The 229,335-nt window shown below is 58.1% G+C and carries 213 protein-coding genes, 6 tRNA genes and 2 pseudogenes (2 of these 221 only partly in view); 84 read left to right on the plus strand and 137 right to left on the minus strand.

The genetic code is table 11. The annotated features are described in order from the left end of the window. Both RYB66_RS04450 and rluC read right to left on the minus strand, forming a co-directional pair. Positions 1-224, minus strand: the start of a protein-coding gene (locus RYB66_RS04450) for an HAD-IA family hydrolase (protein WP_004664321.1). 439 nt of this gene lie to the left of the window's left edge; the window shows 224 of its 663 coding nt (coding positions 1-224); its start codon is at positions 222-224; its stop codon lies off the left edge, out of view. After that, positions 214-1,170, minus strand: coding sequence for a 23S rRNA pseudouridine(955/2504/2580) synthase RluC (gene rluC, locus RYB66_RS04455; RefSeq protein WP_002552683.1), 957 nt, complete (start codon positions 1,168-1,170; stop codon positions 214-216). The genes RYB66_RS04450 and rluC overlap by 11 nt, the downstream gene beginning before the upstream one ends. A gap of 726 nt (positions 1,171-1,896) precedes the next feature. Between rluC and rne the strand changes: the two genes are divergently transcribed. Further along, positions 1,897-5,247: a ribonuclease E gene (gene rne / locus RYB66_RS04460; protein WP_316893905.1), complete on the plus strand. Its 3,351-nt coding sequence runs from the start codon at positions 1,897-1,899 to the stop codon at positions 5,245-5,247. 288 nt (positions 5,248-5,535) lie between these two features. Here rne and murB read toward each other — a convergent pair whose 3' ends face one another. From murB to RYB66_RS04510, 10 genes are all read right to left on the minus strand, one after another. Continuing rightward, positions 5,536-6,555: a UDP-N-acetylmuramate dehydrogenase gene (murB, locus tag RYB66_RS04465; RefSeq protein WP_316893906.1), complete on the minus strand. Its 1,020-nt coding sequence runs from the start codon at positions 6,553-6,555 to the stop codon at positions 5,536-5,538. Positions 6,556-6,589: 34 nt separating this feature from the next. Further along, positions 6,590-7,354 (minus strand): 3-deoxy-manno-octulosonate cytidylyltransferase, encoded by a 765-nt coding sequence (gene kdsB / locus RYB66_RS04470; RefSeq protein ID WP_004657844.1) that lies wholly within the window; start codon positions 7,352-7,354, stop codon positions 6,590-6,592. Then, the gene (locus RYB66_RS04475) at positions 7,351-7,536 is read right to left on the minus strand and encodes a Trm112 family protein (protein ID WP_002552679.1); all 186 of its coding nucleotides are present in this window, start codon (positions 7,534-7,536) and stop codon (positions 7,351-7,353) included. The genes kdsB and RYB66_RS04475 overlap by 4 nt, the downstream gene beginning before the upstream one ends. A gap of 17 nt (positions 7,537-7,553) precedes the next feature. Continuing rightward, the gene (gene lpxK / locus RYB66_RS04480; RefSeq protein WP_016981645.1) at positions 7,554-8,549 is read right to left on the minus strand and encodes a tetraacyldisaccharide 4'-kinase; all 996 of its coding nucleotides are present in this window, start codon (positions 8,547-8,549) and stop codon (positions 7,554-7,556) included. Next, positions 8,549-8,980, minus strand: coding sequence for an ExbD/TolR family protein (locus RYB66_RS04485; protein WP_002552677.1), 432 nt, complete (start codon positions 8,978-8,980; stop codon positions 8,549-8,551). Before RYB66_RS04485 ends, lpxK begins: the two co-directional genes overlap by 1 nt. Next, a complete protein-coding gene (locus RYB66_RS04490; RefSeq protein ID WP_002552676.1) occupies positions 8,977-9,654 on the minus strand; it encodes a MotA/TolQ/ExbB proton channel family protein in 678 nt (225 codons plus the stop codon). The genes RYB66_RS04485 and RYB66_RS04490 overlap by 4 nt, the downstream gene beginning before the upstream one ends. 81 nt (positions 9,655-9,735) lie before the next feature. Beyond that, positions 9,736-11,952 carry a DNA internalization-related competence protein ComEC/Rec2 gene (locus RYB66_RS04495; RefSeq protein WP_057404745.1) on the minus strand — a complete coding sequence of 739 codons (2,217 nt, stop codon included), beginning with the start codon at positions 11,950-11,952 and terminating at the stop codon, positions 9,736-9,738. 136 nt (positions 11,953-12,088) lie between these two features. Continuing rightward, positions 12,089-12,877 carry an ABC transporter permease gene (locus tag RYB66_RS04500; protein WP_002552673.1) on the minus strand — a complete coding sequence of 263 codons (789 nt, stop codon included), beginning with the start codon at positions 12,875-12,877 and terminating at the stop codon, positions 12,089-12,091. Then, entirely contained in the window at positions 12,874-13,806 is a 933-nt protein-coding gene (locus RYB66_RS04505) for an ABC transporter ATP-binding protein (protein ID WP_002552672.1), read from the minus strand. Before RYB66_RS04505 ends, RYB66_RS04500 begins: the two co-directional genes overlap by 4 nt. A 183-nt stretch (positions 13,807-13,989) precedes the next feature. Beyond that, positions 13,990-14,613 carry a glutathione S-transferase gene (locus RYB66_RS04510; RefSeq protein ID WP_004657835.1) on the minus strand — a complete coding sequence of 208 codons (624 nt, stop codon included), beginning with the start codon at positions 14,611-14,613 and terminating at the stop codon, positions 13,990-13,992. A 162-nt stretch (positions 14,614-14,775) separates the two neighbouring features. Here RYB66_RS04510 and RYB66_RS04515 point away from each other — a divergent pair, with 162 nt between their 5' ends. The 3 genes from RYB66_RS04515 to RYB66_RS04525 all read left to right on the plus strand — a co-directional run bounded on the left by RYB66_RS04515 (position 14,776) and on the right by RYB66_RS04525 (position 18,767). Further along, positions 14,776-17,223, plus strand: a complete 2,448-nt coding sequence (locus RYB66_RS04515; protein WP_011168129.1) for an acyl-CoA dehydrogenase — start codon at positions 14,776-14,778, stop codon at positions 17,221-17,223. A 77-nt stretch (positions 17,224-17,300) separates the two neighbouring features. Beyond that, positions 17,301-17,711, plus strand: coding sequence for a PA2817 family protein (locus RYB66_RS04520; RefSeq protein ID WP_004657828.1), 411 nt, complete (start codon positions 17,301-17,303; stop codon positions 17,709-17,711). 201 nt (positions 17,712-17,912) lie between these two features. Further along, positions 17,913-18,767: a pirin family protein gene (locus tag RYB66_RS04525; RefSeq protein WP_016981640.1), complete on the plus strand. Its 855-nt coding sequence runs from the start codon at positions 17,913-17,915 to the stop codon at positions 18,765-18,767. A 107-nt stretch (positions 18,768-18,874) separates the two neighbouring features. Here RYB66_RS04525 and aceE read toward each other — a convergent pair whose 3' ends face one another. After that, positions 18,875-21,544: a pyruvate dehydrogenase (acetyl-transferring), homodimeric type gene (gene aceE, locus RYB66_RS04530; RefSeq protein WP_316893907.1), complete on the minus strand. Its 2,670-nt coding sequence runs from the start codon at positions 21,542-21,544 to the stop codon at positions 18,875-18,877. A gap of 144 nt (positions 21,545-21,688) precedes the next feature. On the opposite strand from aceE, the gene RYB66_RS04535 reads away from it, so the two are divergent. Next, entirely contained in the window at positions 21,689-22,141 is a 453-nt protein-coding gene (locus RYB66_RS04535) for a MarR family winged helix-turn-helix transcriptional regulator (protein ID WP_004657820.1), read from the plus strand. Positions 22,142-22,143: 2 nt separating this feature from the next. On the opposite strand, the gene RYB66_RS04540 is transcribed toward RYB66_RS04535, so the two are convergent. After that, entirely contained in the window at positions 22,144-23,247 is a 1,104-nt protein-coding gene (locus tag RYB66_RS04540) for a transketolase-like TK C-terminal-containing protein (RefSeq protein WP_002552665.1), read from the minus strand. Positions 23,248-23,536: 289 nt separating this feature from the next. Here RYB66_RS04540 and RYB66_RS04545 point away from each other — a divergent pair, with 289 nt between their 5' ends. After that, positions 23,537-24,280 carry a helix-turn-helix transcriptional regulator gene (locus RYB66_RS04545; protein WP_005782179.1) on the plus strand — a complete coding sequence of 248 codons (744 nt, stop codon included), beginning with the start codon at positions 23,537-23,539 and terminating at the stop codon, positions 24,278-24,280. 1 nt (position 24,281) lies between these two features. On the opposite strand, the gene RYB66_RS04550 is transcribed toward RYB66_RS04545, so the two are convergent. Further along, positions 24,282-24,962, minus strand: coding sequence for an acyl-homoserine-lactone synthase (locus RYB66_RS04550; RefSeq protein WP_316886536.1), 681 nt, complete (start codon positions 24,960-24,962; stop codon positions 24,282-24,284). Positions 24,963-25,180: 218 nt separating this feature from the next. On the opposite strand from RYB66_RS04550, the gene RYB66_RS04555 reads away from it, so the two are divergent. From RYB66_RS04555 to RYB66_RS04575, 5 genes are read left to right on the plus strand one after another with little or no spacing between them, the layout of a single operon-like run. Then, positions 25,181-26,377 carry an aminotransferase class I/II-fold pyridoxal phosphate-dependent enzyme gene (locus RYB66_RS04555; RefSeq protein WP_316886535.1) on the plus strand — a complete coding sequence of 399 codons (1,197 nt, stop codon included), beginning with the start codon at positions 25,181-25,183 and terminating at the stop codon, positions 26,375-26,377. Continuing rightward, entirely contained in the window at positions 26,370-26,888 is a 519-nt protein-coding gene (locus tag RYB66_RS04560; protein WP_316886534.1) for a DUF6190 family protein, read from the plus strand. Before RYB66_RS04555 ends, RYB66_RS04560 begins: the two co-directional genes overlap by 8 nt. After that, positions 26,878-27,675, plus strand: coding sequence for a dihydrodipicolinate synthase family protein (locus RYB66_RS04565; protein WP_316886533.1), 798 nt, complete (start codon positions 26,878-26,880; stop codon positions 27,673-27,675). Before RYB66_RS04560 ends, RYB66_RS04565 begins: the two co-directional genes overlap by 11 nt. Beyond that, a complete protein-coding gene (locus tag RYB66_RS04570) occupies positions 27,675-28,532 on the plus strand; it encodes an iron-containing redox enzyme family protein (RefSeq protein ID WP_005782167.1) in 858 nt (285 codons plus the stop codon). The genes RYB66_RS04565 and RYB66_RS04570 overlap by 1 nt, the downstream gene beginning before the upstream one ends. Continuing rightward, positions 28,516-28,752, plus strand: coding sequence for a Rieske (2Fe-2S) protein (locus RYB66_RS04575; protein WP_002552658.1), 237 nt, complete (start codon positions 28,516-28,518; stop codon positions 28,750-28,752). Before RYB66_RS04570 ends, RYB66_RS04575 begins: the two co-directional genes overlap by 17 nt. A 41-nt stretch (positions 28,753-28,793) precedes the next feature. On the opposite strand, the gene RYB66_RS04580 is transcribed toward RYB66_RS04575, so the two are convergent. Beyond that, positions 28,794-29,975, minus strand: a complete 1,182-nt coding sequence (locus RYB66_RS04580) for a patatin-like phospholipase family protein (RefSeq protein ID WP_316886532.1) — start codon at positions 29,973-29,975, stop codon at positions 28,794-28,796. Between the two features lie 32 nt (positions 29,976-30,007). Then, positions 30,008-30,940: a lipid A biosynthesis lauroyl acyltransferase gene (locus tag RYB66_RS04585; RefSeq protein ID WP_002552656.1), complete on the minus strand. Its 933-nt coding sequence runs from the start codon at positions 30,938-30,940 to the stop codon at positions 30,008-30,010. 120 nt (positions 30,941-31,060) lie between these two features. Here RYB66_RS04585 and minC point away from each other — a divergent pair, with 120 nt between their 5' ends. The 5 genes from minC to RYB66_RS04610 all read left to right on the plus strand — a co-directional run bounded on the left by minC (position 31,061) and on the right by RYB66_RS04610 (position 35,815). Beyond that, positions 31,061-31,801, plus strand: coding sequence for a septum site-determining protein MinC (minC, locus tag RYB66_RS04590; RefSeq protein ID WP_005743828.1), 741 nt, complete (start codon positions 31,061-31,063; stop codon positions 31,799-31,801). A gap of 231 nt (positions 31,802-32,032) precedes the next feature. Further along, complete coding sequence (minD, locus tag RYB66_RS04595) at positions 32,033-32,845, plus strand: septum site-determining protein MinD (protein ID WP_002552654.1); 813 nt, start codon at positions 32,033-32,035, stop codon at positions 32,843-32,845. Then, positions 32,845-33,099 (plus strand): cell division topological specificity factor MinE, encoded by a 255-nt coding sequence (minE, locus tag RYB66_RS04600; protein WP_002552653.1) that lies wholly within the window; start codon positions 32,845-32,847, stop codon positions 33,097-33,099. Before minD ends, minE begins: the two co-directional genes overlap by 1 nt. 90 nt (positions 33,100-33,189) lie before the next feature. Then, the gene (locus RYB66_RS04605) at positions 33,190-33,825 is read left to right on the plus strand and encodes an RluA family pseudouridine synthase (protein WP_004657795.1); all 636 of its coding nucleotides are present in this window, start codon (positions 33,190-33,192) and stop codon (positions 33,823-33,825) included. A gap of 700 nt (positions 33,826-34,525) precedes the next feature. After that, positions 34,526-35,815, plus strand: coding sequence for a M18 family aminopeptidase (locus tag RYB66_RS04610; RefSeq protein WP_010202250.1), 1,290 nt, complete (start codon positions 34,526-34,528; stop codon positions 35,813-35,815). A gap of 252 nt (positions 35,816-36,067) precedes the next feature. Here the strand turns inward: RYB66_RS04610 and RYB66_RS04615 are convergent, their stop codons facing one another. Together RYB66_RS04615 and RYB66_RS04620 are read right to left on the minus strand one after the other, a co-directional pair. After that, entirely contained in the window at positions 36,068-39,331 is a 3,264-nt protein-coding gene (locus RYB66_RS04615; RefSeq protein ID WP_410478401.1) for an Ice nucleation protein, read from the minus strand. A gap of 531 nt (positions 39,332-39,862) precedes the next feature. Then, positions 39,863-40,585: a UTRA domain-containing protein gene (locus tag RYB66_RS04620; protein WP_005732905.1), complete on the minus strand. Its 723-nt coding sequence runs from the start codon at positions 40,583-40,585 to the stop codon at positions 39,863-39,865. Positions 40,586-40,939: 354 nt separating this feature from the next. On the opposite strand from RYB66_RS04620, the gene RYB66_RS04625 reads away from it, so the two are divergent. From RYB66_RS04625 to RYB66_RS04650, 6 genes are all read left to right on the plus strand, one after another. After that, positions 40,940-42,007 carry an ABC transporter substrate-binding protein gene (locus RYB66_RS04625; RefSeq protein ID WP_002552647.1) on the plus strand — a complete coding sequence of 356 codons (1,068 nt, stop codon included), beginning with the start codon at positions 40,940-40,942 and terminating at the stop codon, positions 42,005-42,007. A 78-nt stretch (positions 42,008-42,085) separates the two neighbouring features. Next, positions 42,086-42,892: an alkaline phosphatase family protein gene (locus RYB66_RS04630; RefSeq protein ID WP_316893912.1), complete on the plus strand. Its 807-nt coding sequence runs from the start codon at positions 42,086-42,088 to the stop codon at positions 42,890-42,892. After that, entirely contained in the window at positions 42,889-43,731 is an 843-nt protein-coding gene (locus RYB66_RS04635; RefSeq protein ID WP_005782780.1) for an ABC transporter permease, read from the plus strand. The genes RYB66_RS04630 and RYB66_RS04635 overlap by 4 nt, the downstream gene beginning before the upstream one ends. Then, positions 43,718-44,515 carry an ABC transporter permease gene (locus RYB66_RS04640; protein ID WP_002552644.1) on the plus strand — a complete coding sequence of 266 codons (798 nt, stop codon included), beginning with the start codon at positions 43,718-43,720 and terminating at the stop codon, positions 44,513-44,515. The genes RYB66_RS04635 and RYB66_RS04640 overlap by 14 nt, the downstream gene beginning before the upstream one ends. Position 44,516: 1 nt before the next feature. Then, complete coding sequence (locus RYB66_RS04645; RefSeq protein ID WP_016980946.1) at positions 44,517-45,506, plus strand: ABC transporter ATP-binding protein; 990 nt, start codon at positions 44,517-44,519, stop codon at positions 45,504-45,506. A gap of 94 nt (positions 45,507-45,600) precedes the next feature. Continuing rightward, positions 45,601-46,254, plus strand: coding sequence for an HAD family hydrolase (locus RYB66_RS04650; protein WP_002552642.1), 654 nt, complete (start codon positions 45,601-45,603; stop codon positions 46,252-46,254). 19 nt (positions 46,255-46,273) lie between these two features. On the opposite strand, the gene RYB66_RS04655 is transcribed toward RYB66_RS04650, so the two are convergent. After that, positions 46,274-47,236, minus strand: coding sequence for an NAD(P)H-quinone oxidoreductase (locus tag RYB66_RS04655; protein ID WP_005732900.1), 963 nt, complete (start codon positions 47,234-47,236; stop codon positions 46,274-46,276). A gap of 138 nt (positions 47,237-47,374) precedes the next feature. Between RYB66_RS04655 and RYB66_RS04660 the strand changes: the two genes are divergently transcribed. After that, positions 47,375-49,456 carry a carboxy terminal-processing peptidase gene (locus RYB66_RS04660; RefSeq protein ID WP_004657761.1) on the plus strand — a complete coding sequence of 694 codons (2,082 nt, stop codon included), beginning with the start codon at positions 47,375-47,377 and terminating at the stop codon, positions 49,454-49,456. 116 nt (positions 49,457-49,572) lie between these two features. After that, positions 49,573-51,345, plus strand: a complete 1,773-nt coding sequence (locus RYB66_RS04665) for a bifunctional diguanylate cyclase/phosphodiesterase (protein ID WP_316893916.1) — start codon at positions 49,573-49,575, stop codon at positions 51,343-51,345. 136 nt (positions 51,346-51,481) lie between these two features. Here RYB66_RS04665 and RYB66_RS04670 read toward each other — a convergent pair whose 3' ends face one another. The 5 genes from RYB66_RS04670 to RYB66_RS04690 all read right to left on the minus strand — a co-directional run bounded on the left by RYB66_RS04670 (position 51,482) and on the right by RYB66_RS04690 (position 55,499). Further along, positions 51,482-51,853, minus strand: a complete 372-nt coding sequence (locus RYB66_RS04670) for a hypothetical protein (protein ID WP_002552638.1) — start codon at positions 51,851-51,853, stop codon at positions 51,482-51,484. After that, a complete protein-coding gene (locus RYB66_RS04675; protein ID WP_004643821.1) occupies positions 51,850-52,191 on the minus strand; it encodes a helix-turn-helix domain-containing protein in 342 nt (113 codons plus the stop codon). The genes RYB66_RS04670 and RYB66_RS04675 overlap by 4 nt, the downstream gene beginning before the upstream one ends. Positions 52,192-52,291: 100 nt before the next feature. Continuing rightward, positions 52,292-52,744, minus strand: coding sequence for a YkvA family protein (locus tag RYB66_RS04680; protein WP_002552636.1), 453 nt, complete (start codon positions 52,742-52,744; stop codon positions 52,292-52,294). A gap of 365 nt (positions 52,745-53,109) precedes the next feature. Beyond that, complete coding sequence (locus RYB66_RS04685) at positions 53,110-53,883, minus strand: FKBP-type peptidyl-prolyl cis-trans isomerase (protein ID WP_002552635.1); 774 nt, start codon at positions 53,881-53,883, stop codon at positions 53,110-53,112. A gap of 206 nt (positions 53,884-54,089) precedes the next feature. After that, a complete protein-coding gene (locus RYB66_RS04690; RefSeq protein WP_316893918.1) occupies positions 54,090-55,499 on the minus strand; it encodes a DUF4329 domain-containing protein in 1,410 nt (469 codons plus the stop codon). 246 nt (positions 55,500-55,745) lie between these two features. Between RYB66_RS04690 and RYB66_RS04695 the strand changes: the two genes are divergently transcribed. Then, the gene (locus RYB66_RS04695; protein WP_005782786.1) at positions 55,746-56,264 is read left to right on the plus strand and encodes a hypothetical protein; all 519 of its coding nucleotides are present in this window, start codon (positions 55,746-55,748) and stop codon (positions 56,262-56,264) included. Between the two features lie 10 nt (positions 56,265-56,274). On the opposite strand, the gene RYB66_RS04700 is transcribed toward RYB66_RS04695, so the two are convergent. Beyond that, positions 56,275-57,195 (minus strand): LysR family transcriptional regulator, encoded by a 921-nt coding sequence (locus RYB66_RS04700; protein ID WP_002552632.1) that lies wholly within the window; start codon positions 57,193-57,195, stop codon positions 56,275-56,277. A 134-nt stretch (positions 57,196-57,329) separates the two neighbouring features. Between RYB66_RS04700 and RYB66_RS04705 the strand changes: the two genes are divergently transcribed. Both RYB66_RS04705 and RYB66_RS04710 read left to right on the plus strand, forming a co-directional pair. Continuing rightward, positions 57,330-58,385, plus strand: a complete 1,056-nt coding sequence (locus RYB66_RS04705; protein WP_057454090.1) for a tartrate dehydrogenase — start codon at positions 57,330-57,332, stop codon at positions 58,383-58,385. A 105-nt stretch (positions 58,386-58,490) separates the two neighbouring features. Further along, positions 58,491-59,834, plus strand: a complete 1,344-nt coding sequence (locus tag RYB66_RS04710; protein ID WP_316893919.1) for a dicarboxylate/amino acid:cation symporter — start codon at positions 58,491-58,493, stop codon at positions 59,832-59,834. 1 nt (position 59,835) lies between these two features. Here the strand turns inward: RYB66_RS04710 and RYB66_RS04715 are convergent, their stop codons facing one another. The 5 genes from RYB66_RS04715 to RYB66_RS04740 all read right to left on the minus strand — a co-directional run bounded on the left by RYB66_RS04715 (position 59,836) and on the right by RYB66_RS04740 (position 62,748). Next, complete coding sequence (locus RYB66_RS04715) at positions 59,836-60,213, minus strand: VOC family protein (RefSeq protein ID WP_002552629.1); 378 nt, start codon at positions 60,211-60,213, stop codon at positions 59,836-59,838. A gap of 55 nt (positions 60,214-60,268) precedes the next feature. Beyond that, complete coding sequence (locus RYB66_RS04720; RefSeq protein ID WP_316893921.1) at positions 60,269-61,459, minus strand: CoA transferase; 1,191 nt, start codon at positions 61,457-61,459, stop codon at positions 60,269-60,271. Between the two features lie 123 nt (positions 61,460-61,582). Further along, positions 61,583-61,978: a hypothetical protein gene (locus tag RYB66_RS04725; RefSeq protein ID WP_316893922.1), complete on the minus strand. Its 396-nt coding sequence runs from the start codon at positions 61,976-61,978 to the stop codon at positions 61,583-61,585. Between the two features lie 596 nt (positions 61,979-62,574). Then, positions 62,575-62,651: transfer RNA gene (locus tag RYB66_RS04735), tRNA-Asp, on the minus strand. Between the two features lie 21 nt (positions 62,652-62,672). Beyond that, positions 62,673-62,748: transfer RNA gene (locus tag RYB66_RS04740), tRNA-Val, on the minus strand. Between the two features lie 171 nt (positions 62,749-62,919). On the opposite strand from RYB66_RS04740, the gene rdgC reads away from it, so the two are divergent. After that, the gene (rdgC, locus tag RYB66_RS04745; protein WP_002552626.1) at positions 62,920-63,840 is read left to right on the plus strand and encodes a recombination-associated protein RdgC; all 921 of its coding nucleotides are present in this window, start codon (positions 62,920-62,922) and stop codon (positions 63,838-63,840) included. An 89-nt stretch (positions 63,841-63,929) separates the two neighbouring features. Continuing rightward, complete coding sequence (locus RYB66_RS04750; protein WP_316893923.1) at positions 63,930-64,877, plus strand: bile acid:sodium symporter family protein; 948 nt, start codon at positions 63,930-63,932, stop codon at positions 64,875-64,877. An 85-nt stretch (positions 64,878-64,962) separates the two neighbouring features. On the opposite strand, the gene RYB66_RS04755 is transcribed toward RYB66_RS04750, so the two are convergent. Further along, the gene (locus RYB66_RS04755) at positions 64,963-66,837 is read right to left on the minus strand and encodes an MFS transporter (RefSeq protein WP_002552624.1); all 1,875 of its coding nucleotides are present in this window, start codon (positions 66,835-66,837) and stop codon (positions 64,963-64,965) included. Positions 66,838-67,080: 243 nt separating this feature from the next. Between RYB66_RS04755 and RYB66_RS04760 the strand changes: the two genes are divergently transcribed. Next, complete coding sequence (locus tag RYB66_RS04760; protein ID WP_316893924.1) at positions 67,081-70,554, plus strand: NahK/ErcS family hybrid sensor histidine kinase/response regulator; 3,474 nt, start codon at positions 67,081-67,083, stop codon at positions 70,552-70,554. Between the two features lie 55 nt (positions 70,555-70,609). Here the strand turns inward: RYB66_RS04760 and RYB66_RS04765 are convergent, their stop codons facing one another. Together RYB66_RS04765 and cysK are read right to left on the minus strand one after the other, a co-directional pair. Next, positions 70,610-71,548, minus strand: a complete 939-nt coding sequence (locus RYB66_RS04765; protein WP_004657737.1) for an aspartyl/asparaginyl beta-hydroxylase domain-containing protein — start codon at positions 71,546-71,548, stop codon at positions 70,610-70,612. Positions 71,549-71,725: 177 nt separating this feature from the next. Then, positions 71,726-72,700 carry a cysteine synthase A gene (gene cysK / locus RYB66_RS04770; protein ID WP_002552621.1) on the minus strand — a complete coding sequence of 325 codons (975 nt, stop codon included), beginning with the start codon at positions 72,698-72,700 and terminating at the stop codon, positions 71,726-71,728. Positions 72,701-72,826: 126 nt separating this feature from the next. Here cysK and RYB66_RS04775 point away from each other — a divergent pair, with 126 nt between their 5' ends. Beyond that, complete coding sequence (locus RYB66_RS04775) at positions 72,827-73,894, plus strand: DUF748 domain-containing protein (protein WP_005740961.1); 1,068 nt, start codon at positions 72,827-72,829, stop codon at positions 73,892-73,894. On the opposite strand, the gene RYB66_RS04780 is transcribed toward RYB66_RS04775, so the two are convergent. Together RYB66_RS04780 and RYB66_RS04785 are read right to left on the minus strand one after the other, a co-directional pair. Then, positions 73,891-74,379 (minus strand): DUF2442 domain-containing protein, encoded by a 489-nt coding sequence (locus RYB66_RS04780; RefSeq protein ID WP_004657733.1) that lies wholly within the window; start codon positions 74,377-74,379, stop codon positions 73,891-73,893. The genes RYB66_RS04775 and RYB66_RS04780 overlap by 4 nt on opposite strands. Further along, positions 74,376-74,606 carry a DUF4160 domain-containing protein gene (locus RYB66_RS04785; RefSeq protein ID WP_044317730.1) on the minus strand — a complete coding sequence of 77 codons (231 nt, stop codon included), beginning with the start codon at positions 74,604-74,606 and terminating at the stop codon, positions 74,376-74,378. Before RYB66_RS04785 ends, RYB66_RS04780 begins: the two co-directional genes overlap by 4 nt. 205 nt (positions 74,607-74,811) lie before the next feature. Between RYB66_RS04785 and RYB66_RS04790 the strand changes: the two genes are divergently transcribed. Together RYB66_RS04790 and RYB66_RS04795 are read left to right on the plus strand one after the other, a co-directional pair. After that, positions 74,812-75,657 (plus strand): AAA family ATPase, encoded by an 846-nt coding sequence (locus RYB66_RS04790; RefSeq protein WP_002552618.1) that lies wholly within the window; start codon positions 74,812-74,814, stop codon positions 75,655-75,657. Positions 75,658-75,696: 39 nt separating this feature from the next. Next, the gene (locus RYB66_RS04795; RefSeq protein WP_004664285.1) at positions 75,697-76,875 is read left to right on the plus strand and encodes a vWA domain-containing protein; all 1,179 of its coding nucleotides are present in this window, start codon (positions 75,697-75,699) and stop codon (positions 76,873-76,875) included. A gap of 61 nt (positions 76,876-76,936) precedes the next feature. On the opposite strand, the gene RYB66_RS04800 is transcribed toward RYB66_RS04795, so the two are convergent. The 3 genes from RYB66_RS04800 to RYB66_RS04810 all read right to left on the minus strand — a co-directional run bounded on the left by RYB66_RS04800 (position 76,937) and on the right by RYB66_RS04810 (position 78,846). Continuing rightward, positions 76,937-77,461, minus strand: coding sequence for a DUF2937 family protein (locus RYB66_RS04800; RefSeq protein WP_005782803.1), 525 nt, complete (start codon positions 77,459-77,461; stop codon positions 76,937-76,939). A 43-nt stretch (positions 77,462-77,504) separates the two neighbouring features. Then, complete coding sequence (locus RYB66_RS04805) at positions 77,505-78,293, minus strand: class II glutamine amidotransferase (protein ID WP_005782804.1); 789 nt, start codon at positions 78,291-78,293, stop codon at positions 77,505-77,507. Positions 78,294-78,369: 76 nt separating this feature from the next. Further along, positions 78,370-78,846, minus strand: a complete 477-nt coding sequence (locus tag RYB66_RS04810) for a hypothetical protein (RefSeq protein WP_005740964.1) — start codon at positions 78,844-78,846, stop codon at positions 78,370-78,372. Positions 78,847-78,977: 131 nt separating this feature from the next. Between RYB66_RS04810 and RYB66_RS04815 the strand changes: the two genes are divergently transcribed. The 7 genes from RYB66_RS04815 (at position 78,978) to RYB66_RS04845 (ending at position 85,850) form a co-directional block, all read left to right on the plus strand. Then, on the plus strand, positions 78,978-81,038 hold the full coding sequence (locus tag RYB66_RS04815) for a S9 family peptidase (RefSeq protein WP_117139797.1): 2,061 nt from the start codon (positions 78,978-78,980) through the stop codon (positions 81,036-81,038). Positions 81,039-81,118: 80 nt separating this feature from the next. Continuing rightward, positions 81,119-81,595, plus strand: coding sequence for a cyclic nucleotide-binding domain-containing protein (locus tag RYB66_RS04820; protein WP_002552612.1), 477 nt, complete (start codon positions 81,119-81,121; stop codon positions 81,593-81,595). 66 nt (positions 81,596-81,661) lie between these two features. After that, complete coding sequence (locus RYB66_RS04825; RefSeq protein WP_002552611.1) at positions 81,662-82,036, plus strand: YajD family HNH nuclease; 375 nt, start codon at positions 81,662-81,664, stop codon at positions 82,034-82,036. Between the two features lie 85 nt (positions 82,037-82,121). Continuing rightward, positions 82,122-83,900 (plus strand): copper resistance system multicopper oxidase, encoded by a 1,779-nt coding sequence (locus tag RYB66_RS04830; protein ID WP_316893926.1) that lies wholly within the window; start codon positions 82,122-82,124, stop codon positions 83,898-83,900. A gap of 11 nt (positions 83,901-83,911) precedes the next feature. After that, complete coding sequence (locus RYB66_RS04835) at positions 83,912-84,796, plus strand: copper resistance protein B (protein ID WP_316893928.1); 885 nt, start codon at positions 83,912-83,914, stop codon at positions 84,794-84,796. A 74-nt stretch (positions 84,797-84,870) separates the two neighbouring features. Continuing rightward, positions 84,871-85,371, plus strand: a complete 501-nt coding sequence (locus RYB66_RS04840) for an RNA methyltransferase (protein ID WP_002552608.1) — start codon at positions 84,871-84,873, stop codon at positions 85,369-85,371. A 98-nt stretch (positions 85,372-85,469) separates the two neighbouring features. Next, a complete protein-coding gene (locus RYB66_RS04845; RefSeq protein ID WP_002552607.1) occupies positions 85,470-85,850 on the plus strand; it encodes a DUF2892 domain-containing protein in 381 nt (126 codons plus the stop codon). Positions 85,851-85,854: 4 nt separating this feature from the next. On the opposite strand, the gene RYB66_RS04850 is transcribed toward RYB66_RS04845, so the two are convergent. After that, positions 85,855-86,304, minus strand: a complete 450-nt coding sequence (locus RYB66_RS04850; RefSeq protein ID WP_002552606.1) for a YcgN family cysteine cluster protein — start codon at positions 86,302-86,304, stop codon at positions 85,855-85,857. A gap of 211 nt (positions 86,305-86,515) precedes the next feature. Here RYB66_RS04850 and RYB66_RS04855 point away from each other — a divergent pair, with 211 nt between their 5' ends. Continuing rightward, a complete protein-coding gene (locus RYB66_RS04855; RefSeq protein ID WP_004657710.1) occupies positions 86,516-87,109 on the plus strand; it encodes a nitroreductase family protein in 594 nt (197 codons plus the stop codon). Positions 87,110-87,174: 65 nt separating this feature from the next. Here the strand turns inward: RYB66_RS04855 and RYB66_RS04860 are convergent, their stop codons facing one another. The 6 genes from RYB66_RS04860 to gvpU all read right to left on the minus strand — a co-directional run bounded on the left by RYB66_RS04860 (position 87,175) and on the right by gvpU (position 94,154). Then, positions 87,175-88,107: a D-2-hydroxyacid dehydrogenase gene (locus RYB66_RS04860; RefSeq protein WP_057405454.1), complete on the minus strand. Its 933-nt coding sequence runs from the start codon at positions 88,105-88,107 to the stop codon at positions 87,175-87,177. 70 nt (positions 88,108-88,177) lie between these two features. Next, the gene (locus RYB66_RS04865) at positions 88,178-88,471 is read right to left on the minus strand and encodes a YcgL domain-containing protein (protein ID WP_003407219.1); all 294 of its coding nucleotides are present in this window, start codon (positions 88,469-88,471) and stop codon (positions 88,178-88,180) included. Continuing rightward, a complete protein-coding gene (gene rnd / locus RYB66_RS04870; RefSeq protein WP_004664279.1) occupies positions 88,468-89,601 on the minus strand; it encodes a ribonuclease D in 1,134 nt (377 codons plus the stop codon). Before rnd ends, RYB66_RS04865 begins: the two co-directional genes overlap by 4 nt. A gap of 188 nt (positions 89,602-89,789) precedes the next feature. Beyond that, positions 89,790-91,433 carry a phosphoethanolamine transferase gene (locus RYB66_RS04875; protein WP_005740972.1) on the minus strand — a complete coding sequence of 548 codons (1,644 nt, stop codon included), beginning with the start codon at positions 91,431-91,433 and terminating at the stop codon, positions 89,790-89,792. Between the two features lie 235 nt (positions 91,434-91,668). After that, positions 91,669-93,360 (minus strand): NAD-dependent malic enzyme, encoded by a 1,692-nt coding sequence (locus RYB66_RS04880; RefSeq protein WP_005732877.1) that lies wholly within the window; start codon positions 93,358-93,360, stop codon positions 91,669-91,671. A gap of 311 nt (positions 93,361-93,671) precedes the next feature. Then, positions 93,672-94,154, minus strand: a complete 483-nt coding sequence (gene gvpU, locus RYB66_RS04885; RefSeq protein ID WP_002552597.1) for a gas vesicle accessory protein GvpU — start codon at positions 94,152-94,154, stop codon at positions 93,672-93,674. A 268-nt stretch (positions 94,155-94,422) separates the two neighbouring features. Here gvpU and RYB66_RS04890 point away from each other — a divergent pair, with 268 nt between their 5' ends. Then, positions 94,423-94,671: a CopG family ribbon-helix-helix protein gene (locus tag RYB66_RS04890; protein ID WP_057405476.1), complete on the plus strand. Its 249-nt coding sequence runs from the start codon at positions 94,423-94,425 to the stop codon at positions 94,669-94,671. Beyond that, complete coding sequence (locus RYB66_RS04895; RefSeq protein WP_057405452.1) at positions 94,649-94,960, plus strand: type II toxin-antitoxin system RelE/ParE family toxin; 312 nt, start codon at positions 94,649-94,651, stop codon at positions 94,958-94,960. Before RYB66_RS04890 ends, RYB66_RS04895 begins: the two co-directional genes overlap by 23 nt. Before the next feature lie 134 nt (positions 94,961-95,094). Here the strand turns inward: RYB66_RS04895 and RYB66_RS04900 are convergent. From RYB66_RS04900 to dapA, 5 genes are all read right to left on the minus strand, one after another. Continuing rightward, a tRNA-Ser gene (locus tag RYB66_RS04900) sits at positions 95,095-95,184 on the minus strand. A 91-nt stretch (positions 95,185-95,275) separates the two neighbouring features. Further along, the gene (purC, locus tag RYB66_RS04905) at positions 95,276-95,986 is read right to left on the minus strand and encodes a phosphoribosylaminoimidazolesuccinocarboxamide synthase (RefSeq protein ID WP_002552594.1); all 711 of its coding nucleotides are present in this window, start codon (positions 95,984-95,986) and stop codon (positions 95,276-95,278) included. A 28-nt stretch (positions 95,987-96,014) separates the two neighbouring features. Then, on the minus strand, positions 96,015-96,773 hold the full coding sequence (locus RYB66_RS04910) for an MBL fold metallo-hydrolase (protein WP_002552593.1): 759 nt from the start codon (positions 96,771-96,773) through the stop codon (positions 96,015-96,017). Continuing rightward, the gene (bamC, locus tag RYB66_RS04915; protein ID WP_005732873.1) at positions 96,774-97,892 is read right to left on the minus strand and encodes an outer membrane protein assembly factor BamC; all 1,119 of its coding nucleotides are present in this window, start codon (positions 97,890-97,892) and stop codon (positions 96,774-96,776) included. 18 nt (positions 97,893-97,910) lie between these two features. Further along, complete coding sequence (gene dapA / locus RYB66_RS04920; RefSeq protein WP_316893932.1) at positions 97,911-98,789, minus strand: 4-hydroxy-tetrahydrodipicolinate synthase; 879 nt, start codon at positions 98,787-98,789, stop codon at positions 97,911-97,913. Between the two features lie 325 nt (positions 98,790-99,114). Between dapA and RYB66_RS04925 the strand changes: the two genes are divergently transcribed. Beyond that, positions 99,115-99,678: a glycine cleavage system protein R gene (locus tag RYB66_RS04925; RefSeq protein WP_003317383.1), complete on the plus strand. Its 564-nt coding sequence runs from the start codon at positions 99,115-99,117 to the stop codon at positions 99,676-99,678. A gap of 9 nt (positions 99,679-99,687) precedes the next feature. Further along, positions 99,688-100,161: a peroxiredoxin gene (locus tag RYB66_RS04930; RefSeq protein WP_002552589.1), complete on the plus strand. Its 474-nt coding sequence runs from the start codon at positions 99,688-99,690 to the stop codon at positions 100,159-100,161. Between the two features lie 54 nt (positions 100,162-100,215). Here RYB66_RS04930 and RYB66_RS04935 read toward each other — a convergent pair whose 3' ends face one another. Together RYB66_RS04935 and RYB66_RS04940 are read right to left on the minus strand one after the other, a co-directional pair. Next, a complete protein-coding gene (locus RYB66_RS04935) occupies positions 100,216-101,286 on the minus strand; it encodes an AI-2E family transporter (RefSeq protein WP_005740979.1) in 1,071 nt (356 codons plus the stop codon). Between the two features lie 35 nt (positions 101,287-101,321). After that, complete coding sequence (locus RYB66_RS04940; protein WP_002552587.1) at positions 101,322-101,573, minus strand: sulfurtransferase TusA family protein; 252 nt, start codon at positions 101,571-101,573, stop codon at positions 101,322-101,324. A 140-nt stretch (positions 101,574-101,713) separates the two neighbouring features. On the opposite strand from RYB66_RS04940, the gene RYB66_RS04945 reads away from it, so the two are divergent. Further along, complete coding sequence (locus tag RYB66_RS04945; RefSeq protein WP_057405451.1) at positions 101,714-103,147, plus strand: M48 family metalloprotease; 1,434 nt, start codon at positions 101,714-101,716, stop codon at positions 103,145-103,147. Positions 103,148-103,198: 51 nt separating this feature from the next. On the opposite strand, the gene nadA is transcribed toward RYB66_RS04945, so the two are convergent. After that, positions 103,199-104,257: a quinolinate synthase NadA gene (gene nadA, locus RYB66_RS04950; protein ID WP_002552585.1), complete on the minus strand. Its 1,059-nt coding sequence runs from the start codon at positions 104,255-104,257 to the stop codon at positions 103,199-103,201. A 418-nt stretch (positions 104,258-104,675) separates the two neighbouring features. Between nadA and RYB66_RS04955 the strand changes: the two genes are divergently transcribed. Further along, on the plus strand, positions 104,676-106,250 hold the full coding sequence (locus RYB66_RS04955) for a glycoside hydrolase family 28 protein (RefSeq protein ID WP_371911675.1): 1,575 nt from the start codon (positions 104,676-104,678) through the stop codon (positions 106,248-106,250). A gap of 178 nt (positions 106,251-106,428) precedes the next feature. Here RYB66_RS04955 and RYB66_RS04960 read toward each other — a convergent pair. From RYB66_RS04960 to RYB66_RS05040, 17 genes are all read right to left on the minus strand, one after another. Beyond that, positions 106,429-106,504 (minus strand) — tRNA-Lys (locus tag RYB66_RS04960). Positions 106,505-106,566: 62 nt separating this feature from the next. Then, positions 106,567-107,256 carry a 7-cyano-7-deazaguanine synthase QueC gene (queC, locus tag RYB66_RS04965; protein WP_002554648.1) on the minus strand — a complete coding sequence of 230 codons (690 nt, stop codon included), beginning with the start codon at positions 107,254-107,256 and terminating at the stop codon, positions 106,567-106,569. A gap of 1 nt (position 107,257) precedes the next feature. Further along, a complete protein-coding gene (gene queE, locus RYB66_RS04970) occupies positions 107,258-107,905 on the minus strand; it encodes a 7-carboxy-7-deazaguanine synthase QueE (RefSeq protein WP_316893933.1) in 648 nt (215 codons plus the stop codon). A gap of 171 nt (positions 107,906-108,076) precedes the next feature. Beyond that, on the minus strand, positions 108,077-108,895 hold the full coding sequence (gene ybgF, locus RYB66_RS04975; protein WP_054991767.1) for a tol-pal system protein YbgF: 819 nt from the start codon (positions 108,893-108,895) through the stop codon (positions 108,077-108,079). 6 nt (positions 108,896-108,901) lie between these two features. Continuing rightward, entirely contained in the window at positions 108,902-109,402 is a 501-nt protein-coding gene (pal, locus tag RYB66_RS04980) for a peptidoglycan-associated lipoprotein Pal (protein WP_002554651.1), read from the minus strand. 52 nt (positions 109,403-109,454) lie between these two features. Beyond that, on the minus strand, positions 109,455-110,705 hold the full coding sequence (gene tolB / locus RYB66_RS04985; RefSeq protein WP_216597196.1) for a Tol-Pal system beta propeller repeat protein TolB: 1,251 nt from the start codon (positions 110,703-110,705) through the stop codon (positions 109,455-109,457). 47 nt (positions 110,706-110,752) lie between these two features. Then, positions 110,753-111,823: a cell envelope integrity protein TolA gene (gene tolA, locus RYB66_RS04990; RefSeq protein WP_005759624.1), complete on the minus strand. Its 1,071-nt coding sequence runs from the start codon at positions 111,821-111,823 to the stop codon at positions 110,753-110,755. Next, positions 111,823-112,287, minus strand: coding sequence for a protein TolR (gene tolR, locus RYB66_RS04995; protein WP_002554654.1), 465 nt, complete (start codon positions 112,285-112,287; stop codon positions 111,823-111,825). Before tolR ends, tolA begins: the two co-directional genes overlap by 1 nt. Positions 112,288-112,301: 14 nt before the next feature. Then, on the minus strand, positions 112,302-112,997 hold the full coding sequence (gene tolQ / locus RYB66_RS05000; RefSeq protein ID WP_002554655.1) for a protein TolQ: 696 nt from the start codon (positions 112,995-112,997) through the stop codon (positions 112,302-112,304). After that, positions 112,987-113,454: a tol-pal system-associated acyl-CoA thioesterase gene (gene ybgC, locus RYB66_RS05005; RefSeq protein WP_005733346.1), complete on the minus strand. Its 468-nt coding sequence runs from the start codon at positions 113,452-113,454 to the stop codon at positions 112,987-112,989. Before ybgC ends, tolQ begins: the two co-directional genes overlap by 11 nt. Positions 113,455-113,587: 133 nt before the next feature. Next, positions 113,588-114,649 carry a Holliday junction branch migration DNA helicase RuvB gene (gene ruvB / locus RYB66_RS05010; protein WP_002554657.1) on the minus strand — a complete coding sequence of 354 codons (1,062 nt, stop codon included), beginning with the start codon at positions 114,647-114,649 and terminating at the stop codon, positions 113,588-113,590. Next, the gene (ruvA, locus tag RYB66_RS05015; protein ID WP_004657901.1) at positions 114,650-115,258 is read right to left on the minus strand and encodes a Holliday junction branch migration protein RuvA; all 609 of its coding nucleotides are present in this window, start codon (positions 115,256-115,258) and stop codon (positions 114,650-114,652) included. An 87-nt stretch (positions 115,259-115,345) separates the two neighbouring features. Beyond that, positions 115,346-115,870, minus strand: a complete 525-nt coding sequence (gene ruvC / locus RYB66_RS05020) for a crossover junction endodeoxyribonuclease RuvC (protein WP_004657902.1) — start codon at positions 115,868-115,870, stop codon at positions 115,346-115,348. Positions 115,871-116,000: 130 nt separating this feature from the next. Then, complete coding sequence (locus RYB66_RS05025; RefSeq protein ID WP_004657903.1) at positions 116,001-116,747, minus strand: YebC/PmpR family DNA-binding transcriptional regulator; 747 nt, start codon at positions 116,745-116,747, stop codon at positions 116,001-116,003. Between the two features lie 116 nt (positions 116,748-116,863). Then, positions 116,864-118,639 (minus strand): aspartate--tRNA ligase, encoded by a 1,776-nt coding sequence (gene aspS / locus RYB66_RS05030; protein ID WP_002554661.1) that lies wholly within the window; start codon positions 118,637-118,639, stop codon positions 116,864-116,866. A 280-nt stretch (positions 118,640-118,919) separates the two neighbouring features. Further along, positions 118,920-119,264, minus strand: coding sequence for a ribbon-helix-helix domain-containing protein (locus RYB66_RS05035; RefSeq protein WP_005746541.1), 345 nt, complete (start codon positions 119,262-119,264; stop codon positions 118,920-118,922). 349 nt (positions 119,265-119,613) lie between these two features. After that, a complete protein-coding gene (locus RYB66_RS05040) occupies positions 119,614-120,087 on the minus strand; it encodes a Dps family protein (protein ID WP_003314356.1) in 474 nt (157 codons plus the stop codon). A gap of 458 nt (positions 120,088-120,545) precedes the next feature. Here RYB66_RS05040 and RYB66_RS05045 point away from each other — a divergent pair, with 458 nt between their 5' ends. Continuing rightward, a complete protein-coding gene (locus tag RYB66_RS05045) occupies positions 120,546-121,154 on the plus strand; it encodes a cold-shock protein (RefSeq protein ID WP_002554664.1) in 609 nt (202 codons plus the stop codon). A gap of 65 nt (positions 121,155-121,219) precedes the next feature. Here the strand turns inward: RYB66_RS05045 and RYB66_RS05050 are convergent, their stop codons facing one another. Together RYB66_RS05050 and RYB66_RS05055 are read right to left on the minus strand one after the other, a co-directional pair. Then, positions 121,220-121,426 (minus strand): SlyX family protein, encoded by a 207-nt coding sequence (locus tag RYB66_RS05050; protein ID WP_002554665.1) that lies wholly within the window; start codon positions 121,424-121,426, stop codon positions 121,220-121,222. Next, positions 121,423-121,854 carry an HIT family protein gene (locus RYB66_RS05055; RefSeq protein ID WP_057405448.1) on the minus strand — a complete coding sequence of 144 codons (432 nt, stop codon included), beginning with the start codon at positions 121,852-121,854 and terminating at the stop codon, positions 121,423-121,425. Before RYB66_RS05055 ends, RYB66_RS05050 begins: the two co-directional genes overlap by 4 nt. 864 nt (positions 121,855-122,718) lie before the next feature. On the opposite strand from RYB66_RS05055, the gene RYB66_RS05060 reads away from it, so the two are divergent. From RYB66_RS05060 to RYB66_RS05070, 3 genes are all read left to right on the plus strand, one after another. Then, entirely contained in the window at positions 122,719-124,065 is a 1,347-nt protein-coding gene (locus RYB66_RS05060; protein WP_005746539.1) for an OprD family porin, read from the plus strand. A gap of 171 nt (positions 124,066-124,236) precedes the next feature. Further along, a complete protein-coding gene (locus tag RYB66_RS05065) occupies positions 124,237-125,952 on the plus strand; it encodes a proline--tRNA ligase (RefSeq protein WP_002554668.1) in 1,716 nt (571 codons plus the stop codon). A 70-nt stretch (positions 125,953-126,022) separates the two neighbouring features. After that, complete coding sequence (locus tag RYB66_RS05070) at positions 126,023-126,979, plus strand: hypothetical protein (RefSeq protein WP_002554669.1); 957 nt, start codon at positions 126,023-126,025, stop codon at positions 126,977-126,979. A gap of 40 nt (positions 126,980-127,019) precedes the next feature. Here RYB66_RS05070 and dinB read toward each other — a convergent pair whose 3' ends face one another. Next, the gene (gene dinB / locus RYB66_RS05075; protein ID WP_002554670.1) at positions 127,020-128,081 is read right to left on the minus strand and encodes a DNA polymerase IV; all 1,062 of its coding nucleotides are present in this window, start codon (positions 128,079-128,081) and stop codon (positions 127,020-127,022) included. Between the two features lie 260 nt (positions 128,082-128,341). Here dinB and RYB66_RS05080 point away from each other — a divergent pair. The 4 genes from RYB66_RS05080 (at position 128,342) to RYB66_RS05095 (ending at position 133,052) form a co-directional block, all read left to right on the plus strand. After that, positions 128,342-128,418, plus strand: a tRNA-Met gene (locus RYB66_RS05080). A gap of 231 nt (positions 128,419-128,649) precedes the next feature. Beyond that, positions 128,650-128,726: transfer RNA gene (locus tag RYB66_RS05085), tRNA-Met, on the plus strand. A 349-nt stretch (positions 128,727-129,075) separates the two neighbouring features. After that, the gene (gene mprF, locus RYB66_RS05090; protein ID WP_316893935.1) at positions 129,076-131,718 is read left to right on the plus strand and encodes a bifunctional lysylphosphatidylglycerol flippase/synthetase MprF; all 2,643 of its coding nucleotides are present in this window, start codon (positions 129,076-129,078) and stop codon (positions 131,716-131,718) included. After that, a complete protein-coding gene (locus RYB66_RS05095) occupies positions 131,718-133,052 on the plus strand; it encodes a virulence factor family protein (protein WP_316893937.1) in 1,335 nt (444 codons plus the stop codon). Before mprF ends, RYB66_RS05095 begins: the two co-directional genes overlap by 1 nt. Before the next feature lie 97 nt (positions 133,053-133,149). Here the strand turns inward: RYB66_RS05095 and RYB66_RS05100 are convergent, their stop codons facing one another. After that, complete coding sequence (locus RYB66_RS05100; RefSeq protein WP_316893939.1) at positions 133,150-135,045, minus strand: potassium transporter Kup; 1,896 nt, start codon at positions 135,043-135,045, stop codon at positions 133,150-133,152. Between the two features lie 320 nt (positions 135,046-135,365). Between RYB66_RS05100 and RYB66_RS05105 the strand changes: the two genes are divergently transcribed. The 6 genes from RYB66_RS05105 (at position 135,366) to tsaA (ending at position 140,790) form a co-directional block, all read left to right on the plus strand. Continuing rightward, entirely contained in the window at positions 135,366-136,457 is a 1,092-nt protein-coding gene (locus RYB66_RS05105; protein ID WP_316886509.1) for a catalase family protein, read from the plus strand. Positions 136,458-136,852: 395 nt separating this feature from the next. Further along, positions 136,853-138,196, plus strand: a complete 1,344-nt coding sequence (rimO, locus tag RYB66_RS05110) for a 30S ribosomal protein S12 methylthiotransferase RimO (protein ID WP_002554675.1) — start codon at positions 136,853-136,855, stop codon at positions 138,194-138,196. A 102-nt stretch (positions 138,197-138,298) separates the two neighbouring features. Next, positions 138,299-138,739, plus strand: a complete 441-nt coding sequence (locus RYB66_RS05115) for a GNAT family N-acetyltransferase (RefSeq protein ID WP_002554676.1) — start codon at positions 138,299-138,301, stop codon at positions 138,737-138,739. Between the two features lie 92 nt (positions 138,740-138,831). Next, on the plus strand, positions 138,832-139,542 hold the full coding sequence (locus tag RYB66_RS05120; RefSeq protein ID WP_002554677.1) for an rRNA pseudouridine synthase: 711 nt from the start codon (positions 138,832-138,834) through the stop codon (positions 139,540-139,542). A gap of 80 nt (positions 139,543-139,622) precedes the next feature. After that, positions 139,623-140,084 carry a DUF1456 family protein gene (locus RYB66_RS05125; RefSeq protein WP_002554678.1) on the plus strand — a complete coding sequence of 154 codons (462 nt, stop codon included), beginning with the start codon at positions 139,623-139,625 and terminating at the stop codon, positions 140,082-140,084. A 13-nt stretch (positions 140,085-140,097) separates the two neighbouring features. Next, positions 140,098-140,790, plus strand: coding sequence for a tRNA (N6-threonylcarbamoyladenosine(37)-N6)-methyltransferase TrmO (gene tsaA, locus RYB66_RS05130; RefSeq protein ID WP_316893941.1), 693 nt, complete (start codon positions 140,098-140,100; stop codon positions 140,788-140,790). Between the two features lie 79 nt (positions 140,791-140,869). Here the strand turns inward: tsaA and fpr are convergent, their stop codons facing one another. Then, complete coding sequence (gene fpr, locus RYB66_RS05135) at positions 140,870-141,649, minus strand: ferredoxin-NADP reductase (RefSeq protein WP_002554680.1); 780 nt, start codon at positions 141,647-141,649, stop codon at positions 140,870-140,872. A 123-nt stretch (positions 141,650-141,772) separates the two neighbouring features. Here fpr and RYB66_RS05140 point away from each other — a divergent pair, with 123 nt between their 5' ends. Next, the gene (locus RYB66_RS05140; RefSeq protein ID WP_002554681.1) at positions 141,773-142,699 is read left to right on the plus strand and encodes a LysR family transcriptional regulator; all 927 of its coding nucleotides are present in this window, start codon (positions 141,773-141,775) and stop codon (positions 142,697-142,699) included. A gap of 7 nt (positions 142,700-142,706) precedes the next feature. On the opposite strand, the gene RYB66_RS05145 is transcribed toward RYB66_RS05140, so the two are convergent. The 3 genes from RYB66_RS05145 to RYB66_RS05155 all read right to left on the minus strand — a co-directional run bounded on the left by RYB66_RS05145 (position 142,707) and on the right by RYB66_RS05155 (position 144,759). After that, a complete protein-coding gene (locus RYB66_RS05145; protein WP_002554682.1) occupies positions 142,707-143,072 on the minus strand; it encodes a diacylglycerol kinase in 366 nt (121 codons plus the stop codon). 83 nt (positions 143,073-143,155) lie between these two features. After that, positions 143,156-143,803, minus strand: a complete 648-nt coding sequence (gene erdR / locus RYB66_RS05150) for a response regulator transcription factor ErdR (RefSeq protein WP_002554683.1) — start codon at positions 143,801-143,803, stop codon at positions 143,156-143,158. A 245-nt stretch (positions 143,804-144,048) separates the two neighbouring features. After that, positions 144,049-144,759, minus strand: coding sequence for a tRNA-uridine aminocarboxypropyltransferase (locus tag RYB66_RS05155; RefSeq protein WP_054077551.1), 711 nt, complete (start codon positions 144,757-144,759; stop codon positions 144,049-144,051). A gap of 279 nt (positions 144,760-145,038) precedes the next feature. Between RYB66_RS05155 and RYB66_RS05160 the strand changes: the two genes are divergently transcribed. Continuing rightward, positions 145,039-145,455, plus strand: coding sequence for a quorum-sensing-regulated virulence factor family protein (locus RYB66_RS05160; RefSeq protein WP_002554685.1), 417 nt, complete (start codon positions 145,039-145,041; stop codon positions 145,453-145,455). A gap of 193 nt (positions 145,456-145,648) precedes the next feature. After that, positions 145,649-146,770: an LOG family protein gene (locus RYB66_RS05165; protein WP_002554686.1), complete on the plus strand. Its 1,122-nt coding sequence runs from the start codon at positions 145,649-145,651 to the stop codon at positions 146,768-146,770. 4 nt (positions 146,771-146,774) lie between these two features. On the opposite strand, the gene recX is transcribed toward RYB66_RS05165, so the two are convergent. The 4 genes from recX to RYB66_RS05185 all read right to left on the minus strand — a co-directional run bounded on the left by recX (position 146,775) and on the right by RYB66_RS05185 (position 149,118). Further along, positions 146,775-147,242, minus strand: a complete 468-nt coding sequence (recX, locus tag RYB66_RS05170; protein ID WP_005743450.1) for a recombination regulator RecX — start codon at positions 147,240-147,242, stop codon at positions 146,775-146,777. Between the two features lie 5 nt (positions 147,243-147,247). Further along, positions 147,248-148,312, minus strand: coding sequence for a recombinase RecA (recA, locus tag RYB66_RS05175; RefSeq protein ID WP_004657925.1), 1,065 nt, complete (start codon positions 148,310-148,312; stop codon positions 147,248-147,250). 93 nt (positions 148,313-148,405) lie between these two features. After that, positions 148,406-148,921, minus strand: coding sequence for a CinA family protein (locus RYB66_RS05180; RefSeq protein WP_005743449.1), 516 nt, complete (start codon positions 148,919-148,921; stop codon positions 148,406-148,408). A 68-nt stretch (positions 148,922-148,989) separates the two neighbouring features. After that, entirely contained in the window at positions 148,990-149,118 is a 129-nt protein-coding gene (locus RYB66_RS05185) for a hypothetical protein (RefSeq protein ID WP_255872123.1), read from the minus strand. Positions 149,119-149,391: 273 nt separating this feature from the next. On the opposite strand from RYB66_RS05185, the gene mutS reads away from it, so the two are divergent. Beyond that, positions 149,392-151,959, plus strand: a complete 2,568-nt coding sequence (gene mutS / locus RYB66_RS05190) for a DNA mismatch repair protein MutS (RefSeq protein WP_316894015.1) — start codon at positions 149,392-149,394, stop codon at positions 151,957-151,959. Positions 151,960-152,218: 259 nt separating this feature from the next. After that, complete coding sequence (gene fdxA, locus RYB66_RS05195) at positions 152,219-152,542, plus strand: ferredoxin FdxA (RefSeq protein ID WP_004657930.1); 324 nt, start codon at positions 152,219-152,221, stop codon at positions 152,540-152,542. Between the two features lie 516 nt (positions 152,543-153,058). Here fdxA and rpoS read toward each other — a convergent pair. The 8 genes from rpoS to RYB66_RS05235 form a co-directional block, all read right to left on the minus strand. Beyond that, positions 153,059-154,066: an RNA polymerase sigma factor RpoS gene (gene rpoS / locus RYB66_RS05200; RefSeq protein ID WP_004657931.1), complete on the minus strand. Its 1,008-nt coding sequence runs from the start codon at positions 154,064-154,066 to the stop codon at positions 153,059-153,061. Between the two features lie 103 nt (positions 154,067-154,169). Then, positions 154,170-155,036, minus strand: a complete 867-nt coding sequence (locus tag RYB66_RS05205) for a peptidoglycan DD-metalloendopeptidase family protein (protein WP_002554701.1) — start codon at positions 155,034-155,036, stop codon at positions 154,170-154,172. 208 nt (positions 155,037-155,244) lie between these two features. Then, positions 155,245-155,880, minus strand: a complete 636-nt coding sequence (locus tag RYB66_RS05210) for a protein-L-isoaspartate(D-aspartate) O-methyltransferase (RefSeq protein WP_002554702.1) — start codon at positions 155,878-155,880, stop codon at positions 155,245-155,247. A gap of 41 nt (positions 155,881-155,921) precedes the next feature. After that, positions 155,922-156,671 (minus strand): 5'/3'-nucleotidase SurE, encoded by a 750-nt coding sequence (surE, locus tag RYB66_RS05215; protein ID WP_005743445.1) that lies wholly within the window; start codon positions 156,669-156,671, stop codon positions 155,922-155,924. Then, positions 156,659-157,717, minus strand: a complete 1,059-nt coding sequence (truD, locus tag RYB66_RS05220) for a tRNA pseudouridine(13) synthase TruD (RefSeq protein ID WP_010201444.1) — start codon at positions 157,715-157,717, stop codon at positions 156,659-156,661. The genes surE and truD overlap by 13 nt, the downstream gene beginning before the upstream one ends. Further along, positions 157,714-158,187: a 2-C-methyl-D-erythritol 2,4-cyclodiphosphate synthase gene (ispF, locus tag RYB66_RS05225; RefSeq protein ID WP_002554705.1), complete on the minus strand. Its 474-nt coding sequence runs from the start codon at positions 158,185-158,187 to the stop codon at positions 157,714-157,716. The genes truD and ispF overlap by 4 nt, the downstream gene beginning before the upstream one ends. Positions 158,188-158,240: 53 nt before the next feature. After that, positions 158,241-159,086: an S-formylglutathione hydrolase gene (gene fghA, locus RYB66_RS05230; RefSeq protein ID WP_005733317.1), complete on the minus strand. Its 846-nt coding sequence runs from the start codon at positions 159,084-159,086 to the stop codon at positions 158,241-158,243. Between the two features lie 75 nt (positions 159,087-159,161). Continuing rightward, complete coding sequence (locus RYB66_RS05235; protein ID WP_004666019.1) at positions 159,162-160,274, minus strand: S-(hydroxymethyl)glutathione dehydrogenase/class III alcohol dehydrogenase; 1,113 nt, start codon at positions 160,272-160,274, stop codon at positions 159,162-159,164. Positions 160,275-160,384: 110 nt separating this feature from the next. Between RYB66_RS05235 and RYB66_RS05240 the strand changes: the two genes are divergently transcribed. Then, positions 160,385-161,275 carry a LysR family transcriptional regulator gene (locus tag RYB66_RS05240; protein ID WP_183132721.1) on the plus strand — a complete coding sequence of 297 codons (891 nt, stop codon included), beginning with the start codon at positions 160,385-160,387 and terminating at the stop codon, positions 161,273-161,275. On the opposite strand, the gene ispD is transcribed toward RYB66_RS05240, so the two are convergent. The 23 genes from ispD to rpsB form a co-directional block, all read right to left on the minus strand. After that, on the minus strand, positions 161,276-161,986 hold the full coding sequence (ispD, locus tag RYB66_RS05245) for a 2-C-methyl-D-erythritol 4-phosphate cytidylyltransferase (protein ID WP_004657939.1): 711 nt from the start codon (positions 161,984-161,986) through the stop codon (positions 161,276-161,278). 13 nt (positions 161,987-161,999) lie between these two features. Continuing rightward, on the minus strand, positions 162,000-162,278 hold the full coding sequence (ftsB, locus tag RYB66_RS05250; RefSeq protein ID WP_002554710.1) for a cell division protein FtsB: 279 nt from the start codon (positions 162,276-162,278) through the stop codon (positions 162,000-162,002). 190 nt (positions 162,279-162,468) lie between these two features. After that, complete coding sequence (gene eno, locus RYB66_RS05255; protein ID WP_005743441.1) at positions 162,469-163,755, minus strand: phosphopyruvate hydratase; 1,287 nt, start codon at positions 163,753-163,755, stop codon at positions 162,469-162,471. Positions 163,756-163,894: 139 nt separating this feature from the next. Continuing rightward, positions 163,895-164,740 (minus strand): 3-deoxy-8-phosphooctulonate synthase, encoded by an 846-nt coding sequence (gene kdsA / locus RYB66_RS05260; protein WP_004666021.1) that lies wholly within the window; start codon positions 164,738-164,740, stop codon positions 163,895-163,897. A 14-nt stretch (positions 164,741-164,754) separates the two neighbouring features. Further along, positions 164,755-166,386: a CTP synthase gene (locus RYB66_RS05265; RefSeq protein WP_002554712.1), complete on the minus strand. Its 1,632-nt coding sequence runs from the start codon at positions 166,384-166,386 to the stop codon at positions 164,755-164,757. Positions 166,387-166,649: 263 nt separating this feature from the next. Beyond that, positions 166,650-167,987 carry a tRNA lysidine(34) synthetase TilS gene (gene tilS / locus RYB66_RS05270; protein WP_316893943.1) on the minus strand — a complete coding sequence of 446 codons (1,338 nt, stop codon included), beginning with the start codon at positions 167,985-167,987 and terminating at the stop codon, positions 166,650-166,652. Positions 167,988-168,139: 152 nt separating this feature from the next. After that, complete coding sequence (accA, locus tag RYB66_RS05275; RefSeq protein ID WP_002554714.1) at positions 168,140-169,087, minus strand: acetyl-CoA carboxylase carboxyl transferase subunit alpha; 948 nt, start codon at positions 169,085-169,087, stop codon at positions 168,140-168,142. A 128-nt stretch (positions 169,088-169,215) separates the two neighbouring features. Further along, positions 169,216-172,737 carry a DNA polymerase III subunit alpha gene (gene dnaE, locus RYB66_RS05280; RefSeq protein WP_004666023.1) on the minus strand — a complete coding sequence of 1,174 codons (3,522 nt, stop codon included), beginning with the start codon at positions 172,735-172,737 and terminating at the stop codon, positions 169,216-169,218. A 69-nt stretch (positions 172,738-172,806) separates the two neighbouring features. Further along, the gene (gene rnhB / locus RYB66_RS05285) at positions 172,807-173,460 is read right to left on the minus strand and encodes a ribonuclease HII (protein ID WP_002554716.1); all 654 of its coding nucleotides are present in this window, start codon (positions 173,458-173,460) and stop codon (positions 172,807-172,809) included. An 11-nt stretch (positions 173,461-173,471) separates the two neighbouring features. Then, positions 173,472-174,614, minus strand: coding sequence for a lipid-A-disaccharide synthase (gene lpxB, locus RYB66_RS05290; RefSeq protein WP_010201456.1), 1,143 nt, complete (start codon positions 174,612-174,614; stop codon positions 173,472-173,474). Positions 174,615-174,616: 2 nt separating this feature from the next. Continuing rightward, on the minus strand, positions 174,617-175,393 hold the full coding sequence (lpxA, locus tag RYB66_RS05295; RefSeq protein WP_002554718.1) for an acyl-ACP--UDP-N-acetylglucosamine O-acyltransferase: 777 nt from the start codon (positions 175,391-175,393) through the stop codon (positions 174,617-174,619). Then, complete coding sequence (fabZ, locus tag RYB66_RS05300; RefSeq protein ID WP_002554719.1) at positions 175,390-175,830, minus strand: 3-hydroxyacyl-ACP dehydratase FabZ; 441 nt, start codon at positions 175,828-175,830, stop codon at positions 175,390-175,392. Before fabZ ends, lpxA begins: the two co-directional genes overlap by 4 nt. Before the next feature lie 109 nt (positions 175,831-175,939). Continuing rightward, entirely contained in the window at positions 175,940-176,995 is a 1,056-nt protein-coding gene (gene lpxD / locus RYB66_RS05305) for a UDP-3-O-(3-hydroxymyristoyl)glucosamine N-acyltransferase (RefSeq protein ID WP_316893057.1), read from the minus strand. Between the two features lie 2 nt (positions 176,996-176,997). Continuing rightward, positions 176,998-177,501 (minus strand): OmpH family outer membrane protein, encoded by a 504-nt coding sequence (locus RYB66_RS05310; RefSeq protein ID WP_002554721.1) that lies wholly within the window; start codon positions 177,499-177,501, stop codon positions 176,998-177,000. A 45-nt stretch (positions 177,502-177,546) separates the two neighbouring features. After that, a complete protein-coding gene (gene bamA / locus RYB66_RS05315; RefSeq protein WP_002554722.1) occupies positions 177,547-179,922 on the minus strand; it encodes an outer membrane protein assembly factor BamA in 2,376 nt (791 codons plus the stop codon). Between the two features lie 74 nt (positions 179,923-179,996). Next, positions 179,997-181,349, minus strand: coding sequence for a sigma E protease regulator RseP (gene rseP, locus RYB66_RS05320; RefSeq protein ID WP_005743435.1), 1,353 nt, complete (start codon positions 181,347-181,349; stop codon positions 179,997-179,999). A gap of 117 nt (positions 181,350-181,466) precedes the next feature. After that, positions 181,467-182,657, minus strand: coding sequence for a 1-deoxy-D-xylulose-5-phosphate reductoisomerase (gene ispC / locus RYB66_RS05325; protein ID WP_005743433.1), 1,191 nt, complete (start codon positions 182,655-182,657; stop codon positions 181,467-181,469). After that, the gene (locus RYB66_RS05330; RefSeq protein WP_004657951.1) at positions 182,654-183,469 is read right to left on the minus strand and encodes a phosphatidate cytidylyltransferase; all 816 of its coding nucleotides are present in this window, start codon (positions 183,467-183,469) and stop codon (positions 182,654-182,656) included. Before RYB66_RS05330 ends, ispC begins: the two co-directional genes overlap by 4 nt. Then, a complete protein-coding gene (uppS, locus tag RYB66_RS05335) occupies positions 183,469-184,224 on the minus strand; it encodes a polyprenyl diphosphate synthase (RefSeq protein ID WP_002554726.1) in 756 nt (251 codons plus the stop codon). The genes RYB66_RS05330 and uppS overlap by 1 nt, the downstream gene beginning before the upstream one ends. A 16-nt stretch (positions 184,225-184,240) precedes the next feature. After that, positions 184,241-184,798 carry a ribosome recycling factor gene (gene frr / locus RYB66_RS05340; RefSeq protein ID WP_004657953.1) on the minus strand — a complete coding sequence of 186 codons (558 nt, stop codon included), beginning with the start codon at positions 184,796-184,798 and terminating at the stop codon, positions 184,241-184,243. Continuing rightward, positions 184,795-185,538 (minus strand): UMP kinase, encoded by a 744-nt coding sequence (gene pyrH / locus RYB66_RS05345; protein ID WP_002554728.1) that lies wholly within the window; start codon positions 185,536-185,538, stop codon positions 184,795-184,797. The genes frr and pyrH overlap by 4 nt, the downstream gene beginning before the upstream one ends. A 205-nt stretch (positions 185,539-185,743) precedes the next feature. Beyond that, complete coding sequence (tsf, locus tag RYB66_RS05350; protein ID WP_316893947.1) at positions 185,744-186,607, minus strand: translation elongation factor Ts; 864 nt, start codon at positions 186,605-186,607, stop codon at positions 185,744-185,746. Between the two features lie 190 nt (positions 186,608-186,797). Continuing rightward, positions 186,798-187,541, minus strand: coding sequence for a 30S ribosomal protein S2 (gene rpsB, locus RYB66_RS05355; protein WP_002554730.1), 744 nt, complete (start codon positions 187,539-187,541; stop codon positions 186,798-186,800). 312 nt (positions 187,542-187,853) lie between these two features. Here rpsB and map point away from each other — a divergent pair, with 312 nt between their 5' ends. The 4 genes from map to RYB66_RS05375 all read left to right on the plus strand — a co-directional run bounded on the left by map (position 187,854) and on the right by RYB66_RS05375 (position 193,608). Next, positions 187,854-188,636 carry a type I methionyl aminopeptidase gene (map, locus tag RYB66_RS05360; RefSeq protein WP_002554731.1) on the plus strand — a complete coding sequence of 261 codons (783 nt, stop codon included), beginning with the start codon at positions 187,854-187,856 and terminating at the stop codon, positions 188,634-188,636. A gap of 50 nt (positions 188,637-188,686) precedes the next feature. Beyond that, the gene (locus tag RYB66_RS05365) at positions 188,687-191,383 is read left to right on the plus strand and encodes a [protein-PII] uridylyltransferase (RefSeq protein WP_002554732.1); all 2,697 of its coding nucleotides are present in this window, start codon (positions 188,687-188,689) and stop codon (positions 191,381-191,383) included. 51 nt (positions 191,384-191,434) lie between these two features. Next, on the plus strand, positions 191,435-192,628 hold the full coding sequence (gene dapC, locus RYB66_RS05370; RefSeq protein ID WP_004666029.1) for a succinyldiaminopimelate transaminase: 1,194 nt from the start codon (positions 191,435-191,437) through the stop codon (positions 192,626-192,628). 134 nt (positions 192,629-192,762) lie between these two features. Then, positions 192,763-193,608, plus strand: coding sequence for a matrixin family metalloprotease (locus tag RYB66_RS05375; protein ID WP_316893948.1), 846 nt, complete (start codon positions 192,763-192,765; stop codon positions 193,606-193,608). A 158-nt stretch (positions 193,609-193,766) separates the two neighbouring features. Here RYB66_RS05375 and RYB66_RS05380 read toward each other — a convergent pair whose 3' ends face one another. Next, positions 193,767-193,997: a hypothetical protein gene (locus RYB66_RS05380; RefSeq protein WP_004657963.1), complete on the minus strand. Its 231-nt coding sequence runs from the start codon at positions 193,995-193,997 to the stop codon at positions 193,767-193,769. A gap of 233 nt (positions 193,998-194,230) precedes the next feature. On the opposite strand from RYB66_RS05380, the gene RYB66_RS05385 reads away from it, so the two are divergent. From RYB66_RS05385 to RYB66_RS05400, 4 genes are read left to right on the plus strand one after another with little or no spacing between them, the layout of a single operon-like run. Continuing rightward, on the plus strand, positions 194,231-194,578 hold the full coding sequence (locus RYB66_RS05385; RefSeq protein WP_002554735.1) for an ArsC family reductase: 348 nt from the start codon (positions 194,231-194,233) through the stop codon (positions 194,576-194,578). Between the two features lie 47 nt (positions 194,579-194,625). Then, a complete protein-coding gene (gene dapD / locus RYB66_RS05390; protein ID WP_002554736.1) occupies positions 194,626-195,660 on the plus strand; it encodes a 2,3,4,5-tetrahydropyridine-2,6-dicarboxylate N-succinyltransferase in 1,035 nt (344 codons plus the stop codon). Positions 195,661-195,718: 58 nt separating this feature from the next. Next, the gene (locus RYB66_RS05395) at positions 195,719-196,924 is read left to right on the plus strand and encodes a cysteine desulfurase (protein WP_316893950.1); all 1,206 of its coding nucleotides are present in this window, start codon (positions 195,719-195,721) and stop codon (positions 196,922-196,924) included. After that, positions 196,921-197,328, plus strand: coding sequence for a SufE family protein (locus RYB66_RS05400; protein ID WP_316893952.1), 408 nt, complete (start codon positions 196,921-196,923; stop codon positions 197,326-197,328). The genes RYB66_RS05395 and RYB66_RS05400 overlap by 4 nt, the downstream gene beginning before the upstream one ends. On the opposite strand, the gene tcdA is transcribed toward RYB66_RS05400, so the two are convergent. Beyond that, positions 197,319-198,149 (minus strand): tRNA cyclic N6-threonylcarbamoyladenosine(37) synthase TcdA, encoded by an 831-nt coding sequence (gene tcdA, locus RYB66_RS05405; RefSeq protein ID WP_005743424.1) that lies wholly within the window; start codon positions 198,147-198,149, stop codon positions 197,319-197,321. The two genes, RYB66_RS05400 and tcdA, sit on opposite strands and share 10 nt — an antisense overlap. A gap of 413 nt (positions 198,150-198,562) precedes the next feature. On the opposite strand from tcdA, the gene dapE reads away from it, so the two are divergent. The 6 genes from dapE (at position 198,563) to RYB66_RS05435 (ending at position 204,816) form a co-directional block, all read left to right on the plus strand. Beyond that, positions 198,563-199,714: a succinyl-diaminopimelate desuccinylase gene (gene dapE, locus RYB66_RS05410; protein ID WP_002554740.1), complete on the plus strand. Its 1,152-nt coding sequence runs from the start codon at positions 198,563-198,565 to the stop codon at positions 199,712-199,714. Further along, positions 199,714-200,523 carry a putative RNA methyltransferase gene (locus tag RYB66_RS05415; RefSeq protein WP_054098783.1) on the plus strand — a complete coding sequence of 270 codons (810 nt, stop codon included), beginning with the start codon at positions 199,714-199,716 and terminating at the stop codon, positions 200,521-200,523. Before dapE ends, RYB66_RS05415 begins: the two co-directional genes overlap by 1 nt. Positions 200,524-200,542: 19 nt before the next feature. Continuing rightward, positions 200,543-200,920, plus strand: a complete 378-nt coding sequence (locus RYB66_RS05420; protein WP_005743422.1) for a hypothetical protein — start codon at positions 200,543-200,545, stop codon at positions 200,918-200,920. Between the two features lie 164 nt (positions 200,921-201,084). Beyond that, positions 201,085-203,586 carry a glycerol-3-phosphate 1-O-acyltransferase PlsB gene (plsB, locus tag RYB66_RS05425; RefSeq protein WP_057405438.1) on the plus strand — a complete coding sequence of 834 codons (2,502 nt, stop codon included), beginning with the start codon at positions 201,085-201,087 and terminating at the stop codon, positions 203,584-203,586. Between the two features lie 116 nt (positions 203,587-203,702). After that, positions 203,703-204,086 (plus strand): YbaY family lipoprotein, encoded by a 384-nt coding sequence (locus tag RYB66_RS05430; protein ID WP_057405437.1) that lies wholly within the window; start codon positions 203,703-203,705, stop codon positions 204,084-204,086. A 40-nt stretch (positions 204,087-204,126) separates the two neighbouring features. Then, complete coding sequence (locus RYB66_RS05435; protein ID WP_002554745.1) at positions 204,127-204,816, plus strand: DUF4197 domain-containing protein; 690 nt, start codon at positions 204,127-204,129, stop codon at positions 204,814-204,816. Between the two features lie 73 nt (positions 204,817-204,889). Here RYB66_RS05435 and RYB66_RS05440 read toward each other — a convergent pair whose 3' ends face one another. Then, positions 204,890-205,699 (minus strand): class I SAM-dependent methyltransferase, encoded by an 810-nt coding sequence (locus RYB66_RS05440; RefSeq protein WP_057405436.1) that lies wholly within the window; start codon positions 205,697-205,699, stop codon positions 204,890-204,892. Positions 205,700-205,795: 96 nt separating this feature from the next. On the opposite strand from RYB66_RS05440, the gene RYB66_RS05445 reads away from it, so the two are divergent. Beyond that, positions 205,796-206,419 (plus strand): hypothetical protein, encoded by a 624-nt coding sequence (locus RYB66_RS05445; RefSeq protein WP_002554747.1) that lies wholly within the window; start codon positions 205,796-205,798, stop codon positions 206,417-206,419. Between the two features lie 34 nt (positions 206,420-206,453). Here the strand turns inward: RYB66_RS05445 and RYB66_RS05450 are convergent, their stop codons facing one another. The 6 genes from RYB66_RS05450 to ppc form a co-directional block, all read right to left on the minus strand. After that, positions 206,454-207,143, minus strand: coding sequence for an extensin family protein (locus RYB66_RS05450; RefSeq protein WP_057405435.1), 690 nt, complete (start codon positions 207,141-207,143; stop codon positions 206,454-206,456). Between the two features lie 132 nt (positions 207,144-207,275). Next, positions 207,276-208,139, minus strand: a complete 864-nt coding sequence (locus RYB66_RS05455; RefSeq protein ID WP_010201500.1) for a DUF72 domain-containing protein — start codon at positions 208,137-208,139, stop codon at positions 207,276-207,278. A gap of 2 nt (positions 208,140-208,141) precedes the next feature. Continuing rightward, positions 208,142-208,453 (minus strand): hypothetical protein, encoded by a 312-nt coding sequence (locus tag RYB66_RS05460; protein ID WP_002554750.1) that lies wholly within the window; start codon positions 208,451-208,453, stop codon positions 208,142-208,144. Positions 208,454-208,690: 237 nt separating this feature from the next. Beyond that, positions 208,691-209,365 carry a tRNA (adenosine(37)-N6)-threonylcarbamoyltransferase complex dimerization subunit type 1 TsaB gene (gene tsaB / locus RYB66_RS05465; protein ID WP_005743411.1) on the minus strand — a complete coding sequence of 225 codons (675 nt, stop codon included), beginning with the start codon at positions 209,363-209,365 and terminating at the stop codon, positions 208,691-208,693. Between the two features lie 92 nt (positions 209,366-209,457). Continuing rightward, the gene (adk, locus tag RYB66_RS05470) at positions 209,458-210,120 is read right to left on the minus strand and encodes an adenylate kinase (protein ID WP_005778401.1); all 663 of its coding nucleotides are present in this window, start codon (positions 210,118-210,120) and stop codon (positions 209,458-209,460) included. Positions 210,121-210,399: 279 nt separating this feature from the next. After that, positions 210,400-213,036 carry a phosphoenolpyruvate carboxylase gene (gene ppc, locus RYB66_RS05475; RefSeq protein ID WP_316893954.1) on the minus strand — a complete coding sequence of 879 codons (2,637 nt, stop codon included), beginning with the start codon at positions 213,034-213,036 and terminating at the stop codon, positions 210,400-210,402. A gap of 380 nt (positions 213,037-213,416) precedes the next feature. On the opposite strand from ppc, the gene RYB66_RS05480 reads away from it, so the two are divergent. Beyond that, positions 213,417-213,830, plus strand: coding sequence for a DUF4398 domain-containing protein (locus tag RYB66_RS05480; protein WP_004657980.1), 414 nt, complete (start codon positions 213,417-213,419; stop codon positions 213,828-213,830). Between the two features lie 58 nt (positions 213,831-213,888). Next, on the plus strand, positions 213,889-214,671 hold the full coding sequence (locus tag RYB66_RS05485) for an OmpA family protein (RefSeq protein WP_002554755.1): 783 nt from the start codon (positions 213,889-213,891) through the stop codon (positions 214,669-214,671). 77 nt (positions 214,672-214,748) lie between these two features. Here the strand turns inward: RYB66_RS05485 and RYB66_RS05490 are convergent, their stop codons facing one another. The 14 genes and pseudogenes from RYB66_RS05490 to RYB66_RS05550 form a co-directional block, all read right to left on the minus strand. Continuing rightward, positions 214,749-215,069, minus strand: a complete 321-nt coding sequence (locus tag RYB66_RS05490) for a hypothetical protein (RefSeq protein ID WP_002554756.1) — start codon at positions 215,067-215,069, stop codon at positions 214,749-214,751. Next, a complete protein-coding gene (locus tag RYB66_RS05495; RefSeq protein WP_044299193.1) occupies positions 215,066-215,962 on the minus strand; it encodes an alpha/beta hydrolase in 897 nt (298 codons plus the stop codon). Before RYB66_RS05495 ends, RYB66_RS05490 begins: the two co-directional genes overlap by 4 nt. A gap of 220 nt (positions 215,963-216,182) precedes the next feature. Beyond that, on the minus strand, positions 216,183-217,502 hold the full coding sequence (locus RYB66_RS05500; protein WP_183132719.1) for a flavohemoglobin expression-modulating QEGLA motif protein: 1,320 nt from the start codon (positions 217,500-217,502) through the stop codon (positions 216,183-216,185). A gap of 90 nt (positions 217,503-217,592) precedes the next feature. Further along, complete coding sequence (locus tag RYB66_RS05505; RefSeq protein ID WP_005743405.1) at positions 217,593-218,318, minus strand: TetR/AcrR family transcriptional regulator; 726 nt, start codon at positions 218,316-218,318, stop codon at positions 217,593-217,595. A 77-nt stretch (positions 218,319-218,395) separates the two neighbouring features. Further along, positions 218,396-219,898 carry a lysine--tRNA ligase gene (gene lysS, locus RYB66_RS05510; protein WP_005732488.1) on the minus strand — a complete coding sequence of 501 codons (1,503 nt, stop codon included), beginning with the start codon at positions 219,896-219,898 and terminating at the stop codon, positions 218,396-218,398. A 69-nt stretch (positions 219,899-219,967) separates the two neighbouring features. After that, positions 219,968-221,063 (minus strand): peptide chain release factor 2 gene (gene prfB / locus RYB66_RS05515; RefSeq protein ID WP_099259081.1). Its coding sequence is split into 2 segments (ribosomal slippage): positions 219,968-220,990 and positions 220,992-221,063, totalling 1,095 coding nucleotides; the frame shifts between segments, so codons are not numbered across the junction. 117 nt (positions 221,064-221,180) lie between these two features. After that, positions 221,181-222,185, minus strand: a complete 1,005-nt coding sequence (locus RYB66_RS05520; protein ID WP_002554762.1) for a PleD family two-component system response regulator — start codon at positions 222,183-222,185, stop codon at positions 221,181-221,183. 45 nt (positions 222,186-222,230) lie between these two features. Then, positions 222,231-223,241, minus strand: a complete 1,011-nt coding sequence (locus RYB66_RS05525; RefSeq protein ID WP_004666042.1) for a chemotaxis response regulator protein-glutamate methylesterase — start codon at positions 223,239-223,241, stop codon at positions 222,231-222,233. Further along, positions 223,238-225,061, minus strand: a pseudogene (locus RYB66_RS05530) (hybrid sensor histidine kinase/response regulator); the annotation flags it as partial. The pseudogene RYB66_RS05530 and the gene RYB66_RS05525, both read right to left, overlap by 4 nt. A gap of 77 nt (positions 225,062-225,138) precedes the next feature. Beyond that, positions 225,139-225,625: pseudogene (locus RYB66_RS26530) on the minus strand (Hpt domain-containing protein); the annotation flags it as partial. Then, positions 225,622-226,311, minus strand: a complete 690-nt coding sequence (locus RYB66_RS05535) for a chemotaxis protein CheW (RefSeq protein ID WP_005743400.1) — start codon at positions 226,309-226,311, stop codon at positions 225,622-225,624. The pseudogene RYB66_RS26530 and the gene RYB66_RS05535, both read right to left, overlap by 4 nt. Next, positions 226,311-227,597: a CheR family methyltransferase gene (locus tag RYB66_RS05540; RefSeq protein ID WP_004666044.1), complete on the minus strand. Its 1,287-nt coding sequence runs from the start codon at positions 227,595-227,597 to the stop codon at positions 226,311-226,313. Before RYB66_RS05540 ends, RYB66_RS05535 begins: the two co-directional genes overlap by 1 nt. Further along, positions 227,594-228,130 carry a chemotaxis protein CheW gene (locus RYB66_RS05545; protein WP_005743398.1) on the minus strand — a complete coding sequence of 179 codons (537 nt, stop codon included), beginning with the start codon at positions 228,128-228,130 and terminating at the stop codon, positions 227,594-227,596. The genes RYB66_RS05540 and RYB66_RS05545 overlap by 4 nt, the downstream gene beginning before the upstream one ends. Before the next feature lie 8 nt (positions 228,131-228,138). Next, positions 228,139-229,335, minus strand: partial view of a methyl-accepting chemotaxis protein gene (locus tag RYB66_RS05550; protein ID WP_004657990.1) — the 3' portion only. 426 nt of this gene lie beyond the right edge of the window; 1,197 of the gene's 1,623 nt are visible here — the last part of the coding sequence; its start codon lies beyond the right edge, outside the window; the stop codon is at positions 228,139-228,141.

Here is a 229,335-nt window from a genome sequence, read left to right on the forward strand (position 1 = left end):
TAGCGCTGCCGAAAGTCGATCACCTGATTGTCACTGATCTGCGGATAAAGGGTTCGAATCGCCTCGGGCAGACCCAGACCGATAATGCCCTTGATCGCCGGATCGTCACGAACTTCAAGATCAGTCTCGATAGCCGCGGTACGCATGGCCAGAACAATTCGCCCCACAGAGTCGGCCAGCGTGCCGTCCCAATCGAAAATCAACAGGTCGTAATTACGGCGCACTCAAACGCTCCACTGTCTTGGCCCACATTTCGTCCACAGGCGCCTGCACATTCAGTTTGCTGCCGTCGGGCATCGGTACCGTCAGCATATAGGCGTGCAGGAACAGACGCTTGCCGCCCAGATCACGAATCTCGCGACTGAAATTCTCGTCACCGTATTTGGTATCGCCTGCAATGGCGTGCCCCGCATGCAGCGTGTGCACGCGGATCTGGTGCGTGCGCCCGGTCACCGGCTTGGCTTCGACCATGGTGGCAAAGTCACCGAAACGACGCAGTACCTTGAAGATCGTCAGAGCCTCCTTGCCCTCTTCATTCACTTCGACCATGCGCTCGCCGGAGCGCAGATTGCTTTTCATCAGCGGCGCACGCACCTGTTTCTGAGCCGTTGCCCAGTTACCGCGGACGAGCGCCATGTAGCGCTTGTCGACGCCGTCGCCGCGCAGGGCTTCGTGCAGATGACGCAGCATGCTGCGTTTCTTGGCAATCATCAGCAGACCGGACGTGTCGCGATCGAGACGGTGCACCAGTTCGAGCTCCTTGGCATCCGGACGCAACTGACGAAATGCTTCGATTACCCCGAAACTCAGGCCGCTGCCGCCATGCACAGCGATACCCGCAGGCTTGTTGAGCACGATCAGCGCCTTGTCTTCGTAGACAATCGCAGCCTCGAGGCGCTGCAGCAGAGCCTGCGCAACCGGCACCGGCTCGTCGCGCTCAGGCACGCGTACAGGAGGAATGCGCACGATATCGCCTGCCTGCAACTTATACTCCGGCTTGATCCGCCCCTTGTTCACACGCACTTCGCCTTTGCGCAAAATGCGGTAAATCAAGGTTTTGGGCACACCCTTGAGATAAGTGATCAGAAAATTATCGATGCGTTGACCGGCAAGTTCCGGGGCAACCTCAACCAGCTGGACGCCGGGGGTTGGAGGGGCAATATTCGTCATGCCGCAAATGATAACAATTTTTTATGGATTTGAAGCACTTAATGATTGCTGCTATAGTCGCGAACGCCGCCAAAAGCGGCCGGACAGCGGACCAACGGTTGACAACCGGCCCTGACCAACGCAATTCACAAGGACGGGAGGCCGTCCTACGCAGTGTTCGGTGACAACGGAGCACGCTGAAAACGTAACGAGCGCAGGTGACATGAGGCCGGAAACACGCCTGACAGCAGAGCAGACAGCTCGCTGACGGTGCGGACAGTTCATGGCCAGTTCACAAAGTGCAGTCGCTTTCAGACGCTACGAGCGAATGCTTCGGGAACAACGCCTCAAGCCATGATGCGCGACCTTCCCTATCGAAGATCGCGGTAAATGCCAACCCGCTGCGGATTCTGCGCGCGGCAGCACCCGAATTATCAGGGATACGTGTAGGGTGGAGACGCACAACCATCGGACTGTGTAGCACAAGGCTTGTTCTAGACGCTTCATCTCGTCCGCTACCGATGGTCGATTCCTCCTCCTGACAAAGCTTTTGCTGAAAAGGGTGTCTTATGCCACCACAGCAAGCAGGAAACGTCGTCGCGACCCTCCGCCCCCTCTGGGCGAGGACCTCGCTAGACACTGGAGTGTCCAACCACTCCTGACGTGCCCTGACACCGACCGTGAGAAGTCGTGTGTGCCGAACGCCGTTTCCGGCAGCCCGGAAACCGACGGTACTACATGAAAAGAATGCTGATTAACGCAACTCAACCCGAAGAGTTGCGTGTTGCACTGGTAGACGGCCAGCGCCTCTACGACCTGGACATCGAGTCAGGTGCACGCGAGCAGAAGAAGGCCAACATCTATAAAGGCCGAATCACTCGCATCGAACCCAGCCTTGAGGCTGCCTTTGTCGATTTCGGCTCTGAGCGCCACGGCTTTCTGCCCCTCAAGGAAATCTCCCGCGAGTACTTCAAGAAAGCCCCTGAAGGCCGCGTCAACATCAAGGACGTCCTGAGCGAAGGCCAGGAAGTCATCGTTCAGGTCGAGAAAGAAGAGCGTGGCAACAAGGGCGCAGCCCTGACCACCTTCATCAGCCTTGCAGGCCGTTATCTGGTCCTGATGCCGAACAACCCTCGCGCCGGTGGCATCTCGCGCCGTATCGAAGGCGAAGAGCGCAACGAACTGCGTGAAGCCCTCAACGGCCTGATCGCTCCAGCCGACATGGGTCTGATCGTTCGTACTGCCGGCCTGGGCCGCAGCAGCGAGGAAATGCAGTGGGACCTCGATTACCTGCTGCAACTGTGGACCGCCATCAAGGAAGCGTCCCTGGACCGTTCGGCCCCTTTCCTGATCTATCAGGAAAGCAACGTCATCATCCGCGCCATCCGTGACTACCTGCGTCAGGATATCGGCGAAGTCCTGATCGACAGCGTCGAAGCCCAGGAAGAAGCCCTGACCTTCATCCGCCAGGTGATGCCGCAGTACGCCAGCAAGATCAAACTGTACGAAGACAGCGTTCCACTGTTCAACCGCTTCCAGATCGAAAGCCAGATCGAAACCGCCTTCCAGCGCGTGGTCGAACTGCCTTCCGGCGGCTCCATCGTCATCGATCCGACCGAAGCCCTGGTGTCCATCGACATCAACTCGGCGCGCGCCACCAAAGGCAGCGACATCGAAGAAACCGCCCTGCAGACCAACCTTGAAGCGGCTGAGGAAATCGCCCGTCAATTGCGTCTGCGTGACATCGGCGGCCTGATCGTCATCGACTTCATCGACATGACACCGGCCAAGAACCAGCGCGCCGTGGAAGAAAAAGTCCGCGAAAGCCTGGAAGCCGACCGCGCCCGCGTTCAGATCGGTCGCATTTCACGCTTCGGCCTACTGGAAATGTCCCGCCAGCGTCTGCGCCCATCGTTGGGCGAAAGCAGCGGCATCGTCTGCCCTCGTTGCAATGGCACCGGCATCATCCGTGACGTCGAATCGCTTTCTCTGGCCATTCTGCGCCTGATCGAAGAAGAAGCCCTGAAAGACCGCACTGCAGAAGTGCGCGCTCAGGTGCCGATCCCGGTCGCTGCGTTCCTGCTCAACGAGAAACGCAACTCGATCACCAAGATCGAACTGCGCACCCGTGCGCGCATCATCATCCTGCCGAACGACCAGCTGGAAACCCCGCACTTCGAAGTTCAGCGTCTGCGTGATGACAGCCCGGAAGCACACAACAGCCAGACCAGCTACGAAATCGCCGCGGCTGCAGCCGAAGTAGAAGAAATCGCCCCGCTGGCTGCCGCAACCCGCACTCTTGTTCGCCAGGAAGCAGCCGTCAAGACTGCACCTGCTCGTGCCAATGCGCCGGTTCCGGTTGAAGCCGTTGCGCCTGCCCCAACGCCTGCACCGGTCGCTCACGAGCCAAGCCTGTTCAAGGGCCTGGTGAAATCCCTGGTCAGCCTGTTCGCGACCAAGGAAGAGCCTGCCGCTCCGGTAGTGGTTGAAAAACCTGCTGCCGAACAGCGTCCGGCCCGTAACGAGGAGCGCCGCAACGGTCGCCAACAGAGCCGTGGCCGCAACAACCGTCGTGACGAAGAGCGCAAGCCTCGTGAAGAACGCGCCCCCCGCGAGGAACGTGCCGAACGCGCGCCGCGCGAAGAGCGCGCACCACGTGAGGAACGTGCTCCTCGTGAAGAACGCGCACCTCGTGAAGAACGCGCACCTCGTGAAGAGCGTACCGTTCGCGAACCGCGTGAAGCCCGCGAGGATTCAGCACCACGTGAAGAGCGTCCAGCCCGTACTTCCCGCGAGCGCAAGCCACGTGAAGCACGCGAAGATCGTCCGGTCCGCGAACTGCGCGAGCCTCTGGATGCAGCCCCTGCCGTAAACCTTGCTCGTGAAGAGCGTCCTGAACGCGCACCACGCGAAGAACGCCAGCCGCGCGCGCCTCGCGAAGAACGTCAACCACGCGCCGAACAGGCCGCGGCTGCCGTGAGCGAAGAGGAAGTGCTGCTCAACGAAGAGCAGATCAATGACGAGAACCAGGAAGGCAACGACGGTAGCGAAGGCGACCGCCCTCGCCGCCGCTCCCGTGGCCAGCGTCGTCGCAGCAACCGTCGTGAGCGTCAACGTGATGCCAATGGCAACGTGATCGAAGGCTCTGAAGAAAACGGTTCCGAAGAAAACGGCTCGGCAGAAAATGCTGAACAAGGCAGCAGCGCCACCGATCTGTCGGCTGGTCTGGGATTCACCGCAGCAGCTGCGGCTGGCGGCGTGATCAGCGCCACAGCAGAAGCCGATGCACACCAGCAGGCCGAGCGAGCCAACAGCACTGCTGTAGACGCTCCAGCCGTAGAGTCTGCGCAGCAAGCGCCTGTTGCCGAAGCCAATACTGCCAAGGCACCGGAAGCTGACGCACCGGCAATTGAAGCATCCACTCCAGAAACTCCGGCAGCAGCAGAACCGGTCGTTGAAGTGCCTGCCGTTGAAGCGCCGGTTGCAGACGATGCGCCAGTCGCCAAACCGGCTCCGGAAGTGGAGGTTCAGCCTGCTGCGGTCGAAGCACCTGCCATTGCTGCGCAGACTGAGCTGTTCGAAGCGCCGCATGCCGAGCGCGTCGTGCCGTTCACACCAACGCCAGAGCCAGCGCCACAAGCGCCTGTCGAAGCAGCGGCTCATGAAGAAGTGCCAGCCACTGAATCGTCCGAACTGCCAACGCCTGCTGCTACTGCTGCCGAGCCTGTCGTCGTGAAGGAGGAGCCTGCTCCTTACGTCGCGCCCAAGGCCGTTGAAGAAGCAGCGCCTGCACCTGCAGAGCAACAACCTGTGATCGTGGAAACACCGGTCGCACCGGTCAGCAGCACCGGCCGTGCACCGAACGATCCTCGTGAAGTTCGTCGTCGCAAGCGTGAAGAAGAAGCACGCCGTCAGCAGGAAGCCGCTGCGGCCAGCACTCCAGTCATCGCCGAAGCAGCACCTGTTGCCGCTGAAGCAGAATCGGTCCAGCCTTCTCAGGCTATCGAGGAAAAGACTGAAGAAGCGGCGACTGAGCAACCAGCAGTCAAACCGCAACATGAAGCCGAGAAAGAAAACGAGCCTAAACCACTCGTCTAACTCCGGCCCATGAAAAAGCCCCGCCTGTGCAGACAGGCGGGGCTTTTTTACGTCTGTGACTCAGGGAAATACATCGACTGCAGGAGCGGACCGGGCGACGCTTCGCTTGTCCGCGAACTGCCGGGAACCGGCAGCAAAACCAGCTGCCTCGGTGCACCAGATACAAACAAGATGGCCGGTTTTGGGTCCGCTTCGCAGCCCATCGCGGACGAGTCCGCTCCTACATTTCCAAAGATCGCGGACGAGCGAAGCGTCGCCCGGTTTCACTATTAGGGTGGCAGTCAGACCTCAGTAGAGGTTCGGCTCCATTTCCAGCTCTACACCAAAACGCTCGACGATGTCGCTTTGGATGCGGCGCGCAAGGTTCAATAGCTGCAAGCCACTGGCCTGCCCGTAATTGACCAGTACCAGCGACTGGAGCTTATGTACGCCAGCGTCGCCGTCACGATAACCCTTCCAGCCAGCCTGCTCGATCAACCACCCCGCTGCCAGCTTCACCCGGCCATCATCCTGCGAGTAGCCGACGACGCCTGGGTGCTGTTGTTTGATCGTTGCGTACAGTTCGGCAGGGATAATCGGGTTTTTGAAGAAACTGCCGGCATTGCCCAGCACCGCCGGATCGGGCAGTTTTTCACTACGAATGGCGCAGATAGCCCGACTGACATCGAAAGGCGTCGGTTTATCGATACCCAACTCGTCGAGACGCTGACGAACCGGACCATATTCAAGGTGCAGATTGGCTACGCGGCTGAGTTTGAAGCGTACCCGCAGGATCAACCAGCGCGCGACCTGATGCTTGAACACGCTGTCGCGGTAGCCGAACGCACAGTCCTCCAGGGAAAACTCGCGCAATTCACCCGTTTCACGATCCAGCGCAGTCAGGCTATGGAATACATCCTTGATCTCGACGCCATAAGCACCGATGTTCTGCATGGGTGCCGCCCCAACTGTGCCTGGAATCAGACTGAGGTTTTCCAGCCCCGCCAGCCCCAGCTCCAGACAGGACTGCACGAACGGATGCCAAGGCTCGCCAGCCTCTGCCTCGACAATTGACTCGAGACAGTCCTCATGCACGATGCGAATGCCGCGACTGGCCATGCGCAGCACCAATGACTGCACGTCACCGCTGAGCAGCAGGTTACTGCCACCGCCAATAACCAGCAGCGGTACATCGTGCTTAACCGAATACGCCAGCGCCTCGCGAACATCGTCATCGCTATGCGCTTCGGCAAACAAGCGGGCCTGAACATCCACGCCAAAGGTGTTGAAAGGTTTGAGGGAAATCGCGGACTGCACCTGCAAGGTCATACTCTCGCCTTCCCGAACCACTGGACGAAGCGCATCAACCCTCCAGCAAGCGCCTTACGCGCTCCAGGTCTTCAGGCGTATCGACGCCACCGGGTGGCGCTTCAAGCGCGTCGGCAACGTGAATTCGCACGCCATTCCACAACGCACGCAGTTGCTCCAGGCTTTCGGTGTTTTCCAGCCAGCACGGACCCCAGCTAACGAAGTCATGAAGAAAGCCCGCACGATAGGCGTAAATACCGATATGACGACGATAAGGCACGCCAGCGGGCAACTCGTCCCTGTTTGCGGCCAGCGCGTCACGCGCCCAAGGCAATGGGGCACGGCTGAACGTCAGCGCCAAGCCGTTGATGTCTGTTGCGACCTTGACGATGTTCGGATTGAACAACGCGGCCACATCGTCGATAGGCTCGGCCAGCGTAGACATGCCGGCTTCGGGGTGAGCCGCCAGGTTGGACGCCACCTGATCGATCACCGCAGGCGGGATCATCGGCTCGTCGCCTTGCACATTGACCACAATCGCATCAGCAGCCAGCCCCAGTTGCGCAGCCACCTCGGCCAGACGATCGGTGCCGGAATTGTGATCCTCGCGGGTCAGCAGCACTTCTGCACCAAAAGCCTGACAAGCCTCGACGATGCGCGCATCGTCGGTGGCAATCACCACACGCTCGGCGCTGCTTTTGCACGCCTGCTCCCAGACAAGCTGAACCATGGGCTTGCCAGCAATGGTTTTCAGTGGCTTGCCGGGAAAACGGCTGGAGCCGTAACGCGCAGGAATGACAACGGTGAACGCTGCTGTCATTTTTCCAGCCGCTCATCGGTGCTCAAGGTGCGCGCTTCGCTTTCGAGCATCACCGGGATGCCGTCGCGTACCGGGTAGGCAAGGCCTGCCCCTTTGCTGATCAGCTCGGTCTTGTCGGCGCTGAGCTTCAATGGTCCCTTGCACACAGGGCAAGCGAGGATATCGAGTAGTTTGGTGTCCATAGGAGATCCTGAAGCAATCATGGAGAGAGACGTAGCAGTTGCTCATCGAACCAGTCGACAAAAGCATTGGACGGTACTGCATCCACTGCCAGATACCACCAGTCATCGGCTGCAAAGGCACGACATTTCACCGCATCCTTCTCGGTCATGACCAAGGGCAGTGCCGGTGTGAATGTCAGCGCCTGGGCACTGTAGACCGCATGGTCGGCGAACGCGTGAGCCACCGGCCGCCAGTGTAATCCTTCGAGGGTATTGAAGAAACGTTGAGGATTGCCGATTCCGGCGACCGCATGCAGCGCCTGCCCGGCCGGGAAATAATCCACCGGCTGGCGTTCGCCACTGCGCAGATTGATAAGGGCTGACGGTTTGAGCATAAATGCGTAGCCATCGTCACGATCAGCCATCGCGCCGTTGTAAAGCAAAGCGTCGACACTGCCTAGCCGCTCAACCGGCTCGCGCAATGGCCCGGCAGGCAGACAACGACGATTGCCCAGCCCGCGGGCGGCATCGATCAGCACCAGCTCCAGATCGCGGGCCAGACGATAATGTTGCAGGCCATCGTCGGAAAGAATCAGATCCAGAGGCTCGGCAGCGAGCAGGGCCTGCACTGCGCGACTGCGATCCGGATCGATCATCAGCGGCACGCCACTGCGTTTGACGATGAGCAAAGGCTCATCGCCCGCCTCGCTGGCACTTTGGTCGGCTTTGACGCGCCACGGCAGGCTGGGAGGCTTGGCACCATAACCGCGACTGACCACACCGACACGCAGGCCACGACGACGGCAGTGCTCGATCATCCATAGAATCAGTGGCGTCTTGCCAGTGCCGCCGATGGTAATATTACCCACCACAATAACCGGCACCGGAGCGCGGTAGATGCTGCCCTCACCCGCCAGAAAGCGCGCGCGTTTGCCATCGACGACACGCCGATAAAGGCATTCGAGCGGACGCAAAAGCGCCAGCGCAGGGTGGCCCTTGTACCAGGCATCAAGCAAACGGTCGGTAAATGCCATCAGTTAGCCGGCGTGGCCTCGACAGTGGTCATGCGCAAATGGCTGAAACCCAGTTTACCCGCCGCATCCATGGCCGTAATCACCGATTGGTGCGGGGTCTTGCCGTCGGCACTGATCGACAACGGCAGGCTGGTATCGCCCGCCGACTCGCGTTGCAGCGCTTCGATCAGGGTTGCCAGATCGTTCTTGGGCAACAGTTGGTTGTTCAGCGAGAAGATCCCGTCGGCGTTGATGGCGATGTCCAGATGCTTAGCGCTGGCGTCCACCTCCGGCGTACCGGTGACCGCCTGTGGCAGATCCACCCGCAACTGGGTTTCACGGGTGAACGTGGTCGTCACGATGAAAAACAGCAGCAGGATGAACACCACATCAATCAGAGAGACCAGATTGATGTCGATGTTTTCCCGGGGTCTGCGACGGCGAAATTTCACTTCTTCTTGCCCCCGCCCGCTCTGGCCAGCGACTTGAGATCGATTTTGGCGTCGATCAGATCGACATCGCGGTCGCCCTGCACCACTTCAACCAGACGAATGGCCTGCTGCTCCATGCCGACCACCAGCTCATCGACGCGACTTTGCAGAAAGCGATGAAAGAAGATTGCCGGAATAGCCACGATAAGGCCCGACGCGGTACAGATCAGCGCCTTGGAGATACCACCGGCGAGTACACCAGCATTGGCCGTGGCCCCCGAACTGTTGAACGAGCCGAAAATATCGATCATGCCCAGCACCGTACCCAGCAAGCCAAGCAGCGGTGCCATGGCGGCAATCGAACCCAGCGCGCTCAGGTAGCGCTCCAGTTCATGGATAACCCGGGCGGCGGCTTCTTCGATGCATTCCTTCATGATCTCGCGACCGTGCCTGGAATTGGCCAGACCTGCGGCGAGAATTTCACCCAGAGGCGAGTCGGCGCGCAGTTGCTTGAGCTTTTCGCCGTCGAGCTTCTTTTCCTGAATCCACTGCCAGACCTGTCCGAGCAGATGCGGCGGCGTGATACGGCTGGCACGCAGCGTCCACAGACGCTCGATGATAATGCCGGCAGCGGCGATGGAGCTCAAAATAATCGGCAGCATCATCCAGCCGCCAGATTTGACCAGTTCCCACACAGTGATCACTCCCTCGAAAAATTGGCGCCACTCTATCATAGGGTCGCCAAGTGCCGAACGCCGAGATCGATATCCCTTCACTCAGTCACGCCAGAAACGCCGTTGCGCGCGCTCTGCCTGCGGCGTGCCGAACGTACCCAGCCGCAGACTGACAGCGCCCAGCTCAGCGCTGTCATAACTGGCCATACCCAGCCATCGATAACGCGCCATGACCAACGGATGCGGGTGGCCGAAGGCGTTGTTACGGCCACGGGAGATCAGCACGCCAACCGCTCCGACGGCCTGAAGAAATACTTTGGATGACGAGGTCCGGCTGCCGTGATGCGGGGACTGCAACCAATGGGCACGAAGGTCGAAACCGCTGGCGATTGCCGCACGTTCCGCGTCGACGTCGATATCACCCGTCAGCAGCAGACGCTCGCCCCCGGCGTCGACACTCAACATGCAGGATGCCGGATTGCCATCAGGCCCCTGCTCCCAGCGCCAGGTGGAGAACACCACCCCATCCCACTCCCAGCGCGCATCGCTCTCACACAAGCGCGCGTCGAGTTGCGGCGCGAGCCTGGCCAGCTCACCGCCCAGTACACGGTCAACCGGAAATGCCTGATGAACCGCCGCTGCGCCCCCGGCATGATCGGAGTCGGCGTGACTGATCAACATCAGGTCCAGATGACGCACACCGGCCTTGCGCATGGCGGGCACGACCACACGCTGACCGATATCGAACTCGCCGAAACGTGGACCTGCGTCGTACAAGAGCGTGTGATTTCGAGTGCGCAGGAGAATGGCCAGGCCCTGCCCCACGTCCAGCTGCAATACTTCTACCTGGCCTGCAGGCACTGAGTCGAGCGGCGGAAAAACGCACAACAACAGCAATGGCCAACCCAGCGGACGCATCGGCACGCCTTTGGGCAGTAATAAAATGAAGGCCCCGAGCAGACTAAGCAGCCACGCCCAGCCCGGCATTGCACTGGGCAACCAGGCGGGCAAGACTGCGGCAACCCAGCCGAGAAACATAAACAGCCACTCCAGCGCTCCTCCGGCCAGCCAGAGCAAGCCTTCGCCCACAACAGGCACCGGCAGCAGCAGTGTTCCAAGCAACGCAGGCGGCAGGACGATCAAGCTGACCCAAGGCACAGCCAGCAAATTGGCAAACGGACCGCTGAGGCTGATCGGCAGGTTCAGCGCCAGCAGAATAGGCAGCAAGCCAATTGCGATCAGCCACTGCGCACGCGTCCAGCTTTGCCACCAATTCCAGGCACCGAGACGTCCACTGAAAATCAGCACCAGAATGCCAACCGCCGCGAAAGACAGCCAGAACCCCGGCTGCAGTGTCACCAGCGGCTCGAAAATCAGCACCGCGTTGAATGACAGTAACAACGGCCAGACAACGCCCAGGTGCCGAAAGCGCAAACGCCACAGCAGCACCATCGCGACCATCACACAGGCACGCCGTACCGGCACCTCGAAACCGGCCAGCAGCCCGTAACCCAGCGCAGCGATGAACGCCAGCGCACAGGCACAAGGCAGCCAGGGTAAAGCCCGTGGCCACAGCCCCCAGCGTGCAAGGCCTGCGACCAGCGCGTAAATCACCCCGGCCAGCAAACCGATATGCTGGCCGGAAATCACCAGCAGATGCACCGTGCCGGTGTCCTGCAGCACCTGCCAATCGGTGCTCGACAATCCGGAGCCATCGCCCAGCACCAGCGCCGCCAAGCCGCCCTCTCTGCCCTGCGCATCGACCGCCAGCAAGCGCTGACGAATAAGGTCGCGCCACGCCCCGCGCGCAGGTGTCAGCAGTTGACCATCCACCACCGTACCGGTGGCGCCGATGCGCTGCGCCAACAGCCAGGCTTCGTAATCAAAAGCATCAGGATTGACCAGCCCGGCCGGCCGCTTGAGTTTGACCGCCATGCGCCAGCGCTCACCGCTGTTGACCTGCGGACCGCCGTACCACGCCACCCGGATGCGTGCAGGCAATATCGCCCTGCGCGACCTTGCCCCCTCCAGTTCGAAACGCACCACGCCCTCGGCGACACTGGGCAAACCGACCACCTTGCCTTGCAGCCACAGCGTCTGACCGTCCAGACGATGAACCAGACGGTCATTCAACGCCCACTGCGCAGAAACACACGCCCAGGTAAAACCGAGCAGGAACAGCGCCAGTGGATAGGTACGAAACGGTAGCAGCATGAACGCCAGTATCGGCATCAGCAGCAACAGCCAGGTCGGCGGCAAAGCAGGCAGAAAGCGTAAGGCCACAAGCCCCGACGCGAGCGCGATCATCCCTGTGCGCATGGTGATTCCTTGAAGCGGAAAGCTTCAAGGATCAGCGCAATATGGAAATGTCGGAAGTGATGGTGTGTTGCAAAACCTGAACAGCCGGTCTCGGCAGACAGGCGACCCGCCAGGCTGGCGGGTCGCAAAGCATGTGTTACTGACGCATACCGCGCCCGCTCACCAGCAACCGTGCGCAGCCGAAGTACAGCACAAACGTTGCCACGATCATGAACGCCAGAGCGATGCTGATCTTGATGTCGGAGACGCCCAGAATGCCGTAGCGGAAGGCATTGACCATATGCAGGACCGGGTTGGCCAGCGACACGGTCTGCCAGAACGGCGGCAATAGGTTGATCGAGTAGAACACGCCACCCAGATAGGTCAGCGGGGTCAGGACGAAGGTCGGAATGATCGAGATGTCATCGAAGTTGCGTGCAAACACTGCGTTGATGAAGCCCAGCAGAGAGAAAATCGTCGCGGTCAACACCACCACCAGAATGGTCACGCCCAAGTGGTGCACTTGCAGGTCGGTGAAAAACATCGACAGCATGGTGACAATGAAACCCACCATCAGCCCGCGCAACACGCCGCCCAGGGTGTAACCGATCAGAATGGTGTGCGGGGAAACCGGCGAGACCATCAGTTCTTCGATGGAGTGCTGAAACTTGGCACCAAAGAAGCTGGATACCACGTTGCCGTAGGAGTTGGTGATCACCGACATCATGATCAGCCCCGGCACGATGTACTGCATGTAGGTAAAGCCGCCCATGTCGCCGATCTGACGACCGATCAGGTTACCGAAGATGACGAAGTACAGAACCATGGTGATCGCAGGCGGCAGCAGGGTCTGCGGCCAGATCCGCATGAAGCGATGGACCTCGCGGTAAACGATGGTCTTCAGGGCAATCAGGTTGGGGCGCAACTCGCCGCTCTGCACGGTCATAGCGCCACCTTCGCAAGGTTTTTTTCCACCAGGGACACAAACAACTCCTCAAGGCGATTGGATTTATTGCGCAGGCTCAAGACTTCGATGTTCTGGAAAGCGAGCTGGCTAAACAGCGCGGTGATGCCGACATTCTTGTCGACCTGAACTTCCAGGGTGTGGCTGTCGAGCAAACGACAAGGGAAACCGGGCAGCTGCGGCGCGGTCTGCCAGGACGCCTTCAGATCCAGCACGAAGGTTTCGACAGTCAGGGTGCTGAGCAATTGCTTCATGCCGGTGTTCTGCACGATCACCCCGTGGTCGATAATGCCGATGTTGCGGCACAGCTGCTCGGCCTCTTCCAGGTAGTGCGTGGTGAGGATGATGGTGATGCCTTTTTGATTCAGTTCGGTCAGGAACGTCCACATCGAACGGCGCAACTCGATGTCCACACCAGCAGTGGGCTCATCGAGGATCAGCAGACGCGGCTCGTGAATCAGCGCACGGGCGATCATCAAGCGCCGCTTCATGCCGCCTGACAGCGACCGTGAAGGCACGTCGCGCTTGTCCCACAGGCCCAGTTGAGTCAGGTACTGCTCGGCGCGCTCCTTGGCGATCTTTGCCGGGATGCCGTAGTAACCCGCCTGGGTGACGACGATGTCGAAGGTCTTCTCGAACTGGTTGAAGTTGAACTCCTGCGGCACCACGCCAATGGAACGCTTGAGCGCAGCGGGCTCGCGATCCAGATCGTGACCGAAGATGTTCACCGTTCCGCTGGTCTTGTTGACCAGCGTCGAGATGATACCGATGGTGGTGGACTTGCCTGCGCCATTAGGGCCAAGCAAAGCAAAGAAATCACCCTCGGCCACGTCCAGATCAATGCCACTCAAGGCCTGGAAACCGTTGCCGTAGGTTTTGGTTAGCTGCCGAATGGACAGAGCGGAAGACATATCGGAAAGAGTACTCATCAGGAAAAAGGAATGAAACTGACCGGGAACACACGCCTGTCATGACGACCCAGGCGTGCAATGGTGCTCGGCTGGGTCATTCAAGTACAGACACATCTGTTAATAGTAAATATCAAGAGCCGGACATGAGCCCGATCAACTGTTTTAAATGCTCAGACTGCATGCTCAGGTCAGCGGACTCATGACGGCCTTGCGATACGCCGGACGCGTCTTGAGGCGTTCATACCAGGCTTGGAGGTGAGGCAGCGGCGGACGTTCAATCGGCATTTCGAACCAGCCGTAAGCGAAGCACCCCAGGGGAATGTCGCCCATGCCAAAAGCTTCGCCGGACAGGTAAGGCTGGCGAGACAGGGCCTCATCGGCGACCAGCAGCAGACTGTGCAGGGTCTTGATGCCTTGCTCGATGGCCGGCCAGTCCTGTTTCTCGGGCGGGGTGCGTACCACGCCCCAGAATACCGGGCTGAACGGGGCCGCGATGGTCGAGGAGGTCCAGTCCATCCACTTGTCTGCGTTGGCGCGAGCCTGAAGGTCAGCGGGGTATAAGTCCGAGTCCGGGGCATGGCGGGCGGCCAGATAGCGTACGATCGCGTTCGACTCCCAAAGCACGAAGTCGCCGTCTTCAATCATGGGAATCCGGCCATTGGGGTTTTTCGCGCGGTAAGCTGCTTCATTGACCAGCCCGAATGCCCCACCGGCGTCCTGCGTCTCGTAGGGCACGCCCACTTCTTCGGCAATCCAGAGTGCCTTGCGCACATTGCTGGAATTCTTCCGTCCCCATATCTTGAGCATTGCGTTCCCCTCGCAGTCGCTGATAAATAAAGGCTCACAGTCTACCCCGAAGCGGCGGCAACTTCCTCGTCAACCAGGGGTCACTATCGATGTCGCCTCACCACTGCCCGGCGACCAGTTCTTGATCGCTGCCACGGCGGCGGTCATCACGGAGGAATACCTATGCTGTTGTTGTGGATTGTAGTGCTGGTCGTCGGCATTGCCTGGCTGGCCCATCGGCGTACCGCCCCGCTCCCGGCGCTTGGCGTGGTAGCCGTCTACCTGCTGGCCATGGGCATTTTCAGCCACGCGCCAGGATGGCTGCTGACTGTTTTCTGGGTGCTGTGGCTGGCAGTGTTCGTACCTGTTGTGCTGCCCGACCTGCGCCGCAAGCACTTCACTGCGCCCATGTTCAGCTGGTTTCAGAAAGTGCTGCCGCCCATGTCGGAAACCGAGCGCGATGCGATTGACGCCGGTACGGTCTGGTGGGATGGCGAGCTGTTCAGCGGTCGCCCGGACTGGGACAAGCTGCTGGCCTATCCAAAAGTCCAGCTCACCGAAGAAGAACAGGCCTTTATCGACGGGCCGACCGAAGAACTCTGCGCGATGGTCAGCGACTGGGAAATCGGTCAGGCCATGGACCTGCCGCCTGAAGCCTGGGCGCACATGAAAGAGCACGGGTTCTTTGCCCTGATCATTCCGAAAGAATTCGGTGGCAAGGGCTTCTCGGCCTACGCCCACTCTCAGGTGGCCATGAAACTGGCCACCCGCAGCGGCGACCTGGCCTCCACCGTGATGGTGCCCAACTCCCTCGGCCCTGCTGAATTGCTACTGCATTACGGCACCGACGAACAGCGCAACCATTATCTGCCACGTCTGGCACGAGGCGAAGATATCCCCTGCTTCGCGCTGACGGGTCCATTGGCAGGTTCCGATGCGGGCGCGATGCCCGACACCGGGGTCATCTGCAAAGGTCAGTGGCAAGGCGAGGAAGTCATCGGCCTGCGCCTGACCTGGGAAAAGCGCTACATCACCCTTGGCCCGGTCGCCACCCTGCTCGGCCTGGCTTTCAAGGCTTACGACCCTGAGCACTTGCTAGGCGAAGAGGAAGATCTCGGCATCAGCCTGGCATTGATTCCGACCGACACGCCAGGCGTTGAAATCGGCCGTCGCCACTTGCCGCTGGGCGCAGCGTTCATGAACGGCCCGAATTCAGGCAAGGACGTCTTTGTTCCGCTGAGCTACCTGATCGGCGGCCAGCCAATGCTCGGTAAAGGCTGGATGATGCTGATGAACTGCCTGTCGGTAGGACGTTCGATTTCGCTGCCCGCGGTCGGCACCGGCGCTGCCAAGTACACCAGCCTGGTCACCGGCCAGTATGCCAAGGTACGCGAGCAATTCAATGTGCCGCTGTCGGCGTTCGAAGGTATTCAGGAAGCGTTGGCGCGCATCGGCGGCAACGCCTGGCTGATGGACAGCGCGCGCATGCTGACCGCCAATGCGGTCGATCTGGGTGAAAAGCCCTCGGTGCTCTCCGCGATCCTCAAATACCACCTGACCGAGCGTGGCCGCGAATGTATCGGTCACGCCATGGATGTGCATGGCGGCAAGGGCATCATCATGGGCCCGAACAACTACCTGGGCCGCAACTGGCAAGGTGCGCCGATCTTCATCACCGTTGAAGGGGCGAATATCCTTTCACGTAACCTGATGATCTTCGGCCAGGGTGCCATTCGCTGCCATCCATTCGTGCTCAAGGAAATGGCCTTGGCCGGTCGCGAAGACAAGCAGCAGGCGCTGCTTGAGTTTGACGCGCTCCTGCTCAAGCACATCGGTTTTGCGGTAAGCAACGCCGCCAGCACCCTGATTCTTAATCTGGGCTTTGGCCATTTTGAAAGAGCACCGGGCAACAGCCTGAGCCAAGGCTACTTCCGCGCGTTGAACCGTCAGGCAGCAGCTTTCGCGATGTTGGCGGACTTGAGCATGATGCTGCTGGGCGGCGAGTTGAAACGCCGCGAACGCCTGTCGGCGCGTCTGGGGGATGTGCTCAGTCATATGTATCTGGCTTCGGCGGCACTCAAGCGCTACCACGATCTTGGCTCGCCAGATCACATGAGCCCGCTGTTTCGCTGGGCCATGGAAGAAAGTCTGGGCCATTCGGAACGTGCCATGGACGAAATCCTCGGCAACTTCCCTAACCGTGTGCTGGGTGGGCTGTTGCGTGCAGTGGTGTTCCCGTTCGGTCGTCGCCACAAGGGCCCTTCGGACAAGCTGGACGCCGAAGTTGCCCAGGTGCTGGGCCGCGCCAAGGGCGATCCGACACTGGAAGAGTTGCTCGCAGGCTGCTATCGCCCGCAATCGGCAGAAGATCCGGTCGGCGCGCTGCAACATGCCATCGACTTGCTGACTACTGCATATCCGTTGCACAAGAAGCTGCAGACGGCGCTCAAGAGTGGTCAGATCAAACCGGCCGCAGGCGAACATGCCATCGACGCTGCGTTGCGCATCGGTGTATTGCAGGCAGAAGAGGCACAGACACTGCGTACAGCCGAAGCCGCCCGTCGCAAGGTGATCGACGTGGATGATTTCGACAAGGAAGAGCTGACCCTGGCAGCGGGCAAGATTCGCTGACGTTCAAGGTCACACCACACAGCAGGCGCGTAGAGCTTTATACTCTCGCGCCTGTTTTTGCATTTGAGGATTACCCGATGGCCGACGCCACTCTCGATCACCAACTTGGCCTGCTGGCACACCTGCGCAGCATTCTGGTCGCGCTGGGCGAGGCCGAGCAGGTTCCGGAAGAAAGCCATGCGCTGTTCATGGAGCGCTTCGACGAACTGGTCGAGCAACTGCCGCAGGACCCGATAGAAAGCCAGTACCTGGGCCAGGACATCCTGTGTCAGGTCATCCAGCGCTACCCGCAAATCGCCCACCTGGTGCCTCGCGACCTGCTGTGGTTTTTTGCCGGTGACTGCCTGCATTTCATGCCGGATGATGAAATCGAGCTGTATCAGGCGCTGGAAGAGCGCCGTTACGAAGCCGAGCAGAACGATGAACCATTTGACTGGAACCAGGAAAAGCAGCTGCTGGCCATGTCGACACAGGGCAGCAAACACTGATCACCTCTCGTTGTAACGCCTGGCCCGGAGTCTGTTCCGGGCAGGTTGCCTGTTACTCACGCCAATGCGTATCAGCAGGCAACACATCGATAAATACGATCATTCCGTTCCGGGATTCGAATCAGTTAATCGAATAGACAGGCATACCATGACACTCCCTTGCGCCTGAAAAGGCCACCTGATAAGGAGTGCTCTCTTTCCATGACTCAATTTCGTAAAGTCCTGTCGATTCAGGCAGGCCAACCTGCCTCTGACGGCGCGGGAGTCAAACTGACACGCGTTTTCGGCGGACGGGGCGTGGAACAATTCGATCCATTCCTGATGCTGGACGAGTTCGGGTCGGACGTGCCTGATGACTATATTGCGGGCTTTCCACCTCATCCGCACCGTGGCTTCGAAACGGTGACCTACATGCTTGAAGGCCGTATGCGTCACGAAGACCATATGGGCAATGTAGGCCTGCTGCAGGGCGGCGGCGTACAGTGGATGACCGCCGCACGCGGGATCATTCACAGCGAAATGCCTGAACAGGAAGAAGGCACCATGCGAGGTTTTCAGCTATGGCTGAACCTGCCGGGCAAGAACAAGCTGAACGACGCCAGTTATCAGGACATCCAGCCGGAAAACGTTCCTCGCCTGACCACTGAAGCCGGTGTGCAGGTGGTGGTATTGGCCGGGCATTTCGACGATGGCCAGGTTCGACAGGCCGGTGCGGTACAGCGCCCGGATACCGAGCCCTTGTACTTTGACTTCGACATGCCTGCCGGCAGTCGTATCAGCCCGCGCTTGCCCGAAGGGCATCTTGCATTGCTGTACGTGTACGAAGGCAGTATCGAAATAGAAGGCAGCGCACAGTCAGTGAGCAAGCGCCATCTTGCGCGCCTGTCTGACACAGGGGATTTGCAGATCAGCAGCACCAAGGGTGCGCGCGTCTTGTTGATTGCAGGCAAGCCCTTGCGCGAGCCGATCGTGCAGTACGGGCCATTCGTGATGAACACCCGCGAAGAGATTGACCAGGCGTTGCGTGATTTCCGGGAAGATCGTCTGACGGCGTGACAGGCTAAAGTGAGCAGATACTCTCACGCAGGTAATCAGGAAACCGTGCACCTCGCTTGAAGTGCACGGTTTCGCAACTACTGTCTCGTGACAGAGACGAGCGCAACTCAGACCAGCACAGGGTTCTGCTTGCCTGGGTCGATCTTGTAGCGTTCGATGGCCTGGGCCACGACCTTACGCTCGACCTTGCCGTCATCGGCCAGCGCCTTGAGCGCAGCCACTGCCACGAAGTAACGGTCCACCTCGAAGAAATGACGCAGCGATTCACGAGTATCGGACTGACCAAAACCATCCGTACCCAGCGCCACGAAACGACGCAGTGGGACGAATGGGCGGATCTGGTCAGCGAAGATCTTCATGTAATCCGTTGCCACGACGACCGGCCCTTCCCTGTCGGCGAGACAGCTTTCAACATAGCTCAGGCGCGGCTCCTGCTCAGGGTGCAGCAGGTTCCAGCGCTCGACGTCCTGGCCTTCACGGCGCAGCTCGGTGAGGCTGGTAACACTCCAGATGTCACTGCTCACACCAAAGTCGTCCTCCAGCAATCTGGCGGCCGCGATGACTTCCAGAAGGATCGACCCGCAGCCCATCAACTGCACGTGCTTGCCGGAGTTGACCGATGCACTGGCCTGCAATGGATACATGCCCTTGATAATGCCGGCTTCGGCGCCCTCGGGCAGATCAGGGTGCGGGTAGTTCTCGTTGAGCAAGGTGATGTAGTAATAAATGTCCTCATTTTCGGCAAACATGCGGCGCATGCCATCCTGAATGATCACCGCCAGCTCAAAGGCAAACGTCGGGTCATAAGACACACAGCACGGTATCGTCGACGACATCACGTGGCTGTGCCCGTCATCATGCTGCAGGCCCTCGCCCATCAGCGTGGTCCGACCTGAGGTGGCCCCCAGCAGAAAGCCCCTGGCCCGGGCATCACCCGCCGCCCAGGCCAGATCGCCCACACGCTGGAAACCGAACATCGAATAGAAGATATAGAACGGCACGGTCATCACGCCATGGTTGGCGTAGGACGTACTGGCGGCAATCCACGAGGAAATGGCGCCGGACTCATTCAGCCCTTCCTGCATGATCTGCCCGTCGGTGCTTTCCTTGTAGTAGCTCAGTTGCCCTGCATCCTGTGGCGTGTACAACTGACCGACATGGGAATGGATGCCGATCTGGCGGAACAGGTTCTCCATACCAAAGGTTCGCGACTCGTCCGGCACAATCGGCACGATCAACTTGCCGATGTTCGGGTCCTTGAGCAGCGTCGAGAGGATGCGCACAAAGGCCATGGTCGTCGATATACCGCGATCGCCGGTGCTTTTCAGCTGGGTATCCAGCACCGAAAGCGGTGGAACCTGCAAGGTGGCCGCGTCACTGAAACGCGCCGGAATGTACCCGCCCAGCTGAGCACGGCGGGCCTTGAGGTACAGTGCTTCGGTGCTGCCCTCGGCGGGTTTCAGATAAGGCATGTCGCCCAGTTGATCATCGGTGATGTCCAGAGAGAAACGGTCGCGGAAGGCCTTGATCGCCTCTGCCCCGAGCTTCTTCAACTGGTGGTTGATGTTCTGCCCCTCGCCCGCCTCGCCCATGCCGAAACCCTTGACGGTCTTGGCCAGAATCACGGTCGGCCCGCCCTTGTGACGCATTGCGGCAGCGTAGGCGTTGTAGACTTTTTCCGGATCGTGCCCGCCCCGCGAGAGCTTCCAGATATCGTCGTCGCTCATGTCGCTGACCAGCTCCAGCAACTCAGGGTACTTGCCGAAGAAATGCTCACGCACGTAGGCGCCGTTCTGGGATTTGTAGTTCTGGTACTCGCCGTCCACGCATTCCATCATGCGCTGACGCAGCAGCCCGCTCTTGTCCTTCTCCAGCAGCGCATCCCAGCCACTGCCCCAGATGACCTTGATTACGTTCCAGCCAGCGGCGCGATACAGGCTTTCGAATTCCTGAATGACCTTGCTGTTACCACGCACCGGGCCGTCGAGACGCTGCAGGTTGCAGTTGACCACGAAGATGATGTTGTCGAGCTTTTCGCGCCCGGCCAGCGCAATGGCCGCCTGAGACTCGGGCTGGTCCATTTCGCCATCGCCGAGAAAAGCCCAGACCTTGCGCCCCTGATGCTCCTTGAGCCCGCGATTTTCCAGGTAACGCATGAAACGCGCCTGATACGCCGCCGTGATTGGCCCAAGCCCCATTGAAACAGTAGGGAACTGCCAGAAGTCCGGCATCAGGCGCGGGTGCGGATAGGACGAGATGCCATCGCGATCCGTTTCGCGACGGAAGTTGTCCAGTTGCTCTTCGCTCAGGCGACCTTCCAGGTACGCCCTGCCGTAAATGCCCGGCGAAGAATGGCCCTGGATGTAGACCAGATCGCCGGCGAACTGCTCGGTACGGCCCCGGAAGAAGTGATCGAACCCCACGTCATAGAGCACGGCGGCAGACGCATAGGAGGCAATATGACCGCCCACACCGGAATGCTTGCCGGCACGCAGTACCATCGCCAGGGCGTTCCAGCGGATGAACGCGTTGATACGCTTTTCAACCTGGAGGTCACCCGGATAAGGCTGCTGACGGTCGCTGGGAATGGTGTTGACGTAGGGCGTCGTGACCCGACCATAGAAATCGCCGTGTTGAGCGACATCGAAGTCCAGCAACTGATCGATCAGGTAGTGCGCGCGCGGGCGCCCTTCACTGTTGAGTACCGACTCAATCGATTCGAGCCATTCGCGGGTTTCTTGCGGATCCTCGTCAAGAAACCGGGGTTGCTGTGCCATCGTCGTCTCCTACTGTGATGCGGCAGTGGACGCCGGACAGGCGTCTGCCTTGAAAAATCTGATTGCAATTGCAATCACATGCCGGAATTTATCCCGTGCTCGGTTACTATTGCAACCCTCAAGAATTTCAGACAAAGGTGATTCATGTCGTCAGCCGAACCGGATACGTGGTTCAGATTCGTCAGGGCGCACCGCTGTCTTATTCGCGAAATCGAACGCCGTCTGGCGGCGGCCGAGCTGCCCCCATACGCTTGGTATGACGCGCTCTGGGGTGTGGAAAGCGGGCCTCAGGGCATGCGCCGCATGCATGAACTGGCCGATGTCATGGCCATCGAACGCTACAACCTGACCCGCCTCATCGACCGCCTTGAAAGCGAAGGGCTGGTGGAACGCCACAGATCCGACAGCGACGGCCGGGGCGCGGTGGCAGCGATCACCGACAAGGGCCGGACACTGCGCAAACAGATGTGGCAGATCTACGAAACGGCGGTCGACGAGCTGTTTCTGGCGCAATTCGACGCCCCGCAGCGCCGCGTGTTTGCTGATGCGCTGGAGCGTGCCGCACTGGCAGCCCGACAAAGTGGCAGTAAAAGCTGACATCAGACCAGCCGATAGCGTTGCAGGGCGAGTTTCAGCGGCTCGTAGCTCAGTTGCCCGCCCTCCGCAAGCGCGGTCAGGGCCTGAACGACAATCCACTCGGGGCTGATTGCAGGCTTACCTTGCGGCGCAGCGGAATCGGCTCCCAAGGCAACAAACCGTCCGGGGACATGTTCACGCAGTTGCTCGGCCACGGCCTGCGGATAACCGGTGACCGCCACCACGGCGTCGTGCCCTTCGCCGAGGCAATCACGCAAGTGCCAGGACCGAGGGGTCTTCAAGGGATGGAAACGATTCCAGCGTCGGCCCGAGCCGGCATCGCGCGCCAGTCGGGTATAGCTGGGGCAGCTCCAGACTTCGCAATCGACATTCCAGTGCTCCTTGAGCAGGCTGGCCGCCTGACGTACTGACCGCAGGGCCAGGCCCGCACCCAACAGGCGCACGCGACGGCCGTCGTTGCCGGAAACGACATCGCCAACCCGATACATACCTTGCACAGCCGCCGCAGCCTGCGTCTCGCTTAACGCACTGACCTGATCATTGGATTCGTCATGCAACGCCATGTAATAGAAACCGGCCCGGCCTTCAACATACAGACTGTGCAAGGCGTGCAGCGTGATCGCCCGCGCCTCTGCAGCATCCGCAGGGTCGTAAGGCTGACACTTGCTGTTTGAAAGGAGCCACAACGGCAGCCACGGATGAGCGCCCTTGGGCCAGCGAGATGGCAACGTCTCGATGTCGTTGCAGAAAATTCCACGTTGGGATGACTCCGATGCCAGCGCGCTCAGTTCGGCCGAGGTTTCGCTGCTGATCATGTAGATCAGAGGCAATTCGACCTTGCCGGCCTGTGCAGCAAATCGCAAAGGCCAGGCGCTGGCGAGCACGCCCTCCTGTTCGCAGGCCATGTGCTTGCTGGCTCGCACCACGGATATACGCCGCGAGGTAGACGGGTCTCGGGTCAGACGCTCGACGATGTCGGCCATCGCAAACAGGGGTGAACAGCACCCGCGCAGCGCAAGCCCCGCAGCCGCTTGAATCTTTTCCATGCAAGCCAGCGCTGCAACCCGGGTTTGCGGCGCCAACTGGTGGCCATTTGCGCTGTTCATCACTACTCCTTGCTGTCGGACAAGCGTCCTTGCACCTTAATGGAACGAAGAATATGATTGCAATCGCAACAAAATCCCATCCGGTGTGCGTGATCGCAGTGCAGGGCCCAACGCCCAAACACGCGTGCGCTCGTATGCAAATGCTTCGACGAGCGCACTTTTTTACAGCCTTGACCGGTGTTCAAAATCAAAAGACACAGGTAGTCCATGTTTTCATGTACTACTTAAATTACACATGCGGATAATGAGTACAGCCAGGCCGAGAACAAAACAATAAACAAGGTATTACATGGAGGTTCGTACCGTGAAAGCCCAACTTGACTGCCCACCGTTGAAGATAAACGGGGCCCCTGCCCCTCTCCGTCAACTGATCGAAGACTTTGAAAACGATCTGCACCACATTGGCGATTTTACCTACGCCTACTTTTCCACGCCCAAGACGCGCAATGTCAAACCCGTCATTTTGTCCAATTACCCAGACTCCTGGCTGAAATCTTATGTAGCCTCAAACTATCACCTCATTGATCCCATCATCAAACATGCCTGGCATAGCATTACGCCATTTTTCTGGAGAGAGGCCCGCAATGCTGTTCAGGGCGTCGAAACCGACGATTTCCTGAAGCGGTCAGCCAAATATCAGCTGTCCTCGGGGGCCACTTTCACCCTGCACGATGCCAGTGGGCTTTTTGCCGCACTGAGTCTTTGCAATGCCCGGCAGCAGAACGATTTCGATCAGCGAATCCGCGAAAAAGCCGCCGATATCCAGATGAGCCTCATCCGCTTCCATGACCGTTTGATCAAGACCCGAGCGCCCCATGAACTCTTTCCGCAGCCCGCCCAGTGCAAGTTGTCCACCCGCGAAACAGGTGTGTTGAAATGGGTGGCGATGGGCAAGTCGTACAGCGAAATCGCTGAAATATTTTCCATCTCGGAACGCACTGTGAAGTTTCACATGTCCAATGTCTCCAGCAAGCTCAAAGTGCGCACTGCCAAGCAGGCGGTCTACAAAGCCATCAACATGGGCATGGTCTGATTCAGGCAGCGCTGTGCATGCAGGCTTGCGGTGCGGAGCCTGATACGCCAAGCGCTATCGGCCAACGCAGCAGGTCATCCGTGACAGGCTGTCTGAGGGCAATATTCCCGAGCAGCCGCTGATGGTTGTCGGCCGTCACCGGCATCTCCAGCAGCAGCACTGTCTCGCCTGGCGATGCTTCACCGGTCGACAGCACATGGTGCTCCCATCCGGACTTGCGCACGATCCGCGCCATTGCCTTGCTGACCACCGTGATGATCGATTGCAAACCGGACAACGCAGCATGGTTGTGCATGGAGAACAGCAGCATTTCGGTCAGTGGTGCGTGCAGAATACCCAACGAGCGTGCCCGAGCCGTGTCGACAAAGAACCTGCTCGACTCCGCCATGGCGGCATTTTTGGGCGCAGCGCAGTCAAAAAAACTGCGGAATGGGCCTTCCAGCATGTAGGGATCACAGGTGTTGATCAGCCTTAGCCCGGCCAGCGGAACCCCCTTCCAGCTTCCGACAAGGTAAGTGGTAGCGGCATTGTCGTATTCATCAAATTCAAATGCGTGACTCACACGAACTTTCCATTCAAGACGATCTGAAAAAATCTTCTTGCGCATGGAATACAGTGTTTCCAGCAACGTAACGGGCATCGTAGTGTAACTGGCTAACTGAAACTCAAACCCGCTCGACATTATAAACTCCACTCCGCACAACCAGTGTCAAGCATCGCGTATTTCAAAGGGTAAATCTACTGTACCTAAGAACAGGTCAACACCTTGAAATATAACCTTCTGTTATTTGCACTTAGGTACAGTGTTATTTCAGCCAAAAATAAGGAAATCTGCTTCGGCGCTCTGGATATCCAGGACGGCTGCCCCCCAAACAATAATGACTCCATAGGGATAATGATATGAACAGTCTATATGCCGGTATCGACACCTTGAACGCGGTTCCAGTTCTGGACGATATTACCCAACACGAAATCTCTGCCCTGAAAACCCGTTTCAACCTGGCCGATGCGCATACTCATCAGGACCAGAGCAATACCCAGCGCCTTATCGTCGCCAGCCTGCCCGAGCTGTGGTACCAGGCGCAAAACCAGACCCAATACCAGAGTGAGCAGGCCTTCATTCATGCCTTTTTCACCTTCCATGGTCAGCACCATGCGCTGAAACGCCACGACGAAATCTATCTCGTCTACGCAGCGTCCATCGCCATGCACATCACCGCGACCTACCTGCGCAAACAGAACATGAGTGTCGGGTTGATCGAGCCTTGCTTCGACAACCTGCACGATCTCTTGAAACACATGGAAGTGCCTATGTCGGCACTCGATGAAAGCCTGTTCACCTCATCGACCGAGGTGTACGCAAACTTGCAGAAAGCGGCCATCGGGCTGGATGCGATCTTTCTGGTCGACCCCAATAACCCGACCGGTTCCAGCCTGTTTGCCGACGGACCGGATACGTTCGTCGAAGTGGCCAGATACTGCCGCGATTACAACAAACTGCTGATACTCGATTTCTGTTTCGCCTCGTTCTTCAAGGCGGCCGGTCGGGAACGCGTGGACGCCTACGCGATTCTCGACGATATCGGCACGCAATACCTGGTCATGGAAGACACTGGCAAGACCTGGCCGCTGCAAGACACCAAATGCGCCACCCTCATGGCCAGCCAGGACATCAACGCCGATATCTATAGCATCGTCACCAGCGTCCTTTTGAACGTCTCGCCATTCATCCTCAATGTGGTTACCCGCTACATCGAGGACAGCAAGGACGATGACTTCAACTCAGTGCGTTCGGTGCTGGACGTCAACCGCCGCATGGCCCGCGCGGGTCTTGAAGGCCGGGTTTTGCAGTATGTGGAGCCGATGATCGACACCAGCGTGGCGTGGTTCGAGATTCTGCCCACTGGCATTAACGCCGATGAGTTGCAGGCTTATCTGTTGCAATGGGACGTGTACGTACTGCCGGGCAAATATTTCTACTGGAGCCAGCCCGAAAAAGGCCAGCGTTACATACGTCTGGCGCTGGCACGCAAACCGGAAGAATTTGCGGCCGCCGTTCAGGTCATCGCAAAGGCCCTGGAGAACTTCCATGTCTGACTTCGACCTGCCAATGATCGACGCAACAGTGTTCATGGGCATGCACCACGCCGATCCCGGCGTGCGTGAAAAATCCCTGGGTTTGTTTTCCCGGTTCTATGAAAGCAGCGTGCAGATGAATTTCGCCCAGATAGGCATTTGCGACGCCATCATCTGGAAGAAAAGCCGCGCCTTGCAGGACGTGTACTACCCGTTCATGGATGTACTGCACACTGACATGGCCATCCAGCGCCAGGGTTGTAGCGAACACATACTCCAGCGCGCCGCGACGGACACACTGCTCAAAGGCCTGCCCGTCGAAAAGAAACTGCTGGCGGCGCAGGTACTGGAGCAGGAAATCCCGTTTTATACCCATGATCCAGAGCTGCTGCGCCTGCAAGTCCTGCAGCCTTTCCTGCAGCCGTTCGAAAGCCCCGTCAGACAGCCTGCGTTCCCGGAGATGTTGCAACGTCTCTATGACCAGTCGAGTGCCATGGTGATCCGCAACGAGGACTTTGAACATGTCTGGTAAAACCATTCTGGTGCCGCTGGTAACGCCTCTGAACGAACAGGCGCAGGTCTGCGAAACCAGTCTTGAACGTCTTTTGAGCAGCCTCGCAGCCAACGTCGACGGCTACATTCCATGCCTGACCTCCGGAGAAGGCTGGCGGCTGTCGCGTCAGCAATGGCTACAGATGCTGGAGCTGACCCTACGCTACGCAGGCGACAAGCTGGTCATCGCCGGGATTGAGCGCGGTTCGACGCAGGAGGTACTGGACTTTGCCCTGATGGCTCAGGATGCCGGCGCGCAAGCGGTGATGTTCACCTCGCCGTTTACACCCGGTATCAGTCAGCAGGTGATCATCGACCATTACCAGACCATTCATGACGCGACGCATCTGGATATCTTCATGTACAACGAGGCCGCCCTGTCAGGCAACGAAAAGACCTTCGCCACCCTCGAGGCCATCGCGCAGTTACCCAGAGTGATTGGTCTCAAGGACTCGCCGTCCATGTCCCGCTCGCAGGATCAGGTGGATGCCATTCGGCAACAGGGCGTCGACTACTTTATCGGCTGGGAAATGCAGCTGGCTGGCGAACTGGAGTCCGACGGCAATGTGGTGTCCCTCGCCAACCTGGAACCGCGGCTCTGTCGGCAAGCGGCTGACCGCCAACAGCCAGCGCTCAGTCAGGAAATCGCGACGCTCAATGAACGGTATCTGCTGAGTGCGTCCGACTGGTACGCCCAGGTCAAGCGCGAGCTTAAAGCGCGTGGCGTGATCGACAGCGACCGGGTTATGACCGAGGAGGCTGCTTAATGGAAAACATGCAAAAGCAACTGTTTCTGGCCAATCGTGCGCTTATCGAAAAGCTCGTGCCTATCCCACAGGAGCTTCTGACATTTGAGCAGCGCTGGATCGACGACGCCATCGAACGCAGCATGACCGCGGATGTTCCTGGTGATCTTGCTGGTCTGCGCAGGATGCTGGCCGAACTGGTCGAACTGGAGAGCAGCGAAGTACCGCCCAGCGCGCACTATGTCGGCAGCGACATGACGCTCGATGAGTTTCGGATTCTGGTTCAGGAGTTTGCGCTGGATGGTCTGACCGAAGCGCAGGTTTTCTATCATCTGATGCCCAGGCTCAGCCTGCCCGCGCAAATGCCCATGCTGCGCATGATGATCGACGAGTTTGGCTCGGGAAACCTCAAGCGCTCGCATACCACGCTGTATCAGGACCTGCTGCGCGAACTGGACATGCCGCTGGACCTGCAATTCTACGTGGAGGCCAACTCCAGTGCCGGTTTCACCTTTCCCAACATGTTCTGCTGGCTGGCCATGCGCGCGGATGATCCATCATGGTTTGCCGGGGTCATTACCTACTTCGAGACCGTGGTGCCGTTCTTTTTCGAGTGTTACACCCAGCTCTGCGAGCGATTGCAGATCCAGGCTCATACCTACTACTCCGAACACGTTCATATCGACGTTTTCCATGCCATCGAGGGGCAGCGCCTGCTCAAGGCCATGGACGTCAGCGGTGATCTGGACCCGGTGAAAGCCTGGCGAGGCATCTGCATGGGGCGCGAGATCACCAATCTGGCATTCGACCTGGCCGTAGAGAAAGCTCGCCGACTCAAGCACTTCAACAAGGAGGCCAACCTTGAACGAGCCTGCTGAGTTTCGTCGTCCCGACACGTTCACCGTGCATATCGGCCAGGAGCAATACCTGGTACCGAGTAGTTGCCCGCATCGTGAGGGGTGGCTGGAGCATGGAGTGGTCAACGAGAAACGCCGATCCATTACCTGTCCCCTGCACTTCTCGGTGTTCAGCCTCGAAACCGGAGAGCAATTGAGCGGCCCGCCTTGTGGCAACCTGCAGGTTCGGCGACTGAGGTAGAAGCGCGTCCCACGGCAGGATTCGCTCCTGCCGTGGAGGCGTCATGTGAGGCGCAGGAACCTTTTCAATTCCGCACCTTGGGCAATCGCATCGTGTCGGCCCAATTCGATCAGTTCGCTGCAATAACCCGATTCGAACAACAGATAGCTCAGGACACTGGCGCCACTGCTTTTGGTCGCGCCCGGCCCGCGCAGGAACGTGCGCAATGCAGGCGGAAGTTCACGGCGGTGCCGGGCAGCGATTTCGTCCAGCGGGCGGCTTGGGGAAATCACCAGCACTTCCACCGGCTCCATACCCGGCTGCTTGATCTGATCGCAAGGCAGCAACGCGCTGGCCATGTTCAAGCGCTCCAGCAACTCGATATCGCTTTCCAGATTATCGATGAAGGTGCTGTTGAGCATGTGGCCGCTGATCTGCGCCAGACTTGGCTGTATGCCGATTGGCGCACGCGGTGCCGGCCTTTCGGTTTTCAGCCCGCGCGGATTGCCACTCACGCCTACGACCAGAACACGATTGGCACCCAGGTGCAGCGCCGGACTGATCGGTGCCGACTGACGCACGGCACCGTCACCAAAGTATTCCTGATCCAGCATTACGGGGGCGAACAGCAAGGGAATGGCTGAACTGGCAAGCAGGTGATCCACGGTCAGTTGAGTCGGACGGCCGATACGTCGATGACGCAGCCAGGGCTCGATGGTGCCGCGGCCCTGATAGAACGTGACTGCCTGCCCTGATTCATAGCCAAAAGCTGTTACCGCCACGGCGCGCAGGTGATGGGCATCAATGGCGGCCTCGATCCCGGACAGGTCCAGCCGCTCATTGAGCAGTTCACGCAGAGGCGAGCTGTTGAGTAAGGCAACCGGGATATTTCGCCCGAAGCCCATCAGGCTGCGGCCAAAAAAACGGCTGGCCTGATGAATCACACCAGACCAATCGCTGCGCAGCACCTGATGGCTGCGGAACGACTGCCAGAATTCGGTCAACTGGTGAATGGCAATGCGAAAGTGCAGCGCGCCGCTGGCCAGTTTCACCGCGTTGATTGCCCCGGCTGACGTACCGACAATGACCGGAAAGGGATTGGGAGAACCGGGCGGCAGCAAGTCGGCAATGCCTGCAAGTACGCCAACCTGATACGCAGCACGCGCACCGCCACCTGACAAAATAAGCCCGGTCACGGGCTCGACTTCGGTTACAGCCTGGGTCACTACTGCGGTATCTGGCATCTACAACTGGCCTCGATGGTCAACGACGCTTTTTATCTACGTTTGTTATATAGCTTCGGTTCGCCAGCCGGTCGACTCTTGAAGCGCCGATGCGCCCAAAGATACTGTTCCGGGCATTCAGTGATAGCACTTTCTACCCATTGATTGATACGCAAGCAATCGGCTTCGTCGCTTTCACCCGGAAAATCCTGCAGCGGTGGGTGAATCACCAGCCTGTAACCGCTACCGTCAGCCAGACGCTGCTGAGTGAACGGCACCACTTGAGCACGGCCCAGACGCGCAAATTTGCTGGTAGCGGTCACGGTCGCGGCCTGAATGCCGAACAGCGGCACAAAGATGCTCTGTTTAGCGCCATAGTCCTGATCCGGTGCATACCAGATGGCCCGGCCGGCACGCAGCAACTTGAGCATGCCGCGCACGTCATCGCGCTCGACAGCCAGCGAATCAAGGTTGTGCCGCTCGCGTCCGCGACGCTGGACGAAATCGAACAGTGGGCTCTTGTGTTCGCGGTACATGCCGTCGATGGTGTGTTGCTGGCCCAGCAGTGCCGCACCGATCTCCAGCGTGGTGAAGTGCAGCGCCATCAGAATCACGCCCTCGCCTTTCTCCTGAGCATTCTGCAGGTGCTCGAGCCCTTCGATATGAGCAAGTCTGGCCAGACGTTTTTTCGACCACCACCAGCTCATGGCCATCTCGAAGAAGGCGATCCCGGTGGAGGCGAAGTTTTCCTTGAGCAGACGCTTGCGCTCGGCGGCGGACAAATGAGGAAAACACAGCTCAAGATTGCGTGACGCGATATTTTTTCGATCAGTGGCCACTCGGTACATGACCGCACCCAATGCCCGACCGATGGCCAGCAGGGCGCGAAACGGCAACTGGACAACCAGCCATAAAAGCCCCAACCCCAGCCACAAAGGCCAGAAACGGGGGTGAAGGAAACTGGCTTTAAAGCGTGGGCGATCCATTTGGGCTTCCGTCAGAACAAAGGCCGCGCATTCTACAACGGTTCTACCTGCTTGCGGCTCGCGGGCGTTCTCGCTATAAGTCTCGGCACTTTTAGCGACAAGCTGTTGTGTATATCAACCATGAGCCAGATTGAATCGCAAAACCCGGAACCTGTATTTCAGCTCAAGGGCAGCATGCTCGCCATCACTGTGATGGAGCTGGCCCGGACCAACCTTGAAGCGCTCGACAGGCAACTGGCGGCGAAAGTGGCACAAGCCCCCAACTTCTTCAGCAATACGCCGTTGATCCTGGCTCTGGACAAACTCGCGCCGAACGAAGGCCCGGTGGATCTCCCCGGGCTGGTGCGTATCTGTCGCCAGCACGGTCTGCGCACCCTGGCGATCCGTGCCAACCGCATCGAAGACATCGCTGCAGCCATTGCCGTTGATCTTCCGGTGCTGCCGCCGTCCGGCGCACGTGAGCGCGTAATCGACCCGGTTGAAGTCGAAGCGCCGAAAAAGATCCCGGAAAAACCACCCGAACCGCTCATCAAGCCGACCCGCGTGATAACCGCTCCGGTGCGCGGCGGTCAGCAGATTTATGCCCAGGGCGGCGATCTGGTTGTGGTTGCGCCGGTCAGTCCCGGTGCGGAACTTCTGGCCGATGGAAACATCCATGTGTACGGCCCAATGCGCGGCAGGGCACTGGCGGGAATAAAAGGCGACACGAAAGCACGAATCTTCTGTCAGCAGTTGAGTGCAGAGCTGATTTCGATTGCCGGGCAATACAAGGTTTCCGAGGACTTGCGCAGGGACCCTCTATGGGGCTCGCCGGTCCAGGTCAGCCTGTCAGGTGATGTGTTGAACATCATTCGTCTTTAACGGATACTGCCGCAATTTTCAAAGTATCTCTGATTCGTCGCAAAACCGTCGTGAAGGCGGCAGGAAGTTCTGACAAGCACTGCTTTTCAGCGGGTATATGAGTTGAAAGTAATAGCTTAACGCTACCTTTCCGGAATCAGACCCCAGAATTGACACAATGCTTCGACGGGCGCGGCGCCAGGAGATGCTCTTCAGGGACTTAATGTCCTTTTCCTCTAGGGGTGATACACCTTGGCCAAGATTCTCGTTGTTACATCCGGCAAGGGTGGTGTGGGCAAGACCACCACCAGCGCCGCTATCGGTACCGGTCTCGCATTGCGTGGTCACAAGACAGTCATCGTCGACTTCGACGTCGGCCTGCGTAACCTCGACCTGATCATGGGTTGCGAGCGTCGGGTCGTGTATGACTTCGTCAACGTGGTCAATGGCGAAGCCAACCTCCAACAGGCGCTGATCAAGGACAAGAAGATCGAAGGCCTGTACGTGCTGGCTGCCAGCCAGACCCGTGACAAGGAAGCACTGACCAAGGAGGGCGTTGAAAAAGTCCTCATGGAGCTGAAGGAATCGTTCGAATACATCGTCTGCGATTCGCCGGCAGGTATCGAGACCGGTGCTCACCTGGCCATGTATTTCGCCGATGAAGCGATCGTCGTGACCAACCCCGAAGTATCCTCTGTGCGTGACTCCGACCGTATGCTGGGCCTGCTGGCCAGCAAATCACGTCGTGCCGAACGCGGCGAAGACCCGATCAAGGAACACCTGCTGCTGACTCGCTACAACCCTGAGCGTGTCAGCAAGGGCGAAATGCTTGGTGTGGAAGACGTCAAGGAAATCCTTGCTGTTACCCTGCTCGGCGTGATCCCCGAATCCCAGGCTGTCCTGAAAGCCTCCAACCAAGGCGTGCCGGTCATCCTCGATGACCAGAGCGATGCTGGCCAGGCCTATAGCGATGCCGTTGACCGCCTGCTGGGCAAAGACCGGGAACATCGCTTCCTGGATGTGCAGAAGAAAGGATTCTTTGAACGTCTGTTCGGGGGTAATTAATGAATATTTTTGACTTCTTTCGTGACCGCAAAAAAGAAAGCACGGCCTCGGTAGCGAAAGAGCGTCTGCAGATCATCGTTGCGCACGAACGCGGCCAGCGCAGTACGCCGGACTACCTTCCTGCACTGCAGAAAGAGCTGGTGGAAGTGATCCGTAAATACGTCAATATCGAGTCCGATCAAGTTCAGGTCGCTTTGGAAAGCCAAGGCAGCTGCTCGATTCTGGAACTCAATATCACCCTGCCAGATCGCTGATCAGGCAGTCGCTCGCGGCGGTATCGGCGCACTTCTCAGGAAGCTGCGCCCTTACCGCTGTTGGCGTTTCTAGCGTTTCGAGGCCGTTGCATGCCGTTGTCGAACATCCGCATCATTTATCAGGACGCAGCCGTTCTGGTAATCGATAAGCCTACCCTGCTGCTTTCCGTCCCCGGCCGCGCCGATGACAACAAGGATTGCCTGATTACCCGCCTGCAGGAAAACGGCTTCCCCGAAGCCCGCATCGTCCATCGTCTGGACTGGGAAACGTCGGGCATCATCCTGCTGGCCCGCGATGCCGACACGCACCGCGAGCTGTCGCGTCAGTTTCATGATCGCGAAACCGAAAAAGCCTACACCGCACTGTGCTGGGGCCAGCCGTCGCTGGACAGCGGCAGTATCGACCTGCCGTTACGCTACGACCCGCCTACCAAGCCCCGGCATGTGGTGGATCACGAGGGTGGCAAACACGCGCTGACATTCTGGAAAGTCGTCGAACGTCACGACACCTACTGTCGGGTCGAACTTACCCCTATTACCGGCCGCTCGCACCAACTGCGGGTGCACATGCTGTCGATCGGTCATCCGCTGTTGGGCGATGGTCTGTATGCCCACCCCGAAGCGCTGGCGGCGTATCCGCGCCTGTGCCTGCATGCCAGCATGTTGAGCTTTACCCATCCGGGCACCGGCGAGCGGTTGACCTTTGAGTGCCCCGCGCCTTTCTGATCTGAATGACACGCTGGCTATCGTGCAGATGCTCCGCGTCATACAGCTGCTCTGACTATCGCTCCCACGCTCCGCATGGTAATGCCGTTCGTGACGCTCCGCGTCACACAGCGGTTCTGCGACTTCAGGTGGATTTAGGGTCGACTCAGCTCACCTTTTCGCCCCTCGGCGAGTTACTTTGATGGGGCCAAAGTAACCAAAGCCCCCCGCTCCTGTTTCCGGCCCGACTTCGTCGGGTTCCTTCGCCCTGTCACTGATCCGGGGGTCGCCGCAACGGGCCATCCATGGCCCGGTGCGGCTAGCCTGGCGTCCTGCCAGGCTACCCCCGGATCAGCGCCAGGACTCAGCCGTCACTAACGTCGCACTCTGCGTCGTCAGTGCCACCGCGGTTGAAAAGCGCTTTTACTCTCGGCGCTGTGCGTCAGCTTAGACTATCGTGCCTGCGCTCCGCGTAGGCATGCAGTTCGTGACGCTCCGCGTCACACAGCGGTTCTGCGACTTCAGGTGGATTTAGGGTCGACTCAAGTCACCTTTTCGCCCCTCGGCGACTCACTTTGAGGGACCAAAGTGAGCAAGGCCCTTGGCTCCGGTTTCCGGCTCAACTTCGTCAGGCTCCTTCACGGTCGAAAAGCGTTTCTGTGGCAGCGGCAACGGCTGAGCCAATGGGGTAAACTCGCGCCATTGCTGTCTGGAGCTATTTATGCGCGCAGAGTTGAACAACGGCCTCATCGATTTTCTGAAGGCTTCTCCCACCCCGTTCCACGCCACCGCCACCCTCATGCAACACTTCGAAGCTGCGGGTTTTCAGCGGCTGGATGAACGTGATACCTGGGCAATAGAAACTGGAGGTCGTTACTTCGTCACCCGTAATGACTCCTCTATCGTCGCCTTCCGCATGGGCCGTCAGTCGCCACTCACCGGCGGGATTCGCATGGTTGGCGCACACACGGACAGCCCGTGCCTGCGGGTCAAACCGCAACCGGAACTGCAACGCCAGGGCTTCTGGCAACTGGGCGTCGAAGTCTACGGCGGCGCGCTGCTGGCACCATGGTTTGACCGTGATCTGTCGCTGGCAGGTCGCGTCACCTTCCGCCGCGATGGCAAGGTTGAAAGTCAGTTAATCGACTTCAAGCTGCCGATTGCCGTGATTCCCAATCTGGCCATTCACTTGAACCGCACTGCCAATGAAGGTTGGGCGATCAATGCGCAAAACGAACTGCCGCCAATCCTCGCGCAAGTGGCTGGCGACGAACGCGCGGACTTCCGTGCGCTTCTGACTGATCAACTGGCCCGCGAACACGGGCTGAATGCAGACGTGGTGCTCGATTACGAGCTGAGTTTCTATGACACACAGAGTGCCGCCGTTGTCGGCCTTAATGGGGACTTCCTGGCAGGCGCACGTCTGGACAACCTGCTGTCGTGTTATGCCGGGATGCAAGCGCTGCTGAACAGCGAAAGTGACGAAACCGCTCTACTGGTATGCACCGATCATGAAGAAGTCGGTTCGTCGTCGACCTGTGGCGCAGACGGCGCAATGCTTGAGCAGATCGTCCAGCGCCTGCTGCCGAGCAGCGAAGACTACGTGCGGACCATTCAGAAATCGCTGTTGATATCGGCCGACAACGCCCACGGCATACACCCCAACTACGCCGAAAAACATGACGCCAATCATGGTCCCAAGCTCAACGCCGGGCCGGTGATCAAGGTCAACAGCAACCAGCGTTACGCCACCAACAGTGAAACGGCCGGTTTCTTCCGCCATCTGTGCATGGCTGAAGAAGTACCGGTGCAGAGTTTCGTGGTGCGCAGCGACATGGCCTGCGGCTCGACTATCGGGCCAATCACCGCCAGCCATTTGGGGATCCGCACGGTAGACATCGGCCTGCCGACGTTCGCCATGCATTCGATTCGCGAACTGGCTGGCAGTCATGATCTGGCGCATCTGGTCAAGGTATTGAGCGCGTTCTATGCCAGCCACGAGCTGCCATAACGCCTGCAATGATTGATTCTCGTGGGGGCGGCGTGCTGCTCCCGCGTAACAGTTCTGACGCCCGGCCGAATACCCTGATTGAAAAAATAAAGTTTCGCGGCTTACACATAAAAAACAACGCAGGTTTTATCGGTTTTACCCCTGGCACCTTTGTGCCGTACACCGTTGATTCGTTTATAAAGGGACATCATGTCCCGAACCGCACCGACGTACCCTGTCGATGATTCAGTACGAATAACCCGGTTACGTGACTCAGGTATCGTCCTCGTCGGTTTTATTGACGATATCGTCATCGTCGTTCACGTAATACGGAATGTCGGCTTCAACGCCGTTTTCTCCCGTCCTGGCCACCAGTTGTCTGTACCGCTTACCGTCCCAGAGCCTGAAAACAAGCGTGGAGTCTTCTCCTGCCGATAACGTGGAACCTTCACTGCCAATAAGTTTGCTGCGAGCGCCTGCTGTCAACACACTGTTCTTTCCAGCGGTCAGTCTGCTTTGGTCTCCCGCCATCAACGTGCAGTCATGCCCGCCGGTCAACTTGCTTCTGTCTCCAGCGGTGAGGTAACTGTTGTTACCGGCCAGTAGTTTACTGCGGTCCCCCGCCGTCTGATTACTGTCTGCACCGGCGATAAGTCTGCTGCGGTCACCTGCCAGCTGTACGCTGCCTGCACCGGCTATCAGCGTGCTGCGAAAACCTGCGGTCTGCGAACTGCCCTTGCCGGCGATAAGCATGCTTTTGTGTCCGGCCACCTGAATACTTTCATGGCCCGCAATCAACGAGCTGCCATAACTTGCAATCTGGTTACTGCCGTAGCCCGCAGTCAATGTGCTGCGAATGCCCGATGTGAGACTGCTGCCATAACCGGCAATCAACACACTGCGAAGTCCGGCGATCAACGTACTGCCATAGCCTGCCGTCAGAAAACTTCGGATTCCGCTGGTTAGGGAACTGCCATAACCGGCGATCAATGAGCTGTCCTGCCCGGCCGTTGCCGTACTGCCATACCCCGCCGTCAATGAACTTCCATGCTCGGCAGTCTGGGTACTGCCATAACCTGCCGTGAGCGTACTTTTATAGCCTGCCGTCTGCGTACTGCCGTAACCCGCGATCAGCGAACTCTCATAGCCGGCGGTGGAGGTACTTCCGTAGCCGGTGGTGAGCGAGCTTTTTTCCTGCGCGGTTTGCGTACTGCCATAACCGGCTGTCAACGTGCTCTCGTAACCTGCCGTCTGCGTGCTGCCGTAACCCGCGATCAGCGAACTTGCATAGCCCGCAGTGGAAGTACTTCCGTAGCCGGTGGTCAGCGAGCTGCTGTCCTGTGCGGTTTGCGTACTGCCATAACCGGCGGTCAACGTGCTCTCGTAGCCTGCCGTCTGCGTACTGCCATAGCCAGCAATCAGGGAGCTTGCGTAACCCGCAGTCGACGTGCTTCCGTAACCTGTGACCAGGTCACTGCGTTCCTGTGCCGTCTGGGTACTCCCATAACCGGCAGTCAATATGCTTTTGAAGCTCGCCGTTTGGGTGCTTCCATATCCGGCGATAAGCGAACTGTTTGAGCCTGCCGTTGAAGTGCTGCCATACCCTGCGACCAGGTCACTGTACTCTCTGGCCGTCTGAGTACTCCCATAACCGGCGGTCAGCATGCTTCTGTAACTCGCGGTCTGGGTGCTGCCATACCCTGCGATCAGCGAACTGCCCGAACCTGCTGTTCCAGTACTGCCATAGCCCGCGATCAGGTCGCTACCGTCCCTGGCAGTCTGAGTGCTTCCGTAGCCAGCGGTCAGAATACTTTTGCGGCCTGCTGTCTGCGTACTTCCATAGCCCGCAATGATGAAGCTCTCATGACCCGCGGTGCCCGTGCTTCCATAACCTGCGGTCAGGTTACTGTCAGCGCCGGCCGTTTGCGTGCTGCCGTAACCGGCAATCAGCGAGCTGTCGGCACCGGCTGTCCCGGTACTTCCATATCCGGCCGTCAGGGTGCTGCCTTCACGGGCAGTCTGGGTGCTGCCGTAACCTGCAGTGAGCGAACTGCCGCTGCCCGAGGTTTGCGTACTGCCGTAACCGGCAATCAACGAGCTGTCGGAACCTGCCGTGCCAGTGCTGCCGTACCCAGCCGTCAGGTTGCTGCCTTCCTGAGCCGTTTGGGTACTGCCATAGCCCGCTGTGAGTGAGCTGTCGCCTCCAGAGGTTTGCGTGCTGCCGTAACCGGCGATCAACGAGCTGTCGGAACCTGCCGTGCCAGTGCTGCCGTATCCGGCGGTCAGATTGCTGCCTTCCTGTGCAGTCTGCGTACTGCCGTAGCCCGCCGTCAGGGCGCTGTCCCCTCCTGACGTTTGCGTACTGCCGTAACCGGCAATCAGAGAACTGTCAGAGCCTGCTGTGCCGGTGCTACCGTATCCAGCGGTCAGGTTGCTGCCCTCCTGCGCAGTCTGCGTACTGCCGTAGCCTGCCGTCAGTGCGCTGTCACTTCCTGATGTCTGGGTGCTGCCATATCCGGCGATCAATGAGCTATCCGCGCCTGCGGTGCCGGTGCTGCCGTACCCAGCGGTCAGGTTGCTGCCCTCCTGCGCAGTCTGCGTACTGCCGTAGCCTGCCGTCAGGGCGCTGTCCCCTCCTGACGTTTGCGTACTGCCGTAACCGGCAATCAGAGAACTGTCAGAGCCTGCTGTGCCGGTGCTACCGTATCCAGCGGTCAGGTTGCTGCCTTCCTGTGCAGTCTGCGTACTGCCGTAGCCTGCCGTCAGTGCGCTGTCACTTCCTGATGTCTGGGTGCTGCCATATCCGGCGATCAATGAGCTATCCGCGCCTGCGGTGCCGGTGCTGCCGTACCCAGCCGTCAGGTTGCTGCCTTCCTGTGCAGTCTGGGTACTGCCATAACCAGCCCTGAGCGAGCTGTCACTCCCGGAAGTTTGCGTACTGCCATAACCTGCAGTCAGCGAGCTGTCGGAGCCTGCCGTGCCGGTGCTGCCGTACCCAGCGGTCAGATCACTATGGCTTCCCGCCGTTTCGGTGCTGCCGTAACCCGCGACAAGCTGGCTGTGGCTGTCACCAATCAACGTGCTGCCGTAGGTCGCTGTCTGCAGCGTCTGCGTGGTGACGGCGGGAAGATTGCCCTCCGCGCCGACAGCGGCACTCACTGATGCCACGTCAAATACTTCATGACTGACAACAAGCTCGCCACTGGCCGGACGAACCTCGACAGCCGCAGGGGGACTTGTCGATGAGTAACTGGCCCGGTGCATCAAGAGGTAATGTGCAGCACTGCTTTTGTCACCGACATGAACGACTTGCGCCCGCTGGAATTTCACCATTCCGCTCTCGGACAACGCAATGAGGTCGGCAACGGCCACTTCACAGACAACCCATCGCGCATCGGCATGAACACTCAAAAAGGCGCTGGTTCCAACACCCCACAATAAACCTGCCAGTCCATTTTCATGTGCTTTTGTCGGTTGCCAGTGCCTGCACTCAACGGTCCCTGAGACAGGCCACACCAAACCGCAGTGATCGGCCATGTTATTTGCACATGTCCGTAATACCAACGCTTTTTCAAGATTCATTACAGCGCCCTCATAGATCCTTTAAATGAAAGTAGCCGCACTCATCAATTCACACGTTAACGGCCAGCTACGATATCAACCTTCACATCCCACACGCGAAACTGCGCCAGGCAATCCACTTACCGACCACGCGCAATGACGCTCTAAAAACGTATCACACCCAACTAATAAATATTAATCAATACGGATTTTTACTATTTATTTTCGACAACCGGAATAAAAAAACCTTAACTTTTTCACCTCAAAAACTTTTAAGTTACGCTCACCCCTTTGCAGCTTAAAGTTATTTTCTCATTAAATTTTTAAATAAGCCGGACGTCTGCGCGCACGCACTCGACCTGAGCGGCCCGCACAGCCAAGGTTTTCAATGAAGAGGAAGGTCACGTCTTACTGGCTGGCACCCGCAACTAACAACGCGCTGAATACACCGATATTAATTTACTGAAACTTGCCGCATGCCCGGAGTTTTTGAAGAGCCGCACTCAACTACAACTTGCCACGCACATTGGCGCGCACATGAATAGCATCATGACGCCAGTATTCAAGATCGCAATCAATCAGTCGATCACGCTGGTCATAGTTTATTCTTGCAATACGCAGGCCGGGGCTGCCCAGGGAAACCTTCAAGGCGGCTGCAGCGTCGGCATGCAGTGCCGTGGGGACCATATCAAAACGTACTTGTCCGTAATGCAGGTCATAACAGCGGGCATAAAGCTCGGTGAGTGACTCGTTCAGGTCGTGATCGAGGATGCCGGGGAATAATTCCGGCCTCAGGTAATGCTCAACATAGAGCACCAGCCGCTGATCGATACGCCGGGCGCGGCAGATCTGGATCACGCTCGACAGCGCAGGCAGTTCGAGCATTTCGCAGATCATCGCCGAAGCCGGTTGCAGACGTGCCGACAGCAGCTGAGTGTGAGCCACTCTTCCCTGCGCGCAGACCATTGCGTGAAAATGGCTGCGCCGAATCAAGTCATACGCCAGTCGTGGCGGGGAAATGAACCAGCCGCGACGCTCTTCACGGTAAATAAGCCCTTGCGCCTCCAGTTGCACGAGGGCCTCACGCAACGTGATACGGGTGGTAGCAAACACCTCGCTAAGCTTGCGTTCCGCAGGCAGCTTGCTGCCATGCGGCAACAAGCCATGTTCGATCTGCTCCTGCAGAGCACTGCAAATCGTTGTTACCGCCCGTGGCACATCTTCGCGCATTCCGGTATCCGTCTGGACTAGACCAGCTCTATTGCGGGGCACACCTCAGTGCAACCGACGCCATTAACTCCATTGCTTCAAGCCTAGGCCGGGCACATGACCATTCTGTGACATGACGAAACACGATCCATGCCAACTGCTCCGAAAAAAGGCCTTTAGCCGTTGAAAAGCAAGCACGATCCCATGGTCTACGCTTAGCGCCAGGCACTGCCGAACCACGTTAAAAACAGCTTCTGGCACTGAACACGACACGAAAATGTCATGCAAAAAGCCTAACTTGGCTCAGGTATTGCTGATCTAGACCAAACAATCCGAAACGAACACTTCTTGCAAGAAGTGCACTAGGAGCTCCGAATGAAACATCTTTTGTTGGCATCACTCCTCGGTTCAGCCATGGCAATGAGTTCGCTGGTCATGGCTGCGGACACAGACCTTAAAACGCTGGAGGCTGCGGCCAAGGCTGAAGGTGCGGTCAATAGTCTCGGCATGCCGGATGACTGGGCTAACTGGGGTGGCATCTGGAAAGACCTGGAAACCAAATACGGCCTCAAGCACATGGACACCGACATGAGTTCGGCCCAGGAGATCGCCAAATTCGATGCGGAGAAAGACAACGCCAGCGGTGACATCGGCGACGTGGGTGCCGCGTTCGGTCCTATAGCCGTTGCCAAAGGCGTGACCCAGCCTTACAAGCCAACCACTTGGGAGCAGATTCCGGACTGGGCCAAGGACAAGGACGGCCATTGGGCGCTGGCCTATACCGGCACCATCGCCTTTATCGTCAACAAGAACCTGTTGCACGGCTCTGAAATACCGAAAAGCTGGGCCGACCTGAAAACCGGCAAATACAAGGTTTCCATTGGCGATGTGAGCACTGCCGCGCAAGCAACCAATGGCGTATTGGCCGCAGCCATTGCCATGAAAGGCGACGAAAGCAACATCGAGCCAGGCCTGGCACTGTTCACCGACCTGGCCAAGCAGAAACGCCTGTCACTGGCCAACCCGACCATTCAAACCATCGAAAAAGGCGAAATCGAGGTCGGCGTGGTCTGGGACTTCAACGGTCTCAACTACAAAGCCAAGATGGCCAAACCGGATGACTACGTGGTGCTGATCCCGTCGGACGGCTCGGTGGTTTCCGGCTACACCACCATCATCAACAAATACGCCAAGCACCCGAACGCCGCCAAACTGGCGCGTGAATACACCTTCAGCGATGCCGGTCAGATCAACCTGGCCAAAGGCAATGCGCGTCCGATTCGCGTTGAACACATCAAGCTGCCAGACGACGTGAAAGCCCAGTTGCTGCCGCATGAGCAATACCTCAATGCCAAGCCGATCAAGGACGCGGATGCCTGGGAAAAAACCTCCAAAGCGCTGCCTCAGAAGTGGAACGAGCAGGTCATCATCGAGATGAACTGATTCTCTCCTGCGGCTCAGGGATGAAGTCGTGTACATCGGGCGAGCCAGACTCGCCCGTTCTTTTAAAGCGAGTCGCCCATGAAACACAACGTCATCCTGATCGTGCTCGATGGCCTCAACTACGACGTGGCCCGCCACGCAATGGGCCATCTTCAAGCCTGGCATGATGCTGGCCGCGCCGCGCTCTACAAGCTGGAATGCGAGCTACCCGCCCTCTCCCGCCCCCTGTACGAATGCATATTGACCGGGGTCGCGCCTATCGACAGCGGCATCGTGCATAACAACGTTTCACGCCTGTCTAACCAGCGCAGCGTCTTTCACTACGCTCGTGACGCCGGCCTGACCACTGCAGCGGCGGCCTATCACTGGTTCAGCGAGCTGTATAACCGCACGCCGTTCGACACGGCACGCGATCGTCATACCGAGGCAACGGAACTACCCATTCAGCACGGGCTGTTCTACTGGGCCGATCACTACCCGGACTCGCACCTGTTCGCCGACGCGGAAAGCCTGCGCCTTAAACATGCACCGAACTTTCTGCTGATTCACCCCATGAACATCGACGACGCCGGGCACAAGCACGGCCTCGACACTGCGCAATACCGCAACACCGCACGCAATGCCGACATCATTCTGGCTGACTACCTGCAACGCTGGCTGGACGCAGGCTATCAAGTGCTGGTGACCGCCGACCACGGCATGAACAACGACCGCTCGCACAACGGCCTGCTGCCGGAAGAACGCGAAGTGCCGCTGTTCGTGCTGGGTGATGCGTTCAGCCTGAATGTCGACGCTGCACCGCGCCAGATTGATCTGTGCGGCACCATCTGCGAGCTGCTCGGCATACATCACGACAAACCGGTCTGCCGGGAGATGCTCAATTGACCCGATTTTCCCGAGGCAAGTGGCTGGGGCTGTTGTGCCTGGTGCCCTTTGCCGTGTTCTTCATTGTGTTTCAGATTGCGCCGCTGCTCTGGGTGGCGATTCACAGCCTGCAAAGCGACGCCGGTTGGGGCTGGGAGAACTTCACCAAAGCGTTCAGCTCGAAGTTCTATCGGCAGGCGATCCAGTACAGCCTGGAGATCAGCTTCTGGTCGAGCCTGTTCGGCATCATAATCTCTGTGCTGGGTGCCTATTCGCTGCGCAAGGTAGACTCGCGGCTGCGCGATTTCGTCAATTCGTTCGCCAACATGACCAGCAACTTTGCCGGCGTTCCATTGGCGTTCGCGTTCATCATTCTGCTGGGTTTCAACGGCGCATTGACCCTGATCCTCAAGCAAACCGGGATCATTGATGACTTCAACCTGTACTCCAAGACCGGGTTGATCATCCTCTACACCTACTTCCAGATCCCGCTTGGCGTGCTGCTGCTCTACCCGGCATTTGACGCGGTGCGCGAGGACTGGAACGAGTCGGCGGCGCTATTGGGTGCCAGCGGTTATCAATTCTGGCGCTATATCGGCCTGCCGGTCCTGACCCCTGCGCTGCTCGGTACGTTCGTGATTCTGCTGGCCAACGCGCTGGGCGCGTATGCCACGGTTTACGCCCTGACCACCGGCAATTTCAACGTGCTGCCGATCCGCATTGCCGCGATGGTGGCAGGCGATATCACTCTGGACCCGAACATGGCCAGCGCTCTGGCGATGATTCTGGTCGGCCTCATGACTCTGGTCACAGTCGTCCATCAGTGGCTGTTGAAGAGGAGCTACCATGTCGCGCGCTGAACGACGGCCTGCGGGCATTTACCACAAAACCGTGGTTTACCTGCTGTTCCTGATCCTGTTATTACCGCTGGCCGGGACCTTTCTGTACTCGATTTCCACCAGTTGGTCGGCGACCATTCTGCCCAGTGGCCTGACCTTCAAGTGGTACGTGGCGCTGTGGAGCGATCCGCGTTTTCTGGCGGCGTTCGGCCAGTCACTACTGGTATGCGTCGGCGCGTTGATACTCTCGGTGGTGCTGATTCTGCCGCTGCTGTTTGTCGTCCATTACTACTTCCCGCGCCTCGACGGGCTGATGAACATCCTGATCCTGCTGCCGTTCGCCGTGCCGCCCGTGGTCTCGTCGGTGGGCTTGCTGCAACTCTATGGCTCAGGCCCCATGGCCATGGTCGGCACGCCGTGGATTCTGATTGGCTGCTATTTCACTGTTGCCCTGCCTTTCATGTATCGCGCCATCACCAATAACCTGCAGGCCATCAACCTGACGGACCTGATGGACGCCGCCCAATTGCTTGGGGCCAGTACCTGGCAAGCAGCGTTCATGGTCGTGCTGCCTAACCTGCGCAAGGGCCTGATGATCGCGCTGCTGCTGTCATTCTCGTTCCTGTTCGGAGAGTTCGTGTTCGCCAACCTGCTGGTCGGCACTCGCTATGAAACCCTGCAGGTCTACCTGAACAACATGCGCAACAGCAGCGGTCACTTCAACAGCGCGCTGGTGATTTCCTATTTCCTCTTCGTGCTGGTGCTGACCTGGGCCGCCAATCGACTGAACAAGGACAAAGACTGAAATGAGTTTTGTCAGCATTGAAAACCTGCAGAAAAGCTATGCCAGCACGTCAGTGTTCAGCGACATCAACTGCAGTATCACGAAAGGCGAGTTTGTCACCTTGCTCGGCCCGTCCGGCTGTGGCAAGTCCACGTTATTGCGCTGCATTGCCGGGCTGACGCCAGTCAATAGCGGGCGCATCCTGCTTGATGGCACTGACCTGGTGCCGCTCACGCCACAAAAACGCAACATCGGCATGGTGTTCCAGAGCTACGCGCTGTTTCCCAACATGACCGTCGAGCAAAACGTCGCGTTTGGCCTGCGGATTCAGAAAGTCAGTGCGGCCGAAAGCGAAAAGCGCATTGCCGATATTCTGCGCATGGTCGAGCTGCACGACTTTGCCACGCGTTATCCGCATCAGTTATCCGGCGGGCAATGCCAGCGCGTGGCTCTGGCGCGCTCGCTGGTCACTCGCCCACGCCTGCTGTTGCTTGATGAGCCGCTGTCGGCACTGGATGCGCGAATTCGCAAAAACCTGCGTGAACAGATCCGCGCCATTCAGCGCGAGCTGGGCCTTACCACGATCTTCGTGACCCACGATCAGGAAGAGGCGCTGACCATGTCCGACCGCATCTTCCTGATGAATGAAGGCCGGATCGTGCAGAGTGGTGACGCAGAAACCCTTTACACCGCTCCGGTTGACGTGTTCGCTGCGGGCTTCATCGGCAACTACAACCTCCTGGAAGCCGAAGACGCCACGCGCCTGATGCAACGCCCGATCACCAGCCGCATTGCGATTCGCCCTGAATCGATCCAATTGAGCCTGACCGGCGAACTGGAAGGCGAAGTACGCAGTCACAGTCTGCTCGGCAACGTCATCCGCTACCGGATACAGGCCCGCGGCGTGGAACTGGTGGTCGACGTACTGAACCGCAGCGCCGACGACCTGCACCCGGATGGAAGGCGTGTAACACTGAACATCGAACCGTCGGCGCTCTGTGCTCTGAACTGATTTTGTTCTGCACGGATAACGCCACACGCTTGCCGATCAAGACGCCAAGCGCGAAGCTGACAGCCGATTCAACAGACTTTTAGGAGAAACGCACATGCCCCTGGCAATTTTCGACCTGGACGAGACCCTGATCGGCGGCGACTGTGCCACGCTCTGGAGCGAGCAGATGGGTCGCCTGGGCTGGGTCGACTCAACCTCGTTCATGCAGCGCAACGACGAACTGATGGCCGCCTACAGCGCAGGCGAGCTGGCAATGGAAGACTACATGGCGTTCAGCCTTGAACCCATGGCTGGCCGTACGCCTGAAGAAATCGATCATCTGGTCGGCCCGTGGGTTGAGGACGTCATCGAGCCGATCATCTACAGCGACGCCTGCAAATGTATTGCCCAGCATCGCGCCAAAGGCGACCGGATTCTGGTGATCTCGGCGTCAGGTGTGCACTTGGTAAAACCCATCGCAGAACGCCTCGGGATCGACGAAGTGCTGGGTATCGAACTGGACGTGCAACATGGCGTGTACAGCGGTGCCACGGTCGGCGTGCTGACCTATCGGGAAGGCAAGATCACGCGCCTGATGGAGTGGCTGGACGCCGAAGGGGAAAACCTTGAGGGGGCGAGCTTCTACTCGGATTCACGCAATGACCTGCCGCTGCTGCTCAAGGTTGACCACCCCAATGTGGTCAACCCCGATGCCGTGTTACTGGAACACGCGCAGAAAGCAGGCTGGCCGGTGCACGACTGGAGCTGAGTCCAGAGGCACCGACGGGTCAGACCAGGCTTTCGTCGATGACCAGCACGATCTTGCCGGATACCGTGTTGGTCGCCAGCTCTTCGAACGCAGCGTCGGCATCCTTGATCGCAAAGGATTTCGCCAGTTGCGGCTTGAGGCGGCCTTCAGTGAACAGCGGCCAGACGTGCTGGCCCAGGTCGCTGAGCAGGTCGGCCTTGAATGTGTCGTCGCGACTGCGCAAGGTCGAACCCATCAACTGGATACGTTTGCCCAGCACGTGCGCCAGATCCACCTGCGCCTCGCGCCCGCTCATGATACCGATCAGCACCCAGCGACCGTCCAGAGCCAGCAGTTTGACGTTGAGTTCGGCGTAGCTTGCGCCCACCGGGTCGAGAATGACGTTGAACGGTGCAAAATCGTTCAGGCCTTCAAGACTTTCGCTACGCACTACGCCCCCCTGTGCTCCCAGTTCGACGCAATAGGCCAGACGCTCGGTCGAACCGACACTGACCCAGACCGGGTTGCCGAACGCTTTGCAAAGCTGAATACCGGCTGAACCAACCCCACTTGCGCCTGCGTGCAACAACACCTTTTCACCCGGCTTGAGGCCTGCCAGCTGAAACAGATTGAGCCACGCGGTGGCATACACCTCAGGGATGGCGGCGGCCTCATGCAGCGACAGCCCTTCCGGGACCGGTAATACGTGTCGCCCGTCGACTACCACTTCTTCAGCCATCGCCCCGCCCGCCAACAGCGCGCAGACGCGGTCTCCGACCACCCAGGACGTCCCCGGACCCACTTCGGCGATCACCCCCGAGCACTCCAGACCGAGCGTTTGAGTGACCCCGGGCGGCGGCGGATACTTGCCCTCGCGCTGTAACAGATCGGCTCGATTCAAACCTGCCGCAGCCACTTTGATACGTACCTGCCCCACATCAAGGGCCGGACTCGGCTCCTCGACCCATTCCACATGTCCTTCAACGCCTTGCAATGCCTTCACGGTGCCTCCATAGTGAGTCCAGACTGAGCCCGTGGCTGTTTTGCCCGGGCTTTTGCATTATGCGGCCGGGTCCGAAGGAACCGGCGACCTCAAAGACGGCCTAATATGCGTTATCAATTGTCCTCGCGTCGAATCAGCATGAAGCAATTATTCCCCAGCACTGCCCTCGCACTGTTTGTCGGCCTTAGCGTTTTGCCGATGTCAGCCAGTACCTTTGCCGCCAACAGCTGGGATAATCTTCAGCCGGACCGCGACGAAGTGATTGCCAGCCTCAACGTGGTTGAGCTGCTCAAACGACATCACTACAGCAAGCCGCCCCTGGACGACAAGCGTTCAGCGATTATTTACCAGAGCTACATCAAGCAACTGGACCCCTCGCGCAGCTATTTCATGGCCAGCGACATTGCCGAATTCGACAAATGGCAGTTCCAGTTCGACGACTTCCTCAAAAGTGGCGACCTGAATCCGGGTTTCACTATCTACAAGCGCTACCTGGACCGCATCAAGGCGCGTCTGGACTTCGCGCTGGCTGAGTTGAGCAAGGGCGTCGACAAGCTTGACTTCAATACCAAGGAAACCCTGCTGGTGGACCGCAAGGACGCCGCATGGCCCAAGGACACTGCCGAGCTCGACGAGCTATGGCGCAAGCGCATAAAAGATGAAGTTCTGCGCCTGAAGATCGCAGGCAAGGATCCGGCGAAGATCCAGGAAACCCTGACCAAGCGTTACAAGAATCAGCAGGCCCGTCTGAACCAGACTCGCGCCGAAGATATCTTCCAGGCCTACATCAACACTTTCGCCATGTCTTATGACCCGCACACCAACTACCTGTCGCCTGACAGCGCGGAAAACTTCGACATCAACATGAGCCTGTCGCTGGAAGGCATCGGCGCTGTGTTGCAGAGCGATAACGACAACGTGAAAATCGTGCGTCTGGTCCCGGCAGGCCCTGCGGCCAAAACCAAGCAGGTCGCGCCAGCCGACAAGATCGTGGCCGTTGCCCAGGGCGACAAGGAAATGGTCGATGTGATCGGCTGGCGTCTTGATGAAGTCGTCAAGCTGATCCGCGGTCCGAAAGGTTCCGTGGTCCGTCTGGAGATCATCCCGGCCAGCAATGCGCCGAATGACCAGACCAGCAAGATTGTCGCCATCACCCGTGAAGCGGTGAAACTTGAAGAGCAGGCGGCCAAGAAGTCGATCCTGCACCTCAAACAGGACGGCAAGGACTACAAACTCGGGGTCATCGACATCCCTGCGTTCTATCTGGACTTCAAGGCCTACCGTGCTGGCGATCCGGAATACAAGAGCACCACCCGTGACGTGAAGAAACTGCTTACCGAGCTGCAGGCCGAGAAGGTCGATGGCGTGGTACTGGATCTGCGTAACAATGGTGGCGGTTCGTTGCAGGAAGCGACCGAGCTGACCAGTCTGTTCATCGACAAGGGCCCGACCGTGCTGGTGCGTAACGCCGACGGCAAGGTCGATGTGCTGGAAGACGAAGCCAAAGGCGCGTTCTACAAAGGCCCTATGGCCTTGTTGGTCAACCGCCTGTCCGCTTCGGCATCTGAGATTTTCGCTGGCGCGATGCAGGATTATCACCGTGCGCTGGTGATCGGTGGCCAGACCTTCGGCAAGGGCACCGTGCAGACCATTCAGCCGCTCAATCATGGCGAACTGAAGCTGACACTGGCCAAGTTCTACCGGGTTTCCGGTCAGAGCACCCAGCATCAGGGTGTAGTGCCGGACATCACTTACCCGTCGCTGATCGATACCAAGGAAATCGGCGAGAGCGCGCTGCCCGAGGCCATGCCGTGGGACAGCATCAAACCGGCGATCAAGCCGGCAATTGACCCGTTCAAGCCGTTCCTGGCGCAGTTGCAGGCACGTCATGAAGCACGTTCGGCGAAAGACGCCGAGTTCGTGTTCATTGAAGACCGTCTGGCGCTGGCCAAGAAGCTGATGAACGAAAAAACGGTCAGCCTCAATGAAGCCGACCGTCGTGCCGAGCATGCGTCCATCGAAAGCAAGCAGCTCGCGCTGGAAAACACCCGCCGCAAGGCCAAGGGTGAAGAGCCGCTCAAAGAGTTGAAGAAGGAAGACGAAGACGCGCTGCCGGTGGAAGACGAGAAAACCAAACCCGAGGACGATGCCTACCTGGCAGAGACCGGGCGTATTCTGATCGACTATCTGGGGCTAAGCGCCGCTGTGGCAAAAAAATAAGACAGACTCATTGATGGCCATTTAGCTTCAACGTCATCAAACAGTCATGAAGCTGTCGTGAAATACGGGGCTGAACGCGCAAGCGCTCAGCCCTTTTTATTCTCTTCGAGACGACCATGACCCTAACCGAGCAGTTGAGCACACTGAGTTCAATTCTGGCTCGTGGTGATTTGCACAGCTTGTTCCAGCCCATCGTGTCGCTATCGGAACGTCGCATTCTGGGTTATGAAGCCTTGACCCGCGGACCGTCCAACAGCGCGTTGCATTCGCCCCTGAACCTGTTTTCCATCGCTCGACAGGCAGGCCGCCTGAGTGAGCTGGAACTGAGTTGCCGTGACAGCGCCTGCCGGCGTTTCAGCCAGCAGAAGTTGCCGGGCAAGCTGTTTCTCAACGTCTCTCCCGAATCGCTGCTCGAAACGTCTCATCCACCGGGCCGCACCCTGGAAATGCTGCGCCGTTATCAAATCGCGCCCAAGGATGTAGTCATCGAACTGACCGAGCAGATGCCCACCGATGATTTCGACCTGCTGTACAACGCGCTGCACCACTACCGCGACATGGGCTTCTCCATCGCGCTGGATGACCTGGGTGCCGGTTATTCGAGCTTGCGACTCTGGTCGGAGCTGCGCCCGGACTACGTGAAAATCGATCGGCACTTCATCGACGGAATTCACCAGGATGCGGTGAAGCGCGAGTTCGTTGGCTCCATGCTGCAGATGGCCAAGGCTTCCAGAGCGACCGTGATTGCTGAAGGCATCGAATTGCCCGAAGAGCTGGCGGCGCTGAAGGACATGGGCGTGGATCTGGTTCAGGGCTATCTGCTTGCCCGTCCGCAAGCGCGCCCGCCACGCGACACCCGCGCCATGCTGCCCAAGGCAGAGACCACCAGCGCGCCGTTGAACGAAGAAGCGGCAGACCTTTCTGCCCTGCTCAACCCGCAACCATCAGTCAGCCAGTCCACGCCCACAGCTGAGGTGCTGGAAGCGTTTCGCAGGCAGGCCAATCTCAATTCGCTGGCCGTGCTGGACGACGAGGCCAGGCCCTGCGGCATCGTCCATAGGCATTCATTGTCCGAGGCACTGCTCAAGCCCTTTGGTACCGAACTGTTTGCCCGCAAGCCAATCAGCCGCCTGATGAGTGATGACTTTCTGGCCGTGGAAGTCAGCCAGACACTGCAACAGGTCAGCCGACTGTTGACCAGCCGAGCCCGGCAGCGCATCGAAGAGGATTTCATCATCATCTCCAACGGTACCTATCTGGGCCTGGGACGGGTCATCAATGTTCTGAAGCTGATTACCGAGATGAAAATCCAGCAGGCACGTTACGCTAACCCGCTGACCCTGCTGCCCGGCAATGTTCCGATCCAGCAATGCCTGATGCGTCTGCTGCAACAGGGCCGCGAATCGGTGATCTGCTATGTGGACATTGACAGCTTCAAGCCTTTCAACGACATCTACGGCTACGCCCGTGGCGATGAAGTGCTGCTGTGTCTCGCGCAGTGTCTGAACGACCGTATCGACCCAAGCAGAGACTTTGTCGGACACATCGGCGGGGATGATTTTCTGATGGTGCTGGGCATTGAGGATTGGGAGCGCCGCCTGAAAACCCTGCTGGATGATTTCCAGAATCAATGCCGACGTTTCTACCGCGCGGAGCATCTGGAAGCCGGTTGCTTCGTCGCCCTCAACCGACTGGGGCAGCGTCAGGAATTCCCGTTGTTATCGCTGTCGATTGGCGTAGTGCATCTGCACGAAGAAAGCTGCACGCTGGTCGATGCCAGCCAGCTGGCCGACCTGGCCTCACAAGCCAAACATTTCGCCAAGGACGTTGCTGGCGCGAGCATTCATGTGATCGATTCGACGCGGCTGGATTTATTGGTACAAGCGTGAGGGTAAATGAGCTGAACGTGCGACTTCGCGAGCAAGCTCGCTCCCTCAGGTTCGCTGTTGTGGGAGTGAACGGGCGGCGATCCGCATTACTCACGAAGGGGTCGATACAGCCACTGAAGATTCGGGGGCCGAATCGCTACTGCACCTCCACTTCCGGGTAGCTGTATTCAAACACCCGAACCACTTCGGCGGCGTGCCACGAGGCGGCGGCGACGCCATCTGACGGGCCAGAGAAGCGTCCGAGGCGCTCTGCGCATTCAAAAAAACCTGGGCGCGGCAAGCGGCTTGCGCCCTGGCTGATCACCAGCGAGCTGCGCAAAGGCTGTTCCGCGCGGGCGTCCATGGCGGCCAGATGCTCCAGGGCTGCGGTCAGGGTCTGCATGGCCGGACTGGGCAATTGCAAACGCTCGACCAACGCGCGATAGGTCAGCAGATGACGCTGGCGGCGCGCCTGATCGAGCTCATTGAGAAGGCCGTCCCAATGCTGACGGCTGATGCGCACGCTCACGACTCGCCTCGCCAGCCCGGCACTCCAAGCTCCCATGCCAGGCTGCGCTTTATTGCAGCATCCGGCTGACGGGTACCATTCTCGATCAACTCCAGATAAGACGGACTGATGCCGACCGTACGCGCCAGGCTGGCCACTTCAAGACCTTTGGCCTCGCGCAGTGCCCGCAACTCATCGAACCCTGGAAGCTCACCGGCAGCGATGCCGGAAGTCGATGCAACAGGTTCCTGGCGCGGCTTGCCGACCAACCCGGCAGCCTTCAGCAGTGCCTGGTACTGAGCCCAGGGCAGCACTGCATATTCCGGCTCACCGTCACGGGATATCACTTGAAGATCCATAGAGTCACCTTGTACTACACGACCGCACACTGATCAGGCTTGATTCATAGGCTGGCATCTTAACAGCGGAACGCTATGGCTTGTGTTCAATCAGTGAGACTTACACCTTACCCCGCTCTTTCTCCAGCAGCGCCTGAGTCTTGGGCAGCTGCTCGACCACGATGAGTTTCTCGGGCGGTTGCTGCTCGCGCCACGCACGAAAAGCATCCAGTTCGTCGCTCAAGTGCTTGGTGACCCAAGCCAGCACTGCGATGTCATCGAACATCCCCAGGCCTGGAATCCAGTCAGGAATAGCGTCCAGCGGGCTGAGGAAATACATCAGGCCCGCGACAATGGACAAAATGGCTTTAGGACTGATGCTTCGGTACTCACCACGCCAGTAAGCCAGACACAAGGCCTGGAGCAAACGCAGATCGTCCTTGAGCTTGCCCAGACGATTACCTTCACTGTTGCCCTTGCGTGCGACAGCAAACAACAACCCTGGCAGTCGCCCCGCTGCCAGCAGACGCCGGGCTCCGGGCAGATAACGAATAAAATTCCACGGTGCTTTCATACCCACTCCCGTTCAGCAAAATGTCTTTCGATAAAAGCAGATCCGGCGAACCTGCCTGGCCGGTACCGCAAGGTTATCCACAATAATTGTGGATAACCTTGTGAACAGTGGCTTTTTTCATGCCTGAACTCCCCGTTATCGGGGGACCATAGTCAAATCGGGCGTTTTTTACTCACAAAAAAGCTACAAAGGTGTGAAACCGCCCCCTCGCTCAAGCGAGTGCCGTTACCTTGCCGGACTGTCGGACAATGCTACTGCGCGCTTCCATGATAGTGGGACTGCCCGAATGGCCAAGCGTTCGGGAAATAAGCCGGACACAAAAACGCCCTGTCGAGACAGGGCGTTTTCTGTAGCCAGGTAGTACGTTACTTCTTGGCCGGAGCCGAAGCGGCAGGAGCTGCCTCTTCTTCTTCGTCTGCATCAGCACCAGCTGTCGGAGCAGCTGCCGGGTCTTTGATGCCAAGCAACTCAAGGTCAAAGACCAGTACCGAATTTGCCGGGATCGCAGGGCTCGGGCTCTGCGCGCCGTACGCCAGATCACTAGGGATGAAGAGTTTGATCTTCTCGCCTACGTGCATCAGTTGCAGACCTTCGACCCAACCCGGGATAACGCCGCCTACAGGCAGGTCAATCGGGCTGCCGCGTTCAACGGAACTGTCGAAGACCTTGCCGTCAATCAGTTTGCCTTCGTAGTGAACAGTCACAACATCGGTAGGCTTAGGCTGAGCGCCATCCGCTTTCTTGATGATTTGATACTGCAAGCCGGAAGCAGTGGTGACCACGCCATCCTTTTTGCCGTTCTCTTCGAGGAATTTCTTGCCAGCGGCCGAAGCCTCTTCGCTCATCTTGGCCAGACGCTCCTCGGAGCGCTTCTGCAGGGCCGAGAAGGCTTCAACCAGCTCTTCGTCTTTGAGTTTCTGATCTTTCTTGCCGACTGCGTCTTCGATACCCAGGGCCACAGCCTTGGAATCCAGATCATCCATACCTTCCTGAGCCAGGCTTTTGCCCATGTTCAGACCGATGCCATAAGACGCTTTTTGTGCCGGAGTTTTCAGCTCTACGGTGCTGGCTTGCTTGTCACAACCTGCGAGTACCAGACCGACCAGGGCAATCGCCGCTGCCAACCGATGCTGTTTCATGCTAATTCCTTGTTCATGCGCCAAAAGGGCAAACGAGTAAAGCCGCGAGCTTATCAGGCCGCCGCGATCAATGGCTACCGGCATGAGAGGGAGAAAACGCCGATAAGTTCAGGTATCCAAAGGTTTTCCCGGCGCGGCACTGGATTGTTCAGTTGCAGTTCAGTTTGTGATTCGCACGGGAAACGCGCAGGTTTGCAGCGAAGGGCTCATGACACGGGGCTGACCACCCCGGCATGAGGCCAGCGCTTACTGGTCTGCAGCACGCGCAGGTGCCCGGCTCGTGCCACTGCGCGAACAAAGTCCTGCACATTGATCGTACCTGCGGCGAGTTGCGCCTGGATGGACTCAGCCCCCGAGTACACGCGCGATACGCTTCGTAAAAGCCGAAGCTCCTCGTCGGACCGGCTGGGTGTGTACGCGAGCAGCGCACCATCGGCTGCCGAGAAATAAACTGCCGACATCTCGAAGCCGTAACGAATTGGCGAGCCTTTGGGTCGCTGTGCAGGCTTGTACCGATAACTGAACATGCGATGCAGATCGTCCGGGTCGAAGAAATCACTCACTACTTCACGCCCGCCCTCAGCTACGAGGTTGGCAGATGAAAAATACATGCCGTCAACACGATAGCCATCAGGTAATGCAGGCCGGTAGTAAGCATCGGGGTGAAACGCCGAACAGGGTGCGTAGACCGGAGCACCCTCTTCAAGGATCGGCTCGGCGATCAGATAAGCGCGCGTTACCGGGTTGAACAGTAGGAAACCGATGATCTGCGAATGAATGCGAGTACCGATCCGGCCGTGCGCGTAACGTGCAGCTTCATCAGCACGGGTGAACGGCACGCTGAAGCTCAGAGGCCTGGGTGGCCATTGCACGGCGCAGCTTGCAGGCGATGTCACAGGAGGCGTGCGAGTGGTGGCATCGTCCGGATAAGGGCGCCAGTCTGTAGACACTTTCCCGACCCGCCCCCACAGACGACTGGGCACTATCACTTCCAGATCCCCGGCACCTGCGAGCAACCGGACCACATCACTGGGCAGCATGGTGAGGTTCTGCAGCGCCTTGTGGATCTGACTGAGTTCACTCAGGTGCGGCATGCCTGGCGGTCCGGCTACGCGCGCGAACAGCGTGTCTTCGGCGGCAGAACGGGACAGCGTGTATTTGATCAAGGAGCCGTCAGGTCCGGAAAGATAAGTCGCCGGACAAACCTCCTGGTCATCGATCGCTGCATAGATGTCGCCCGCTGAAAAACTGTTCGGGTAAGTAACCTTTTCACGCTCCGGCCATTCTTCAAGCCCGGCCTGAAGTGACGGGTGAGAATGGTAAATCGCATAGTCGTCATACCCTTGCGGGTAGAGCACATACCCCTCCTCATCGTTGCGCGGAAAGACTTCGTTGGGGTCAAAGCTGAACCGGCTGCCGTTCATGGGTTCGGTCGCAACGTACTTGCCATCCTTGCGAACCAGAATAAAGCCGCCGTATTCACGGTCACGCCGATTGCCGATCCGCTCATGGGCATAGCGCGCCGCATCATCAGGATGATCGAAAGGCACGCTAAACGCTGGCATGCCGGGATGATGGTCAACGGACCGTTTTTCAATTCTTTTTCTGGGGTGCATCCGAGGCTCCTTGAAAGCCTGACTGATTGAGTCATTAGCGTAAGGAAACTCAGGGTGGCGGGTGACATAGATGAATATGACAACAGGTAGACGCCGCGGCACCCGGCAACATGAAACTAAAGATAATTTTTAACCGTTAACGGATGTGGTTCGATCCGCTGCGTGGGCGAATCTGCCCAGCCCCTGTTTCGATCACTACGACTGGCGATCAGGGCTTATGCAGTTTGTCGTGCTCAGGAACGTGTTATGCAATCGAACAATCGTTTTCGCCCGATGCGCTCGAGAGTTTGCCAGTTGGCAGGCCTTGCAGCCATCACCGCAGCAGTCATGTTGCCGGTCAGCTCAGCCTACGCGACCAAGAAGCCACCTATTGTTGTAACCGAGGGCATCAAGGCATACAGGCTGTGCACAGGCCCCGACAATCTGTCACACGTCATCGAAGGCTCGATTGATCAAAAGGCAATGACCGATGTGAACGCCCTGCACTTCAAGGAAACCCCGGCGCACTCGCAATATGACTGGCACGCCGCACCGGAAGAGCAATACGTGATCACCCTTTCAGGCACGCTCGAATTTTCCACTACGGGTGGAGAGAATTTCGTACTGCGCCCAGGGGAAATATTACTGGCACAGGACACCACCGGCCCTGGCCATCGCTGGAAACTGATCGACGACCAGCCGTGGCGACGTGCTTACGTCATTACCAAACCAGGCGACAAGGCTGCATTCGTACCAAAGGACGGAGCTGCTTCGAAGGGCTGCTGACGTCCAGAGCTCAATGCGGGTCTTGCAGCGGGACAACCTGATCCAGACTGGCAAAACGCTCCACCAGAAAATCGATCAGACAACGCACCCTGGCGGACAAATGCAACTGCTGCGGATAGACCGCGTAGACGTCCGCCCGAGTGGGTGTCTGGTCTTCAAGCACCAGACGCAGACGGCCACTGCGCACGTACCGGGCAATGTCCCATTCAGCCCGCAGCAAAATGCCGAACCCTTCCAGCGCCCAGTTCAGCGCGACCTCACCGTCATTGCAGCCCAATGCGCCATGTACCTTGACGTTCTGCGTACGCCCCCCGTTGCTGAAGCTCCATACCCCGTAGGGTGTTTCGTTCTGACGCAGAAAAATACAATTGTGATGCTGCAGTTCCGCCAGACGTGTCGGCGTACCGTGCTTTTCCAGGTACAGCGGTGATGCGCAGAGCAGACGTCGATTGGATGCGATCTTGCGCGCATGAAAGGCCGCGTCCGGAAGGCTGCCGAAACGAATGCCCAGATCAAAACCATGGGTGGCCAAATCCAGTGGGTGGTCACTGATTTCCAGCTGGATCTGAACCTCGGGGTAACGGGCAAAAAAAGCCGCCAGTGCCGGGCCTATATGGCGGCGACCGAAACCCAGTGAAGCGTTGACCCTGATGAGCCCTTTGGGGCTGGCAGAACTGCTGGTGATCAACTGCTCGACTTCATCGATCTGGGTCAGAATCCGCGCCGCATGGCTGAAATACAACTCGCCCTCGGCAGTCAGACTCATGGACCGCGTGGTGCGATTCACCAGGCGTGTGCCGAGCCGCGCTTCCAGAAGGCTCAAGCGTTTGCTGATGGCAGGCGGCGTCACGCCCAGTTCGCGGGCTGTCGCGGCAAGACTGCCCTGCTGAGCCAACAGATGGAAAAACGACAGGTCCTGTGTCTGATTCATTGGTAACTCAAAGTTAATTATGTAGTGATTTCGAGTAACTCATACGTTCCGGCTCACTACATATACTCCGTCCACACCCTGTCGAACAGAGCGTTCGCAGGCACAACAAAAAGCACCGGACAGTGGAGTGGACCATGAGCAGTTACAACATTGCAGCAGTACCCGGCGACGGCATTGGCGTGGAAGTGATCGCCGCAGGTGTTGAAGTCCTACAGGCGCTGTCGAAAAAATCCGGCTTCGACCTGACCTTCAAACACTTTGACTGGAATTCGGATAACTACCTGAAGAACGGCCACTACATTCCTGGAGGCGGTCTGGCCGAACTCAAGACATTCGATGCGATTTTCTTCGGCGCAGTGGGTGCCTTGAATGTACCCGACCATATTTCCCTGTGGGGTTTGCGCCTGCCGATCTGCCAGGGCTTTGACCAATACGCCAACGTACGTCCAGCGCGCGTTCTGCCGGGCGTAAAGAGCCCGCTGCACAACGGCCACGAGATCGACTGGGTCGTCGTTCGCGAAAACTCCGAGGGCGAGTACTCCGGCAATGGCGGGCGCGTGCATCGTGGTTTGCCAGAGGAAGTCGCAACCGAGGTTTCGGTGTTCACACGGGCCGGTGTAGAGCGCATTCATCGCTTCGCTTTCGAACTGGCGCGCACTCGCCCGCGCAAGCACCTGACCATGGTCACCAAGTCCAACGCGCAACGCCATGGCATGGTGTTGTGGGACGAGATTTTCTACGAAGTGGCCAAGGACTTCCCGGACGTCAGGATCGACAAGGAGCTGGTGGATGCCGTGACCACGCGCATGGTGCTCAAGCCATCGTCGCTGGATGTCATCGTCGCCACCAACCTGCACGCCGACATCCTTTCCGATCTGGCTGCCGCCCTGTCCGGCAGCCTGGGCATCGCCCCTACCGCCAACCTCAACCCAGGCCGCAACTTCCCGTCGATGTTCGAACCGATTCATGGCTCGGCCTTCGATATCACCGGCAAAGGCGTCGCCAACCCGATTGCAACGTTCTGGACCGCTGCGATGATGCTTGAGCATCTGGGTGAATCGGCAGCGGCCAAGACCCTGATGTCGGCCATCGAGGCGGTCACCGAAAGCGGTCTGCATACCCCGGACCTCGGCGGCACGGCCACCACCAGGCAGGTCACCGACGCGGTACTGCAACTGATCAACCGCTGAGGCGCGTTCGCCAGATCATCGTCGTATCGCGGTACAACGCCACGGAGACCGGCCTGCCGAGTCTCCGGGCATTTCCTGACAACAATAAAAACTCAGGACCCGGTCATGAAAAGCATTCTAGGCAAACTGTACGTACAGGTTTTACTCGCGGTCATTCTAGGCGCCATCGTTGGCGTTGTGGCACCGGAGACCGGCGCAGCGCTCAAACCCATCGGCGATGCATTCATCAAGCTGATCAAGATGCTGCTCGCACCAGTGATTTTCCTGACAGTGGTGTCCGGCATCGCGCGCATGGAAAACATGAAGGAGCTGGGCCGCGTCGGGTTTCGGGCACTGATCTATTTTGAAGTGGTGTCGACCCTGGCGCTGGTCATTGGTCTGGTCGTGGTGGATGTATTCAAACCCGGTGCCGGGATGAACATTGATGTGGCAACGCTGGACTCTTCCAGCCTGAGCACCTACACCAGCGCGGCGAAGCATTCGTCGTTCATGGACTTTTTGATGGGCATCATTCCCGACACCATCATCGATGCATTCGCCAAGGGCAATATTCTGCAAATCCTGCTGTTCTCGATCCTGCTCGGGATCGCTCTGGCTCAGGTAGGTCCGCGTGCCAAACCTTTTGTCGATGCGCTGGACAGCCTGATGCAGGGCATGTTCAGAATCGTCAATATGGTCATGCGCCTGGCACCGCTCGGCGCATTCGGCGCAATTGCCTTCACCATCGGCAAATATGGTTTCGGTTCGCTGTTTTCCCTGGGCAAACTGATGGCCTGCGTCTACCTGACCTGCGCAGTGTTCGTGATCTTCGTGCTCGGGCCGATATGCCGCTACAGCGGTTTCAGCCTCTGGAAATTCCTGCGTTTCATCAAGGAAGAACTGTTCACGGTGCTGGGCACCAGTTCATCTGAATCGGTGCTGCCACAGATGATCTCGAAAATGGAGAAAGCCGGCGTGTCAAAACCGGTCGCAGGAATGATCATTCCATCCGGCCTGACCTTCAATCCGGACGGCCAGGCGATCTACTATACGATTGCTGCGATCTTCATCGCCCAGGCGACCAACACGCCACTGACCCTGACCGACCAGTTGATCGTACTGGTGGTGCTGATGTTCACCTCCAAGGGTTCGGCGGGTGTCACGGGCTCAGGCTTCATCATTCTCGCCGCGACCCTCGCGTCACTTGGCACCATCCCTGTCGCGGGCATGGTGCTGTTACTGGGCGTGGACCGTTTCATGTCCGAAGCGCGGGCGATCACCAATACCATCGGCAACGGCGTCGGCACCATGGCCATCGCCAAATGGGTCGGCGCACTGGACAGCGAGAAGATGCACCGGGCGCTGAATGGCGAGGACAAGCCGAAACAACCCGAGCCTTTGCCCCTGCCGAAAACCGGTCAGGCCAGACCTGCCGCGATCACGGAAGGGATCAGTCCGTCGCCTACCTGAATCAGGCCAATTCGGAAATTTCGATCAGGTTCAGATCAGGATCGCGCACATACACAGAACGAATCGGCCCGGTGGCGCCGGTACGCTCCACCGGACCTTCAACGATAGGCCAGTCCTGCTCCTGCAGGTGTGCGATGACTTGAGCCAGCGGGATGCTGGCAATGAAACACAAGTCCAGCGCACCTGGCACAGGTAGATGGGCCTTGGGCTCGAACTCTTTACCACGCTCATGGACATTGATTTTCTGATTGCCGAAGCGAAACGCCAGTCGACCCTGGCGAAAGCGTTCAGGGGCCATACCCATGACACGTACGTAAAAATCCTTGCAGGCGTCAACATCAGCAGTGGTCAATACAAGATGGTCCAGATGATCAATCACGGGATCAGCTCCGTTTGGAATAGAGTTCTGTTTACGGCAAAGGCCGCATTTCGGATCAGATGATGACAAGCCGACGCCATTCGGCGCGAGTGGCTGCGTCTATACCATGTGCTTCGAGAACGGCGTCGGTGTGCTGACCCAGGGTCGGCGCGGGCGTTCTTACCTGGCCCGGCGTGCCTTGAAGTTTAGGCACAATCCCCGGGAGGGTAACGGGCGTGCCGTCATCCAGCGCGCTCTGCAACAACATGTCACGCGCCTGATAATGCGGGTCGCCGGCGATATCGGCAGCGTCGTAGATCTTGCCTGCCGGGATACGCGCCTCGTTGAGTGCAGCAAGAACTTCGTCCATCGAGCGCTCGGCGGTCCAGGTCGAAATGGCAGCATCAATGCGTGCCACATGCCTGACCCGCCCGTCGTTGTGCTCAAGCTCGGGGTCATTGGCCAGATCCATTCGACCGATTTTTTCCATCAACCGGCGGTAGATACTGTCGCCATTACCTGCGATCAGCGCGTACTTGCCATCATTGCAGCGGTAGGCGTTGGTCGGTGCAATGCCTGGCATGCTGCTGCCTGCTGGCTCACGGACAGTATTGAATACCGAATACTCGGGAATCAGGCTTTCCATCACGTTGAACACTGACTCGTACAACGCGACATCTATCTTCTGCCCATCACCGCCATTCTGCTCGCGGTGACGAAGCGCCAGCAGAATGCCGATCACGCTGTGCAACGCTGCAAGTGAATCGCCGATCGACACACCGACACGCACCGGCGTACGCCCTGGCTCGCCCGACAAATGACGCAAACCGCCCATCGCCTCGCCTATTACGCCAAAACCCGGCCTGTCACGGTACGGGCCGGTCTGCCCATAGCCGGAGACGCGCAGCATGATCAGTTTCGGATTGAGGGCATGTAGCTCTTCCCAACTGAGCCCCCAACCCTCAAGCGTACCGGGGCGGAAATTCTCCACCAGCACATCGGCATCACGGATCAGCTGGCGGGCTATCTCCTGCGCCTTTGGTTGACGCAGGTCGAGGGTCACCGACTGCTTGTTGCGCGACTGCACCGCCCACCATACGGAGGTGCCGTTGTGCAGCAAACGCCATTTGCGCAAAGGATCACCGGTCAGCGGCGGCTCGACCTTGATGACCTCGGCACCGAACTCGGCAAGGATCTTCGCCGCAAAAGGCCCGGCAATAAGCTGGCCCAGCTCCACCACCTTGATGCCCTGAAGAGGTAAATTCATGACACGTCCGTTCTTGTTGGGAATGGATAGATGATCTGCGCAAATGCGGTGGATGGAAAGCCGGAGGCGTTTGACAAGGTTCTGCCCTCGCCCCCCCCCCCAACCCCGGTGAGGCTCATTCAATCAGTTGCTGCACGCCAGCTGAAAACTCATAGAAGCGTCACCCGAGGCACCGTCCTTACCGACCATGAGACCTAACACATTGACTTCTTTTTTGGTGGCAGCGCCACCCAACTTGACGTGACCGTAGAACAACCGTTCATAGTCACTGGTATCAATAGAAGATGCCGAGCAGAAACCAGGCGAGCGCTTGAAGTGGTCTTCATTGAAAATCACTTTATACGTTGCGAAATAGTCGCTCTTACTACTGTAACTTACGGACTTGATCCACGGAGACGATTGAGCAACGACAGTGCCGTGCTGATCGATAGTCGCGGTGTGCAGCAAAGGCAAGGCCAACGCGCTGACGGAGGCGGCCATGACAGAGGCAGCCATGAGCAGTTTAAGACCAGTGTTCATATAATTTCCTTATTTAAATATAGAGCATTCAACCGCCCTGACAGGGCGACCTTACACAATCAGATATAAGACATTCGGTCAGCACACTGAAGGCGCCAGCCGACAAAACCAGCTAATACCAGCGAAGATGAGAAATCAAGGACTTGATCGCGTTAAACAAAGAGCTAGTCATAAACTTCAATAAATAAGGAAATAACTTACATTGGCTAAGAGGAAGTCTTACCTGATGATGCGTGGAAGCACACAACTTTGTATCACATGAAAACAGCGCTCCTCTGCAATAATCAACCAGACCGTGCCGTCAGAAACCAAACGTCAAGGGTATTGAACTGCGATGACTGCACTGAATATTGTTTTCACAACGCGCATCAAAATGGACTGCTGACCCTGGCCAACGTGGCCGATGCAGATGGCCCGCGCATGGTCGAAAGCCTGGGCGGAAATAGCTTGGTCGTATGGTCACCAGGATGGCTCGGTAGCTGCCTGTCACACCCCGATGAATGAACGAAGACTTCATCGTTTCAGGAAAGCAGAAAGCCCGCACAAGGCGGGCTTTCTGTTTGCTTCAAGGAGTTCAAGGGCCTTGAAGCTGAATATGGCGCAGCGGACGGGACTCGAACCCGCGACCCCCGGCGTGACAGGCCGGTATTCTAACCGACTGAACTACCGCTGCGCGTAACACTAAAAGCGAGTTTGGTGGGTGATGACGGGATCGAACCGCCGACCCGCTGCTTGTAAGGCAGCTGCTCTCCCAGCTGAGCTAATCACCCTTCACTCTCGGTGTGGCGCGCATTCTACGGAGCGACCTGCACTCTGGCAAGCACTTTTTTAAATAATTTTTATAATCCTTCCAAAGGCTTACAAACGCTCTGTGCAGGGTTGGCCGCAGCCGCCGAGGAGCGAATAATGCCCGCCTTTGTATAGAAAGAGAGACTCACCTCATGTGGTTCAAAAACCTGCTTGTCTATCGCCTGACCCAGGACGTGCCTTTCGATGCCGAAGCGCTGGAGACAGCACTGGCAACCAAACCGGCTCGTGCCTGCGCCAGCCAGGAGGTGGCCACCTATGGTTTCGTCGCTCCTTTCGGCAAGGGCGAGGACGCTCCATTGGTACACATCAGTCAGGACTTCCTGCTGATTGCTGCACGCAAGGAAGAGCGCATTCTGCCGGGCAGCGTTGTACGCGACGCGCTCAAGGAAAAGGTCGACGAGATCGAAGCCGAGCAGATGCGCAAGGTCTACAAGAAGGAACGTGATCAGCTCAAGGATGAAATCATCCAGGCCTTTCTGCCGCGTGCGTTTATCCGCCGCTCCGCGACCTTCGCTGCCATCGCGCCAAAGCAGGGCCTGATTCTGGTCAACGCCTCCAGCCCGAAACGCGCCGAAGACCTGCTGTCGACCCTGCGTGAAGTGATCGGCTCGTTGCCGGTACGTCCGCTGACCGTCAAGGTTTCGCCGAGTGCGACCATGACCGACTGGGTCAAGACCCAGAAAGCGGCCGACAACTTCTTCGTGCTTGACGAATGCGAACTGCGCGACACCCACGAAGACGGCGGCATCGTACGTTGCAAGCGTCAGGACCTGACCAGCGACGAAATTCAGCTGCACTTGAACACCGGCAAGGTCGTCACCCAGCTGTCGCTGGCCTGGCAGGACAAACTGTCGTTCGTGCTGGACGACAAGCTGGTGGTCAAGCGCCTGAAGTTCGAAGACCTGCTGCAGGATCAGGCGGAACAGGACGGTGGCGACGAGGCACTGGGCCAGCTGGACGCCAGCTTCACACTGATGATGTTGACCTTCGGCGAGTTCCTGCCGGAACTGTTCGACGCGCTGGGCGGCGAGGAAATCCCGCAGGGGATCTGATCCCCGCCCGTCGCTGCCCGCAACACCGCGCCGTCCTGTGAGACGGCGCGTTCATTTCACACAGTTTTTTTTACAGGAGGGAGCACCCCATGCGTGCGTTGGCAGCCTTGAGTCGGTTTGTCGGTAATACCTTTGCTTATTGGGTGCTGCTGTTCGCCATCCTGGCGTTTCTGTTCCCGCAGGCCTTTATCGGTCTGAAAAGCTGGATCGTACCGCTGCTGGGTCTTGTCATGTTCGGCATGGGTCTTACCTTGAAGCTGGAAGACTTCTCTGAGGTGGCGCGAAACCCGTGGCGCGTTGCGCTGGGTGTGGTCGCGCACTTTGTGATCATGCCCGGCGTGGCCTGGTTGCTGTGTCAGGTGTTTCAACTGCCGCCGGAAATCGCTGTGGGTGTGATTCTGGTCGGCTGCTGCCCGAGCGGTACGTCATCCAACGTCATGGCCTGGCTGGCCAAAGGTGATCTGGCGCTGGCGGTGGCAATCGCGGCGGTGACCACCCTGCTCGCCCCGCTGCTGACCCCGACCCTGATCTGGTTCCTGGCGTCGGCGTGGCTGCCGGTGTCCTTCCTCGATATGTTCTGGTCGATCCTGCAACTGGTCATGCTGCCGATCGTGCTCGGTGTGGTTGCACAGCGTCTGCTGGGTGCGCGGGTCAGCTATGCCGTGGACATGCTGCCGCTGGTCTCGGTGGTGAGCATCGTAATGATCGTCTGCGCCGTAGTTGCCGCCAGCCAGGCGAAAATCGCCGAATCGGGCTTGTTGATCATGGCCGTGGTGATCCTCCATAACACCTTCGGCTTTTTGCTGGGTTATTTCACCGGCAAGGTCTTCAAGCTGCCATTGGCGCAACGCAAGTCACTGGCGCTGGAAGTCGGCATGCAGAACTCCGGCCTGGGCGCTGCGCTGGCCAGCGCACATTTCTCGCCGTTGGCGGCGGTGCCGAGCGCGCTGTTCAGCGTCTGGCACAACATTTCCGGTGCGTTGCTATCGACGTATTTCAGGAAGATGCCGGAGGAAGAAACCAGGCAGGGTCGTTGATGAGCGGCGCATGACTGGGATGCAGAAATGCATGCCTACGAGCATTGGCACGACAGTCATATCGTGCCAATGCAGCGCGGAGCGCTTATTGCACCTTCCCTCTCAGCGCCTTCACCTCTTCACGCACATCCACCGGCGTTGCAACATCTGCTGCAATGGGCGAACCCGCGACCAGCACCACACGCGACCAGAGGCGACGGAACAGGGTCTTGCTCGGGTCACGGCTGAAAAAGCTGCCCCACAGGCCTTGTAGTGCCAGCGGAATGACCGGCACCGGGGTTTCCTCAATGATGCGGCTCATGCCGCTCTTGAAGCCGCTGATCTCGCCGTCGGTGGTCAGCTTGCCTTCCGGGAAGATGCACACCAGCTCGCCTTCCGCGAGGTACTGAGCGATGCGCTTGAACGATTGCTCGTAGATGTCCATGTCCTCGTTGCGCCCGGCAATCGGGATGGTCCCGGCCGTGCGGAAGATAAAGTTGAGGACCGGCAACTGGTAGATCTTGTAGTACATAACAAATCGGATCGGCCGCCGCACGGCACCGGCAATCAGCAACGCATCGACAAAGGACACATGATTGCAGACCAGCAGCGCTGCGCCCTCATCTGGTATCCGGTTCAAATCGCGATGCTCGACGCGGTACATGGAATGGCCCAGCAGCCAGATCATGAAGCGCATGGTGAACTCGGGGACGATTTTGAAGATGTAGATATTGACGGCGATGTTCATCAGCGACACCGCCAGAAACAGCTGCGGAATCGACAGTTTGGCGAAGCTCAGCAGCAGGATCGAAACAATCGCCGAAACCACCATGAACAGCGCGTTGAGGATGTTGTTGGCAGCAATGACCCGTGAGCGCTCTTTCACCGGTGTTCGCGACTGGATCAGGGCGTACAACGGCACGATATAGAAACCGCCGAACACGCCAATGCCCAGGATATCGAACAACACCAGCCAGCCCTGCCCGTAGGAAAGGACCGCCAGCCAGTCGTTGGCCTGCACGTTCTGCGGGAAACCACCGGAATGCCACCACAACAACAGACCGAAAATCGTCAGCCCCATCGAGCCAAACGGCACCAGCCCGATCTCGACCTTATGCCCGGATAACCGCTCGCAAAGCAGCGAGCCCAGCGCGATGCCAATGGAGAACACGGTCAGGATCAGCGTGACGACCGTTTCGTCGCCGTACATCCACTCTTTGGCGTAGGCGGGGATCTGCGTCAGGTAGATAGCACCGACAAACCAGAACCACGAGTTGCCGACAATCGAGCGCGAGACTGCGGGCGTCTGTCCAAGCCCCATGCGCAGGGTCGCCCATGACTGGGTGAAAATATTCCAGTTGAGTTTCATCTCGGGCGAGGCGGCAGTCGCGCGCGGAATACCGAAGCTGGCAACGAACCCCAGGCAGGCGACCAGCACGATGGCAGCCGCCACCACCCAGGCGTAATGCGCAGAAGACATCATCACGCCAGCACTGATGGTGCCGGCCAGAATCGCCAGGAAGGTGCCCATCTCGACCAGCGCGTTGCCACCGACCAGTTCGCTCTCGCGCAGGTGCTGGGGCAGGATCGAATATTTGACCGGCCCGAACAGTGCTGAATGCGTGCCCATGGCGAACAGCGCCGCCAGCATCAATTCAAGGTGATCGAACAGAAAGCCCGCAGCCCCGACCGCCATGATGACGATCTCGCCGAACTTGATAATGCGGATCAGCGTGTCCTTGGGGTACTTCTCGCCGAACTGCCCGGCCAGCGCCGAGAACAGGAAGAACGGCAGGATGAACAGCAAGGCACACAGATTGACATAGATCGAACGATCCCCGTCGATGCTCAGCTTATAGAGGATGGCGAGGATCAATGACTGCTTGAAAATATTGTCATTGAACGCCCCGAGGGACTGCGTGATGAAAAACGGCAGGAAACGGCGTTTCCCGAGCAAGCTGAATTGTGACTGTTGGCTCATCGTCCGTGGTCCTGAGAGGCTGGGGTGAACTGACGTAGCCGCCAATCCGAGGCACATTGAAGACGTAACGCTGCCGAATGTCGATAGGACATTTCTTTTTACAAAACACCCCGCACCTTTTTTCATCGTTACTAGCGTTTGCGTAACAGCTGCGACACCCCGCCACGCTCGACCTTGGTCGACAAAGACGAAGCGCGGCCATCGTGCGAGACTGCGCGCTATCGATACGGTGTGGAATTTCATATGTCGCTGTCCAGCGGGCTGATTGCGGCCGTTGCCCTTACCTACATGGCCATCATGTTCGCCATCGCCTTTTACGGCGACCGCTACAGCGCATCGCTGCGCCCGACCATGCGCGCCTGGGTCTACAGCCTGTCGCTGGCGGTGTATTGCACCAGCTGGACGTTTTTCGGTGCGGTGGGTCAGGCCGCCGAACAGCTGTGGTCGTTCCTGCCGATTTATCTGGGGCCTATCGTGCTGATGGTGCTGGCGCCATGGGTGCTGCAGAAGATGGTGCTGATCAGCAAGCAGGAGAACATCACCTCCATTGCCGACTTCATCGCGGCACGCTACGGCAAGTCCCAGTCACTGGCGGTCATGGTCGCGCTGATTTGCCTGATCGGTATGCTGCCGTATATCGCGCTGCAACTGAAAGGCATCGTGCTGGGCGTGAATATCCTGATCGGTGCCGTGGCTGATTCCACCGGCACCCGCGCTCAGGACACCGCGCTGGTGGTGTCGCTGATTCTGGCGTTGTTCACCATCGTCTTCGGCGCACGCAATCTGGATGTGACTGAACACCATCGCGGTATGGTGCTGGCTATTGCTTTCGAAGCGCTGGTCAAGCTGTTCGCGTTCATGGCAGTCGGCGTGTTTGTCACGTTCGGCCTGTACGACGGATTCGACGACCTGTTCAATCAGGCCAAACTTGCGCCACGCCTCGAGGAATACTGGCAAGACACGATCAACTGGCCGTCGATGTTCGTGCAGACCGGTGTGGCGATGATGGCGATTGTCTGCCTGCCGCGACAGTTTCACGTCACGGTGGTCGAAAACATCGAGCCTCAGGACCTGAATCTCGCCAAATGGGTGTTCCCGGCCTATCTGGCACTGGCTGCATTGTTCGTCGTGCCGATTGCGCTGGCCGGACAAATGCTGCTGCCCGCGTCCATGCTTCCCGACTCGTTCGTGATCAGTCTGCCACTGGCGCACGCTCATCCGTCACTCGCCCTGCTGGCCTTCATCGGCGGCGCATCGGCGGCAACCGGTATGGTGATCGTCGCCTGCGTGGCGCTGTCGACGATGATATCCAACGACATGCTGTTGCCCTGGCTGTTAAGGCGCAAAAACACCGAGCGGCCGTTTGAAGCGTTTCGTCACTGGATGCTCTCGGTAAGGCGCATCAGCATTGTGATGATTCTCCTGCTGGCCTATGTCAGCTACCGGATGCTGGGCTCAACGGCCAGCCTGGCGACTATCGGGCAGATTGCCTTCGCCGCGATCACCCAGTTGGCACCGGCCATGTTCGGTGCGCTGTACTGGAAGCAGGCTAACCGGCGTGGTGTCTTTGCAGGCCTGGCGGCGGGGATCTTCATCTGGTTCTACACCCTGGTATTGCCGGTCGCGGCGCATGGCATGGGCTGGTCGCTGAGCAATTTCCCGCTACTGTCCTGGCTGCACAGCAACCCGTTCGACCTGCCGATCTCACCGATGACTCAGGGCGTGGTGCTGTCAATGGCCGGCAACTGCACGCTGTTCGCCTGGGTGTCGATGTTGTCGCGCACCCGAGTGGCGGAGCACTGGCAGGCAGGTCGTTTCATTGGCCAGGAAACCCAGGGGCGCGACTTCAGCCGACCGCTGCTCGCCGTCCAGATAGAAGACCTGCTCAACCTCTCGGCGCGCTTTGTTGGTGAAGACCGGGCGCGTCAGAGCTTCATTCGCTTCGCCAACAGACAAGGCAAGGGTTTCAACCCCAGTTTGAATGCCAACGGAGAGTGGATCGCGCACACCGAGCGGCTGCTGGCTGGCGTGCTAGGCACTTCCTCGACCCGCGCCGTGGTCAAGGCTGCTATTGAAGGGCGCGACATGCAGCTGGAAGACGTCGTACGCATCGCCGACGAAGCGTCCGAAGTCTTGCAGTTCAACCGTGCGCTGTTGCAGGGGGCCATCGAAAACATTACTCAGGGCATCAGTGTGGTGGATCAGTCCTTGAGGCTGGTGGCCTGGAATCGCCGCTACCTCGAGCTGTTCAATTACCCCGAAGGCCTAATTGGCGTCGGCCGGCCGATTGCCGACATCATTCGCTACAACGCCGAACGTGGGCTGTGCGGGCCGGGTGAGGCCGAAGTGCATGTAGCGCGACGTCTGCACTGGATGCGTCAGGGCCGCGCGCACACCTCGGAGCGGCTGTTCCCCAACGGGCAGGTGATCGAGCTGATCGGCAATCCGATGCCCGGCGGCGGTTTCGTCATGAGTTTCACCGACATCACCGCGTTTCGTGCCGCCGAACAGGCCCTCAAAGGCGTCAATGAAAGCCTTGAGCAGCGTGTCGCCGCACGTACCCATGAGTTGTCGCAGCTCAATCAGGCGCTGACCGAGGCCAAGGGCATCGCCGAAGCCGCCAACGAATCGAAAACCCGCTTTCTGGCCGCCGTCAGCCATGACCTGATGCAGCCGCTGAATGCTGCAAGGCTGTTTTCTGCTGCGCTGTCGCATCAGCAGGACGGAATTTCCAGCGACGCCCAGCAATTGGTCCAGCATCTGGACAGCTCGTTGCGTTCTGCCGAAGACCTGATCAGCGACCTGCTGGACATCTCGCGCCTGGAAAACGGCAAGATCACCCCGGACCGCCAACCATTCCCGCTCAACGCGCTGTTTGACACCCTGGGCGCCGAATTCAAAGCGCTGGCCCAGGAGCAAGGTCTGAATTTTCGTGTCAGAGGCACTTCGCTGCGCGTCGACAGCGACATCAAGCTATTGCGCCGGGTCCTGCAAAACTTCCTGACCAATGCTTTCCGCTATGCCAAAGGCCCTATTCTGCTGGGTGTCAGGCGTTACGGCGACAGCCTGAGCCTTGAGGTCTGGGACCGCGGGCCGGGCATCCCCGAAGATAAGCGCCAGGTGATCTTCGAAGAATTCAAACGCCTCGACAGCCACAAGACTCACGCAGCGAAGGGGCTGGGCCTGGGGCTGGCTATTGCCGATGGTTTGTGTCGCATTCTCGAGCACCCTTTGCAGGTGCGTTCGTGGCTTGGCAAAGGCAGCGTTTTCAGCGTGCGGGTGCCACTGGCAGCAGCCCCGGCGACAATGCCCGACACGCTGCCGGATGTCAGCCGACCCGCGCTGAACGGCACGCAGGTGCTGTGTGTCGACAATGAAGACAGCATCCTGATCGGCATGAACAGCCTGCTATCACGCTGGGGTTGTCAGGTGTGGACCGCTCGCAGTCGTCAGGAATGCGAAGCACTGCTGAACAATGGCGTCAGGCCGCAGATTGCGTTGGTGGATTACCATCTGGATGAGGGCGAGACCGGCACTGAACTGATGGCCTGGCTAAGAACACGCCTGGGGCAACCAGTGCCGGGCGTGCTGATCAGCGCTGATGGTCGTCCGGAGTTGATCGCTCAGGTGCACGCAGCAGGACTCGATTATCTGCCAAAACCGGTCAAGCCTGCAGCGCTGCGAGCGCTGCTGAGCCGGCATGTGAATCTGGACTGAGAAAGGGCTGACGGTTGTTCGCCGTGACCGCGGACAACCGGATCAAAGCGGTTGCTTAACCAAACAACCAGTAGCCCAACAATGTCAGCACCACTACCGCCAGCACAGGCCGCAAAACGCGGTAAGCCTTGGGGTTGGCGCGCTTGAACTGCTTGACCTTGCCACTGAAGCCGTCGCTGAAGCGCTTGCTGAACGCATACGCCTGATTGATCCCGCCGACCCGCTCGTCGTCCAGATTCTGCGGCGCGGTTGCGCGGCCCAGAAACGCACTAACGCTGCGGTTCACACGCGTCATGAAGCGGTTGGTCAGCGGACGCTCGACGTCACAGAACAGAATCACCCGGGTCTGCGGCGTTTCATTCTTGACCCAGTGCACGTAGGTCTCGTCGAACATCACGTCCTGGCCGTCACGCCATGCGTATTCCTTGCCATCGACAAAGATCCGGCAGTCATCGGAGTTCGGCGTGGACAGCCCCAGGTGATAACGCAGGGAACCGGCAAACGGATCGCGGTGCGGATTGAGGTGGCTGCCGCCCGGCAACAGCGCGAACATCGCGCCTTTGACGTTGGGAATGCTGTTGACCAACTCAACGGTCTTCGGGCACAGCGCTTCGGCAGATGGCAGTGCCTTGTCATACCATTTCAGATAAAAACGCTTCCAGCCCTTCTTGAAGAACGAGCCGAAACCGGCGTCGTTATTCTTCTCGGCCGCACGAATGTAGCCTTCATCGAACAGGTGCATGGCTTCGTCGCGAATGGTTTCCCAGTTGTCCTTGAGGATATCCAGCTCAGGGAATTTGCTGCGATCCAGATACGGCTCGGACGGCACACGGGAAAACAGGTACATCAGTGCGTTGTAAGGCGCGAACAATGCCGAATGGTTGACGAACTGCCGCAACAGGGGCAGCCGGGCCCGACCGCGCAAATGAACGTACAGCGTGCTGCCCAGAAACAGCATCAGGATCGATGCCTTGGCAACAAATGAAAGGGTCATGAAGCTCTCCTTGAAGCGGGCAGATAACGCCAAACGTCACGCGGGCAGTACTGATGCATGATTCTGAATGAAAGACCGCAAACACCGGAGGGACAGAGATAATCGTCCGGTGACGCGTAAGCTGGTCATCATAAACCCTTGCGTTGCCCGCATGAAGTGCACACTTGCGAAGATGTGTTACTGAGAAAGCTCCTGATCGGTAAACAGGTCGCTGAACAGCATGCTGGACAGGTAACGTTCGCCAGAGTCAGGCAGGATCACCACGATAGTCTTGCCCTGCATCTCCGGTTTTTCAGCCAGACGAACGGCTGCCGCCATGGCCGCGCCGCAGGAAATACCACAGAGAATGCCCTCCTCCTGCATCAGACGCCGGGCCATGGCCTTGGACTCTTCATCGGTGACACGCTCTACCCGGTCGACAATCGACAGATCGAGGTTTTTCGGAATGAAACCGGCACCGATGCCTTGAATCTTGTGCGGGCTGGGTTTGATCTCTTCACCGGCCATCGCCTGGGTGATAATCGGCGAACCGTCTGGCTCGACCGCAACCGACAGGATCGGCTTGCCTGCGGTGTGCTTGATATAGCGGGAAATACCGGTGATAGTCCCGCCAGTCCCGACGCCTGCCACCAGTACGTCGATAGCGCCGTCGGTGTCCGCCCAGATTTCAGGGCCGGTGGTCTTTTCATGGATGGCCGGGTTGGCCGGGTTCTCGAACTGTGCGGGCATGAAATATTTTTCCGGATCGCCCGCCAGCAGCTCTTCTGCCTTGGCAATCGCACCTTTCATCCCCTTTGCCGGTTCAGTCAACACCAGTTCGGCACCCAACGCCTTGAGTACCTTGCGACGTTCTATGCTCATGGAAGCGGGCATGGTGAGCATCAATTTGTAACCACGGGCGGCGGCAACGAATGCCAGGCCAATCCCGGTATTGCCCGAGGTCGGTTCGACGATGGTCATGCCGGGCTTGAGTTTGCCGCTGCTTTCAGCGTCCCAGATCATGTTGGCGCCGATACGGCACTTGACGGAGTAGCCCGGATTACGCCCCTCGATCTTGGCCAGAATCGTGACACCGCGTGGCGCAATACGATTGATCTGCACCAGCGGCGTATTACCGATGGAATGGGCGTTATCAGCGTAGATACGGCTCATGAAAGTGTCCTTGTGCACATCGGTTAAAGACCCAAAGCCTATGCCGCCAGCCCTGGGGCGTCCAGTCTGACCGAACGGATGACCGCGTGCGTAGTCAATCCCTCATTGAAACAGGAGACTCATGTCATGAAACGTCGCTACAGCTGGCCGCTATGGACCCTGGCCGCTCTGGTAGTTCTGCTGATCGCGATCAATATCGCCTTGCCCTATCTGGTGCGCGACTATCTGAACGACAAACTGGCCGACATGGGCGACTACCGAGGTGAGATCACCGACGTAGACCTCGCACTATGGCGAGGGGCTTACCGGATCAAGGGACTGAAGATCGTAAAGACCGATGGCAAGGTCCCGGTGCCCTTTTTCGACGCACCGATGATCGAACTGGCTGTCAGCTGGCATTCACTCTGGTATGACCATGCAGTGGTCGCGAAAGCCCTCTTCACCGGCCCGCAGATCAACTTCGTGGACGGCGGCAGCAAGCAGAACTCGCAGACCGGTCAGGGCACCGACTGGCGTACCCAGATGGACAAGCTGCTGCCCATCACCCTCAACGAATTGCGCATCGATAACGGGCGCATCACGTTCAATAACTTCAACTCCACGCCCAAGGTCAAAATCGAGGCGGATCAGGTCAATGCCAGCATCTACAACCTGACCAACGTGGTCGACGTGGAAGGCAACCGCGATGCCGAGTTCAAGGGCAAGGCACGTCTGCTGGGCCATGCCGATCTGGAGAGCACCGCCAGATTCGATCCGTTCAGCAACTTTGAAGATTTCGACTTCAAACTGCGCGCCACCGGCATTCAGCTCAAGAAGCTCAACGACTTCTCGTCGGCGTATGGCAAGTTCGACTTTAACGCCGGTGACGGCGATCTTGTGATTGAAGCGCAAGCGGATAAAGGGCAGCTCAGCGGCTACATAAAGCCCCTGCTACGCAACGTGGACGTGTTCAACTGGCATCAGGACGTCGAGAACAAGGACAAGGGCGTTTTCCGCTCGATCTGGGAAGCGCTGGTCGGCACCAGCGAAACCGTGTTGAAAAACCAGCGGGAAAACCAGTTCGCCACCCGTGTCGACCTGAGCGGCAGCGTCCATCAGCAGGACATCAGCGGCTTCCAGGCGTTTCTGCAGATTCTGCGCAACGCCTTCGTACAGGCATTTAATGCGCGGTATGAGAGCAGCAAGGGGTCTTAGTGGTTTTTTTTATCCACGGAATAAACGCCCCGCTCCTCGGCGGCATGTGCCTGTTGCTGCAATGCATCCCAGCCCAGGCAAGCCAGCGCAAGGGTACGTGGCGTAGCTTCGCGAGAGTTGCTGTAGCGAGTGATACTGCGAGGGCTGACACCCAACGCCTGTGCGGCCTTAGCCAAGGGCAAACCCGTGCGGGCACGCCACCCGATGAAAATACGCGTGTTTTCGTCGGTGGCAGCTTGAGCCTGAGCGTCGAGATACAGGGTATCCGCACCGATCTGGATATCCAGTTCCGGCCATTCAACCGTCCAGCCATCATCGCCCACTTGGGCGTGGGCGAAAGCTTCAGCAGCAATCAAGGGTCGTAACCCCGGAAAAGCCTGCACATCAGCGCTCATGTCGAGGACGAATTGTTGATCGTCGATGAATGTCAGGGCCAGCCGGTATCCGGACTGCGCCTGAACATCCTTGAGCCGGGGTCGTTTCATGGATGCCATCGTTTCCACTCCTCCATCAGTTCGTCGCGGTGAATTCGTATCCATTCGAGAGCTTCCTTAAGCACAACAGTCGGGGCATGTCCGCGCATGGGCTCTACGAGCTCAAGGCAAATCAGTACATCCAGACCACCACCGGTCAGATGCACATGCGGCGGCAGGTGGTCTTTTTCCCTCAACTGAATCCTGTATTTATCCCTGAATCTGTATTTAGTCGACATGAAGTGTATGGTATAGCCAAATTAGCCATACAGAAAGCAGCGTTACAATTTCGACCCGGTCACTGCGTGACGCCCCATTCAAGAACTGAATGAGGCGTCTGCGTTCACAGCCGTCCGGCAGCCGCGTTATAGTTCCGGCATTGCTTGCCCCTGTTACGGTGTGCGCACCGACAGGCTGCGCCTACCCACGTGAAAAGGATTGATCATGAAGTTCGAAGGTACCCCGGCATACGTCGCCACTGACGATCTCAAGCTGGCGGTCAACGCGGCAATCACGCTGGAGCGTCCGCTGTTGGTCAAGGGCGAGCCCGGCACCGGTAAGACCATGCTGGCTGAGCAACTGGCCGAGTCCTTTGGCGCGAAGCTGATCACCTGGCACATCAAGTCCACCACCAAGGCGCATCAGGGCCTGTACGAATACGATGCCGTCAGCCGTCTGCGTGACTCGCAACTGGGCGTCGACAAAGTCCACGACGTACGTAATTACCTGAAAAAGGGCAAGCTCTGGGAAGCCTTCGAGTCCGATGAGCGGGTCATTTTGCTGATCGACGAGATCGACAAAGCCGACATCGAGTTCCCCAACGACCTGTTGCAGGAACTCGACAAGATGGAGTTCTACGTCTACGAAATCGATGAAACGATCAAGGCCAAAAAGCGCCCGATCATCATCATTACCTCCAACAACGAAAAGGAATTGCCGGACGCCTTCCTGCGTCGCTGCTTCTTCCACTACATCGCCTTCCCGGACCGTGCCACGCTGCAACGCATCGTCGACGTGCATTACCCGGACATCAAGAAAGACCTAGTGAGCGAAGCGCTGGACGTGTTTTTCGACGTGCGCAAAGTGCCGGGCCTGAAGAAGAAGCCCTCCACGTCCGAACTGGTGGACTGGCTGAAGCTGCTGATGGCCGACAACATCGGTGAAGCCGTACTGCGTGAGCGCGACCCGACCAAGGCGATCCCGCCGCTGGCCGGGGCGCTGGTCAAGAATGAACAGGATGTGCATTTGCTTGAGCGTCTGGCGTTCATGAGCCGCCGCGGCAACCGTTGAGCGCCTCCATCAACCCCGTTACGTAAAAGGGCGACAGCCATGCTGCTCAACCTGTTCAACGAAATGCGCGCGGCCAGAGTGCCGGTGTCTCTGCGTGAATTGCTGGACCTGATCAATGCGCTGAAACAGCGGGTTATCTTTGCCGATATCGATGAGTTCTACTTTCTTGCGCGCACGATTCTGGTCAAGGACGAGCGCCATTTCGACAAGTTCGACCGGGCCTTCGGTGCGTATTTCAAAGGTCTGGAAAATCTCGACGATCATTTGCAGGCATTGATCCCCGAAGACTGGCTGCGCAAAGAGTTCGAGCGCTCGTTGAGTGACGAGGAACGCGCGCAGATTCAGTCCCTCGGCGGCCTCGACAAGCTGATCGAGGAATTCAAGAAGCGTCTGGAAGAACAGAAGGAACGCCACGCCGGTGGCAACAAATGGATCGGCACAGGTGGCACCAGCCCTTTCGGCTCGGGGGGCTATAACCCTGAAGGCATTCGTGTCGGCGACGCAGGGGAACGCAAGGGCAAGGCAGTCAAGGTGTGGGATCAGCGCGAATATAAAAACCTGGACGATCAGGTCGAGCTGGGTACGCGCAACATCAAGGTGGCCCTGCGCCGTCTGCGCAAGTTTGCCCGCCAGGGCGCTGCGGATGAACTGGACATCGACGGCACCATTGATCACACCGCTCGCGATGCGGGCCTGCTGAACATTCAGATGCGCCCTGAGCGGCGCAACACCATCAAATTATTGCTGCTGTTCGACATCGGCGGTTCGATGGACGCGCACGTCAAGATCTGCGAAGAGCTGTTCTCGGCCTGCAAGACCGAGTTCAAGCATATGGAGTATTTCTACTTCCATAATTTCATCTACGAATCGGTGTGGAAGAACAACCTGCGCCGCGGCTCGGAGCGGACCGCCACTCAAGACCTGCTGCACAAGTACGGCGCAGACTACAAAGTGATTTTCATCGGCGACGCTTCAATGGCACCGTATGAAATCACCCAGCCCGGTGGCAGCGTCGAACACTGGAATGAAGAAGCAGGCTATGTATGGATGCAGCGCTTCATGGCCAAATTCAAGAAGATCATCTGGATCAATCCCTACCCCAAGGATGCCTGGGACTACACCACGTCCACGCATATCGTGCGCGACCTGATTGAAGGACAGATGTACCCGCTAACCCTGCGCGGCCTGGAGGAAGGCATGCGTCATCTGGCGAAATAAGCATGACGGGCGCGTGCTGACTCTACGCAACGCCCGTTCTCGTTATTACCCTCTCCAGCGATCAACGCCAGTCCCGCTCAAGTTGCGGCTTGCGTCGTCCACCGTGGATCACCCAGCCGAGTAACAGCCCGATGCTTTCCACCGCAAGGGCCAGCAGCAATGCACTGATGATGCCCCAGGCAATGACTTCGGGGGCCAGCAGGACTTGCCATGTATAACCGTTGAACGTTTCCCGGCGAATATCCGCATCGGCAGACGTGACGACGAACAGGGCTTTGGAATACCACGGTCCCTGGAGTCCGAGCCACTGACGCTCAAGGATATGGGTACGACTCATCAACGTATCGATGTTGTCCGCATCGGCTCGGAAAACCGGGTCTTCGCTGCTGCGATAGTGCTGGATCAGCGCCTGTATATCGCCCTTGAAGAACTGCTGCGCAGTAGCGGTGTAGCCCTTGACGGCCTGTTGCGCCTCGATCAGATGCGCTTCGACACGCTTGCTGTAATCACTGATGAATCCGGGGATCTGTACCCCGAACAGCAGGCCTGTCGTGAACAGGACCAATCGCAGATAACTTCGCAGCATCAATATCCCTCTTCTTTTATCCAGTATGCCGGTGGAGGCGCTGTTACTGCACTGCTGTCTCGACCGAGCCTTGCGCCACGCACTCACCCTTGCGCCACAGGCTCCACTGGCCCGGTTCATAGCGCTTCCAGTTTTCGTTCTCGGTCAATGGCTCGGTGGCGATCACAGTCACCACGTCGTGCGGCGTTGTTTCAGCCTGAAAATCGACAATCACGTCGACATCTTTCAACCTTGCCGGGCCGAACGGCGCGCGCCGGGTGATCTGGACCAGTTTGGTACTGCAAAAGCAAAACAGCCAGTCGCCATCGCTCAACAGGCAGTTGAACACGCCTTTACTACGGTATTCAGTGCAGGCCTGGATCAGTGAAGGCAGTAATTGCTCAACCTCAACCGGCTCGGGAAAGGCTTCGCGAACGCGATTGAGCAGGTCGCAGAATGCAGCTTCGCTGTCGGTATCGCCCACCGGCCTGTAGAAAGTGGCACCGGGGGTGAAATCCGCCAGCTGGCCATTGTGCGCAAAGCACCAGTTGCGACCCCAGAGTTCACGCACGAAAGGATGTGTGTTGGACAGACAGACCTTGCCGACGTTGGCCTGACGAATATGGCCAATAACCACTTCGCTTTTGATCGGATAGCGCTGCACCAGTTGCGCAACTTCAGATTCACTGCTGGCTGCGGGGTCCTGGAACAAGCGCAGGCCGCGACCCTCGTAGAAGGCAATGCCCCAGCCATCGCGATGCGGACCAGTACGCCCGCCACGCTGCATCAGCCCGGTAAAGCTGAAGACTATGTCGGTGGGGACATTGGCGCTCATGCCCAGTAGTTCACACATGCTCAGGTTCTCGCTTCAAGACGTTTTGCAGCAGGTCATGCGCCGACAATGACGGCGCATGCCAACGAAGCGGGATCTACAACCGCGGTTCGACTCGCGCAGCCCTGGTCGGAGGAAGCGGCGCAGCGGATTTGCGAGGGTAATGATCGTCCTCGGCAAACGGTTCGTCAGCGGGGTCTGTGTCGACAGGCTGAGCGGCGGGCCGGGGCTGGCGAGCCTTGCGGCTGCGCTCGATCGGCCAGCGGATAAGCACGAACAGCGCGTACGCAGCGAAGGCGAACATGCCATACATGGCCAGATCCGACACAGCGGTCCAGACATTGCTGCCGACCTTGAACATCAGGTCGAGCGCGGTAATCGCCACGGCTGGCGCCATCGCATCCTTGGCAGGGTCGACCATGGTCGGCGTAAACAGCAGCACCGCGACTGCTACCAGCAACGGTTCCTTGAGATAACGCCACATCCAGCGGGTCATCAGGAACCATACCAGCAGGCAACCCAACGCGGCGAAGGCGTAGACGCTCCAGGCGATCAGATAGTCGTTTTCGGTCATGACGTCCGTGGTAAGGCAGGTAAAGAGGCGCTTATGATAACGGCTTTTGCCTGACGCGGCTTGCCTCGCTTCAGTAATCGGTTCAGCGTGTACCGAATTTCCATGATTGATGCCTAAACAGAGAGCCCAGCATGTCCTTCTCGAATGCAACCTCCAGCGCCCCGATTGCTCGCAAGGCCGACGGTTCCGATCCCTATGCCTGGCTACAGAACCGCGACACTGACGAGGTGCTCGACTACCTCAAGGCGGAAAACGCCTGGCAGGAGCAGCAACTGGCAGAGCAGACCGGGTTGCGCGAAAACCTGTTTCAGGAGATCAAGGGCCGTATCCTTGAAACCGATCTGTCACTGCCCTCCCCTTGGGGGCCGTACCTTTATTACACGCGCACCACACAAGGCGATGAATACGCCCGTCACTATCGCTGCCCGCGCCCGGCCGACGACTCCAATACCGTGGACGAAAGCCTTGAAGAACTGTTGCTGGACCCGAACGCCATGGCCGATGGCGGCTTCTTTTCGCTGGGCGCGTTCAGCATCAGCCCCGACCACCAGCGCCTGGCCTACAGCCTGGACACCAGTGGCGACGAGGTGTACCAGCTTTACGTCAAGGAACTGAGCACCGGCCAGATCAGCAGCCTGCCGTTTGAGGACTGCGACGGCAGCATGACCTGGGCCAACGACAGCCAGACCCTGTTTTTCGGCGAGCTGGACGAGACCCATCGCCCCGGCAGGCTGCATCGCCACACATTGGGCAATGCATCGGCAGAGCTGGTGTTCGATGAGCCGGACGGTCGATTCTTCCTGCACTGCTTCCGCAGCAGTTCCGAACGCCAACTGATCATTCTGCTCAACAGCAAAACCACCAGCGAAGCCTGGGTGCTGGACGCCGATCATCCGCAACAGGCCTTCACCTGCCTCGCGCCGCGCAGCGAAGGGCACGAGTATTATCCGGATCACGGGCTGCTCGATGGTGTGTGGAGCTGGTTCATCCGCAGCAATCAGAGCGGCATCAACTTCGCGCTGTATCACGCAGCGGAACACGCCAGTGGCACCCCGGCTCGCGAAGACTGGCAGACCCTGGTTGCGCACGATGACAAGGTCATGCTCGAAGGCGTGAGCCTCAACGCGAAGGCCATCAGTCTGAGCCTGCGCGAGGGCGGCCTGCCGATCATCGAAGTGCGCTCGCAGGACCTGCCTGCCTATCGCGTGCAGTTGCCCGACGCCGCGTACAGCCTGTATGTGCAGGACACCCTGGAGTTCGACAGCGACAGAATTCGCCTGCGCTATCAGTCGCTGAACCGTCCGGCACAGGTGCGTCAACTGACCCTGGCCAGCGGCGAGCAGGTAGTGCTCAAGGAAACACCGGTGCTGGGCACTTTCAACGCCGACGCCTACGTCAGCCAGCGTCTGTGGGCGACCGCCAGTGATGGCACTCAGGTGCCGATCAGCCTGGTGGTCAAGCGCGAACTGGCCGGCAAGGCGACCCCGCTGTATCTGTACGGCTACGGTGCCTACGGCGAAAGCCTCGACCCGTGGTTTTCCCACGCGCGCCTGAGCCTGCTTGAACGTGGCGTGGCGTTTGCCATCGCCCATGTACGCGGCGGTGGCGAGCTGGGCGAGGCCTGGTATCGCAATGGCAAGCAGGAACACAAGCAGAACACCTTCGGCGACTTCATTGCCTGCGCCGAACACCTTGTTGCTCAGGGCCTGACCAGCGCCGAACAGCTTGTGATCAGCGGCGGCAGCGCCGGTGGCCTGCTGATCGGTGCCGTGCTCAATCAGCGACCCGAGCTGTTCAAGGCAGCAATTGCCGAAGTGCCGTTCGTCGATGTGCTGAACACCATGCTCGATCCGGACCTGCCGTTGACCGTCACCGAATACGACGAATGGGGCAACCCGCAGGAGCCTGAGGTCTATGAGCGCATCAAGTCCTACGCGCCTTATGAGAACGTCAGCGCTCAGGCGTACCCGGCCATGCTGGTCATCGCCGGTTACAACGACAGCCGTGTGCAGTATTGGGAAGCCGCCAAATGGGTCGCGAAGTTACGCGCCCGCAAAACCGACGATAATCTGCTGCTGCTCAAGACCGAACTGGGTGCCGGACACGGCGGCATGAGCGGTCGCTATCAAGGGTTGCGTGACGTGGCGCTGGAGTACGCGTTTATCTTCAAGGTATTGCAGATCGCCGAATGAACTTGGCGTGAAACACCTGTCTTACTAGCATCGGGGGGCACGGAGCTGCCCCCTTCGTATCAGGATTGAAAGACCGAACCATGTCAGAACCATTGTCCAACCTGAACAACGCCATACGCGACATGCTGCTGGACTGCGGCCTGTTCGACACGCTGCTGCCCGGCGACTTCGTGACTGTAGCCGGGTATTTCAGCATTACCGACATCGAAAAAGGCGAGACCATCTTTGCCGAGGGCGATGCCGGGACATTCATGTGCATCATTCATCAAGGCACTGTGTCTGTGCAGAAACTTGCCGCAGACGGTCAACAGGTCGAAATCGCCGTTCTGCGGCGCGGGCGGGCGTTCGGGGAAATGGCTGTACTGGATGGCGAACGTCGCTCGGCCAGCTGTATCGCGGCCACCCAATGCCAGTTATTGAACCTGGGACGCGACTCTCTGGACAAGATGCTCGACGAAGCGCCGAAAATCGCCGCCAAGATCATTCGTGCCCTGGCCATCTCGTTGTCCAGGCGCCTGCGCATGGTCGACGGCCAATTACTGTCGCAGCAGGTGTGAGTTTGCCCATCTGGCGCTAAACTTGCCGATATTCCGCTTTCAATGCGCACACGCACAGGTGACACCATGAGCACGGCCAATCCTCCTTCCCATACTGCCAAGCTGGACCGCATTCTGGCCGACGCCCAGCGCGACCGAGAAATGGGTTACCGCGACAAGGCGTTGCGCATGTACCCGCACGTTTGCGGCCGTTGCGCCCGCGAGTTCGCTGGCAAACGCCTCAGCGAACTGACCGTGCACCACCGCGACCACAACCATGACAACAACCCGCAGGACGGTTCCAACTGGGAGCTGCTGTGCCTGTATTGCCACGACAACGAGCACTCGCGTTACACCGATCAGCAGTATTTCGCCGACGGTTCGCTGAGCACTCCGAAAACCGCCAAGGCAACCCACAACCCGTTCGCCGCGCTGGCGGGATTGATGAAGAAGGACGAGTAACCCGGTACTTTCCCGCCACCGTATTTCCCCGCCCTACCCACGCAGTCTTCGACCTGCGGCCAACCGACTGACCGGATACTTCGCCATGCCCTCCTGTACCTCAAGACGAACCTTTGTGAAAGGGCTTGCCGCCAGTGGCATCCTCGGTGGCCTGGGGCTGTGGCGCAGTCCGGCATGGGCGGTTCCGAACCCGGGTCAGCCGGCCGGGCTGTCCGGCACCGAGTTCGATCTGTATGTCGGCGAAACCCAGGTCAATATCACGGGTAATACCAGAACCGCGATGACGATCAACGGCGGTATTCCAGGCCCGCTGTTGCGCTGGCGCGAAGGCGATACGGTGACCATCAGGGTAAAAAACCGTCTCGACGAAGCCACCTCGATCCACTGGCACGGCATCATTCTGCCCGCCAACATGGACGGCGTGCCGGGGCTGAGCTTCGACGGTATCGCGGCCGATGGCATGTACGTCTATCGCTTCAAGGTCAAACAGAACGGCACCTATTGGTACCACAGCCACTCGGGCTTTCAGGAACAGTCGGGGGTTTACGGGCCGCTGGTGATCGACGCCAAAGAGCCAGAGCCATTCAAGTACGACCGCGAACACGTGATCATGCTCAGCGACTGGACCGACGAAGAGCCGCTTCAACTGATGAAAACGCTCAAGAAACAGTCCGATTATTACAACAATAACAAGCGTACTGTCGGCGACTTCATCAACGACGTCGGTGAGAAAGGCTGGAGCGAGACCACTCGTGATCGCTGGATGTGGGCGAAAATGGGGATGGAGCCGACCGACCTGGCGGATGTCAGCGGCGCGACCTACACCTACCTGATGAACGGCCAGGCCCCGGACATGAACTGGACCGGCCTGTTCAAGCCTGGCGAGCGGATTCGACTGCGCTTGATCAACGGCTCGGCCATGACGTATTTCGACGTGCGTATTCCGGGCCTGAAAATGACCGTAGTCGCCAGCGATGGCTTGCACGTCAAGCCAGTAACGGTCGATGAATTGCGCATCGCAGTGGCAGAAACCTTCGACGTGATCGTCGAGCCTGCCGAAGGTGCCTACACGCTGTTCGCCCAGTCGATGGACCGCACCGGCTACGCCCGCGGCACCCTGGCCAGCAGGCCCGGCTTGCATGCCGTGGTCCCGCCCCTGGATCCACGCCCATTGCTGAGCATGGATGATGTGGGCATGGCGGGTATGGATCATGACAGCATGAACCACGGCGCAGCCCCGGCGATGGACGACATGTCAGGCATGGACCATAGCAAGATGGGCCATGACTCGATGCCCGGCATGGACCATAGCAAGATGCCGATGAAAGAAACACCTGCCATGCAGTCACACCCGGACAGCGAACAAAACAATCCGCTGGTCGACATGCAGGCCATGAGCACCTCGCCCAAACTCGACGATCCGGGCATCGGCCTCAGGAACAACGGGCGCAGAGTTCTGACTTACACAGACCTGCGCAGCACCTTCGAAGACCCGGACGGTCGTGAGCCCAGCCGCACGATCGAACTGCACCTGACCGGGCACATGGAAAAATTCGCCTGGTCGTTCGACGGTGTGAAATTCTCGGACGCCAAACCGCTCATGCTCAAGTACGGCGAGCGAGTGCGTATCCTGCTGGTCAACGACACGATGATGTCTCACCCCATCCATCTGCACGGCATGTGGAGCGATCTGGAAGACGAAAACGGTCAGTTCATGGTGCGCAAACACACCATCGACATGCCTCCGGGTTCACGCCGCAGCTATCGCGTCACCGCTGACGCACTGGGCCGTTGGGCTTATCACTGTCACATGCTGTACCACATGGAAATGGGCATGTTCCGCGAAGTGCGGGTGGAAGAATGAGGATTTTACCGGTGAATGGATTGCGCAACTCGTCCTGCCTGCCAACCCTGCTGCTGACGGCAGGCCTGGCCATAACACCCTGGGCAACCACGCTGGCTGCCGGAATGGAAGGCATGGAAGGCATGGATCATGGCAGCCACTCGATGCCTATGGACGCCAGCGAGCACAATGCCGTCCCCATGCAGAGCCGAACACCAATCCCGCCCGTCACCGACGCCGACCGGGCTGCGGTGTACACCAGCCATAGCGGGCATCAGGTCCACGACAGCGCCATCAACAGTTACTTTCTGGCCGACAAGCTGGAATGGCAGGACGCAAACGACGGCAGCGCGCTGGCCTGGGACCTGTCCGGCTGGATTGGCGGTGATGTCGACCGCTTGCTGCTGCGTTCAGAGGGCGAGCGCAGCAACGGCAAGACCGAGGAAGCGGAAGTCCAGGCGTTATGGGGTCATGCCGTCAGCTCATCGTGGGACGTAGTCGCTGGCGCACGCCAGGACTTCAAACCTGGCGCGCCACAAACCTGGGCGGCTTTCGGCCTGCAAGGGCAGGCGATTTCGGATCTTGATATCGAAGCCACCGCATTCATCGGTGAAGCCGGGCAGACCGCGGCGCGCCTGGAAGCCGACTACGACCTGTTGCTGACCAACAATCTGATTCTTCAACCCACTGCCGAGCTGAATTTCTACGGCAAGAACGACCCGCAACGCGGCAATGGCTCGGGCCTGTCGACCAGTGAGTTCGGCCTTCGGCTGCGCTATGAAATCACCCCGCAATTCGCTCCTTACGTGGGCGTAACCTGGGATCGGTCCTACGGCAATACCGCCGATTACGCACGCGAAGACGGCGAGGACGTTGCCGATGCACGGCTGGTCGTCGGTTTACGCATGTGGTTCTGAGAGCGTCGGAATTGAAAATGGCATTGCTCTGACGCTGCCGTATAATCCCCGGTTTTCTTCAGAGCACCCTCCCCGTGGCCAATAAACGGTACGCCTGCATCGGTCTTTACAACCCCAAGTCCCCGGAAAATGTCGGCTCCGTCATGCGAGCAGCCGGCTGCTACGGTGTGGCGTCGGTGTTCTATACCGGTAAACGCTATGAGCGTGCGCGGGATTTCATCACCGACACCAAGAAAATCCATCAGGACATCCCGCTGATCGGCATCGAAGACCTCAAAAGCATTCTGCCGCTGGGTTGTATTCCGGTGGCCGTCGAACTGGTGGACGGTGCCCGTGCCCTGCCTGAATACACGCACCCTGACCGCGCGTTGTATATCTTCGGTCCGGAAGACGGCTCGCTGGATCAGGACATTCGCGACTGGTGTGAAGACGTGGTCTATATCCCGACCGAGGGATGCATGAATCTGGCCGCGACCGTCAATGTGGTGCTCTACGACCGCATGGCCAAAGGCATCAATACCCGCTCGGGGCCACAGTTTGGTCGCGAGAAAATCGATCCGGCCAGCGACCGCTGACGGAAAAGCATTGAACCTGTGTCGCGGGCGAGCAGTCAGTTTCTCTGAACCGGTTTACTACCTACTTCCTGCGAATTACCGCCTCATGGAGAGCCATCATGCGCGACACCCCGATTATCGAACGCATCGACACACCTGAACTGCTGCAGCGCAACCCTGATCAGAACGTCCACGGCTGGGAGCGCATTGGCTCACTGGCTGGCGGTGTACTGATGATGGGCAAAGGTGTCCGTCGTGGCGGCTTTCTGGGCCTGATCCAACTGGCCATCGGCGGCGCAGTGCTGGCTCGCGGCATCAGCGGTCACTGCTCGGCCAAAAGCCTGGTGGAAAAAGGTCGCAGCGACCTGCACAGCGCCCGCTCGACTATCGAACGTGCCGGTGCCCAGTTGAACAACCTGAAAGACGACGCCGAAAACGCGGTGAAAAACGCTGCCGTCAAAGGTGTGGAAGCGCTGGCCGAGCCAAAGCCGGTCGTTTAAACGCTCAACCTGCGCGAAAGATCAGGTAATCCTCCCAGTCGTCTTCGGCCACACTGTTCTCGCTGAGCATGCGGCCTGACTGGGAGATACGCTCGTGATGCACAGCCGTGCGATCACCACACACCAAGTGATGCCAGAGCGGCAAATCCTTGCCCTCGCTGACCAGCCGATAGCCACAGGTCGGCGGTAGCCATTTGAATTCATCTGCCTGCCCCGGCGTCAGCTGAATACAGTCAGGCACCGACGCACGACGATTGGCGTAGTCGGAGCACTGGCAGGTCTTCAGGTCCAGCAGCTTGCAAGCGATCCGCGTGTAATAAACGCTGTTGTCCTCTTCGTCTTCCAGCTTCTGCAGGCAGCACAAGCCACAGCCATCGCACAACGATTCCCACTCCTCGGTGTTGAGCTGGTCGAGGGTCTTGCGAATCCAGAAGGGTTCAACTTTAGCGGCCATGGTTCGGACAACGATATCGAAAATGAAAAGGCCGTCAGTCTAGAGGTACAAGGGGTGCGGGCCAAGCACTTGCGACTGCCGGTAGCCGGGACTTGTCAGCGACAGGGCAAAACAGTAGCGTTAACGGGTTTTCCAGTGCGCTCAAGCGATGCCTGCCGACCACGGCCCATCAAGCCACGCTCGTTTTTCACCTTCGCTATCAAGGACTTTCATGAGCACGAACCCTCGCATCGCCGATCACCCTATCGACCCGCAATTCACCGAGCGCTGGTCGCCACGTGCATTCAGTGGCGAAAGCATCGATCAGGAAACCCTGCTGAGCTTTTTCGAAGCGGCACGCTGGGCACCCTCGGCCTACAACACGCAGCCTTGGCGTTTTCTGTATGCACGTCGCGACACGCCTAACTGGGAGCGTTATCTGGGCCTGCTGAACGAGTTCAACCGCAACTGGGCGCAACATGCAGCAGCATTGGTGATCATCGTCTCCAAGACCACCTTCGTCGCGCCAGGCGCAACCGAAGAAAGCCCGGCCTTGTGGCACACCTTCGATACCGGCTCGGCCTGGGGTTATCTTGCGCTGCAAGCGAGCCTGAGCGGCTGGCACACCCACGGCATGGCGGGCTTCGATCAGGACCTGACCCGCAAGGAGCTGAACATTCCAGAGGATTACGCACTGCACGCTGCCGTAGCCATCGGCAAAATCGGTGACAAGTCGACGCTGCCGGAATACCTGCAAGGCCGCGAAGCGCCAAGCCCGCGCAAGCCACTGGCAGAACTGGCTGCTGAGGGTGATTTTTCGCTGTAACTGACTGTTCTCTGCAATCGATGCCGACGAGCCGACGCCTAAACGTCGGCTCGTTCGGAACGGCTTCAATAACCTCGCGAAAAATCGACCTCTCCGCGCAGTGCTTCTCCAGCCTGAAACGCCTTGAGGTTTTCAACGAAAAGCTCGGTCATGGCCACCGGCGATGTCGGTGCCGAACTGTGACCGGTCAACAGCAGACCATAGGCGGTCCAGAATGGATGGCGCTGCGGCAAAGGCTCCTGACGGCAGACGTCAATGACCGCACCGGCCAGATGGCCTTCCTTCAACGCCTCGACCAGATCTGCGTCCACAACCGCTACACCGCGCCCAACGTTAATGAACAGCGCCGTTGGCTTGAAGCTGGCAAACAGCTTCGCGTCATACAGGTCGTGGGTCTCAGGTGTGTTGGGCAGTAGATTGATGACGTAATCCATCTCGCCAAGCAGACGCGTCATGTCAGACAGCGGTGTTATCTCGATGAACGGCGCCTGAGTGCGCGCACTGGAGGCCACGCCGTAGACGTGCACACCGAACGGCAAAAGAAACTCGGCGACACGCTGGCCGATATCACCGGCGCCCACGATCAATACCTTGCGACCAGACAGACTCTGGCCAGTACGATTGTCCCACTTGCGCTCGACCTGACTCATCAAACGCGCCAGCACCTCACGCTCGTGGCCGAGCATGTAGGTCAAAACAAATTCGGCCATGACCTGACCGAAAATCCCGACTGCACGTGTCAGGCGATATTCGCGCGACAGGCTGTCGGCCAGCAGTGGCGTAATACCCGCCCAGGTGGATTGCAGCCACTGAGGCTTGTGCCCTTGACGCAGCAGGTTGGCCATCAGGTCCGGCTGTCCCAGCCAGACCGGGCAATCGCTGGCCATTCGCGACAGCTCGGCAGAGTCGCCCGTGCTGAAGACTTCCAGATCAGGCGCAGCCTTGCGCAACAATTGGGTGTAAACGTGATAATCGTGCTCGGCAATCAGAACGCGCATGTTTCAAAAACCTTAAAAACAGGACAGGCAGCCCACGGCGATGTGGACCGCTTTACAACGTGAGCAACTATTACATCGGATCGTTGCGGCGCAGCAGCTCTTCCGGCAAATGCTCGATGTAGTCATCTTCGGCAGGGGGCATCTGCAGGTGATAGCCCTGGCTATCGAGATTCTCCAGCACCACATTGATGTCCTCGCGCGACAGCGCACGCTCGGGACTCAGGACCAGGTCAAATGCATGAACCGGCTTGCCAAACGCGACCAGCAGTTCAGGCGGCACGCGTTTGAGGACATCGCTTTTCAAGACGTAAAGGTACATCTCGTTTCTTTTCGGGCTGCGATAAATCGAGCAGATACGCTTCAAGACTGTTCTCCGGGGGTGGCCAGGCTGTCCAGCAGCGCCTGACCCATCAACTCGCGACGCCAGCCACGCAGCGAGTCGGGCAATTGGTAAGGACCGTCGGGGTAGCCGCTCTTGAGCAGCGCTTCGAGAGTCTTCTTGCGCAGCATCAACTCCGGGGCCATGTCCAGTTGCTCGGCGTATTGCTGACCGATTGCACGCAGACGCTTGATCGACCCGGCCGCATCAATGGGCAGTGGCTCAGGCAATGCAGGAGGCCACTCTTCTGGCGGAAGCGTGCCTGCGGTCTTTATCAGCTCAAGCAGAAACTCGCCGTCATGGCGAACGGTGCGCGGGTGCATGTCTTCGATACGCCCCAGTGCAGCGAGGTTATCCGGCTGCGTCTTGGCCAATGGCCACAGCGAGTGCTCACGCACAATGCGGTTGCGCGGCAGGTTGCGGGCGCGCGCCTCGCGCTCACGCCAGGCACACAACTCACGCAGCACCGCCAACTGGGCACGGGACAGTTTCCAGGCCAGTTTGGCCTCACGGTAGACCTCGTACGGGTCAACTTCGCGGCGCAGGTTGGCGACCAGTTCGGCACCGTCATCCAGCAGCCAGGCGTATTTGTCATCGGACAAACGCGGACGCAGGATGGAGAAAAGCTCGGCAAGGTGCACTGCATCTTCAGCGGCATAGCTGATCTGCGTTTCCGACAGCGGACGTTGCAGCCAGTCAGAACGGGTTTCGCCCTTGGGCAGGTCGATGTTGAGGACCTCCTGCACCAGACGCGAATAGCCCATGGAAAAACCGAGGTTCAGGTAAGCGGCTGCCAACTGGGTATCAAACAACGGCACCGGCAGGCTGCCAGTCAGACGCAGCAAAACTTCGAGGTCCTCGCTGCACGCGTGCACTACCTTGATGACGTCGGGGTTTTCGAGCAGCGCAGACAGCGGCTGCCAGTCGTTGATCAGCAAAGGATCAATAAGCCAGGCGCTTTGCCCGTCGCCAATCTGCAGCAACGCTGCTATCGGGTAAAAAGTATCGACCCGCATAAACTCGGTGTCGAGCGCGACAAAAGGCAGCAACTGCCATTCTGCGCAATGCCGGGCGAGGCTGTCGTCGTCGCGAATCCAGTGAATATCGATGGCCACACGGCTCTCCCTTCAACAATGGCGCGCAGTATATATCGTGATGGGAGATTATCGCGCGTCTGTCGTCCCGGTCTGGCGTATCTTCACGCAAATGACGGACAGGAGGAACTGTTGCCTGGCAAAAGGGCCAAGGATGAGCGTCCCCACGCAAGCGTGGAAACGATCTCTATCCTGAGCAAGCACAGATTTTACTGCTTGTCAGCGGCCGCCAGCTCAGTGCGGCACCCGGCGAACATATCCAGGCTTGGGTTGTAGACCTGAGTGTCGACTTTCAACAAGCCGAGCATTGAATGAAAGAGATTGTCCTGGCTCAACGGCGCATTGCGCTGTTTGGCCAGGCACTCCGGGCTGACTGCAAAGGACTTCTGATAGGTATCGGACAACCAGATAAGCATCGGCACATGCTTTTGCTGATCAGGAGCCAGCACATACGGTGTGCCGTGCAAGAACAAGTTGTACTCGCCAAGCGACTCACCATGGTCCGACAGGTACACCATGGCAGTGTCGACCTTGTTTTGATTACTGCGCAACAGATCAATCAACGTGGCCAGTACGTGATCGGTATACAACAGTGTGTTGTCGTAGGCATTGACGATGCTGTCCCGGCTGCAATTGTTCAAGGCATTGCTTTCACACACCGGCGTAAACTTTTCAAACTCTTTAGGGTAACGCTTGAAGTATTCAGGGCCATGGCTACCCATCTGGTGCAGCACCAGAACAGTGTCCTTGTCGAGGCTGTCGATAAAACCCTGCAGGTTTTGCAACAGTATCTCGTCGCGGCATTCATGGCTGTTGCACAACAACGGGTCCTTGAGATTACTGACATCCTGGAAGGTCACTCGATCACAGGTCCCTTTGCAGCCCGCCTGATTATCACGCCACACCACTTCTATACCGGCACGCTTCAGGACATCCAACAAACCTTCCTGATTACGGGCCTTGGTTGCGTTGTAGTTCTTTCGACCCATGTTGGAGAACATGCACGGCACCGACACTGCGGTTTCGGTGCCGCACGAGTAAACATCGGTAAACGCCACCAACCCGCTCTCCTTGTTCAGGTTGGGCGTGGTGTCGCGACCATAGCCAAGAATTCCGAAGTTTTCGGCACGGGCACTTTCACCCACGACCAGTACGGTCAACGACTTGCGGGCATGCGTGGCCCAGTCCGCCGACCGCTTGGCGTCCTCGCCAATCTTGACGAACGGGCGCTGTGCGGAGATCACTTGCTCGCTCAGGTAGCCAAGCGAGGCACCGATGTAATTGCTTGGGACGACCATCAGGCGCAATTCGTGATGGTTGCGGAACAACGAGGACAAACCTTGATAATTCGCCAGCGCAACGCCGCCTATTGCCACGCAACAGACCACGCCTACCACCAGCTTGCTGAACAGCTCCAGGTGCCAGCGACGGTAGCTGATCGGCAGTTTCCACAGAATCAGCGAAGGCAGTACACCCAACAGAACGATATACAACGCCAGTTTAAAAGACAGCAGCCCCTGCACTTCCGTCACGTTGGTTTCGGCAAAGTTTCGGAACATCCCGGCGTCAATCATGACACCGTACTCGGTCATGAAATACACCACCCCGGCGCTGATCATAAACAGAGCGATCACCACAGGCTTAAACACACGGCGAAATGCCAACAGCGTCAGAACGATATTGAATACGCAGAAAATCATCAGCCCGAATGCAAAGCGCATGGCCAGACCTTTGGCATCGGAGCTGGTAATCGCGAAAAGATGCTGCCACAGATTTATATTGAAACCCAGTAACAGAAAGGCACTGGCAAGTAAGGTAACAACCTCTGGACGAACAGTTCTGGGTGTCGGCATCGTGGTCTGCTTATCGAATTAATACGCATCGGGCATTCAGGAGCCAGATAACTCCCGATGGCGCGCACTCTAGGCAGCGCTTCATCAATTTTATGTGAAAACGGTGAGAGGATTGGGTTGAATGAAGCTTATTTCACCGTGAAGCAATACGCGCCCATGAACGCTCAATAACCCCGCCAATACAGCATCTGCGCAAGCAGGCTCGCGCAGACGCTGTCACTCTGGAAACGCTCGATCAGACCGAACGACGGCGATAGGCACGATAGCCCGGCAGCCAGAAATTACGCTCGATGGCTTCAAGCAGTGCCTCTTCGGAAGTTTCCAGTGCCAAGCCTTCAGCCTGGGCCTCTTTGGCAACAGCCAGGGCAATTTTACGGCTCACTTGCTGAATTTCCTTGAGTGGCGGCAACACCGCATCGCCCTGCCCCGTGACCATCGGCGAACACTCGGCCAGCGCATTGGATGCCGCCATCAGCATACGGTCGGTGATGCGCGACGCCTTGCAAGCCACCACGCCGAGGCCGATGCCCGGAAAGATATAGGAGTTGTTGCACTGAGCGATGTGCACGGTGCGACCGTTGATCTCCACCGGCGCGAACGGACTGCCGGTAGCAACCAGCGCATTGCCATCCGTCCAGCGCAGGATTTCTTCCGGCGTGGCTTCTACCTTGGAAGTCGGATTGGATAGCGGCATTACCAATGGTTTGGCGCAATGTTTGTGCAGTTCGCGAATCACTTGCTCGGTGAACAGACCACGCTGCCCGGACACGCCGATCAACACCGTGGCCCCGGCGTTCGTCACCACGTCGAGCAACTGCGGGAAGGCTTCTGTGCCAGCAGTCCAGCCAGACACATCGGCGGTCTTCTGCGCCAGACGCTTCTGGAAATCGAGCAGATTGTCCATACCCTCGGTCAGCAGGCCGAAGCGATCAACCATGAAGATTCGTTTGCGCGCTTCGCTTTCACTCAGGCCTTCAATTCGCATCGCTGCGATGATGTGCTCGGCGATCCCGCAGCCCGCCGAACCGGCACCGACGAACACCACCTTCTGCTGGCCGAGGGTTTCATTCTTGGCCTTGCAGGCCGCCAGCAACGTACCCACGGCAACCGACGCGGTGCCCTGGATGTCATCGTTGAAGCAGCACAGCTCGTCCCGATACTTTTCGAGCAGCGGCATGGCGTTGGACTGGGCAAAATCTTCAAACTGCAACAGCACATCCGGCCATCGACGCTGTACGGCATCGATGAACAGTGCGATGAAGTCTTCGTATTCCTTGCCCGATACCCGCTCGTGACGCCAGCCCATGTACATCGGGTCATCCAGCAGCTCACGGTTGTTGGTGCCCACATCCAGCACGATCGGCAGCGTGTACGCCGGGCTGATGCCGCCACAGGCGGTGTACAGCGACAGTTTGCCAATCGGAATACCCATGCCGCCGATGCCCTGGTCGCCCAGACCGAGAATTCGCTCGCTGTCGGTCACGACAATGATTTTGATCCGGTCTTTGGTGGCGCTGCGCAGAATGTCATCGATGCGGTCACGCTCGGGGTAGGAAATGAACAGGCCACGGTGCGTGCGGTAGATCTTGGAGAATTCCTGACACGCCTGACCCACCGTCGGGGTGTAGATAATCGGCAGCATCTCGTCCAGATGCGAGTCCAGCAGGCGGAAGAACAGAGTTTCGTTGTTGTCTTGGATCGAACGCAGGTAGATATGCTTGTCCAGATCGCTCGCGCACTGCTTGTACTGGCTGTAGACCCGGGTGACTTGCTCTTCGATGGTCTCTACGTTCTGCGGCAGGAGCCCGATCAGATTGAATTCGACCCGCTCTTGCGGGGTGAAGGCACTGCCTTTGTTCAGCAGGGGCATTTCCAGCAGTGAGGGTCCTGCATAGGAAATATACAAAGGTCGCGAAGTTTTGGTCATTTTCTCTAATCGCCTTTTTCGTCTACTCATTAATTCTTTACGTCGACCGGGGCGGGCAGCCTGGCTCGTTTCTTGTTATTTTTTCTTGTCGCCAGTTCTCTATCAGGCCATGCCGAAAACCATTCGGCGTGTAAGGTCAGGGCGAACATATTACCCGGCTAAAGGCCCATTGCGACATTTTGTCGCGCAAAGAATGGCTAAGTGACGCTACTACCGGCGCAGCTTTCCAGACCAGCGGGTACACATAGCACGCTGGAGACCGTCATCAGAATGGATGAGAACGCCCCGACGAAAGCCGGGGCCTGAAAAGGTCAGGACACGCCTGGTTTTTCAGCGATGAGCCCGATGGTGAAGCCGTCCACCGCCGAGATCCTGCCGCGCCACAACACACCTGCGTCGCAAATCGGATTACCGTCAGTGGAATAGGTCCGGCAATCCTTCAGGTGAATGAAATGGAATGCTGGCGTGTCTTCGGAAGACTCTCCCGGCTTGAAGGACAGAATCATTTCTTTCATCGTCGCGTCAGTGCCATTGGCAAACGAACTGAACGGCGCCGAAATATCGTCGGCCAACTGCTCAAAATAGGTGTCGTGAGAAATCAGATGCCCGGAAACCAGATTCCCGCCCACCGACAGCGTCACGCCCAGCTCCACCTTGGTGTTCGCGACAAACTTGACCAGCCATTGCAGCAACCAGTCGATCTGCTTGCCCTGCCACTTGAACTGGGCAATCACATCATCATGGCTCTGACTGGGAGAGGGTTGCGACTTTTGTACCTGATCTACGTCCGACATCTGATAGCTCCTCGCCTCACAAAACGTTGAACCCAAGGTATAGATCAGAAAGGGCTAAAGGGGAAACCGGGAGGGGTGAATAGTTTGGGAGTGGTGATGGGGCGGCATCGTCCCGACTTCGCTCAAGCGTTCGGGGTTGCTGTCGATTTCCAAAAAGTGAATAGCAACTCGGCGAAAAGCACACAAATTTGTTGCGCAATCAAGGCCTCAAGTATACTTTTCAGGAGTCTGTATACAATGTTTACAATCACCCCCCGTGGAGGCCAATATGGCATCGCCTGTTTTGTCATTCCGTGTCGAAGAAGGCTTGGTCGAAATGCTCGACCAGCTAGCGCTTGCCACGGACCGTGATCGTCAGTACCACCTGAAACGTGCTTTGTCTCGCTATATCGAAGCAGAAGCCTGGCACCTGAAAGCCATTGACGAAGGCTTAGCCGACATTGATGCAGGAAAGACGATTAATCTGGAAACGGTTAAAGCCAAGTGGGTAGCACGTGCCGCAAATCGAGTTAAGTGAAAAAGCCGATAGCGATCTGGAAGCGATTCATGAGCATTATGCGGGGCTGATGGGCCATCAGAGAGCTGACGAAGTCGTCAGCACCATTCTGGAATCCATTGAGCAGCTCGCAACGTTTACAGGTATGGGACGCCCTTCCCAAGCCCCGGACGTACGCGAGCTGGTACTTACTCGCTACCCCTTCTTAGTGAGCTATGTGGTTCGCAACCAGGTCGTGTTCATCGTCCGCGTGCTGCATGAACGGAACGAGCGCTTGAACACTCCAAAAATCCCGGATCAATTCAGCTAGTTCTGACCGGCCAGCTATCTTTGACTGCGGAAAAAACGGAGTCGGGGAAGGGGAAAATCTGGGAACGAGGGAGGTAGTACAGCCTAAAAACAAAAAACCCCGTGAATCAAATATTCACGGGGCTTTTCAAATAATGGCGGAGAGATAGGGATTCGAACCCTAGGTACCGGTGAAGGTACAACGGATTTCGAATCCGTCCCATTCGGCCACTCTGGCATCTCTCCAACGGCGCGCATCATAACAGTATCAGCGCAGAAGGCGAAGCCCTTCTGCTGTTTTTTTTCGTGCTATCAAGCGCTTGCGTGTTTTTTCCGCTTATAGCGGCACGCCCAGACGGTTTGCGACTTCTTCGTAAGCTTCGATGACGTCGCCCAGACCCTGGCGGAAGCGGTCCTTGTCCATTTTCTTGCGAGTGTCCTTGTCCCAGAGGCGGCAGCCGTCCGGGCTGAATTCGTCGCCGAGGACGATTTCACCGTGGAATACGCCGAATTCGAGTTTGAAGTCGACCAGCAGCAGGCCAGCGTCGTCGAACAGTTTGGTCAGAACTTCGTTGACCTTGATCGACAACTCTTTCATGCGAACCAGTTGCTCGGCAGTGCCCCAGCCGAATGCCACAACGTGGGATTCGTTGATGAACGGGTCGCCCTTGGCGTCGTCCTTGAGGAACAGTTCAAAGGTGTAAGGATTGAGCCTGGTGCCCTCTTCGATGCCCAGGCGCTTGACCAGGCTGCCGGCAGCGTAGTTACGCACGACGCATTCGACCGGGATCATGTCGAGCTTCTTGACCAGGCACTCGTTGTCGCCCAGCAGCTTGTCGAATTGGGTCGGAACGCCCGCTTCTTCAAGCTTTTGCATGATGAAGGCGTTGAACTTGTTGTTCACCATGCCTTTACGGTCCAGTTGTTCGATGCGCTTGCCGTCGAACGCCGAAGTGTCGTTACGGAACAGCAGGATCAAGCGGTCAGCGTCGTCGGTCTTGTAAACCGATTTGGCTTTGCCGCGGTAGAGTTCTTCACGTTTTTCCATGATGGGCTCCGCTTGCTAAGTAGTTGGGCTAGGCGATATGTCGCCAGTCGAGCCCTGAATCTTGATCGGCCAGTTGCAGCCAGTCCGGGTCGCACCCAAGGGTGTCGACAAAACATTGCCGGGCCAGATGCGGCAGGTTGTTCTTGCTGCTCAGATGCGCCAGCACCAGGTGCTGAAGGTCCTGCCATCCCAGCTCGCTCACCAGGCTGGCGGCCTGGTGATTGTTCAAATGACCTGTTTCACAGCCAACGCGCTGCTTGAGAAAGACCGGATACTGGCCTCGGGCAAGCATGTCGCGACAGTGATTGGCCTCGATCATCAAGGCATCCAGGCCTTGATAACGCTGCAATACGTTAGAGCAGTAAGAGCCGAGGTCGGTCAGCAGACCGAAGCGGCGCTTGCCGTCGTTGAAGACAAACTGCGTCGGTTCAAGCGCATCATGAGCGACAGACACCACATCGATGCCCAGCGCGCCAACCTGCAAGCTCTCTCCGCCCGCCAGCAAACCGGCAACTTCAACCGGTTTGCGCATACCGCGCAATGTGCCGCTGCTGAGGTAGACCGGCACATTGTAGCGCCGCGACAGCAAACCCACGCCATGCACATGATCGGCATGCTCATGGGTTACCAGAATCGCACTCAACTGGTTTGCAGCGACGCCCAGACGCGCCAGGCGGCGCTCGGTTTCCCGCAGGGAGAAACCGCAATCGACCAGTACGTACGTATCGTTGCTTGCGACCAGCGTGCCGTTGCCACGACTGCCGCTGCCGAGAACCGCGAAACGCACTTAACCCAGGTTGTCTTGAATAACGCTCAACACCCGACGCGCGATATCCGCAGGCGCAACGGTATTGATGTTCTTCTCGACGGTCACTTGAACGTTATCACCCACCTTGCTCAGGCGAACCTGATAACGCTCGGCACGGGCATCGATCTCTTCCTTGCTCGACTTGCTGCCAAACAGGCGACCGAAGAAACCAGGCTCGTTTTCAGGCGTTTTGGCCTTTTCAGCCAGGTTGATGTAGTACAGACCCAGGCTGCGGTTTATGTCCTCGACGCGCCAGTCACCTTGATCAAGCGCACGGCCGACGCTCGACCACGCACGGTCGAGATCGGCACCGAGGTTCAAGACCGGGTTGCCACTACCGTCTTCGCTCAAGGCAACACGGCTCGGGGTGTCATAGTCACGCGCTGCCAGCAGGGAAATCGAACCGCCCTTTTCAGCGTTGCGGCCCATGCTGGCCAGCAGGTCGTCGGTCAGCGCGGCATCGAGGCCCAGGTTGGTGGTTCGGGTCGGGAAGGCCACATCGGCCGTGCTGCCGGCAGGACGCTCGACGCTCACCACATAGACTTCACTGGTATTGCGCTGCACGCCCGGCTCGATACGAACCCGCACGCGGGTTTCAGCGTCGGCTGAAACGCCAGCGGCGCTCAGGCGCTTGGCAACCGAAGCGGACAGTTCATCAAGACGCTGCCACGAGGAGCTGAATTCGCCAGTCTGCGGGCGCTCTTCAGCGATACGGAAACCATTGTCTTCGAAGTATTGATGAGCCACCGGCCAGACTTCGGCTGGCTGACGCTGAGCCAGAATCCAGCGCGCATCGCCGCTTTTCTGCAGACTGAAATCGCTCGACTCGGAAGTCGTGCCCAGTGGCAGAGGGCGAGGAACCGTGTATTCACCTTCTTTCTGGGTGCTGTCAGCCACATTGCGCGGGATCGGCAGCAACGGGTCGAGGCGCTTGACGCCGGACACATCGGCAGGCACCTGCATGGGTGGGGTCTGGGTAGCCTGGAGGTAATCGCTACCGCGATCACGGAAGTAACCATCTTCGCCCCAGAGCCAACCGCAACCGCTGGTGCTGGAGATAATAAGAGCAAGTGCGGAAAGTCCGGCCAATCGCTTCATTGCGTGATACTTCCTCAATTAAACCAGGACGCCGGACTGGCGCAGGGCCTGACGCAGCGGTTCGTGACAGGCTTCGCTGAGCCAGGTAAGCGGCAGACGGATACCGGCTGGCATCTTACCCATTTCATGCAAGGCCCACTTCACGGGGATAGGGTTGGATTCGATAAACAGGGTGTTGTTGAGCGGCATGAGCTTTTCGTGAATCGCCCGCGCCGTCTCGGCATCGCCACGCATGGCCGCTTCGCACAGATCGCTCATGAGGCGCGGTGCAACGTTGGCAGTGACGGAAATATTGCCCTTGCCGCCCAGCAGCATCAATTCGACTGCCGTAGCGTCGTCACCGGAGTACACCAGAAAATCACTGCTGACGCTGGCCAGAATGTCATTGGCGCGCTGCAGGTTGCCGGTGGCTTCCTTGATGCCGATGATGTTTTTTACCGCAGACAGACGCGCAACAGTCTCTGGCAGCATGTCGCAGGCCGTACGGCCCGGCACGTTGTAGAGGATCTGCGGGATGTCTACGGCATTGGCGATGTGGCTGAAATGCTGAAACAGGCCTTCTTGCGTCGGCTTGTTGTAATAAGGCGTTACCAGCAGGCACGCATCGGCGCCAGCGGTCTTGGCGTTGGTGGTCAGCTCGACGGCTTCGCGCGTCGAGTTGGCGCCTGTACCGGCGATGACCGGAATACGTCCTGCAACCTGGGCAACCACACGGCGGATGACCTCGATGTGTTCGCTCACATCCAGCGTCGCCGATTCACCGGTGGTGCCGACGGCAACAATGGCGTTGGTGCCCTCTTGCAAGTGGAAGTCAACCAGTTTGCTCAGGCTGTCCCAGTCCAGACGACCTTGTGCATCCATTGGTGTGACCAGTGCCACCATACTGCCCGCAATCATGCAACCGCTCCTGCCGGAAAAAGAGAGCCGTAATGGTACTGGCGCTATCAGCCTTGTACAAGCGAAGTACCGCGCTCTGAGCATTCCCCTGAGCGATGGTTTTCGCTACCCTTCGTCCTTTGATCGGTACTGGTCACCTGCGCACCTCGCTCAATCGGTCGAATTTGTCGCCAGAAGCCCTGCCCCAGTGCACTCCAGCCCCGTCATGGTACTTCCATGCAAGGCAGGCGCTCCGGGACCCGGGAAGGTATCTCGCGCCATCGATTGTCGAAACAGCCCCGCAAGTCCGAAAAAGTACCGACCGCTCATCGTCTAGGAATGCTGCATGTCGTCCACCCCCACAGTTCGCGAACAATTCCTTGTCATCAGTGCCCTTGGCGCAAACCCCATGGAGCTGACCAACGTCCTGTGCCGTGCCAGCCATGAAAACCGCTGCTCGGTAGTCACCTCGCGCCTTACTCGCCACGGTGAGTGCAGTGCGCTGATTCTTCAGGTGTCAGGCAGTTGGGACGCTCTGGCGCGCCTTGAAACCGGCCTGTCGAGCCTCTCCAAGAAGCATGCGTTCACCACCAGCGTGGTACGCAGCGCTACCTTGGAGAACCGCCCGGAAGCCCTGCCCTACGTAGCTTACGTCAGCTCGGCGTACCGCCCGGACATCATCAATGAGCTGTGCCAGTTCTTCATTGACCACAACGTCGAGCTGGAAAATCTGATCTGTGACACGTATCAGGCTCCGCAGACCGGTGGCACCATGCTTAATGCCACATTCACGGTGACACTGCCTGCCGGGACCCAGATCAGCTGGCTGCGCGATCAATTCCTCGATTTCGCCGACGCGCTGAATCTCGACGCACTGATCGAACCCTGGCGCCCACAAGCCCCAATGTAAGGAGTTCCCATGACCGTCACAGTAGATCAACCGGTTCCCGACTTTCAGGCACCTGCGACCAGCGGACAGACCGTAGAGCTGTCCGCGCTCAAGGGTCAGCAGGTCGTGATTTATTTTTACCCGAAAGACAACACGCCCGGCTGCACCACGCAGGGTCAGGACTTTCGTGACCATATCGCGCAGTTTCAGGCGGCCAATACGGTTGTGCTCGGTGTTTCCCGAGACAGCCTGAAGACCCATGAAAACTTCAAGGCCAAGCAGTCTTTCCCGTTCGAGCTTATTTCGGATAAGGACGAAGCCGTCTGCCAGTTGTTCGACGTCATCAAGCTCAAGAAGCTGTATGGCAAGGAATACCTGGGCGTTGACCGCAGCACCTTTCTGATCGACAAGGAAGGCGTACTGCGTCAGGAATGGCGCGGCGTGAAAGTGCCGGGCCATGTGGCTGAAGTACTGGCGCAGGCCGAGGCCCTGAACAAAGGCTGATATTCCGATAAGCGTTGCGGCACGCAAGGTGCCGCAACGATCCAGACTTGCTGCTTAAAGCAGTGGTGCCACAGTGGGTTCATTACGCGGCCAGGCATCGAGGACGGCCTTGAACAACGTGGCCAGCGGAATCGCAAAGAAGATCCCCCAGAATCCCCACAGCCCGCCAAACAGCAGCACGGCGCAAATGATTGCAACCGGGTGCAGGTTGACGGCCTCGGAAAACAGCAACGGCACCAGAACGTTGCCATCCAGCGCCTGAATGATGCCGTGGGCAATCATCAGGTAGATGAACTGATCACCCCAGCCCCACTGGAACAATCCGATCAAAGCCACCGGCACTGTGACCACCACCGCGCCAACGTAAGGCACGACCACAGATATGCCGACCAGCATCGCCAGCAGCGCTGCGTAGTTGAGCCCGAGCGCGGCGAACGCGATGTAGGTCACGCCACCACAGATGAAAATCTCTATGACCTTGCCGCGAATATAATTGGCAATCTGACGCTTCATCTCATCCGCCACCCGGTTGATCAACGCACGCTCGCGAGGCAGATAGCCGCGCGCCCAGCGGCCGATCATGTGCCGATCCTTCAGAAAGAAGAACACCAGAATCGGCACCAGCACCAGGTAGATCATCAGGTTGACCAGCAATGGCAGGCTGGAGATCGAGAAGGTCAGCGCCAACTGACCGATCTTGCCCACTTCACCACGGGCGACTTCGATCGCCAGCAACACTTGCTCGTCGGAAACCAGATGCGGGTAACGTTCGGGCAGCAACAGCAGTACAGACTGCCACTTGGCAAGCATGCCCGGTGCTTCGTTGAACAGCGTGATCAACTGGTGCCAGAGCAGTGGTACCAGCACCAGCAGGAACAGCAGCAGCGCACCGATGAACAGCGTGAAGACCAAGCCGACTGCGGCCATTTCAGGCATGCGCAGGCGCTCCAGAACACTGACCAACCCGTGCATCAGGAAGGCCAGCACCAACCCCGCAATGACTGGTGCGAGCATTCCGCCCAGGGTCAGGACAAGGGTAAACGCCAGAAACAGCAAGACCGCCAGTACCACCGCTTCCTCATCGGAGAAGTAGCGCTGCACCCAATTGCGAAGCACATTGAACATCAAACATCCTTTTCAAAAAAAACGGCAGTGGTGGTTCAAGCCTTGCGCAGCCAATAAAGATAAGTGCCGGCGTCGACCTCTTCATGCAGCAACTCATGCCCGGAAAGTCTGGCAAAAGTTCGAAAATCCCGCTGCGATCCGGCGTCAGTCGCGATCACCTTCAGCACCGCGCCACTGGCCAGACGATTGAGTTCCATCTTGGCTTTCAGCAGAGGCAGCGGACAGTTGAGACCACTGGCATCCAGTTCGGCGTCGCACACCTCGGGGCGCACTACAGCGTCAGACATCGTTTCTCTCCAGGCGGACACATCGAATTACAAACCATGTCCGAAAAGGCATGGCGGATAAGGCGGCAAGAATACCTCACTCTGGTCAGCACGCCATTGAGCCAGCTACAGTACAGGTTCTTCTGACCAGAGCTTCGTGCATGAATTTTTTGCGTCCTACACTGCTCACCCTCGCTTGCCTGTTCGCTACACACGGCATGGCTGATGACCTGCCTTCACTTGGCGACGCCAGCTCCTCGATTGTCTCTCCCGAACAGGAGCACCGTCTGGGCCGTGCGTGGCTGGGCTTGCTGCGCGGCCAAGTGGCGCAACTGTCAGACCCGCAACTCAAGGACTACGTCGAGACCTCGGTGTACCGCCTGGCCGAGACCAGCCAGGTTCAGGACCGGCGTCTTGAATTCATCCTGATCAACAGCCCGCAACTCAACGCCTTTGCCGCACCCGGCGGGATCATCGGCGTCAACGGCGGTCTATTTCTCAATGCTCAGACCGAGGGCGAGTACGCTTCGGTACTGGCTCACGAGCTGGCTCACTTGTCGCAGCGCCACTTCGCCAGAGGCATAGAAGCCCAGCAACGCATGCAGGTGCCAGTCATGGCCGCGATGCTGGCAGGTATCGTCATGGCAGCCGCAGGCGCCGGTGATGCGGGTATCGCCACCATCGCCGGCTCACAGGCCGCCGCGATCCAGGAGCAACGGCGCTTTTCACGCCAGAACGAGCAGGAGGCCGACCGCATCGGCATTCTCAACCTGGAGAAGGCCGGTTATGACCCGCGTAACATGCCGACCATGTTCGAGCGCCTCATGCGCCAATATCGATTCGACGCCAGACCTCCGGAGTTTCTGCTGACTCACCCGGTCAGCGAATCGCGGATCGCCGACACACGCAACCGCGCCGAGCAGGCCAAGCCTGGCGGCAAGGAAGACAGTCTGCTGTATCAACTGATGCGTGCCCGCGTTGCGTTGATATATGAAGAAACACCAGGTATCGCCGCCAAGCGTTTTCGTGCGCAACTGGTTGAAAACCCGAAATCCGATCCGGCTCGCTATGGCCTGGCCATCGCGCAGATCAAGGGTGGGCAACTGAACGAAGCCAGAGAAACCCTCAAGCCATTACTCGAAAAAGCGCCAAACGACATCACCTACAATCTGACGCAGATCGACCTGGACATCACCAATAACCGCTTGGCCGATGCCCAGCAACGGGTCGATCGCATGCTGACGCTGTACCCCGGCAGCTACCCGCTCAATGACGTGCGCATTGACGTGCTGCTCAAGCAGAACCGCACCGCGGAAGCTGAAAAAAGCCTTGAAGCGCTGCTCAAGACCCGCCCGGATGATCCCGACATCTGGTACGTCGTGGCGGAAACCCGTGGCCTGAATGGCAACACCATCGGCCTGCATCAGGCGCGTGCCGAATATTTCGCACTGGTCGGCGATTTCCGTCAGGCAATCCAGCAGCTGGACTTTGCCAAACGCCGTGCGGCCAACAACTTTCAGCTAGCGTCGCGCATCGATGCACGGCAAAAGGATCTGATTGAACAAGAGCGGATGGTCAAGGACATGATGAACTGATGTCCGAATGAGAAAGCCCGACACAAGCGTCGGGCTTTCTCATCACCGCTGTCAGGCATTACCCGCTTGTCGCAAGCGCGCCGCCTGAGTGAAGTCCAGCATGCGCTGCAACGGACGTACGGCGTTGGGGATCAGCGCCGGGTCAACGAATATCTCATTGCTACCCTCGCGCAGGCACTGCAAGGTGCGCTCAAGCGTATTCATCGCCATCCACGGACAATGTGCACAGCTTCGGCATGCAGCGCCATTACCGGCCGTAGGCGCCTCGATGAAGATCTTGTCCGGGCACAGCTGCTGCATCTTGTAGAAGATGCCCCGGTCGGTGGCCACAATGAACGTCTTGTTGGGCAAGCGCTGCGCGGCGGCAATCATCTGACTGGTGGAGCCGACCACGTCAGCCAGCTCGATCACTGCTTCCGGCGATTCCGGGTGAACAAGAATCGCAGCCTCGGGATACAAGGCTTTCATGTCTTCAAGCTGCTTGGATTTGAATTCTTCGTGGACAATGCAGGCACCGTCCCACAGCAACATATCGGCACCGGTTTCACGCTGGATATAGCGGCCCAGATGCTTGTCTGGAGCCCAGATGATTTTCTCGCCGTTGTCCATCAGGCTTTCGACGATCTCCAGCGCACAGCCAGAGGTCACTACCCAGTCCGCACGGGCTTTGACCGCTGCAGAGGTGTTGGCATACACCACCACGGTACGCTCCGGGTGCTGATCGCAGAACGCGGAAAACTCATCGACCGGGCACCCTACGTCAAGCGAACAGGTGGCTTCGAGCGTTGGCATGAACACGCGTTTTTCCGGGTTGAGAATCTTCGCGGTTTCGCCCATGAAACGCACGCCTGCGACCAATACAGTACTGGCAGCGTGGTTATTGCTGAAGCGGGCCATTTCCAGAGAGTCGGCCACGCAACCGCCGGTTTCCTCGGCCAGGGCCTGAATGACCGGGTCGCAATAATAGTGAGCGACCAGCACGGCATCCTGCTTCTTGAGTTCGGCAGCAATGTCGGCTCGGTAACGCGCCTGCTCTGCCGGGCTCAGCGCTTTGGGCTGCTTCGCATCGAGATGAGCCTGCACCAGGAAACGTTCGGAGATCTGTGTCATGTTCGCGGGACCTGAAGGCGCTAGAGCGCGAAAGGCAAGTTTACACCCGAAATACAGGCAATAAAAAAGCCGGAAACCCTTATCAACCAAGGCCCTCCAGCTTTACGCATACATCGCCTGACAAAGGCTGCGCCATGTGCAATCAAGCATATGGCTGATATTCAGTAAATATCGGCCCGACTTCTGAAGGCGCGCCGATTCTAACGCCAAAAAACCGATTTACCAGAAGTTTCTGGCTTGCCCATAGCCGATGAGAATCGTTCTTGAAACCGTCTAGAGATCCATTAATAACGAAACATGACAAAGAAATAATTTGTAGCGACTTTCTATTTGACACATCTCTAAAATATCTTGGCCGACCCAACATGGTTACTCACTATCACAGGTCTCATAGATGCCAGGTCCCCTACACTTCGCCATGCACACTTTTCGGCAGACCTCTTGGATGGCCGCTTCCGCGGCTATGTCACTGACGCTCATACTGCCCGCGCAGGCGGCCAGTGAGACAGCCGTGGTGACGCCATGGGGCACTATAAGCGAGCCAGCCAGCCCACCAGTCTGTAAGCAACTTCAAGCGCACCTGACTCCCAGAGACGGCTCGCTGGACAGCGCTGACGGTTCGGCGCTCGACTCCAGGCCGGACCAGGAGAATATCCAGAATGCAATCAATGGGTGTGCTGCCGGACAAGCCGTAAAGCTTGTAAAAGGTGACGGCGACAACTCGGCATTCCTCAGCGGGCCGCTGCAACTGAAATCCGGCGTCACGCTCTGGATAGACGAGGGCGTAACGTTGTTTGCGTCACGTAACCCCAAGGACTACGACAACGGCAAAGGCACTTGCGGCGTGACGACAGTTGCCAATCAGGATGCCTGCAGTTCACTGATTTCGGCCAAAAACACCCACTCCAGCGGCGTCATAGGCAAAGGCGTTATCGATGGTCGCGGCGGCAGTCTGCTTACCGCCGGGGCGAATGCCAATCTGCGCAGCTGGTGGGACCTTGTTTATCAGAAGACCTTGTCCAACGTTTATCAACAAAAGCCGCGCCTTATACAGGTCAGTGGCGGAACGGACTTCGTTATCCAGGGGCTGACGCTGCAAAACGCTCCGGACTTCAACATTGTGACTGACGGCGTGACCGGGGTGACTGTATGGGGGATCAAGATTCTGAATCCAAGCCGGGTCTACAGCGTAGAGGGCTACCACTGCCCAAGCGGCTCGACGCCCGACCAGAAGACCCCAGGGACCTGCTTTACCCCGGAAACCGTGAAGAACACCGACGGCTTCGACCCCGGTCAATCGAACAAAGTATTGCTGGCCTATTCCTACATCAGCACGGGTGATGACAACGTAGCGATAAAGTCCAGCCGGATCTCCGGCAGTCGGGACCTGATGTTCGCGCACAATCATTTTTATTATGGCCACGGCCTGTCCATCGGCAGTGAAACCAACGGTGGCGTACACAATGTCAGCGTTGTGGATTTGGCGGCGGATGGTAGAGACAGCCAGGACGGCATCGGACTGAGAATAAAGACGAGTGCCAAGAACGGTGGAAAGGTAGACGGTATCCGTTACGAAAACGTATGCATGCGCAACGTCAAATTCCCGCTGGTGTTCGACACGAACTACGGCAGTGCCAGCGGAACCTCGTACCCCGATCTCAGCGACATCACCGTGAAAAGCTTCCACTACCTGAACAGTCCGCGATTCGGTGGCGGCAAAATGACCTTCGCCGGCTACAGTGACAATGGCCAGAAACGGCCGATTCTGATCACGCTGGATAACGTTGTCTTTGACGGCACTCAACCAGCCTTCACAGCGCTTACCGCCACCCACTTCACAATTGGCCCAGGGCCGGTAAGCTTCTTCAACAAACTGGTGCCTTCGATAAAAGACGACGTCACGGTGTCCGGCAGTCCAGGTGACGGCGCGCCGGTCGATTGCACGGCAGCGTTTGTACCGATGAAATCAGTGGTGCCTTGGGCTCCGTTTTAAAGGGCGTTTGTTGTCGGACAGCACTGCGGGGGCTTGGAGTTCCCCGCAGATGGCTGCCCACTTAAAGGCACGGGATGGCGGGTCATTCCGGCTCGCGCTGATCTGGATACCTGAATAAAAGACAGGCAAAAAAAAACCTGGAAATCCGCATTTTCATGGGCCTTCCAGATTTTCGAAATGGTGGGTCGTGTGGGATTCGAACCTACGACCAATTGGTTAAAAGCCAACTGCTCTACCAACTGAGCTAACGACCCTCTGTTGTGTGGCGCGTATATTACTGATTTTTATCAGTAATTCAACACCTTTTTCAAAAACTTTAAAAATAACGTGTCGGGTCTGCCATGCCTGCGGCTGTGAAGCCCTCGGCGCGCAGGCGACAGCTGTCGCATTTGCCACAGGCTCGGCCCTGGTCATCAGCCTGATAGCAGGAAACCGTCAGTGAGTAATCGACCCCCAAAGCAGCGCCTGCCTTGACGATGTCCGACTTGCTCAGGTTCTGCAGCGGCGCTCTGATTGTGAACCCCTGCCCTTCCACACCAGCCTTGGTCGCGAGATTGGCCATGCGCTCGAACGACTCGACAAACTCGGGACGGCAGTCGGGATAGCCTGAATAGTCCACGGCATTGACGCCGATGAAGATATCCCGTGCCCCCAGCACCTCTGCCCAGCCCAGCGCCAGCGACAGGAACACCGTGTTGCGTGCCGGTACGTAAGTTATCGGAATACCTTCAGAGGGCGACTCCGGCACGGCGATGGAGCTATCGGTCAATGCCGAGCCGCCAATGCCGTTGAGGTTCAGGCCAATGACCTTGTGCTCGACTGCACCCAGATCGCGGGCAACGCGCGCTGCGGCATCCAGTTCGGCGCGATGACGCTGGCCGTAGTCGAAGCTCATGGTGTAGCAGGCGTAGCCTTCTGCGCGGGCCATGGCGACGACGGTTGCAGAATCCAGCCCACCGGACAGCAGGATCACGGCTCTTTTTTCGGTATTGGTCAATTCACTCATGTCAGCGCCCCGGCTCGTCATCCCAAAGAATTTTATGCAACTGCATCTGCAACCGTACCGGCAGATTGTCGGCAACGATCCAGTCCGCCAGATCACGACCTTTAAGCTCGTGGTGACTGGCAGAGAACAGGACTTCGCCCGCACGGTGTTCAAGACCGTACTGAATCAGCTTGGAGACGGCCCAGTCATAATCTTCGCGCGAGCAAATCACGAATTTTACCTGGTCATTTCTCGTCAGCAGCTCGATGTTCTCGTAACGGTTACGCGAGACTTCCTTTGACCCAGGGGTCTTGAGGTCCACAACGCGACTTACACGAGGATCGACTGCCGAGATATCCAGCGCGCCGCTGGTCTCCAGTGAGACCTCATAGCCAGCATCACAAAGACGCTTGAGCAACGGGATGGCATTGGGCTGAGCGAGCGGCTCACCGCCGGTCACACAGACATAGCGAGGACGATAGGCCGCCACTTGCCCTACGATGTCATCCAGCGTCTGGATGGTCCCACCGCTGAATGCGTAGGCACTGTCGCAATACTGACAGCGCAATGGGCAGCCAGTCAGGCGGACGAATACGGTAGGCAGGCCAGCCGTACGGGTTTCACCCTGCAACGAGTGAAAGATTTCGGTGATGCGTAATGTGTCTTGCATATCAGCCACGGGCGTAACAGCTAAACAGGCCGTCCGCCTCCGTCAGGCACTTCAAAGGACCCTGCAATCGCAGAATCCGGAAAAGCGTAGGGTGTACCGGAATTTCGGGTGCGAGATTCTAACGAAAAAAGCCGCGACTAGCGCGGCTTTCTTGATCAGCGGGTCAGAACATCAAAGACGCTGAAGATCTCGTTGCGCCAATTGTGCAGCTGAGGTGCCCGGATACTGGGCGACTACTTGCTGCAATATGCCTTTGACCTTATCGGTGTGACCTAGACGACGCTCGACGTCAGCCAGCTTGTACAGCGAGTCAGGCACCTTGGCATGCTTCGGATACTGCTGACTGACCTTGGCGAACGCCTGACCGGCACCCTGAAGGTCACCTTTGGCCAGATTTACTTCACCCAGCCAGTATTGGGCGTTGCCCGCGTACGAGCTGTTCGGGTATTTGCGCAGGAAAGCGGTAAAGGCCTGACTGGCCTTGTCGAAATCCTTTGCCTTGATCAAATCGAAGGCCGCTTCGTAATAAAGCTTTTCCTTCGCCGGGTCAGGAGGCTCGGTGCCTGCTGCCGGTGCCTGCTGAGCCGCTGAGGCCGAAGGCGTCCCACTGGCATCGATAGCGCCACCAGAAGGTTGAGAATTATTGGTAGCCGGAGCGGCTGCGCCACTGGCTATGCGTTGATCGAGTTCCTGATAACGCTCCAGAGCTTCCTGCTTCATGCGCTGGATATCATTCTGCTGGACCTCGACAACACCGCGCAAACGCGCGATTTCGTCCTGCATTTGCTGCAATTGCATGAACAGCTGACCTTGTGCCGAGGCAGGGGCCGTAACCCCTCCCCCGGCATAGGCGCCGGACGTGCCATAACCCGCTGGCGGATAACTGCTGCTGCCAGAGCCAGAATTGTTATCGACCACAGGTGCCGCACCCAACGCTGAAAGCGGAAGGGCGAGGGCCAAAACGGTTAGAGCACGTCGGCACGTTCGCATGTCAAATTACTTACGCAGTTCGACGCGACGGTTTTGAGCCCAGGACTGCTCGTCGTTGCCGGTAGCAACTGGACGCTCTTCGCCGTAGGAAACCAGTTCCAGCTGAGCTGGGGAAACACCTTGCAGAACCAGGTAGCGTTGAACGGCTTTCGCACGACGCTCGCCCAGTGCCATGTTGTACTCGCGAGTACCACGTTCGTCGGTGTTGCCTTCCAGAACAACGCGAGCGCCGTTAGCTTTCAGGTCTTTTGCGTGCACGTCCAGGGAGCGCATGGCTTCTGGCTTCAGGTCCGAACTGTCGTATTCGAAGTAGAAGGTAGTGATTGCGCGCAGAGCAGCTTCTTCGCTCAGGGAGCCGTCAACTGCACCAGTGTTGGCGCCGTAACCAGCGTTAGGATCAACAGCACCGCCTGCACCGGCATTGTCGCCGCCTTTGGAAGAGCAACCTACAGCTACAGCCATGGCCAGAGCCAGCGCAGCAAATTTACCAAACTTCAGCATTTCCATCTTGAAACTCCTAATGAACCCCAGTGTGTTAAGCAAATCGTGTAGCGCCGCGTCAGTTCAGGTAAGGGGACCAGGAAGGTTCTCTGACTTCGCCTTGAGCGGTAGGAAGCGGGAGCCTTACGCGTCCATTAATGGACACGAGCATCAAGACTCCCCGGCCCTGCTGGCGGGTGGCGTAGATTACCATGGTGCCGTTGGGCGCAACAGTAGGCGACTCATCAAGGTTGCTATCTGTGAGGATTTTTACGCTACCGCGGGCCAAATCCTGCACTGCCACCTTGAAATTAGTGAAGCCGTCCTGCCGGTGAATCATTACAAGCGTCTTTTCATCCGCTGACAATTTCGGGTTGGCGTTGTAGTTACCCACGAACGTTACACGTTCGGCACCGCCGCCATTAATGTTTGTCTTGTAGATCTGTGGCTTGCCGCCACGGTCCGACGTGAAGTATAGCGTAGACCCGTCCTTTCCGAAGAAAGGTTCAGTATCAATAGAAGAATCGTTGGTGACGCGGCTCAATTGGCGCGAAGCCAGATTGATTACGTAGATCTCCGGATTACCGTCCTTGGACAGAACGAATGCCAGCTTGCTGCCATCCGGCGACCATGCAGGCGCGCCATTCAGGCCTTCAAAATTGGTGATCTGCTCACGGCGACCAGTATCGATGTGTTGAACGAAAATGCGCGGGCGCTTCTGTTCGAACGATACATAGGCAATACGCTTGCCGTCCGGCGCGAACCGTGGCGACAGGATTGGCTCACGCGATTGCAGCAGGGTTACTGCGCGAGCACCGTCGTAATCCGAACGCTGCAGGGTGTAACGCGTGTTGTTCTCGGAGAAACGTTCGGCCGTCACGTAAAGCATGCGGGTAGAAAACGCACCCTTGATGCCGGTGAGCTTCTCGAACGACTGGTCGGCAATGTAATGCGCCATGTCCCGCAGTTGATCGTTGGTACCCGACACGTTACCGGTGAGAACCTGTTGCTCGGTGGCTACGTTAAACAGCGCGTACTGGATCTGCAGACGTCCGCCGGCAGGCGTGATGTTGCCGACCATGACGTACTGGGCACCCAGCGCTTTCCAGTCACGGAAAATGACTTCGCTGGCCTGGGTCGGCAAGCTGATCATGTTCTGCTTCGGGATCGGCGCGTAGTAGCCGGAATTGCGCAGATCGTTGCTGACGATTTCCGCCATGTCTTCCGGCAGTACGTTACCGCCCTGCCATCCGAATGGCACAACAGCAATCGGTGCTGCACGGTCACTGCCGCTGGTGACCAGAATGTTCTTTTCTTCTGCCGACACCATTGCGGATGCGAAACAGAGAACGACCAGCAGTCCTCGAAAAAGGTTGATCACAAGGCTAGATCTCCAGGTGTGAATGTCATCTTGAATGAACGATAGGGAGCGAAGTCAGCCGGCTTCAGACCCTGCATTTCTGTCAAACGTCCAATGTTCTTCACCGCAGCAACCGCAGAGCTGTCGAACGGCCCGTCACCACTGGACTTGGCAATCGATACTGAAGCAATCGTACCGTCCGGCAACATGCCGATCTGCAACGTTACCGACATGTTGTTACGTGCCGAGGGTGGACGACTCCAGCCTTCGGAAGCCCTGACACGAATCAGGTCATCGAAACTGCCAGCCGTTTCATCGCCCCGCTCGTCAGCCAAAGCCTGTTGCCGTTCCGGTTTATCGGACAGCAAATCGGCCAGTGCCTGCGCCTTCTTGTCTTCAGCGGATTTGCGAGCTGCTTCCTGCGCCTTCTTGGCGGAATCTGCAGCAGCTTTTTTCTTCGCGTCCTCGGCAGCCTTTTTCTTGGCGTCTTCTGCGGCCTTTTTCTTGGCCTCATCAGCAGCCTGTTTCTTGGCTTCCTCGGCAGCAGCTTTCTTGGCGTCTTCTTCGGCTTTTTTCTTCGCCTCTTCTTCGGCCTTTTTCTTGGCTATATCAGCCTGCTGCTTCTCTTCAAGCTTTTTGGCGTCGGCAACCTTCTTGGCTTCATCGGCTTTCTTGGCATCGTCAGCCTTTTTGGCCTCCTCTGCTTTCTGTTCGGCCTTTTTGGCTTCGTCGGCAGCTTTCTGCTCTTCGGCTTTTTGAGCAGCCTCTTCTTTCTTTTGTTCCGCAGCTTTTACAGCTTCCTGTTTGAGCTGCTCGATCTTTTTCTGCTCCAGCTGTTCGACTTCAGTTTGTCGCGCAGCGGTTTTCTTCGCCTCACCGGCAATCTTCTGGTTGGTCTGGGTAGTGGCCTGGCTCTTGGACTTGAGCTGATAGAGCGTTGCCTGAACGATAGGCTTGGCTTCGGGCAGATCCGGAGTCATGGCAAAGCTGACGAACAGCATGCCAAAGATCAGAATATGCAATGCCACAGCCCAGACACTGGGCCAGAAGTAGCTTTCCGAGGCGGACGGCTCTCGAATCGGCTGCATCAGGGTGCCTCGGTAATCAAGCCAACATTCCCGACCCCAGCCTTCTGCAGCCCGCCCATCGTGCCCATGACCGAGCCGTAATCGACGGTCTTGTCACCACGAATGAAAACCTGCGTCTGCTTGCCTGCGTCACGACCGGCAGCGACGATCTTGGTCACTGCGGCAGTCAGTTGCGGCAGGGTCATTGCCTTGTCCATCTGTTTGTCGGTATCGACTTCGCTGCCAAGGTTCCAGTAATAGGTCTTGTCAGCCTTGATCGAAATGGTCAGGACCTGATTGTTGTTGTCTTGCGGCAAAGCCTCGCTGGAGACCTTGGGCAAGTCGACTTTCACGCCCTGGTTGATCATGGGAGCCGTCACCATGAAAATCACGAGCAACACCAGCATCACGTCGATGTAGGGCACTACGTTCATTTCGGCGACCGGCTTGCGTTTTCTGCGACGATCTCGAGCGATTAAAGCCATGGGGAATTACCTGCTCACTCTTCGCTGGTGTGCACTTTACGGTGCAGGATGGCCTGGAACTCGTCAGCGAACGTGTAGTAACGGCTGATCAAGGTCTCACTGCGCGCGGCGAAACGGTTGTAGGCAATAACGGCCGGGATGGCTGCGAACAGACCGATGGCCGTTGCAATCAGTGCCTCGGCAATACCCGGTGCCACGGTGGCCAGCGTTGCCTGCTGGGCAGTCGCCAGACCGCGGAAGGAGTTCATGATCCCCCAGACAGTACCGAACAGACCGACATACGGGCTGGTGGAGCCCACGGTCGCCAGATACGGCAGACCTGCTTCGAGCTTTTCTTCCTCACGGGAAATAGCTACACGCATGGCGCGCGCCACACCTTCCATGACCGCATCGGGATCGACACCGGACTGCTGACGCAGGCGGGAGAATTCCTTGAAACCAGCACGAAAGATCTGCTCTACGCCAGAGTCCGGATCGGGATTGCTGCCCGCCTGACGGTACAGTTTGGACAGATCGATACCCGACCAGAAACGCTCTTCAAAGCTATCCAGTGCGCGCCGACCTGCGCGCAGCATATTGCTGCGCTGAAAAATCACGATCCACGAAGTGACCGAAGCAGCCACCAGAATCAGCATTACCAACTGAACAACAATGCTGGCATTGCTGACCAAACTCCACATGGAGGAATGGTCGACGACGTTAGCTTCCACGCTTTATCTCCTGCTCTGAATGTATGCCCGCGCCGCCCTGGTCGGCAAAGGCCGCTCGCAGAGCTTCGGGAATGGCCCGGGGTTTAAAACTATCGGCGCGTACACACGCCACCAGGAACTGCCCTTCACAGAGCAGCGTTGCATCCGACGCCCGCCTGATCTGCTGTTGAAAGCGCAGGCTGACACGGTTCAATTCGGTTACTTCTGCACTGACAAGCAACTCGTCATCCAGCCGCGCGGGCTTGTGATAACGCGCGTCACTGGAGTGCACGACAAATAAAAGGTTTTCCTGCGCCAGTTCGGATTGGGCAAAGCCCAATTCCCGCAGCCGCTCGGTACGAGCCCGCTCCATGAATTTCAGATAATTGACGTAGTAGACGATGCCGCCGGCATCGGTGTCCTCGTAATAAACGCGACAGCGATGTGCGAACGACTGAACCCCGTTTTGCGCGCGCATACTCTAGAGCTTACTCCTCAGGTTGCCAATCGGGTCAGGCAACTGTTTTTCAACGTTTTGCCACTTATTACCGGTATCGGCGGCAGGACTGGCAATGTGACCACGCCGACCGCAAATAAATTGCAAAGCATTGCTATAAATCCGCCGGATCATCGACCACATCGTCCGCCACTGGCATCTCCCCCATCCTCGAAGGGATATTCAGCCCGAAATGCAGATACGCATGACGGGTGACTACACGTCCACGCGGCGTGCGCATGATATAGCCTTGCTGGATCAAATAGGGCTCGAGCACATCCTCAATTGTGTGACGCTCCTCGCTGATGGCCGCCGCCAGGCTGTCGACACCGACAGGCCCGCCATCGAACTTCTCGATCATGGTCAGCAGCAGACGCCGGTCCTGATGATCGAAGCCATGCTCGTCGACGTCCAGCAGGTTCAGGGCCTTGTCGGCGGTCTGCCGGGTGATCTGCCCATTGCCGCGCACCTCGGCGAAATCCCGTACTCGACGCAACAAACGGTTGGCGATCCGTGGCGTACCACGGGCGCGCCTGGCGATCTCGAAAGCGCCTTGCGGCTCGATGACCAGCCCCAAAATACCCGCCGAGCGCGACACGATCGTCGACAGGTCGGCAATATTATAAAACTCAAGTCGCTGAACGATCCCGAAACGATCACGTAACGGATTGGTCAGCATGCCCGCGCGCGTAGTCGCACCGACCAGCGTGAACGGTGGCAGATCAAGTTTGATAGAGCGCGCGGCGGGACCTTCACCGATCATGATGTCTAGCTGGAAGTCTTCCATTGCCGGATACAGCACTTCTTCGACAATCGGCGACAAACGATGGATCTCATCGATGAACAACACATCGTTGGGCTCAAGGTTGGTCAGGATTGCGGCCAGATCACCGGGCCGCTCGAGCACCGGCCCGGAGGTACTCTTGATCGACACACCCATTTCCTGAGCGATGATATTGGCCAGCGTGGTCTTGCCCAGACCGGGCGGCCCAAAGATCAATGTGTGATCCAGCGCCTCATTGCGGCCACGGGCAGCCTGGATGAACAGTTCCATCTGCTCGCGTACGGTCGGCTGGCCGATGTAGTCCGCAAGACTCAGTGGCCGAATCGCACGGTCCATCTGTTCATCACGATCACGGCCGCCAGCGGCGGTTATCAGACGGTCGGCGTCTATCACTTAACCCATCCCCTTCAACGCACGGCGAATCAGATCCGCACTGCTCAAATCTTTTTCCTTGATGGCGGAGACCGCCTTGCTCGCCTCCTGCGGTTTGTAACCCAGTGAAATCAGCGCGCTGACTGCATCGGATTCGGCCGATGCCACAGGCTCGGCCTGATTCGGACCATTGGAAACCAGCGTAAAGGTGCCTGGCAAGGATTCCCATGCCTTGAACCGATCCTTGAGTTCGACCAGCAGACGCTCGGCGGTTTTCTTGCCTACACCGGGAATACGAGTCAGCGCCGATGTGTCCTGCGCCTGAACGCAACGCACCAGCTCATCAACTTCCAGGCCGGACATCAACGCCAGCGCCAGCTTGGGGCCAACCCCGTTGAGTCGGATCAATTCACGGAACAGCTCGCGCTCGCGTTTTTCATAGAAGCCATACAACAGATGCGCGTCCTCGCGGACCACCAGATGGGTGTGCAATGTCACTGTCTCGCCGACATGCGGCAGCCGATACAGCGTCGTCATCGGCACTTCCAGCTCATAGCCGACACCATTGACATCCAACACCAGATGCGGAGGCTGTTTTTCGGCGAGAGAGCCGCGTAAACGTCCAATCACGTTTCAGATCCTTTCGTGTTGCCTGTCGCTTGCGCGAAGAAGAAATTGAACACAGTCATCATAAAGACACAGGTGCTCATGATGCAGTCACAGGCGCAAACGGCCGCCGCGACTTCGCGCGGTGCTCAACCCGTGAGGAATCAGGCTGGAGCGCGTGTGCGCATGACACAGCGCGATAGCCAGGGCATCGGACGCGTCAATCTGAGGCTTCTGGGTCAATTTGAGCAAATGCATGACCATCATCATCACCTGCTCTTTATTGGCACCGCCAGTCCCTGCTACTGCCTGCTTGACCTGAGTGGCAGTGTACTCGGCAATTTCCAGCGCCTCCTCGGCACCCGCCACGATGGCCGCGCCCCTGGCCTGCCCCAGCTTCAGGGCTGAATCGGCGTTGCGCGCCATGAAAACCTTTTCGATGCCCATAGTCACCGGCCCGTAGGTCTTTATGACCTCACGCACCCCGCGATAAACGATCTGCAAACGTTCGTGCAATTCACCACTGCCGGTACGAATGCACCCGGAAGCGACGTAGACACAACCGCGCCCGGTGTCACGTACCACGCCATAGCCGGTAATTCGCGAACCGGGGTCGATACCAAGAATAAGAGTCATAACGCCTGCAGCTTGAGAAGGTGACGCAAAACAATAGGTGCAGCATAAAGGCAGAAGCCGGAGGCCGATAGCTGCGTGATGCTCACAGCTTCGCTCCCCCGGCTTCTGACTCGGTGTTACCTGTCGGCGATCAGCCCAGTTGCTCCATGACGTCGTCCGGAATTTCCGCGTTTGAATAGACGTTCTGCACGTCATCCAGGTCTTCAAGCATGTCGATCAGCTTGAGGACCTTCTCGGCGGTCTCCAGATCAAGCACTGCACTGGTTGTCGGCAACATGACGATTTCTGCGTCGGAAGCCTTGAAACCTGCGGCCTCAAGAGCGTTACGCACGGCATAGAACCCGGAGAACGACGTAAACACATCGATCGAGCCATCGTCGTTGGTCACGACATCATCGGCGTCAGCTTCCATGGCAGCCTCGATAAGGGCATCCTCATCGACGCCGGCAGCAAAGGAAATCTGACCCTTGCGATCGAACAGGTAAGCCACAGAGCCGTCAGTACCGAGGTTGCCGCCACACTTGGTGAACGCATGGCGAACGGCAGCGGCGGTACGATTACGGTTGTCAGTCATGGTTTCGACCATGATTGCCACACCGCCCGGGCCGTAGCCCTCGTAACCCAGTTCCTCGACATCGTCACCGTCGGATGCGCCCACGCCTCGCGCGACCGCACGATCAATGGTGTCACGAGTCATGTTTGCACCAAGCGCCTTGTCCAGCGCCAAACGCAGACGCGGGTTGGAACCAGGATCGCCGCCACCCTGACGCGCAGCAACGGTCAGCTCACGAATCCACTTGGTGAAAATCTTGCCTTTCTTGGCATCCTGACGCTCTTTGCGGTGCTTGATGTTCGCCCACTTAGAATGACCTGCCATTTTTCGCTCCAGATTCTTTTTGAAACACCTTCACCTTTCGCCCTGAACAACCGGGCAAAAAGCTTCACTCAATAAGGGCAGATACAGGGCGTATCGACGATACGCCCTGCCCGGCATCACTCAGCCTTCGGCTGCTCGCGCAGACGGATATGCAGCTCACGCAACGCTTTGGCATCGACAACGCCAGGCGCCTGGGTCATGACGTCGGCGGCGCTCTGGGTTTTCGGGAACGCAATCACTTCACGAATCGATTGCGCGCCGGTCATCAGCATCACCAGACGGTCCAGACCAAACGCCAGACCACCGTGCGGCGGTGCGCCGTATTTCAAGGCATCGAGCAGGAAGCCGAACTTCTCCTGCTGCTCGTCTTCGGCGATACCCAGCAGACGGAAGACCGCCTGTTGCATTTCCTTGCGGTGGATACGAATCGAACCGCCGCCCAGCTCGGTACCGTTGAGCACCATGTCGTAGGCACGCGACAGCGCCGTCGCCGGGTTGGCTTCCAGCTCTTCAGGCGTGCACTTGGGTGCCGTGAAGGGGTGGTGCAACGCGGTGAAGCTGCCGTCGTCGTTTTCTTCGAACATCGGGAAGTCGACGACCCACATCGGTGCCCATTCGCACGTGTGCAGCTTGAGGTCGTTACCGATCTTGATGCGCAGCGCGCCAAGGGCCTCGCTGACGATCTTGAACTTGTCCGCACCAAAGAACACGATATCGCCGTCGACCGCACCCACGCGATCAAGGATGACGTTCAGGTTGTCTTCCGGGATGAACTTGACGATCGGCGACTGCAAGCCTTCCGGCCCCTTCGCGCGTTCGTTGACCTTGATGTAGGCAAGGCCTTTAGCACCATAGATGCTGACGAATTTTGTGTAGTCGTCGATCTGGCTGCGCGCCATGCTGGCAGCGCCCGGCACACGCAGTGCGGCAACACGCCCTTTGGGGTCGTTTGCCGGACCGCTGAACACCTTGAACTCGACACCGGTGAGCTGATCGGCAACATCCACCAGTTCCAGCGGGTTACGCAGGTCCGGCTTGTCGGAGCCGTAGCGGCGCATGGCCTCTTCGAAGGTCATGTGCGGGAAATCACCGAACTCCAGGTCCAGAACTTCCTTGAACAGCTGACGAACCATCTTCTCGGTCAGACCGATGATGTCCTCTTCATTGAGGAAACTGGTCTCGATGTCGATCTGGGTGAATTCCGGCTGACGGTCGGCACGCAGGTCTTCGTCGCGGAAGCACTTGGCGATCTGATAGTAGCGGTCAAAGCCAGCCACCATCAGCAATTGCTTGAACAACTGAGGCGATTGCGGCAGGGCGAAAAAGCTGCCCGGGTGTGTGCGACTTGGGACCAGATAGTCGCGAGCACCTTCCGGCGTGGCGCGGGTCAGGATCGGCGTCTCGACGTCGAGAAAGCCGTTGTCATCCAGATAGCGGCGGATGCTGGTGGTGATGCGCGAACGCAGACGCAGCTTCTCGGCCATTTCCGGACGGCGCAGGTCGATAAAGCGATAACGCAGGCGTGTTTCCTCGCCGACGTCGGAATATTCATTCAGTGGGAATGGCGGAGTCTCGGACTCGTTCAGCACTTCGAGTTCGTAACCCAGAACCTCGATGGCACCCGACGCCATATTCGCGTTCACGGCACCTGCCGGACGAGCACGAACCTTGCCCACGACCTTGACCACGTACTCGCTGCGCACGCGGTCAGCGGCGGCGAAGCTGTCGGCACGATCAGGGTCGAACACGACTTGAGCCATGCCTTCACGGTCGCGGATATCGAGGAAGATAACGCCTCCGTGGTCACGACGACGGTGGACCCATCCGCAAAGGGTAATTTCCTGGCCTTCCAGACTCTCGTTCAGTTGGCCGCAATAATGGCTGCGCATCATGATGGTGTTTTCACTTCTCGTAATTCGAATTCGGTGGCGCTTTCGCTCCTGGCTTGCGCTCAGTGGTACACGGCACCGGCACAAGACTAAAGCCAGCCCTGGCCCACGCAGAGTCACGCCCGCTAGCAAGACGGAGGATTATATAGAGTTAATTGGCACCGTGCAGCCGAACGAACCTATCACGGCCGGATAAGTTCGTGACCGCCCCCAGCTCGGTCGCGCTACGAGGGAAACGCAGGCACGCCGAAGCGGGCCTGCAGGAATGAGGGTGAAGACCACTCTAAACGTGGGTATTTTCCACGTGAGCATCCTTCAACAGATGCGCAACACAGACAACGCGAATCAGACCGCTGAAGTTTTTTACACCTCCATGACGTAAGTGAACCTCTCGATCAATGTAGGACAATACCGCATTAACAGAACACTCATTGGAACTTGCAATGCCTGACAGAATGTTCCAATACACGTTCTCCAGGCGCAGGCAGGTGGCCAGACCATTTAGCCGAACGGATTTGGAATGAGGCTGCGCCAGGGTCATGTTGAAATCTTCGACAAAGGGGTCATGGCGTATTTCCACCTCCCGATGTAAAAACTTAAGCTCTCGCTCAGCACTTCGTAACATCATAACGATCACCTTCGAATCATAAACTTTAAACATTAAAAGAAATATTCAAAAACAAATAAATACCCTGATGTATAAAACATGATTCGAGATTTTATATCCAGCCGCTCTGATACTTTATCACTGTAGGAGATGGCTACAGGAATCAGCGGAATATCGTTTAACCCTGAAGGCATAATGAAGAGGAGCAAGGAATATGGCTGGATGATATGCGTGACAACGAGCGACGACCAGGCCTTCATGTGCCTGAGCGCTCAAGCAGCGGAGGCCAAAAAGGCGAAGATCAGGCGCTGCCTGCAAGGCAACATATGAAGAACAGGCGAGTGGCGCTTAGCGCCACTCACCCCGGTCGTTATTTCGACTCAAGCATCGAGCGCAACATCCAGGCAGTTTTTTCATGAACCTGCATACGCTGCGTCAACAGATCAGCCGTCGGCTCGTCGCTGACCTTGTCGAGAAGAGGAAAGATACTACGCGCAGTACGGACAACGGCCTCTTGACCCTGAACCAGACTTTTGATCATATCTTCGGCACTTGGCACGCCCTCTTCTTCCTTGATGGAAGACAGGCGAGCATACGTCGAATAAGTGCCAGGAGCAGGGAAGCCCAACGCACGAATACGCTCAGCGATAGAGTCAACCGCCAGTGCCAGTTCGTTATATTGTTCTTCAAACATTAAATGCAGCGTGCGAAACATCGGCCCGCTGACATTCCAGTGAAAGTTGTGAGTCTTGAGATAAAGCACATAAGTATCCGACAGCAGATGCGACAGACCGTCCACGATCGACTTGCGATCCTCTTCACTGATACCAATATCGATTGCCATGTTTCATGCCCTTTTAGTGAGGATTGAAAAGCAGTAAAGACCACTACTCTATCAAGAGAACCCGAATGGCGCAGCTTTCCGTTGGGTCGATGCCACAAGCCGGCAACGATTCATGGACATACCTGGGTGCTTTGTGACGCATCACAACAGGCGCCACGGACAGAAAATCCCTGCGCACCCTCAATGCTCATTAGCAAAACCAGCCTGAACGCTCTGCTTCAACCCCTGTAGCGGCACAGGCTATCCAGGCAGCGCAAGCAGGAGAGCCGTTATTGATTGCTGATTTGAGTAGCATCAGGCTTTGCTGTTAAATACACGTCGTGTCGCCAACGAGTTGCCATTCAGCGTTGGCGCATAGGCTGGCCCTGCGCCCGTGCATCACGCCTCATCTTGTTCAGAAGCGTACCGGGCGTTACCAGCTATTTCTTGTAATCCTTCTTGCATGTGAGCTTTTTAAAATGTTGAAAATCGTCCATCTGGTAACGGGAGCAGCAGCCCTGTTGCTCTCTTTCATACCTAGCCTGCGTAGTGAAGCGGTCTCTCTCTACCTGCAAAACCCTGACGCCATCTGCCTGGCATTCCTCGGGCTGCTTAACCTGATACTCGCTCCGGTAATCCCTTACTGGAATCGAGGCCCACGTCATAATCTGCAAAATCTGGTCAGTGCCCTGCTTGTCATTGCAGTAATCGTACAAACGCTGACCTTGCTTGTTCCTCTGCCCGGCATCGCAGGCCAACCGGCAATTCTGGTTAGCCTGAGCATTGCCATCGTGGCCGTCGCCTTGCACCTGGGCGTCAGCTTTTACAGGTCTTACACTCCATCCTCCGCACCTCAAAACCACGACATGGGAAATCGTGATACTGGCACCGTAAAGTGGTTCAACACCTCCAAGGGCTTCGGCTTTATCTCCCGGGATTCCGGCGACGATATTTTTGTGCATTTTCGTGCCATTCGCGGTGAAGGCCATCGCGTACTGGTCGAAGGCCAACGCGTCGAGTTTTCCGTGATGAACCGTGACAAAGGCCTGCAGGCAGAAGACGTCATTGCAGCCCTGCCCCGCCGCTGACTTTTTTCGGGCAATAAAAAACCGCGACCTCCCAACGGAAGTCGCGGTTTTTTTATGGCAACAGATCAATAGTGAGGTGGCGGCGCTTCTTCCTCGAAGGTATCGAACTGACTGCCCATCTCCTCCTGACGCTTGATCATTGCAGCCATCTGCTGCTGTAGATGATCAAACTCGCGCCGCTGCTTTACCAGCACATCATTGAGTGCCTGAATCGTATCGTCCTGAAAGGCCATACGGCTTTCCAGCTCCATGACTCGCTCTTCAAGGCTCATGACTGCTCCTCCTCAAATCGAAAATCATTCGTCAATACCGGCCTGAGCTGCCGGCAGATTGCCGAGAACTGCTCGTCGGTGTAAGCAACTGCAGCATGCTTGCCCCACACGGGCGCAGGCCAGGCCGCATCGTCACGATTGCGCGCAATTATGTGCATGTGCAACTGACTGACCACATTGCCCAAGGCAGCAATGTTGATTTTATCCGCATCGAACAGCTCTTTCAGCACCTTGGCCAGAACACTGGTTTCCTGCCATAGCTGCAACTGATCTGCAGCGCTCAACTGAAACACCTCAGTGATATCAGCCCGACGCGGGACCAGAATGAACCACGGGTAATGACTGTCATTGGAGAGCAGCAACCGGCACAGCGGAAAGTCGCCAATGGGCAAGGTGTCTTGTTGAAGACGAGAATCCAGAACGAACACGATAAAAAGCTCCTGACTGCCAGGTGAATGTACCTGCCCTGTCGGTAACAGGGTGCTGCGAGGTCCGCAGGATACTAGGGTTCGCAAGACGCTTCACCTGCCCGCCGCCATGCGCACCAGAATGAGTCCGGCATAACGGTGACCGCACCGATTTGACGCTCGCTAATGTCACACAACCGCCAACCATGAATTCATGCATTGAAACGCCGCCTGACAATTGCCTGCTTCAGGTACATGAAAATGAAACAGCCCTGGCCTCACCATGGTGACCAACCAGAGCATTGCTCCAGGTTCAGGCGAACCGGGCACGCACTGCACCAAAATCACACACTGCTGTTGCGACAACAACACAACGCATTCGTTTTCTACTCAAAGGGAGCTGATTCGGGTAACGCTTTTGCGAGAAAGAACCGCCCCCAACCATGACACGTAAAATCCATCGATATTTTTACAAAATTGAAATATTCATAAAAATCATATGGATAAATCAAAAAAGCGATGCTGATTCTGATTTTTCACAAAATTTTTTCATTTTCGGAAATTTTGTGCACGCTTGTTGCTTTATGACCCATATGATCACGCCACCCCCGGCGGAAAACGAGGGTGACAGCATCAAGGGAAACAAGGCTCGCGACCTTGGGGGACGTGTTTGGCAGACTGCGTATTGATCCATTCGATCAAGCACAGATGCCACTACGGGCTAGCCTGGCGCCATGTCGTAAAGAATCTGAAAGGATAGAGCTGTACCTATAGCAACCAGCGTCAGCGTGATATAGATTCCGCCGACCAAAAATAGAAAGAGCCGTCCAGATAAAAAAACAGGTGGACGGCAAAAATCTTCTAAAAACCAAAGGAGCAATCACGATGAGAGTGATGAAGTGGAGCGCAATCGCACTGGCCGTTACGGCAGCCAGCACCCAACTGGCAACAGCGGCACCTTTCGTCAGCGATCAGGCTGATGCCAAGGGCTTTGTGGAAGGCAGCACGCTTGACCTGAAGTTGCGCAATTACTATTACAACCGTGACAAGAAAAACAACCCCGCTCCAGGCGGCCGCAGCGATAAAGACTGGACCCAAGGTATCTGGGCCAACTTCAGCACCGGTTACACTCAAGGCACCATCGGTGTCGGCGTTGAGGCATTCGGCTATGGTGGCCTCAGGCTTTGGGGTCTCGACAAATACTCAGGTTCTGGAAACCTGGTCACTGACGCCAATGGTGATAACGAGGCTACGCAGGGTAAGCTGGGCGGCGCTGTAAAATTCCGCGTATCGAAAACTGAATTGAAAATCGGTGATATGCAGCCTACCAGTCCAGTATTTGCGGTTGGCGGATCACGCCTGTTACCTCAAACAGCTAGCGGCCTAAGCCTGCAAAGCAGTGAGATTGCAGGTCTTGATCTTGAAGCAGGACACTTCTACTCAGGCACAAGCCAGGATGACACCAGTCACGACGGCAGCATCTGGGCAACTTACGCAAACGGCTTCAACGGCCTGAAAGCCAGCAGCGCAGATTTTGTTGGCGGCAAGTACGCAGTGACCGACGGTTTGGGCGTAGCTTTCTATGCAGCCAAACTCGAAGACATCTGGGATCAGTACTACGGTAACGTGAACTACGCATTGCCTTTGGGTAATGATCAGTCACTGGCTTTCGACGTCAACCTGTACCGCACCCTTGACGAAGGCAGCGCTAAAGCTGGATCGATTAACAACACCACTTACTCGGCGTCGGCAGCCTATTCATTCCTGGCAGCGCATACCATTACCGTTGCGTACCAGAAAGTCGACGGCGATACACCGTTCGACTACATCGGTATAGGCGACAACAATCGTGGTGGCGACTCTATTTTCCTCGCCAACTCCGTTCAGTACTCCGACTTCAACGGTCCAGGCGAGAAATCGTGGCAAGTGCGCTACGACCTGAACATGACTCCTTACGGCGTTCCTGGCCTGAGCTTCATGACCCGCTACCTTAACGGTGACAACATTGATGGCACCAAAGTAGACGCGTCCAGTGCCTATGCCAATATGTATGGAGCTGATGGCAAACACCACGAAACCAACGTTGAAGCCAAATACGTTGTACAGACTGGCCCAGCCAAAGACCTGTCCTTCCGTATGCGTCAGGCATGGCACCGTGGTAACGATGCCCAGGCAGATGGCGACGTCAACGAGTTCCGCCTGATTGTCGACTACCCGATCTCGATCCTGTAATCGCAGCTCAGCACTCGTTAATAGAAGAAGCCCGGCTCATGCCGGGCTTTTTCATTTGGCTCTGAAAGAACTCCCCTACCCTCTGCAAGCCTGCCCCGCCCTGTACGCGACCGGAACACCGCCGTACAATGCCAGGTCATATCCAGTCTCAGCAACCGACAACGGCCAACCATGCGCACCAGTCAATTTTTGCTCGCCACACAGAAAGAAACCCCTTCCGATGCGGTCGTGGTCAGCCATCAGCTGATGCTGCGCGCTGGCATGATTCGTAAACTGGCATCCGGTCTTTACACCTGGCTGCCCATGGGCCTGCGCGTGCTGCGCAAGGTCGAAGCGATTGTTCGTGAAGAAATGGACGCCGCTGGCGCACTCGAAATTCTAATGCCCGGCATTCAGCCTGCAGAACTCTGGCAGGAATCCGGTCGCTGGGAACAATACGGCCCGGAGCTGATGCGCCTGGTCGACCGCCACAACCGTGAGTTCTGCCTGGGCCCGACCCACGAAGAAGTCATCACCGATCTGGCACGCAATGAGCTCAACAGCTATAAACAGCTGCCGATCAACATGTACCAGATCCAGACCAAATTCCGTGATGAGATTCGTCCACGCTTCGGCCTGATGCGCGGACGCGAATTCGTCATGAAAGACGCCTACTCGTTCCACGCTGACCACGCCTCGCTGCAGGTCACCTACGACCGCATGCACCTGGCATACAGCAACATCTTCACCCGCCTGGGCCTCAAATTCCGCCCGGTCGAAGCTGACAACGGCTCGATTGGCGGCGCAGGCTCGCACGAGTTCCATGTGCTGGCCGAATCCGGCGAAGACGATATTGTGTTCAGCGATGGCTCCGATTACGCAGCCAACATCGAAAAAGCCGAAGCAGTACCTCGTGAGAAAGCTCGTCCGGCCGCTACTGAAGAATTGCGTCTGATCGATACTCCAAACGCCAAGACCATCGCCCAACTGGTCGAAGGTTTTGATTTGCCGATCGAGAAAACCGTCAAGACGCTGGTGGTCCATGCTGCCGAAGAAGGCAAGCTGATTGCCCTGATCATCCGTGGCGATCACGAGCTCAACGAAATCAAGGCCAGCCAGCTTGAACAGGTTGCCAGCCCGTTGGTGATGGCATCCGAAGCCGAACTGCGTGATGCCATCGGTGCAGGCGCAGGCTCGCTGGGTCCGTTGAATCTGCCGCTGCCGTGCATCATCGACCGCTCGGTCGAGCTGATGAGCGACTTCAGCGTCGGCGCCAATATCGATGACAAGCACTATTTCGGCGTCAACTGGGAACGCGACCTGCCGGTTCCGACCGTCGCAGACCTGCGTAATGTTGTTGCGGGCGACCCAAGCCCGGACGGCAAGGGCACGCTGGAAATCAAGCGCGGCATCGAAGTGGGCCACATCTTCCAGCTGGGCACCAAATACAGCGAAGCGATGAAGTGCCAGGTGCTGGGGGAAAACGGCAAGCCGGTCAATCTGGCGATGGGTTGCTACGGCATCGGCGTTTCCCGCGTGGTTGCCGCCGCAATCGAACAGAACAGCGACGAAAACGGCATTATCTGGAACGACACTCTGGCGCCTTTCCAGATCGCCTTGATCCCTCTGCGCTACGAGACAGACGCGGTTCGTGAAGCGACAGACAAACTGTACGCCGAGCTGACTGCCGCCGGCTTCGAGGTATTGCTCGATGACCGCGACAAGAAAACCAGCCCCGGCATCAAGTTCGCTGATATGGAACTGATCGGTATTCCGCATCGCATCGTAGTCAGCGACCGTGGTCTGGCCGAAGGCAATCTGGAATACAAGAGCCGTACCGAGTCGCAACCGCAAGCCATTGCAGTCGCGGATGTGCTGTCGTTCATCCAGGGCAAAGTGAACCGCTGAGTCAAAAGGCGCACCTGTTTTCTCAACAGGTGCGCCGCTCGTCACTCGCCCAATCCGCATCAGAGATCCCATGCTCAAACGAAGCACCTTAAGCCTCGGCAGCGCCGTCCTTTGCGGTTCGTTTCTCGTCGGCGGCTGTGCCAATCAGCTATCACAACGCAGTGAGCACGAGGAGCGCGTCGAACGCAAACTGCTCGAACACACACTGCAAGTCGATATCGGTGAGCCCAAAACGCTGGAGTTACCGCAACGCCGCGTGCGGATTCACGAGCACAAATCGTTCGAAGTTACCGATTTTGAAGTCACCCGCCACTATGACCGCTATACGCCTTACCAGCCCTGGCGGGAGATCTACGAGATCCCGCTCGGCGCGGTCGCTGTTGTAGCAGGCGTCGGGGCGAATGTGGTCAACGTGTTTGCACTGGGCAATTTGCCGGAAAGCATGACCCGGGACTGGATTCACTACGGTGTGGCAGGTCTGAACCCGTTCATGAACGCCCCCTCTCACGGGCGCGCCCAGCAGAATCTGGCGAGCATTGACGAAGTCCAGAAAGACAAACGGATCGAGAACTCCACGCTGCCGTGGAATGAACGCCCGGTGATGGTCAAGGCCGGTAACGAAACTCATGAAATGAGCACCGACCGCAACGGCATTCTGCGCCTGAACCTGCTGGACAGTCCTTTTGCCGAACAGGACCTGAGCCGTATCACGCGCATTTATATCAACGTCGAAGACGACCAGGACAGCGCTCACGCGAACGCCAGCTTGCCGATCAGCCACTCTCTGCGCGGCAAGCTGCTGGAGGCGCACGCCCTGATCTACGACGACCTGGAAGATGACGAAGTCAGCCAATGGGTGCATCGCGTCAAACGCCTTTCTGACCTGGGGCTGGAAGAAGAAGCCAGCGAGCTCGAACAGAGCCTGATTGAACTGACACGCAACGATCCGCAGTTGCAGGGTGAATTTCTCAAATCACTCGCCAGAGATGCTGGCCGTCTGGTCGCCGTTCCCGCCCAGAGCCAGTAATGTGAAAGGCTGCGGTATGCAACCGCAGCCGACCATTTCATTATTGCGAGAACAACTCCAATTGTTCATGAGCTGCGCGCAGGTCGTGCAGACGCACACCTATACCCAGAAGCCGAACAGGCTTGGCACCACGGGCAAACGCCTGCGCCAGCAACTGCTCGTAACTGCCCAGATCCCTTCCGGCTCCGGACTGCTCCAGAGTCGTCTGGGTGAAGTCGTGAAATTTCACTTTGACGAAGGGCTTGCCGGGCCGGTACTGCCCTTCCATTCTCGCCATCCGGTTACCGAGGGTTTCCAGCAGCGCGGGCAGCTTTTCCAGGCAGGCAGCCAGATCAGGCAGATCCGTGTCGTAGGTATTTTCTACGCTGACTGACTGACGTCGACTGTCATTCTGCACCGGACGGTCATCTATTCCGTGCGCCAGACTCCAGAGACGCTCACCGAAGCTGCCAAACTCACGGACCAGCGCAAGCTTGCTGCGGCCTCGCAGGTCGGCACAGTCGACAATGCCCAGCCGCCCCAGCTTGTCTGCAGTGACTTTCCCGACGCCGTGGAGTTTGGTAACGGGCAAAGAGGCGACGAAATCCTCGACCTGATCCGGAGTAATGACGAACAAACCGTTGGGCTTTTTCCAGTCGCTGGCGATCTTGGCCAGAAATTTGTTCGGCGCGACGCCAGCCGAAACGGTGATATGCAGCTGATTCGAGACCCGGCGCCGGATGTCCTGGGCGATGCGCGTGGCGCTGCCGGAAAAGTGCCCGGCATCCGATACGTCGAGGAACGCCTCATCCAGAGACAAAGGCTCTATAAGGTCGGTGTAATCCCGGAATATCGTATGGATTTCCCGTGACGCCTCCTTATAAGCCTCCATGCGCGGCTTGACGATGGTCAGGTCCGGGCAGAGCTTGAGTGCATGCCGGGATGACATGGCTGAACGCACCCCATACGCGCGCGCCTCATAATTACAGGTCGCAATCACCCCGCGCCGCTCTGCAGAGCCCCCCACCGCCAGCGGCTTGCCAGCGAGTTCGGGCTCGTCACGCATTTCAATGGCTGCATAAAAGCAGTCACAGTCGATATGGATGATTTTGCGCTGCGTCATGACCTGATGGGATTTTGCAATCAATGGCTTAGCAGTATCTCATTCGTACCGGCAAGTAACATCCAGTGATGCGAAAGGTCGCCGTGAAAATCAGTGAAAAGTCCCTGACGCGTGGTCGAAAAAACTGCGGAGCCCCGCCATACAGGCGTCAGAGCCGAAAAAACTCATAAGCGGCGGCGCTAACCAATTGAAGAAAAAGCACTTTTTTAAAACTAACCATTGACACCCCGCCATCTCTCTGTAGAATGCCGCCACACAGACGCGGGATGGAGCAGTCTGGTAGCTCGTCGGGCTCATAACCCGAAGGTCGTCGGTTCAAATCCGGCTCCCGCAACCAAACATCAAAAAAGGCTACTCGAAAGAGTGGCCTTTTTTGTGCCTGCGTTAAAAGTACCTTCTCATGCCCTGCCACTGACACCCCTTCATTGCAGCCTGATCAGCGCTTTCACATTGAGGCGCAAAAAAGGCAGCATCATTGGCAAAGGTGCACAATCTGCTACTCATTTGCCTGCTTTCAAGATTAAGGGTTGACACTTCAGCGTTCGGCTGTAGAATGCCGCCACACAGACGCGGGATGGAGCAGTCTGGTAGCTCGTCGGGCTCATAACCCGAAGGTCGTCGGTTCAAATCCGGCTCCCGCAACCAAACATCAAGAAAGGCTACTCGAAAGAGTGGCCTTTTTTGTTTCCGGTGAAAAAACATTTCAGGCGACCGCTAACTGCCTGAGAAAAAAGACTATTTTCCAAGCCCTTTGAAACCCTATCATCACATCTGTAACGTAATGCTTTCATTGACGACAGTTTTTGCATGCGCTGCCGATAGGTGTTACTAAGCTGAATCACGACTGAACCTCGGCTGAACAGCATCGCCTGGCCGGATTCGCTATTCGCTCGTTAGACGTTGACGCGCTAACATCCTGAAATATTTTCTGCGTAGGGATTGGTAACTTGGCTGCATACCTCCATCCTGTCGCGCACGATCCAAGGAGTGATTGATGCGCGACAACATGTCCGATTCCAATGAAACCGTTGATGCAGAACAACCCGGCAGCCCGCCACGCCAGAACTGGCGTGAACTGCTAAGCAAATACCGGCAGCCTATCGGGCTGGCGGTGATGCTGCTGTTGTTCAGCCTGGCCCTTATTGCCTGCCGCCACATGCTGGTCGAAATGGACTGGTATGCGCTGCACGACTCACTGTTCGCAGTGCCCCTGCCCGCTCTGGGCGGCGCGCTGCTCGCAGCAATAGTCGGTTATGTCATTTTGATGGGCTATGAACTGTCCGCCAGTCGCTATGCCAATGTCGATCTGCCCATCAAGACGCTGCTTCTCGGCGGCTTCACCTCGTTTGCCATCGGCAATGCGGTCGGCCTGTCGATGCTGTCCGGCGGATCGGTACGCTATCGCCTGTACTCACGCTATGGCGTGGGGGCAATCGAAATCGCCCGCATGACCGTATTCGCCAGCCTTTCGCTAGGCTGTGCGTTGCCGCCACTGGCGGCACTGGCCACGCTGAGCAACCTGTCAGGCGCGTCACTGGCACTCAAGCTTCCCGTCGACGCGCTGGCTGTAGTCGCCACAGCAGTGTTGATTGGCAGCCTGCTGCTGGCGGTGTTCGTCTACCGTCGCCGCCTGCCGGAACAGGACATTCCGCACAATATTCTGGTTCGTCTCGGTCGCCGCACGTTGCGCCTTCCAGACTTGAAGCTGACGCTGATCCAGCTGGTGATTACCGCGCTGGACGTCGCTGCTGCGGCGATGGTGTTGTACCTGCTGCTGCCGCACGCGCCGCCTCTCGGTGCGTTCATCCTTATTTATCTGCTGGCGCTCGCTGCTGGCGTACTTAGCCATGTGCCTGGCGGCGTCGGCGTGTTCGAGGCCATTCTGCTCGCAGCCTTTGCCAACGAACTGGGTGCCGCCCCGCTAGCCGCCGCGCTGCTACTTTACCGCTTGATCTACGTGATCCTGCCGCTGCTGCTGGCCTGCCTTACCCTGCTGTTTACCGAAGCCCAGCGCCTGCTGCCGACCAAGCAAGCCATGCGCGTTGCCTCGGGGCTGGCGGCACCGATTCTGGCCCTACTGGTTTTCTTGTCGGGGGTGGTGCTGCTCTTCTCTGGTGCCACCCCTGAAATCGATACCCGACTGGAAAACGTCGGCTTTATGATCCCGCATCGACTGATCGACGCGTCGCACTTCGGAGCAAGTCTTGTGGGCGTGCTGTGCCTGCTGCTTGCCCAGGGCCTGCGTCGTCGGCTGTCTGCGGCCTGGATGCTGACCTCTATTTTGCTGCTGGTCGGTGCAGTGCTGTCGATACTCAAGGGCTTCGACTGGGAAGAGGCCAGCATGCTGCTGCTGACCGCCTGCCTGCTGCTCACGTTCCGCCGTTCGTTCTACCGCCCAAGCCGCCTGCTGGAGCTGCCGTTCTCGCCGGTCTACCTGATTGCCAGCATTTGTGTGGTCGGTGCCTCAATCTGGCTGCTGCTGTTCGCCTATCAGGACGTGCCTTACAGCCATCAGTTGTGGTGGCAGTTCACCCTTGATGCAGACGCACCACGCGGCCTGCGCTCGGCCCTTGGTAGCGCGGTGCTGTTGGTGGTGGTCTCGCTGACCTGGTTGCTGCGTACTGCCAGACCAGTCATCAAACTGCCCGACGCGGCAGATCTGGACAAGGCAGCCGAGATCCTCAAGGCATCCAAACAGCCGGATGGCGGCCTAGTGCTGACCGGCGATAAGGCGATCCTGTTTCATCCGGCCGGTAATGCATTCCTGATGTACTCGCATCGCGGCCGCAGTCTGGTAGCGCTTTACGACCCGATTGGCCCGACCCAGCAGCGTGCCGAGCTGATCTGGCAGTTCCGCGACCTGTGCGACGTGCACCATGCTCGCCCGGTGTTCTACCAGGTGCGCGCGGAAAACCTGCCGTTCTACATGGACATCGGCCTCACCGCCATCAAGCTGGGCGAGGAAGCGCGCGTTGATCTGCGACGCTTCGATATCGACGCCAAAGGCAAGGAAATGAAAGACCTGCGTTACACCTGGAACCGAGGTGGCCGCGATGGGCTTTCGCTGGAAATCTACGAGCCGGGCCAAGCGCCTATCGATGAGCTGAAAGTGATTTCCGATGCCTGGCTAACCGGCAAGAATGTCCGCGAAAAAGGCTTCTCGCTGGGCCGCTTCAGCACTGAGTACCTCAAGTATTTCCGTATTGCCATCGTGCACTTCCAGGGCAAACCGGTCGCGTTTTCCAACCTGCTGGAAACCACCAGCCCGGAACTGGCCAGTCTGGACCTGATGCGCTCTCACCCGGACGCCCCCAAGCTGACCATGGAATTCATGATGGTCGGCCTGATTCTGCATTATAAAGCGCAGGGTTATGCGCGATTCAGCCTGGGAATGGTGCCTTTGTCGGGGCTGCAGCCACGACGTGGCGCGCCGATCACTCAGCGCCTGGGTTCGATGATCTTTCGTCGTGGCGAGCAACTGTACAACTTCCAGGGGCTGCGTCGCTTCAAGGACAAGTTCCAGCCCGACTGGGAACCTCGTTATATGGCCGTGCCTGCCGGACTTGATCCGCTCGTGGCACTGGCTGACACCGCCGCCCTGATTGCGGGCGGCCTGACTGGATTGGTGAAACGCTGATGATTCGACGCTCCTGGCGCCTTTTGCTTGCAGCTCTGGTAATTGTTCTTTTAGTCGTGGCACTGGGAATATGGATCTGGAACCGCCCTGCCCCGCCCGCATCGCTGGAACACTTGAACCTTGACGGTGGCGCGCCACTGACCAGCGTGACACCGGCCACCAGCATCAAGACCCGCATTGCGCTGGCCGTCACCGCTGAAGAAATGCTAACCGACAAGCAGTTGCTGGCGATCAGCAAGGACGCTTCGGCACGCATCATTCAGGTGGTATTGCCCAAGGACGACTGCGTCCTGCAACAGAAAACCTTTCAGGAAGCCCTGGCGAAGCTTGACGGCCCCGCGAAGGTTGTCGGTGGCATAGGCCCTGGCGCAACTCTGGCGTGGCGCTGGCTGGCCGAGCAGACCGACGACAAGGCGCAGGCCATTTCCGTCGGGTTTGCGCTGGAGCATGTTTCGAATCCGCCGCCTGTTCTGGAGGAAGACGAGAAACCGCCGCAGATCTGCGACGTGCCGCTGCCGCAAAAAGCTCCGCACGGACACTGGCTGGCCGCCTGGAACGACGCCCCGGATGATCCGAGTGCAGCGTTCGTGCGTGACCAGACCAATGCCGACACCAGCATCAGCGACTACGACATTCCGCTGCCTCAGGTGCTCAACACCGAGCTGCGCCACCTGTTACTCGGTGAAAACGACAGTGGCGGCCTGGGCATCCCGGTCGTCGAAGTCCCGGCCAGCCAGCCTTCCGATACCGTGACACTGTTCATGTCCGGTGACGGCGGCTGGCGCGATCTGGACAAGGTCGTGGCAGGCGACATGGCCAAGATGGGCTATCCGGTGGTGGGCATCGACGTGTTGCGCTACTACTGGGAGCACAAGACACCGGAGCAGACCGCTGTCGACCTTACCGACCTGATGAACCACTACCGTCAGAAATGGGGCACCAAGCGCTTCATCCTGGCTGGCTACTCGTTCGGCGCGGACGTGATGCCCGCGATCTACAACCGCCTGGCTGCGGATGATCAGAATCGGGTCGACGCGATCATTCTGCTGGCCTTCGCCCGTACTGGCAGCTTCGAGATTCACGTCGACGGCTGGCTCGGCAACGCAGGCAAGGAAGCCACCACCGGACAGGAGATGGCCAAGCTGCCAGCCGCCAAGGTGTTCTGTGTTTATGGTGTCGAAGAGAAGAAAGACAGCGGTTGCACCGACCCTACCGCAGTCGGCGAGTCCGTTCAGTTGCCTGGAGGTCACCACTTCGATGAAGACTATCCGGCACTGGCCAAGCGCCTGATCGACGCCATCAACAAGCGTCAGGGCAAGGCTACCGCTCAGTAAGCGCCGCCAGATAGAAGTCTGAACGGCATAAAAAATCCCGGCACCGTGAGGTCGCCGGTTTTTTTTTATCCACGCTGCCAGCCTTGCCGGCGAACGCTTACATCTCTACTTGCGTACCCAGCTCGATCACCCGATTGAACGGCAGCTTGAAGAAGCGCAGGTTGCCGTTGGCATTCTTGAGCATGAACGCGAACAGCGCCTCACGCCAGCGCGCCATGCCATCCATCTTGGACGGGATCACCGTCTCGCGGCTGAGGAAGTACGTGGTGCGCATCGGACTGAAGTCCAGCTCCGGCAAGTGACACAAGGCCAGCGCAGCCGGCACATCGGGCTCATCGATAAAGCCGAAGTGCAGGATCACCCTATAGAAGCCTTCGCCATAGCACTCCACTTCGAAACGCTGAGCGGCAGGCACACGCGGTGAGTCCTCGTACACCACAGTCAGCAACACTACTTGCTCGTGCAGTACCTGGTTGTGCAGCATGTTATGCAGTAGCGCATGAGGTACGGCATCCGAACGTGCGGTCAGGAACACCGCCGTGCCCTGCACGCGATGCGGCGGCTGGACGCGAATACTGCCGATGAAGATCGGCAATGGCAGGCCGCCCTCGTCGATTCGCTCAGCGAGCAATTGCTTGCCGCGCTTCCAGGTAGTCATGAGGATAAACAGCACCGCACCCGCCAGCACCGGGAAGGCCCCGCCCTGGAAGATCTTCGGCACGTTGGCCGCGAAGAACAGACCGTCCACCAGCAGCAGGCAGATCAGCAATGGAACGGCCAGCAATGGCGGCCATTTCCAGAGCATCAGCATGACGGTCGACACCAGAATGGTGGTGCAGAGCATGGTCCCGGTCACCGCCACGCCGTAGGCGGACGCCAGCGCGCCAGACGATTCGAAGCCGATCACCAGCAGAATCACGCCCGCCATCAGCGCCCAGTTGACGGCACCGATATAGATCTGGCCTTGCGCGTCGCTGGAGGTGTGCTGGATGTGCATGCGCGGAATGTAGCCCAACTGGATCGCCTGCAGCGTCATCGAGAAGGCGCCGGAGATCACCGCTTGCGAGGCAATGATGGTTGCCATCGTCGACAGACCGATCAGTGGCAGCAGCGCCCAGCCCGGCGCCAGCAGGTAGAACGGGTTACGAACCGTTTCAGGATTGCCCAGCACCAGCGCACCCTGACCGAAATAGTTGAGCAGCAACGCAGGCAGCACGAGGATGAACCAGGCACGTGAAATCGGCTTGCGGCCAAAGTGACCCATGTCGGCATACAGCGCCTCGGCCCCCGTCAGGGCGAGCACCACAGCACCCAGAATGGCCACACCAATGCCCGGATGAATGATGAAGAAATTCACACCCCAGGCCGGATTGACCGCTTTGAGCACTTCCGGCGACTGCATGATGCCGTAAACGCCCAGCGCGCCGAGCACCAGAAACCAGGTCACCATCACCGGGCCGAACAGCACGCCGATGCGTGCCGTGCCGTGGCGCTGAATCAGAAACAGCCCCACCAGCACGATCAGCGCCATGGGCACGATCCAGTGATCAAGGCCATCGAAGGCCAGTTCCAGCCCTTCCATCGCCGACAATACCGAGACTGCCGGGGTGATCATGCTGTCACCGTAGAACAGCGCAGCACCGAACAACCCGAACACCACCATCATCATTTGCAGTTTGGGGTGTTTGGCCGATGCTCGACGCGCCAGTGCCATCAACGCCATGATGCCGCCCTCGCCCTGGTTGTCAGCACGCAGAACAAACGCCATGTACTTGAACGAAACAACCCAGATCAGCGACCAGAAGATCAGTGACAACACCCCGAGTATCGCGTCATGCGTGACTTCCACGCCGTAACCGCCCTGAAACACTTCCTTGAGGGTGTACAGCGGGCTTGTTCCGATGTCGCCATAAACCACCCCCACTGCCGCGATCAGCAACCCGATAGGCTTGGCAGTGCCTGCGGCCTCCCCATGACTGTTTGTTTGACTCATCCACTACTCCCGGAAACCAGACATGAGGTTCAACACTGAGAACATCACAACGCGTAACAATTCAGATTCAGCCAGACATTGACATGCCTCGGCGCGATGGCGCGAAGCATAACGCAGCACTCGTTGTAATTCTTGGTGAAACGCAAACGGCGAAAATGATCAGGCCAGCGCGCCCCGTCTTTCAGGCAGTTTACGGGGGAGATATTTATCATTGAACGACGCAAATACCGGCCGGTCATTACTTAAGCCTGCCGCCTGAAAGGTCATCAAGAACCGCATCGACGCCCGGGCACCCTGATTCCTCTGACCGAGATGCCCTGATGACAACAAGAAATCTGACTGTTCAGCCATTACGCTTCCAGCCCTCATTTGAAGTCGTCCCCGACGATGAGCCGCAAACCAGCAAAGAGCTGGTGGAAGCCATGCATTCCATTCTTGAAACCACTCTGCAAGACACCGGGCACGCCATTCGCAGTGTGCATGCCAAGGCACACGGGTTACTTCGCGGGCAGATTCAGGTCTATGACGACCTGCCCGAGCCGCTGGCTCAAGGCGCGTTTGCGAAACCTGGAAATTTCCCGCTCTTCATGCGGTTCTCAACCAACCCGGGGGATATTCTTGACGACAAGGTCTCAACGCCCAGGGGGCTGGCGATCAAACTTGTGGGTATCGAAGGCACGCGCTTGCCCGGCAGCGCCGACGCATCGACCCAGGATTTCGTCATGCAGAACGCCAAGGCCTTTACTGCCAAGGACCCCAAGGCTTTTTTGAAAACCTTGAAGTTATTGGCCAAAACAACTGACAAAGCACCGGGCATGAAGAAGGCACTGTCTGCAGTCCTTCGCGGTATCGAGTCCGCTATCGAGTCTGCCGGGGGCGAGAGTGGCACACTGAGAAGTCTCGGCGGGCACCCGATGACTCATATTCTCGGCGAGACGTTCTACACCGTCGTACCTTTTCTGTACGGGCCCTACTACGCCAAGCTGAGCGTAGTCCCCATTTCCGCAGAGTTGATGGCGCTGACCGACGAGGCTGTGGACCTGAAAGACAAGCCGGATGGCCTGCGTGAGGCAGTCAAAGCGTTTTTCCTCGAAAACGATGCCAGCTGGGAGGTTCGTATCCAGCTGGCCACTGACCTGGAGAAGATGCCGGTAGAGGATGCGTCGGCGATCTGGCCGGAAGACCTCAGCCCCTACGTGGCAGTCGCTCGAATCGATGTCCCCCGCCAATCCTCGTGGTCAGAGCAAAGCATTCAGGAAATCGATGAAGGCATGTCATTCAGCCCATGGCATGGTCTTGAGGCGCACCGTCCGCTGGGCGGAGTGATGCGAGTGCGCAAACCTGCCTACGAACACTCGGCGGGCTTTCGCAGTCAGCACAATGGGTGCCCGATGCACGAGCCGCGGGGTTGACAGGTCAATCGGCCCGAGGCTAGATCCTTATGGCGATGGCTCCCGTTTCATCAGTGCGCCTCTGATGAAACGGAACAGCCTTCAGGCAAATACGACTTCAACTCGCGGCCGAGAGCGTAGCCAGATACGTCCTGCATATCCTGAAGGTCTCAACCAATGCGCCTCCCTCCCGAACCCGACAATTGCGCAGACAAAGTATGCAGGCTCGCGCAACAGCCAAGCGCTCTTTGAGCATAAATCCTCCCCTCGCCTGACATACGTCGCAATTCTCATCCAAACGCTGGTCATCGCGCCCGCTCACCGCTAGAATTGCGCACTTTTTGATCAGAGGCGCAGCAAGCGCCCAGTCAGCGCCTGCGCTTCGCGTTCGGGTGCCCTTCACGCCGAGGTTTGCCATGTCCACCGTCACCACGCCGTCCGCCCCAAAGGTCGGATTCGTTTCACTGGGTTGCCCGAAGGCACTCGTTGATTCCGAACGCATCCTGACCCAGCTGCGCATGGAAGGTTACGAAGTCGTTGCGACCTACGAGGATGCCGACGTGGTCGTGGTCAATACCTGCGGCTTCATCGACACCGCCAAGGCCGAGTCGCTGGAAGTGATCGGCGAAGCAATCAAGGAAAACGGCAAGGTCATCGTGACCGGCTGCATGGGCGTTGACGCAAATGTCATTCGCGATGTGCACCCCAGCGTGCTGTCGGTGACCGGCCCGCAGCAGTACGAACAAGTGGTCAACGCAGTGCACGATGTCGTGCCGCCCCGCAAGGACCACAATCCGCTGATCGACCTGGTGCCACCGCAAGGCGTCAAGCTGACCCCGCGCCACTACGCGTATCTGAAAATTTCCGAAGGCTGCAACCATAGCTGCAGCTTCTGCATCATCCCGTCGATGCGCGGCAAGCTGGTCAGCCGTCCGGTTGGCGATGTACTCGATGAGGCCAAGCGTCTGGTCAAATCCGGCGTGAAGGAGCTGCTGGTTATTTCCCAGGACACCAGCGCCTATGGCGTTGACGTCAAATACCGCACCGGGTTCTGGGACGGCCAGCCGGTCAAGACCCGCATGACAGAGCTGTGTCAGGCGCTGGGTTCGATGGGCGTCTGGGTTCGCCTGCATTACGTTTACCCGTACCCGCACGTCGACGAACTGATTCCGCTGATGGCTGCTGGCAAGATCCTGCCGTACCTGGACATCCCGTTCCAGCACGCCAGCCCGAAAATCCTCAAGCTGATGAAGCGGCCAGCCTTTGAAGACAAGACACTGGCACGCATCAAGAACTGGCGCGAGCAGTGTCCTGATCTGATTATCCGCTCGACATTCATCGTCGGCTTTCCCGGTGAGACCGAAGAAGACTTCCAGTACCTGCTGGACTGGCTGACCGAAGCCCAACTGGACCGCGTCGGCTGCTTCCAGTATTCGCCGGTTGAAGGTGCTCCTGCCAATCTGCTGGATGCGGCCATCGTGCCGGATGACGTCAAGCAGGACCGCTGGGATCGCTTCATGGCTCATCAACAGGCAATCAGCGCTGCGCGCCTGCAAATGAAGATCGGCAAGGAAATCGAAGTACTGATCGACGAAGTCGATGATCGTGGCGCCGTAGGCCGCTGCTTCTTCGATGCTCCGGAAATCGACGGCAACGTGTTCATCGGTCTGGAAGAGGGCAGCACCGTTCAGCCAGGCGACAAGATCATGTGCCGCGTGACCGATGCTGACGAATACGACCTATGGGCCGAGATGCTGTAAGCACAGCCCCTTGCCGTAACCGAAAGCCCTGCCCTTGAACCGGCAGGGCTTTTTCGTCTCTGGCCGTTGTCTATGCAAGACTGGCCGAAAGGAGAACGCGAGATGCGGTTATATACCCCGGACACCAACGATTACCCGGAGATGAGCGAGGTGTGGGAGCGCTCGGTGCGCGCCACCCATGACTTTCTACCGGACGCCTACATCATCAGGCTCAAGGGGTTGCTGACACAGTATCTGGACAGCGTGACGCTGTTCTGCACCCGGGATGAGCAGCTCAACATCACGGGCTTCGCGGGCGTGAACAAAAACCGACTGGATATTCTGTTCATCGACCCCAACCATCGCGGGAAAAAGCTGGGCACGCAGCTGCTGACCCACGCAATCGAGCACTTCGACATCCGTGAACTGGACGTCAACGAGCAGAACACTCAGGCACTGGGGTTTTACCTCCGGCATGGTTTCGACGTTGTCAGCCGTTCCGAAGTCGACGGTTTGGGTCAGCCCTATCCGATGCTCAGAATGCGCCTGACCCGTCGTAACTGACATCGATTACAGCGCAAATGCAATGTTGCCGCGATTAACCAGCGTGAGGCGGTTACAATGGCACCTTTCCCATCAGTAAACGGCTTTTCTTCATGACAGACCCCATTCGCCTTTCCAAACGCCTTATCGAGCTGGTCGGTTGCTCCCGCCGGGAGGCCGAACTGTTTATCGAGGGTGGCTGGGTTACTGTGGACGGCGTGGTCATCGAAGAGCCGCACTTCAAGGTCAGCACCCAGAAAATCGAGCTCAGCCCGGATGCCAAGGCCGACTCCCCTGAACCGGTCACGATAATCCTGCACAAACCTGCCTCGGCAAGCGCCGAAGAGGCTTTGCAGATGATCACGCCGGGCACGCTCTCGGTCGAGCACAGCTACAGCAAGCGTCCGCTCAAGGGCCACTTCATGCGCCTTGAGGCGATTTCAAGCCTGCAAGCCAACGCCAGCGGCTTGATGGTGTTCAGCCAGGACTGGAAAATCCTGCGCAAGCTCACCGATGACCGCAGCAAGATCGAGCAGGAATACGTGGTGGAAATCTCGGGCGAAATGGTTGCTCATGGCCTGAACCGGCTGAATCACGGCCTGACCTACAAAGGCAAGGAACTGCCCGCCGTAAAGGCCAGCTGGCAGAACGAGAACCGCCTGCGCTTTGCAATGAAAAACCCGCAGCCCGGCATCATTGCCCTGTTGTGTGAAGCCGTTGGCCTGAAGATCGTCGCCATTCGTCGCATCCGCATCGGCGGCGTGTCCATGGGCAAACTGCCCGAAGGCCAGTGGCGCTACATGACGACCAAGGAAAAGTTTTAACTCCCTCGGCACCCGACCTTATTACCGCGCGCATGACCATCGTCACGCGCCGCCATACGACTTATCAGGAAACACGCCTCATGATGAACAACGACGTACTGCGCAGCGTGCGCTACATGCTCGATATCAGCGACAGCAAGGTTGTCGAAATCATCGGTCTGACCGGTTTTGAAGTGTCCAAAAGCGATGTCATCGCTTTCATGAAGAAAGAGGAAGAAGAGGGCTATCTGGATTGCAGCGATGAAATCATGGCGCATTTTCTCGATGGCCTGGTCTACTTCAAACGTGGCAAGGACGAAAGCCGTCCGCCGCAGCCGATTGATCTGCCGATTACCAACAACATTGTTCTGAAGAAACTGCGCGTGGCCTTCGAACTGAAAGAAGACGACATGCATGCCATCCTGAAATCCGCAGAATTTCCGGTTTCCAAGCCAGAGCTGAGCGCACTGTTCCGCAAGGTCGGGCACACCAACTACCGCGCCTGTGGCGATCAACTGCTACGCAATTTCCTCAAGGGTCTGACCCTGCGCGTGCGTGGCTGAACCGGTCGGCACCATGAGTTACAACGTCTCCCCTGTCGGATTCGTACGCTCCTGTTTCAAGGAGAAATTCGCCATCCCCCGCCAGCCACAGCTGGCCCCGGCAGCACGTGGAGTGCTGGAGCTGGTGGCGCCTTTCGATCAGGGTGAGGCTGTTCAAGGGCTGGAAGAGGTCAGTCATGTCTGGCTGCTGTTTCTGTTCCATATGGCGCTGGAAGACAAGCCGCGCCTGAAGGTTCGCCCTCCGCGTCTGGGCGGCAACCAGTCGATGGGGGTATTTGCCACGCGCGCGACGCATCGCCCCAATGGCATCGGCCAGTCGGTGGTCAGGCTGGACAAAGTCGAAGCCGGTCGCCTGTGGCTGTCCGGCATCGACTTGCTGGATGGCACACCAGTGCTGGACATCAAGCCATACGTACCCTACGCCGATGCAATCGCCGAGGCGACCAACCACATCGCCAGCGCTGCGCCGGCCCTGGTACCGGTGCAGTGGCAGGACGCCGCCCTGCGGCAGGCTCGCGAACACGCACTACGCCTGAGTGAGCCGCTGGTCGAGCTGATCGAGCAATGCCTGGCGCAGGACCCGCGCCCGGCCTATCAGCTACCGACGCCGGAACGCCGCTACGGCGCTCAATTCTGGGATCTGGACGTACGCTGGCACTACCCGCAGGCCGGTGTGATTTGCGTGCTTGAAGTCCTGCTGGCCTGAAGGGATGCCAGCGACAAATCCCGAGCAATAAAAACCCGCCTGATCCCTTCAGGGATGAGGCGGGTTTTGTAAGGCCAACTTACTTCTCGACGAATGCACGCTCGATCAGATAGTCGCCGGGCTCACGCATGCGTGGCGAAACGGTCAGACCAAAGCTGTTGAGCACTTCGCTGGTCTCGTCGAGCATGCTCGGGCTACCGCACAACATGGCGCGGTCGTCCTGTGGGTTGATCGGTGGCAAGCCGATATCGCTGAACAGTTTGCCACTGCGCATCAGGTCGGTCAGGCGGCCTTCGTTCTCGAACGGCTCGCGGGTGACAGTCGGGTAGTAGATCAGCTTGTCACGCAGCGCTTCACCGAAAAACTCGTTCTGCGGCAGATGCTCGGTGATGAATTCGCGATAGGCGACTTCGTTCACGTAACGCACGCCGTGGCACAGGATGACTTTCTCGAAACGCTCGTAGGTTTCAGGGTCCTGAATCACGCTCATGAACGGCGCCAGGCCAGTACCCGTGCTCAACAGGTAAAGATGTTTGCCCGGCTTGAGGTCGTCCAGCACCAGCGTACCCGTAGGCTTTTTGCTGATGATGATTTCATCGCCTTCCTTGAGGTGCTGCAACTGCGAGGTCAGGGGACCGTCCGGCACCTTGATGCTGAAAAATTCCAGATGCTCTTCCCAGTTCGGGCTGGCAATCGAGTAGGCGCGCATGAGCGGACGACCGTTTGGCTGCTGCAGACCGATCATGACGAACTGACCGTTCTCGAAACGCAAACCAGGATCGCGGGTGCACTTGAAACTGAAGAGGGTGTCGTTCCAATGGTGGACGCTGAGGACACGCTCGTGGTTCATGTTGCTCATGTACGTGAAGACTCCTGAAAAAATAGTGCGCGCAGAAGCACTGCGCTATTGCGCGACATTCTAGTGGCAGACACAATATCTGTTAAATGAATTATCAAGATATAGGTTATCGGTTATATAGATATGCGATTTACTCTCCGCCAGCTCCAAGTGTTCGTTGCCGTCGCCCGGCAGGAAAGCGTCTCCAAAGCAGCCGTGCTGCTTTCGCTTTCGCAGTCGGCTGCCAGCACCTCCATCACCGAGCTGGAGCGCCAATCGAGCTGCCAGCTGTTTGACCGCGCCGGCAAGCGGCTAAGCCTTAACGCCACGGGCAGGCAATTACTGCCGCAGGCCGTCGCTCTACTGGATCAGGCAAAGGAAATCGAAGACCTGCTGAACGGTAAATCAGGCTTTGGCTCGCTGGCAGTCGGGGCCACACTGACGATTGGCAATTATCTGGCGACCCTGCTGATCGGCGGCTACATGCAGCGTCACCCGGAAAGCCAGGTCAAACTGCACGTCCAGAACACCGCGCATATCGTGCAACAGGTTGCCCACTACGAGATTGATCTGGGCTTGATCGAAGGCGATTGCAGCCACCCGGACATCGAAGTGCAGTCCTGGGTCGAAGACGAACTTGTGGTGTTCTGTGCTCCACAGCATCCACTGGCCAAACGCGCCCATGTAACGCTGGAAGAACTGACCCATGAAGCCTGGATCCTGCGAGAACAAGGTTCAGGCACGCGTTTGACGTTCGATCAGGCCATGCGCCACCACCGCAACGGGTTGAATGTCCGACTGGAGCTGGAACACACCGAAGCCATCAAGCGGGCAGTGGAATCCGGACTGGGCATTGGCTGCATTTCCAGACTGGCGCTACGCGACTCATTTCGTCGCGGCAATCTGGTGGAACTGGCCACACCTGAGCTGGATCTGGCGCGTCAGTTCTATTTCATCTGGCACAAACAGAAATATCAGACGTCAGCCATGCGCGAATTCCTCGAACTGTGCCGCGCGTTCACCGCCGGAGTGAAGCGCAGCGACGAGATAGTGCTGCCAAGCCTGTATTGAACAAGCCCTAACCCAGCAGCACAATGCCCCACACCAGAGCGATCATGCTCAAGGCGATGAACTGGGCAGCGCTGCCCATGTCCTTGGCGTTCTTGGACAACGGGTGCAGGTCCAGAGAGATTCGGTCGATGGCAGCCTCTACAGCTGAGTTGAGCAATTCTACAATCAGGGCCAGCAGGCAAACAGCGACCAGCAAGGCATGCTCGGCCTTGCTGACGTGCAGGAAAAACGATAGCGGGACCAACACCACGTTAAGCAGTACCAGCTGGCGGAAAGCGGCTTCGCCTTTGAAAGCAGCTGACAGACCGTCCAGAGAATAGCCTGCGGCATTGAGGATACGTTTTAGACCGGTTTGGCCTTTGAAGGGCGACATAGAAAGGCTGCTGTGTAAAAAAGATGAGGAAAGCTAAGGCACTAAAGGTCAAAAAAGCGTGAATGCTCGCAACCTGAACACCGTTAACTGGACGAGATGGACTCAAGCTGCTGTAACAACAACGCTGCCTGAGTTCGCGTGCGTACGCCAAGCTTGCGGAAAATCGCCGTGACGTGCGCCTTGATAGTGGCTTCGGAGACGCTGAGTTCTGAGGCAATCTGCTTGTTCAGCAGCCCCTCACAGACCATCGTCAATACTCGAAACTGCTGGGGCGTGAGGCTGGCAAGGCCAGCGCTTGCAGCCTTCGCTTCATCCGAAACACTGATCACTTCATTGACCTGCGGCGGCCACCAGACGTCGCCATCGAGCACGGTGCGCACCGCCTGCTGAATGACTTCAAGGGGGCTGGATTTAGGAATGAACCCGCTGGCACCAAACTCTCTGGAACGCACCACTATCGACGCCTCTTCCTGAGCCGAAACCATCACCACCGGTATCTGCGGATATTGGCCGCGCAACAGGACCAGCCCGGAGAAGCCATAAGCCCCTGGCATGTTCAGGTCCAGCAGAACCAGATCCCAATCAGCCTTCTCTCCCAGACGGGATTCAAGCTGGGCAATGCTTTCTGCCTCGACGAGCCGCGCTTCAGGCCCCAGGCCAATGCTCAGCGCCTGATGCAGCGCACTGCGAAACAGGGGATGATCATCAGCGATCAGGATGTCGTAGGTCATGTAGTGATCCTGTTTTTATAGTGAGGGCCGACAGAATCGGCCACCCAGCAAGACTGGCGAATGCGCATCGCGACAACCCGAAAAGAGCGTCGGTGCCACACCAGACAAGATGAATCGGCTTCCAGGCGGCGCCAAGCATGCCCAGCAAGACCATGACGGTCAAGCGCGAAGCGTTATTGCCCGAGAACATGGATGGCAATTAGCCCATACAGGGCAGATCCGCAACACTGCGTGATAGAAAGCCTTCAAATAAAAGCCTTCAAATGAGTGTGGGCCGCGTCGTCGGGGTCTATCGGCTTGAGGTACTTGGCGCCCAGATAATGAGCGCTGAACACGTCCAGATAAGCATCCAGTACGCCACTGGCGCAGGTGTCCCCGGCCAGTTCCAGACAAAGCGCGGCGACTTCGGCAGTACAGAAGTGGTCGTCGCGCCTTGAGCGGCGCAAACGGTAACGCGAGATCTGCTCGGGCTCCAGCGTCAACACCGGAAACCTTTCCAGATATGGGCTTTTGCGGAACATCTTGCGCGCTTCGGTCCAGGTAGCATCCAGCAGAATGAACAGTGGGCGCTTGCCATCCATGCGCGACACCTTATTGACCACACGCTCCTCGGCAACGAATTCACCGGGAAAAACGATATACGGCTGCCACTGCGGATCGTCCAGCAAGGCGAGCAATTGCTCGTCGACATCTATTCGCGACCAGCCGAAGGCATAGGTGTCCTTGATGACATCGGCGATCAGCCAGCCGGTGTTGGTCGGCTTCAAAGGCTCGGTGTCGTACATCAGCAGGCACATGCCTGACTCGGCAGTCACGGCAGGTCGCCACGCGCACAGGCAATAACTGGAGATAACCCGGCAATCCGGACAGCGCGGCGCGCGCGAGCCGCGAGCAATAAAGGGCTTGGTACTGCGGGCCAGACGCTCGTCGCGCAGACGGGAAACGGCATGACTCATTACAGGACACGCCTGCGGGGGGAATACATCGACACCACAAAGACTCGGCAGGATTAAAGTCCGCGCAGTTTATCAGAGCACCGGCACTTCAACCCGCTTTCGGTCCTCGGGCTGTTCCCGTGTCAGAGAGACCGTGTTGAAACGGGTACAGCCCCTAGGCCCGATGAAGACTCCTGCTCTATACTGCTGCGCCATTGCAACCCGCGTTATCGGCGGGCTGCCCGGAACGCACTTTGAAGTCGCTGGTCCAACGGCCAGCCACTTAACCAGGAGAGTTTAATGCTGCGCCTTATCGTACCCACCCTTACGCTTTTGCTCGTTGCTCCGCTATGCGCCCAGGCGGCGTCGAAACAGGAGTTCGAACTCAGCAAGATGCTGGAAAAAGTCGCTAAGGAAAGCAGTGTCGGCACGCCAAGAGCGATCAACGAAGACATCCTCGATCAGGGCTATACCGTCAGTGGCAACGAATTGATCAACCATTTGAGCGTACGCGAAGGTCAGGCCCAGCAAATGCGCGCCAACCCGGACGTGATGCGCAACCAGTTGGGCAACAGCGTTTGCCACAACAACGGTTTCCGCCAGTTGATGACCAAGGGAGCCGTCCTCAAGTATCAGTTCACCGAGTACAAGACCAACCGCCCGGTTGCGACCCAGACCTTTCAGGCGTCGGATTGCACTGTAAAGCCGAAAAAGTAAGCCACCCCGGCACGTAGCCCCCTCCCCGCGCGCCTGTCCCTCAGGCGCGTCAGTTCAGCAACGCTCAAGACATCCTGCAACGAATCCGCCCTGGCAATGAACAGGGAATGGGTAGCCTTTCTCTGCAAACCGGGACATCATCGATTCAACACGCCCCACCGGGCCATTGATTCTGCAGGAGGATAAACCCCGAATGCCGTATGTACCTGACGATCTTCTATCCCGACACTTTCAAAGCAACGGGCTCGACCTGACCAGCAAAATTGAAGAGCACATCAACGAGGTTGCTCCTGGTACCAGAAACCTGCCGCTGTATCGCGACATGATGCTCACGGTGTTGCGCATGGCCCAGGACGACCGCAATCGCTGGGACGTCAAGATAACGCTGCAAACCCTGCGCGAACTGGACAAAGCCTTTCGGGTGCTCGAGCGCTTCAAGGGCCGCCGCAAAGTCACCGTATTCGGCTCTGCTCGCACCCCTCAAGAGCACCCCCTTTACGCACAGGCCAGAGAGCTGGGCGAAAAGCTTGCCCGCTCGGACATGATGGTCATCACCGGCGCAGGTGGCGGCATCATGGCGGCAGCCCACGCAGGTGCAGGTCTGAAACACAGCCTGGGGTTCAACATTACCCTGCCCTTTGAGCAGCACGCCAACCCTACGGTGGAGGGCACGGAAAACCTGCTGCCTTTCCACTTCTTCTTCACACGCAAGCTGTTCTTCGTCAAGGAAGCCGACGCACTGGTGCTGTGTCCAGGCGGGTTTGGAACCCTGGACGAAGCGCTGGAAGTGCTTACATTGATACAGACCGGCAAAAGCCCTCTGGTGCCCGTCGTGTTACTGGACACCCCTGGCGGCAGCTTCTGGCAAGGTGCACTGGACTTCATCAAAAACCAGTTGCAGGACAACCACTACATTCTGCCAGCCGATATGAAACTGATGAGACTGGTCTACAGCGCCGATGACGCCGTGGAAGAGATCAACCAGTTTTATGGCAACTTCCACTCCAGCCGCTGGCTGAAGAACAAGTTTGTGATCCGCATGCGCCACGCGCTCAGCGCGAAGGCTCTGGAGCACATGCAGGAAGCTTTCGCCGATCTGTGTATCAATGAAAACTTTCATCAGCACAGCTATCAGGGCGAGGAGCACGATGAAGTTCAATTCAGTCACCTGACACGACTTGCGTTTACCTTTACAGGACGCAATCAGGGCAGGCTTCGTGAACTGGTGGACTACATCAATCAACAGGAAAACTGGGAGGACGCCTCAGCGACAAGAGATGGCGCGCAGGATCAAGCGCCACAGAAAACGCTCTGATACCTCAGTCATCCCCGCCACGGCCGCTTAACAAGCGGCCGATCATATCCAGCGGATAGCCGCGATAACTCAGAAACCTTCCCTGCCTGGCTCGCTCACGAGCATCAACAGGCAAAGCACCGGCAAACTTGCGCTGCCAGAGCTCGTGAAGCTTCTCCTGCCAATCCACACCACATTCCCTGAGCGCCTGCTCAATGTCGGCCCGCTGCAAGCCACGCTGATTCAGCTCTTCTCGAATACGAACAGGGCCATAGCCCGAACGTGCCCGATAAGAAACGAAGCTTTCAAGGTAACGGGACTCGGAGAGCAAACCTTCCTCGACCAGACGATCAAGGGCTGCATCGATAAGCTCGGGGGGAGCGCCGCGCTGACGCAATTTACGCGTCAGCTCGACCCGACCGTGCTCGCGACGTGCGAGCAGATCCATTGCAGTGCGCCTTACGGCGACAGGTGTATCAAGTACGACAGGCATGACTATCAGATATCAGCGTCTGCTTCGGCCATATCATCAGCAACGGCAGCTTCGCGGGAACCGACAGCTTTGGTGTCGACACCAGGGGTGAGCAACTTGTCGCGAATCTGCTTCTCGAGCGCTTTGCAGATTTCCGGGTTATCTGCCAGGAACTTGGCCGAGTTGGCTTTACCCTGACCGATCTTGCTGCCTTGGTAGCTGTACCAGGCACCGGACTTCTCGACAAAGCCATGCAGCACGGCCAGATCAACGATTTCGCCGTTCAGGTAGATACCCTTGCCGTAAAGAATCTGGAACTCGGCCTGACGGAATGGCGGAGCCACCTTGTTCTTCACGACCTTGACGCGGGTTTCGCTGCCGACAACCTCGTCGCCTTCTTTCACTGCGCCTGTACGGCGGATGTCCAGACGTACCGAAGCGTAGAACTTCAGAGCGTTACCACCGGTAGTGGTTTCCGGGCTGCCGAACATCACACCGATTTTCATGCGGATCTGGTTGATGAAGATCACCAGGCAGTTGGCGTTCTTGATGTTGCCGGTGATCTTGCGCAGTGCCTGCGACATCAGACGCGCCTGCAGACCCACGTGCATATCGCCCATTTCGCCTTCGATCTCTGCCTTAGGCACCAGCGCAGCAACGGAGTCGACAACGATGACGTCGATGGCGTTGGAACGTACCAGCATGTCGGTGATTTCAAGCGCCTGCTCACCGGTATCCGGCTGCGAAACCAGCAGGTCGTCGACATTGACGCCCAGTTTGCCGGCGTATTCCGGATCAAGCGCGTGCTCGGCGTCGACAAACGCACAGGTAGCACCCATTTTCTGGGCTTGCGCGATAACCGACAACGTCAGCGTGGTTTTACCGGAAGACTCTGGACCGTAGATTTCCACGATCCGGCCTTTCGGCAGACCGCCGATGCCCAGTGCGATATCCAGACCCAGCGAACCGGTGGAGATGGCAGGAATAGCCTGGCGATCATGGTCGCCCATGCGCATCACGGCACCTTTACCGAACTGACGCTCGATCTGACCCAAGGCCGCAGCCAAGGCTTTCTTCTTGTTGTCGTCCATTGAAGTCCTCACGTAATCAAATTCAATTAGGGCCTTGATGGCCACAACACCTGTATAAGTAGACAGTATTATTCCACAGCGATGAGCGCGCGCCTACCCCTGTTTTGGCATTTCTCCACGCGCAAGCTGTATAAGCCCTTGCAGCGCGGCTTCGACCGTCTGTCGACGGACCTGATCCCGGTCGCCATCGAACTGGCGACGCTGTGCGACAAGCGCGTCATCCTTGCCCCAACACAGCCATACGGTACCGACCGGTTTATCCGGCGAACCACCGCCAGGCCCTGCAACACCGCTGACTGCGACGGCGAATCGCGCGCCGCTTTCACGCTGCGCACCTCGCACCATGGCTTCGACAACAGGCTGGCTGACCGCCCCGGCCTCTACGAACAGTGCCTCGGGCACGCCCAATTGCCGAGTCTTCTGGGCATTTGAATAAGTCACATAACCCGCTTCGAACCACGCCGAGCTGCCGGCGATGCGTGTGATCGCTTCGGCGATTCCGCCTCCTGTGCAGGATTCGGCGGTGGTCACTTGAGCGTTCATTGCGCCGAGAAGCCTGCCAAGCGTATTGGCCAGCCCGGTTATCTCGTCCACGGTGTCCTCATTCATGCTGGAAGCCTGTAAAAGTGATTCCTGAGACAAGGCAGCCGCCTTGAAGCGGGTCTGCCATTGCCGGTTTATCGCGCATCTTTCCTGCGTTCCGGCTTTTTGACCGTTTCGACCGTCGTTTCTCTCGGCCTTTTTCTGGCTTCTTCCAGCGGGATGAAGCGACCGTTGACGGAATCCCTTGCTCGTTTGTTTTTCATATAAAAGTCCTTTTTTATAGCGTGCCGCCCGGTTATCGAGTAGCAGCGATGAAAGTCTATACGCCAAATCGAGGTTGATGGCTGTCAGGAAACGCCCGGTCACCAATAAGCGGAAGGTACGCTCTAACTGCACCGCATGATTGAGCGTGATAACCTTGCGACCATCGCACATACCCGGCAGACGCCCCTCGATTCAAGGAGGGACCACCCGTCATGCCTCAAGGTTGCCTCACTCCTCTCAAGAACTTGCCTAAGCCACTGATGAATAAAGCAATTTCCGACCTGTCCTCACATACTCCGATGATGCAGCAGTACTGGAAACTCAAAAACCAGCACCTGGATCAACTGATGTTTTATCGCATGGGCGATTTCTACGAGATCTTCTACGAAGATGCGAAGAAAGCCGCCAAGTTGCTGGACATCACCCTGACCGCGCGCGGTCAGTCGGCAGGCCAGAGCATCCCCATGTGCGGGATTCCTTATCACGCCGCCGAAGGCTATCTGGCCAAACTGGTTAAGCTGGGCGAATCGGTCGTGATCTGCGAGCAGATCGGCGACCCGGCCACCAGCAAGGGCCCGGTGGATCGTCAGGTGGTCCGCATCATTACGCCCGGAACCATCAGCGACGAGGCCTTGCTCGATGAGCGCAGGGATAACCTGATTGCCGCCGTACTGGGTGACGAACGCCTGTTCGGCCTCGCCGTGCTGGATATCACCAGCGGCAACTTCAGTGTGCTGGAGATCAAGGGCTGGGAGAACCTGCTGGCCGAGCTTGAACGCATCAACCCGGTCGAGCTGTTGATTCCGGACGACTGGCCGCAAGGTCTGCCTGCCGAAAAACGCCGTGGTGCGCGACGTCGTGCGCCGTGGGATTTCGAGCGCGACTCAGCCCATAAAAGTCTGTGTCAGCAGTTTTCAACCCAGGACCTGAAGGGTTTTGGTTGCGAAAACCTGACACTCGCCATCGGTGCTGCGGGCTGCCTGCTCAGCTACGCCAAGGAAACCCAGCGTACCGCCCTGCCCCACTTGCGCAGCCTGCGCCACGAACGCCTCGACGATGCGGTAATCCTCGACGCCGCCAGTCGGCGCAACCTTGAGCTGGACACCAACCTTTCCGGTGGCCGCGACAATACGCTGCAATCGGTCATGGACCGTTGCCAGACGGCGATGGGAACGCGGCTGCTGACCCGCTGGCTGAACCGGCCGTTGCGCGACCTGACGATTCTTCAGGCACGCCAGACGTCCATTACCTGCTTTCTGGAGCGCTACCGCTTCGAGAACCTGCAGCCGCAGCTCAAGGAAATCGGCGACATCGAGCGGATTCTGGCGCGTATCGGCCTGCGTAATGCGCGACCACGAGACCTTGCCCGTCTGCGCGATGCCCTGAGCGCTCTGCCCGAACTGCAACAGGCGATGACCGATCTTGAAGCGCCGCACCTGCAACAACTTGCGCAGACCGCCAGCACCTATCCGGAACTCGCTGATCTGCTGCAGCGCGCGATCATCGACAATCCGCCTGCCGTGATACGCGACGGCGGTGTTCTGAAGACTGGTTACGACGCTGAGCTGGATGATCTGCAATCGCTGAGTGAAAACGCCGGTCAGTTCCTGATCGATCTGGAAGCCCGCGAAAAGGCCCGTACCGGTCTTGCCAACCTGAAAGTCGGTTACAACCGCGTACACGGCTACTTCATCGAGCTGCCGAGCAAACAGGCCGAGCAGGCCCCGGCTGATTACATACGCCGCCAGACCCTCAAGGGGGCCGAGCGCTTTATCACGCCCGAGCTCAAGGAATTCGAAGACAAGGCGTTGTCGGCCAAAAGCCGCGCACTGGCACGTGAAAAGATGCTCTACGAAGCGCTGCTTGAAGACCTGATCGGCCATCTAGCGCCGCTGCAGGACACGGCAGCGGCGCTGGCCGAGCTGGACGTGCTGAGCAACCTTGCGGAGCGCGCGCTGAATCTGGACCTCAACTGCCCACGGTTCGTTGCCGAACCCTGCATGCGCATCGAGCAGGGCCGTCACCCGGTCGTAGAGCAGGTACTGAGTACCCCGTTTGTCGCCAACGACCTGGCGCTGGACGACAGCACGCGCATGCTGGTCATTACCGGCCCGAACATGGGCGGTAAATCGACCTATATGCGTCAGACGGCGCTGATTGTACTGCTGGCGCATATCGGCAGTTTCGTGCCCGCTGCCAGCTGCGAACTGTCGTTGGTCGACCGGATCTTCACCCGTATCGGCTCCAGCGACGACCTGGCCGGTGGACGCTCGACGTTCATGGTCGAAATGAGCGAAACGGCAAACATCCTGCACAATGCCACTGACAAAAGCCTAGTGCTGATGGACGAAGTCGGACGTGGCACCAGTACCTTCGACGGCCTTTCTCTGGCTTGGGCAGCGGCGGAATGTCTGGCGCAACTGCGTGCTTATACACTGTTCGCGACGCACTATTTCGAGCTGACAGTGCTGCCGGAAAGCGAACCGCTGGTGAGCAATGTGCACCTCAACGCCACTGAGCATAACGAGCGGATCGTTTTCCTGCACCGCGTACTGCCAGGGCCTGCGAGCCAGAGCTACGGTCTGGCCGTGGCGCAACTGGCCGGCGTGCCGGGCAAGGTCATCAGCCGCGCCAAGGAACACTTGCAGCGTCTGGAAACCACCAGCCTGCCGCACGAGCAGCCGCGCGCCAAACCCGGCAAGCCCGCAGTCCCGCAGCAGAGCGATATGTTCGCAAGTCTGCCGCACCCGGTGCTCGACGAGCTGTCGAAGGTCAAGGTCGACGATATGACCCCGCGGCAGGCGCTGGATTTGCTATACACATTGCAAACTCGCCTGTGACGCGAAGCGTTACATACTGTTAGAATCCCGCGCGGTTTGGGACGCTCTCGGCTTTTAGCCTGGTCGAGGCGTTTTTCGAGCCGCGTGAAAATGCAGCGAACCATCGGTAGGTGGCAGGGACAGGTAGCAGACGACGCAGTCTTACCGCTTCAAGGCCACCCACCAAAAGCACGTGTTTTCATAGGGCCGGGAAACCTCCCGAACCTGGCACCCCTGTCTGGAAGGGCTCTGCCGCAGCCGCCTGAGGAGAAAATTAGAAATGACCTTCGTCGTCACCGACAACTGCATCAAGTGCAAGTACACCGACTGCGTAGAAGTCTGTCCGGTGGACTGCTTTTACGAAGGCCCGAATTTCCTGGTGATCCACCCGGACGAGTGTATCGACTGCGCGCTCTGCGAGCCTGAGTGCCCTGCCGTGGCCATTTACTCGGAAGACGAGATTCCCGCTGGCATGGAAAACTTCATCGAGCTCAACGCTGAGCTTGCCGAAGTCTGGCCCAATATCACCGAAAAGAAAGACGCTATGCCGGATGCGGCAGAGTGGGATGGCAAACCCGGCAAGATCGCTGATCTGGAACGCTAGATTCCATACAGACAAAAGGCCCTCTAGAGGGCCTTTTTTGTTGGACAGTCCGGTTTTCTGCAGACAAAAAAAGGGGCGGTATGACCCGCCCACATTTTATCCCTGATCCCTGTATTCCCTGGTCATCATCCTGATGAATCGCATCCCGCGATGTCCTTGACCGTCGTCCTTGATGGCCTGTGCCTGTCCGTTGGCACAGCTTCGATATTAGAGATTTACCCCGGCAGAGCAACACCTCAAACGCTCCAGGATATTTCCATGGCAATCGCCTTCGAAAATATAATGTCCATTTAAAACAAGGTGTTAAATCCTAAAACGCAGCTGTTTGGCGACAAGCCTCACTCTTGTTACCTGAATGACTTACAGCAACCGTACGCAATGACTTACAGGCTTTGAAAGCTGAAAGGCCGAGCAGACGCATTGACCTACGACATTCAAATTACGAAAGACATATAAAAAGGCCGATATACACAGTCTGTGTTATATCGGCCCTGGATTGACGTTACGAAGAGAGGGTTACTGGAAGAGGGACTCGCTGGACAGCCCGTTCTTTTCAAGGATCTCACGCAGGCGCTTGAGCCCTTCAACCTGGATCTGCCTGACCCGCTCACGCGTCAGACCGATCTCAAGCCCTACATCTTCAAGTGTGCTGCTTTCATGCCCGCGCAAGCCAAAGCGGCGGATGACAACCTCGCGCTGCTTCTCGGTCAACTCAGACAACCATTGATCGATGCTCTGGGACAGGTCATCGTCCTGCAGTAACTCACAGGGGTCGGTTGGACGATCGTCGGTCAAGGTGTCGAGCAGGGTCTTGTCCGAATCAGGCCCCAGCGAGACGTCCACCGAAGAGACACGCTCGTTGAGGCCGAGCATGCGCTTGACTTCACCTACCGGTTTTTCCAGCAGATTGGCAATTTCTTCGGGAGAAGGTTCGTGATCCAGCTTCTGGGTGAGCTCTCGGGCCGCGCGTAGATAAACGTTCAGCTCCTTGACGACGTGAATCGGCAGCCGGATGGTCCGGGTCTGATTCATGATCGCGCGTTCGATGGTCTGACGAATCCACCAGGTGGCGTAGGTAGAAAAACGAAAGCCTCGTTCAGGGTCGAATTTTTCAACCGCCCGAATCAACCCCAGGTTGCCCTCCTCGATCAGGTCAAGCAATGACAGCCCACGATTGACATAGCGTCTGGCAATTTTCACTACCAGACGCAGATTGCTTTCAATCATGCGCTTGCGCCCGGCCGGGTCTCCACTTTGCGACAGACGCGCAAAATGAACTTCTTCTTCCGGGGACAGCAGAGGAGAAAAACCGATTTCATTGAGGTACAGCTGGGTAGCATCAAGCGCCCGCGTGTAGTCAATGTACTTGTGTTGTTTGAGCGATGTTGAATGCTTGACCTTGGTGCGTCCGGAGGCAGCGGGTGGCTGCTTCTCGTTTGACGCTTCCTTCAGGACAATGCCGGCTTCCATAAGGAGCACTTCATCATCGATGTCAAACTCCGGCGCTTCGTTGCCAAGAGCCATTGTTTTAGTCCTTTGGTGAGTTCGACCTCAAGCTCCAGTATCGCCTGATTCCATGGCAACACTTGAGCCTGTTCCTAATACGCCCGGAACAGGCTGGCAACTATCAACGACGTGGCAAAAATCCCAATGGATCTACAGGTTTCCCTTGGCGGCGAATCTCAAAATGCAGTTTCACCCGGTCAGTTCCTGTTGACCCCATCTCGGCAATCGTTTGCCCTGCCTTGACCTGTTGACCTTCCCGTACCAAAAGCCTGCGATTATGACCGTAGGCACTGACGTAGGTATCGCTGTGTTTGATGATGATCAATTCGCCGTAGCCCCGTAATCCACTTCCGGCGTAAACAACTGAACCATCAGACGCTGCCAAAACAGGCTGTCCCAAATCACCAGCGATATCAATTCCTTTATTCAAACTGCCGTTTGAGGAAAATTTTCCTATCAAAATGCCACTTGAAGGCCAGGTCCAACCCGTCGGAGACTTGCCCGCCGGGCCTGTGCCGGTGGTCGCAGAAGGAGGTATTACCACAGGTACAACCGCAACAGGCTTGGAAATAACCGTAGTTTTGACGGACCCGGAACTGCTGGTGCTGGTTGATGTAGAGGTCACCGGACGTCCTGCGCCAGAAGTCGACGCTACGTCCTGCGTTGAAGAGGAGCGCCCGTCAAAGCGAATTGTCTGACCTGGCTTGATGGTAAACGGCTCGGGGATCTGATTACGGGCAGCCAGCGCTTTCCAGTCCCAGCCGTAACGGAATGCAATAGAAAAAAGCGTGTCGCCGCGCCTGACCACGTATTGGCCGGTGGTTACCGTCGGGCGCTGGGCAACGGCATTACCGTTACGATCAACGACACGAACACCGCCTGAAGGCGTGCTGGAGCAGCCGACCAAAAGGACACTGAGAGCAATGCCAATCACCAGACGCTGATAACTTCTTGAAGACCTGAGCTGCTGAATGACTGTGAGACTCACCCGCCACTCCCTTTACTGGTGACTGAATTCAAAAAAGATGCCTATTGTGCCGTAATAGCGACGGGCAGCCAGTGATTAACCGTTGAAAAAACGTTGTTATGTATCAATCAGCTACATGGAATGATGCCATCAGGCCATTCAACATTCCGGGCCGCGCGCTGTAGACCAATGACTGAAGCCAGAATTCACTGTTTACCGCAGACAATCTTCACGCGATTGGCCCGTTGAGCAGTGGCACGAAGCGCACAGCCCCCAGTACGTGCCGGGAAAAACCGTTTTCTTCACGGATGATCAGCATCAATTGCTGAACCTCTCCCGAACCCACCGGTATGACCAGCCGACCTCCAGGTGCCAGTTGATCAAGCAGCGCCTGCGGTACGTCGGTTGCCACTGCCGTGACGATGATGCCGTTATAAGGTGCCAGAGCAGGCCAGCCTTCCCAGCCGTCGCCCCAGCGGAAAACCACATTACGCAGATTGAGCTCGACCAGACGCTCCTTGGCGCGGTCCTGAAGGACTTTGATACGCTCGACCGAAAATACACGCTCCACCAGCTGCGCCAGCACCGCGGTTTGGTAGCCCGACCCTGTACCGATCTCCATGACCTTGTCCAGCGGACCTGCTGCCAATAGCAGCTCGCTCATCCGCGCGACCATGTAAGGCTGGGAAATCGTCTGGTTGTGGCCGATGGGCAGCGCTGTGTCTTCATAAGCGCGATGCGCCAGCGCTTCATCGACAAACAGATGCCGGGGCGTCTTGCGAATGACGTCCAGCACCCGCTGGTTGGAAATACCCTCTTCGCAGAGGCGCTGGATCAGACGTTCACGGGTGCGCTGCGAGGTCATCCCGATCCCGCGACGCAATAGATCATCCTGCTCGCGCGACATCAACGAAGACCCTCCAGCCAGGTATTCAGGCTGCTGAATCCGTCCTGATAAGTTCGATCCAGCTGCAACGGCGTAATCGATACATAACCCTGTATGACCGCATGGAAGTCGGTGCCAGCACCGCCGTCCTCGACATCGCCGGCAGCGGCAATCCAGTAGCCGGCACGACCACGCGGGTCGACAACCTTTACCGGCGCCGCAGCACGGGCACGGTGCCCCAGTCGGGTCAGTTGAATGCCGCGGATATGCTCAAGCGGCAGGTTCGGAATATTCACGTTCAGTACCGTGCGGGGTGGCAGGTCGAGTTGCTCATGGGCCTCAACCAGCAAACGCGCATAATGCGCCGCCGTCGCCAGATTATCCGGCTGACGTGACAAAAACGAAAAGGCAAACGACGGACGCTGCAGAAAACGCCCTTCGAGCGCTGCAGCGACCGTTCCGGAATACAGTACATCGTCGCCCAGATTGGCACCCAGGTTGATACCTGAAACCACCATGTCCGGTTGATGCTCCAATAACCCATGAATCCCCAGATGCACGCAGTCGGTCGGCGTACCATTGAGACTGATGAAGCCGTTGGCCAGTGCATGTGGGTGCAAGGGCCGGTCGAGTGTCAGGGAACTGCTGGCACCGCTTTTGTCCTGATCAGGGGCGATCACCACGCACTCGGCATAGTCCGCCAGCGCCGCATGGAGCGCGACAAGACCGGGCGCGTTCACCCCGTCATCATTTGATATCAGAATACGCATGGGCTGTCCGTCTGCCCAACCGGCACCAGATCAATGAGTTCGCGCACTAAAACGGTGGCGAAGCATCCGGGCGGAAGGACGAATTCCAGTTGCAGAATGTCAGACTCGGGATAATGCCACGTCAGCCGCCCAATGGGCAGTCGCAGGATGCGTCGTTCGTGCTCCATGCCCGCTCTGACCAGCCAGTCACGCAACGCAGACTCATCATTGGCGATGGCATTTTCCAGTTCTGCCGTCGCGCCTCCGGCTGGCGAAGGGCCTTCACCCCACTGCGGCCCGGTAGGGTGCAGATCGAGAATCGCCAGCCGAGGATCGCTGCACTCATCAACACCCGCCGGAAAAAAGCTGCGGCTGTCGGTGAAAGCGAGCAAATCCCCTACCTGAGCCTTTTCCCAGCTGCCATCGGCAACGCGGGCTGCCAGAACCCGATTGAACAGGTAGCTGCGCGCCGTTGATAACAGTCGCGAACGCACCGCACGTTGCTCAGGCAGCGCTTTGCGGGCAGCGTAATCGCGTGCCTCGCCAAGATTTCCGCCCTGATAACCGAAACGCTGCGTACCAAAGTAGTTGGGGATGCCCTGCCGGGCAATTATTTCAAGGCGCTGGTTCAAAGCGTCCGTATCAGCGTCCAGTTGCGTCAGCCGCAGCGTAAAGCCATTCGCTGCGTGAGCACCGCGTTGTAGCTTGCGCTTGTGTCGAGTGCTTTTGAGAATCTGCAGCGTATCGTCCTGCGCGGCCGACAGATCAGGATCGGCCTTGCCCGGCAGTTGAATGCTGAACCACTGGCGGGTCAGTGCCTGGCGGTCCTTGAGACCGGCATAGCTGACCGTACGCAACTGCACCCCCGCGGCCCGGGCCAGCCGACGTGCCGCCTCTTCGGTATTCAGACCGCGTTTTTCGACCCACAGCCATAAATGCTCGCCATCGCCTGAAAGCGGAATGTCCAGCACCTCGTCGACCTGAAAGTCTTCGGCAGTCGCCTTGAGGGCTGCACGACCCAGTGCATCGCCGTAGGCCCTGGGGCCAAGCAGTTCAAGTTCATTCATGCGCGCAGCAACAACGCAACGGCATGCACCGCGATGCCTTCTTCACGTCCGGTAAAGCCGAGTTTTTCTGTCGTTGTCGCTTTCACGTTCACCTGGTCCAGCTCAACCTGTAGATCTTCAGCGATCAAGGCACGCATGGCATCGATATGCGGTGCCATTTTCGGTGCCTGGGCAACAATGGTGGCGTCGACATTACCCACTTTCCAGCCTTTGCCGTGGATCTGCTTGAGGACATGACGCAGCAGCACGCGGCTGTCGGCACCTTTGAACTGCGGATCGGTGTCAGGAAAGTGCTTGCCGATATCACCCAGTGCCGCGGCACCCAAAAGCGCATCGCTCAGGGCATGCAGCAGGACATCGCCATCGGAATGGGCCAGCAGGCCGAACCCGTGTGCAATCCGCACGCCGCCCAAGGTAATGAAGTCGCCTTCAGCGAAACGGTGCACATCATAGCCATGGCCAATACGCATAAAAAAACGCCCTGAAAAAAGTCAGGGCGTGATTCTACCTGCTTTGGCGCTCGTTAGCTGTTCAAGGCTTCAGCGTGATGCCTTAGATGGTCTTCGATGAAGCTGGCGATGAAGAAATAGCTGTGGTCATAACCTGGCTGCATCCGCAAGGTCAGCGGATAGTTCGCAGCCTTGGCGGCCTGAACCAGAACTTCAGGCTTGAGCTGATTGACCAGAAAGTCATCACGATCACCCTGATCCACCAGCGTCGGCAGTTTTTCCGACGCTTGCCCAATCAACACACTGGCGTCCCACTCGCGCCAACGCGAACGGTCTTCACCCAGATAACGGGAGAACGCCTTTTGCCCCCACGGGCAGTCAATCGGATTGCTGATCGGCGAGAACGCCGATACCGACCTGTAGCGACCGGGATTGCGCAGTGCGCAGACCAGCGCCCCATGCCCGCCCATCGAGTGCCCGCTGATACTGCGCGCCTCTGACGCCGGGAAGTGCTCTTCGATAAGGGCTGGCAGTTCCCTGACGACGTAATCATGCATCTGGTAATGCCGCGCATATGGCTGTTCGGTGGCATTGAGATAGAAGCCCGCCCCTTGACCGAAGTCCCAGGCACCCTCAGGGTCGTCTGCTACGTCGGCACCGCGCGGGCTGGTGTCGGGAGCCACGATAATAATGCCCAGCTCGGCAGCAAGCCGGTGAGCTGCGGCTTTCTGCATGAAGTTCTCGTCGGTGCAGGTCAGACCGGACAACCAGTACAGCACCGGGAGCTTGCTGCCCTGCTCTGCCTGGGGCGGCAGATAGACCGCAAACACCATGTCACAACCCAGTACTTGAGAGTGGTGTTTGTAACGCTTGTGCCAGCCGCCGAAGCTTTTCTGGCAGGAAATGTTTTCCAAAGGCATGTCGCTTCCTCCAGTTGCAAGCGGCAAGCTACAAGCATGTAACAAATCTTCGTGCTTGCCGCTTGCCGCTGCTCCTCAAAAATGAATGACGGTGCGGATGCTTTTGCCTTCATGCATCAGGTCGAACGCCTTGTTGATGTCTTCCAGGCCCATGGTATGGGTGATGAACGTGTCCAGGGGGATTTCACCGGTCTGCGCCATGTCGACATAGCTTGGCAGTTCGGTGCGGCCACGCACGCCACCAAATGCCGAACCGCGCCAAACGCGTCCTGTCACCAGCTGGAACGGACGGGTAGAGATTTCCTGACCGGCACCGGCCACGCCGATGATGACCGACTCGCCCCAGCCCTTGTGGCAGGATTCCAGTGCTGCACGCATCAGTTGCACATTACCGATGCACTCAAACGAGAAGTCGACGCCGCCATCGGTCATGTCAACAATGACTTCCTGGATCGGACGGTCGAAATCCTTCGGATTGACGCAATCAGTCGCGCCCAACTGTTTGGCGATCTCGAACTTGGCCGGGTTGATATCGATGGCGATGATTCGAGACGCTTTGGCTTTGACCGCGCCGATCAACGCTGAGAGGCCGATACCGCCCAGACCGAAGATCGCTACGGTATCGCCAGGCTTGACCTTGGCAGTGTTGAGCACCGCACCGATACCGGTGGTGACACCACAACCCAGCAGGCAGACTTTTTCCAGCGGTGCCTGTTTGTCGATTTTGGCCACCGAGATTTCCGGCAGTACGGTGTATTCGGAGAAGGTCGAAGTGCCCATGTAGTGGAAAATCGGCTCGCCCTTGTAGGAAAAACGCGTGGTGCCATCCGGCATCAGGCCTTTACCCTGCGTGGCACGAATCGCCTGACACAGGTTGGTCTTGCCCGAACGGCAGAATTTGCACTGGCGGCATTCCGGGGTGTACAGCGGAATAACGTGATCACCGACCGCGACAGAGGTGACACCTTCACCAATGGCTTCGACAATCGCACCGCCTTCATGACCGAGAATCGACGGAAAAATCCCCTCGGGATCGGCACCGGAAAGTGTGTAGGCATCGGTATGGCAGACGCCGGAGGCCACTACTCTGAGCAGCACTTCTCCCGCCTTGGGCATGGCGACATCGACTTCAACGATCTCCAATGGCTTTTTGGCTTCAAAAGCGACAGCAGCGCGCGACTTGATCATCAAACTTCTCCGACGGGTAAAAACAAGGTATGCAGTGTAGTACAGTGCCAATTGGCGAGTAATACAACTAAAAGCAAAACATTAATGCTGTACAGGGATAATCCATGCACATCAATCGCTGGGAAGGTCTGGACGAATTCGTTGCGGTCGCTGAATGCGGCCAGTTCACAGCGGCAGCGCAAAGGCTCGGGGTTTCCTCGTCACATATCAGCCGTCAGATCGTGCGCCTTGAAGAACGACTGCAAACCCGTTTGCTTTATCGCAGCACGCGCAAGGTCGCGCTGACCGAGGCTGGTCAAACTTTTTTGCATCACTGCCAACGTTTGCAGGACGGCCGCGAAGAAGCACTGCGCGCTGTAGGCGATCTGGCCAGCGAGCCGAAAGGGTTGCTGCGCATGACCTGCGCTGTGGCTTATGGCGAGCGCTTCATCACGCCCCTGGTGACACGCTTCATGGACCTGTATCCGCACTTGCGGGTCGACATCGAGCTGAGCAATGAAACGCTCGATCTGGTGCATGAAGGGATGGATCTGGCGATTCGCCTTGGCCGGCTACAGGATTCGCGCATGGTTGCAACTCGCCTCGCGCCACGGCAAATGTATCTGTGTGCTTCGCCTTCCTACATTGAACGCTATGGACGACCTCACAGCCTGTCGGAGCTGAATCGCCACAACTGTCTGGTCGGGGGCAGCGATACCTGGCAGCTTCAGCAGAATGGCCGCGAGTTCTCTCAGAGAGTGCAAGGCAACTGGCGCTGCAACAGCGGCCAGGCGGTGCTGGATGCCGCGTTGCATGGGGTCGGCCTGTGTCAGTTGCCGGACTATTACGTGCAGAAACACCTCAACGATGGAACGCTGGTTTCATTGTTGGAAGCCCATCAACCGCCCAATACTGCCGTCTGGGCGCTTTATCCTCAGCAAAGGCACCTGTCGCCCAAGGTGCGCAAGCTGGTGGACTATCTTAAAGAAGGCTTGGCGATGCGCGATGAGTACCGCCAGTAGTCAGCGACCGAACTCAGTGCGGCGTTGACGCAACCATTCAAGATCCTCGGGGCGAGTGACCTTGATGTTATCGGACCGCCCTTCGACCAGTCGCGGCGACTGCCCTGCCCACTCGATCGCCGATGCTTCATCGGTGATGCTCACATTCGACACCAGACTGTCCGCCAAGGCGCGATGCAGGGCCCCAAGACGAAACATCTGCGGCGTGAATGCTTGCCAGATCAGGCTCCGGTCCACGGTTTCAAGCACGCGACCACTGCTGTCGGCACGTTTGAGGGTATCCCGGGCCGGTACGGCCAGCAGGCCGCCAACCGGGTCGTCAGCCAGCTCGCCGAGCAGATTATCCAGATCACTACGCGCCAGATTAGGACGCGCAGCGTCATGCACAAGCACCCAGTCATTGTCGCTCGCGCCCTGAGCATGCAGGTGCAGAAGCGCATTGAGCACCGAGCCCGAACGCTCGCTGCCGCCATCCACTCGCTGAATGCGGGCATCTTTAGCGCAGGGCAATGCAGCCCAGTAAGGGTCGTCCACAGCCAGACTGATCACCAGGCCCTTGAGCCGAGGGTGATCGAGAAAGCAAAGCAGGCTGTGTTCAAGAATTGTCAGGCCGCCCAGTTGCAAATATTGCTTGGGACGGTCAGCTGCCATGCGAGCACCAATGCCCGCTGCAGGTATCACTGCCCAGAAGGCAGGAAGAAAGTCTTTCATGGCACCAACTTGATTATTGCGCGAGCTGGTAAAGGGTTTCGCCGTCCTTGACCATGCCGAGTTCATGTCGGGCACGTTCTTCGACGGTTTCCAGACCCTTTTTCAACTCCATGACCTCGGCATCAAGCACGCGGTTGCGCTCCAGCAGCACCTCATTCTCAGCGTGCTGGTCGGCAATCTGCTGAGTCAGGCTGGCCACTTGCGCAAGGCTTCCGTTACCGACCCAAAGGCGGTACTGCAAGCCAGCCAGCAACAGGAGCAGGACGAGGAACAACCAGTTAGGACTGCGCATTGAAATATCAGGTACCCAGTAAAAAAGACAGCAGAGCCAACGTGAACAACAAACGACTGAGGGCATTGAGCCTGACATAAGCCAGGCTCAATCACTCCAGATTACCGCGGAGCGTCAGCATCGGAGCTGCACAGGCAAGTCAGGTGACTCGAGTCTGTGCAGCACTCTGCGTCTTTTTACCATCTATGGCTCAACCGCGAAACTCGGCACGACCACGATACGCGGCCTTGGAGCCCAATTGCTCCTCGATGCGCAGCAGTTGGTTGTACTTGGAAACGCGGTCGGAGCGGCACAGCGAACCGGTTTTGATCTGACCGGCAGACGTGCCCACAGCCAGGTCGGCAATGGTCGAATCTTCGGTTTCGCCGGAACGGTGAGAGATGATCGCAGTGTAACCGGCAGCCTTGGCCATCTGAATGGCTTCCAGCGTTTCGGTCAGGGAGCCGATCTGGTTGAACTTGATCAGAATCGAGTTGGCGATCTTCTTGTCGATGCCTTCTTTCAGGATCTTGGTGTTGGTTACGAACAGGTCGTCACCGACCAGTTGGACTTTCTCGCCGATCTTGTCGGTGAGAACTTTCCAGCCATCCCAGTCGGACTCGTCCAGACCGTCTTCAATGGAAATGATCGGGTGCTTGCGCGTCAGCTCGGCAAGGTATTCGGCAAACTCGGCGGAGCTGTACTCGCCCTCTTCGCTGAGTTTGTACTTGCCGTCCTTGTAGAACTCGCTCGCCGCGCAGTCCAGCGCCAGGGTCACGTCGGTGCCCAGCGTGTAACCCGCATTGGCGACGGCTTCGGCAATAGCGTCGAGCGCTTCCTTGTTGGACGCCAGGTTAGGCGCGAAACCGCCTTCGTCGCCAACAGCGGTGTTCAGGCCACGCGCCTTGAGCACTGCCTTGAGGTGATGGAAAATCTCGGTGCCCCAGCGCAGGCCTTCAGCGAAGGTTTTGGCGCCGACAGGCTGGATCATGAATTCCTGGATGTCGATGTTGTTATCAGCATGCTCGCCACCGTTGATGATGTTCATCATCGGCACCGGCATGGAGTACACGCCCGGTGTGCCATTGAGGTTGGCGATGTGCGCGTACAACGGCAGATCCTGATCCTGAGCCGCCGCCTTGGCAGCTGCCAGGGAGACCGCAAGAATTGCGTTTGCACCCAGGCTTGCCTTGTTCTCGGTGCCGTCCAGCTTGATCATCGCGTGATCCAGAGCCTTCTGGTCAACCGGGTCCTTGCCCAGAAGCAGGTCACGGATAGGGCCGTTGATATTGGCTACGGCCTTCAGAACGCCCTTGCCCATGTAACGGCTCTTGTCGCCATCACGCAGCTCCAGCGCTTCGCGCGAGCCGGTTGAAGCACCAGACGGCGCGCAGGCGCTGCCAACGATGCCGTTATCGAGGACCACATCTGCTTCTACAGTGGGATTGCCACGGGAGTCGAGAACTTCACGACCTTTGATGTCGACGATTTTTGCCATTGTTGTAAACACTCCAAGATTGACGAAAACGACGCAGCTGGGAAAACAATGCTCGCAGTCAGACGCAGAAAAAGGCAGGTCTGAATGCGACAACCCCGTCACGAATGACGGGGAACGGCACTTTACCGGAGAACCCTGTTCAAGCGGTCTCTACGATCGGAAAACTTTTGACAAGTTCATCCAGTGACTTGAGCTGGGCCAGGAACGGCTCCAGCTTGTCCAGACGCAGGGCACACGGGCCGTCGCATTTGGCGTTGTCAGGGTCCGGATGCGCTTCAAGGAACAGGCCGGCCAGATTCTGGCTGATGCCTGCCTTGGCCAGATCCAGGACCTGAGCGCGGCGGCCACCGGCAGAATCGGAGCGACCACCCGGCATTTGCAGGGCGTGTGTCACATCGAACAGGATCGGGTATTCGAACTGCTTCATGACGCCGAAGCCGAGCATGTCCACCACCAGATTGTTGTAACCGAAGCTGGAACCCCGCTCGCAGAGAATCAACTGATCATTACCCGCCTCTTCGCACTTGGTCAGGATGTGTTTCATTTCCTGAGGTGCGAGAAACTGGGCTTTCTTGATGTTGATGACTGCGCCGGTCTTCGCCATCGCAACGACCAAATCGGTCTGACGCGACAGGAAGGCCGGCAACTGGATGATGTCGCACACTTCGGCAACCACGGCAGCCTGATGAGGCTCGTGCACGTCGGTGATCAACGGCACGTTGAAGGTGCGCTTGATCTCTTCGAAAATGCGCATGCCCTCTTCAAGGCCCGGCCCGCGGTAGGAATTCACCGAAGAGCGGTTGGCCTTGTCGAAGCTGGCCTTGAACACATAAGGGATACCGAGCTTTTCGGTCACCCTTACGTACTCTTCACAGACCTGCATGGCCATATCCCGGGATTCGAGTACGTTCATGCCGCCGAACAGCACCATTGGCTTATCGTTGGCGATCTCGATCGAACCTACGCGAATTGTTTTCTGAGCCATGTGTGAAGTCCCTGTCAGGAGTTTTTCTGATGTTGAGCCAGTGCCGCCTTGACGAAACCGCTGAACAGCGGATGACCGTCACGGGGCGTGGAAGTGAATTCCGGGTGGAACTGGCAAGCGACGAACCATGGATGATCCGGTGCTTCGACCACTTCAACCAGCGCACCGTCGCCGGAGCGACCGGAAATCTTCAGGCCAGCCTCGATCAGTTGTGGCAGCAGATTGTTGTTCACTTCATAGCGATGACGATGACGCTCGACAATCACGTCCTTGCGGTAGCAGTCGTGTACCAGCGAACCGGCTTCAAGCTGGCAATCCTGCGCCCCAAGACGCATGGTGCCGCCCAGATCGGAACTTTCGGTACGGGTTTCGACTGCACCAGTGGCATCTTCCCACTCAGTGATGAGACCCACCACGGCGTGCGCGCTGGTACGGTTGAACTCGGTGGAGTTGGCGTCTTTCCAGCCCAGCACGTTACGTGCGAACTCGATGACCGCCACTTGCATGCCCAGGCAGATGCCCAGATACGGAACCTTGTTTTCCCGTGCAAACTGGACGGCAGTGATCTTGCCCTCGACCCCACGCAGGCCAAAGCCGCCTGGAACCAGAATCGCATCCACGCCTTCAAGCAGGCCGGTGCCCTGGTTTTCGATGTCTTCGGAATCGATATAACGCAGGTTCACCTTGGTACGGTTGGTGATGCCGGCGTGGCTCATGGCTTCGATCAACGACTTGTAGGCGTCGAGCAGTTCCATGTATTTGCCGACCATCGCGATGGTGACTTCGTGCTCGGGGTTGAGCTTGGCGTCGACGACCTTGTCCCACTCGGACAGATCGGCACCCTCACATTGCAGGCCGAAGCGCTCGACCACAAAATCGTCCAAGCCTTGCGAATGCAGGATGCCCGGGATCTTGTAGATGGTGTCCGCGTCTTCAAGGGCGATAACCGCACGCTCTTCAACGTTGGTGAACTGAGCGATCTTGCGACGCGACGACACGTCGATCGGGTGGTCGGAGCGGCAGACCAGCACATCAGGCTGCAGACCGATGGAGCGTAATTCCTTCACCGAATGCTGAGTCGGCTTGGTCTTGGTCTCGCCGGCAGTAGCGATGTACGGCACCAGCGTCAGGTGCATCAGCATCGCGCGGCGTGCGCCCACTTCGAAACGCAACTGGCGGATGGCCTCGAGGAACGGCTGCGACTCGATGTCACCCACCGTGCCGCCGATTTCGACCAGCGCCACGTCGGCATCGCCTGCACCCTTGATGATACGGCGCTTGATTTCGTCGGTGATATGCGGAATGACCTGAATGGTCGCCCCCAGATAATCACCACGGCGCTCTTTGCGCAGGACGTGTTCGTACACACGGCCGGTGGTGAAGTTGTTGTTCTGGGTCATGGTGGTGCGGATGAACCGCTCGTAGTGACCAAGGTCCAGGTCGGTCTCGGCGCCGTCGTGAGTGACGAACACCTCACCGTGCTGGAACGGGCTCATGGTGCCTGGGTCCACGTTGATATAGGGATCCAGTTTGAGCATGGTGACCTTGAGTCCCCGCGCCTCCAGGATGGCCGCCAATGAAGCCGAGGCAATGCCTTTCCCCAATGAAGAAACAACACCGCCCGTGACGAAGATGTAGCGCGTCATGAAAAACCCTAGAAGTCTGCGTTAAAGCGGTCAGAGCCGCCGGGGATAGCGAAGGAAGGCCGAAGCCCCCGATTACCGACAAAATTCACGGTGCACTCCCGAAACTGCTGCGTTGAAACCGACCGGCCGAAGCCAGTGTGGTGTGCGCTACATTTTAAGAATTACCCAGCAAACACTGGTTGGTAACCGGCAACTTGCGTTGTTTCAAAAGAACCAACAGAAGTTGTATCAAGAAGGGAGCGTAGTCTACCTGAAAGGGCCTTTCAGCTCAAACTTTGGTCGCTGGTCGGTACAACCCAGTGCAAACGCCAGCTTTCATTGGGCGAACCGTCCAGTCCAGGCAGGTTGGCGACGGCCAGCAAGTCATTATCGCAGTAGAGCAGCGGCAATCTGCCGCGCAGAAAAACCGGTACAGCCTGTTCGTTGAGCAACCGTTTCAGATCACGACTGCCGCGTCCGCCGAGGTGCATCACCTCACCTCCCCGCCGGTAGCGGATTTGCAGAGCGCCACACGGCACATCACCTTCAAGGCTTACCCAGCCATTGCCCGGCAAGTGCAACGGTGTGCGGCAGTCGGGCCAGTCTGTTACCGGGTGACGGACATGCTCCCAGTCAGCGGGCACCCACCAGATGCAGCCCTGCGCCCTGTGCAGCTCGCCATCGGCAAGCCGCCACAGCGGACGGGCATCCTGCGCTGCGTCGCGCAATGCCTCCCAGCCAGCCCAGTGATCGGTATCCGGCAGACGCGTCAGCGGCGCAAGCCAGTGGCGCAGTGCATTGCGCTGCCTTGCTGCGGACAGCACGGCAAGCGGGCCAATGCTCAGCACCGGCAAACCAAGCCAGGCAAATGGTGTCGTGACCTGGGCACCGGCCAGATCCTGCACCGCAAGCTCGTCCAGCAATTGCTGTGCTTCGCCGAGGTGGCACGCCGTGCGCGCCAGACTGATCGATGCCTGAGGCCATCTTGAGGTCAGCAATGGCAGCACGTCACTGCGCAAGAAGTTGCGCGAGAACCGGGAGTCGTCGTTGCTCGGGTCTTCGACCCAATGCAGACCGTGCTGATGTGCGTAGCCTTCAAGTTCGACACGAGACACTGCCAACAGTGGTCGCACCAAATGCCCACGCCCCAGAATTCGCTGATCGGGCATGGCAGCCAGACCGCGTACACCAGCGCCGCGCAGCAGACGGAACAGCAGGGTCTCGGCCTGATCGTCACGGTGCTGGCCGGTGAGCAACACATCCCCCTCAGCCAGCCTGTCAATGAACGCGGTGTAACGCGCCTGCCGGGCAGCCTGCTCGATGCTCGCACCAGGATCGACGTTTACCCGAACCAGCTCAAATGCCACACCCAGCGCCTGACAAACCCGCCGACAATGTTCAGGCCACGCATTGGCTGCGGCCTGCAGGCCGTGATGAACATGAATGGCGTGTAAGACAGGCAGGCTTTCGCACTTGGCGAGCTTAGCCAGAAGATGCAACAGCACCGTGGAATCGAGGCCACCGGAAAAGCCGATATGCCAGGTTGGCGCGTTGCGCCAGGGAGCCAAAGCCTGAAGGAGCCTGGCAGGAAGGTCATGACCGCTGTGTGTGGAGGTGGTCATTGGTGTTTCTCACCGAACTTCGCTTATTCACGCACTGAACGGTTCAATGCTCAAGCCAGCCCTTTCGCGAACAAACGAAGTGTCGCGCGGTTCGCTCCCACGCCTTTCGGGCAAAAGCCCGCAAGACGTGGGAACGATCGTGGCAACGCAGCTTACAGACCGTAGCTCATCAAGCGGTCATAACGGCGGGCCAGCAGCTCATCGTTATCGAACTCCTTAAGCATCGCCAGCTGACTGCTCAACTCTTCGCGAATCAAGGCAGCGGCGGCGACCGGATCACGATGCGCGCCACCCAATGGTTCGGCGATGACCTTGTCGACGATACCCAAGCCTTTCAGGCGGTCAGCGGTGATACCCATGGCTTCGGCAGCATCCGGTGCCTTCTCGGCGGTTTTCCACAGAATCGACGCGCAGCCTTCCGGAGAGATTACCGCGTAGGTCGAATACTGCAGCATGTTCAACTGGTCGCATACGCCAATCGCCAGCGCACCACCGGAACCGCCTTCACCGATAACAGTAGCGATGATCGGGGTCTTGAGACGGGCCATCACACGCAGGTTCCAGGCAATTGCCTCGCTCTGGTTGCGCTCTTCAGCATCGATACCAGGATAAGCGCCCGGCGTATCGATAAAGGTCAGGATCGGCATCTTGAAGCGCTCGGCCATTTCCATCAGGCGGCAAGCCTTGCGATAGCCCTCGGGGCGCGGCATGCCGAAGTTGCGACGAACCTTCTCGCGCACCTCACGACCTTTCTGGTGACCGATAACCATGACCGGCTGGCCGTCGAGACGGGCAATACCGCCGACGATTGCTGCGTCATCGGAGAAATGACGATCACCGTGCAGCTCATCGAACTCGGTAAAGATGTTTTCGATGTAGTCCAGCGTGTAGGGACGACGCGGATGGCGTGCCATGCGCGCGATCTGCCAGCTGGTCAGGTTGCCGAAGATGCTTTCGGTAAGCGTCTTGCTCTTGTCTTGCAGCCGGGAGATCTCGTCGCCGATGTTCAGCGAGTTGTCGTTACCCACCAAGCGCAGTTCTTCGATTTTGGCCTGCAAGTCAGCGATAGGCTGTTCGAAATCAAGAAAATTCGGGTTCATAGGCATCCGTCTTGGGTCGACGGCCAAGAGGCCGGCCGGTTGATCCGTCTGCGCCTTTCCTGTTCGGAACAGGCGCGGTCAGGTCGAAATTAAAATTCAGGGTTGAGCGCAAGTCGAGCCTGCGACGTTCAACGATACTGGAGAAAGACGTTCTCACGTCCGAACTGGTCACGCAGAGCTTGAATCAAGCTGTCAGCGGGATCAATGCGCCATGCTTCTCCCAATTGCAGCAATGCACGGGCGTCCTGCCCCGTGTAGTCCACCGTGATCGGGCAGGCACCGCGATGGCGCTTGCACAGATCACCCAGCCAGCGCAGCCGGTCGCCCTTGAGTGCTTCGGCGCGTACCGTCACTCGCAGGCTCTCGGCCAGATTGGTGCGCGCATCTTCGATACTCATGACCCGCTTGGCGCGCAACCGCAGCCCCCCGGAGAAGTCATCATTACTGACTTCGCCTTCGACCACCACCATAGCATCGGTCTGCAACAGTGATTGAGCCGAATGAAACGCTTCGGCAAACAGGGATGCTTCAATGCGTGCAGAGCGGTCGTCCAGGGTAATGAACCCCATCTTGTCGCCCTTCTTGTTCTTCATCACGCGCAAGGCAATGATCAGGCCGGCCACCGTCTGGGTGTCTCTGGCGGGCTTTAGATCGATGATCCGCTGACGAGCGAAGCGACGAATCTCGCCTTCATACTCATCGATCGGGTGCCCGGTCAGGTACAGCCCCAGGGTTTCCTTTTCACCGCGCAGACGGTCTTTGAGGCTCAGCTCGCGAGTCTTGCGATGATTGGCGTAAACATCGGCGTCCGCTTCAACGAAAAGGCCGCCAAACAGGTCCGCGTGACCACTGTCGTGACTGCGCGCGGTCTGCTCTGCCGCCTGAATGGCTTCTTCCAGCGCGGCAAGCAGCACCGAGCGATTACGGTCAATGTTGGCCTGATAGGCCTTGGGTTCGAGTTCGAAGTACGGCCCGAGACGATCCAGCGCACCGCTGCGAATCAGGCCATCAAGCGTTCGCTTGTTGACCCGCTTGAGGTCGACGCGGGCGCAGAAATCGAACAGATCCTTGAACGGCCCGTTCTGACGCGCATCGGTAATCGCCTCGACCGGGCCCTCGCCCACCCCCTTGATAGCGCCAAGCCCGTAAAGAATGCGGCCATCATCGCTTACCGTGAATTTGAACTCCGATGTGTTCACGTCCGGCGCGTCGAGGCGCAGCTTCATCGTGCGCACTTCTTCGATCAAGGTCACGACCTTGTCGGTGTTGTGCATATCCGCCGACAACACGGCAGCCATGAACGGTGCCGGGTAGTGAGTCTTCAGCCAGGCGGTCTGATATGACACAAGTCCGTAGGCAGCCGAGTGGGATTTGTTGAAGCCGTAACCGGCGAATTTCTCCACCAGATCGAAGATGTTACCGGCCAGGTCCGGATCGATGTTGTTGGTCTTGCAACCCTCAATGAAACCGCCGCGCTGCTTGGCCATTTCCTCGGGCTTTTTCTTACCCATTGCGCGACGCAGCATGTCCGCACCGCCGAGGGTGTAACCGGCCATGACCTGCGCGATCTGCATCACCTGTTCCTGATACAGGATAATGCCGTAGGTCGGTGCGAGTACCGGCTTCAGTCCTTCGTACTGATAATCGACGTGCGGGTAGGACAGCTCGGCGCGACCGTGCTTACGGTTGATGAAGTCGTCAACCATGCCCGATTGCAGCGGGCCGGGGCGGAACAGCGCCACCAGTGCGATCAAGTCTTCCAGACAGTCGGGCTTGAGCTTTTTGATCAGCTCTTTCATGCCGCGCGACTCTAGCTGGAACACAGCCGTGGTTTCGGCGCGCTGCAGCAACTGATAGGTCGGCATGTCGTCGAGCGGGATGAACGCGATGTCCAGCGGTTCTTCGTTGACCTTGGCGCGGTCGCGGTTGATAGTCTTGAGCGCCCAGTCGATGATGGTCAGGGTGCGCAGACCGAGGAAGTCGAACTTCACCAGCCCCGCCGCCTCGACATCGTCCTTGTCGAACTGGGTTACCAGGCCGTCACCGGCCTCGTCGCAATAGATCGGCGAAAAGTCGGTCAGCTTGGTCGGGGCAATAACCACACCACCGGCGTGCTTACCGACGTTACGCACAATGCCTTCAAGCTTGAGCGCCATCTCCCAGATTTCCGCAGCCTCCTCATCAACCTTGAGGAAATCGCGAAGAATCTCTTCCTGCTCGTAGGCTTTTTCGAGGGTCATGCCGACTTCGAACGGGATCATCTTCGACAGACGATCCGCCAGCCCGTAAGACTTGCCCTGCACCCGCGCCACGTCACGCACCACCGCCTTGGCCGCCATGGAACCGAAGGTGATGATCTGGCTAACCGCATTGCGACCGTATTTCTCGGCCACGTATTCGATCACCCGATCACGGCCGTCCATGCAGAAGTCGACGTCGAAGTCGGGCATGGAAACCCGTTCCGGGTTCAGAAAGCGTTCGAACAGCAGATCGTATTCCAGCGGGTCGAGGTCGGTGATCTTCTGTACATAGGCAACCAGCGATCCGGCACCCGAACCACGACCCGGCCCCACCGGTACGCCGTTGCTCTTGGCCCACTGGATGAAGTCCATCACGATCAGGAAGTAGCCGGGAAAGCCCATCTGGATGATGATATCCAGCTCGAAATTCAGCCGGTCGACATACACCTGACGCTTGGCTTCGTAATCTTCGGTGGTGTCCTTGGGCAACAGGACGGCAAGACGTTCTTCGAGGCCATCGAAGGAAACCTTGCGGAAATACTCATCGATGGTCATGCCATCAGGAATCGGGAAGTTGGGCAGGAAGTGCGTGCCCAGCTTGACGTCGATGTTGCAGCGCTTGGCGATCTCGACGGTGTTTTCCAGCGCCTCGGGCAGGTCGCTGAACAGCTCGGCCATCTCTTCCGGGCTTTTCAGGTATTGCTGATCGCTGTAGTTATGCGAACGACGCGGATCGTCCAGCGCCCGGCCTTCGCCAATACACACGCGGGTCTCGTGGGCTTCGAAATCAGTCTGCTTGATGAAACGCACATCATTGGTCGCAACCAGCGGCGCGCCATGGCGTTCGGCCAAGGCAACAGCGGCATGCAAATGCTCTTCGTCATTGTTGCGATTGGTGCGCTGTACTTCGATATAGAAACGCTCGGGAAATACCGCCATCCATTCGCGCAGCAGTTCGTCCGCCTCGCCGGGGTTGCCGCCGAGCAACGCCATGCCGATCTCGCCTTCCTTTGCAGCGGAAAGCGCAATTACGCCTTCACTGGCCTGCGCGACCCACTGGCGCTGGATGACGATCTGACCGTTGCGCTGGCCTTCGATAAAACCACGGGAAATCAGTTCGGTCAGGTTGCGGTAGCCTTGGGCATTCATGGCCAACAGGCTGATGCGACTGAGCGCAGCGTCTTCATCCCTGCCCGCCAGCCACAAGTCGACGCCACAGATCGGCTTGATGCCCGAGCCTTGCGCGGCCTTGTAGAACTTGACCAGCGAACACATGTTGTTCTGGTCGGTCACCGCCACGGCAGGCATGTTCATGCCGGTCAGCGCCTTGATCAACGGTTTGACCCGGACCAGACCGTCAACCAGCGAGTATTCGGTGTGCAGGCGTAGATGAACGAAAGAAGCCGGCATGGTGATCCTATAAAACGCGAAAATACAAAAAAACGAAGGGCAGGATTGTAACGGGCCCGAGATGAAACGTCAGTCCTGCAATAAACCGACTGGTAGCGGGATCGACCCGCCGATCATTATGGATGCTCGCGCCTCGTGGGCTGCACGCACAGGTGCAAAGGAGCGTCGGTGAATGGGCGTAGGTCCGAGCCGGGCCAATGCCTCCAGGTGCACCGGCGTAGGATAACCCTTGTGCCCACCGATGCCATAACCCGGATAGATGAGCTCGAACGCTGCCATTTCCCGATCCCGGCTGACCTTGGCGAGAATCGACGCGGCCGCGATGGCAGGCACCCTGGAGTCGCCCTTTACAACCGGCGCAGAAGGCACTGACAACTGCGGGCAACGGTTACCGTCGATGAGCGCCAGCTTCGGCGTGATACTCAGCCCCTCGACGGCACGTTTCATGGCCAGCATCGTGGCGTGCAAAATATTCAATTGGTCGATTTCTTCAACTTCAGCCCGGGCAATGAACCAGCACAGGGCCTTCTCCTGAATTTCGACGTAGAGTTTTTCGCGCCGGGCTTCAGTCAGCTTCTTTGAGTCGTTGAGCCCGAGAATAGGTCGGGCAGGGTCGAGAATGACTGCCGCCGTTACAACCGCGCCGCACAGCGGGCCACGGCCTACTTCATCAACACCTGCTACCAGATCCTCGACGAGTGTGAAATCCAGACCTGTTTGCATGATGGGCGACCTCACTGTGAAGACGACTGGCCGAGCAGGCTCAACACCGCGTCGGCGGCCTGATTGGAAGCATCTCGGCGCAGAATACGGTGAATGGCATCAAAGCCTGCGGTTTGCGCCTGACCGTCATCGATCAGCGGCAGCAGCGTCCGCGCCAACGCTTCGGGGGTGGCGTCATCCTGCAGCAGTTCTGGCACCAGCAGGCGCTGGGCAAGCAGGTTAGGCAGCGATACGTAAGGGCTTTTGACCATCCGCTTGAGTATCCAGAAGGTCAGCGGTGCCAAACGGTAGGCCACCACCATAGGTCGCTTGTAAAGCAGGGCTTCCAGAGTCGCGGTGCCGGAGGCGATCAGTACCGCATCGCATGCTGCCAGCGCCACATGCGACTGCCCGTCGAGCAGCGTGACTGGCAGATTGCGGCCTTGTAACAGCTGCTCTACCTGAGCCCGTCGTTGAGGACTGGCGCAGGGCAGTACGAAGCGCAAGCCAGGGCGCTGGGCGAGAAGAAGCTCGGCAGCATCGAAAAACAAACCGCCCAGACGCCCTACTTCGCCGCCCCGGCTGCCCGGCATCAACGCAACAACGGGCGCTTCCTGAGCAAGGCCAAGCCCTGCGCGGGCTGCGGCGCGATCTGACTCCAGAGGGATGGTGTCTGCCAGCGGGTGACCGACAAAGCGTACCGGTACGCCCTTCTCTTCATAGAAACGGGCTTCGAATGGCAACAATGTCAGCATCAGATCACAGCCTTCACGAATCTTCAGCACACGCTTCTGACGCCAGGCCCAGACTGACGGGCTGACATAGTGCACGGTTTTGATGCCCGCGCGGCGTAGCTGAAGTTCGATATTGAGTGTGAAGTCGGGGGCGTCAATGCCGATGAAGACGTCCGGCTTTTCATTGATGAGGGTCTGTACCAGCAGCTTGCGCCGGGCCAGCAGCTCACGCAGCCTGCCAAGCACCTCGACCAGCCCCATCACCGACAGGCGCTCCATCGGGAAGTAGGACTGCATGCCCTCAGCCTCCATCAGCGGGCCACCCACGCCAATGAAACGGATATCGGGATGGCGCACCTTGAGGGCACGCATCAGGCCGGACCCGAGGATATCGCCGGATGCTTCACCAGCGACCAGAGCGATACATAATGGCTTGGTCATGATTAGCGAATGATACCGCGGGTCGACGTCTGAATAGACTGAAGGAATACGGCCACTTCAGGGAACTGCGCCGCCGGCTCGGCAAGGTCGGCCGCCGCCTGAGCGATGGTCAGCCCCTGACGATAGACTGTCTTGTAGGCTCTGCGCAGCGCATGAATGGCTTCTTCGGAAAAACCGCGACGGCGCATGCCCTCGAAATTCATGCTGCGCGCTTCGGCCGGGTTGCCAAACACCGTCACGAACGCCGGAACGTCCTTGCCGATGGCCGTACCCATGCCGGAAAAGCTGTGAGCACCGATATGGCAGAACTGATGCACAAGAGTAAAACCGGACAGGATGGCCCAGTCATCGACATGAACGTGGCCTGCCAGCGCGGTGTTGTTGACCAGTATCACGTGGTTACCGATCACACTGTCATGGCCGATGTGTGCATAAGCCATGATCAGGTTGTGATCGCCCAGCGTGGTTTCGGCACGGTCCTGAACAGTCCCGCGGTGGATGGTCACACCTTCACGGATCACGTTGTGATCACCGATGACAAGACGGGTTTCCTCGCCCTTGTATTTCAGATCAGGCGTGTCTTCGCCCACCGATGAGAACTGGTAGATGCGATTGTGCTTGCCGATCCTGGTGGGTCCCTTAAGGACAACATGAGGACCGACGACTGTACCCTCGCCAATTTCCACACCGGCTCCGATGATCGACCAGGGGCCAACCTCAACGTTGTCGGCCAGAATGGCCGTCGGATCGATGATTGCGCGAGGGTCAATCAAACTCATAGCTTACGTTCCGCACAGATGATTTCGGCAGAGCATACCGCCTTGCCATCAACTGTAGCCTTGCATTCGAACTTCCAGATCTGACGCTTGCTGCTCAGGAACTTCGCTTCAAGAACCAGCTGGTCGCCCGGCAGAACCGGTTGACGGAAACGCAGTTTGTCCGAGCCCACGAAATAATAGAGCGTACCGTCTGACGGCTTGGAGTCGAGCATCTTGAACGCAAGAATACCGGCAGCCTGCGCCATAGCTTCGATGATCAGCACACCCGGCATGATGGGATGCTCAGGGAAGTGGCCGTTGAAAAAAGGCTCGTTGACGCTGACATTCTTGTAGGCGCGAATGTTCTTGTTCTCGATATCCAGCTCGGTCACGCGGTCCACCAGCAGGAACGGGTAACGATGAGGCAGGTATTCGCGAATTTCTTTGATGTCCATCATTTCGAGGGGAAGCCTGTAGTAAAGATTAGGGGTGCGTCGCGACTGCGCAGCACCCCTCTACATCAAGGAGGCAGTTTATCGACTGTGCACGCTTGATATTAAAAAGGTATCAGCCATCAGATGAGCGATTATCGGCGCAGGTCACCGTCTCTACAGCCTTTTCAAGCTTTTGCAGACGTCGCGCCATATCATCGATCTTGCGCAGACGAGCTGCACTCTTGCGCCACTCGGCGGCCGGCTGCATGGCAGTACCGGACGAGTACGAACCCGGCTCGGTAATGGAATGCGTCACCATCGTCATGCCGGTGATGAAAACACCATCACAGATTTCGATATGCCCTACCAGGCCGACACCGCCGGCCAGCATGCAGTGCTTGCCGATTATGGTGCTTCCGGAGATGCCAACACACGCAGCCATCGCTGTGTGATCGCCAACCTGTACGTTGTGGGCAATCTGAATCTGGTTGTCCAGCTTCACGCCGTTGCCAATTCGCGTATCGGCCAGAGCACCGCGATCGATCGCCGTGTTAACGCCGATCTCGACGTCATCACCCAAAGTGACGCCACCGATTTGTGCAATTTTCTGCCAGACACCCTTCTCATTGGCAAAGCCGAAACCTTCACCGCCCAGCACCGCGCCCGACTGAATGACCACACGTTTGCCGATGCGCACATCGTGATAAAGCGTTACCCGCGGAGCCAGCCAGCCACCTTCACCGATTTCGCAACGAGCACCGATGAAGCTGTGCGCACCAATGGTGACATCGGCTGCAATACGGGCACCGCTCTCGATAACGACGAAAGCGCCAATACTGGCGGCAGAATCAACCTGAGCATCGTCGGCAATCACTGCCGTCGGATGAACGCCCGCCACGCTTTTGGGCTTGGGGTCAAAAAAGTGCGAAATGCGCGCATAGGCCAGGTAAGGATCCGGGACCAATAGCGCATCTCCGGTGTAGCTGTCGGCATCTGCAGGCTTGAGCAGCACGGCAGCAGCCTGGGCATCGACCAGAAATTTACGGTATTGAGATTTTGCCAGGAAACTGATTTGACCAGGGCCGGCCTCTTGTAAAGCAGCCAGCCCGGTGATGTCCTTGTCCTTGTCGCCACGTAGCGTAGCGCCAAGGAACTCGGCCAATTGGCCGAGCTTGATGGTTATGCTCATGGTTACTTCAGCTGGTTCATGCGCTCGATGACCTGGCGAGTCACGTCATACTGTGGCTTGACGTCGATCACCGCACCGCGCTCGAAAACCAGGTCGAAACCACCTTTCTTGATGACTTCTTCAACAGCCTGATCCAGTTTTGGCTTCAACTGCTTGAGCATTTCACGGTCAGCAACGGCCTTGGCTTCGTTCAGTTCCTTGGACTGGAACTGGAAGTCACGAGCCTTTTGCTTGAATTCAAGCTCCAGACGCTCGCGCTCAGGCTGAGCCATCTTGTCGCCGCCGCTGACCAGACGGTCCTGAATACCCTTGGCGCTGCTTTCCAGGCTCTTCAGCTTGGTCAGTTGCGGACCGAATTTTTTCTCGGCATCAACAGCGTATTTCTTGGCAGCATCAGATTCCAGCAAGGCCATCTGATAGTTCAGTACGGCAATTTTCATGTCGGCAAATGCAGGGCTTGCGACCAGAACGGTTGCCAGCAGTACCAATTGAGTCAACTTACGCACAATACAACTCCTACAAAATTCGTTGCGTTATCAAAGATCAGACGCTTAGAAAGTCTGACCCAGGGAGAATTGGAAGACCTGAGTTTCTGCTTCGTCGTCCGGCTTCTTGATCGGCATCGCCAAGGCGAAGCTCAGAGGGCCGAGCGCAGTGATCCAGGTGACACCGATACCCACAGAGCTGGCCATGCCGGAAAGGTCGATGTTGTTGCATTCGACGTTTTTGCCACTGGCTGTCTTCCTGCTGGAATCGCAGTTTGTATCAAATACGTTGCCGACATCCCAGAACACGGAGGTGCGCAGGGAACGCTGGTCCTTGACGAATGGCAGCGGGAACATGACTTCTACGCCACCCTGCACCAGAGCATTACCACCGAACGGCAGTGGATCCTGGTCCGGATCGGCCAACGTACCGGGTTTGGAACCATTACTAGGCGTGCTGCGCGGACCGAGCGTGCTGTCCTTGAAGCCACGAACCGAGTTGAAACCACCGGCATAGTAGTTCTCGTAGAACGGCAGACCCGAGGTCGAACCGTAGCCGTCGCCATAACCCAGCTCTGTGTGCAGACGCAGAGTGTAGTTATCGGTGATCGGGTGGAAGTACTGCGCACGGTAATCCAGCTTGAAGAACGACAGGTCGCTGCCCGGTAAGGTAGATTCGAACACCAGGCTTTGCGAGTGACCACGGGTCGCCAGCACGCCTTTGTTTAGAGTCGATTCAGACCAGCCGACCGAGCCCTTGAAGTTCAGGTACTTGTCGCCTTCTTTTTCAACAAAGTCGAAGATCTCGTCAACGGTGTACTTGCCGGTCTTGATCTCATCCTGCTGCACGGTCAGGCCGTAGGTCAGGCGCGAGGTTTCGCTGATCGGGTAGCCAAGGTTGATACCGGCACCCAGGCTGTCTACCGCGTAGCTTGCAACATCAACGTCGAGGTCATCGTAGTTGGTGGTGCGGTAGAAGGCGCTGTAACCCAGGCTGACACCGTCCGGCGTATAGTACGGATCGACGTAGCTGAAGTTGTAACGGCTCTGATATTCGCTGCGGGTCAGGCCAATGCTGACCTTGTTACCGGTACCGAGGAAGTTGTTCTGGCTGATCGAACCACCGAGGATCAGACCGGCGCTTTGCGCGAAGCCGACGCTGGCGGTGATCGAGCCGGACGCCTGCTCTTCAACCGCGTAGTTCACGTCAACCTGATCGTCGGTGCCCGGAACAGGCGGCGTCTCGACGTTGACTTCCTTGAAGAAGCCCAGACGATCCAGACGTGTTTTCGACTGGTCGATCAGGTAGGTCGAAGCCCAGCCGCCTTCCATCTGACGCATTTCGCGACGCAGCACTTCATCTTCCGACTTGGTGTTACCGCGGTAGTTGATGCGGTTGACGTAGGCACGCTTGCCAGGATCGACCACGAAGGTGATGTCGACCGTGTGGTCTTCGTTGTTCGGGGTCGGCACGCCGTTGACGTTGGCGAAGGTGTAGCCTTCGTTACCCAGACGACGGGTGATCAGTTCGGACGTGGTAGTCATGACCTTACGCGAGAACACCTGACCCGGCTGTACCAGCAGCAGAGACTTGACCTGGTCTTCAGGAACCTTCAGATCACCGCTGAGCTTGACCGACTTGACGCTGTATTTCTCGCCTTCGTTGATATTGACCGTGATGTACACGTTCTTCTTGTCCGGCGTGATCGAGACCTGGGTCGAGGCGATATCCATGTTGATATAGCCGCGATCGAGGTAGTACGAACGCAGACGCTCAAGGTCACCCGACAGCTTTTCACGGGCGTACTTGTCATCATTCTTGAAGAACGACAGCCAGTTGCTGGTCTTGAGCTCGAACAGGTCGGTCAGGTCTTCGTCGGAGAAGACCGTGTTGCCCACCACGTTGATATGCTGAATGGAGGCAACGGTGCCTTCATTGATGTTGATTTTCAGGCCTACGCGGTTGCGCGGCTGTGGAACGACCTCGGCGTCAACCTCGGCAGAGTAACGGCCTTGGGCAACGTATTGGCGTTGCAGCTCGTTACGCACACCTTCAAGGGTTGCACGCTGGAAAATTTCACCCTCGGCCAGACCGGACTGTTTCAGCCCCTTCATCAGGTCTTCGGTGGAGATGGCCTTGTTGCCTTCGATTTCGATACTTGCAACCGAAGGACGCTCGACGACGTTGATGACGAGTACGTTGCCATCGCGACCCAGCTGGATATCTTGAAAGAAACCGGTTTTGAACAGCGAACGGGTAGCATCGACCAAACGACCATCGTCCGCCTGCTCGCCTACGTTCAGCGGCAACGCGCCAAAGACACTGCCGGCGGATACCCGCTGGAGGCCATTGACACGAATATCGGAGATGGTGAAGGACTCGGCGTGAACTTCAGCGATCATCAGTGCGGAAAGAACCGCAGTTAGCAGCAGACGTTTCATGAAGTCCTTTCTTATTCCAACTGGCAATAAACAAACTGCCGCAAAATGCGGCAGATTCGCAACTCGGCAAAGCGTTACAGTCGGCCCAGATCGTTGACCAGCGCGAGCAACATTACGCCCACTACCAGACTGATACCGATCTGCGCCCCCCAACCTTGAACCTTTTCCGAAAGGGGACGACCACGCGCCCACTCGATCAGATAAAACAGCAAATGCCCCCCGTCCAGGACGGGAATGGGCAGCAAATTCAGAACACCCAGGCTAATACTCAGATAAGCGAGGAAGTTCAGAAAATCTCCGATGCCCGACTGGGCCGAAGCGCCCGCCACTTTAGCAATGGTTATCGGTCCACTCAAGTTTTTTACCGAGAGCTCGCCGAACAACATTTTCTTCAGTGAGTCCAGGGTCAGCACGCTCATGTTCCACGTGCGCTTTATCCCCTCGCCCATCGCGGCGAAAGGACCGTAGCTGACCTCGCGCAGCATTTCCGGTGGCCAATCGACAGCTTTAACGCCAGCCCCCAGATAACCTGCGGCCGCCTTGCCTTCGCCTTTCGCGGCGAGGGTTACAGGGACGTCCATTTGTACACCGTCACGCTCGATGCGCAGCGATACTTTTGCTTCAGGGCGCTCGCGTACCCGGTCAACAACCTGCTGCCACTCATTGAGCGGCTGACCGTCCATCGAAATCAGGCGATCTCCGGTTTTAAGCCCGGCACTCTGCGCCGGACCTTTCGGGTCGATCTCTGCCAGCACCGGCAGCAAGGCCGGGCGCCACGGACGAATACCCAGCGACTTGATCGGATCAGGCTCTTCAGCCCCCCGGAGCCAGTCATTGAGCACCAGTTCACGAGACGTGTCGCCCGTCGAACCCTGATCCCTGAGCTTCAAAGCGATGGTGCCGCTCTCACCCAGACGGCGGACCAGTTGCAGATTGACCCCCGCCCAGCCCGACGTCGGCTCGCCATCGACTGCGACGATTTCCTGCCCGGCAGTCAGACCCGCCTGCTGAGCGATGCTTCCGGACTCCACGGCACCGATAACCGGACGAACCTGCTCGCTGCCCATCATCGCCAGCACCCAGAAAAACGCGATGGCCAACAGGAAATTGGCTGTCGGGCCTGCGATCACGATTGCGATACGCTGCCCGACGGTCTTGCGGTTGAACGACTGATCGGCAAGCTCGGGCGGGACATTGCCTTCGCGCTCGTCGAGCATTTTGACATAGCCACCCAGCGGAATTGCAGCGACCACGTACTCGGTACCCTGACGATCACTCCAACGCAGAAGAGGCGTGCCGAAGCCCACCGAAAAACGCAGCACCTTGACGCCGCAACGCCTGGCCACCCAGAAGTGGCCGAATTCGTGGAAGGTCACCAGCACGCCCAACGCAATCAGGGTGCCGAGAATCATGTATAAAGCGCTCATCAGCCTTCTCCGGGTACCGACTGGTCGGCCAGCGTGTTAATCATCGCAGACTTCAAAGCCTGCCGTTGACGCACCACATCGACCCTTTCATTCAAATCCTGACGGGTCATCAGATCGCTATCGCGCGTTTCTTTCAAGCCATTGGCCCGCGAGCAAACGCGCCTTTGCATCCGCGGCAAACACCGCGTCGAGCCCTTCGACCGCAGTCACAGGCTCATGATTCAGAACCTCCTCGATAATACCGGCGATTTCCAGGTAACGGATACGCCCATCGAGGAATGCAGCGACAGCCACTTCATTGGCTGCGTTAAGCATGGCAGGCGCACTGCCTCCAGCCTCTGCCGCATGACGCGCTAGCCGCAGGCAGGGGAAACGCTCCTCGTCCGGCTTTTGAAAATCAAGCTGGCCGATACGGAACAGATCCAGAGGCGCAACGCCAGAGTCTACACGTGCAGGCCAGGCCAATGCATTGGCGATGGGCGTGCGCATGTCGGGATTGCCCAATTGAGCGAGCACAGAGCCATCAACATAATCGACCAGCGAGTGGATCACGCTCTGTGGATGGATGACCACCTCGACCTGATCCGGACGTGCATCGAACAACCAGCAGGCTTCGATCAGCTCAAGCCCCTTGTTCATCATGGTCGCCGAATCAACGGAAATCTTGCGCCCCATCGACCAGACAGGATGCGCGCAGGCCTGTTCGGGCGTTACATTCTGCAACTGTTCGAGCGGGGTTTCGCGGAAAGGCCCGCCCGAGGCCGTCAACATGATCCGCCTGACACCCACAGCACCAAGCCCGCGAGCAAAATCGCCAGGCAGGCACTGGAAAATCGCATTGTGCTCACTGTCGATGGGCAGCAGCACTGCGCCGCTCTGCCGAACAGCCTGCATAAACAGGTCGCCGGACATGACCAGCGCTTCCTTGTTGGCCAGCAAGACCTTCTTGCCCGCCTCGACCGCAGCCAGTGTTGGGCGCAGACCGGCAGCGCCGACAATGGCGGCCATGACAGCGTCCACGCGCGGGTGCGCAGCCACTTCACACAGACCGCCCTCGCCCACCAGAACCCGGGTGTCGAGCCCGGCCGCAGCAAGGTCGTCCTGCAATTTACGGGCGACGACCTGATCGGGAACCACGGCGTATTGCGGGGTATGCCGGACGCACAGGGCCAGCAACTCATCGAGACGACTGAAGCCCGTAAGCGCGAACACCTGATAAAGCGAAGGATGACGTGCGACGACATCCAGAGTGCTCAGACCGATAGAGCCTGTTGCACCCAGAATGGTGATGTGTTGCGGCCCACTCACATGACACCCCAGTCGGCGGCCCAGAGCAGAACCGCAAATACCGGAATGGCCGCAGTAAGGCTGTCGATACGGTCCAGCACACCGCCGTGTCCAGGCAGCAGGTTGCTGCTGTCCTTGACCCCTGACTGGCGCTTGAACATGCTTTCAGTCAGGTCGCCAATTACGGAGATGAACACAATCACAGCAGCGCCAAGAAGCCCGGCGATGAACTGAGCAACCGTCCAGTCACGAGAAACGCCCACAGCAGCCGTGATGCCCAGACTGACCGCAAGACCGCCGTATACGCCTTCCCAGCTCTTGCCCGGACTTACCTTGGGGGCCAGTTTGCGCTTGCCGAACGCCTTGCCGGAGAAATAGGCGCCAATGTCGGCAGCCCAGACCAGCACCATCACTGACAGAATCAGCCAGTTACCCAGCGGCCACTGCTTGATCAGCACCAACCCCTGCCAGGCAGGCAGCAAAATCAAAAGACCGATCACCAGCTTGCAGGCCGCGCTTGCCCAGTGGCTACTGGAGTCCGGATAGGTAAGAACCAGAAAGGTCGCCACGCCCCACCAGATGACTGCAGCGACGAGCACCCAGGGCTCCAACCCTGGCAGCAGGTACATGAGGAATAGCAGAATTGCGACCACAGCCGCATAACCGATGCGCATCGACTGCGCAGCAAAACCTGCGAGCCGCGCCCATTCCCAGGCACCCAGCACGACAACAACCCCGATGAACAGGGCGAAATACATGCCGGTCAGCAGGAAAAAACCACACAAGGCGATCGGCAACAGAATGAGTGCCGTGATGATCCGTTGTTTCAGCATTAAGCCCGGGCTCCAGCTTCTACCTGTTCGCTGGTTTTACCGAAGCGACGTTGGCGAGAAGCGAAATCTGCCAGCGCGGCGCGCATGGCATCGTGTTTGAAGTCCGGCCAGAACAGGTCGGAGAAGTACAGCTCGGCATAGGCCAGCTGCCAAAGCAGGAAGTTACTGATACGGTGCTCGCCGCCGGTGCGAATGCACAGGTCCGGCAACGGCAGATCGCCCGTTGCCAGACAGGTCTGCAGCAGCTCGGGGGTTATATCCTCCGGTTGCAGATGCCCGGCCTGAACCTCGCGCGCCAGCCGCTGGGCAGCCTGTGCGATGTCCCATTGCCCACCGTAGTTGGCAGCGATCTGCAGCACGAAACGGCTATTGCCGGACGTACGCACTTCCGCCTCGCGCATTGCAGCCTGCAGCTCGGGATGAAAGCGCGAGCGGTCGCCAATGATCCGCAGGCTGATGTCGTTCTCGTTCAGGCGCTTGGTTTCACGGCGTAGCGCCGTGAAGAAAAGCTCCATCAGCGCACCAACCTCTTCGGCCGGGCGCTGCCAGTTTTCACTGGAGAACGCGAACAGTGTCAGCACCTCGACCTTGGCTTCGGCACACACCTCGATAACGGCCCGCACAGCGTCGACGCCCGCCTTATGGCCAGCAACGCCTGGCAGCAGGCGCTTCTTGGCCCAGCGATTATTACCGTCCATGATAATCGCGACATGGCGCGGTACCGAAGACGGCACGGCCGGTTTTATCTTTTCCATGAAAGCGTCCGAAACCTTAAACAGCCATCAGATCAGCTTCTTTCTGCTTGACCGCAACTTCGATTTCAGCAACGAATTTGTCAGTCAGCTTTTGCACGTCGTCCGCCGCGCGACGCTCTTCGTCTTCGCTGATTTCCTTCTCCTTGACCAGATCTTTCAACTGGCTCAGAGCGTCACGACGAATGTTGCGTACAGCAACACGAGCATCTTCAGCAGCGTCGCGTGCCTGCTTGGTGAAGCCCTTGCGGGTTTCCTCGGTCAGCGCCGGCATGGAGATCAGCAGCAGCTCACCCAGGTTGGTCGGATTGAAGCCCAGACCGGAGCTCTGGATAGCCTTGTCGACAGCAGCAAGCATATTACGCTCGAACGCCACGACCTGAAGAGTGCGCGAGTCCTTGACGGTCACGTTGGCAACCTGACTCAGCGGCGTATCGGCACCATAATAAGGGACCATGACACCACCCAGAATGCTCGGGTGCGCCTTGCCGGTGCGGATTCGGGTGAACGCGTGGGTCAGCGACTCCAGACTCTTCTGCATGCGGGTCTGAGCGTCTTTCTTGATTTCGTTGATCATTGTTGGGCTTCCTCGATCAGGGTCCCTTCAGCGCCACCATGGACGATATTCAGAAGGGCACCCGGCTTGTTCATGTTGAAGACGCGCAATGGCATCTTGTGATCGCGACACAGGCAGATTGCGGTCAGATCCATCACGCCCAACTTACGATCCAGCACTTCATCGTAAGTCAGATGATCGAACTTCTCGGCATTCGGGTCCTTGAACGGATCTGCGGTATACACGCCATCCACCTTGGTGGCCTTGAGCACTACATCGGCGTCGATCTCGATAGCGCGCAGGCAGGCAGCCGAATCGGTCGTAAAGAACGGATTACCCGTACCCGCAGCAAAAATCACCACTTCCTTGGCGCTGAGATGGCGCATGGCCTTGCGGCGATCATAATGATCGGTCACACCCAGCATGGAAATGGCCGACATCACGATGGCCGTGATATTAGCGCGCTCCAGCGCATCGCGCATTGCCAGGGCGTTCATCACAGTGGCCAGCATGCCCATGTGGTCGCCTGTTACCCGATCCATACCCGCAGCACTCAAGGCTGCGCCACGGAAAAGGTTACCGCCGCCGATCACCAGACCGACCTGAACACCGATACCGACCAGCTGGCCGACTTCCAGCGCCATACGGTCCAGCACCTTGGGGTCAATGCCGAACTCTTCCGAGCCCATGAGGGCCTCACCGCTGAGCTTGAGTAGAATGCGTTTATAGCGAGCCTGATAACCACTGCCCTGCTGAGCCATTGCGAATCTCTCCTGCGGCGTTTTCTGAAAAAAATCTGTGCCGGCTATTTCAAGCCTGCGCTTACTTTAGCTTGACGCTCTGCGAGCGTCGGGAGAATGCAGCCTTGTGAGCACAATCTCCAAGGAAAATTTCCTTTTCTCTTTCGACAAAGAGGCCGCACGCGTGAGCGGGCAGCCTCTTTGGGGCGACAGTTGAAAAACCGTCTTACTGCTTGGCAGCAGCCAGCTGTGCAGCCACTTCGTCAGCGAAGTTATCAACTGGCTTCTCGATGCCGTCGCCTACTTTGAAGTAGGTGAAGGAAACGATTTCAGCGCCGGCTTTCTTGGCCAGATCACCGACCTTGACTTCCGGGTTCTTGACGAAGGCTTGCTCGACCAGGCTGGCTTCTGCCAGGAACTTGGTGATACGACCGCCAACCATTTTCTCAACGATGTCAGCCGGCTTGCCTTTGATCTTGTCTTCGTTCAGTTGCAGGAAGACGTTTTTCTCGCGCTCGATCGCTTCAGCAGACACTTCCGAAGGGAACAGGAACTCGGGGTTGCTTGCGGCTACGTGCATGGCGATATCTTTGGCCAGCTCGACGTCGCCACCCTTGAGGGTAACTACCACACCGATCTTGTTGCCGTGCAGGTAAGTACCTACAACGTCGCCCTCGATACGCTTCAGGCGGCGGATGTTGACGTTTTCGCCAACCTTGCCGACCAGCACCAGACGTGCAGCTTCCTGAGCTTCGATCAGCGGAGCAGCATCAGTCAGCTTGTCAGCAAAGGCTTTTTCGACGCTTGCAGCAACGAAAGCCTTGAAGTCGTCCTGCAGAGCCAGGAAGTCGGTCTGCGAGTTGACTTCGATGATGACAGCAGCCTTGCCGTCATCCTTGATGGCGATCGCGCCTTCAGCAGCAACGTTGCCTGCTTTCTTGGCGGCCTTGATCGCGCCGGAAGCACGCATATCGTCGATTGCTTTTTCGATGTCGCCGCCAGCCTTGGTCAAGGCCTTTTTGCAGTCCATCATGCCTTCGCCGGTACGCTCGCGCAGTTCTTTGACCAACGCTGCAGTAATCTCTGCCATTTCAAAATCCTCTTGGATAGGTCTTCAACCATTCCACCCGGCTCGCCGGGCGTGCAATTCTTGAAAAATCAGGGTGGCAGCAACACATGACAGCAAGGTCATGGCTACAGACCGACAAATCATTTCCTAGGTGGCAAAAAGGGGGCTAAGCCCCCTTTTCGCGTACTGAGTAAACGCCAGGCGTTTGTACTCAGCCTTCTACAGCAGCTGCAGCTGGAGCTTCTTCGACGAATACGTCGGTGCCGCCAGCAACATTGTTACGACCACGGATAACAGCGTCAGCCATCGAACCCATGTACAGCTGGATGGCGCGAATGGCGTCATCGTTGCCCGGGATGATGTAGTCAACGCCTTCCGGGCTGCTGTTGGTATCGACAACGCCGATAACCGGGATGCCCAGCTTGTTGGCTTCGGTGATCGCGATGCGCTCGTGATCAACGTCGATAACGAACAGTGCGTCTGGCAGACCGCCCATGTCCTTGATACCACCCAGGCTGCGATCCAGTTTTTCCAGATCACGGGTGCGCATCAGGGCTTCTTTCTTGGTCAGCTTGGCGAAAGTACCGTCTTCGGACTGTACTTCCAGCTCGCGCAGACGTTTGATCGACTGACGGATGGTCTTGAAGTTGGTCAGCATGCCACCCAACCAGCGATGGTCGACGTACGGCGAACCGCAACGTGCTGCTTCTTCAGCAACGATTTTGCCAGCGGAACGCTTGGTGCCGACGAACAGAATCTTGTTTTTGCCCGAAGCCAGGCGCTCAACGAAAGTCAGAGCTTCGTTGAACATAGGCAGGGTTTTTTCAAGGTTGATGATGTGAATCTTGTTACGCGCGCCGAAAATGTACTTACCCATTTTCGGGTTCCAGTAACGGGTTTGGTGACCGAAGTGCACACCGGCCTTCAGCATATCGCGCATATTGACTTGGGACATGATAGTTCCTTGATAAGTCGGGTTAGGCCTCCACGTATCCCAATGACCAACCAATGGCATCTGCCAAGGGCACCCAGGTCATCGTGTCGACACGTGTGTGGGTTTGTGCTTCAAGGACGGACCTTGGAAAGCGGCGCATTTTATATCACAAAAGGGAAGAGAACGGAACTCCCATCAAGTTCTTGTTTTGCGGTGCTTTTAAAGCCGCATCCGCTGCCTATAGAAGGAAGCGATGATTACCCGGCACCGGCGGTCTGATAGAATTGCGCCTTTGCGCACCAACCGCGTGCCAGCCACGCCGAGAGATTCTGTATGACCATCACCCTCAAAACCCCGGAAGACATCGAAAAGATGCGCATCGCCGGTCGCCTGGCCGCCGATGTTCTGGAAATGATAGCGCCTCACGTAAAGCCCGGTGTAACCACCGAAGAGCTGGACCGCCTCTGCCACGATTACATCGTCAACGAGCAACAGGCGATCCCTGCCCCGCTGAACTACAAAGGCTTCCCCAAGTCGATCTGCACGTCGATCAATCAGGTAGTCTGCCACGGCATCCCGAGCGACAAGAAGCTGAAGAACGGCGACTCGCTCAACATTGACGTTACCGTCATAAAGGACGGGTACCACGGGGACACCAGCAGGATGTTCCATGTCGGCACCGTTCCAGTATGGGCCGAGCGTCTGTCGAAAGTAACTCAAGAGTGTCTGTATAAGGCTATCGAAATCGTCAAACCCGGCACTCGCCTGGGCGACATCGGCGCCGTTATTCAGAAACACGCTGAAAAGAATGGTTTCTCTGTGGTTCGGGAGTTCTGTGGTCACGGCATCGGCAAGGTGTTTCATGAAGAGCCGCAGGTCATGCACTTCGGCGAGGCTGGAACCGGTATCGAACTGCAGGAAGGCATGACCTTCACCATTGAGCCGATGATCAACCAGGGACGCCCTGAAACCAAGATCCTTGGCGATGGCTGGACGGCGATCACCAAGGACCGCAAGCTCTCGGCGCAATGGGAGCACACGCTGCTGGTAACCGCTGACGGTTACGAAATCTTCACTTTACGCAGCGACGACACTATTGCACAAAAAGCCCCCTGACCGGAGGCTGCACGACTGAACACCCGACCCGACATGAGGAATACTGCTCCATGCCGCAAGTAGATCCAGACTTGTTCGATCGTGGCCAGTTCCAGGCCGAACTGGCCTTGAAAGCCAGCCCCATCGCTGCGTTCAAGAAGGCTATCCGCAGGGCGAAAGACGTCCTTGATGATCGCTTCAGGTCAGGGCGCGACATTCGGCGACTGATAGAAGACCGGGCATGGTTTGTAGATAACATCCTGCAGAAGGCCTGGGATCAGTTCGAATGGAGTGAAGATGCCGATATCGCCCTGCTTGCAGTGGGCGGCTACGGGCGCGGCGAACTGCATCCGTACTCGGACATTGACCTGCTGATCCTGCTGGACAGTGATGACCACGAAATTTTTCGCGAACCTATCGAGCGGTTTCTGACGCTGCTCTGGGACATCGGTCTGGAGGTCGGGCAAAGCGTGCGCTCTGTCAATGAATGTGCACAGGAAGGCCTGGCCGACCTGACTGTCATCACCAACCTGATGGAAAGCCGCACCATCGCAGGTCCCGAGCATCTGCGCCAACGCATGCTGGAAGTCACCAGTACGCAGCATATGTGGCCGAGCAAGGAGTTCTTTCTTGCCAAGCACGCCGAACAGAAAAAGCGTCATCACAAGTACAACGATACCGAATACAACCTGGAACCCAACGTCAAGGGCTCGCCCGGCGGCCTGCGCGACATTCAGACCATTCTGTGGGTTGCGCGACGCCAGTACGGCACGTTGAATCTGCATGCACTGGCAGGCGAAGGCTTCCTGCTGGGCAGTGAAAACGCCCTGCTGGCCTCCTCCCAGGAGTTTCTCTGGAAAGTGCGCTATGCGCTGCACATGCTGGCCGGACGATCAGAAGATCGGCTTCTGTTCGATTATCAGGTCCGCATCGCAGGCTTGCTGGGCTATGAAGACAGTGACGCCAAGCTCGCCATCGAGCGCTTCATGCAGAAGTATTACCGCGTGGTCATGAGCATCGCCGAACTCAGCGATCTGATCATCCAGCATTTCGAAGAAGTGATTCTTTCCGACGACAGCGGCACAGCGCAGCCGATCAATTCGCGCTTCCAGCTGCACGACGGCTATATAGAAGCCACCAACCCGAACGTTTTCAAGCGCACCCCGTTTGCCATGATCGAGATTTTCGTGCTCATGGCCCAGCATCCCGAGATAAAGGGCGTGCGCGCCGACACCATTCGTTTGCTGCGTGAACACCGGCACCTGATTAACGATGATTTCCGTAACGATATCCGTAACACCAGCCTGTTCATAGAGCTGTTCAAGTGCGAGACAGGCATTCATCGCAACCTGCGCCGGATGAACCGCTATGGCATTCTCGGGCTGTATCTGCCGGAATTCGGCCACATCGTCGGGCAGATGCAGCATGACCTGTTCCACATCTATACCGTCGATGCGCACACGCTGAATCTGATCAAGCACCTGCGCAAGCTGCAATACACAGAAGTGTCCGAAAAATTTCCGCTGGCAAGCAAAATAATGGCTCGACTGCCAAAGCCGGAGCTGATCTACCTGGCCGGGCTGTACCACGACATTGGCAAGGGCCGTGGCGGCGATCACTCGGAGCTGGGCGCAATAGATGCACAGGCGTTCGGTACGCGCCATCATCTGCCTGACTGGGACACCCGTCTTATTGTCTGGCTGGTGAGCAACCATCTGGTCATGTCGACCACCGCACAGCGCAAGGACCTTTCAGATCCCCAGGTCATCCACGATTTCGCCCAGTTCGTCGGCGACGAAGTGCACCTGGACTATCTGTATGTGCTGACCGTTGCCGACATCAACGCAACCAACCCGACCCTCTGGAATTCGTGGCGCGCCAGCCTGCTGCGCCAGTTGTACACCGAAACCAAACGCGCCTTGCGCCGCGGCCTGGAAAACCCGGTTGATCGCGAGGAGCAGATTCGTCGCACCCAGACTGCAGCGCTGGACATCCTGGTACGCAACGGCACCGACCCTGACGATGTCGAGCAACTCTGGTCAGCGCTGGGAGACGATTATTTCCTGCGTCACACCGCTGGCGATGTTGCCTGGCACAGCGATGCCATCCTGCAGCAGCCAGCCGACGGCGGCCCGCTGGTGCTGATCAAGGAAACCACTCAGCGGGAATTTGAGGGCGGCACGCAAATATTCATTTACGCCCCTGACCAGCATGATTTCTTCGCTGTGACCGTGGCGGCGATGGACCAGTTGAACCTGAACATTCATGACGCGCGCATTATCACGTCCAGCAGCAAATTCACACTCGACACCTATATCGTCCTCGATAACGAAGGCGGTTCGATCGGCGACAACCCGGAACGCGTTCAGGAAATCCGCAACGGCCTGACCGAAGCGCTGCGCAACCCGGATGATTACCCGACGATCATCAAGCGCCGCGTGCCTCGTCAGCTCAAGCACTTTGCGTTCGCACCGCAAGTCACCATTCACAACGACGCCCAGCGCCCTGTGACGGTACTTGAACTGCTGGCACCTGACCGCCCCGGCCTGCTGGCGCGCATTGGCAAGATATTCCTGGAGTTCGATCTGTCATTGCAGAATGCCAAGATTGCGACCCTGGGCGAACGCGTGGAAGACGTGTTCTTCATCACCGACGCGAACAATCATCCGCTGTCCGACCCACAGCTGTGCAGCCAGCTGCAGGACGCAATCGTCAAGCAACTGAGCGTCAACTCAGAGCCCGGCCATGATTTGCGAATCAGCATATGAGCACTCGGCCAAACGAATCGACTCAACGCAGTCCATTGAGGAACACTCCCCATGAATAACGCCATGCAACTGCTTCAGCCTTACCCTTTTGAGAAGCTGCGCGCCTTGCTGGCCGGCGTAACGCCCAACCCGGAAAAGCGCCCTGTTGCATTGTCGATTGGTGAGCCGAAGCACCGCTCACCTGATTTCGTCGCCAAGACACTCGCAGACAACCTCGATCAGATGGCGGTTTACCCGACCACCCTGGGTATCCCGGCGCTGCGCGAAGCCATTGCCGGCTGGTGCAACCGTCGATTCGGCGTACCACAGGGCTGGATTGATCCGGCGCGCAATGTATTGCCGGTCAATGGCACACGCGAAGCGCTGTTCGCCTTCACCCAGACAGTAGTCAATCGTAGCGATGACGGCCTGGTGATCAGCCCGAACCCGTTTTATCAGATCTATGAAGGTGCCGCCTTTCTGGCCGGAGCCCAGCCTCACTACCTGCCATGCCTGAGCGACAACGGTTTCAATCCCGATTTCGACGCAGTCAGCGCGGACACCTGGAAGCGCTGCCAGATCCTGTTCCTGTGCTCGCCGGGTAACCCGACCGGAGCACTGATTCCTGTTGAAACCCTGAAAAAACTCATCGCCCTGGCCGACGAACATGACTTTGTCATTGCTGCGGACGAATGCTACAGCGAGCTGTACTTCGATGAGCAGGCTCCACCGCCTGGCTTGCTCAGCGCCTGTGTCGAGCTGGGTCGCCAGGATTTCAAGCGTTGCGTGGTGTTCCACAGCCTGTCCAAGCGCTCCAACCTGCCGGGCCTGCGTTCAGGTTTTGTGGCAGGTGATGCCGACATTCTCAAGGCCTTCCTGCTGTATCGCACGTATCACGGCTGCGCCATGCCGGTACAGACTCAGCTGGCGAGCATTGCTGCCTGGAATGACGAGGAGCACGTACGCGCGAACCGTGACTTGTACCGTGAAAAATTCGATGCTGTGCTCGACATCCTCGCGCCAGTGCTCGACGTCCAGCGCCCGGACGGGGGGTTTTACCTGTGGCCGAATGTAGGCACCGATGATGCTGCATTTTGCCGAGACCTGTTCATCGATCAGCATGTGACTGCAGTACCGGGTTCGTACCTTTCCCGCGAGGTGGATGGCGTCAACCCGGGTGCCGGCCGGGTTCGCCTGGCGCTCGTTGCACCTCTGGCCGAGTGCGTCGAAGCCGCCGAACGTATCCGCGCATTCCTGAGCAAATAAACAGCGAAACTTCAGGAAGACAGCCCCGCCGCCTTTGATGTGTGGCGGGGGTAATTAGTTACCACCTGCTACACCTTGCACAAACGTACCTTCAACCTTCATTTTCCAGCCTTCCTGAAAGGAAGCGAACTACGATGAAGGTCGATCACATGTCCGCCCCCACCACAAAGAGCCTGAAGCTGCCTGCATCCTGCGCCATGCGAAGCGCAACGAATCATCAGGCCTCGTACGAAACCGCCATTCGCGAAAACCCCGCCAACGCAGCAATCACTCCTGCCTACGAATCAGGAGCACGCCATGGCTGCGAAGAGTCAACGCACATAGCGCGTCTTCTGGTTTCGTTCAGCAAATACTGGGCACGTGGGCGGACCCTGAAAATGCTTTTTCAGAAAGACCCTCCTGCCATTCTGACAACCCCCGTTGTCGAAGCTGCAAAGAAATGGCTGCCTCACATAAATCTGAAATTCGAGTTTGTGACAGGCGGGGTCAGCGATATCCGAATCGGTTTCAACGAGCATCTGAACTGGAGCGCCATAGGGACTGATGTCCTGTTGGCCGAGCAGAATGAAGCCACCATGGAATTCAACGTCAAGGAGCTGTTCACGGCAGACCTGAAACCCATGCCGGACTTGACGCGCATCGTGCTCCATGAATTCGGGCACGCCTTGGGAGCAGTTCACGAGCACCAGCATCCTCAGGCAAACATCCCCTGGAACGAACCGCTTCTACGCCCTCTGCTTTTACAATCCGGATTGACTGACGAAGAAATCAATACCAATTTTTTCGACAAGTACGAAGCTGCTGATTTCTACCATTCGGCTTACGACCGTGATTCCGTCATGCATTACGACATTCCCAACGGCCTGGCCCTTGGCGACTTTGAAATTATCAACACAGACAAGACGCTCAGCCCTAACGACATCAAAGTGATGGGTTCCATATACGGGGACCGGAAAAACTCAAAGTTCGAGGCGAACTGACAAGGCATCGTAAAGAAAATACTGATCGTCAGGCAGTAATGCGTAAGCAGTGCCTGCAATGCACTGGCCGCTACCCTGCCGAATTAGCCAGCAACCGCATGAGACATCGCGCCACGTACTTCACCCCGTGTGGCGCGAGGGCTTTACAGCGCTACCGGTCACTGTCGTGTTCGCAGTTTTTCCGCAACCCACCCGACCGCCCAGCTTACCGGGTCATGGGACTGCATGGGCAGCAACGGTTTTCCTTCACGTGCGGCCAGCCTGCCTTGCGTCTCAGCCTCACCATGAATCCAGATCGTACTTTGCTTGAATCCCTCGGCACGTTGACGTTCCCTGTAATAACGTTGCCGGACAAGCGCTTCTTGACGCTTCTTCTCTTGTTCAGACATAACGCACCCAGCCTTTAAATGGAAAGCAATAATTGCCCGCCCGGGCTTGCCACTCAAGCGTGGAAGGGTGAAGTTTTCTTAATGGCAGTTAGGGTTATTATCTAGTTTTTGTTCAGTCTTTGTACCAGCGCTGTCACAACACGATGCGGTCTGACGTGGCATAATATCCGGCTAAATTGCGAGGAGAGAAAGTGGGGAGTATCGAGCAAGATCAGCCACCCCACCCCAAAACGATGACTTACACTCTATTTGGCATCAAAGCCTGCGACACCATGAAGAAGGCCCGCACCTGGCTCGACGATAATTCCGTGAGCTACGATTTTCATGACTACAAGACACAGGGCATCGACCGGGAACACCTCGCGCAGTGGTGCAATGAACACGGCTGGCAGGTCGTGCTGAACCGCGCAGGCACCACCTTTCGCAAGCTCGATGACGGACAAAAGGCCGATCTCGATCAGGCGAAAGCCATAGAACTGATGCTCGCGCAGCCGTCCATGATCAAGCGTCCGGTGCTTGATCTGGGCAATAAAACCCTGATCGGCTTCAAGCCCGACCTGTATGCAGCGGCTTTACAGTAAGCCAGAGCGCTACTGAAAGCCCCTTGATAAAGCCAAGAGGTATTTACATGTCCACTACCCTGTTCAGCCTGGCCTTCGGCGTCGGCACTCAAAATCGTCAAGGCTCATGGCTCGAAGTATTTTACGCTCAGCCGCTGATCAATCCTTCCGTAGAACTGGTCGCGGCCATCGCGCCTGTTCTTGGTTACACCAACGGCAATCAGGCAATCACCTTCAATGTAGACCTGGCATACAAGCTGGCCGAGGCGGTCAAATCCGTGGACGCGACCCAGGCCGCGCTGCTGACTCGTCTGGCGGAAAGTCAGAAGCCGCTGGTTGCCACCCTGCTGGCTGAAGACGCAACCCTGACGTCGACTCCAGAGGCCTACCTCAAGCTGCACCTGCTGTCGCATCGCCTGGTCAAGCCACACGGCCTGAACCTGGCAGGTATCTTCCCGTTGCTGCCAAACGTAGCCTGGACCAGCCAGGGCGCGGTCGATCTCGCCGAACTGGCCGAACGTCAGCTTGAAGCACGCCTTAAAGGCGAACTGCTGGAAGTGTTCTCGGTCGACAAATTCCCGAAAATGACTGACTACGTCGTCCCGAGTGGCGTTCGTATCGCTGACAGTGCTCGCGTACGTCTGGGCGCTTACATCGGCGAAGGCACCACCGTCATGCACGAAGGCTTCGTCAACTTCAATGGCGGCACCGAAGGCCCAGGCATGATCGAAGGCCGCGTTTCTGCAGGCGTATTCGTCGGCAAGGGCTCGGATCTGGGTGGAGGCTGCTCGACCATGGGTACGCTGTCGGGTGGCGGCAACATCATCATCAAGGTTGGCGAAGGCTGCCTGATCGGTGCCAACGCCGGCATCGGTATTCCGCTGGGCGATCGCAATACCGTGGAATCGGGTCTGTATGTGACCGCCGGCACCAAGGTCGCGCTGCTCGATGAGAACAACGAACTGGTCAAGATCGTCAAGGCACGCGAGCTGGCAGGCCAGAACGACCTGTTGTTCCGTCGCAACTCGCAGACCGGCGCAGTGGAATGCAAAACCCACAAGTCGGCCATCGAGCTGAACGAAGCACTGCACGCTCATAACTGATGCTGTGTGCGGGTTCAAGGCTGCGGCCTTGAACCCGCCTCCACATGCTGGACGAACAATGCCCCTCATTTCTCCCTGGCGTGGCGACTTCCCCGCTATCGCCGCCCTGCAACGGCAAGGCCAGACCTATCTGGACAACGCCGCCACCACGCAAAAACCCCAGGCGCTGATCGATGCCCTGACTCATTACTACGTCAACGGTGCGGCCAACGTGCATCGTGCCCAGCATCTGCCGGGCGCACACGCCACCCAGGCGTTTGAAGCCAGCCGTGGCAAGGCCGCGCACTGGCTGAATGCCGGCGAGAGCGGACAAATCATCTTTACCCACGGGGCCACTTCTGCGCTCAACCTGCTGGCCTATGGGTTGGAGCATAGTTTCACTGCGGGCGACGAGATCGCCATTAGCGCACTGGAACATCACGCCAACCTGCTGCCGTGGCAGCAACTGGCTCAGCGCCGCGGCCTGAAACTGGTGATACTGCCGCTCGATCCCGATGGTGTAATCGACTGCCATGCTGCGGCCAGTCTGATCGGCCCTCGCACGCGTCTGCTCGCAGTCAGTCAGTTGTCCAACGTGCTCGGCACCTGGCAGCCGCTCGCCCGCCTTATCGCACTGGCGAAAGCGCAAGGTGCGCTCACGGTCGTGGACGGATCACAAGGTGTGGTGCATGGACGCCACGATGTACAGGCACTGGGCTGCGACTTTTATGTGTTTTCCAGCCACAAGCTTTATGGTCCGGAAGGGCTAGGTGTGCTGTACGGACGCAACGACGCGCTACCGAACCTGACGCACTGGCAGTTCGGCGGCGAGATGGTGCTGACCGCCGATTATCAACACGCGAAATTTCGCCCGGCACCGCTGGGCTTTGAAGCGGGCACCCCGCCCATCGCCAGCGTGATCGGTCTGGGCGCTACGCTGGCTTACCTGGAAAGCCTTGATCATCAGGCGGTCGCGGAACACGAAGCAAATCTGCACCGGCGCCTGCTTGAAGGCCTGCAAAGGCGTGAAGGTATTCAGGTATTAGGCTCTCCGGACCTGGCACTGGCCAGTTTCGTCGTGGACGGCATACACAACGCCGATCTGGCTCATCTGCTGACCGAACAGGGTATTGCCGTGCGCGCTGGTCGTCACTGCGCGATGCCACTGTTCGATACACTCGGTCTGCCCAGCGCAATTCGTGTTTCACTTGCGCTCTACAATGATTCAGATGACTTGCTGCGGTTTTTCAGCGCACTGGATCAGGCACTGGAGCTGCTTCAATGACTCTCCCCGCATTGGCGCAGACCGCGCTCGACAGCTTTTCCCAGCCACAGAGCTGGGAACAGCGGGCACGCCTGCTCATGCAATGGGGGGATCGCCTCCCCTCGTTGAGCGACGAAGAAAAGACGGACGACAATCTGGTACACGGCTGTGAAAGCAAGGTCTGGCTGACGGGCGAAGTCAGCGCAGGAGCCTGGCTGTTCCGGGTCAGCAGCGACGCCCGGCTGATTCGAGGTCTGGTGGCGCTACTGCTGGCCCGCGTTAACGGTCTGTCGGCCCCGGAGCTGGAAGCCGTGGACTTGTCTGACTGGTTCGATCAGTTGGGCCTTGGTCGCCAGCTCTCACCGTCACGCAGCAACGGCCTGAATGCCGTGCTACAGAAGATGCGCCAGCTGACTCAAGCCTGATCGGGCGTTGCAACCGCTGGCTTGACCCGCTCCGAAGGCCGTCGCGCACCTGCAACCAGCTTGTCCACTGCACGCGTGGCGGCGACCATGCCGAACGTGGCAGTGACCATCATCACCGCGCCGAAGCCGCCTGCACAGTCGAGCTTTACACCCTCACCGACGAACTTCTTTTCCAGGCAAATACTGCCATCAGGCTTGGGATAGCGCAGCTGTTCGCTGGAGAACACGCAAGGCACGCTGTAGTGGCGGTTAGGCGTGCGTGAAAAGCCATAGTCGCGACGCAGGGTGGAACGTACCTTGGAGGCCAGCGGGTCGTTGAACGTGCGGTTCAAGTCGGCGATCTGAATCAGGGTCGGATCAATCTGCCCACCGGCACCACCGGTGGTGACCATCTGGATCTTGCGCCGCTTACACCACGAAATCAGTGCTGCCTTGGCGTTGACGCTGTCGATACAGTCGATCACGAAATCCATGTCCGGGGTGATGCACTCAGCCATCGTGTCGCGGGTCACGAAATCAGAAACCGCATGCACGATGCAATCAGGATTGATCGCACGAATCCGCTCGGCCATCACTTCGACCTTCGGCCGACCAACTGTGCTGTCCAGTGCATGCAATTGGCGGTTGCTGTTGCTGACACAGACGTCGTCCATGTCAAACAGCGAAATCTCGCCCACGCCACTGCGTGCCATGGCTTCCGCCGCCCACGAGCCCACGCCGCCGATACCGACCACTGCCACATGAGCCGCGCGCAGGCGCGCCAGGCCTTCAATGCCGTACAAACGGGCGATGCCAGCGAAACGTGGATCTTCTGCGCTCATGATCAATACCTCAAAAACCGGCGCGCATTATAGGGGTTTGTGGGAGGTTAAGGCACCCGGCTTGTCGCCCCGTCGAAATCAGGGCTGAAGGGGCAAAAGCTATCTCGGACCTCTCATATAACCCCTTTCGCTCCGCACAAAGCCTCTACAAACATATTTGTCCGACCCGCGAGCAAATAAGAGACGAGACTTCCGGTCCGGGCCCGAGATTCTGGATAGCCATACTGTTCGCACAATCCCTCCCTTATCTGGCAGCCATCATTATGGCCGTCCTGTCTGCTCACGCGACCCGCCCTGCGCTGTCGACTGCTTGACATATCCACAGCACACAATAAACGACGGCCCCAGGTCGTCGTTTTGCTTTAAGATATCCGCCTTTTCGCGCCCAAAGTCTTGCTACCGGAGTTCTGTACATGACTGCCCCTACCGACCTGTCGCCCACCCTTCAACTTGCCTGCGATCTGATCCGCCGCCCGTCAGTGACGCCGGTCGATGCCGACTGTCAGGCAGTGATGATGCAACGCCTGGGCAATGCCGGCTTCAAGCTGGAGCCCATGCGTATCGAAGACGTCGATAACTTCTGGGCCACACACGGCACTACCGACGGCCCGGTACTGTGTTTCGCAGGTCATACGGACGTGGTCCCTACCGGCCCGGTGGAGAACTGGCAGAACGACCCGTTCGATGCGTTGATCGACGAGCACGGCATGCTCTGCGGACGCGGCGCAGCGGACATGAAAGGCAGCCTGGCAGCCATGCTCGTGGCCGCCGAGCGCTTTGTAGCCGATCACCCGAATCACAAGGGTTCGGTGGCATTCCTGATCACCAGTGACGAAGAAGGCCCGGCGCACCACGGCACCAAGGCTGTCGTCGAACGTCTGGCAGCGCGCAAGGAGCGTCTGGACTGGTGCATCGTCGGCGAACCTTCGAGCACCACGCTGGTGGGCGATGTGGTCAAGAACGGGCGTCGCGGCTCGCTGGGCGCCACCCTCACCGTGCGCGGCAAACAGGGCCATGTGGCTTACCCGCATCTGGCGAAGAACCCTATTCACCTTGCAGTTCCGGCACTTGCCGAACTGGCTGCAGAGCACTGGGACCATGGCAACGATTTCTTCCCGCCAACCAGCTTCCAGATCTCCAACCTGAACGCCGGCACGGGTGCAACCAATGTCATCCCGGGTGATCTGGTAGCAGTGTTCAACTTCCGTTTTTCGACCGAGTCGACCGTCGAAGGCTTGCAGCAGCGTGTCGCCGCCATCCTCGACAAGCATGAGCTGGACTGGCATGTGAACTGGGCGTTGTCCGGCCTGCCGTTCCTGACCGAGCCGGGCGCATTGCTGGACGCCGTGTCGTCCAGCATCAAAAGCGTCACGGGCCGTGACACCAAAGCCTCGACCAGCGGCGGAACCTCCGACGGCCGTTTCATCGCGACCCTGGGTACGCAAGTGGTTGAACTGGGGCCGGTCAACGCGACGATTCACCAGGTCAACGAGCGGATTCTGGCCAGCGATCTCGACGTGCTGACCGAGATCTACTACCAGACCCTGGTCAAGTTGCTCGCCTGATGCTGACCTGCCCGATCTGCTCTGCGCCGCTCAGTACCGCCGACAACGGCGTGGTATGCCCGGCCAACCACCGCTTCGACCGTGCACGTCAGGGGTATCTGAACCTGTTGCCGGTGCAGCACAAGAACAGCCGCGACCCCGGCGACAATCAGGCCATGGTTGAAGCACGGCGGGACTTCCTCAACGCCGGGCATTACGCCCCGGTAGCCCGGCGGCTGGCTGAACTGGCCGCCGAGCGCTGCCCCGCGCACTGGCTGGACATCGGCTGCGGCGAAGGTTATTACACCGCGCAAATAGCCGAGGCCCTGCCCCATGCCGACGGCTATGCGCTGGACATCTCCCGCGAAGCCGTGAAACGCGCCTGCCGTCGTGACCCCAGGCTGACCTGGATGGTTGCCAGCATGGCCCGTGTTCCCTTGCCGGATGCCAGCTGTCAGTTTCTGGCCAGTGTGTTCAGCCCGCTGGACTGGCTTGAAGCCAAGCGCTTGCTGACGCCTGGCGGCGGACTGATGCGGGTCGGCCCGACCAGCGAACATCTCATGGAACTGCGTCAGCAGCTTTATGATGAGGTCCGCGATTATGCCGACGACAAGCACCTGTCTCTGGTGCCACCCGGCATGCAGTTGCAACACAGCGAGACCCTGCGCTATACGCTGAAGCTGATCGATGGCCAGTCCCGTGCCGATCTGCTGGCCATGACGCCTCACGGGTGGCGCGCCAGCGCCGAGCGCCGGACTGCCGTCATTGAGCAATCAGGACCTTTCAAGGTCACCGTTTCCATGCGCTACGATTATTTCGTGCTGCAATAAGCATTCAACAGAGGCACCCATGCGCCAACCCGATATCGAGATTTACCTGAAAGACGAAGACGTCGACCACAAGGCCATCGCTCAATGGTTGAGCGTCGCCCTGGGCCCGTGCAGTGACTGGAACCAGAAAGGCCAGACCTGGAAGTGCAAGGCCGGCAATGTGACCGTAACCTGGCTGCCCAAAGCAGTCGGTAAATGGAACAGTCTGCATCTGGACAGCGATCAGACCCCGTGGGAAGACGACATCGCCTGCGCCCGTGCGGCATTCAAAGCCTTGAACGTCGAAGTGCGCTGCGCACCCGGCACCTGGGTTGAAGAAGAAAGCGATGAAACCGCCGACCGCTGGATACGCGTCAGCGCCGATGGCGAGGAAGAAATCACCTGGCGCACCTCGTAAGCCTTTTGCAGCGACGGCATCAGGATGTGCCGTCGTGGCTCTCGAAGGTGGCCGCTCAGTATTTACTCTTCTACAAACACCAGGCTTTTTGCCGATCGCTTCGGGATACGTCACACTGACGCCCATCTCGGGCAGTCGCCCGTCCCTGACTCAGCAGAAGCCGTATGACCCGTTCTCCGTTCCGTCGTCTTGTGTTCGGCACCCTGCGCCGATTGTTGTATCTCTGGGTGCGCTCGGAAACCATCAATCAGTCGTCTTTTACGCTCAACCTGGACCGTAGCCGTCCGGTGTTCTATGCCCTGCAGTCGCCGTCGATCAGCGATCTGGCGGTGATCGACACAGAATGTCGCAAGGCTGGCCTGCCTCGCCCCGTATTGTCGGTAGCGGTCGGCAACCTGATAGAGCCAGCTGCATTCTTTTACCTGACTCCGGCACCTGACTGGCTTGGCCGCCAGGACAAGCGCGGCGCACCGCCGACACTGGAGCGTCTGGTCGCAGCCGTGAGCCAGAACCCCGGCGAAGATGCGCAGATCATCCCGGTCAGCGTGTTCTGGGGCCAGTCACCTGACCGCGAGTCCAGCGCCTGGAAACTGCTGTTCGCCGACAGCTGGGCAGTGACCGGTCGCTTGCGTCGTCTGGTCAGCATTCTGATTCTGGGTCGCAAGACCCGTGTACAGTTTTCCGCGCCCATTCACATGCGCGAGCTGGTGGGTGAAAACAAAGGTTACGAACTGACCCTGCGCATGACCCAGCGTCTGCTGCGCGTGCACTTTCGCAACCTGAAAAGCGCGGTCATCGGCCCGGACGTTTCGCACCGGCGCACCGTGGTCAAAGGGCTGCTGGACGAGCCGCTGGTCAAGCAGGCGATCATCGAAGAAGCCGAACGGGAGAACATCACCCAGGACAAGGCACGGGACCGGGCGCTGAGCTACGGCAACGAGATCGCCTCGGACTACACCTATTCCGTCATCCGCTTCATGGAAGTCGTCCTCAGCTGGTTCTGGAACAAGATTTACGACGGCATCAAAGTCAGCCACATCGAAGGCGTGCAGGAAGTGGCGCCAGGGCATGAAGTCATTTACGTCCCTTGCCACCGCAGCCATATCGATTACCTGCTGCTGTCCTATCTGTTGTTTCGCAACGGGCTCACGCCGCCGCACATCGCTGCCGGCATCAACCTGAACATGCCGGTCGTCGGCAGCCTGCTGCGCCGTGGCGGGGCGTTTTTCATGCGCCGCACATTCAAGGGCAACCCGCTGTATACAGCGGTTTTCACTGAGTACCTGCACACGCTGTTCATCAAAGGATTCCCGGTCGAATACTTTGTCGAAGGCGGTCGCTCGCGGACCGGGCGCATGTTGCAACCGAAAACCGGCATGCTTGCCATCACCCTGCGCAGCTTCCTGCGCAACTCGCGGATGCCGATTGTGTTCGTCCCGGTGTACATCGGCTATGAGCGCGTGCTGGAAGGCCGTACCTATCTGGGCGAATTGCGCGGAGCGACCAAGAAGAAAGAGTCGATCTTCGACATCTTCAAAGTCATCGGTGCGCTGAAGCAGCGTTTCGGCCAGGTATCGGTGAACTTCGGTGCCCCCATCAAGCTGGCCGAATTCCTTGACGGCGAACAACCGGACTGGCGCGAGCAGGCGCTGGCACCGCAATTTCGCCCGGAATGGCTGAGCGAAACCACTCATCGGCTGGGTGAACGTGTGGCCCAGCACCTGAATGAAGCCGCCGCCGTCAACCCGATGAACCTGGTTGCTGTGGCCTTGCTGTCAACGCAAAGGCTGGCGCTGGACGATCAGGCCATGGAGCGTGTTCTCGACCTTTACCTGACGCTGCTGCGCGCCGTACCTTACTCGCCGCACACCACGTTGCCGGAAGGCGACGGGCGCTCGCTGATCGAGCACGTCAAAGGCATGGACCTGCTCGCCGAACAAAAAGATGCATTGGGCAAAATTCTGTACCTCAACGAACAGAATGCAGTCCTGATGACGTACTACCGCAACAACGTCTTGCACATCTTTGCCCTGCCCGCATTGCTGGCCAGCTTTTTCCAGAGCTCGTCGCGCATGAGCCGCGAACAGATCCTGCGCTACACGCGTGCGCTGTACCCGTTCCTGCAATCTGAATTGTTCATTCGCTGGCCGCTGAGCGAGCTGGATGAGGTGGTCGATCAATGGCTGGCTGCGTTCGTCGAGCAAGGCTTGCTGCGCTTTAAAAAGGACGTCTATGTGCGTCCGGAGCCCAGCTCCCGCGAGTTCGTGCTGCTGACCCTGTTGTCACGGGCCATCGCGCAGACCCTGCAGCGCTTCTACATGGCAATCGCCTTGTTACTCAACAGTGGACAGAACACGTTGAGTGCCGAGCAGCTGGAAGACCTGTGTACGGTCATGGCCCAGCGCCTGTCTATTCTGCATGGCCTTAATGCACCAGAGTTCTTCGACAAGAGTCTATTCAGGCACTTCATCCAGACCTTGCTGGACCTGGGCGTGCTGCGCAAGGACAGCGCCGGCAAGCTGAGCTATCACCCGATGCTGGGCGAACTGGCAGAAGGTGCGGCCAAGCGGGTGTTGCCGGCCGAAATCCGTCTGTCGATACGGCAAGTGGCGTTACACAGCAATGAAGAAGAGCAGGATGCGGGAAATGGTGAAGGGGTAGCGTAGGGCTTTTCCGCAATTAGCCGGGGATATTTAGGCACGTGTTTTATGCTCCCCGGCCGCTGCCAAGGTGTGGTTTGTACCCATGACTGGTACTCATCACACTCAATAAGGAAATTGAAATGTCCAGCGAACCCCTGGTACGTCTTCAGGGTGAAGTTTATTACCTGCCACGCCTCTCTCTGCCAACTGGCTGCAAGTTGATTGTCACCCTGAGTGACAGCAGCCTGGCTGATGTGCCAGCCACTGTCATTGACGCCCGCGAAACACAGATTACCCAGCAAGTGCCATTGCCGTTTGAACTGGGCTATGCCGCAGGATCAGAGCGGTCTGAAGATCAAGGTCATTCAAGTGAACGGTTGATTGTTCTTCGCTGCAAAGGCTTTCATCAACGGCGCGTTTTCAACGCGCCGTTGTTGTTTTTGTTGTTGCACGCCGCATCATTTCCATCGGCACTAAACAGCACTGTTTCTTTCCGGCTTCGGGTGGATACCGCAAGTTCCTGATACGCTTGATCCCGTACCCACTTCTCACAAGGACGCTCTCATGCCTCGCTTTTCGTTCACCTTCGCTGGTCTATGCGCCGGGCTGCTGCTGTCGGCCAACGTCTTCGCCCTGTCGCTGAACGACCTCTCGCAATCGGATGCGACCGGTGGTCTCAAAGACGCGCTGACCCAAGGCGCACAGGTCGCGGTCAAACAGCTCGGTGTTCCCGGCGGTTTCAGCAAGAATGAAGCGGTGCGTATCGAGCTGCCAGGCAAACTCGGTCAGGTCGCGAAAAAAATGAAAATGCTTGGCATGGGTGCTCAGGTCGATCAGCTGGAAACCAGCATGAACCAGGCCGCCGAAGCTGCAGTGCCTCAGGCTCAGGCGTTGTTGGTAGACGCCGTGAAAAAGATGAGCGTGACCGACGCCAAGGCCATTTTAAGCGGCGGGAAGGACTCGGCCACCCAGTACCTCAACAGCACCAGCCGCGAACAGATCCGCGCCAAATTCCTGCCTATCGTCAAGAAATCTACCGATCAAGTCGGTCTGGCACAGAAATACAACGCATTCGCCGGCAAGGCGGCGGCATTTGGCGCGCTGGACAGCAAAAATGCCAACCTTGAAAGCTACGTGACCGAACAAGCGCTGAACGGGCTGTTCGAGATGATTGCAAAACAGGAAGAAAGTATTCGCGCCAACCCGGCGGCGGCCGCTACAGGCCTGGCGAAGAAGGTATTTGGCGCGCTTTGAGTGCAGGGTTAGCGCCTGTATTCACGGGCGCATCTGCGTTTGATTCGGGCTCAGGCCGTCGACGCTACAGGCGCTATGCACCGCTATCGTCTGTGACTGCCTTAGGCTTCAAGGCCTTCTTCGGGTAGATGTCGTAGCGGCTGGATTTTCCATCCAGCGCATAACCTGGCGTTGGCCCGTCAATGCAGGGGGCCTTGCGCGGGCGTTTGACCACAACACGGTGGGTGGCAAGCGCAAGAGCCGCTTCCAGCAATGCAGGCGCATCCATGTCATCGCCGACCAGAGGCCGGAACAGGCGCATTTCCTTTTTGACCAGAGCGGTTTTTTCCCGATGCGGGAACATCGGGTCGAGGTAAATGACCTGCGGCGGCTCCGCTGTCCAGCCACGAATGATTTCAATGGAGTTGCCGGTCAACAAATGCATCCGGGCAACGATCGAACCCACATCACGATCATCGCGTCCGCGCGCCAGACCGTCTTCCAGCAGTGCAGCAATAATCGGCTGACGCTCGATCAGGCTCAGCTCGCAACCAAGACTTGCCAGCACGAACGCATCCTTGCCCAAACCTGCCGTGGCATCCAGCACGCTGGGACGAACGCCTGGCTGAATACCGACGGCCTTGGCAATCATTTGCCCGGTGCCACCGCCAAACAGACGACGATGTGCCACTGCACCCTCGACAAAATCAACTCGCACAGCGCCAGGCGCATCGTCGCCCAACTGCTGCAATTGCAGGCCATCGTCGGTCGATTGCAACGCAAAATCAGCTTCCGCGTCGTGCAACGGCAAGCCTAGACGCTGCGCCCAATGCTCCGCCTGCTCCTGCCCTGCGACCGCGAGCGCTTCGACCCGGATACGACTGCCTGTTTGCTGCTCAATCATTACGCCCACACACTCAAAAATTGTTAATGATCGGCAAAGTCTGCCGATAACCAAGTATCCGGCATTTTGCCAGACCCAAGGCCAGTACTGATCGCTATGTCAGAGATTGTTCAATCATCCATCGGCTATTTGTCGCACTCAGGCGACTTTAGCGTTCGCAACAGCCGCACACTGGGTGGTGTGACGCAGCTGTGGTCGGATGCATTTGCCCGAGCGATGGCGGATCAGGTCAGTGAAAGCACTCCCGTGCCGGTGCACCCGACGGCCGTTGAAGTGGATGTTGAAACAGGCGAACCGGTCGCTGGCGCAAAAACCCTGAGCAAGATTGTCGAGCAACGTGCCTGCCCGGTCACCGACACCGAGGTCAAACCACCTGAGCCGCTGTTCCTGCCGATTGCCGAGTTCGACCTTGACTTGCTGCCGCCGCCTGCCGAGCCCTTCAGCATGGCTGAGCTGATCGAACAACAACGCCATCTGGAATTCGAGAGCCACTGGGTACGCCCTACCGTTCTGAACCCGTACAGCGACAGCGTCAACCCGGGCCCCGGCCCTCAACCGCGCCCATTGCACCTGCCAATCGCCGAATTCGAATGGGAACTGGCCGACAAGCCTGCCCTGCCCCTGGATGAGCAGACCATTGCTGCCCAACAACGCCAGTTCGACTACGAGAACGGCTGGGCTCGCCCGCTGATCCTGCAGAATCTGCGGATGGCGGCATAAGCCCCAACGCTCTTGCCGGCAGCTTACAGGCTCGCTACCTACACACCGACCAGCGCCCCATATCAACGTGAAAATGATCGCGATGCGCCGCGTTGTACTCAGGCCCGAGCACCGTACTGAAGTTTTTGCAGGCGCCGTCACGTAACAGCCTCAGAAAACGCCCCTTGTCCCCTTCGTCGTCCCAATCCTTGAGAACCCCGATGCGCTGACCGTCTGCGAGGCGAAAACCTGCCATATCCAGTGCATTGGCGGTCGCGTGCTGACTGAGGCGGCCGTTGGCCCGGTTGTAGATGTTGCGGCAGGCAAAGCTGCCCAAGTGATCTACTCGCGCTACCCGCTGGCCGAAAACCGCTTGGGCAGCGGGCTGCAAGGTGTGGACATCGAACAGCGCATAGGCCACCGCCAATGGGCAACTGGCCAGGAAACTGCTGCTCAGCGCCACGTCGCCGCCCTGAATGCGCAGGGTATTTTCCAGAGGGCAGCGAGCAGAAGGTTCACTGTCGGCCTGACGACTGAAACGCAGCCCGGACGTACTCAGCACCTGGTCGCACAGCGCAGGGTCGTTCTGCAGTCGTGACAGCTTGTAAGACGTCAGAAAATTGGGCTCGGCCCGCACATCCAAAGGCGCCCAGGGGTTCCAGCGCGCAGGCACATCGACCCAGCCTCGCCAGACTGCAAACGCCCCTATTGCACAGAGCAGCAGGAATACCAGCATCACGCGCATGCTAAGCCCATGCTCCATACAACAGGGGTGGATTTGACGAAAGGTTTGTAAGTGGGTGGCAAATAGCGCAGTTGCGAATCCATAAGCGGGCTCTCCACAAGGTCGGGCTCTGTCAGCCCCCTCTGGAAGACCTCAGAGCAAGCCCAACTGTTCCACTTGAGGCCCACGATCCAGCTCAAACAATGCCGGCAAGCCAGGCAATCGCGCCATCAGTTGCTGGTGAAAGCGCATGGCCTGCTCGGCAGCCCTGACGTTGTCCGGGGTGTGCAGGAAGACATAAGGCGTGCGCCCCTCTTCGATCCACACGGCGACCTTTTCCACCCACTGCACCAAAAACTGATCATTGGCCTCCAGGTCAGGACCGCCGATGAAACGGACCTGGGGAAACAGCGTCAGCGCAGCCGGACGCGGTGGCACCTTGGGCTTTTTCGATTGCGCGTGCAGGACGGCAGGATCAGTCGATACACAGCTGAACAATGCCCGGGAGTCGAGACAGATGCGCTCAATGCCTCGATCCAACAGCAGGCGATTGAGCATGCGTTCTTCGTCACCTTTCATGAAAAAGGCCATGTTGCGCACTTCCACAGCCAAAGGCACATTGAGTTCATCGAGGAACCCGACCAACTCGGCAAGGCGCTGCGGTGTGAAGCTGGCGGGCAACTGAAGCCAGAATGGCGCAATCCGCTCACCCAACGGCGCGAGCAGACGGATGAATTCCTCGGCGGCGCCCACCTGATCACGCAGGTCGCCGTTGTGGCTGATGTCTTTGTGAAATTTCGCAGTGAAACGAAAATCGGCAGGCATTATTTCCGCCCAGCGTTGCACCGTTGTGGCAGCTGGACGGGCATAGAATGTGGTGTTGCCTTCGACAGCGTTGAATACCTGAGTGTAGAGATTCAGGAAATCATTGGGGCGGGCGTCTTCCGGGTACAACGAGTCTCGCCAGGCGTTTTCACTCCATGACGGACAACCGAGGTAGTAAGGCAGGCGAGACACAGTCAAACGTGAAGATCGAGCCCCGATACTTCAAGGTCCCAATCGACAAAGCTGGCGGTGGTCAGGTAGCTGGCCAGTGCGTGAGCGACACGAGAGCTCATGGAGCGCGGGAAAATGATGTCTTGCGGACGCGCAGGCACATTGGCAGTGCTGCCAATCGGTGAATCACCCGCATCGCGACGAGCCTGCGCCGGAGGCGGCGGCAACTCGGCATCAACTACGACTTCCTCGAAAGAGCCTTCAACGGTCGAAGGCGTTTTCTGCGGCTTGCGCTTGATGGGGTAAGAGCGTGATGAGGTTCCGTCTATGCGCATCGATTATATACTCGGCGTCGATAGTGGCAATTTAGCGTTACTGCCTTGTAGTTCGCAAATTGCTTAACGATAACTAGACCACACATATTGCAAATTGTTTTCGCCAAATGAGATTAAAGACCATTCAGACGATAAACGGTAGCTGGCGAATTGATATTTTTCCAGCTATAGACGGAATAGCATGACTTGGACAGGCACGACAGCAGAACACTGTGGCGTGCCTTGAAGCCAATCACATCAACGCGCTTTGGGTGTTGCAACCTTGTCGCGCAGGTAGACCGGCTGGGCGTCGTCTGCCGGCAGGGCTTCGCCACGCGCCCAGGCGAAGGACGCCAGCGTCAGCAAGTCCTGCGCATGGGGCAGCATGCCTGCGTCATGCCCGGCAAGACTCACCGGAATGCGCTCGGCATAGCCCCAGCCGGTACCGGCACCAAACCATTGTCCACTGGCGTGCGCAGGTAGCGTTGCCAATTCGGGTGCCATGACCGCCTCGTTGCCGAGCAGACGCATCTCCCCGGCTGTCTCGTGATAGCAACCCCAGTACACCTCATCCATGCGCGCATCAATGGCCGATGCCACCTGAGACACGCCATGCTCACGAAAGGCACGCTGGGCAAGCACGGCAAGATTGGAAACAGGCAATACCGGGCGCTCCAGCGCAAATGCCAGACCTTGCACGACGCCAATGGCAATGCGCACGCCGGTGAAAGCGCCAGGGCCGCGCCCGAACGCGATGGCATCGAGCGCCGACATCGCGATACCCGCCTCGGCCAGCAGGTCCTTGATCATCGGCAGCAGCCGCTGGGCATGCAGGCGCGGGATCACCTCGTAGTGGCTCAGCACTTTGCCGTCGTGCAGCAAAGCGACCGAGCAGGCTTCAGTGGCGGTATCCAGGGCCAGCAAGGTGGTCATCGGTGTTTCCATCATGGTCAAGGTGAAAAAGTGCAGCAGTATAAATGACAAATGGCCCGCAAGCGGGCCATATATTGTTCAGACTGAGAGTCTTACTTCTGTGCTTCAGGCTCCAGTGCTTTCAGTACTTTTGCAGTGATTTCTTCAACCGAGCCAACACCTGGAATATGGCTGCACTTGGGCTTGCCGTTCTTTGCTTCCAGCTTGCTGTAGAACTCGACCAGCGGCTTGGTCTGGGCATGGTAGACCGACAGGCGATGACGCACGGTTTCTTCGACGTCGTCCTTGCGCTGCAACAGCGGTTCACCAGTCACATCATCGATACCCTCGACTTTCGGCGGGTTGAAAATGGTGTGATAGATGCGACCAGAGCCTTCGTGAACCCGGCGGCCCGACATGCGCTTGACGATTTCTTCGTCATCAACGGCGATTTCCAGCACGTGGTCGATTTCCAGACCTGCTTTCAACAGGGCTTCGGCCTGAGGAATGGTGCGCGGGAAGCCGTCGAACAGAACGCCGTTCGCACAATCCGGCTGGGCCAGACGATCCTTGATCAGACCAATGATCAGGTCATCGGAAACCAGACCACCCGAGTCCATGACGCTCTTGGCCTTCAGGCCAAGCTCGGTTTCAGCCTTGACTGCAGCGCGCAGCATGTCGCCTGTCGAAACCTGCGGGATGCCGAAATTTTCAGTGATGAATTTTGCCTGAGTACCTTTACCGGCCCCGGGAGCTCCTAGCAGAATCACGCGCATCGTCATGCTCCTCAAAATTTTTATAGTGAAATCAACGGATTCGCCTCGGGGGCCAATCTAAAAATAATCAGGCCAACAGGCCGAAAGGCTGATCAAGATACACAGCCGACCGAGGCCGCACAAGCCGCCAAAAGTCGCATTAACCGCGTGCGCACCGGCTTGCGCGCCCCGATTGTCGAGCGGCGTGACCTGTATCAACGTTTCCGGCAGGCCAACCTGCAAACCCGGTCTTGCCAATGCCGGGCCAAAACGGCCCGGCAATTAAAGTAATGCGCGTGTTTAACCAGTGTTACGCAGACCGGCAGCGATCCCGGCTACAGACACCAGCAGCGCCAGTTCCAGAGGGCTGTCCAGACTGGCTTCGCGACTGCGGGAGCGGGACAGCAGCTCGGCCTGGAGCAAATGCAACGGGTCGAGATAGGTGTTGCGCAGACTGATGAATTCCAGCGTTTCAGGGCTGTGTGCCAGGAGTTGCTTCTGCCCGGTCAGCCCCAGAACCACCTTGCACGCCTGCGACAATAGGTCGCGTAAATGTGCGCCCAAATGTTGCAGCTCAGCACTGACCAGACGTTCGTCATAGAGTCGGGCAATGTCCGAATCAGCTTTGGCGAGGACCATTTCCAGCATGTCGATGCGGGTTCTGAAAAACGGCCACTGTTCGCGCATTTGCGCCAGCACCGTACCCTCACCACGCTCCAGAGCCTTGCTCAGTGCGGCTTCCCAACCCAACCAGGCGGGCAGCATCAAACGCGTCTGCGTCCAGGCGAAGATCCACGGAATGGCGCGCAGGCTTTCCACGCCACCTTCGCGGCGCTTGGCCGGGCGACTGCCGAGTGGCAGGCGCCCCAGTTCCTGCTCGGGCGTTGCCTGACGGAAATACTCGACGAACTCAGGGTTCTCGCGCACTACCGCGCGATAGGCGCTGACCCCGTCAGCGGCCATCTGGTCCATCATCGTCCGCCAAGACGGTTGCGGAGGTGGTGGCGGCAGCAGGGTCGCTTCCAGCACCGCTGCCAGATAGAGATTGAGGTTCTGTTCGGCGATGTCCGGCAGGCCGAATTTGAAACGAATCATTTCCCCTTGCTCGGTGGTCCGGAAGCGCCCGGCTACCGAACCTGGCGGCTGCGACAGAATCGCCGCATGCGCGGGGCCGCCACCACGGCCAACCGTACCGCCGCGACCATGAAACAGCAGCAGTTCGACCTGCTGTTCGCGACAGATCTCCACCAGCTTTTCCTGCGCGCGGTACTGGGCCCAGGCCGCCGCCGTAGTGCCCGCGTCCTTGGCCGAGTCGGAATAACCGATCATGACTTCCTGCGGGCCGTGCAGACGCGAACGATAGCCCGGCAAGCCGAGCAGCGTCTCGATCACCGGCCCGGCGTTATCGAGGTCAGCCAGGGTCTCGAACAACGGCACCACACGCATCGGCCGTTGCAGCCCGGATTCCTTGAGCAGCAACTGCACGGCCAGCACGTCGGATGCCGAACCTGCCATCGAAATGACGTAAGAGCCCAGCGACGCTGCCGGAGCGGCTGCCACTACCCTGCAGGTTGCCAGCACTTCTGCGGTGTCGGCTGCCGGTTTGAAGTAGCTTGGCAGCAACGGCCTGCGGTTGTTCAGTTCGCGCAACAGAAAGTCGATGCGGGTCTGCTCGTCCCACTCTTCGTAGCGACCCAACCCCAGATAATCGGTAATTTCAGTCATCGCCGCACAGTGGCGACTGGAGTCCTGGCGGACATCCAGACGCACCAGAAACAGGCCGAACGTGACGGCACGGCGCAGGCAATCCAGAAGCGGCCCGTCGGCAATCACGCCCATGCCGCACTCATGCAGCGACTGGAAGCACAGCAGCAGCGGGTCCAGCAGCTCGCGGTTGTCTCGCAGCACCGCTTCAGGCGCAGGCAAGGTCTCGCTCAATGAGGCATTGGCCCAATTGCGCGTCGCGCGCAGGCGCTCACGCAGACGCTTGAGTTCTGCCCGATAAGGCTCGGCACTGTCACCGACGCTGGCCCGCAAGGCGTCGCTGGCCTGTTGCATCGACAGCTCTGCGGCAAGGTTGTCCACATCACGCAGATACAGGTCAGCCGCCATCCAGCGCGCCAGCAACAATACTTCACGGGTAACTTTGGCCGTGACGTTCGGGTTGCCGTCACGGTCTCCGCCCATCCAGGAGGCAAAGCGGATCGGCGCGGCTTCCAGCGGCAAATGCAAGCCGGTCGCTGCGTGCAGTGCATGGTCAGCCTTGCGCAGGTAGTTCGGAATGGCGTGCCAGAGGGAGTGCTCGATAACCGCAAAACCCCATTTGGCCTCATCAACCGGCGTGGGACGGATACGCCGTATCTCTTCGGTATGCCAGGCCTCGGCGATCAGACGCTGCAAGCGCGAGGTAATCTGTGCGCGCTCGGTGCTGTTGAGGTCGCGATGATCGAGCGCGGCCAACTGCGCAGCGATGGCGTCGTATTTCTGAATGAGCGTACGGCGCGCAACTTCGGTGGGGTGAGCCGTCAACACCAGCTCGATTTCCAGCTTGCTCAGTTGGCGCGCCAAGGCATCAGGCGTGTGACCTTCCGTTTTCAGGCGGTCAAGCAGCTCGGGCAACACCCGCGACTCAAAGGGCAGAGGCTGGGTATCGTCACGGCGATGCATGAGCTGATACTGCTCGGCAATATTGGCCAGGTTGAGAAACTGGTTGAACGCACGGGCCACAGGCAGGAGTTCGTCATCACCCAACCCGTCGACACTGGCGCTGAGTTGCTCGGCACCTTCTGCAGAACCGCGCCTGCCCGCCTTGGCGCCTTTGCGAATACGTTCGATCTTGTCGAGGAATTCAGCGCCTCGCTGCTCACGAATCGTGTTACCCAACAGCTCACCCAGCAGGTGAACGTCTTCGCGCAGACGCGCATCGATATCGGCCATCGTTCCTCTCCCGTTTTTTGTCTGGGCTCAGTTGCGTACCCGCAAAACAGCGCGGGCGTACGTGAATTCGAATCCGCATTGCCAACAGTGCACCAAAAGCCTGCAATTGGACAAATGGTTCGACAAAAAGCCGCGCCTCAACGCCTGATTAATCCTGCAGCGACGTCCGTTCACATGCCGATCAACATGCTGACCGCTTCCTGAAGCCCCCTGAAAATTCCTGACCACACAGTAGATATTTATCTGAACTATTCAAAAACAGCGCAGGTCGGAGCCTTTAACCATTACAGGAAAGCCCGAAAGGCAGCAGGCGGTTGTACGACCTCATGCCCGGACTTGATGCAACAACTGTCATGGATAACCACGTTCGGAGTCAGACAATGGAGTTGATCACCATGAACACCTTAACTGCCAAAACCAAGTTCAAAGGCCTGCGCGGTCTCAAGCTGGCTGCGCTGGCGCTCGGTAGCACCTTTATTCTCGCCGGTTGCGCAGGTAACCCGCCATCCGAGCAATATGCAGTCTCGCAATCGGCCGTCAACAGCGCCGTCAGCGCTGGCGGTACCGAATTCGCAGCGGTGGAAATGAAGTCGGCTCAGGACAAGCTCAAAGAAGCTGATCTGGCCATGCAGGATCACAAGTACGACGAAGCTCGCCGCCTGGCTGAACAAGCCGAGTGGGACGCTCGTGTAGCAGAGCGCAAATCTCAGGCCGCCAAAGCTGCCAAGGCTGTGCAGGATGCTCGTCAGGGCGTCAACGAACTCCGTGAAGAAGGCCTGCGTCAGGTGCAGTGATTGCCCTGAACCCTTTCTGTTTTCATGAATTCGTAACTGATTAAAGGACGACCATATTATGCGTAAACAATTGATGATCCCTGCTCTGCTGGCCATGAGTGTTGCCCTGGCAGCCTGTGCAACCAAGCCTAACCCTAATCTGGAACAGGCCCGCAGCAACTTCACCGCGCTGCAGACCAACCCGGAAGCTACCAAAGTCGCGGCGCTTGAAACCAAAGACGCCAGCGAATGGCTGGCCAAGGCAGAACAGGCTTTCCGTAACGATGATGACGTCAAGAAAGTTGACCAACTGTCTTATCTGACCAACCAGCGCGTAGAGCTGGCCAAGCAGACCATCGCCCTGCGCACCTCCGAAGCTGCTCTGCAGAATGCTTCTGCCGACCGCGCCAAGGCACGTCTGGAAGCTCGTGATGCTCAGATCGCTGCGCTGAAGAACAGCCTGAACGCCAAGCAGACCGAACGCGGTACGCTGGTGACTTTCGGTGACGTGCTGTTCGACTACAACAAGGCCGATCTGAAGCCGACCGCTCAAGGCGACATCGGCAAGCTGGCTGCTTTCCTTCAGGAAAACCCTGATCGCAAAGTGATCGTTGAAGGCTACACCGACAGCACAGGTTCTGCTTCCTACAACCAGTCGCTGTCCGAGCGCCGCGCCAATTCGGTTCGCATGGCACTGGTACGTATGGGTGTAGATCCAGCACGCGTTGTGACCATGGGTTACGGCAAGGAATATCCGGTTGCTGACAACACCAGCAACTCGGGCCGTGCCATGAACCGTCGTGTGGAAGTCACCATCTCCAACGACAACCAGCCTGTTGCACCGCGCTCGTCGATGAAATAAGCGACTGAGCCGCTGCACTGAAGCCCCGCCTGCGCATACAGGCGGGGCTTTTTAATGCCGAAAATTTATCGCCGTGTTTATTGCTGTGGCGTCTGCTGGCCGATGCACCGCACCGCTTGCCTGTGGTCATCGATCAACACACCTGACAAGCCCTTTCGCGATGTGTCGAACAGCACCAGCACGCCATCAACGCATTGCGCCACCTCGACAGCTGGCGTCGCGGCGATCTTGTAGTCCTCGCCTGGCACGGTCTTGAGCAGAGTGAATTCGCCGAGCAGCAATGCATCCTCAGGCTTTGCGAAGTGCAGGTAGCCGTAAAACCACAGACAGCCGACGGTGCCGATGACTGCACCGACGGCGCTGAGAATCATGCCGTTGACGTTACGGTCGCGGCTCATGGCGCTGGCGGTGTATCGGGGATCGGGTAGTTGGGCACTTGCGCAAGACGACGCAGGCCATTGAAATGCGTCGGGTCGTCCAGATAGCGCAGCATCACCTGACGCCAGAGAGGGTCTGCGAACGTCTGTACGTGCTCGCCACGGGTCAGTTGCAATACGCGCGGTGGAGGCGCGGCCTTGTACAGCTCGATACCGTTGGCGAGCGGCACCAGTGTGTCGTCCATGCTGTGAAAGATCAGCATCGGTGTGCCGGCCAATCGTGGCAGGCCGTTGACGGCACTGTCGGCCTCCGGGATCAGCCAGGACAAGGGCGTCTTCAATGGCCAGGTCAGCCACGACTTGCTCAGCGAGTTTCGCGCGACGCTGCGATAGCTGGCCGGCACGCTGTCCAGCACCAACGCCTTGAGCCGCGAGCGCTCCTGCGGGTGTTCTGACAAGTAATGCACCGCCAGCGCTCCACCAATGCTTTGCCCCAGAACCATAAGGGGTTTGCCTTGCACTTGCGGTGCAGTGTTCAACCAGTCGAAAGCGGCCTGAACATCCTGATAGACCGCCGGCAGGCTCGGTTCGCCCTGCGACTCGCCATAGCCACGGTAATCCAGCATCAGCACCTGATAACCCTGCTCGGGCAACCACCAGACGCCACCAAGGTGCCAGGACAGATTGCCGCCGTTGCCATGCAGATGCAGCACCGTACCCTTGACCGGCACACCCTCTTTCGCGGGCAGCCACCAGCCATGCAGGCGTGTACCGTCGGCGGCGGTGAGGTTCACGTCCTGATACTGTAAACGAGCCTTGTCTGGTGTGAACGGAACACCTTGCTCGGGATAGAACAACATCGAACTGCAGCCTGTGAGCGCGAGGACCAGGGTGAAGATGCCGAGCAGTTTCAAATGGGGTTTCCTTGTTGTTTTCATCGCCACATCACTGCCGTGCTGGCGCAGAGCAATGGCACGATAGTTACAAGATTATCGTTCCTCACGCTCCAGCGTGGGAATGCCGTTCTGGACGCTCTGCGTCCGATCCTGACTGTGCAGCGCGGCGCAGATTTGAGACGCCGAGCGTCACCCACTGCGTGCCAACGCGGAGCATTGGCACGATAGTCAGTTCGGCCTACAAAATATTCGAGTAGTCCGCTTCGATACGGTCCAGGCTCAGGTGGTTGAGGAAGTTGGAGAAGCACATCCAGGCCGACAGCGCGTTCATGTCACGGAACTGCTCAGGCAGGTATTTGGGTGCCACTACCAGTCCTTCATCTACCAGTTGGCGCAAGGTACGCATGTCTTCCAGCGTGGTCTTGCCGCAGAACAGCAGCGGCACCTGTTCAAGCTTGCCCTTGCGCACGGCCAGCTGAATGTAGTTGTAGACCATGATGAAACCCTTCAGATAGGACAGGTCTTTAGTGAACGGCAAGCCGTTGGGCACCGAGCCGCGGAATACGCGACTGGCATTACCATAGCTCTCCGACATGCCGAAGCCCTGCTCGCGGTAGAACTCGAATACCTGCAGAAAATCAGCGCCCTGCTCGGCCATGTGAATGGCACGGGTGCGATTGGTCAGTTTGCGCAAACGGCTGGGGTAGGAGGCAAAGGCGATGACTTCCATGAGAATCGCCAGGCCTTCCTGAGTCACCGTCGATGAAGGCGGACCTTTGGAAAGGAACGTACAGATAGGCTGGTTTTGCCCGTTCAACGTGGTGCCGACATGCACCAGCCCTTCGTGAACCTCCAGTGCCCGTACATCCCGCTCGTTGAACATCGCATCGGTGCGAATCTTGATGTAGTCGGCACCGGCAGCCGCGTCGGCGACGATACCGTCAGATTCGAAAACCCGAATGGTCTCCTCGGCTTCACCGAACACACGGTTCAAACGCGATTGCAGCAACGAAACAGCGTCCTTGGCCGTGAGGGTTTTCGGCTCGTCCTTGAGGTCACCACGCCCGGCGATGTTGTTCAGGTAATCCGAGAGCATCAGGCCCAGATCGGCCAGCGTCGGGTCACCGGCGTGAAAGGCGTCGGATGCCGCGCCGTACAGTTCCTGAGAAATCAGGCCGAAGTCGGACGTACCGCGGGCCTCGAGCATACGCACCACCATGCGGTACTCACGGCACATGCGGCGCATGATCTGCCCGACCGGGTTGAACTGCCCGAGTTGACGCGTGACATCCCGCTCGATGTTCTGAAACTCTTGCTTCAAGGCGACCGAATCGAAGCCCAGCGGACGGTTTTCGTAATAGGCACGGTCCACGGCAGGAAGCGCCTTGCCCTTGGCGGCCAGAAACTCCTTGCGAACTGTCTCATCCCATTTAACTGCATCCAGAATGCGAATCGGCGTCTGTGCAACGACGATCCGATCCGATAACGCACGAATAGTCTGTTGATACTCGTCCACCGGTACTCCTTGGCTGGCTGTTTCGCTACTGCTCGGCGGCATGAGAACACGCCACCGCTGGAAAATATCGAAATTGGCAGGGTCGTCAAGCTGTCTGAACCGCCGACCCAGAGCACGTCGAACGAAGTATAGTCACCCTCGAACCGGCTGCGGCGTCCCCAAAACCAGACGCATCTGCCGGGTCAGAATACAGAGCATTTCTTCGTCCGCCTGACGCTGTGGGCCATGCAGCAGGCCTTGATACTCAATGCGCCGGATTAGCCCCGTCAACACCTGAGCATCCTGATAGGGCTGCAACGAACCAATCACCTGAAAGAACTGACAACTGCCTTGCAGCAGAATTTCCTGATGGGCCATCACCAGCGGGGTCAGACGCGGGTTGATCAGCGCTTCGTGGTAGAACGCCTGCTCGGCGATCAGATAGTCGCGTCGGGTCAGCAATTGGTGCCGGATGTGCTCCATCACCATACGCGCAATATCGTCAGCCAGTCGAAAACGGTCGGTCGGGCTGCCCGAACTGCGGCTCATCATCTCACGCAGAATACCTTCGGTGTTCTGCCAAAGCCGCGCCAGATAATCGGCACTGCGCTGTACATACTGGGCAAAGGCATCGGTGAGCAGGTCATTGATGTCCTTGAAGTAATAGGTGGTTGCCGACAATGGTACGCTGGCCTCAGCGGCCACTGCACGATGACGTACAGCGCGCACGCCGTCGCGCACCACAATACGCATGGCCGCATCGAGAATGACCTGTCTGCGTTGTTCACTGCCTTCGCGGGCCGCCTTGCGGCCTTGATACTTGACACTTTTGGCCACCGCGCTCGCTACCCCGGCGGCCCCTTCTCTGGCAATCGTCACGACAGCTTCCTTTTTGAATTGTCCTGAAAAACACCTAAAAAAAAGCCGCTCATTGAAGGCGGCTATTTTTTCATTGATTACGCTTGCGGGCGCATGTGCGGGAACAGAATGACATCGCGGATCGAAGGCGAGTCGGTGAGCAGCATCACCAACCGATCGATGCCGATGCCTTCACCCGCAGTGGGCGGCATGCCGTATTCCAGCGCACGCACAAAGTCGGCGTCGTAGTGCATGGCTTCGTCGTCACCGGCATCCTTGTCGGCTACCTGAGCCTGGAAGCGTTCGGCCTGATCTTCGGCGTCGTTGAGCTCGGAATAGGCGTTGGCGATTTCACGGCCGCCGATGAACAACTCGAAACGGTCGGTTACGCTCGGGTTTTCGTCATTGCGACGAGCCAGCGGAGACACTTCGAACGGGTACTGAGTAATGAAGTGCGGCTGTTCCAGCTTGTGCTCGACCAGCTCTTCGAAAATCATCACCTGCAATTTGCCCAGGCCTTCGAAGCCGAGCACCTTGGCACCGGCCTTTTTGGCAATGGCACGAGCCTTGTCGACGTCCTGCAGATCGGCAGCGGTCAGATCCGGGTTGTACTTGAGGATCGAGTCGAACACCGAAAGGCGCACAAACGGTTCGCCGAAGTGGAACACCTTGTCGCCGTAAGGCACGTCGGTGGTGCCCAGAACCAGTTGAGCCAGTTCGCGGAACAGCTCCTCGGTCAGGTCCATGTTGTCTTCGTAATCGGCGTAGGCCTGGTAGAACTCGAGCATGGTGAACTCGGGGTTGTGCCGGGTCGAAACGCCCTCGTTACGGAAGTTGCGGTTGATCTCGAAGACTTTCTCGAAACCACCGACCACCAGACGCTTGAGGTACAGCTCCGGCGCAATGCGCAGGAACATTTCCATGTCCAGCGCGTTGTGATGGGTTTCGAACGGCTTGGCTGCCGCACCGCCGGGGATGGTCTGCAACATCGGCGTTTCGACTTCAAGGAAGTCACGCTTCATCAGGAAGCTGCGGATGTGAGCGATAACCTGCGAGCGCACACGGAAGGTCTCACGCACGTCTTCGTTGACGATCAGGTCGACGTAACGCTGGCGATAGCGCTGCTCGGTGTCGGTCAGGCCATGGTGCTTGTCGGGCAGCGGACGCAGCGACTTGGTCAGCAGGCGAACGGTGGTCATCTCGACGTACAGGTCGCCCTTGCCGGAGCGTGCCAGGGTGCCTTCGGCAGCAATGATGTCGCCCAGGTCCCAGGTTTTTACCTCGGCCAGGGTTTCTTCAGGCAGGGTCTTGCGGTTGACATAGACCTGGATACGCCCGGTCATGTCCTGGATCACCATGAAAGAGCCACGGTTGAGCATGATGCGACCGGCGACCTTGACCGGAATCGCTGCCTCTGCCAGTTCTTCCTTGGTCTTGTCGACGTACTGTTTCTGCAAGTCGTTGCAGTAGCTGTCGCGGCGGAAGTCGTTGGGGAAGGCCTGACCCTTGGCACGGCCTGCAGCAAGCTTTTCCTTGCGCAGAGCGATCAGGGTGTTTTCTTCCTGTTGCAGGGCTTGCGGGTCGAGTTGTTGGTCGCTCATGTCTTTAAATATTCCATCACAGGTTCGCCCTCGTCTTGCGACGAGGGACTTGAGGTGTCGGCTGACGGTTTACAGCCCTTGCTTGAGGCTCGCGATCAGGTATTCGTCGATATCGCCATCAAGCACCTTGTCGCAGTCGCTGCGTTCGATGTTGGTCCGCAGGTCCTTGATACGCGAGGCGTCCAGTACATAGGAACGAATCTGATGACCCCAACCGATATCGGACTTGGTGTCTTCGAGCGCCTGGGACGCTGCATTGCGCTTCTGCACTTCCTGCTCATACAAACGGGCCCGCAGCATTTTCATGGCGGTGTCCTTGTTCGCATGCTGGGAACGTTCGTTCTGGCAACTGACCACGGTGTTGGTCGGAACGTGGGTGATACGAACCGCCGAGTCTGTGGTGTTTACGTGCTGACCACCGGCCCCGGAGGAGCGGTAGGTATCGATGCGCAGGTCCGACGGGTTGATGTCGATTTCGATGTTGTCATCGATTTCTGGCGAAACGAACACGGCCGAGAACGAGGTGTGGCGACGGTTGCCGGAGTCGAACGGGCTCTTGCGCACCAGACGGTGAACGCCGATCTCGGTACGCAGCCAGCCAAAGGCGTATTCACCCTTGATGTGCACGGTAGCGCCCTTGATACCAGCGACTTCACCGGCAGACAGCTCCATGATGGTGGCGTCGAAACCGCGCTTGTCAGCCCAACGCAGGTACATGCGCAGCAGAATGTTGGCCCAGTCCTGCGCTTCGGTGCCGCCGGAACCGGCCTGGATATCCAGGTAGGCGTTGTTGGGGTCCATCTCGCCACTGAACATGCGACGGAATTCGAGCTTTTCCAGCGATTCGCGCAGGCGCTCGACTTCGGCAGCGACGTCATCGACGGCGGCCTGGTCTTCTTCTTCGGCAGACATCAGCAACAGGTCTTTGGCATCGGCCAGACCCGAGGACATTTCGTCCAGGGTTTCTACGATCTGCGCCAGCAGGGAGCGCTCACGCCCCAGTTCCTGGGCGTAGGTCGGGTTGTTCCAGACGTTTGGATCTTCGAGCTCGCGGTTGACTTCGGTCAGACGATCATGTTTGTGATCGTAGTCAAAGATACCCCCGAATGGTTTCGGAGCGCTCGGACAAATCCTTGATGCTGTTTAGGATCGGGTTGATTTCCATGGTAGGCAGCACTCGCAGGCGAAATTTTCAAAGCCGACGAGTATACCCCAGGCAAGACCACGAAAGCAGCCCGTCGAGCAGGCGTTGTGAGGCCTATTTTACCGGTCACTGGCGGCGTCAGCCTGCCGCAACCTGATTGCGTCCATTGTTCTTGGCCAGATAAAGCCCCTTGTCGGCATCCAGAATCAGCTGACGGCTGTGCATCCCGACCTGCGGCGTCACGGTAGCGACGCCAATACTTACGGTAAGGCTGGAACCCGGCGTTGGAGCGATATGCGGGATATTCATGCCTGACACGCTCTGGCGCAGTTTTTCAGCCAGCAGACGCGCCCCGCCCGGAGAGGTATTGGGCAGGACCATGGCAAACTCCTCGCCGCCGTAGCGCGCGGGCAAGTCGGACGGGCGACTGCAACTGTTGCGGATGGCTTTCGCCACCTGACGCAGGGCCTCGTCGCCCTCCAGGTGCCCGAAGTTGTCGTTGTAAGCCTTGAAGTAGTCGACATCGATCATCAGCAGCGACAACTGCGCCTGATCGCGAATGGCACGCCGCCACTCCAGCTCGAGGTACTCATCGAAATGGCGGCGATTGGACAGCCCCGTCAGGCCATCGGAGTTCATAAGGCGTTGCAGCACCAGATTGGTGTCAAGCAACTGTTGCTGGCTGACCCGCAGGGCACGATAGGCCTCGTCACGCTGCAGCAGTGTCATATAGGAGCGCGAGTGGTAGCGAATGCGCGCCACCAGTTCGATGTTGTCCGGCAGTTTGACCAGATAATCGTTGGCCCCGGCCGAGAATGCGGCGCTCTTGATCAGCGGGTCTTCCTTGGTGGACAACACGATGATCGGGATATCGCGGGTCAACGGGTTGCTGCGGTACTCGCGAACCAGCGTCAGACCGTCCAGGCCCGGCATGACCAGATCCTGAAGAATCACGGTCGGTTTGATCTGCACGGCCTGGGCAATTGCCTGATGCGGGTCGGCGCAAAAGTGGAAGTCGATCGATTCGTGGCCAGCCAGCCCACGCCGGACAGCCTCGCCAATCATGGCCTGATCATCAACCAGAAGCACCATGGCGGTGTTCTCATCCGGGGTCTTGATCTCATCCGTCTGCAGGTCATGCATAGTGTTTCTCCTGATCGCCGACCACAGGTGAATGCACCTGAGCAGTCATTGAGTAAATACCTCGACCAAGCGAGGGGCAATGGCGGGCAGCGGACGTATCTCAACAGCAGCATCAATGGCTGCAGCCGCTTTGGGCATGCCATACACAGCAGAACTGGCCTGATCCTGGGCGATGGTCAGAAAACCTCGCTCCCGCATTGCCTTGAGTCCCTGCGCACCATCGCGCCCCATGCCGGTCAGTAGAACGCCGACTGCCTCACCACTCCAATAACGGGTTACGCTCTCGAAAAACACATCGATCGAGGGCCTGTAGACTTCATTCACTGGCTCTGCGGTATACGCCAGCGTACCGTCCTTGAGCAAACGAATATGATGATTGGTTCCGGCCAGCAGCACCACCCCTGGCTGCGGCGTTTCGCCTTCCTTTGCCAACCGCACGGGTAGGCCGGAAGCGGAACTCAACCACTCCGCCATACCGGCCGCGAACACCTGATCAACATGCTGCACAAGGACGATCGCTGCCGGAAAGCTCACCGGAAGCCCCTTCAGGAGGATCTCCAGCGCCGCGGGGCCGCCCGCCGAGGAGCCGATGGCAACGAGCCTGTCGCGCCTCGCCGGCTCCGATCTCGGCGCAGCCACCACATGCTCGCGGCCGACACGCTGACCGATCAGCCAGTCGATATTGAGTATCTTGCGCAGCAGGGGTGCTGCCGCCTCTTTGGGGTTAGGACCGCCGATGGCAGGCGTATCCACCACATCCAGCGCACCATGCCCCATCGCTTCGAATACGCGACGCATGTTCTGCTCGCGGTCGACGGTCACGATGACAATAGCGCAGGGTGTTTCGGCCATGATCCGACGGGTGGCCTCTACGCCATCCATCACCGGCATGATCAGGTCCATCAGGATCAGGTCCGGGGTCTGCTCGACGCAGCGCTGCACGGCATCGGCACCATTGGACGCCACCCATATGATCTGGTGCGCGGGCTCGAAGGCCAGCGCGCGACGCAGGGCTTCGATGGCCATGGGCATGTCGTTGACGATGGCAATCTTCATCCTTGCGCGTCTCCTATCAATTCGACAACAGCGTCGAGCAAGGCATCATCGTGGAAACTGGCTTTGGCCAGGTAGTAATCCGCTCCGGCGTCCAGGCCGCGGCGTCGGTCTTCTTCACGATCCTTGTAGGAAACAACCATGACCGGCAATGACTGCAAACGGGTATCACGGCGCAGCAACGTCACCAGTTCTATACCGTCCATGCGCGGCATGTCGATGTCGGTGATGAGCAGGTCGAAGTCACCGGCACGCAGGGCATTCCAGCCGTCCATCCCGTCCACGGCAACCGACACTTCGTAACCGCGACCGACCAGCAGCTTGCGTTCCAGCTCGCGAACAGTCAAAGAGTCATCGACCACGAGAACCCGTTTACGCGATACATGGTCGACCTGACGGTTGCGCCGGTCAATACGCTCCAGGCGTCCGGTATTCAGGAGTTTTTCCACCGAGCGCAGCATGTCTTCTACATCAACGATCAACACCACCGAACCGTCATCGAGCAAGGCCCCCGCCGAAACGTCCTGAACCTTGCCCAGCCGCGCATCGAGCGGCATCACCACCAGCGTACGCTCACCGATGAAGCGTTCGACGGCTACGCCATAAACTGCATCACGCTCGCGAATAACCACAACCTTGAGCGCTTCGCCGGCATTCTGGGCGGGCGGCCGATTCAATAACTGACTGGCCGAGACCAGACCGACATGGCGCTCTTCATCCCAGAAGTGCTGACGCCCTTCCAGTTGCAAAATATCATTCGGCTGCAAGTCGCGCATGCGCTCGATATGGGCCAGAGGGAAGGCATAGGCTTCTCCGCCCACTTCCACCACCAGGCTACGCACTACTGAAAGCGTCAGCGGCATTTCAATCCTGAAACGACTGCCCTCGCCCGTCCACTGCTGCAGCTCGACACTGCCGTGCATCTGGCGAACCATATGCTGCACAGCATCAAGCCCGACACCACGACCGGAAATTTGCGTGACCTTGTCGCGCATGCTGAAACCCGGCAGAAACAGAAAACTCAGCAGTTCCTCCTCGCTCAACTGCGCGGCGGTTTCTGCTGGCGAAAGCTTGCGTTCAACAATGCTCTGGCGCAAACGCTCCAGGTCTACGCCGCCACCGTCGTCACTCAACTCAACGACCAGCAAACCAGCCTGATGCGATGCCTGCAGACGAATCAGACCTTCAGGGTCCTTGCCCGACGCCGCGCGTTTTTCGGGCGACTCGATGCCGTGGTCCACCGCGTTGCGCAACAGATGGGTCAGCGGCGCATCAAGCTTTTCCAGTACATCGCGGTCGACCTGGGTCTTCTCCCCTTCGATCTGCAGACGTACCTGTTTACCCAACTCACGCCCCAGATCGCGGACCATGCGCGCCTGACCGTTCAGCACATCGGCGAAGGGCCGCATGCGGCAGGCCAGTGCGGTGTCATACAGCAGCTGCGCGCGCTGCGCCGACTGCCAGCCAAACTCATCCAGCTCTGCGGTTTGCTGGACCAGCACCTGTTGCGCCTGGGACAACAGGTTGCGTGCATCTTCCAGGGCTTTTTGCACATCAGCCGGGGGGCCTTCTTCGCCAAAGCTCGCACCCAGCACTTCAAGCGCGCGGTCGCTGCTGCTTTGCAAGCGTTTGAGGCGCTGCATACCGGCCAACAGCGGCTTGAGTCGCTGGGTCTCGACCAGCGATTTGCTGGACATGTCCAATAGCCCGTTCAAACGCTCGGCAGTGACCCGCAAAACACGCTCGCCGCCCTCGGCCACTCGACGTTCACGCAAGGGGGTAAAAGGTGCTTCCGGTTCCGGAGCCGGAGCCGGAGCCGGCTTGGCGGCGGACCTGGATGGCGGACGCGGCTCTGCTGTCAGTGGATCAGGGGCAGGGTTGATTACTGGCTCAGCCCCTTGGGCTGAAGACTCAAGCTGCTGCATCGCGCTGGCCAGCAATGCGTCCGAAGCCGGGTCAGGCAGCGGCGTATTGACCGTGCGCGCTGCGCCAGCACCGGAGGCCAGCAGCGCGTTGAGCCTTTCAACATAACTGTCGATATCGGGCTGACCGACGCTATTACCGCCTGGCGTAGCGATACGCATCAACAGGTCAGTGCCGGACAGCAGCGCATCAATGTGCTCGGCCTGCAGCAATAGACGGCCTTCTTGCGCGCTGACCAGACAGTCTTCCATCACATGCGCAACGCTCACACCGAAATCGACGCCGACAATGCGCGCCGCGCCCTTGAGCGAATGTGCCGCCCGCATGCAGGCTTCCAGCTGATCCGCCTGGGTCGGGTTACGCTCAAGCGCCAGCAGGCCCGCACTCAATACCTGGGTCTGCGCATCGGCTTCCAGCGTGAACAGTTCAAACAGTGAGGCGTCACGCATTTGATCTGGCGTCATGTAAGGCTCCGGTGCACCGCCGACAACAACTCTTCTTCGTCCAGCCAACGCAGGCTGCGGCCCTTCCATTGCAGAACGCCGCGAGTGAAGCGGGCGTTGGCATGAGTACCGGACGCAGAAGCGGCTTCCAGCTCACGCTCGTCAATGGCGTGAATGCCGTCTACCTCGTCCACCGGTACCACGACCGGGCCGCCTTCAGCGGCAACGATCAACATGCGTGGAACCACCCGCGCCGACTGGTCACTCGCTGCATTGCTGTCCAGCCCTAGCAGCTCGACCAGCGATATGCACGCTACCAGAGCACCCCGTACGTTGGCGACACCCAGCATCGCACGCGAGCGCTGGTGCGGCAGCGAATGGATGGTCTGGCTGGGGGCGACCTCCGAGAGGCAGCGGGAAGCCAGCCCCAGCCACTCTTCGCCAAGACGAAATACCAGGATGGAGCGGGTCTGTATGTCCCGCAGCAATACAGAGCCCTGAAACTGCTCATGCGATTCCTGGGCCAGTGCGTAGCGGTCCAGCAGACGAGTGGCCGCCGCAGAATAAACCGCGCAGTTGCGACAGTGGATGTGCTCTCCAAGCAACGGGCAGGAACGATCACCGTGAATACCGATACGGTTCCAGCAGTCATCGATATCCAGGGCTTGGTCATGGGTAAGACTGGAAAAACCGGACACACCCGTCATCAATGGTTTCCTTGTTTATTCGCGCCACGTGCAGCGCGGTCCTGCAAGCGCCGGGCCCCGGCACTGTCGCCCTGGGCGGCCAGCAACGCAGCCAGTTGGGCCAGCGATTCGGAGTGCTGCGGTTGCAGGTACAACGCCTTGCGATAGAAACCCTGAGCCTGCGCCACGCTGCCTTCTACTTCGCTGAGCAGGCCCAGCCAGTAAAACACCTGTGCAACCGGCTCATGCTGTTGCAGATAGCGCTCGCAGGCAGCCCGCGCCTCGGCACTTTTGCCTTCGTTGGCCAGGCCGGCAATCCTGTCGAGCAGCGCCGAAACCTCGCTATTGCCAGTGACAGCAACCGGCTTGACGATGGGCGCAAACGCTGCGGACGTTCGTGCGACAGGTCGTGGCGCAGGCGCTCTGGCAGGTGCATCGGGGGCCGGGCGCGGTGCAACCGGGGCGGCTACCGGAGCCGGGGTCCAAGCCGGAGCCGGAGCTGTCGGTTCGATTGGCGCATGCCGGAAGGCAAATGATTGCGCAATACCGATCGAGCGCATGCCAATACCTGCCAGCAGGTTGCCCTCCGCCGGCCCGATGAACAGCAGGCCGTCTTCCCGGGTCAGTTGCTTGAGGACCTTGAACACATGTTGCTGGGTCTGCCGATCAAAATAGATCACCAGATTGCGGCAGAAAACGATGTCATAGGCGACCTGCGAAGCCAGTTTCGGATCGAGCAGGTTGCCAGCCTGAAAACTCACACAGGCGCGCACACTGTCGGCGATTTCAAACCCGTCAGCGACCGGGTTGAAATACCGCTCGCGAAAACCGGTGTCGCTGCCCCGGAACGAGTTCTTGCCATAGATGCCGTGCTCGGCCTTGGCAATCGAAACAGGGCTGATATCAATGGCATCAACCTTGAACTGCCTGGCATCGACTCCCGCATCGAATAACGCCATGGCAATCGAATAGGGTTCCTCGCCGGTCGAGCACGGCAGGCTGAGAATACGCAACGGGCGCACACCGGCAAGGCTGGCTATACGTTCACGGGCCAGCATGCCCAGTGTGACGAACGATTCCGGGTAGCGAAAAAACCAGGTTTCGGGAACGATCACCGCCTCGATCAGCGCCTGCTGTTCTTGAGGCGATGACACCAGAAGATGCCAGTACGCATCACTGTCGGGGCAATGGGCGGCCGTCGCACGCTGACGCAAGGCACGCTCGATGATCGCCTCGCCGACCGAGGTCACATCCAGCCCGATACGCTCCTTGAGAAAGCTGAAGAAGCGTGAATCGTCGACCTTCATGGCGCGTCCTCAAGCAGTTCAAGGTCGATTGGCGGCACCGGGTACAACAACTCGCGAACCGGCTCGCTCAACAGTTCCTGAACGTGAATCCATTGCAGCAGCCCCTGCTCATCCTCCCGAACCGGCCCCAGGTAAGGTGACAGGCGATTGTCCAGCCCGTACGCCTTGAACTGTGACACCGGGCAACGCAGCGTTTCGGTGGCCTGCTCCAGAATCAGCCCGAGTAATTGCGCCGGATGCGCGTCGTCGTGCCGATAATGCACCAGAACCATGCGGGTGCTGGTGCGCGAGCGCGCTGGCTGACCGGAGTTCAGCGCACTGATGTCAATCACCGGCACGATCTCGCCGCGATGGGCAAAGATCCCCGACACCCAGTGCGGAGCCTGGGCAATTGCCTTGAGTTTCACGCGAGGCAGGATCTCGGCAATCTCTGTCGCGTCCAGTGCATAGCGGTCTTCGCCGATGCAAAACAGCAGAAAGAGTTTGCTGGTGGTCAGTGGCGTGCCGTTGCGCCTCGGCGATTGATCCGTCATTGGAGTGTTCAGACCTTGAATCGCGAAACGCCACCGCGCAGCCCGACCGCGACCTGACTCAACTCGTCGATGGCGAAACTGGCTTGACGCAGAGACTCGACGGTCTGGCTGCTGGCATCCGCCAGTTGCACCAGCGCCTGATTGATCTGTTCGGCACCGGTAGCCTGAGCCTGCATACCTTCATTGACCATCAGCACACGTGGCGCCAACGCCTGTACCTGCTGAATGATCTGCGACAACTGCTCGCCGACCTGAGTGACCTCGAACATGCCACGGCGCACTTCTTCGGAAAACTTGTCCATGCCCATAACGCCTGCGGAAACCGCCGACTGGATTTCCCGCACCATTTGTTCAATGTCATAGGTGGCGACAGCGGTCTGGTCGGCGAGGCGCCGCACTTCGGTGGCGACCACCGCGAAACCACGGCCGTACTCACCCGCCTTCTCGGCCTCGATGGCTGCGTTAAGCGACAGCAGGTTGGTCTGGTCGGCCACCTTGACGATGGTAACGACGACCTGATTGATGTTGCCGGCCTTCTCGTTGAGGATCGCCAGCTTGGCGTTGACCAGGTTGGCAGCGCCCATTACCTGATGCATGGTGTCTTCCATGCGTGCCAGCCCCTGCTGGCCGGAACCGGCGAGAATCGACGCCTGATCTGCTGCCGAGGTGACTTCGGTCATGGTTCGCACCAGGTCGCGCGAGGTGGCAGCAATTTCCCGCGAGGTTGCGCCGATCTCGGTGGTGGTTGCCGCGGTCTCGGTAGCGGTGGCCTGCTGCTGACGGGAAGTCGCAGCGATTTCAGTGACAGAAGTCGTTACCTGCACCGAAGAACGCTGGGCCTGCGCAACCAGCGCAGTCAGCTCGGTCATCATGTCGTTGAAGCCGGTTTCGACCGCATTGAACTCGTCCTTGCGGGACAGGTTCAGGCGGGTGCTTAGATCTCCGGTACGCATGATGTCCAGAATCCGCACGATCAGTTGCATCGGAGCCATGATCGAACGCATCAGCAGCAGCCCGCAGGCCGCAGCCGCCAGCACTGCCACCAGCAGCGACAGGATCATGCTGATCTTGGCAGCCAGCACGGCATTGACGATATTGGCGGTAGCCTGATCAGCCAACTGCTTGTTGGCGACAATCAGGTCGTTGAGCTGCTTGCGGCCCGTGAGCCAGACCGGGTTCACCTCGCCATAGAACTCGGCGCGCGC

The sequence above is a fragment of the Pseudomonas syringae group sp. 243L2 genome (assembly GCF_032587875.1).
GTDB lineage: Bacteria > Pseudomonadota > Gammaproteobacteria > Pseudomonadales > Pseudomonadaceae > Aquipseudomonas > Aquipseudomonas amygdali.

What these genes read in the sequence shown, in the direction of transcription:
- RYB66_RS05185 (WP_255872123.1), bottom strand. Translation starts at nt 149,118, where the DNA reads ATGAAAAACAAACGAGCAAGGGATTCCGTCAACGGTCGCTTCATCCCG.
- ispF (WP_002554705.1), bottom strand. Translation starts at nt 158,187, where the DNA reads ATGCGTATTGGCCATGGCTATGATGTGCACCGTTTCGCTGAAGGCGAC.
- RYB66_RS04645 (WP_016980946.1), top strand. Translation starts at nt 44,517, where the DNA reads ATGAGTTTTGTCAGCATTGAAAACCTGCAGAAAAGCTATGCCAGCACG.
- RYB66_RS05380 (WP_004657963.1), bottom strand. Translation starts at nt 193,997, where the DNA reads ATGTCTGAACAAGAGAAGAAGCGTCAAGAAGCGCTTGTCCGGCAACGT.
- RYB66_RS04550 (WP_316886536.1), bottom strand. Translation starts at nt 24,962, where the DNA reads ATGTCGAGCGGGTTTGAGTTTCAGTTAGCCAGTTACACTACGATGCCC.
- RYB66_RS05460 (WP_002554750.1), bottom strand. Translation starts at nt 208,453, where the DNA reads ATGCGCATAGACGGAACCTCATCACGCTCTTACCCCATCAAGCGCAAG.
- RYB66_RS04830 (WP_316893926.1), top strand. Translation starts at nt 82,122, where the DNA reads ATGCCCTCCTGTACCTCAAGACGAACCTTTGTGAAAGGGCTTGCCGCC.
- RYB66_RS05535 (WP_005743400.1), bottom strand. Translation starts at nt 226,311, where the DNA reads ATGACGGGTGTGTCCGGTTTTTCCAGTCTTACCCATGACCAAGCCCTG.
- RYB66_RS05070 (WP_002554669.1), top strand. Translation starts at nt 126,023, where the DNA reads ATGCTCAAACGAAGCACCTTAAGCCTCGGCAGCGCCGTCCTTTGCGGT.
- tsaA (WP_316893941.1), top strand. Translation starts at nt 140,098, where the DNA reads ATGAGTTACAACGTCTCCCCTGTCGGATTCGTACGCTCCTGTTTCAAG.
- RYB66_RS04875 (WP_005740972.1), bottom strand. Translation starts at nt 91,433, where the DNA reads ATGCCGACACCCAGAACTGTTCGTCCAGAGGTTGTTACCTTACTTGCC.
- RYB66_RS05385 (WP_002554735.1), top strand. Translation starts at nt 194,231, where the DNA reads ATGACTTACACTCTATTTGGCATCAAAGCCTGCGACACCATGAAGAAG.
- tolB (WP_216597196.1), bottom strand. Translation starts at nt 110,705, where the DNA reads ATGGTGTCGGCAGAAGAAAAGAACATTCTGGTCACCAGCGGCAGTGAC.
- bamC (WP_005732873.1), bottom strand. Translation starts at nt 97,892, where the DNA reads ATGAAGCGATTGGCCGGACTTTCCGCACTTGCTCTTATTATCTCCAGC.
- dapA (WP_316893932.1), bottom strand. Translation starts at nt 98,789, where the DNA reads ATGATTGCGGGCAGTATGGTGGCACTGGTCACACCAATGGATGCACAA.
- RYB66_RS05145 (WP_002554682.1), bottom strand. Translation starts at nt 143,072, where the DNA reads ATGTCGCCCTTCAAAGGCCAAACCGGTCTAAAACGTATCCTCAATGCC.
- RYB66_RS05095 (WP_316893937.1), top strand. Translation starts at nt 131,718, where the DNA reads ATGATTCGACGCTCCTGGCGCCTTTTGCTTGCAGCTCTGGTAATTGTT.
- RYB66_RS05445 (WP_002554747.1), top strand. Translation starts at nt 205,796, where the DNA reads ATGTCAGAGATTGTTCAATCATCCATCGGCTATTTGTCGCACTCAGGC.
- RYB66_RS04710 (WP_316893919.1), top strand. Translation starts at nt 58,491, where the DNA reads ATGAAAAGCATTCTAGGCAAACTGTACGTACAGGTTTTACTCGCGGTC.
- tilS (WP_316893943.1), bottom strand. Translation starts at nt 167,987, where the DNA reads ATGACCACCTCCACACACAGCGGTCATGACCTTCCTGCCAGGCTCCTT.
- RYB66_RS04610 (WP_010202250.1), top strand. Translation starts at nt 34,526, where the DNA reads ATGCGCGCAGAGTTGAACAACGGCCTCATCGATTTTCTGAAGGCTTCT.
- RYB66_RS04855 (WP_004657710.1), top strand. Translation starts at nt 86,516, where the DNA reads ATGAGCACGAACCCTCGCATCGCCGATCACCCTATCGACCCGCAATTC.
- RYB66_RS05100 (WP_316893939.1), bottom strand. Translation starts at nt 135,045, where the DNA reads ATGAGTCAAACAAACAGTCATGGGGAGGCCGCAGGCACTGCCAAGCCT.
- map (WP_002554731.1), top strand. Translation starts at nt 187,854, where the DNA reads ATGACCATCACCCTCAAAACCCCGGAAGACATCGAAAAGATGCGCATC.
- recX (WP_005743450.1), bottom strand. Translation starts at nt 147,242, where the DNA reads ATGCCTGTCGTACTTGATACACCTGTCGCCGTAAGGCGCACTGCAATG.
- RYB66_RS04690 (WP_316893918.1), bottom strand. Translation starts at nt 55,499, where the DNA reads ATGCACCCCAGAAAAAGAATTGAAAAACGGTCCGTTGACCATCATCCC.
- pal (WP_002554651.1), bottom strand. Translation starts at nt 109,402, where the DNA reads ATGGAAATGCTGAAGTTTGGTAAATTTGCTGCGCTGGCTCTGGCCATG.
- dapC (WP_004666029.1), top strand. Translation starts at nt 191,435, where the DNA reads ATGAATAACGCCATGCAACTGCTTCAGCCTTACCCTTTTGAGAAGCTG.
- RYB66_RS05395 (WP_316893950.1), top strand. Translation starts at nt 195,719, where the DNA reads ATGCCCCTCATTTCTCCCTGGCGTGGCGACTTCCCCGCTATCGCCGCC.
- RYB66_RS04785 (WP_044317730.1), bottom strand. Translation starts at nt 74,606, where the DNA reads ATGTCGACTAAATACAGATTCAGGGATAAATACAGGATTCAGTTGAGG.
- RYB66_RS04955 (WP_371911675.1), top strand. Translation starts at nt 104,676, where the DNA reads ATGCACACTTTTCGGCAGACCTCTTGGATGGCCGCTTCCGCGGCTATG.
- RYB66_RS05265 (WP_002554712.1), bottom strand. Translation starts at nt 166,386, where the DNA reads ATGACGCGCTACATCTTCGTCACGGGCGGTGTTGTTTCTTCATTGGGG.
- minE (WP_002552653.1), top strand. Translation starts at nt 32,845, where the DNA reads ATGAATATTTTTGACTTCTTTCGTGACCGCAAAAAAGAAAGCACGGCC.
- RYB66_RS05525 (WP_004666042.1), bottom strand. Translation starts at nt 223,241, where the DNA reads ATGAAGATTGCCATCGTCAACGACATGCCCATGGCCATCGAAGCCCTG.
- recA (WP_004657925.1), bottom strand. Translation starts at nt 148,312, where the DNA reads ATGGACGACAACAAGAAGAAAGCCTTGGCTGCGGCCTTGGGTCAGATC.
- RYB66_RS05540 (WP_004666044.1), bottom strand. Translation starts at nt 227,597, where the DNA reads ATGAAGGTCGACGATTCACGCTTCTTCAGCTTTCTCAAGGAGCGTATC.
- pyrH (WP_002554728.1), bottom strand. Translation starts at nt 185,538, where the DNA reads ATGGCTCAGCAGGGCAGTGGTTATCAGGCTCGCTATAAACGCATTCTA.
- RYB66_RS04640 (WP_002552644.1), top strand. Translation starts at nt 43,718, where the DNA reads ATGTCGCGCGCTGAACGACGGCCTGCGGGCATTTACCACAAAACCGTG.
- RYB66_RS04935 (WP_005740979.1), bottom strand. Translation starts at nt 101,286, where the DNA reads ATGTTCAATGTGCTTCGCAATTGGGTGCAGCGCTACTTCTCCGATGAG.
- plsB (WP_057405438.1), top strand. Translation starts at nt 201,085, where the DNA reads ATGACCCGTTCTCCGTTCCGTCGTCTTGTGTTCGGCACCCTGCGCCGA.
- RYB66_RS04545 (WP_005782179.1), top strand. Translation starts at nt 23,537, where the DNA reads ATGGAGGTTCGTACCGTGAAAGCCCAACTTGACTGCCCACCGTTGAAG.
- tsaB (WP_005743411.1), bottom strand. Translation starts at nt 209,365, where the DNA reads ATGACCACCTTGCTGGCCCTGGATACCGCCACTGAAGCCTGCTCGGTC.
- ruvC (WP_004657902.1), bottom strand. Translation starts at nt 115,870, where the DNA reads ATGACTCTTATTCTTGGTATCGACCCCGGTTCGCGAATTACCGGCTAT.
- RYB66_RS04620 (WP_005732905.1), bottom strand. Translation starts at nt 40,585, where the DNA reads ATGCGCGAAGATGTGCCACGGGCGGTAACAACGATTTGCAGTGCTCTG.
- uppS (WP_002554726.1), bottom strand. Translation starts at nt 184,224, where the DNA reads ATGGAAAAGATAAAACCGGCCGTGCCGTCTTCGGTACCGCGCCATGTC.
- RYB66_RS04565 (WP_316886533.1), top strand. Translation starts at nt 26,878, where the DNA reads ATGTCTGGTAAAACCATTCTGGTGCCGCTGGTAACGCCTCTGAACGAA.
- murB (WP_316893906.1), bottom strand. Translation starts at nt 6,555, where the DNA reads ATGACCTTGCAGGTGCAGTCCGCGATTTCCCTCAAACCTTTCAACACC.
- ppc (WP_316893954.1), bottom strand. Translation starts at nt 213,036, where the DNA reads ATGGCCGATATCGATGCGCGTCTGCGCGAAGACGTTCACCTGCTGGGT.
- RYB66_RS05545 (WP_005743398.1), bottom strand. Translation starts at nt 228,130, where the DNA reads ATGACGGATCAATCGCCGAGGCGCAACGGCACGCCACTGACCACCAGC.
- purC (WP_002552594.1), bottom strand. Translation starts at nt 95,986, where the DNA reads ATGGAAAAACGTGAAGAACTCTACCGCGGCAAAGCCAAATCGGTTTAC.
- lpxD (WP_316893057.1), bottom strand. Translation starts at nt 176,995, where the DNA reads ATGAGCATAACCATCAAGCTCGGCCAATTGGCCGAGTTCCTTGGCGCT.
- kdsB (WP_004657844.1), bottom strand. Translation starts at nt 7,354, where the DNA reads ATGACAGCAGCGTTCACCGTTGTCATTCCTGCGCGTTACGGCTCCAGC.
- ybgC (WP_005733346.1), bottom strand. Translation starts at nt 113,454, where the DNA reads ATGCGCGCGCAAAACGGGGTTCAGTCGTTCGCACATCGCTGTCGCGTT.
- RYB66_RS04540 (WP_002552665.1), bottom strand. Translation starts at nt 23,247, where the DNA reads ATGAACAGCGCAAATGGCCACCAGTTGGCGCCGCAAACCCGGGTTGCA.
- RYB66_RS04845 (WP_002552607.1), top strand. Translation starts at nt 85,470, where the DNA reads ATGCGCGACACCCCGATTATCGAACGCATCGACACACCTGAACTGCTG.
- lysS (WP_005732488.1), bottom strand. Translation starts at nt 219,898, where the DNA reads ATGAGCGACCAACAACTCGACCCGCAAGCCCTGCAACAGGAAGAAAAC.
- rdgC (WP_002552626.1), top strand. Translation starts at nt 62,920, where the DNA reads ATGTGGTTCAAAAACCTGCTTGTCTATCGCCTGACCCAGGACGTGCCT.
- RYB66_RS04940 (WP_002552587.1), bottom strand. Translation starts at nt 101,573, where the DNA reads ATGTCTGACGCTGTAGTGCGCCCCGAGGTGTGCGACGCCGAACTGGAT.
- RYB66_RS04475 (WP_002552679.1), bottom strand. Translation starts at nt 7,536, where the DNA reads ATGGACACCAAACTACTCGATATCCTCGCTTGCCCTGTGTGCAAGGGA.
- rseP (WP_005743435.1), bottom strand. Translation starts at nt 181,349, where the DNA reads ATGAGCGCTTTATACATGATTCTCGGCACCCTGATTGCGTTGGGCGTG.
- rimO (WP_002554675.1), top strand. Translation starts at nt 136,853, where the DNA reads ATGTCCACCGTCACCACGCCGTCCGCCCCAAAGGTCGGATTCGTTTCA.
- RYB66_RS05480 (WP_004657980.1), top strand. Translation starts at nt 213,417, where the DNA reads ATGGAGTTGATCACCATGAACACCTTAACTGCCAAAACCAAGTTCAAA.
- truD (WP_010201444.1), bottom strand. Translation starts at nt 157,717, where the DNA reads ATGAATGAACTTGAACTGCTTGGCCCCAGGGCCTACGGCGATGCACTG.
- tolA (WP_005759624.1), bottom strand. Translation starts at nt 111,823, where the DNA reads ATGCAGCCGATTCGAGAGCCGTCCGCCTCGGAAAGCTACTTCTGGCCC.
- RYB66_RS04695 (WP_005782786.1), top strand. Translation starts at nt 55,746, where the DNA reads ATGCAATCGAACAATCGTTTTCGCCCGATGCGCTCGAGAGTTTGCCAG.
- RYB66_RS05365 (WP_002554732.1), top strand. Translation starts at nt 188,687, where the DNA reads ATGCCGCAAGTAGATCCAGACTTGTTCGATCGTGGCCAGTTCCAGGCC.
- RYB66_RS04700 (WP_002552632.1), bottom strand. Translation starts at nt 57,195, where the DNA reads ATGAATCAGACACAGGACCTGTCGTTTTTCCATCTGTTGGCTCAGCAG.
- RYB66_RS04790 (WP_002552618.1), top strand. Translation starts at nt 74,812, where the DNA reads ATGAAGTTCGAAGGTACCCCGGCATACGTCGCCACTGACGATCTCAAG.
- RYB66_RS05400 (WP_316893952.1), top strand. Translation starts at nt 196,921, where the DNA reads ATGACTCTCCCCGCATTGGCGCAGACCGCGCTCGACAGCTTTTCCCAG.
- RYB66_RS04805 (WP_005782804.1), bottom strand. Translation starts at nt 78,293, where the DNA reads ATGTGTGAACTACTGGGCATGAGCGCCAATGTCCCCACCGACATAGTC.
- RYB66_RS04585 (WP_002552656.1), bottom strand. Translation starts at nt 30,940, where the DNA reads ATGGATCGCCCACGCTTTAAAGCCAGTTTCCTTCACCCCCGTTTCTGG.
- queE (WP_316893933.1), bottom strand. Translation starts at nt 107,905, where the DNA reads ATGCAAGACACATTACGCATCACCGAAATCTTTCACTCGTTGCAGGGT.
- tsf (WP_316893947.1), bottom strand. Translation starts at nt 186,607, where the DNA reads ATGGCAGAGATTACTGCAGCGTTGGTCAAAGAACTGCGCGAGCGTACC.
- ispD (WP_004657939.1), bottom strand. Translation starts at nt 161,986, where the DNA reads ATGAAAGACTTTCTTCCTGCCTTCTGGGCAGTGATACCTGCAGCGGGC.
- RYB66_RS04535 (WP_004657820.1), top strand. Translation starts at nt 21,689, where the DNA reads ATGTCGTCAGCCGAACCGGATACGTGGTTCAGATTCGTCAGGGCGCAC.
- RYB66_RS05160 (WP_002554685.1), top strand. Translation starts at nt 145,039, where the DNA reads ATGCTGCGCCTTATCGTACCCACCCTTACGCTTTTGCTCGTTGCTCCG.
- RYB66_RS04685 (WP_002552635.1), bottom strand. Translation starts at nt 53,883, where the DNA reads ATGAAACAGCATCGGTTGGCAGCGGCGATTGCCCTGGTCGGTCTGGTA.
- RYB66_RS04650 (WP_002552642.1), top strand. Translation starts at nt 45,601, where the DNA reads ATGCCCCTGGCAATTTTCGACCTGGACGAGACCCTGATCGGCGGCGAC.
- ybgF (WP_054991767.1), bottom strand. Translation starts at nt 108,895, where the DNA reads ATGCGAACGTGCCGACGTGCTCTAACCGTTTTGGCCCTCGCCCTTCCG.
- RYB66_RS05105 (WP_316886509.1), top strand. Translation starts at nt 135,366, where the DNA reads ATGACAACAAGAAATCTGACTGTTCAGCCATTACGCTTCCAGCCCTCA.
- RYB66_RS04925 (WP_003317383.1), top strand. Translation starts at nt 99,115, where the DNA reads ATGTCGTCCACCCCCACAGTTCGCGAACAATTCCTTGTCATCAGTGCC.
- dnaE (WP_004666023.1), bottom strand. Translation starts at nt 172,737, where the DNA reads ATGCCGGCTTCTTTCGTTCATCTACGCCTGCACACCGAATACTCGCTG.
- RYB66_RS04580 (WP_316886532.1), bottom strand. Translation starts at nt 29,975, where the DNA reads ATGCCAGATACCGCAGTAGTGACCCAGGCTGTAACCGAAGTCGAGCCC.
- eno (WP_005743441.1), bottom strand. Translation starts at nt 163,755, where the DNA reads ATGGCAAAAATCGTCGACATCAAAGGTCGTGAAGTTCTCGACTCCCGT.
- RYB66_RS04750 (WP_316893923.1), top strand. Translation starts at nt 63,930, where the DNA reads ATGCGTGCGTTGGCAGCCTTGAGTCGGTTTGTCGGTAATACCTTTGCT.
- dapD (WP_002554736.1), top strand. Translation starts at nt 194,626, where the DNA reads ATGTCCACTACCCTGTTCAGCCTGGCCTTCGGCGTCGGCACTCAAAAT.
- RYB66_RS05060 (WP_005746539.1), top strand. Translation starts at nt 122,719, where the DNA reads ATGAGAGTGATGAAGTGGAGCGCAATCGCACTGGCCGTTACGGCAGCC.
- erdR (WP_002554683.1), bottom strand. Translation starts at nt 143,803, where the DNA reads ATGACCTACGACATCCTGATCGCTGATGATCATCCCCTGTTTCGCAGT.
- RYB66_RS04725 (WP_316893922.1), bottom strand. Translation starts at nt 61,978, where the DNA reads ATGAACACTGGTCTTAAACTGCTCATGGCTGCCTCTGTCATGGCCGCC.
- gvpU (WP_002552597.1), bottom strand. Translation starts at nt 94,154, where the DNA reads ATGTCGGACGTAGATCAGGTACAAAAGTCGCAACCCTCTCCCAGTCAG.
- rnhB (WP_002554716.1), bottom strand. Translation starts at nt 173,460, where the DNA reads ATGCAAACAGGTCTGGATTTCACACTCGTCGAGGATCTGGTAGCAGGT.
- RYB66_RS04850 (WP_002552606.1), bottom strand. Translation starts at nt 86,304, where the DNA reads ATGGCCGCTAAAGTTGAACCCTTCTGGATTCGCAAGACCCTCGACCAG.
- RYB66_RS04625 (WP_002552647.1), top strand. Translation starts at nt 40,940, where the DNA reads ATGAAACATCTTTTGTTGGCATCACTCCTCGGTTCAGCCATGGCAATG.
- RYB66_RS04680 (WP_002552636.1), bottom strand. Translation starts at nt 52,744, where the DNA reads ATGAAAGCACCGTGGAATTTTATTCGTTATCTGCCCGGAGCCCGGCGT.
- adk (WP_005778401.1), bottom strand. Translation starts at nt 210,120, where the DNA reads ATGCGCGTGATTCTGCTAGGAGCTCCCGGGGCCGGTAAAGGTACTCAG.
- RYB66_RS04570 (WP_005782167.1), top strand. Translation starts at nt 27,675, where the DNA reads ATGGAAAACATGCAAAAGCAACTGTTTCTGGCCAATCGTGCGCTTATC.
- ftsB (WP_002554710.1), bottom strand. Translation starts at nt 162,278, where the DNA reads ATGCGCAGTCCTAACTGGTTGTTCCTCGTCCTGCTCCTGTTGCTGGCT.
- RYB66_RS04880 (WP_005732877.1), bottom strand. Translation starts at nt 93,360, where the DNA reads ATGACCAAAACTTCGCGACCTTTGTATATTTCCTATGCAGGACCCTCA.
- RYB66_RS04705 (WP_057454090.1), top strand. Translation starts at nt 57,330, where the DNA reads ATGAGCAGTTACAACATTGCAGCAGTACCCGGCGACGGCATTGGCGTG.
- aceE (WP_316893907.1), bottom strand. Translation starts at nt 21,544, where the DNA reads ATGGCACAGCAACCCCGGTTTCTTGACGAGGATCCGCAAGAAACCCGC.
- RYB66_RS04555 (WP_316886535.1), top strand. Translation starts at nt 25,181, where the DNA reads ATGAACAGTCTATATGCCGGTATCGACACCTTGAACGCGGTTCCAGTT.
- RYB66_RS04945 (WP_057405451.1), top strand. Translation starts at nt 101,714, where the DNA reads ATGAATTTTTTGCGTCCTACACTGCTCACCCTCGCTTGCCTGTTCGCT.
- RYB66_RS04720 (WP_316893921.1), bottom strand. Translation starts at nt 61,459, where the DNA reads ATGAATTTACCTCTTCAGGGCATCAAGGTGGTGGAGCTGGGCCAGCTT.
- RYB66_RS04760 (WP_316893924.1), top strand. Translation starts at nt 67,081, where the DNA reads ATGTCGCTGTCCAGCGGGCTGATTGCGGCCGTTGCCCTTACCTACATG.
- minC (WP_005743828.1), top strand. Translation starts at nt 31,061, where the DNA reads ATGAGCCAGATTGAATCGCAAAACCCGGAACCTGTATTTCAGCTCAAG.
- RYB66_RS04525 (WP_016981640.1), top strand. Translation starts at nt 17,913, where the DNA reads ATGACTCAATTTCGTAAAGTCCTGTCGATTCAGGCAGGCCAACCTGCC.
- RYB66_RS05065 (WP_002554668.1), top strand. Translation starts at nt 124,237, where the DNA reads ATGCGCACCAGTCAATTTTTGCTCGCCACACAGAAAGAAACCCCTTCC.
- fpr (WP_002554680.1), bottom strand. Translation starts at nt 141,649, where the DNA reads ATGAGCAACATGAACCACGAGCGTGTCCTCAGCGTCCACCATTGGAAC.
- fabZ (WP_002554719.1), bottom strand. Translation starts at nt 175,830, where the DNA reads ATGATGGACATCAAAGAAATTCGCGAATACCTGCCTCATCGTTACCCG.
- RYB66_RS04800 (WP_005782803.1), bottom strand. Translation starts at nt 77,461, where the DNA reads ATGCTGCGAAGTTATCTGCGATTGGTCCTGTTCACGACAGGCCTGCTG.
- frr (WP_004657953.1), bottom strand. Translation starts at nt 184,798, where the DNA reads ATGATCAACGAAATCAAGAAAGACGCTCAGACCCGCATGCAGAAGAGT.
- lpxA (WP_002554718.1), bottom strand. Translation starts at nt 175,393, where the DNA reads ATGAGTTTGATTGACCCTCGCGCAATCATCGATCCGACGGCCATTCTG.
- RYB66_RS04675 (WP_004643821.1), bottom strand. Translation starts at nt 52,191, where the DNA reads ATGGATCTTCAAGTGATATCCCGTGACGGTGAGCCGGAATATGCAGTG.
- RYB66_RS05485 (WP_002554755.1), top strand. Translation starts at nt 213,889, where the DNA reads ATGCGTAAACAATTGATGATCCCTGCTCTGCTGGCCATGAGTGTTGCC.
- rne (WP_316893905.1), top strand. Translation starts at nt 1,897, where the DNA reads ATGCTGATTAACGCAACTCAACCCGAAGAGTTGCGTGTTGCACTGGTA.
- surE (WP_005743445.1), bottom strand. Translation starts at nt 156,671, where the DNA reads ATGCGTATTCTGATATCAAATGATGACGGGGTGAACGCGCCCGGTCTT.
- RYB66_RS04520 (WP_004657828.1), top strand. Translation starts at nt 17,301, where the DNA reads ATGGCCGACGCCACTCTCGATCACCAACTTGGCCTGCTGGCACACCTG.
- nadA (WP_002552585.1), bottom strand. Translation starts at nt 104,257, where the DNA reads ATGACACAGATCTCCGAACGTTTCCTGGTGCAGGCTCATCTCGATGCG.
- RYB66_RS04560 (WP_316886534.1), top strand. Translation starts at nt 26,370, where the DNA reads ATGTCTGACTTCGACCTGCCAATGATCGACGCAACAGTGTTCATGGGC.
- RYB66_RS05235 (WP_004666019.1), bottom strand. Translation starts at nt 160,274, where the DNA reads ATGATCAAGTCGCGCGCTGCTGTCGCTTTTGAAGCCAAAAAGCCATTG.
- cysK (WP_002552621.1), bottom strand. Translation starts at nt 72,700, where the DNA reads ATGAGCCGTATCTACGCTGATAACGCCCATTCCATCGGTAATACGCCG.
- rpoS (WP_004657931.1), bottom strand. Translation starts at nt 154,066, where the DNA reads ATGGCTCTTGGCAACGAAGCGCCGGAGTTTGACATCGATGATGAAGTG.
- RYB66_RS05435 (WP_002554745.1), top strand. Translation starts at nt 204,127, where the DNA reads ATGCCTCGCTTTTCGTTCACCTTCGCTGGTCTATGCGCCGGGCTGCTG.
- RYB66_RS04500 (WP_002552673.1), bottom strand. Translation starts at nt 12,877, where the DNA reads ATGACCGTGCAGAGCGGCGAGTTGCGCCCCAACCTGATTGCCCTGAAG.
- RYB66_RS05440 (WP_057405436.1), bottom strand. Translation starts at nt 205,699, where the DNA reads ATGATTGAGCAGCAAACAGGCAGTCGTATCCGGGTCGAAGCGCTCGCG.
- RYB66_RS04615 (WP_410478401.1), bottom strand. Translation starts at nt 39,331, where the DNA reads ATGGCCGATCACTGCGGTTTGGTGTGGCCTGTCTCAGGGACCGTTGAG.
- dapE (WP_002554740.1), top strand. Translation starts at nt 198,563, where the DNA reads ATGACTGCCCCTACCGACCTGTCGCCCACCCTTCAACTTGCCTGCGAT.
- RYB66_RS05450 (WP_057405435.1), bottom strand. Translation starts at nt 207,143, where the DNA reads ATGCGCGTGATGCTGGTATTCCTGCTGCTCTGTGCAATAGGGGCGTTT.
- lpxB (WP_010201456.1), bottom strand. Translation starts at nt 174,614, where the DNA reads ATGACCAAGCCATTATGTATCGCTCTGGTCGCTGGTGAAGCATCCGGC.
- RYB66_RS05040 (WP_003314356.1), bottom strand. Translation starts at nt 120,087, where the DNA reads ATGGCAATCGATATTGGTATCAGTGAAGAGGATCGCAAGTCGATCGTG.
- RYB66_RS05420 (WP_005743422.1), top strand. Translation starts at nt 200,543, where the DNA reads ATGCGCCAACCCGATATCGAGATTTACCTGAAAGACGAAGACGTCGAC.
- RYB66_RS04505 (WP_002552672.1), bottom strand. Translation starts at nt 13,806, where the DNA reads ATGTCTTCCGCTCTGTCCATTCGGCAGCTAACCAAAACCTACGGCAAC.
- tolR (WP_002554654.1), bottom strand. Translation starts at nt 112,287, where the DNA reads ATGGCTTTAATCGCTCGAGATCGTCGCAGAAAACGCAAGCCGGTCGCC.
- RYB66_RS04810 (WP_005740964.1), bottom strand. Translation starts at nt 78,846, where the DNA reads ATGACCGAAAACGACTATCTGATCGCCTGGAGCGTCTACGCCTTCGCC.
- tcdA (WP_005743424.1), bottom strand. Translation starts at nt 198,149, where the DNA reads ATGAGCGCAGAAGATCCACGTTTCGCTGGCATCGCCCGTTTGTACGGC.
- RYB66_RS04605 (WP_004657795.1), top strand. Translation starts at nt 33,190, where the DNA reads ATGCCGTTGTCGAACATCCGCATCATTTATCAGGACGCAGCCGTTCTG.
- aspS (WP_002554661.1), bottom strand. Translation starts at nt 118,639, where the DNA reads ATGATGCGCAGCCATTATTGCGGCCAACTGAACGAGAGTCTGGAAGGC.
- lpxK (WP_016981645.1), bottom strand. Translation starts at nt 8,549, where the DNA reads ATGGCATTTACCGACCGTTTGCTTGATGCCTGGTACAAGGGCCACCCT.
- RYB66_RS05025 (WP_004657903.1), bottom strand. Translation starts at nt 116,747, where the DNA reads ATGGCAGGTCATTCTAAGTGGGCGAACATCAAGCACCGCAAAGAGCGT.
- RYB66_RS04660 (WP_004657761.1), top strand. Translation starts at nt 47,375, where the DNA reads ATGAAGCAATTATTCCCCAGCACTGCCCTCGCACTGTTTGTCGGCCTT.
- RYB66_RS05375 (WP_316893948.1), top strand. Translation starts at nt 192,763, where the DNA reads ATGAAGGTCGATCACATGTCCGCCCCCACCACAAAGAGCCTGAAGCTG.
- dinB (WP_002554670.1), bottom strand. Translation starts at nt 128,081, where the DNA reads ATGACGCAGCGCAAAATCATCCATATCGACTGTGACTGCTTTTATGCA.
- RYB66_RS05155 (WP_054077551.1), bottom strand. Translation starts at nt 144,759, where the DNA reads ATGAGTCATGCCGTTTCCCGTCTGCGCGACGAGCGTCTGGCCCGCAGT.
- RYB66_RS05115 (WP_002554676.1), top strand. Translation starts at nt 138,299, where the DNA reads ATGCGGTTATATACCCCGGACACCAACGATTACCCGGAGATGAGCGAG.
- accA (WP_002554714.1), bottom strand. Translation starts at nt 169,087, where the DNA reads ATGAACCCGAATTTTCTTGATTTCGAACAGCCTATCGCTGACTTGCAG.
- RYB66_RS05210 (WP_002554702.1), bottom strand. Translation starts at nt 155,880, where the DNA reads ATGACCTCGCAGCGCACCCGTGAACGTCTGATCCAGCGCCTCTGCGAA.
- RYB66_RS04780 (WP_004657733.1), bottom strand. Translation starts at nt 74,379, where the DNA reads ATGAAACGACCCCGGCTCAAGGATGTTCAGGCGCAGTCCGGATACCGG.
- RYB66_RS04510 (WP_004657835.1), bottom strand. Translation starts at nt 14,613, where the DNA reads ATGCTCAAGATATGGGGACGGAAGAATTCCAGCAATGTGCGCAAGGCA.
- rpsB (WP_002554730.1), bottom strand. Translation starts at nt 187,541, where the DNA reads ATGTCCCAAGTCAATATGCGCGATATGCTGAAGGCCGGTGTGCACTTC.
- RYB66_RS05500 (WP_183132719.1), bottom strand. Translation starts at nt 217,502, where the DNA reads ATGCCGCCGAGCAGTAGCGAAACAGCCAGCCAAGGAGTACCGGTGGAC.
- fghA (WP_005733317.1), bottom strand. Translation starts at nt 159,086, where the DNA reads ATGCCTTTGGAAAACATTTCCTGCCAGAAAAGCTTCGGCGGCTGGCAC.
- RYB66_RS04515 (WP_011168129.1), top strand. Translation starts at nt 14,776, where the DNA reads ATGCTGTTGTTGTGGATTGTAGTGCTGGTCGTCGGCATTGCCTGGCTG.
- RYB66_RS04630 (WP_316893912.1), top strand. Translation starts at nt 42,086, where the DNA reads ATGAAACACAACGTCATCCTGATCGTGCTCGATGGCCTCAACTACGAC.
- mprF (WP_316893935.1), top strand. Translation starts at nt 129,076, where the DNA reads ATGCGCGACAACATGTCCGATTCCAATGAAACCGTTGATGCAGAACAA.
- RYB66_RS05330 (WP_004657951.1), bottom strand. Translation starts at nt 183,469, where the DNA reads ATGCTGAAACAACGGATCATCACGGCACTCATTCTGTTGCCGATCGCC.
- RYB66_RS05140 (WP_002554681.1), top strand. Translation starts at nt 141,773, where the DNA reads ATGCGATTTACTCTCCGCCAGCTCCAAGTGTTCGTTGCCGTCGCCCGG.
- RYB66_RS04820 (WP_002552612.1), top strand. Translation starts at nt 81,119, where the DNA reads ATGTCAGAACCATTGTCCAACCTGAACAACGCCATACGCGACATGCTG.
- RYB66_RS04860 (WP_057405454.1), bottom strand. Translation starts at nt 88,107, where the DNA reads ATGCGCGTTCTGATTGCCGAGCACGATTATCACGTTTACACCCAATTG.
- rluC (WP_002552683.1), bottom strand. Translation starts at nt 1,170, where the DNA reads ATGACGAATATTGCCCCTCCAACCCCCGGCGTCCAGCTGGTTGAGGTT.
- RYB66_RS05035 (WP_005746541.1), bottom strand. Translation starts at nt 119,264, where the DNA reads ATGATGTTACGAAGTGCTGAGCGAGAGCTTAAGTTTTTACATCGGGAG.
- bamA (WP_002554722.1), bottom strand. Translation starts at nt 179,922, where the DNA reads ATGAAACGTCTGCTGCTAACTGCGGTTCTTTCCGCACTGATGATCGCT.
- kdsA (WP_004666021.1), bottom strand. Translation starts at nt 164,740, where the DNA reads ATGGCTCAGAAAACAATTCGCGTAGGTTCGATCGAGATCGCCAACGAT.
- RYB66_RS05045 (WP_002554664.1), top strand. Translation starts at nt 120,546, where the DNA reads ATGTTGAAAATCGTCCATCTGGTAACGGGAGCAGCAGCCCTGTTGCTC.
- RYB66_RS05490 (WP_002554756.1), bottom strand. Translation starts at nt 215,069, where the DNA reads ATGAGCCGCGACCGTAACGTCAACGGCATGATTCTCAGCGCCGTCGGT.
- RYB66_RS05180 (WP_005743449.1), bottom strand. Translation starts at nt 148,921, where the DNA reads ATGAATGAGGACACCGTGGACGAGATAACCGGGCTGGCCAATACGCTT.
- RYB66_RS05120 (WP_002554677.1), top strand. Translation starts at nt 138,832, where the DNA reads ATGACAGACCCCATTCGCCTTTCCAAACGCCTTATCGAGCTGGTCGGT.
- RYB66_RS04755 (WP_002552624.1), bottom strand. Translation starts at nt 66,837, where the DNA reads ATGAGCCAACAGTCACAATTCAGCTTGCTCGGGAAACGCCGTTTCCTG.
- RYB66_RS05520 (WP_002554762.1), bottom strand. Translation starts at nt 222,185, where the DNA reads ATGCATGACCTGCAGACGGATGAGATCAAGACCCCGGATGAGAACACC.
- RYB66_RS05430 (WP_057405437.1), top strand. Translation starts at nt 203,703, where the DNA reads ATGTCCAGCGAACCCCTGGTACGTCTTCAGGGTGAAGTTTATTACCTG.
- RYB66_RS05415 (WP_054098783.1), top strand. Translation starts at nt 199,714, where the DNA reads ATGCTGACCTGCCCGATCTGCTCTGCGCCGCTCAGTACCGCCGACAAC.
- RYB66_RS05050 (WP_002554665.1), bottom strand. Translation starts at nt 121,426, where the DNA reads ATGAGCCTTGAAGAGCGAGTCATGGAGCTGGAAAGCCGTATGGCCTTT.
- RYB66_RS04890 (WP_057405476.1), top strand. Translation starts at nt 94,423, where the DNA reads ATGGCATCGCCTGTTTTGTCATTCCGTGTCGAAGAAGGCTTGGTCGAA.
- fdxA (WP_004657930.1), top strand. Translation starts at nt 152,219, where the DNA reads ATGACCTTCGTCGTCACCGACAACTGCATCAAGTGCAAGTACACCGAC.
- RYB66_RS04765 (WP_004657737.1), bottom strand. Translation starts at nt 71,548, where the DNA reads ATGACCCTTTCATTTGTTGCCAAGGCATCGATCCTGATGCTGTTTCTG.
- RYB66_RS04795 (WP_004664285.1), top strand. Translation starts at nt 75,697, where the DNA reads ATGCTGCTCAACCTGTTCAACGAAATGCGCGCGGCCAGAGTGCCGGTG.
- queC (WP_002554648.1), bottom strand. Translation starts at nt 107,256, where the DNA reads ATGAGTGAATTGACCAATACCGAAAAAAGAGCCGTGATCCTGCTGTCC.
- RYB66_RS04665 (WP_316893916.1), top strand. Translation starts at nt 49,573, where the DNA reads ATGACCCTAACCGAGCAGTTGAGCACACTGAGTTCAATTCTGGCTCGT.
- RYB66_RS04775 (WP_005740961.1), top strand. Translation starts at nt 72,827, where the DNA reads ATGAAACGTCGCTACAGCTGGCCGCTATGGACCCTGGCCGCTCTGGTA.
- RYB66_RS04815 (WP_117139797.1), top strand. Translation starts at nt 78,978, where the DNA reads ATGTCCTTCTCGAATGCAACCTCCAGCGCCCCGATTGCTCGCAAGGCC.
- RYB66_RS05165 (WP_002554686.1), top strand. Translation starts at nt 145,649, where the DNA reads ATGCCGTATGTACCTGACGATCTTCTATCCCGACACTTTCAAAGCAAC.
- RYB66_RS05125 (WP_002554678.1), top strand. Translation starts at nt 139,623, where the DNA reads ATGATGAACAACGACGTACTGCGCAGCGTGCGCTACATGCTCGATATC.
- RYB66_RS04495 (WP_057404745.1), bottom strand. Translation starts at nt 11,952, where the DNA reads ATGCGCACAGGGATGATCGCGCTCGCGTCGGGGCTTGTGGCCTTACGC.
- RYB66_RS04930 (WP_002552589.1), top strand. Translation starts at nt 99,688, where the DNA reads ATGACCGTCACAGTAGATCAACCGGTTCCCGACTTTCAGGCACCTGCG.
- RYB66_RS04825 (WP_002552611.1), top strand. Translation starts at nt 81,662, where the DNA reads ATGAGCACGGCCAATCCTCCTTCCCATACTGCCAAGCTGGACCGCATT.